Below are 230686 nucleotides of genomic sequence, written 5' to 3' on the forward strand. Positions count from 1 at the left end.
CTAAATCTCCCATGCCGGATTTTGAATTATGATAGCAGCAATCAGAATGTGACGGTGTATCATGTAGATGAGAAGAAAGTCTACTTGTTCAATTTGAACGAAATTGACGATTACGTTGCTTTCTAATAAATAAGAGGTTGTCCCTGCATTAGGGGACAACCTCTTATTTTTATTTGATAGACACAGCAGTTGGGACGCCCGTACTGAGCATACTTTCTAGGTCATTCGCACATACAGGAGGACTAAACCAATAGCCCTGCACCTCATTGCAGCGGTTCTGATGCAAGAAATTCAATTGCTCTTCGGTTTCTACGCCTTCAGCAATGACTTTCAAGTTCAGATGATGGGTCATTGCTATAATCGTGGCAACGATAGCCGCGTCATTCGGATCCACCATAATATCTCGGACAAAGGAACGGTCAATCTTTAGCTTATCAATCGGGAATTTCTTCAAATAGTATAAGGAGCTGTAGCCTGTCCCAAAATCATCAATGCTTACATGCACACCTAATTCTTTAAGCTCCAGTAATGACTGAATCGCGTGATCAACATCCATCGTCATGCTTTCAGTGATTTCCAGTTCTAAATATTGCGGATCAAGTCCTGTTTGCTCTAGCACGTGACTGATCTTGCCCTTGAGATTATGCTGGAAAAACTGCCGCATCGACAGGTTCACAGAAATCGGCATTTTCGGGTACCCTTGATTTTGCCATGCTTTATTTTGCTTGCATGCAGCTCGCAGCACCCATTCCCCAATCGGTACGATCAATCCCGATTCCTCTGCAAAAGGAATGAAATGGTTTGGCGAAATGATACCCTTCTCCGGATGATCCCACCGAATTAAGGCCTCTACTCCGACAATGCGGCCCGTTTCAATATCTACTTGAGGTTGGTAGTACAAGATGAACTCATCCCCTACAATAGCCCTACGAAGTTCATTCTCCAGCTTGAGTCGATTTATTGAAACGGATTTCATATCTGTATTGAAGATTTGAAAGTCGTTTCGTCCTTTTTCTTTGGCTCTGGCTAATGCAATATCCGCATATTTCATCAGCATATCCGCATCTTCTATATCATCCGAGGATATCGCAATGCCGATACTTGCTGTGATATGCAGTTCATATTGCTCCAGAAGAAACGGCTTTTCGAGGACACGATTAATCTCTGCAATAACGGCAATTGCGTCATTAGAATCAGCAACATTCGTATAGAAAAAGGCAAATTCATCGCCTTCTGTACGAGCCAGATAATCATTGACCGTCACGCACCTTGTGAATCGTTCTGCTAGTTGCAGGAGCAGCATGTTTCCGTAGTCATGGCCGAAACTATCGTTGACGAGCTTGAAGCGATCGATATCCAAATAAAAGACCGCTACCCTTTGTCCTATCGATCTCGAAAGACTTAATCGTTCATTCAAATTATCTCTAAACATGCGCCTGTTCGGCAGACCCGTCATATCATCGTAATAAGCCATATACCTTACTTGCTCATCACCGCGCTTACGCTCTGTTATGTCCTGGCAAATGAGGATATGGCCTTTGGAATTAGGCTGTAAGTCAACAGGAACAGCAGTTACGTGCAAATCTACTCGGTAGCCGCTTTTATGTAGTACAGCGGTTTCAAAGGTAATAGGTGTCCCGCCCTTCACTTGTTCAAGCTGACTTCTCGTCGACTCAAACTGCTCTTGTGTAACAAAGCCGATAAATGGTTGACTGAGCAGTTCCGAACTCGAGTACCCGAGAATCGTTTCCCCAGCTAAGTTAATCCGGATAAATTTCCCATTTTTATCAAAAATCCCAATAGCATTCGGATTGTGCTCGAATAAGGAATCAAGCACATTTAGATAAGCATGATCCTGCGAAATATCTTTTATGGATGTTTGCGTACTTCCACTCTTTCTAAGCAGCAAAATAAGCAGCATTAGTGAGGCAAGTAAACAAATCCACGCAGCATACGGCTTTACGTAAAGGCTTACGAATATGGCGATTAACATATATCCGCCAATATATAGCCGGTTTTTCACAAATAAGCCTCCTCTTACTGCTCTATCTAGGTAATAGGAAGCGTCACACTGACAACCGTTCCTTCTCCCACTTTTCTCTCAACCACTAGGCACCGCTTATTCTTCAGCCAAAAACAGATGAATTCAATCTGTCTGCCATCTGGCATCGCTTCATTGCATCTTTGATCAAAAGACAGATTTTAAGGAAGAATGATCGAATCTGTCGTTGACTACTTTCTACATGAGACGTGCTATTTCCTGCTAATAAGGCGCAAAATAAAGAAAAAAGAGTCGGATTCCCCCGACTCTTCCAGTAAACTTATTTTAAAGCGGCAATGGCCAGAAGTATCCATCCAATCAAAAAGCTCAATCCGCCCAGCGGTGTTATCGGTCCAAAAACTTTGAGTCCTGTCAAGCTCAGGGCATATAAACTACCCGAGAACAGGATAATACCGATGAAAATGGCCCATCCAGAAGCGTTCACCATAGAGCTATTCGCCAGCTTTTCCGACAAAAGAGCAATAAGGATGAGTGCAATCGCATGAATCATGTGATAGTGTACGCCCGTTTGAAACACATCCAGTTTGTCAGGAGTCAGCTTTTGTTTCAAGTAATGCGCCCCAAATGCGCCTAAAGCAACAGAAAGAAACGCATTCACGCTGCCGAGCAGCAAGAAAAGTTTGATCATTTTTGTCTTCTTTCCCTTCCGTTATGGTTTCGATTTATTCCACTTCGCCAATATCATGCTGTCCGACGATTAATCGAACGGGTTCCATAAAGACGCGAGTAATTGTTGGCTGCTTGATAAGATCAATCTCAATATCTACAACCTTATTGCGAACGGTTTTGCCTTCTCTTTTGTCGTAAACAACCTCGAATTGTTTAAGACCAAGCTGATAAATCACAACAGATGAACCAATTGATAACGAATTTGATTCGAATTCTCCATGCTCAAATAATACCTCTGACAATATCTCTTCATTCATGTCGACAATCGTAACGTATTGACAAAATTGGTAGCGCATCAAAAAATGCCCCTTTCATTAAGTAAAGTATCGTTACCAATTCGCTGAAAAATGTCGAAATTCCTGCTAATTTCATGATTCCCCTCAAAGTTCACATAAATCCCAAAAAATAAATGACAACAGGGATTGTAAACATGCTAAATAACGTGGAGGTAAAGACAGTCTGAGATGAAAACTCCGGCTCATTCTCATACTCGATGGCAAGAAGCACGCTGCTAAGGGATGTGGGCACAGCACACGAGAGAATCAACGCCTTGGCTGTCAGTCCTTCAATCCCAAGAAGCCAGACAACGAAAAATCCGAGAAGTGGTCCTGCAGCCAATCTTAAAATATTCGATACAAGCACATTGGAAAAGTGAAACTCCCACTTCATACTGCCTAGCTGTACACCTAGCGTCAGCAATGCTGTCGCCATAAAGGCATTTGAGATATACTGAAGCGGCAAATGAATCGATTGGGGAACTGGCAGATGGAAATAACGCAGCACCAATGCAACTGGAATGGCGTAAATGACCGGCAAGGATAGGATCGTTTTCATCGTTGCTTTCCAGGTTGATTTATGCGAATTTAACGTGTAAATACCGTATGTGTTGGGTAACAGCGTCTGCATAATCATGATCACGATTTGGATCGATAAGGTGTAAGCATTCCCACCAAATACGGTCTGATTAAGCGGCAATGCGTAATTAGCACTATTGTAGAAAATAACACTGTTGCGCATCGCGATACGCACACCACGCTGCATTTTTTTCACCCGAATAATAGCTTCAATAATGGCAAAGAGAAGACTAAAGAAAAGAACAAAAAATAAGAGAACCTGTAACAAAATATGCAAGTTCATTTCGGATTCATAAAGCTTTACAAAAACAAGAGCAGGTGAAAACACATAGAAATTGAGTTTCGATAAAGTCTTAATATCAAGGTGAAAAGCACGATACATGACCACGCCGATTGCAATCATAATACTAATAGGTACAATATTATTCACTAGAATATATACGAAATAGCTCATTTCTGATCCTCGCTTAAATGAATTTCCAATACCTCAAAAGAGGGGTACGCTTGTACCCCTTAATTGAATTTATTTACGCTGCTTATTATTTGTTTCAGCTGTTCATTGAAATTGTAAATTTCTTCAAGAGATAATCCGCTTGATTCAAGCAGCGACTGTGGAATGCATAACGCTTTCTCGTAAAGTGCAAGGCCAGCTTCAGTAATTTGAATGTTAACGACACGCTCGTCTTCTACAGACCGTTTCCTTTGAACCAAATTCTGACCTTCCATCCGTTTAAGCATGGGTGTCAAAGTACCCGAATCCAGGTCGAGCTTCTCGCTAAGTTCTTTCACTGTACTTTCCTTTTGATCCCAGAGAACCAACAACACCAAATATTGTGGATAAGTAATCCCTAAATCTTCAAGAAACGGGCGGTACATCCGTGTAATGGCTCTCGAACTAGCATATAAACTAAAGCATAGCTGATTTTCAAGTTTTAAAAATTCACTGCTGCTCATAGGGCTGTCTTCCTTTCCGTTCAGTCATATTGTGAACAATCGATTTGCTTCAAATGTATATAAAAATATCCCCTCTGTCAATGTAATTAGTTTGATCCCGAACGAATCGTAAGATGAGCGGCGCTTTCTAGGAAGATAGAGTGAGCGTCATCCATTTCATCACAAAAAATATGAACGAAACAGCCATACTTTTCGGCTAGGCTGAAGCAAATGTCGAGCGAGGTCAAACCTTCCTCACGCGTAGGCTCGAGATGCGGAATTGCGTTGCGGTGTCATAACAACGACACTTGTGGATAAAAAAACTGCGCGAGCATTTGTGCTCACGCAGTTCTTGTTATTTTGATACCGTTATAAGTTCAATCGATACATGGCCTTATTCTCTAGTCCGCGAATCATCGGCGTCCATGGTTCTGTCTCCGGTGTTGTCAGCAAGGTATCCTCAACCATCTGCAGCTTCGCATCCATCGAATCAATATAATGTAAAGCAACAGCTTCAGGGATTTGAGGCAGTACCGGACTTCCCCATTCGGGCAAGTTGTGATGGGACAGCACAATATGCTGTAGACCAATCACAACATCCGATTGGAGATCAATTCCATGATGCAAAGCCGCTTCCGTAATCCAATTCGACGCCATCGAGATGTGTCCGAGCAGTTTCCCCTGTACACTGTAATCAGAAACGATACCTAGCTGCGCAATCATCTCTTCGGGTTTAGCGATGTCATGCAATATGATACCCGCTTTAATTAAATCATGGTTGAGAAATGGGCGCTGTTTACAAATAAATTCACCTATCTCGAGCATCCGCACAATGTGATACGCAAGGCCAGCGAAATAGGCGTGATGATGGGTTTTGGCAGCAGGATAATGGTTAAGTTTATCCGCCACTTTTGTTACACAGAACGAAACGAGCGATTTAATCGTCGGATTCGTAATACTTTCCATAACGTGATTTATCGTATGTATAAGATCGATTGGACTAATGGGTGCTGAACGGATGAAATCTGTCATTTCTATGCCATCCTCTGGCAGCGCCTTGCGTAATCTGCCGATTTTCACCTGCAGTTTATCGCGATAGGTTTGGACCAGGCCTTGAACCTTCACCAGTGTCATGGGGAAAAAGGTTTCCTTATCCGTTGCGCTGACATCCCACATTTTGGCGGAAATTTGCCCGCTGGCATCGCAAAGAACGATGTCCATGAAATCTTTGGCAGGTGTCGTATTCGTTTGTTTGACTTCCAATTCTTTGATAAGGTAAAAGCCAACAAACTCGTCTGGTGCTTGTAATTGCTTGATTAACGTCATTTTAGTTCCTCCACATGTCATTAGTAACATTATACTATGAAAATGATAAAATGGATTCATAGAAGATTATAGAAATTCGAGGAGACGAAAATGCAGGCAAAAACAATCTTTGGTTGTGATTTTAGCGGGGCCATCAACCCTTCCGAGAAAATCTTTATTGCGCGTGGTGAGCTTGTGGAAGGAAATCCTTTGCTTATCCAGCGTTAGTTTATCAGTACGTGGAGGAATTGGAGAATTGGTCATCTCGCGCCAAAAGCCCCCTGACATATATTGATTCGCTCAAACCACGTATGCAAATGGACGCGAATGATGCTGTGGTTGCTTGTATCACGATGGCTTATGCCATGGAAAAGAATCGTTTGTATTGTTCATGGAGAGCGAAGCCCGCTTTTGCTTCCGATGTGGAGTGGCGGGCTTCGGGACTTGAAGGTTTAATTGTGCGGTTGAGTTGAACATAACTATATCCCTCTCTATGAGCCCCAAACCTCCCTTAGTGCCTCACGGAATAAGGCATCTAAAGCTGCTTCTTGCTTTTCTTCAGAGTCAGCGATATGTTTGGCGATTTCTTCGAAATAAGCAATTTGTCGATCTAAGAAATCGTTAATCACCGTGATTTTCGGCTCTAAGTCGAATTCGATACCAGCCTTCTTCCGCGTTAACAACGTATACACTGCTTGTTTTAAGTTCGATTCTGGCAGCATTTTCTCCACCAGAACTTCAAAATCCATCGGCGGCATGCTGTCTCGCTCTTCAATCCATTGACAAGCCAGCACCGGGCATAACACATAAAAATACTTCTTGATTTTCACATACTCGCCTTGCAAATATTCCCGAAAGTTCCTTTTGGCCATATGCAAATAATGATACATACTGGACCGCGGTGAGAAGGTTAACGGCGAAAGTTTGCGAATTTGCTCCGTTACGCTATATTGCTCCAAATACTGAATCGGCGACTGCAGCCATTCGAGCAAAGGCGGGTTCGATTTGCGAAACAAGTTCAGCGCCTTTTTCAAATCCCAACCGTTGATGTCCAGTTGATCGCTGATTGGACGCTCAATGACATCTCTTTTCTCAAATATGGATAAGTACCAATCCACTGGTCTTACATAGATAAACCTCACATCATAATCACTGTCCTTCGATGGAAATCCCCACGCTCTACTACCCGATTCGCAGGCATATAGGATCTGCACACCTTCCTCTTGCTCAATTCTTTTTAGCTCACTAGCTATTTTTCTCGTATCAAATGTCATGGGACTCACCCTTTCTTCGTATATTGAGTATGCAAAAAAGCCATAGACCGACATCGTCTACGGCTTTTACATGTCAAATTTCAATACTCAAAGAGCACCTACGTATTCGTCATAAGTCCGTTGGAGACCGATGGTATGATGTGCTTTCAATTGTCAGGTTATTCATAGAAATTTGAATACGAATCATATCGTCGGCCTCCTTTCCAATCATTTACAAACATCATACGGTTCAAACCCAGGAACTGTCAATCCTACTGAGAAGGAAATATAAATTATAGTTTATACGCCAATCGAAAGTCGGGGTTACCGAACGGATCGGTTTGGCCGCCACAGTTTCAACTACCTATCATGAGCCGTACAATTTAGCACGCGAATTCTCTTGCTTGGATCATTTGAGCGGAGGACGCGCAGCATAGAATGTTGTGACTTCTGGCAGAGATGAAGAGGCACACAATTTTAGTAAAGATAAACATCCTGTTCATGATAAACGTTATGAAAGAGCCCGCGAATTCGTTGATATCGCTACTTCCCTCTGGGATAGTTGGGAAGATGACGCTATAGTAGCTGACAAAAAAAGTGGCATTTTCGCAGATCCCAGGAAGGTACATGAATTGGATCACCGTGGTGACTCTTTCGCTGTTCGCGGTCCCTTAAACCTGCCACGTTCACCGCAAGGAAGACCTGTTATTATTCCCGAGAACTTAGGCTTGAAGAGACCGCAAAGCCGCTTTCAAACAGCTGCATCTGCCATCAAATAATGGAGATTGGGGGAATCAAACATGGGAAAAGACAATAAACAGAGGCAACTTCATTTAGGCGCATTTATATTTGGCGTTGGCCATCACGTAGCTACATGGCGCTATCCGGAAACAAAAACGAGCGGACTTTTAAAGCTTAATTTCTACCGTCAATTCGCTGTAGGAGCAATTAACAAAAAGCTGGATACATCACAAGTGCTTGAAAGTAAATTTGTTGATCAGGCGCTCAAAAAATAAACTAAAAGTCTGCCTAATCTCCAATGTAGCTGCGGGAGGTTGGGCAGACTTTTTACGCACCTGCGGGCTTTTTAAGTTGAAATTATCATGTCCGTGCGTACTACAAGATCCGCTTACCGAGCAAAGAAGCAATTAATCCCACAGCAAGCCTCGCCGTTCTTCGATCGACATCCAACAATGCATTGATTTCCACAACGTCCATGGATGTAATGCGCCCGGACTCTGCTAACAACTCTAAAGCAAAATGTGCCTCACGGTACGACAAACCACCAAGAACCGGGGATCCTACGCCGGGCGCTTCCAGTGGATCGAGACAATCGGCATCAAAGCTAAGATGAATCCCGTCCGTCCCGTTTCCAGCAATTTGAAGCGCTTTTTCTATCACATTTTGAATGCCCATCCGGTCAATATCATGCATAGAATAACAGGTGATTCCTTTGGATCGAATCAACTCTCTTTCACAAGAGTCCAACTCACGCGTTCCGATGATGACGAGATGCTCCTTCTTTATAGGAGCGTCTATGCCGGACATATCCGCCAGTTGAGACCCGCCTTCCCCAAGAATTGCAGCAAGAGACATCTCATTCATTTTCCCGGTTGAAGTCGTTTCTTCCGTATGAAGACCGCCGTGGGCGTCAAACCAAATCAACCCGAGATTCGAAAAATGAGACGTTAAGCCAGCCACAACACCTACAGAAACACTATGATCACCGCCTAAAACCAGCGGAAACGTTTGCCCGGCAGCAGCCTGCGAAACCTGTTCTGCCACAAGTCCGCTCATCTCTTTCACTTCAGAGATGTACTTTACTTTAGCCTTTCCGCTAGACGGCACCTTATGATCCGGACAATCTACCTGGTGGTCTGCGGCCAGCTCCAAACCAAGGTTTCTGATTTGTCGAATGAGACCTGACTGCAGCATACTTTCCGGACCTAATTCCGAACCTGGGCGTCCGGCGCCTAACCCAAACGGGACTTGAATGAGACTTAGTTTTTTAGGCTTGTCTGTAAATGGGGTTAACTGATTATATCCGGTCATTGTCATTCTCCTCCTATCATAGATTCATTCAAAACAAGCTTGATTCTTTCCAATGCCCAGTCTATCTGTTCCAAAGTTATCGTTAAAGGAGGAGCAAATCGGATGGTCGTATCGTGTGTTTCTTTACATAACAGTCCAAGCTCTTTGAGTTGCTCACAATAAGGGCGTGCGGGTTCCGTTAACTCTAAGCCAATAAATAGTCCGCGTCCGCGAATGTCCTTAATCTTCGGATTGATTAGCTCCCGAAGCTTCTGAGTAAAATAAGCGCCTAACTCAGCCGAGCGGTCCACCAGCTTCTCGCTTTCCAACACCTCTAATGCAGCTATGGCAACAGCGCAGCCGAGCGGATTCCCCCCAAAGGTGGAGCCGTGAGAGCCCGGATCCAACACGCTCAAGATAGAATCATCCGCTGCGACAGCTGAGATCGGGAACACTCCGCCCCCAAGCGCTTTGCCCATTATGTAAATGTCCGGTTGAACCCCTTCCCAATCGCAAGCAAACAGCTTCCCCGTTCTTCCAAACCCGGTTTGAATTTCATCTGCAGCAAAGAGCACATTGCTCTTCTTACAAAGCTGATAAGCCGCTTGCAAAAAACCGTTTTGCGGAATGAGAATTCCTGCTTCCCCTTGTATCGGTTCAACCAAAAATGCCGCTGTATGAGGGGTAATTGCATCCCGCAATGCATCCAGATCCCCGTAAGGAATGATCTTAAACCCAGGGGTAAACGGCCCGAAACCCCTTTTGTATTCATCCGAGGAAGATAACGAGGTCACTGTAACGGTTCTCCCATGGAAATTTCCATCGCATACAATAATTTCGGCTTGATTGGCGGGTACCTTTTTCACCTGATAAGCCCAGCGCCTTGCGACCTTCAATGCGGTCTCAACGGCCTCAGCACCCGTGTTCATCGGTAAAATCATTGATTTTCCTGTAACTGCGGACAGCTTCTCGTAAAAGAGACCTAATTGATCGTTATGAAATGCGCGGGAGGTCAGCGTCACTTTATCCGCTTGGTCCTTCAGCGCCTTAATAATCCGTGGGTGTCTATGTCCATGATTTAGAGCAGAATAGGCGCTAAGCATATCCATATATCTGTTGCCTTCCGGGTCCTCCACCCAAACGCCTTCCGCTTGAGAAATAACGATCGGCAGCGGATGATAGTTATGGGCACCGTATGTTTCCGTTTGTTTGATGATGGTTTGAGTTTTATTCATGTTCTGGGTCCCCCTCCTACAAAATACGTTCTCCAAATACGGACCCGGCAAGGGCTACAGCTGTTTCTGCGGTTTTATTATTCAAATCCAGCATCGGATTAACTTCAACGAATTCAGCAGAGACCAGTGTATGACTTTCATACAGCATCTCCATGGCAAAGTGGCTTTCCCTATAAGAGAGACCTCCAAAAACAGGAGTTCCTACGCCTGGCGCTTCATGTGGATCCATTCCATCCAAATCTAAGCTGAGGTGAACACCGTCTGTACCATTTGTTACTGTTTTTAACGCTTCCTCCATCACGACCTTCATGCCGTAATAGTCAATATCATGCATGGTGAACACCCGGATGCCTTTTTCCTTCAGAAAGATCCTTTCACCAGGGTCGATAGAACGCGCTCCTATTATCACAACGTTCTCAGGGTTAACTTTGGAATGTACGCCACCGATAGATAGCAAATCCGGATGCCCATATCCCAGAGATACCGCTAAGGACATGCCATGAATATTCCCTGAGAACGTTGTTTCCTCCGTATTTACATCGCTGTGTGCATCAAACCATATGACACCCAGACGGTTTACCTTCTGCAGGACACCTTTAATGGTACCGATCGCTATACTGTGGTCACCGCCGATTACCAATGGGAAGTGGCCTTTATCCATTTCTCTTGCTACCGTGCAGCAAAGTTCCGCGTTCACCCGGGTAATTTCATCTAAATACTTCAATTTTTCACCGGCTTTGCAGGATTCCATCGGACGATTCACATTCAAATCGCCTAAATCTTGAACCCGGTATCCAAGTGATTCCAATCTAGGTTGAATATTGGAGCCTCTTATTGCGTTTGGCCCCATCTCGACCCCTCTTCTATCTGCACCGTGATGCAGCGGAACGCCAATTAGCGAAATGTTGTTTGTTTTCATGTCGTTCAGCCTCCACTTCCTTGCTTCTTCGTCATTTTATCACAGCTGTTTCAAGTGAAAAAATTGAATTATCTAATCGTAACAATTAAAAAAGGCTATACATTCAATAACGACAAATCCCCCTCTGGAAAGGCGGTACCTTCCAAAGGGGGATCTGACACACAGCAGATAGGGTTAGTGCTATATGCAAGTTTTCCAAATGCCCTTGACATTATCGGCAAACGATTTTATGTTCTTCTCATCCATTCGCTGCTTTAATACAACCATAGACGTTTCGATTTTCCCTGGAAATCTGTGCAGCTCTACTAGAACGCCTTTTTTCAAATCATTTTCTATTAAAGCCGAACCGAGCAGAGCCGTACCCGTATGATATAACACGGTGCGCTTAATCGTCTCATCACTTACACATTCTATGTAATTCGTTGGACTGATGCCATACTCATCCAAACATTCATTGACCAACTTCTGCAGATTGGATCCTGATTTGTACGTTATAAACGGATGCTTCTCCAGTAAATCGCGCGTCTTATGTGCCTCGTACATTTCTTTTGTTGTAACTAGAATTAAATCTTCTTTTCCAAGCAATAAAGACTCCATCGTGGGAGAATGACACGGTCCCGCAATAATGGCCAAATCCGCTTCGCTCGAGGCGACTTTCTTCATGGCCTCATTGCTATCACAGGAAAATAACTGCAGCTTAACTTGCGGATTTTGAGAAATATAAGAGTGAATGATCATAGATAAATAATGCGTACAGTAAAATTCGGGAGCCGCAATGGTTAACAGTCCGTGCGGGTTTTCCATTTTTCTCAGTTCCCGCTCCATTTGGTCGAGCACATCGAAGGCTTGGTCAATATATTGTTTGACCACCTTACCGGAGGGCGTCAAGAAGTTCTTATTCCCTATACGATTGAATAAGGTCACACCTAATTCGCTTTCTAGAGATTGCAATTGAACCGTAATGGTCGGCTGTGTATAACCTAGTTGATCGGCAGCTTTGGTTAAATTCAAACAATCTGCGACAGCCTGGAATGTTTTAAGTTTTCTGAAATCCATCATTTTCCACGCCTCTCGTCCTTCATGTGGTTACTAAAGACGCTCGCTACATCGACGATGTTAATCAAGCAAACGAATAGCCTGCTTGAATGCAAAAAGAATTTCATTGCATTTACGCCGGAGCGACATATGAATAAAACGGTATTGATCGCTTTCAGGGTCAGTTGCAACCAATTGGTCAATCTCAGCCAACTTCGGAATGCCCGGTAAATCGATTGCGGGGTCATGATCAAATCGGCTTCCCCTCACATAGTTGATGGGAACCAATATTCTGGAAATATCCATTATCGTTCGATTGATCTGGCTGATCCGTAGGGGGTCTTGGACATTGTGCTGATCAATGAGATTCTGGAATCTTTGCAGCTTCTCTTTTAACTCCCTTATCCGTAGGATAACCGGTGAAAGATCAAAATGATCGCCCGCTTTTTGCTGCCAATCAAACAAAGCTTGCTCAATATCATCCGCTGCCTTGTACTGGTTAATCGGAACAATGTCAGAGGTCAGTAAGCGGTTCATTAATAACACATAGACCTTGGCATCGCGCACTAAACATTCCGGGTCGATTTTATCCATCGTATCTTCCGTCGTATGCCACCACCAGCATAAGCCCGTCGCGTTTTCCCCGCCCAACATCTCAAAATAAGCTTTCACCGTTAGATCATCCGTATGCGATTGAATGGAAATCGAATAAAGGGCTGATGGCGTCCCCGTTCCCCAGAACGATTGATCCGCACATTTAAACATCCGCCGCCGCTTCAACCGCTCTCCTGTAACGGCCTCAATCGCATCCAAACCCAAGTCTTCGGTTTCAGCCATACAGTTTGCCTTTTGAATAATCGACCCTTTACCGCCCGAGGAATCGATGTTGATATGGACAATACATTTCTCTTCAAGCTCCTCCCAGTGAGTATCGCAATACCAGGTTGATCCTGCATACCTGCCGTGCGAGTGTCCTGACCAGAAAGCAAGCCGCAAGCCTCGCTTGAGCTCGTTCTTCTTTCCGGAAAAAAGCCGTGCAACCTCCATCATAATCGAATTCGCACTTCCATTATCCATTGCACCATAATGCCACGAATCAATATGTCCGCTAAATAATGCGAAAGGCCCTGAAACGTCATCCGGTTGAATTTCCGCTGTAAGTGCAGGAATCGACACAAATTTGGTATCTACAACCGTGGAGAGGACACAGCAGTTCTCCTCTTTCATAACTACCGCTTTGATACGTTCACCATCATCCTTGGTCACCGAAACTGCCGGAATTTTAGGCAGCAGATGCGCGGTTTCAGGTACCGGATGCCCCCAAACAAAGGACACAGCCATTTCATGTGTGTATTCCCCGTTAATAAAAATGATACCCACGGCTCCATGATCCTCGGCGTTTTTGACCACATCCGCTTCAGCGAGCCCATCTACCAGCAATACCTTTCCTTCAACTTCCCCTTTTCGCAAGGAACCCTGATGCCCTCGTCCCACATATACAATCTCCGTTTCCAGTCCTTGGACGGACGTCAACATCGAATGCGTGATGCAGTTGTAACTTGTCCCGCTTACTGTAAGCCTTGCTTCCCCAGGTAAGCTGATATAGGCGTCATAGAACAGAAGTTCCGTCTGAAAGCCCATTTTGTCCAATTCATTTTGAACATATTTAAACGCTCGCAACTCTTCCTCCGAACCTGACAAACGGACCTCTTTAGCAATATTTGTATTAAATTCAAGCAGATGTTGTTTAGAAACCAAGCCAAGCATCTCCTGATCGCCGGCGGTTAAAGTTCTGACAGTAGACATGTATTGTTCCTCCTAAAAAAGGTATTCCAGGGTATGCCGTTAGCCAGCAAGCCGCCAATAGCATCCCTGAAATACCTTATCTTTGTTATTCCCAGCAAAATTATTTTTTCGTTATCCCTCTTAGGTTCAGCGTATTATTAAATTTCCCATAAACGCCTTCCACCTTGCTTTGATTAGCGGACACCGTATCCATTTGTACAAGAAAAATCCAAGGAGCTTGATCCTTTAGGACCTCCTGCAGTTTTTTGTAATAGGCTTTCCGCTCATCTTCTTTGATGGATTTCATTCCTTTTTCGATTAAATCATCGACTTCGGCATTTGAAAATTCACCGTTGTTATCTTTGCTCATTCCTGATTTAAAGATCGGTCTTACCGCCCAATCCGCATCGTTGGTGTTTGTGATCCATCCGATGAGGAATAAATCGAAATCTTTCTTCTTGCTTGGATCCGACAGAGCAGAAAGATAGGAGGCCCACTCCCATTTTTGGAAAGTAACATTGAAGCCTACGGCCGCCAAATTGGCCTGAATAAACTCGGCAATTTGCTTATCTTTAAAATAACGTCCATCCGGTGTCCATATTCGAATAGTCGATCCTTCTTTTACCCCTGCCTCAGCCAGTAGCTGCTTTGCTTTTGCAGGATCAAACGGATATTGCCCAACTTTGGAATGTCCCCAAACGGTATCGGCGATCGCACTTTCCACAGGTCTGGAGGCGCCGGACGTCACTTTTTTCGCAATAGTTTCTTTATCCACAGCATAGTTCAGAGCTTGGCGAACCTTTGGATTGTTAAAGGGCGCATTGGTCGTGTTGATCCCCATATACAAAATGAGATTGCTTGGACTCACATTGAGTTTAATCTTGTCGCTTGTTTTCAGACGTTCGATATCAGCCACAGGTACTGGTGTGATGATATCCGCTTCCCCATTTTCAAGCTTAATGGATCGCGCCGAATCCTCCGGCACGTTGATAAAAGTGAAAGATTTTGTTTTTTGTTTATCCCCCCAATAGTTTGGGTTCTGTTCCAATACGACTTTATCTCCCGGTGTCCAGCTTACAAATTTATAAGGACCCGTACCGATCGGGTTTTTACCCAGACCTTTGCTGTCTTCTTGAATGGCCTTCGGGCTAATAATGTAGGCGGCCTGATGGGCGAAGCTTGCAAGGGCGGCTCCGAACGGAAATTTAAAGTGGAAAGTCAACTGATTCGCACTGTCCGCAGTAACGTGATCGATAAACTCTCCAAAAGTGCTGTAATTGCTCAATTTATTATCTTTGTTAAGCACCCGTTCAAAACTCATTTTTACCGCTTCCGCATTAAATGGAGATCCATCCTGGAACACAACTCCTTCTTTTAATGTAAAAGTCAGCTTCATGCCATCGTCAGAAGTCTTCCACTCTTTGGCTAATTGAGGGACAATCTTCATGTCTTTATCAAAGTTAACCAACTTGTCATAAATTAAATCTAAAATGTTGAGGGCGTTGGAATCGGCACCATTTTGTGGATCGAGAGTTCTAGGCTCGTTATTTAACGCAACGATCAAATCTTTTGGGACCTCCATCCCTCCCTGTGCCTTCGTATCCGGCTTGCTGCATGCGGTAATGACTAATAATAAAGACAATAAAATGAGAACTAATGCTCTCTTCATATGCTTTCCTCCTCGAGTGTAATCAATTATATAAATGGCATGCAACAAACTGCCCGTTAACTTCCTTCAATTCAGGCTTTTCCGTTCGGCAAATCGCCATACACTCGCCGCATCGCGGATGGAATGTGCAGCCTGAAGGCGGATTGGCTGGACTTGGTACATCTCCCTGTAATACAATCCGTTCCTTCTTGACTAAAGGATTCGGTATGGGTACAGCAGATAATAAAGCTTTCGTATATGGATGCTTCGGTGAATGAAACAATTCGTTCTTATCCGCAAGCTCCACAATTCTCCCCAAATACATCACGCCGATACGGTCGCTGATATGCCTTACAACGCTTAAATCATGTGCAATGAACAAATACGTCAACTGAAATTGCTCCTGCAATTCCTGAAGCAAATTGATCACTTGCGACTGGATCGACACATCCAAAGCGGATACCGGCTCATCGGCTACAATCAACTTAGGGTTTAATGCTAACGCACGAGCAATCCCGATCCGCTGGCGCTGTCCACCGCTGAATTCGTGCGCGTACCGTTTGGCATGGTAGCTGCTCAATCCAACGACATTCAGAAGTTCCTCAACGCGTCGATCTCTTTCTTTTCCGTGGGCAACACCATGGATTGTTAACGGTTCTGCAATAATTTCACCTACGGTCATGCGCGGATCTAGGGAGGTATAAGGGTCCTGGAACACCATTTGCATATCTCTGCGGATCTTCCTTAATTCCCCCGGATTCATGCTGACGAGATTTCTCCCCTCGTACAACACCTCTCCTTCCGTAGGTTGAAGCAGTTGCAGAATCGTCCTTCCTGTCGTCGACTTCCCACATCCGCTTTCGCCTACCAACCCAAGCGTTTCCCCTTTATAAATTGTGAAATCCAGTCCGTCAACAGCCTTCACATGGTTCACGGTGCGACTGAAGATCCCTTTTTTGATCGGAAAATATTTTTTTAAATTTTTAACCTCAATAAGTGGCTGCTTCATTTTGAGTCTCCCCTATCGATGAATGGAGCCAGCATCGGCTGAAGTGACCGGATTCAACCTCTTCCAGCTGCGGCGCTTTTTTCCGGCATACATCCATAGCGAACTCGCAGCGCGGGGCAAAGGTACACCCTTCGCGCAAGCTTCCTGGAATCGGCACGTTACCTTGAATGGAATACAATCTCTTTTCATCCGAGTCCAATTTAGGGATCGATTTCATCAAACCTTGCGTATACGGATGCTTCGGGTTTGTGAACAGCGTTACGACATCGGTTTCCTCTACGACTTTTCCGCTGTACATGACAATGACGCGATCACACATTTCGGCCACTACACCCAGATCATGGGTAATCATCATGATGGCCGTATTATTCTTCGCCTTAAGTTCCCTCATCAGGTCCAGAATCTGCGCCTGTATCGTTACATCGAGCGCCGTAGTTGGTTCGTCGGCAATCAATAGCTTCGGATTGCAGCTCATCGCCATAGCGATCATCACCCGCTGCCTCATTCCTCCCGACAGTTGGTGAGGGTATTCATCAACAATTTGCTCCGGTCTAGGGATGCCTACGAGCTTCAGCATCTTGATTGCATGTTCCTTAGCCTTTTTCTTGCTATGCCTCATATGGATTTCGACCGCTTCACCGATTTGCTGGCCGATAGTAAATACGGGGTTCAGCGACGTCATTGGTTCCTGGAAAATCATCGCCATTTCATTTCCGCGAATGGCTCTGATTTCGTTGTCTGAAAGCGACAATAGATCTTTCCCATTAAACGTGATTGAACCATCCACCACTTTCCCAGGGGTCAGTCTCATCGTTGTTAAAGAAGTCACGCTTTTGCCGCAGCCAGACTCCCCCACGATGCCGACTGTCTCCCCCTCATGAACCGTGATGTCGACACCGTCTACGGCCGGCACTACACCATCATCGGAATAAAAATAGGTCTTGAGGCCTTTGATTTCGAGTAGTTTGTTTTTCAATGTAGGACCTCCTGTTACAGCTTCATCTTCGGATCAAGGGCGTCGCGCAAGCCGTCACCCAACATATTGAAAGCAAGTACCATAAACATAATGGCAAGTCCCGGTATGGTACTGACGTGAGGGGCCGTTCTCAAATATTCCCTTCCCGTGCTAAGCATAGCCCCCCATTCCGGTGTAGGCGGCTGAGCGCCCATGCCCAGAAAGCTGAGTCCAGAGGCGGTCAAAATGGCAGTCGCGATACGCAAGGATGATAACACAATAATTGGTGCAATACTGTTCGGAATCACATGCTTAAAGATGATGAACGTATGAGTGCCTCCCATTGCTTTGGCTGCCTCGATAAATTCTTTGTTCTTTACAGAAATGACGGCGCTGCGGGAAATACGCGAAAACGTCGGAACCGAGAAAATGCCGATCGCAATCATAACGTTGCTCATACCAGGACCCAGAACGCTTACGATAGCCAAAGCCAATAGGAAGCTCGGGAATGCCATGAAAATATCCATGATTCGCATGATTAACATATCGGCCTTCCCGCCAAAATAACCGGAGACCGTTCCTAAAGCGACGCCGAAAATTACGGAAATCAACACCCCAACGATGCCGATCATCAAAGAAATTTGAGCACCGTAAATAATTCTTGAAAAAATATCCCGCCCGAATTCATCTGTACCGAACAGATGACTCCAACTAGGCGATTCAAGCATCACTTGCATGTTTTGCACAGTAGGATTATAGGGAGCAATCCAGCGTGCTAAGATCGCGACGATGATAAAGATCACTGATATCCACAATCCAACCATAGCCCGTCTATTTTTTTTGAATCGTCTCACCATCATGTTCCACGGCGTAGGGGGTGCGTAAGCCTGTTGGTCCAGATGGTTTTGCACTGTTTGTTGCTCTGCTGCTTCTAGCTGACTCATGAATGTGCTCCTTCCTTAGTCGTATCTCACCCGAGGGTCTACTAAACTGTAACAAAGGTCGACGACCAAGTTCACCACGACAAAGATCGTGGCAATAAACAGAACAGTACCCTGAATCGCCGGATAGTCCCTAAACTGAATGGATTGAATCACATAGCGTCCTAGCCCGTTCATAGAAAATACAGTCTCTGCAAGCACCGCTCCCCCCAATAAATGACCGAATTCCAAGCCGATGATTGTAATAATCGGGATTAACGCATTCTTCAAGGTATGCTTATAAATCACTATTTTTTCTTTAGCACCTTTCGCGCGTGCCGTACGAACAAAATCTTGGTGAATCACTTCCAGTATGCTTGAACGTGTCAGACGGGCCAGTATAGCAGAAGAGGAAAGTCCTATAGCTAGCGCGGGAAGAATAAAATATTTGAACCCGTCATTCCCCCCGGATGGAAGTATTCGCAGGTAATATGAAAAAATAAGGATCAACATGAGTCCCAACCAGAAGATAGGCATGGATATTCCGAACAAGGAAAACATCATCGTAGCGTTATCCCTGATACTGTTTGGCTTCGTGGCGGAAAAGATACCGGCAAAAAGCCCGATCACTACCATAATGATAATGGCCATGACGGTAAGTGTGATTGTGGTCGGAAGGCGCGTGAGGATCTCTTGTAGAACAGGCCTATCGGAGCGTAGTGAGGTTCCGAGGTCACCACTCAACAAATGAAACACATAACTTCCATATTGCACATACAAAGGTTTATTTAATCCCAACCGCTCCCGAACGAGCTCCACATCTTGGTTACTGGCTTCATTTCCGGCTATCAACCGGGCCGGATCACCTGGAACCGCATGAATCAGGATAAAAACAATAATGGATACACCTATCAAAGTCGGGATCATCTGCAGCATACGCTTTATGATATAGCTAAACAACCTGGTGCCTCCTTGTAAAAAAATTGGGGATGTAAACACATCCCCCGAATGACCATGTTTATTTTTTCAAAGCATCGCGTAAAATAAGTCTTTCATTCGTCCAAGTATAAACGCCTTCTACATTTTTGCGAACCCCAGTAATCTGTTTATTATCCAACACAAAAATCCAAGGGGCTTGTTCCTTTATGATTTTTAATGCATCGTTGTACGTTTTCTTCCGTTCATCCGGATTTGCCGTTTTCATACCTTTGTCAAGCAGCGCATCCAAGTCGGCGTTCGTGATTCCGGAGAGGTTGCTGCTTCCGGTTGTAGCAAAATTCGGACGCGCGGCCCAATCAGCATCTCCAGTAGAAGCGCCCCAGCTATCCAAAATGATATCGTAGCCGTCTTTTTTCGGATTGGTCGTTATTCCTTTATACGTTCCCCACTCGAATTTCTTGAACTCCACGTTTAATCCGACTGCCTGCAAATTACCTTGAACGAATTCAGCGATTTGACGATCCATCAAATAACGGCCTTCCGGCGTCCACAGCATAATTTTTGTTCCCGGAGCCACGCCTGCTTCGGCAAGCAGTTTCTTTGCTTTTTCCGGATCATATGGGTAAGCGCCAACGGAGGAGTAACCCCAGACCGGCTCCGCAAAAGCCGCCTCTGCTACCTTACCATAACCATTTAAAATTTTTTTCACAATTGTTTCTTTATCGACTGCATAGTTTAAGGCTTGACGGACTCTTACGTCATTGAATGGAGCCTTCGTCATATTCATAGGGAATTCAAGGCTTCTGGAGCTTGGAGATACAAGTACATTCACTTTGTCGTTCCCTTTAAGCCGCTCAACATCGGTCGGAACTACAGGAGAAATGACATCAGCTTCACCGGTTTCCAACATGATAGCACGCGCCGAATTTTCGGGTACCGGTTTAAATGTAATCGTCTTCACCTTCGGCTTGCCGCCCCAATAATTAGGATTGGCCTCGAACACAATTTTTGTACCCGGAACCCACTCTTTCAGTTTAAAAGGTCCGGCGCCAACTGGCGCTTTACCAAGGTTTTTCCCCTGTTCCTTTACATTTTTCGGGCTATGAATAGCGCCTGCCGCTTGAGCAAAATAAGTTAAAGCAGGACCGAATGGAAACTTGAGATCGAAGCTGATTTGATACTCACTGTCCACGTTCACTTTATCGATAAACTCGGAATAAAACGAATAGCGATTCAGCTTATTGTCTTTATTCAGAACCCGGTCAAAGGTGAATTTAACAGCTTCCGCATTCAATGGCGTATCGTCTTGGAATTTGACCCCTTCGCGAAGCTTGAATGTTATTTTTTTTCCGTCCGCAGATGTGCTCCACTCTTTTGCCAACTGAGCTACGATTTTACCGTCTTTATCCAAGGTGACCAGTTTGTCAAAGAGAAGTTCGGTCGCATTATTAGATAACGAGTCATTACTATCCTGCGGGTCTAGAATAGTAGGCTCCGCTCCCAATGCGACAACAAGGTCCTTCGGTTCTACTATACCTTGATTGTCTGCTCCTGAAGAAGATTTTGACGAACTGCTGCATGCGGAAAGAACTAACATCGTGCATAAAAACACAATAGATAAAATCTTCTTCAAAATAACTTCCCCCTAAAATTGAGTTACTGCTTCAATAGCTTCATGACTGGACTTCCATTTCTCAAACTCATCGCGAACTTGGCGAAGCGAGTCCGGATCATAACATAAATCATAAGCGGTCATAGCCAATGCTTTAGCAGCCTGGTTCAAACCCGTCATGCCTCCTTCGGACCCTGCCGCATCCCGAAACTCAGGAGTATGCGGTGTTACGTCTCCAATCCTTATGTACGGATGTATGGTGGCAGTGACTTGTCCTACATTGCCTATATCTGAAGAGCCAATTCCTCCCCTTTCTGGAGGGTTGGTTACCTCAAGCCCCATTAACGTTAAATTGTCTTTAAATAAACCAGATAAATATTTATTATTATTTCTTTCCGCATAGATTAAACCTTCGCTCATCTCGAATCTCGCTCCAACAGCTTCTGTACAATGACGAGCTGCCGCATATACTTTCTCTCTGACTACATGCAATTCTTTTACCGTAGGAGCTCTAAACATAAATTTCGCTTCGCAATAATCGGGTACAACATTGGCAGCATCTCCTCCTCTCGATATAATGCCGTGAATTCTTACATCTTGTTTAAAAAACTGACGCAATGAATTAATGGCTACATAAGAGTTAATTAATGCCTCTAATGCGCTGATCCCTTTTTCAGGCTCCGATGATGCATGAGCTTGCTTTCCATAAAACTTTAAAGTTGTATCCACACAAGCCAAGCCTCCGCGCATCACCATGTTACTCTGACGCGGATGACAAAGCATAGCCGCATCCACATGATCAAATACGCCTTTTTCACACATAATGATTTTGCCGCCGCCATCTTCCTCGGCTGGTGTTCCAAAAACTTCAATGGTTCCCGGGAAATCCGGAAAAGCATCCTTAAGCGCTAGAGCGGCACCCACGGCCGCTGTACCTATAAGGTTATGACCGCATGCATGCCCGATTTCTGGCAAAGCATCGTACTCGGCAAGAAAAGCTATAATAGGTCCTCCTGCGCCACCCGACCAGGAAGCTCGGAAAGCAGTCTCCAAGCCCGCTATCCCCATTTCCACCTGAAAATCTGCTTTCTTTAGGGGCTCTGTTAACCAATGTACGGCTTTATACTCATTAAAAGCTAATTCCGGATTGGCATGGATCTTTAAGGCAATTTCGCGCATTTCAGTGTCCCTGGCGTCAACAGCTTGCTGAATTAGTTTTTTAGCTTGTAATAACTCTTCAATCATCTTTTCAGCGCCTTTCGAATTCTGACTTTAACTTCCGTGTTAGTTTAATTGACATATTATGTATTAAAATTGCAAAAAAACAGAGTATAGGATCATAAACGACCTCGAATGTAAATAAAAGCGGATACAAAACACACTATTATTAAGTTAATTTTAAATCACCAGTGTCACATAAGTAAAATTAATATTTTCTTTGAATATACCAAAAAAAAATTTATAACGCGTTAAATACCATGTTAAATAAATTTACATGAAACATAAAGAGGAACCCATGTTACCGGTTCCCAGTCATTTTTATGATAAATTTTTGATATAAGAGACAAAGCGATTAACCATTGTATATTGCAATGATGTCTCTCGATACAACATCCATGTGTTTCTTTTAATTGACTCGCCGTTGTTCCTCACCAGATTTATTACATGCAATCCATCATCCGGTCTAACGAAAATACTAGGAATAATAGCGTACCCCAATCCGTTCTTCACCATTTCTTTACAGGTCTCATAGGTATCCACTTGCATGGTTATAATAGGCGGCTCCTTGAATCTCTCATACCACCAATCTTCAATAGTTCGGCTCAAAGATGAGTGTGATTGTACATAACTACCCGATGATTTACCGATCTGCTTAGGAACTTTGTAATTAATCCTAGATAATGAAGGCAAACTGTCTATTGCTATTTCTTCTTGAGATATAATGCAAATGTTTCCTTCATTAATCAGATATTTCTCGTCAAACCACTGGAACTCCCCCCTGACAATCGCCACGTGGATATCTTCAAGGACCAATAATTCAAATATTTCGTCACTCCACCCCGTGTTGACATTGATTTGCACATTAGGGTACGTATTAATAAAATTCCTTAATAATGGAGGAAGGTTGTGAAGGCCAAAATAGCTGAAAACGCCTATTCTAAGATTCCCTTTTACTTCACCTCGCATGTTTACGAGATAGTCCTTCGTGTTTCTCAAATCAATCAGATTTTTTTTGGCATAAGCAACTAAATATTCACCTTCAGGAGTAAGCTTTACTCCTTTTGAGCTTTTGGTAAAGATGGGGACGCCAAATTCTTTTTCAATTTGTTGGAGTCGATATGTTAACGCAGGTTGTGTAATGTATAGACGTTCCGCTGCTTTAGTCAGGTTTTGCTCCTCAGAAATATACTGAAGCATCAAACAATCCTTCTCGTTCACGGACTCCCCCCTCATCGCTTAAGATCTTTATATTGAGTTCCTGAATCCGAGCTAATTTCATTATAGACGATTGCTTTAAATCAAACCATCATCTCAAAATTCCCCCATACCCCATTCACATATCCCACACTCACTTGAATATATTTAGTAACAAGCCCTTTTTTTAGCCATGTCCACTCAGCGTTAAGCTTGCCATATCATTAAAAAACAATTATGCACCAGTTTTCTACGAAAACTCTAAGGAGGTGTCCGCATGACAGAACCCCGATTTATCGTTTCCCGTGAGGATTGGTCACTGCACCGTAAAGGATACCAAGATCAGACTAGGCACCAAGAGAAAGTGAAAGAAGCCATTAAACAGAACCTTCCTGATCTGGTCACCGACGAGAGTATTGTCATGTCCAATGGGAAGCAGGTCGTGAAGGTACCTATTAAGAGTCTGGACGAATACCGATTCCGTTATAACTTTAGTAAAGGAAAGCATGTCGGTCAGGGAGACGGCGACTCTCAGGTTGGCGATGTGTTGGGAACAGATCCACAGCCTGCTCAAGGCCCAGGAAAAGGCGAGGGTGCGGGCGATCAGGCCGGCGAGGATTATTATGAGGCGGAAGTGAGCATGGAGGAGCTGCAAGCCATGTTGTTTTCAGAGCTTGAGCTGCCTAATTTGAAGCAAAAAGAGAAACGCAATATGACGACGACGGAAATCATTTTCAACGATATCCGCAAAAAAGGTATCATGTCTAATATCGATAAGAAACGGACAATCATGGAAAATATGCGCCGCAATTCACGAACGAGCTCCCCTGGGATCCATCATATCAGTCCCGATGACCTTCGTTTCAAAACGTGGGATGATATTGAGAAGCCTCACTCCAATGCGCTTATCATTGCGATGATGGATACCTCCGGCTCCATGGGTTCCTTTGAGAAATATATTGCCCGCAGCTTCTTCTTCTGGATGACGCGTTTCCTGCGTACGAAGTATGAGAATGTGGAAATTGTATTCATTGCTCACCATACGGAAGCCAAAGAGGTCACGGAGGAAGAATTTTTCACTAAAGGTGAAAGCGGCGGGACGATATGCTCCTCTGCCTACCAAACAGCGCTTGATATTATCGACAAACGATATCCACCTTCGCAATTTAATATTTATCCGTTTCATTTCTCAGATGGAGATAATTTGACGTCTGATAACGAACGCTGTGTAAAGCTCATTACCCAACTAATGGAGCGCTCTAACATGTTCGGGTACGGAGAGGTTAATCAGTACAATCGCAGCAGCACATTGATGTCCGCTTTTCGCCATATCCATGACCCCAAATTTCTACATTACGTCATCCGTGAGAAAGGCGAAGTATACAAAGCGTTGAAAACCTTTTTTACCAAGCAGGAAGGAGTGGCTGTTCAGTGAGTAATAAATCGGAAATCCAGCAGCTTGAATACGCCATTGATGAAATTACGGAGATTGCTAAGGGCTTTGGACTGGACTATTTTCCTATGAGGTATGAAATTTGTCCCGCAGAAATTATTTACACATTCGGGGCTTATGGGATGCCAACCCGCTATAGCCATTGGAGCTTTGGTAAAAATTTCCATCGCATGAAGACACAATACGACCTAGGTTTGAGCAAAATTTATGAGCTCGTCATTAACTCGGACCCCTGCTATGCCTTCTTATTAGATGGTAATTCGCTCATTCAAAATAAGCTCATTGTCGCTCACGTTTTAGCTCACTGTGATTTCTTCAAAAACAACGTCCGCTTCTCAAAGACGAATCGGAATATGGTTGAAAGCATGTCAGCCACAGCGGAAAGAATTCGTCAGTATGAAATCGAGTATGGTATTGACGAAGTGGAACAATTCATTGACGCTGTTCTCGCTATTCAAGAACATATTGATCCTGTACTCACGCTGTCGTATCGACAGTCGCGGAAGCGTCAGGAAACACATAAAGGCTCCGCACCCGCTGCGCGTTCTGAAGCGACTTATGGTTATGAAGATTTATGGGATCTTGATACGAAAAGTAAACCAGTCACTCCACAGGACAAAGAAGAAAGCAGACGCTTTCCGCCCCAACCGGAGAAAGATATTTTGCTCTTCATCGAAGAGAACGCTCCTTATATGGAGGATTGGCAGCGGGATATTCTTACGATGCTGCGCGATGAAATGCTTTATTTCTGGCCACAGCTAGAAACGAAAATCATGAACGAAGGCTGGGCTTCGTACTGGCATCAACGCATACTGCGCGAACTGGATTTGACAGAGGAAGAAACCATTGAGTACTCCAAGCTCAACTCTTCCGTCGTCGTTCCCTCCCGCCATTCCTTGAATCCTTATTATCTGGGACTCAAGATTTACGAAGATATCGAGAAGCATTGGGACAATCCAACAGAAGAGGAAATAAGGACACTAGGACGGAAACCCGGTGAAGGCCGGAGTAAAATATTCGAGGTTCGCGAATACGAATCGGATACCTCTTTTATCCGGAATTATTTGAATAAACCACTTGTGGAAGAACTCGATTTATATGTGTTTGAGAAGAAGGGTCCTGAGTGGAAGATTACGGACAAAACGTGGGAAAATACCAGGGATCAGCTTATCTACTCGCGTGTTAATGGCGGCTTCCCCTACATCGTAGTGGAAGATGGCGACTACCAGCGCAGCGGTGAATTGTATCTGAAGCACGCTTTCGAAGGTGTTGAACTGGATCTCAAATACGTTGAGAGAACGCTCCCCTACATTTACAAGCTCTGGGGTAAATCCATTCATATGCACACTGTAGTCGAAGATAAGCCTGTATTATTCACCTTTGACGGTAAGAAGCATCATCGCCGTTTTCTCTAATATAAGAAAAGACTGCTTGAATGTAAAGGTTTGAGCGGTCTATTTACACCTGCCTATATATCCGACAGAAATAGCGCTGTTTCGACAACGTTAATCGACGGACTTATTGAAAAAGAGATGATACTCTTAATACTTAGTTAATCTTATTTAATTTTCCAGATAGGAGATGAATTGAAGTGAAAATGAATATTTTATTTAACAAGAGGCCTATTTCTGTAAATTTTGTTGGAACGGACCATAAATTAATTCCCTCTCTGATCAATGCTCTACGTTATAACAAATTTACAACGATGAACCTTGTTAATTCCTTGGATCATGTTGATTTGTTTAGTTCTGAAGCAATTTTATATGCCAAGGATGGGAATAAGGCTAGAATTCCTATTTTTTAATCGCAATTCTTACATAAATATAGAGCCCATTCGCCTGAGTGATTCGATCACTTACCGGATGGGCTTTTTTTTCGTGGAACAGGCATATTTTGAATTTATTTTCATAGATTTATAGAAATGAGCCGATTTAAGAGAATAGGAGTTGCCCCCATGTACATGTACCGCCTTGTAAAATTAAAAGCAGCCTACCTACTTATCTATATCCTTATTATGATAACTAGTTTTATATGGACCATCATCTTGGGAACCCATGGAAAGGTAAGAGCACCTAACCTGCCTATTTCTGAATATAGCATTAGCCAAGCAAGTAATGGCGTCACGATCCATACCATTCGGACTCCGCCTCAAAACATTGGGCTTAAGGCCATTACATCTAATGTGACGGATATGAAGGAAAATGGGATTAATGGCGGTTTTTTTTGGCAGAGTTATCTACTTAGCATCGCTGTCATTAATGACCATCCCGTCAAAGGGCAGCCAGGCGATTATGGCTCCGGCTGGTTTAATATTGACCGCAAACGGGGAACGCTTGTCTGGGATGAGAAGGCTCGAACCTTCACCATTCAAGTCGTTGAAAATGCGAATGAGTTGAAGGTAATGGATCGCGCTCATTATTGGGCGCAGGGAGGTGTGAGCATGGGACTGGCGAATCCAGACGGATGGGCCGCGCAAGCGATATCGGAAGAGATGCCGGTCATTGACGAGAAGCGAATGCGCTCAGGTATCGTCTACGATAGAAATAACAATGTTTATCTAGTCGTTGCTCCGACGCCTTGCACGGGTGATCAATTTCGCACCGCCGTTCAGGAGCAGGTTGGAGACGGACAGCTCGTGGACGGGCTGTTCCTAGACGGCGATGGTTCCTCCCAGCTCAAAGTCGCGGATTACTTGCTCCCCGGCGATCATCGCGAAGTGTATCAGATGATTACATTGTTGAACTGAGGTAGATAGAAAAAAATAATCCCGTGGCTAAAGAATACATTAGATCACATTGTTGTGTGTTGATGAATCAAATCCATCTTCAGGTTCCAAAGGGCCATGCTTAAATTCACACGATAACTTTCCGGATTGAGCTTACGGAGATACTGAGGCCAGAGGGATTGCATCTGTTCCGCGTGATAAGCTTGAATCCTGCCCAACGTCGGCAGTTCATAGACAAGCTCACCTGCGACGAATATGCTCTGGAGCAGCGGAATGGCTTCGTAATCATCAATAAATTTGTATATGTAAGGGTGGATGGGGTCGAACAGCTTGATCCGCTCACCATTCTTAATATCTACTTCATGCTGAAGCGCCAAATAATCCGCTTCCGCTTTACCTGTTTTCTTGCTCATGATGCGGTAGAGTTCCTTAAAGCCGGGATTCGTTACCTTTTCGGGATTGCCCGAAAGCTTAATAACCGGCATGAATTCACCGTTTTTCTCCCGCGCAACGAGCTTGTAAACCCCGCCCAGCGCAGGCTGATCGGCAGCGGTAATGAGCTGGGTGCCAACACCCCAGACGTCGATCTTGGCACCTTGGGCTTTCAGCCCCTCGATGATGTTCTCATCCAGATCATTCGATGCGACGATCTTCACCTCGGGAAAGCCCGCTTCATCCAGCATCCGTCTAGCTTGCTGGGATAAATACGCTAAATCGCCGCTATCCAAGCGAATGGCGTTCATGCTCTTGCCCTGGCTCTGCATCATACGCGCCGTCTTAATCGCGTTCGGTACACCGCTGCGCAGCGTATCGTATGTATCGACGAGCAGCGTCACTTGCTCTGGCAGCGCCTCTGCATAAGCACGGAAGGCTTCTTCTTCCGTATCGTGCGCCTGCACCCATGCATGGGCGTGCGTACCTTTGGTCGGGATGCCGAACAGCATCCCGGCTCTGAGGTTGGATGTCGCATGGAACCCTGCGATATAGGCAGCTCTTGCGCCCCAGATGGCGGCGTCAGCCTCTTGGGCGCGCCTTGTGCCGAACTCGAGCAGCACATCATGGGATACAACCTGTTTGATCCGAGAAGCTTTCGTCGCAATAAGCGTCTGGTAGTTCACGAAGTTGAGAATCGCGGTCTCAACCAGCTGCGCCTCGAATATGCTAGCCACAACACGCACGAGCGGCTCATTCGGGAAAACTAATGTTCCTTCCGGTACAGCTTGCAGGTCTCCACGAAACTTAAACTCGCGCAGCGCCACCAGAAATTCTTCCCGATAATTCTCTTCCTGTGTCCGCAAGTAGGCGATCTCCTGATCGCCAAAATGCAGATTCTGAATGTAATGGATTACCCGCTCTAAACCAGCGAAAACGGCATACCCGCTCCCAAATGGCAGTTTACGGAAGTATACCTCGAAAACAGCTTTCTCCTTATAAGTACCTTGCAGCCAATGCGCGTACATCATATTGATCTGGTATTTATCCGTATGCAGCGTCAAGTTGTCATAGTTCAAACGAGTCACCCTTTCCACCAAATATCAAAGTAGGTCGCTGGACCTCTTATTGCCTGTCCAAAATCTTCAAAGAGTGCTCAACATGATCAAGCACAGGGTTCGCCTGTGCCAGCTCCTGAAATCTCTATATTCAGTATAAACCAACCTCTTGCCAATCACACATTTCCAAATACAATATCATTGCTGATCGGCATACAGATTGGCGTAATTAACCAGTATTGTCATCAAGCCAAGTACAACAAAAGAAAAAAACGCCATCAAATCCAGGTGGTACACATTGGGAACGACGATAAAGATAGCCCCTATGATAAAACAAAGCCAATTTTGCCAAACCTTCTTACCTGTTTTCCCTAGGGCTAGCATAGAACCTACGAATTGCAAGCTTCCCAATAGTGCGCAGGCGAAAAGTGCATTCGTTTGAGCTTCAAAGCCGAAAATCCAGGGGCTTACCAGAAACCAAAGACCCATGCAAGCAGACAATAAATTTTTCATATACATGGACATCTTCCACCTCCTATTTACGAGATGTAATAGTATACGCAACCGCTTTCAATAATGTGTAATGGAAAAGCCTCTAGTTCACCTAAATAAATAGGGAACTAGAGGCTTAGCAGTTCTACTTCTTATTCTTTTTGTTCAATTTGGATTGCACCTGCATCGCCAGTTTTCACATCTGCATGCAAGATGTCCGTCACGAATTTCAAAGGTACATACAGCGTATCGTTCTGAATGACGGGAGCTGCCCCAAGCGTGACCGGGGCCATTTTCGCAAAGAAATAGTGATCATTACCCACAGTAACGCTCGTCCATTGCGCCCCCTTCTTCACTTCAGCAGAGTATGTCTCTTGATTCCATTTCACTTCATAGCCAAGTCCTTCTGCTACTTTGCGGAAAGGCACCAGATTTACGCCCTGTGTATTCGTTACGCTATCGCTCGATATTAAATCCAACTTCATATTTTTTAACGGAGTTGATACTAATGGTTTTGCTGCAATCGTCAAATTCTCAGGCAAGCTAAAACGGAACTCCGGAGTGCCTGTAGATCCTGGCGCGATGGCATATTTCGGGAAGAGTACGACTGCTTCGCCATTTTCCACATAGAAACCTTGCTCTTCACTGATGCCTTTAAATTCATCCTTGAAATAGTTCTCAGGTTTTTCATTGATTTTGGCCTGAATCCCGGCGTTTACGGTTTCCTTGAATTTATTACCGAGCAGATCCTGCAGGGTAACACGCTGTCCTTCAACGCGATTTAACACATTGTAAGTATCTACGCGCGGCATACCTGTTCCGCCTGTAGCTGCATACGTCGTGATTTGAAGAGATACAACACCTGCTGGATTACTCGTACCGTCCGATTTCAAGACATAATTAATCGTCAGGTCGTAAGGGCGGTACGTGAAACCATTCGCTTTCGCATCAGCAGCGGCATCAGCAGCCTCTTTCTCCCAATTCGCCAAATCTTTATTCGCATGGGATAAAATGATGTCATTCATTTGCGCCTGATATATCGGATCCAGCATACCCGAAAGCTGAGGCACTTTAATATTGGTTTTTAAATACGTCGTTTGGGATGTGAGAACCTCATCTTTGATTTGAACGGAAGCACTAATTGGAACAGCTGTAACTTGTCCAGATGTCTCCGCTGATGCTATCCCTGTCAAAGGTAAAACAGCACCACTCACACCTACCAGCAATGCACATCCGACTACGCCAAGCTTCAACATGTTAAAAGGATTTTTTCTCATTTCATATTCACTCCTCATTGGTTATCGTGAGTAATCTTTGGTTGGTTACCCTTTACGATAACTAGACGCGCCAACATTCCAAAAAGACTGAATACATGCAACTGTAAATCGCACAAGTGAATGCCAATCGTGTATTCGCCGCGGCAACAGCTCTTGAAGATATGTTAAAACAGACTCCGCAGCCAAATGAAACGATTACAACCATGATCCAGAATCAACTTCAATCCGTTTCAGTTACTTTGGAGGAGGTTTTCCATAGCATCCAAAAAATGCTGCTTGATTGAAAATTGTGCTGATTTATGTCACTATATGCTTATGCTCATCTCTGTTAGGGGCATGTAATTTTATACGTATAGGTGGTTAATCATGACAGTAGAAGGCGCTCCATATCGCATTTTGTTGTATTATAAATTCGTTTCCGTTATAGATCACGAAGCTTTAGCCCGCGAACATTTGGCTTATTGCAAAAAGCTTGGCATCAAAGGACGTATCCTTATCGCTCCTGAAGGCATTAACGGAACCCTTTCAGGAACGGTTGAGCAAACCGAAGCTTACATGGCTATGATGCGTCAAATCCCTCTATTCCGAGATATGATTTACAAGATAGATGAAAGCGAAGGTCATGCCTTCAAAAAGTTATTTGTCCGTCCTAAAAAGGAGCTCGTCACCTTCCGACTCGAAGAAGATGTGAATCCGAACGAATTAACCGGTACACATCTGAAGCCAAAGGAGTTTTACGAGAAGCTTCAACAGGAAGATGTCATTGTCCTTGATGGCCGCAACCATTATGAGTTCGATATCGGACATTTCCGCGGTGCTATTCGGCCAGAGGTGGAAACAACGAAGGAATTCCCGGAATGGATTCGCAACAATCTCCAAGAATTTAAGGACAAGCCTATTCTCACCTATTGTACTGGAGGTATCCGCTGCGAGAAGCTGTCCGGTTTCCTTTTACAGGAAGGCTTCAAGGAGGTATATCAGCTTGATGGCGGTATTGTGAGTTACGGGAAAGACGAAGATGTTCAAGGTCGCCTATTCGATGGCAAATGCTACGTCTTCGACGAGCGGATCTCGGTACCGATCAACCGCACAGAAGAAGATATCGTCGTTGGGAAATGCTACCACTGCGGAACGGCAGAAGATCGCTATATCAACTGTGCGAACGATGACTGCCACTTGAAGCATATTTGCTGCGAAGCTTGTGAAGAGAAGCATAATAGCTTCTGCTCCAAGGAATGCGAAGAGAAAACACTAAGCCGTCTTGAGGCTTAATGTCAGCAAGCCGCGCTGACCAACAAAAAGAGGGTCCTCTCAAGTCAAAAGACTTTAGAGAACCCTCTTTTTATGTAATAAAGACTTAGGATAACTGTTCCACGATGCGATCGGTGAGCGGGTATACTAGCTCCTCCTCCAATGTGAAGTGTTTGAGCAGTAGTAAGCATGCCGTCATTAATTCCGAAGCCATCAAATGTAAAAACTCCATATCTATTGGTACTTTCATCGCATTCACACCATCTACGTAAGCCTGCACAACTCTTTTGGCCAAGTCATGATCCTGCTCAAGAACAGTCATGGAACGTGAAACAGAGAGGGCCGTTGTAGGATGTAAATAAGATTGCAGTTGAGGAAACAATTCTTTTTCTTCCCATTCCGAATGCTGTTCCAGCTCTTCAACAAGGGAAAGAATAAGATCCTGGAGTTCAATCAGCTTACACATTCCTATTGAGCAATCCTCAAGGGAGTACAAGGAAGCAGCCATCGTTCGGATCTCAGAAAGCTGCTCGCGCATCTGCAAATGCTCCTCCTTCAAACGCTGGGCGAGCATTGGAAAATAGCTGGGATTCAATGCGTACTCCCTATTCGTTCGAATGCTCAAACGGTCATTCATTAGACATCCTCCTTCGAGTTTTCGTTAGAAACTTACTTTATTGCTTAAGTCAGCTGGCCCGTTCCGCATTATCATTGTATGCAGGATGGGTTAGTCAACATGCGAAGGAATTGTCTAAGAAATGGACGTTAACGAATCCGGCTTTCTGTTAAATGAGCTGATTCACGACGAGCTGTAGCAATGATTGCGCAATCGCCCCAACATACATCCGCCCCGCTTCAAACTCTCCTCTTTTTTTCCTCGGTCAACGCCCAACATTGGGGCATCGCTGTGATGGTTTCACCTGTTTGAATGGCCTTCTCGATCATCATCCCAAGATACTGGTCCTGCGATGCTTCTTCAAGACTATAAAAGCTAGGTCCGCCAAACGTGTAGTCAGCCATTTTCTGCAGGCAGCTGGCAATGGCAATTTCATCATCGTACAATCTAGCCGGAGCAAACGGATTCTCATAGACCCAACGTTCTCCGCAAATAATCCCCTTCAGAAAATACCCTTCCGCATTCTCCAATTCTCCTTTATTCATTCGCTTGAGCTCCAATTGAAGCTCAGCACACGAATCTTGTTGAATAAGGACTCGATTATCGAAGATCTCCCCGCGCTCTCCTCTAACGGATAAGTGATTCGAGCGAACCCATGAACGATGCTGGTCCTTTGTAAAATCGTAAATACCTAGACGATCACCGAAATCTAACCATGCCAAATCTCTTTGTAAAGGTATCCTTTTATCTGCCGTTGGCGGACCGCTTCGTGTAGGACCTTGAACCCAATAAGACTCGAAGCGCATCGCCCTTATTTTGACTTCTTCAAAGGTGACCCCAAGCATTTTCCGAATTAAGCTTACACCGTGGTATAAATGAGAGATAGAAACGGTCGTTTCCGTAATTTTCCCTAATTGTCCTGATTGAATAAGTGCCAGACGCGCTTCTTGAGCAGGATGAAAGTGATATTGCTCGGCAACCTGAACACGTGCGCCGTTAAGGGTTAATTGATCATGAAGAAGCTCAAGTCCACGCAGGTCGGGTGCAGGTGGTGTTTCCAACAATGCGGGGATTCCTAGTTCGTTTAACTTTAACAAATAGTCTAGGCTTTCTGATGCGCTGACAGAGACTACGATAAAGTCAGGATTTTCGATTGCCAGAAGCTGTTCGAGCGTGCGGTAGGTAGCTGTGCCCCACTTAGCTTCCATGTCTCTGCCTTTGGACTCGTTCCTTACAACCATACCGCTAATTTGAAAACGCTCAGGTAATGCCTGAGCGATTCGCAGATAATATTGTGCCCGAAAACCGGCCCCGCCGATTAAGCTGAATTTCACTGGCTTCAACGTAAATTCCTCCCCGTTTTCCTCATTTACATGACGCACGAATTTTCATATGCTGCAGGAAAGCACTTAACTACTGGTGGCGTCGCCAGGAACTGAACATCCGCGCTAAATTGTATCTACCTTCCTAACAGGCCTGACAGTGACCTCAAGTGACACCCGGTTCGATAGCGACTCGGTCCTGAGCGAACTTTTGTCAGAGAATTCCCCACAGATCCATTTATACGGTATCTCTCTCTATTCTATCATTTAATTAGTTCTGCCGGATTCATGCCAGTAATTTTTTTGAATAGAGTGCTGAAATAAGGTGCATTTAAATTTGCCCGAAAATGATTCTCACGAATATGTAAGTGACATCATATATGGTTTTCTCAAAAACAATGAAGTAAATAAAAGGAATTCTAGTGTAAATGTGGAATAGAAGTATTTACCATACTTGATCGAATGACCCATATTACTGAGGAGGCTGTAAGAATGAAATCGACGGGGATAGTAAGAAAAGTAGACGAGCTAGGCCGGATTGTTTTGCCAATTGAGCTGCGACGAACACTTCATATCGATATTGGTGACGCGATTGAGGTTTATGTTGATCCGGAGCGCATTACACTCAAGAAGTATATGCCCGCCTGTGTGTTTTGCGGTAATTTCGAGAACATGACCTATTTCAAAGGGAAGATGGTCTGCAGCTCTTGCGTAGATGAAATTGTTTAAATCAAACCAAAAAGCCTTTGCACCGCGAAGCTGAATGTTGGCAGCTGCGGCGGTACAGAGGCTTTTTATATTTCACTTCACTTCTTATAACCAAGAAAGTCCAATGGATACGAGAATGCCTGCCACTGCTATCCAAAATAAGTAAGAGCGCAGCACACGTCCCAAGCTCTTATCCTGCCGTTCGATGACGGCTTTCTTTCTGGAGCTGCTCTCATTCGTTTTCTCTTCTAACTCATCTGTTACTTGTGAGCGCCAATTTACGAATTGAAATCCAATTCCGCTAACAACAACGGAAACCATAAGTAAAATCAAAGAACCCATAAATATTTTGTCCGATAAAGACTGCATCATGTATCTAACCCCTCTGTCTACACCAGTACTAGTTCTTCTATTATACTTCAAAACAGGCTTGGAATACATACAAAAGCCCCAATCGAAGATGAGCTTCGATTGGCACTTTCTTACATAGGCTTATAGGGTTTTATCGCCTGGCTTCCAATTCGCTGGACAAAGTCCGCCTGCCTGAAGCGCTTGAAGTACACGCAGCGTCTCGTCTACGGAGAGTCCCACATTCATGTCCGTGATCACTTGGTAACGCAATATGCCTTCTGGATCAATGATGAACAATCCACGGTGGGCGGCGAACCGAATAACGCCTGGCTTGCCGTGGTTGAACTGCCATCCCAGTTGGTGGCAATACGCCGTATTATGTTCTGTTTCAGCCATCGAGTTACCTTATTAGGTGAGGTTGAATAAGTAAAATCACTTAAGCTGTGACTGTGTGCAATACGAATAGCATTGCCTAGAAACCTGGCTGTTAACAAGGTCAAGCCACTAGCATCGTATGAATGGCTATGTAAGGCTTGAACGCTTTTCCAAGGTATCAATGAGTGTAATGAGTTCGAAATGCAGAAGGCTAGTGATTAATATCCATTTTTGGAATATAAATAGCAAAATACCGAAAAACTTTCTGGCCAAGAAAGTTTCCCGGTTGTTTAATCATATAGAGCCGCGACTATGTCGTGTATATCCCAGGATAATCAGGAGGATATGGTGGATAGTAAGGGCTTGGTGGATATGGATAAGTCTGATAAGGAGGATATGGAGGATATGGTGGATATGGTGGATATGGAGGGTATGGGTAAGGGTATGGATATGGATACGGATAGTAGGGCTGAGCCGCACTCCATAAATAAGGGGCTACAAGCCAAGGCAGCAGATTGACTTCACCATTTCCAAAGTGCGGAAACCCACCATGGCCGTGGCCGCCATGACCACCAAACCCGTGTCCACCGTGACCGTGACCGGAACCTCCGCCATGTAACCCACCTACAGGTGGACGAACTTCTTGCTCTTCTGGTTTCGTCATTTTCCGGAATCACTCACATTCTTGTATAGTTTATTTGCCTAATACACTGTATGTGTGCGATTGCCTATTTGGTGAATGACTCGCCAGAAATTGGGCTTATACACCTTTGTTCTTTTTAATCTTCTTATTTGTTCCGACCTTTCATAACATCGCAAAGACCGACAAAAAAAACGACAATCGTCGTGATGACAATAAACCGAAGATCCCAGGCATTCGGGAAATCGTTCATTTGAGTACCCGAGGCACGGAGAACAAGAACAAATATAAGCAGCAATAAATCAAAAAACATACAATAGGCCATGCGAGCTGAAAGCTTATAAAGGGGGAGCTTGTCTATCATTTTGCCGAATCCTAGGACGTCTGACCATCTTCCGGATTCATTGGATTTTTTCTGGGGGGAATTGTCCTCTTTCGGATCATTGATCAGCTTTTGCTCGTCCTTCATCTCTCTTTCCTAATCCTTGCATTGACTCGTGGACATCCAACCACATCAGAACGGCTCCGCCGAAGCTAATTCCCGCTACGAATATCCCCCCAAAAGTTGATAATAGCTTCACCTCCCAACTCAAAATTAGAGCCAGAAAACTCACCAAAAATAATAGAAGTGCGCCTGTTTTTTTCATTGAGTTCCCTAACATTATCTTTTACACCTCCTTTATACGAAGATCATATAGTATATGAGAGATTAATAGATTCGGTGTTAGACGAACGGAGGGATGCCTACCCAATAAGAAAAAGGACCTGAGGGATCAACACCGCCTCAAGTCCTATTCATTTACATGACTATTCAGTTTACCTATTCAGTAAGCTCCCCACATAACGCAGCAATTCATTCGCGCAAACCGGGCAATACCCGTGTTCATCAATCAACTGCTTCGTTACATCATTAATTTTCTTCAGCTGTTTCTCATCCGGCGTTTTCGATGAAGTAGTAATCTTTACAATATCTTTCAAATCAGCAAAGAGCTTCTTCTCAATCGCTTCACGCAGCCGCTCGTGACTGCTGTAATCAAATTTTCGACCCTTGCGGGAATAGGACGAAATGCGGATAAGTATTTCTTCACGGAATGCTTTTTTCGCATTTTCAGAAATACCGATTTGTTCTTCAATTGAACGCATCAGGCGCTCATCTGGATCCATCTCCTCACCGGTTAACGGATCCTTAATTTTCCCCCAATTACAGTAAGCCTCAATATTATCGAGATAGTTATCGAAAATGGTTTTGGCTGACTCTTCGAAGGAATAAACGAACGCTTTCTGCACTTCTTTCTTAGCAATATCATCGTATTCTTTACGCGCTACGGAGATGAAATTAAGGAACCGTTCACGCTCATCTTTCGTAATCGACGGATGCTGATCCAAGCCATCTTTCAAGGCACGCAGGACATCTAGTGCATTAATGCACTGAAGATCTTGGCGAATTAATGCACTCGAAATTCGGTTAATGACATAACGCGGATCGATGCCGCTCATACCTTCCTCTTGGAATTCATTTTGCATTTCCTTGAGATCTGCCTCTTTATAACCTTCTACTACCTCACCATCGTACATACGCATTTTTTTGACCAAATCCATCCCTTGCTTCTTCGTTTCCTTCAAGCGGGTAAGGATGGAGAAAATCGCAGCAACCCGTAGCGAGTGCGGAGCCGTGTGGATGTGCGACATATCGCTCTGTCCGATAAGTTTGTAATAAATTTTTTCTTCGTCCGACACCCGAAGGTTATACGGAATTGGCATAACAATCATCCGAGATTGCAAAGCCTCATTTTTCTTATTCGAAATAAAGGACTTATACTCTGTTTCGTTCGTATGGGCAATGATCAGTTCATCGGCGCTGATGAGAGCAAAACGGCCTGCCTTAAAGTTCCCCTCCTGAGTAAGAGAAAGTAAGTTCCAGAGGAACTTCTCATCGCATTTCAGCATTTCCTGGAACTCCATGATCCCCCTATTTGCCTTATTCAGCTCCCCGTCGAACCGATAAGCACGCGGATCGGATTCTGATCCAAACTCGGTGATGGTCGAAAAATCTATACTTCCCGTCAAATCGGCAATATCCTGTGATTTCGGATCTGACGGACTGAAAGTACCGATACCCACACGCGACTCTTCCGAAATAAACACACGCTCCACTAATACATCCTCAATACAGCCGTTGTACTCCGTTTTCAGTCGCATTTGGCAGGATGGACATAAGCTTCCTTCAATTTTGACGCCAAGCTCTCGCTCGATCTCGGGACGAAGCTCCATCGGAATAAGATGAAGCGGTTCCTCGTGCATCGGGCACCCTTTAACCGCGTAGACAGCCCCTAATTCTGTTTTCGAAAATTGCTCCAGCCCACGTTTAAGCATAGTCACAATTGTGGATTTACCACCGCTTACAGGACCCATCAGCAGCAAAATCCGCTTACGAACATCCAATCGACGGGCAGCGGAATGGAAATATTCTTCCACTAGCTTCTCAATGGCTCGATCCAGGCCAAAAATTTCTTGGTTGAAAAATTTGTAGGACTTGTGCCCGACTTGGTCATTAATTCCTTGCGAAGCAATCATATCATAGACTCTTGAATGCGCTGTTCTCGCGAGCCCAGGATTTTTGCGAAGCAATTCTATGTACTCCGCGAACGTACCGGTCCAGCTTAATGACTCCTTCTCCGTACGATGCTCCGAAATTCTTTTGAATATGTCCATGGGTACCTCCTTTCACTGCTGCCTTTCAAAGATAGGTCAGCTCGTGATGGTGAATTGTGTACTACAATCCTATGCACCCATGCAACATAACTTGCCCGAAATTTTAAAGAGAATTGGATTCGTTGCTTTCCTGACTAAGCCTTTATTTAGATAATGGAAGGAATCTTACCGTACGGCGGGGAGGACCTGCTGTAGGTCACTTGAAGAAGAACATCATGTATTTTTCCAAGAGAATTCCTTCATAGATACTTGGCAAAAAACAGGCTTTCTTCGGTCTGATTTACTTAATCCACTTTTGGTTTAGCGGTTTTTCTCAGACGGCTCAGAGCAATTATTGTTCAATTCTTGTCTTAAAAGGAACACAGGTGCTTTATTTGCTCCATTTGATGGGTTACGCCTCTGGTTTGAGTCAATTAAACAAAAGGTAAGGTTCAATTTATATAGATCAACAACAGAATCAGTACTCTGTCAAGAAAAATTTATAAAGTAAATTCTCATCGTTTTCTAATAAAATCGATTTTCCCCTTACCAGCTAATGATCTCCCCATCCTATAGCAAATAATAGGAGACTCGCCCTCTGTTATACTAGGGTCAGTTAAGAAAAAGCCGTACAACTACAAGGAGGGCAACTATGAAATTACATCATGTATGGGGCAAGCGTTTGGCAATCATGGCTATTGGAGCAACCATCGCCATCTCAGGAGGAGTAATCAGTAATCCTCAACCTACACAAGCCGCTACGGTGTCCGCATCGACGAAAGCAGATCACATTATCTCTTTAGGTAAAAAATATATGGGAACACCTTATAAATTCGGTTCTAAGGTAGGACAGACTCGAACATTCGACTGCTCGACATTAACTAAATATATTTACGGTAAGTACGGTATTAACCTGCCGCGGACAGCTGCTCAGCAATCCAAGGTCGGCAGCCATGTGTCGAAGAACAATTGGAAGAAAGGCGATCTCCTGTTCTTCTCCGTTCCCGGCAGACCGGGAGTTGGACACGTTGGTGTCTACCTCGGAAACAACAAAATGCTGAACACTTACGGTGCAGGCGGTGTGAAAATTACAACGATCAACTCGTATTGGAATTCTCATTACATCACAGCGCGTCGCGTGATTAAATAAGCCGTTGCTATTTTAAAGAACTATTGGTCTCTTAATGATCAATAGTTCTTTTTTTTATTTCCTAGATACGGGCGGAGGATTCAACTAATGATGAAAGATGTGCTTGCACATAGGATTGTCCTGGAGGTTCCCTTTTATACAGATGAATGGGTGACCACACTGAAAAACGGGAAATTGACAAGTTACGACCTTGCCATGATAGAAGTGCAAAAATAAAACCGATCATAATCTGACGGTTTTTTGAAACAACTATCTCGATTGAGCTTGCAGCTTGGCTAGGCGCCCAAAAAAGAAAAAGCCGGCAGGAGAATGAACCTCCTGCCGCCTTAGAGTGGGAAGCTTACAGCAGACGCAGTAAGCGCAAAATCGTGAATCGGTTGCGCACGAACAGCGCATCCTGCAGTGACGCCTCCACGAGCTCAGGCTCCACGCCGAGCTGCTCGGGCGTCACAGGTCCCTGCACAGCCTCGAGCCACGCCATGAGCTGCTCGGGTGCAGGGACTGCACGGGCGATGTCTTGCACATCGCCCCACTTCTCGATGATGCGCGCCTTCAGCGCTTGCGCATCAACGGCAGTGCTATTCGCCGGGTAATTCTCGGCGATGACCTGTTCGGCCAGGTCCCCATAAGCTTGCCGGATGCGCTCCGCATCCGTAAGCTCGCTGGGGGCCTGGCTTTGCGCTAGGCGCGCAGCGGCCTCGCCGGCCGTGAGGCCCTGCAGCGCTTCATAGCGCTGGGCCATGAGCACGGCCGCGACGCCAACCTTCGCGCCGTGCAGCAGCGCCCGGCGGCGCTGCTGCAGAAGCACCATCTCCCAATAGTGGGAGAGATGGTGCTCAGCCCCGGAGGCCGGCCGGGAGTGGCCGACCAAGAGCATGGAAAGGCCGGAAAGGATCAGGCCTTCCATGAGCTTGCGCAAACCGAGATCGGTGCGCTGCGCGATCTCGTCTAAGTTGGCCGTGCATAGCTCCACGGCCTCCAGCGTTAAGCGAGCGCTCAGCTCACAGTAGTGCTCAGCAAGAAGCAAACGGCCGAGCGACCAGTCGGCCAGCGACGTGTACTTGCCGAGCATATCGCCGAAGCCGGCCGCGATCATCGCCTGCGGCGCCTTAGCCAACACCGCGAGGTCGGCGAAGATAGCCTCCGGCGCGCAGGCGGGGATCGTCTGCTTGAAGGAGCGAACGATCAGTGGCGCGCCCACAGATGCGAAGCCGTCAACGGACGGCGCCGTCGGTACAGAAAGAAACGTTCGCTTCGTGCGATGGCTGGCGAAGCGGACGATGTCGTGGACGGTACCCGCTCCCACGGCCACTAGAACTTCCGATGAAAGCGGAGTATCGAGCAGTACCTGCACGATCGCCTCTTCATCGGCAGCAACTTCCCCCAGCGCGTTCTCACGAAGCACACTGATGCTCACCTTCACTTGCGCGGCTTCCAGCAGCTCGCGCAGCTTCTCCCCAGCTGCTTGATACGTCCTCACATCTGCGATCAGCGTCACTTCTCCAAAGCCGGCTTCTTTCACATAGCCGGCCACCTGCTTCATCGCATCCCGTTCAATAATAATGCGCCGAATCGGCAATTCGTGCCGCTGTCCGCACGCACAATCAATACTTCGTCTCAACCAGGCTTCCAAAATTTCGCTCATTCCACTCATCCTCTCCTCTACGGCCAAGTGGCTACTTTCACTTATTCCGTTTTTCAGCTTTTACACCTGTTTACACCTGCTCCTCTTTCTCCGCTTCTTCCGATTTTTATCTTCTCTTCCGCTCCCTCATCTTTTTTCATTTTTTCCCCTTTAACATTCCAAGATGTACGTACAACTGATTCTTCCCCTATTCTAGCAAACCCTATGCTATAATGATATACATTCTGACTGCCGCAATAGCCAGTGAGAGGAGAAAAACGACCACATGCCTATTCAAACAGAAACGGAGCTTTACGCTCCGATTAAACAATATTTCGAGCAGCGCGGCTATACCGTTCGTGGTGAGGTTAAGCATTGCGACTTGGTCGCTATTCGCGGTGATGAACCGCCCATCGTCGTAGAATTAAAAAAAAGCTTCAACATCCCGCTCCTTGTGCAAGGCATCGAACGTCTGCGTCTGACCCAAAAGGTTTATGTCGCTTTCGAGCTTCCTAATAAGGGCCGAGCCCCTCATCGCTTACAATGGGAGGATATACGACGTCTCTGCCGTATGCTTGGTTTGGGCGTCCTAACCGTTCAATTTTACAAACGCAAACAGCCCGCAGTTGATCTCATCTGCGAGCCTATTCCCTATACAATACGCCCGAACAAGCGGGCTGCTTTACAGGTCGTAAATGAATTTCATGAGCGCAGCGGCGACTATAATGTTGGAGGCAGCTCCAAACAGAAGCTCATGACAGCCTACCGTGAGAAATCGCTTCACTGCGCCTACTTACTGCGTGAGCATGGACCTCTAAGTCCTCGGCAACTGCGCGACTACACTAGCAATAAAGCTGTCAGCTCGCTGCTACAAAAAAACTATTACCGCTGGTTCGTACGTCAAAGCCGCGGCATCTATCATATCTCTACACTTGGCGAACAGGCCTTAAGCGAATATGCACACGTTGTAACTTCTTTCCCAACATCTGAGGCATCCGATTTGACCATTGTCGTTCATACTTCAAGCTCTTTTATGAGCGAATGACAACCCTATGAATTTTCGTTTCTTCCTTCAACATCAACAGCACTTTGTTTATCCAAATTGCGGCTTGTGCTCCTTCACCCATTGCTATCGTCACTTGCTCGGCATGAACACCGACATCTCCGGCTGCCCAGACGAATGGCACACTCGTCATTTTACTGCGGGGATCCGTGAGGATGTGGCGATTCTCCATTCGCTCCGCACCTAGCTGACGTGCCAAATCTGACTTCACTTCATTACCTCCGAATGCTATAAATCCACGCTCCGCATCGATACGTTTCCCATTTGCCAAAACAACCCCGCGAAAAAGACCGTTCGCTTCCGCAATCACCTCTTGAATATCTTCCGCAATATAGGTGATTCCTTTTCCCTTCAATTCCGATAGCAGCTCGCTTTTCACTGCTCGCTGCTGATGATTCACATAGGTCAGCTTGTCCGTTCGCATCCTGAGCGTCAACGCCATTCCCGCTCCGACATCACCGGAACCCATCACAATCGTCTGCTTATCTCTAATTTCATAGCCATCACAATCTGGACATACATATACCGTCAGGCCTAGACAGTCTTTCAGCTTTGGCAAATCGGGAATACGGTCCAGCAAACCTGTCGCAAGAAGAAGAGTTCGTGCTTCATATCCTTTACCCGACTTCCCCCACATTTCAAATCCATCCCCTGGCTTACCTTTATTTACGGCCTGTACGACTTCATCTTTGACAAAAATAACGCCAACCCCCTCAGCTTGAAGCCTCCCTAATCTGCGAAGCTCCTCGCCTGAAACACCATCCGGCCATCCCAATAGGTTATGATAACTTTTGCACAGCGTAGAGCGACCATAGCCGGCGTCAATGACCAGAACGCGATGCTCATATCTCCCTAGCTGAATAGCCGCTTGAAGTCCAGCAATACCTCCGCCAACAATCATAGTGTCGTACTTTTCCATAACCGAACGTCCCTCTTCTCCTATCATCTACTTCCTAGGATATCCCGGTCATGGCGCTTTCATGCTTTTCTTAATGATTCTTAATCGACCAAACTAAGGCTATTTGTGTCATTGAAGCTATCATCAGAATCCAAGGAATCAACCCGCCATCCAGGTTGCTGCCGAATGAAATTAAACAAATAATAGAAATAACACGGCCGACATTCAAGAAAAATTCCCGAACGACAACACTTTCGACCTTCAATTCCCCTCTAAGCGGCAGCTTTGCAATAAGACCATAGTAATAGCCGGTCATTGTATTCCCTTGCAGCGGAGAGAAAATCGAGTATAAAATCATGAATCCTACGACCGACCATACACTAATACTTCCTAATAAAAAGGACACCCCAATTAGATATCCTAGAGTAGACAGTAACAAATAGAGACGAGATTTGCCTGCTTCGGCGTATTTGGATATAAAAATGCCCGTTACAATGCTTAGACTTGAATATAATACCCCCAGGTAACCCACAATATCTTCCCGAGGCATCACCTTGAACAGGAGAATATTGGGTAAAAAGAGCATCGTGCCCTGGAGCAAACCCATTCCAAAGAATCCAAGCAGTGCCTTCAGCCAGTCACGTTCTTTCTTCAAAATAAGACCGGTCAGCTTCAAGTAATAGACTCTATGATGCCCACTTGAAGCTTTTATTTTCAAAGAAATCAGCGCCGCTAGTAAGAACATACAAAACGCAATGGAAAAGACAATGGTGTACCCGCTAAGCCCTTCCTTTAAACGGATGATGAACCCGGCAAGCGCTGGTCCTGCTAAGGTAGCTGCTGTGAAGAAAATCATATTAAATGCGAGATATCGAATCCGATTCTCCTCGTTTGATACATCATACATCAGAGTTAAATAGCCGACCCAATAAAAAGCAGCGGCAAGTCCATTAAATATTGCAAACAAGACATAATATTCAACAAGTCTCTCTTGAGCAATAATGACACTTAAATAGAAGAGACCAATGAGCATAATACCTAGACGGTAGGATACCATTCGGTCTTTCTTTTTGATCATCCAACCTCCTAGCGCAAAGCCAATCGGTGTTAGAATGAAAACGATCATGCTGTATATACCATTTACTACCACACTGTGCGTCAAACGCCATAAGTATAAGTTTAAAAATACACCCGACATGGAAGCGCCGAATTGAAAAGTAGAATGAATAATGAGCGAAATTACAGCCTCACGAGACAATTGCTTCTCATGCGGAAGTGAATTTCCTCTGCTCTGCAGCCAAGACCTGATTCTTAAATTCATTGTAGACCCCCAGTCCCTTTTATTGTAACAGTCTATTCCCCTTCTGTTAATTAGCAAAAAGCCTCAGCATTGGCGCTGAGGCTTTATTACCGTTGATTTTAGTGTTACTTCTTAAGGCTATCCCATGTTTTCTGGAATTCCTCAAGCATTTGATCCTTCGTATACTTCTTCGCGACATAACCTTGCATAATATCGCCGAATTTTTTACTGGATGCTTCACCGCCCGGGAATTTAAACCAGTTCCAGCTAAGTGTTTTACCAGCTTTGCTGTAAGCAATAATGTCAGCTGCTAAAGGTCCAAGAACTTTTTCGTCAGCAGGAATCGTTTTAAATGCAGGGATGAACTTGAACTCTTCCGTGATGTATTTCTTACCGATATCGGAGCTAACCATCCAGTTCAGGAATTTCTTAGCTTCGTCTTTCACAGCGGAGTTTTTGTTGATAACCCAGTTGTTTGGAACACCAACGAACAATTTATCGTTCGCTGCAGCGTCATCGTTGATCGGCATTGGCAAGAAGCCAATTTTGATATTCGGGTTTGTTTTTGTGATTTGGACTTGTGTCCAGTTACCTTGTTGTGTCATTGCTGCTTTACCTGTTGCGAAATCCGTTACTTGCGTATTGTAATCTGTTTGAAGCGGATTTTTGTTACCATATTTCAATTGTAGATCAAATAGTTTTACCCATTGGTTAAATACTTCGTTACCCGGAATTTTTGCTGTACCTTTATTCAAACCGTCAATGAAAGCATTTGGATCCTTCTGGTAAGCAAACGGAAGGTTTACAAAGTGGTTCCCCAATACCCACCATTCGCCATAGCCGGTTTCAAAAGGTGTAATTCCTTTTGCTTGAAGCTTATTAGCAGCATCTTCGAGCTGTGTGAGTGTTTTTGGCAATTCTGTAATGCCAGCTTGTGCGAACAGGTCTTTATTATATTGGAAACCATAACCTTCGAGGTTAAGCGGTTGTCCATAAAGTTTACCGTTTTTCGTCATTGGCTCTTTCGCCACATCTACAAGATCCTTAACCCATGGTTGATCCGAAAGATCTTCCAGGTTTTCGATCCATTTGTCGAGATCTGAGAAACCACCGTTGTTGAAAATATCTGGTTTATCGCCGGAGTTAAACTTGGCAAGTAATGCAGCACCGTAGTCAGCACCACCGCCAACTGTGTCCACTTGAATTTTAACGTTAGGATTTAACTTTTGGTATTCTTGAATCATTTTCCCTAATTGATCAGCAATTTCTACCTTGAATTGGAACATTTTAATTGTAACTGGTTTACCGCCTGCAGCTGGTGTAGCTGTTGCTGCTGCCCCTGGTGATGCGGATGGCGCTGGCGTTGTATCTTTCTTCGCGCAGCCAGCTGCAACCATAGATAGGGTTAGTACAGCTGCCATACTGATCATCGTGAATTTTTTCATTAAGGTAAAGCCTCCCTTTTTTTGTTTACTCAGTTTTCTCTGATAACAAACGATTTGTTAGCTCATCATCAGCCTTACTTGGTTTATTGTAAACACTTTCTTAGACCCTTAACACAGAGAATATTGAACATAAAGGTGGAAGATTTTGAACATATTTGCAAAATTGTTACCCTTTTACCGAACCCGCCGTAATGCCTTCAACAATATGTTTCTGCATCGCAAGGAAGAAAATAACGATTGGCAAGACGCCAAGTGTTAGACCAGCAAGGGCCAAATCCCATTGCTTCGTATATTGACCAAAGAAAGAGAAGGTTGCTAAAGGTATTGTTCTCAGACCTGGACTATTTAACACGAGTGAAGGAAGCAAATAATCATTCCATATCCATAAACTGTTTAAGATAATGACTGTCGTTGACATCGGCTTTAATAGCGGGAAAACAATTCGCCAAAACACCCCATACGGCGAGCAACCATCAACAGTAGCTGACTCTTCAATTTCAAGCGGAATGGATTTAATAAAACCGTGAAACAAGAATACGTTCAGTGAAACACCGAATCCAAAATAACAAATAATCAATCCTAGCTTGCTGTCCATTAGTCCAACTTGACTCGCTACACGCACAAGCGGAATCATGATGGATTGAAATGGAATAACCATTGCAGCAACGAAAGCTAGAAATACAAGGTTGTTGAATTTACTTGCTTTGCGAACCATACGATAAGCCGCCATGGAACTAATTAACACAAGCCCCACATTACTGAGCACTGTAATAATTAAAGAGTTCAGAAATGCACTCGGGAACTTCATAATTGTCCATACCTTCGTATAGTTGTCTAGATATAAGCTTTGCGGAAGCTTCGCTGTACTAGCGGCTAGTTCCGGAAAAGTCTTGAGTGAGTTGACAATAACGAAGTAGAAAGGAACTAAAAATAAGAGTCCAATCAAGATGCCCAGCACCTCGAGTGTAAATAGTCGTCCTGAGTATTTTTTGACCGATTCCATTAAACTTCAACCTCCTTGCGTTTCGTATACATGACTTGGATGGTCGAAATAATAGCCACAACAACGAAGAATACTAACGCTTTCGCAGTTCCTAAACCATAGTTGTTATTCCGGAACGCTTCTTGATAAATATTGATGGAAACGGATTCCGTTGAGTTGAACGGTCCACCTTTAGTCAAAGCAAAGTTCAAGTCAAACATCTTGAAGTTCCATGAAATGGTCAGGAACAAACATACGGTAACTGCCGGCATAATAAGTGGAATGATAATGTTCTTTAGCACTTGTAAACGCGTAGCACCGTCGATATAAGCCGCTTCAACCATATCTTTGGGCACATTCGAAAGCGCCGCAATATAAATGATCATTAAGTAGCCGGAGCCTTGCCATATACTAACGATGGCGATTGCCCAGAAGGCTGTTGGTGCATCACCCAACCACGGCAGTTGGAAAAAACTAAGATTCGTCAATTGGCCTAACGTACCGAACCCTTTGACGAAAATAAACTGCCAAATGAACCCGAGCAAAAGTCCGCCAATTACGTTCGGCATGAAAAAAATAGTACGCAGTACATTCCTGGTTTTCAGAGCCTGTGTGAGCAAGAGAGCCAGAAGAAATCCGACAAGATTCGTGAGAATCACATCTGTCACGGTTATTCTTGTTGTAAACCAGAATGCATTGCGATAGTCCGTGTCATGAAAAAGAAGGTGTTTGAAATTGTCCAAGCCGTTAAACTTGACGGTTGTTGTCACACCATTCCACTCCGTAAATGAATAATAAATGCTCATGAGAAATGGAGTAACAACAATAAGCGCGAAAAAGATCAACGCTGGTCCGATAAACACCCATTGTTGTATTAGTCCTGCTAACCCTTTATTAGTTTTCATGGGAATTTCCCCCTTACGATAATATAACTATACGCTATAGTATAAATCCCTTTTTCTTCGTGATACACAGATGATAGTGATGCATTAGGTGGAATTTGTTGACCTCTACTGCTACAATATAGGGTGAAAAGTCCAAAAAGAAACTGAGTTGATGCACCTTGTTCCGCCACAGTATGCGCAATAAATTAATCCTTTTTCTACTCATTGCGACCTTAGTTCCGTTCATTACATCGATCGTAGTTTCTTATATATTCACCAAGGAAAAAGTCACGGAAGACACAATTACGAATAATTCGGCCCTTATATCTCAAGCAAAAATGAATTTATTGAACTATTTAAATGGTGTTGTCCAAGCCTCAACTACGATTTATACAGGGCAGCATTTATCTGAGCTTGGTCAACTTTACGATATACTGCAAACTGAGCGAGAAATCGACTACATGAGTGATAAGGTTATCAAAAGCGGGCTGCAGGTCATGTCTCATTCGGTTAAAGAGATCAAACAAATTTATCTTTACGCCTCCGTTAGCGACCGTTCTTATCTAGCGAGCAACGACTTTCAAGGAAGCACGATCGGTAAATATGAATCTCTTCAGCAGTTCCCCGAGAACAAAACCGTTTATTTTGAAACGACCCATGAAAGCCATAATTACAATATTGCCCTTAATGTGTATTCTGCTCCAACCCCTGTTCTATCTATGCATCGTAAAATTATATACTCGCCGAGTAACATCTCGATTGGCGAGCTGGTTATTGATCTTCAACTAAATCTTGTCTCTGAAATATCCCAAAGCTTATTCACCCATGACCAAGAAGAACTATATATCCTGGATGATAAGGGGTTCATCGTGTTCGGTCCCGATGTTTCTAAATGGGGACAACCTCTGGAAGAAAGCTGGGGGAATGAGGCGATCTATAGCGATCTCCAAAAAGGTTCCTATGAATGGAACAGCGGCGCTTATGCGGGGATAAATATTTATGAAAAAATGAAAACTGATGATGTCAGTTGGACGATCGTCAAACGACTTCCCTATGAACAATTAACTAAAAATGCCAGACAGTTAACTTTAATTAACTCCCTAGTACTTACTCTTTTTATGTTAATTGTGATAATAGGCACTGTTTATATCAGCATTCGCTTCACAGCGCCCATTAAACAATTGATTCGTTACATCACGCGCATTCAGGCTGGACAAGTTCATATTGGCCAAATGGATACTGATATTGAACTGACCCGAACCGATGAAATGGGGATTCTTGCAAACCGATTCCATGGCCTTATGCAGGATTTGAATCAAATGGTGATGCGCGAATATCGATTAGAGCTTGCGAACAAATCCAATCAGCTTATGGCGTTACAAGCTCAGATCAATCCGCATTTTCTGAATAACTCGCTTCAATCCATCGGTACGCTAGCTTTGCAGCATGATGCACCGAAGGTCTATGCCTTGATTTCTTCCCTTGCCAAAATGATGCACTACAGCATGAATACAAACGAATCCGTCGTTCCTTTACGTAAAGAACTCGATCATATTAAAGCCTATCTTGAGCTGCAAAAACAGCGCTTCGAGCACCAATTCGAAATCATCTACGACATCGAAGAAAGCACGAAAGCTATCTTTGTTCCCAAGATGATCCTGCAGCCGCTAGTCGAAAATTATTTCAAGCACGGTTTTAAACCAAGTACAGCAGCTACGGGCTTATTACGTATCGAAGCAATGAAGCAGGTAGATGGTGATTATGAATTCTTGAAGCTCACTGTCGAGGATAACGGAATTGGTATTACAGAGGAACGGCTGCGCGAAGTAAGAAGTAGGCTAAATGCCCCTTCGATTACTGATGAGGCTTACATTGGGCTTAGTAATGTGCTAACCAGAGTGCAGTTATATTTCACCGATGATGCTGCTCTTAACATTGAACATGCAAAGCCCCAAGGTCTAAGGATCGTGATCCATATACCTATGAAAAAGGGAGCTATAGAATGAAAGTATTACTTGTCGATGACGAGAAACATGTGCGCGATGCCATCCGTCTGCTTGTCAACTGGAAGCAGCACGGAATTGATACAATTTTAGAAGCGCAAGATGGCGAATCTGCTTCTCAGATGATCAATCAACATCATCCAGAGATTATCATGACGGATATGATGATGCCGATCATGAATGGCGTTAAACTGCTTGAATGGCTTCATATACATGCCCCTGACTCGAAAACGATTGTCATAAGTGGCCATGACGATTTCTCTCTGCTGCGCCATACCCTAAAGTATGGGGGTACGGATTATATTTTGAAGCCCGTTGATCCGGAACAATTAAATGATGCGTTAGATAAAGCGATTCTGACTTGGAATAAGGACGAAGAACTTCGTCAAACCAATCGTGAACTGAACATCGAAATGAATCAAATTAAGCCTATGTATTGGGATAAGCTGCTTTCCAACTTAATTGCTGAACCTTCCTCTTATGATCAGGCTGCTGAGCAGCTCGAGAAAGAGCTTCATTTATCCCGGAGTGTGAGCGATTGCCGTGTCGCTATATTATCCTTAGATACCATGGAACGAAGTGTGAAGAACAAGTTCAGCGATAATATGGATCTACTGCTGTTCTCGCTGATTAACATTTGTAATGAATTTCTCGTAAACGATGGGCGTGGTTATGCATTTCGCCATTGGAACAGCGATAACGAGATTGTCTTGCTATTATGGAAGGATCAACCTGGCGCTGAAGCATTTCTGACAAAAATTAATGAAGGTATGCGTACCGCGCTTCACACCCGCGTGGACTTCGGTATTGGGAGCTCTCACACCTTTCCTACCGATTTAGCCTTGTCCTATCAGGAAGCCAGTAATGCTTTGAGACAGCGTAATCTGAAAACTAAGGATACATGGATTCATAGTACTTTGAAACCTTCCAAGACACCACAGCCTACACTTACTTTTAGTCATTATGAGGAACGAATTCAGCTGGCCATTCGCAGCGGGAGTATCGACCAAATTCAAGAATCCGTTCAACAATGGATGGATACGGTCAAGCAAAGTGAAGTCATTACACTTGAGCAGCTCGACCATTGGTGGCGGGAGTACAGTGTGATGAAGCGTCGTTGGGTGCAGCAATTCTTCTCAGGCATCAGTGAAGATAAGGTTAAGCAAATGCTCTTAGATGAACCTTCGAGTTTAATCATTCCACTGGATGAGTATGGGATATTGTCCCTCTCTTTGTGGCAGCAGGAGCTCACTCGGAGTATTGCTCACTTATCTAAGCTGCTTCTTGAAAGTCAGCAAAAAGACAAAAGTGTTATTTTTGAAATCGCTGAATTCCTTGAAAAGCACTATCACCAAGATGTTACGCTGCAGGAAATAGCTAGTCGGTTTTATCTAAGCCGTGAGTACATCTCACGAAAATTCAAGCAAGAATTCGAGGTTAACCTTTCAGATTATTTAGGCCAGATCCGTATGAGCAAAGCGAAGGTCTTGCTTCGCAATCCATATCTTCGTATTTCACAAGTAGCTGAGATGGTCGGTTATCAGGATGAGAAATATTTCAGCAAAGTTTTCAAAAAACTGGAGGGAATTACCCCCAATGAGTATCGAAAAACGGCGAATTCTATCTAAAATTCTGTAAAAAATATGGAATATGCTATACTAATAAACAGAGGTGATTTTCATGAACATGCCCATCGAGACTACGACCGCAAATTCTTTCCCTCGCGCTTCGAAGGCAGCCAAGGTAGGGAAGAAAACGTACGTATACTTGTTTGTGGGTTGGGTCATGCTGGTCGCAATCGGAGTGGCAGCAGCTATGTTGTACACAGAGCATTTGAGACAAAAAATAGCAACCGATATCGCACAGCAAACCCAGCAACAACTGCAAGTGGTTCAACAAGATTATCAGAAGCAGGTTAACCAATTGAAAGATAGTGTTACTACCGACATGAAAGCTTTGCAGACAAAGGTAGACTCACTCAATGAACTACTCGCTTTCACGAAGGACAGCGCGAACAGCAAAACAGATAACAGTAACCAACTCTACACGCAGCTTGCCGACGTGAAGAAGAAGCTGGATGAACTGCAAAAAAATCTGGATGTGTTAAAGTAATGATAGCTATTCAACAAATCAATCGCTTCTTTCTACTTGCTTGCGCCCCGTTCGTGGGGATGCTCATTTGGCTGCTTTTCGTTACTACGAATGTCCCTATCAACCCTTGGGTACCTAATGCGTCTACACCAATCTCGTTTCACCAAGAAGCGCTTACGTTGAATAACATGCTGACTAAAGCTAATATTGACGCTGTGCAGACCAAAACAATCATTCAGCAATATTTCCAATTGTATGAGAAAAGTACCGCGGAAGTAACATCACTGCTTCAGAATGCAGCAGCACAAGCTGCAAAACCCGGCATCATCTATGATGCACGTATTACAGCCAAGCTCGGAAGCCCTATGAAACAAGCTTCTTCCGGGAATATCGACTTAAAGCTATTCACTTTGAATGAAAGCAACTATAAAGGTTATGCTCTTAAAGTAAATCTCAAAAGTGATAAGGCCATTAAACTTGTTCTAGGCAAGGACAAAATTGGCTCCAGTGAAACGACCTTAGAAGCCGCGGCGCGCTATGGTGCCATCGCTGGTGTGAATGCAGGTGGCTTCGCCGATGATAACAAAGGCAAACGCTATCCGCTAGATACAACTATGATGAATGGGAAGTATGTAAATGGCTTCTTTCCTACCAACAACGATACGACCTTTATCGGATTGAACAAAGACCGCAAGCTCATTGGCGGTAAGTTCAGTTCTCAGTCGGAGCTGGATAAGCTCAACCCGTTGATGGGATCTACCTTCGTTCCTGTTCTCCTGAAGAATGGAAACAAAATGCCTATTCCCTATCAGTGGCAAAGCTCGCCGGCAAGGGCGGCTCGGACCGTCATGGCCAACTACAAAAATGACCAATTATTGTTTATTGTGACCGACGGCTATGACGAGAGTGGTAACTCGGGGGCTACACTTGCTGAGCTGCAGGACAAAATGCAACAACTAGGCATCGTAGACGCCTATAACTTGGATGGAGGAGGCTCTACCACCTTAGTCATGGGAGGCAGTGTCATTAATCGTCCGTCTGATGGTAAGCTTAGACCGCTAGCCACTAACTTTCTATTTTTCAAGTGACCCAAATTATTCACACTTTATTCGTTTCTTTTTTTTAGATGGTTGGGTATAATAAGCCTAACTATATGCATTTACGGTTTCTAACCCAAAATGGAGCAACTTTGAGCAAACTCAAAGATCCCTATATTAGGAGGTGCAGCAATGTTTGGTTTATCAACAACATTTTGGCTCGTTATCACTGTTTTTGTATTATTTCTCGTCGCTATGATGACGGCTTCCTATAACGAGGACAAAACAAAAGGTCTATAAGGCAAAAGAAAAAGCATCTGCTTCTCCCTAGGAGTAGCGATGCTTTTTCTTTTGCTTCTTTTAGGCTCTAACTTTCAACAAGTTCATTTCCGTTACACAAACTCCGCAAATATAACGTTCTTTGAATTCACTGACACTTTCCATGCTTCCACAGAACACACATTTCGGACGGTATCTCTCCAGAATGATATGGTCACCCTGCACTAAAATTTCCACGGGATCTCCTTCATTCATTTGATAACGTTTACGTAACGATTTAGGCAGTACAATACGTCCCAATTGATCGACTTTACGAACCACTCCCGCTGGCTTCATCATAGGACTTCACCTCTCTTCCGCTCACGTTTTCCATGCTTTTGAACTTTCCTAGCATATCTATACGGACTGATACCGATTACTATTCGCCGTTATTCAAGAAACTCCTTCTAATAACAGACTGAAACTTTCTTTTTCCTGTCAAATATGTAGACCAAAGCCCTCAATTGAATGACCTGAACTCTAGTCAAGACCCACGAAACCCGTCTGCCGTAAGCCCTCATACAGCATAATAGCGGCAGAGTTGGATAAATTGAGCGATCTGACCGCATCTGACATCGGTAATCGGAGCAGCTTCTCGGGATGCTGACGTAAGAGCTCTTCGGGGAGACCTTTCGTCTCTTTGCCGAATACAAAGAAATCACCATCTTGAAATGTAAAATCAGTGTAACGCTTCTTCGCTTTCGTTGATGCGAAGAAAAAGCGGTGACCTTTATATGCCTCTAGCACCTCATCAAACGAGTCGTGATACTCGAGCTTAACCGAGTGCCAATAATCCAATCCCGCACGTTTCAGTGTCTTGTCATCTGTCTGAAAGCCAAGTGGTCTCACCAAGTGAAGATACGTACCTGTCGCTGCGCAAGTTCGTGAAATATTACCTGTGTTGGCAGGAATTTCGGGTTCTACTAATACAATATGAAAAGCCATCTCTGTCAAATTCACCTCATTCTCTATCCTATTATAAGCGAATACGGATTGCAATTTTACACAGGGTTAACTTTATCTTAATATCTCGATGATAGAGCACTGTCATAATAGAGATATCCTTCGAAAAAGGAGTCAACCCATCGATGAAAATGAAAATCTTAGTTGTTGATGACGAACCCTCCATCTCCATGCTTATAGAATTTAATCTGAAGCTCGTAGGCTTCGAAGTCCATTGCGTATTTGATGGAGAAGCTGTATTCGATGCCATCCAGACGTTTCGCCCTGATCTCATCGTTCTCGATTTAATGCTGCCGAAGATGGACGGCTTTCAAGTATGTCGCAAGCTTAGAAATCAGAATAACCTCGTACCGATTATCATGCTGACAGCAATGCAGGATCTCACGGATAAAATTGCCGGACTGGATAACGGTGCCGACGATTACATGACCAAGCCGTTCTCACCGCAAGAGCTTATTTCTCGTATACATGCCATTCATCGTCGGATTCAAACTTTACCTTCCTTGACGGAAAACGCGCCGATCACCATTGGCCAAATTGCTATTAAAGCCGATCAACGCGAGGTAACAGTGAAAGGCTCCCCTATTGAGCTAACACCTAAGGAGTTCGAGCTTCTGCTCTTCCTTTGTAAGCACCGCGGCAAAGTATTAAGCAGACAGCAATTGCTTCATGGTGTGTGGGACTATCATTTCCTCGGCGACACCCGAATTGTCGATGTGCATATTTCACACCTGCGGGATAAAATCGAGCATAATGCCCGCAATCCCGAGTATATCATGACCATCCGAAATGTCGGTTACAAACTGACAGAGCCTGTAGTTAAGGAATCGCTGGCTTAATAAAAAGAGACTAAGCAGATGATTTTCCGCTTAGTCTCTTTTTAAATTGACAATAGATAAATCATTATCCTCAATATAAACATCGAGTATTAGAAAATGAAGTCATCATCCGTCAGCGCCTCAACGTGAATCGTACGTACATAACCGTTGCCCTTTTTCGAGAAAAAGTCATGCTGTTTCGTCTTCGTGCTTAGACCGTTAAGAACAATCGGATTAATATCCTCTTCTTCGAAAATCGGCTCTACACCAAGGTTCATGAACGCTTTATTCGCATTATAGCGCAAGAAAGCTTTCACTTCTTCAGCCAAGCCCAAAGTCCAGTAGAGACTTTCAGTATAGCTTTCCTCATTGGCGTGAAGCTCCTTTAGTAGAGCACACAATGTCTCATACGCCTCATCCTGCTCATCAGGTCTTAACTCCGCATAAACCTCTTGTGCCAATACACCAATATATAAACCATGAATACTCTCATCACGCAAAATCAAATCGATGATTTCCCCACTGCTCGTCATTTTACCCTGTCCGGCCAAATAAAGCGGATAATAGAAGCCGCTATAGAACAAGTAGCTTTCCAGCAAAACAGAAGCAGCCATTGCTAGATATAGCTCTTTCGTCGTATTAATATTCTCATAGTAGTGGGAAATCTTCGCCGCTTTAAACTGCAGAAAAGGATTGCGCTCCACCCAGAGGAAAAGCTCATTAATCTCTTCCGTCGTAGACAACGTTGTGAAAATACTGCTGTATGACTTCGCATGAATTTGCTCCATCATTCCCATGAAGCTGAGCACAGCTTTGCGCTGTAGCCCGTCGACATGCTCAAGAATCTTAGGCATACCAACGCCGCCTTGCATCGTATCTAGCAGGGTAAGGCCACCGAGAACCTTCATGTAGAGCTCGCGCTCAGCACCACTGAGTGTGATCCAAGACATTTTATCGTCAGACAACGGGATTTCCTCATCGGTCCAGAACTGCATGATATTTTGATTCCAGAAAGTAATCGTGAAATCATCATCAGGCCGATTCCAATTCACGGCTTTTTTGACGATCGCATGATTAGCGGTAGTCGCAGTAGTCATTAATGTCCAATCCCCTTCCAAATTACACCGAGCAGCTTACACATTCTTCAACGGATAGCTGGTTTGTTCGCGTGTAGTAGAGCGATTTAAGTCCTTTGTGTGCCGCATAAAGGTATAATTTAGCAAGTTGTCTCGTAGAAACATCACTATTTACATGTAAAATGGTTGAAATCCCTTGATCCACATGCGCTTGGATTTCAGCAATAAGATCGAGAATCTTGAATTGGTCCATTTGATAAGCCGATTTATAGTAGAAGAAATTATCACGTGCCATGAAAGGCATCGGATAGTAGGTCGTTGAGTTTGCATAGGTCCGAGTCTCGATAGGCTCGACAATAGGCATAACACTGGAAGTCGCATTTTGAATATAAGAAATACTTTGTGTCGGAGCAACCGCCAATCGGTAAGCATGATAAAGACCATGGGTTTTTACATCTTCTTTTAACTTGCTCCAATCGTTTGGCGATGGGATCGGCATTCCCTCAAACAAAGCCTTCACCTTATCCTTAACCGGACGATAATCCGTCTCTATGTAGCGGTTGAAATAGGCGCCATTCGCATACTCGGATCGTTCAAACCCTTCAAAGGCTTGCCCTTTCGATTTGGCAATTTCCATACTTTGCTCAATCGAATAGTAGTTCATCGCCATGAAGAAGGTGCGGACGAAATCTTTCGCTTCATCACTCTCATAGCTAATTTTATTCTTAGATAAGTAGCCGTGAAGATTCATAACACCCAGACCAACGGAATGCAGCTCTCGGTTCGCTTTGGCAACACCAGGCGCATTGCTGATCGTTGTCATATCACTAACGGCTGTCAACGCAATCATGCCCTCATGAACCGTTTCGCGCAGCTTCTTGCGTTCCATGACGTTAGCAATGTTCATGGAAGCTAGATTACAACTGATATCTCTAAGAATCAGATCGTCTTGACCATAATCGTTAATTTCCGAAGTTTCTTGCAGTTGGAAAATCTCTGTGCAGAGATTAGACATTTTAATCGTTCCAATACCTTTCAGGGCATGATCCCTGTTCGCATTCGAACGATTCATCATATATGGATAACCGGATTCCAGCTGGGTAGTTGCAATTTTAACTAACATGTCACGTGCGCTCATAACAACCTTTTTCTTTACCTTCGGATTAGCTAGGAGCTCATCATACATCTCATCGAGATCAAGATCGTCCAAATGCTTACCATATGCCTGGAGAACCGTGTAAGGAGCAAATACATGCAGTGGCTTATTCTCTTCCGCCAGCTTGTAGAACTTGTTCGGTACAATCAGGCCGATGGAAAGTGTCTTCAGACGGGATTTCTCATCCGCGTTAATTTTCTTACTATCCAGGAACTCCAGAACGTCCCAGCCGAAAATGTTGTAGTAGGCAGCTCCTGAGCCCTTGCGCTGACCCATTTGATCTGCGTAGGAAAAAGCATCCTCCATGAGCTTAAGTACAGGCATAATTCCTTTTGCGGCACGTTCCACACCTTTAATGGTTTCTCCACGTCCACGAAGCTTGGACAAGTTAACAGCTACGCCACCGCCAATTTTCGAAAGCTGCATGCAGGTAGCAAGTACGTAATTGATGGAGTTAAGCGAGTCGTCCATTTCCAGAAGGAAACAGGATACCATCTCGCCTCGGCGGCTTTTACCTGCGTTAAGGAACGTAGGTGTCGCCGGTTGCAAACGTTGTTCCATCATCGATACTGCAAGAACACGCGCCGTTTCTACATTTCCACGTCCCAAGTATAAAGCTACAATCGCAACGCGATCAGGGAAATGTTCCAGGTACAAAGATTTGTCGTCACTGCGTAAGGCGTAATCCGTATAAAATTTCGAAGCTGCCATGTAGGAGGCGAACTCGAATTGATTATCGTGGGCAACTTGATAAACATTGTCAACTTCATCTGACGTGTAGTGTGCATAAACATTCTCGTAATAATTCTGATCGATCATATAACGAACTTTAGAAGCGGTATCGGGGAATTTGAGGCTTTTGCTGTGGACTTCCTGCATAAAAACTTCAACGGCTTCTTGATCCTTTTCTAATTGAAAAAAACCATCCGCCCCGCGTTGCATCAATAAATTATTAAGCTCAATGTGCCGCAATTGCATGTACCCCCTGAACAAATCGTTCTACATCATTTTTGGTTCCGGACAACTCAAACTTAGTTAACACAGGCACATCATACAGCTGTGAGATGGTATCAGCACTTTTGGCAAAGCCGTCTCCCCAGTTGCGGTTACCGCTTGCTGCGACTCCAATAAGCCGAGAGTAATTACTTTCCAAGAAGGTAGCTACCTTCGCAGGAATTTGCCCAAAACCGGTTGTATACGTAACGAGCACGAAAGGCTCGTCCATTTTCATCGCTTCCTCGATCTGAATCGCAGGCATTTTGAGCTTAGCAATAAATCGGCGAACATTTCCCGTCTTCGAATCATAGGCAATCAGCATGGGTTCCGTCTCCTAAACATTCTCTATCTGGTGGCTCTTATGTAGATAACCCTATATGTAGTAAGTAATATGAATCTTACCATCAAGCTATGTCTAGTAAACTCACCGTCTCTTCGACAAAATAAGCGAATTTTCGATCGTGGGAAAAAGGCTGAAAATAATCGATACATCGGCAATTTACCCCGTATTTGGCGGTATTATTACTATGAATCTAACACTTGTTCAATTCGCTTTTTCACACGATATCTAGTTGATAGATTCAAATTTATATCAATATATTGTGTTTGTCAACGTGAAAAAACACACATTTCCATCACCAAAATTCCAAATCCCAGACAGGGCGTGGCTCGGGAGGATTTGAAAAAATTTTTTCGATTTAGTCTTGAATTTTTCACATTTGTCGAAAGGAACATTCCCAATAATCCCCATCTTGGTCCTACAAGATATAGATCCGCGCCCCCCTCAAAAAAAGCCCGCCAAACCGTCTCAGAGGCCGTCTAAGGACACTGCAAACGTAGTAGCGACCCTTATATCCTAAAACAAAAAAAAGCTATTCATGTGCACACGAGGGTGCCATGAATAGCTTTCAATCCATTCTTAACTGTTACGTTTTTGGAAATCAATCATGAAATCAGCTAGTGCTTTACAGGAAGCATAAGGAACCGCATTATACGTAGATGCTCTCAAGCCGCCTACACTGCGATGACCTTTTAGCCCAACAAATCCGTTTTGCTCGGTTTCCTTGATGAATTTCTTCTCCAGCTCTTCATCCTGCAAGCGGAACGTGATGTTCATCGCAGAACGACTACCAGGGTCAACAGGTCCACGGTAAAAACCACCGCTTTGGTCGATTGCGTTATAAATGAGGCCTGATTTCTCAAGATTTTTTTTCTCAATGACAGCTAGTCCACCTTGCTCCACAATCCATTTCAACACAAGGTTCATCATGTAGATCGAATACACTGGCGGTGTATTGTACAGGGAATTGTTTTTGCTATGAATTTCGTAGCGAAGCATGGTTGGAATCGTTTTAGGCAGATCTTGCAACAAATCTTCTTTGATAATCACCACAGTTACACCAGAAGGACCTAGATTCTTTTGTGCACCTGCATAGATCATGCTGAATTTCGAAACATCAACAGGACGGCTCAAAATATCGCTTGACATGTCACCAATTAACGGAACATTCCCAGTATCCGGAAACCTCTGAAACTGAGCGCCTTCTATCGTTTCGTTCGAAGTCAGATGCAGATAAGCGGAATCCGGATGAATGTTGATTTCATTTAAGTCCGGAATTTTCATGAATTTCTGTTCTTTCGAGCTTGCTGCGATGGCAACTTCTCCGAACAAGCCTGCTTCCTGAACAGCTTTCTCCGCCCATGCACCTGTAAGCACATAACTGCCTACTTTACCTGGCTTCAAAAAATTAAGAGGAATCATCGCGAATTGCGTACTCGCACCACCTTGCAGGAACTGTACTTGGTACCCATCAGGGATGCTAAAAATTTGTTTTAGTAATTGCTGCGTTTCATTATGTACTTGCTCGTATTCAGCGCTGCGGTGAGAAATCTCCATGATGGACATGCCGATGCCTTTAAATTCGACAAGCTCTTCTTGTGCTTTCTGCAGTACTTCGAGCGGTAATGCCGCTGGCCCTGCGTTAAAGTTATAGGCCCTATTTCCCATGAATGACCACACCTTTGCTTTTGTATTATGGCTATGATAGCAATATTCTCCTCATGCATCAAGTAAAACCTTAGTTGGCAATGCTAGGAGAAGAACAATTGAGGTAATAGGAAACAGATTATCAAAGGAGCCAGATTCCACCATGATTTCACCTGAAAAAGCGACAGAAACGCCATCAAATGCACAAACTTCCTCCGAAATGTATCGGCTGTTTGTCGGCATTCAGCTCCCGCCAGATATCCAGCGGGAGCTCGAAAAATGGAAAGGCAGCCTCCAAAAGGTGCTGCCCTTCCAAAAGTGGACGCATCCGCAGGACGTCCACGTCACGTTAAGCTTCCTCGGAGACGCGTCCGCCGAGACCGCCAATGCCCTGGCGATTGAACTCCGCCAGCTCGCAGCTGCGACGCTGCCGCTGACCCTGCACGCCGAAGGGCTCGGCGTGTTCGGTCCTCCGGCGGCGCCGTCGATCTTGTGGGCGGGCGTCGCCGGCGACCTCGATGCGCTGGCTGCGCTGCAGCGCGAAGTCGCGGGTGCCTGCGCCCGCCATGGCTTCCCGGCCGAGGCTCGCGCCTATCGGCCGCATCTCACGCTAGCCCGCCGCTATCGCACAGCGGCGGGCCCGTTTAGTCGTGCCGCCCTAGCGGTTGGCGCGCCTTCTGGCGGCTGGCCCGTGTGGCGGGTAGAGGACATCGTCCTCTACCGAAGCCACTTGGGCCGGCAGCCGGCATACGAACCGCTAGGTGTGTTCCCTTTCCGGGAAAAGTAATTAACGATCTTGCACATCTTTTCCTTCCTTGGAATGGATGCCTTGTTTTTGTATAACTTTCATGAGTTTTACAAACAATTTAATACGATTGAAATGACTTTTGATAAAAGAGGAGGATCCGTTGTGCCCGAATGGATTGAAATTTTTTTACGCACATTATTGGCAGTTGTCGTGCTTTTCTTTATGACAAAGTTGTTGGGTAAAAGACAAGTTTCTCAACTTTCCTTGTTCGAATACATAACAGGTATTACAATTGGTAATCTCGCGGCCTACATCTCATTGGAGGCGGATTGGTATTTAGGTTTGGTATCCTTAGCCGCTTGGGTTGCGTGCTCTTTAGGAATTGAATTTTTGCAGCTAAAAAGCAAAAAAATGCGAGATTTTATTGATGGTAAAGGAACCGTGCTCATTAGAGACGGAAAAGTTTTGGAAGATAATTTAAAGAAAGAACGACTCACCACCGATGAACTTATGGAGCAATTAAGAAAGAGATCCGTATTTAAAGTGGCTGATGTTGAATTTGCGATCATGGAACCAGATGGGGATGTTAATGTCCTATTAGCTCGAAAAAACCAACCGTTGACTGCAAAACATTTGGGCATCAAAGTTGCACCTGAAGAGGAGCCCCAAGTGGTTATCATGGACGGTGAAATTATGGACGAAGCATTGACCACCAGAGGTTTTAGTCGGGAATGGCTGAAAACCGAGTTAGATAAATTGGGTGTGACGATTGAAAATGTATTTCTAGGTCAAGTCGATTCGTACGGCCAACTGTATGTGGATTTGTTTGACGACAAAATCATGGTACCTGTGCCACAGGAAAAGGCAGCTCTATTTGCAACATTAAAAAAGTGCGAAGGCGATCTGATGTTGTATGGACTGACAACGAATAACAAAAAGGCAAAAGAGATGTACGAGCAGTGCTCAAAGCAAATGGAGGAAATCATAGCGCAATTGAAACCTGTACTAAAGCGGTAGTTGCTTTTGAGTAACGCGTTAGCGTACTCCCCTTTCACTTCGGGGGAGCACGCGCATGGTTAATCCAGCAGTACCTGCGAGGCAGGACCACGGACGAGTTCGAACATCCGCTGCAGCTGCTCAGCGGTGTTCCGCTCAACCGAGAGCTGCGGCAGCTCGTTTTCACCGAAGAAACGTACGCCGGTTGTTTCCAAGCCGGCTTCAAGCGCTTCCCCGCCCACCAGCTCGCACAAGATGAACATCTTGTACACGTGGTTGGCCGAGGGTGGGTGAGCGTGGCGCTTCTTATCGAAGACCGCCAGCAATCGCACCGGCTTGACGTCATAGCCAGCCTCTTCGCGGGTCTCCTTGACGGCGACCTCTGTAGGTGTGAGGCCGATATCCGCCCAGCCCCCTGGCAGAGCCCAAGCACCGTCAGCTCTTTCCTTCACAAGCAGCAGCTTGTTCTCCTGCAGGACGACGGCGCGAATATCCACTTTTGGCGTCTGGTATCCCGTGTCGCTGGCAAATAAAGCAGTCACCTTATCAACCGGTGTCTCCGTGAAATAACTCATCATCTCCACACTGATCTTTCGCAGTGCCTCATATCGCTCCAAGTCATAACCATTCTCTCCATAGGTAAGCCCCGCTTGGCTTATAGCTTGAATCTCTTTGGCCCAATCCAACCATGGAATATTCATCAGTTCCCCATCTCCGCTTCGCTAAATGCTTTTATTCCACTATAAATAGCTACCATTTCCTCAAGCTTCATCCGGACAAGTCCGCTAGAAGACGGGCATACATATTCGACCACACCTTCAACTACCGGATCTGGCTGACTCCCCCAATGCATCCCCCTTCGGCCGCTATACTGTTCATAGACCCCTTTACCTACAAAACAGACAACACCAGGCCAATAGGTCTGGATCTTTTGTCTCAAAATAAGGCGACCCTCCCGGTATTCCTCAGGGGTAATTTCAGCAGCTGTCAAAGAAGGTCTTGCCACGATATTCGTAAATCCATAACCAAGCTGAAGCAGATCTCTATCTTCTTGAGGCTTATAAAGCCGAGGTGTTAACCCCGCTTGGAAAAGAATTCGATAAAAGCGGTTGCTTGGACTCGCATAATGATGACCGGTTTCTCCGGATCGAATGCTTGGGTTGTACCCCACGAAAAGTATCCTTAAATGTTCCTGCAGATGATCCGAGATTGCCTCAATGCCCAACGTTTAACACCTCCTCCGGTTTTACGAAATCTTCGCCTTTTTCAATAGATTACCATTAACTTTTAAATACGGAAAGCCGAGGCACAAGGCCCCGGCTCTGGTCTAAATAAACTTCAAATATTCATAGGACTTACTAAGTACAGCGGCAGCATCGCCTTTTAACCATTTATCAATAAGAGTGCTGTAAACCGAGCGGAAGTCAACCTCATACTTCAGGTCCCCGTTGTCTAAATTACTGAGGCTTGGGTACGACCCATAGAGACCGCCGTTCACCTTCCCCCCAATCACAAACATTGGAGCTGCCGTGCCATGGTCTGTTCCGCCACTTCCGTTCTCCTTCACCCTGCGCCCAAACTCCGAAAACATCATCACCACAACACGGTCCTGCAGCCCTTGCGCCTCTAAGTCTTTATAGAACGCTGTCAGACCCTCATCAACCTGAGTCAGCACCCGTGCATGCTGTGCCTTCTCATCGGCATGGTCATCGAATCCGCCAATCTGAACATTAAATACTCTTGTGCCCGATTTGCCCGCCAACAGCTTGGATACTAATTGGAGATCCCTAGCAAAATTTGTTTTCGGGTACTCCACTTTATTGGCATAAGTTGCCGCTAAGGCTTGAATCGCTTCCACACTTTTGTATGCCTCATAACCACGCCCCGAAACGACGCGCAGCTGTTCCAACTGATTCTGTGCGCCGTACATCTCTAGAAATGCTTTGGTTATCCGATTTTTGTCCATCATCGCTGTCTTCGGATCAATTAAATGATACGCCTCCAGGGATTGGATGACAGGAAAGCTCAATTTCTCTGAAGCAAAAGCCTTGCTTCCCGATCCTCCAATCTGAACAGCTCTGAGCGGATTGCTGCTATCACGCAAAGATGACTCTGCATAGCGTGCAAGCCAACCGCTCCGGCTTAGCTTCGCAGGCTCGGCAGTCTGCCAAATTTCCATTGAGCGGAAATGGGAGTGATCGGGGCCTGGATACCCAACCCCTTGTACCACAGCCATTTTCCCAAGCTTATAAAGAGCAGCGAGACCAGCGAGACTAGGGTGCAATCCAACCTGATTATCTAAGGCCAGCACATCCTTTTGTTGAAAGCTAAGTGTCGGCCGCGAATCATAATATACCCCTTGCCCGTAAGGAATGAGTGTATTGATGCCATCATTTCCACCGCTTAACTGAACAACGACAAGCACAGGCTCATCAACGTCAACAGCAAAACCGCCTGCCAAGATCGATTTGCCCGTTTCCGTGAATAAAAATCCACCTAGTCCTAAAGTCGCAAACATGGCTGTACCTTTAAGCAGAAAATCCCTTCTCGTTAATTTCACTTCTTCACCTCCTGCTATTTCATTTGAGCTTCTGGGCTAATCAGGACTAATTGAAATAAGCCTCTTAAACCCGCACTTTTTTGTTTCGTATGTACTATGGTATCTTCGACGTAGGCGCTTAAACCCTGCAAGGTTTTATCTGACAGATCAGAGATCCCTAGCCGCTGACTCCACAGCTTTACCCATTCTTCTGATCGGTCAGTTTGTTCAGGCGTATAATCCGGCGATGTAAACAACTTGCCGTTAATTTGCTTGGCAATAGTCTCTGCGAACTGGTACCTCGATAATAAGGAGTTCGTATTCAGCCATGAAGCGCCTCCTCTCCAACCTGCAACGTCTGGCGGGGAATATAGCTCCTGTCCCATCCTCCTCATCGCTTGTGCATGCCCTTTTGAAACGGTTAGCTTACTGGATTTAAGAATTCCCGCTACATATTCTGCTGGTGATTTGATTAAAGACAACCGCAATTTCTCATCGTAAAAATCGTCCGAAAGGAACAGCTCTTGAAGCACTTCTCCGATCGTTGCCTTCTCTACAATATGTTCAGCCACTTTTTGAATCCAGCTTTCGGCGGGAGTGTCCGTCGCAAAATATTTGAGAAGCTTCGTGGCTAGAAAGGTCGACAGCGACTTTTGGTGAAAAATAATATCAACCGCGTCGTCAGAATCCAAGTTTCCTTTTTCACCAAGCAGTATTTTACTGTCATTGTCGTGTTGTTTGGAATTATAGCCTACTTTATTTTCCTTCTTATCATAGGTCCAGCCCGTGAAAGCCCGCGCCGCTTCCTTCACGTCCGTTTCTGTATACTGACCGATACCGAGCGTGAATAGTTCCATAACCTCACGGGCATAATTCTCATTCGGTTTACTTTTTTTATTCCGATTCACATCCAACCAAATCATCATGGCAGGATCCTTACCAATGGCGAGCACGAGTTCTTTGAAATTTCCTAATGCATAGTTGCGAAGCAGTGTATTTTGCTGAACCATTAACGTTACATCGTTAACCTTGTAATTCGCCGTTGCAAAATGTCCGTGCCAAAACAACGTCATTTTTTCAATAAGCGGTGCATCGGAATAAACCATCCGGTATAACCAATACATTTGCTGATCGGCTAATTGTAAAGGATCTAATGATTTCTTACCGTCAGCCGTCATTTGATCAAATGGGTTTAGTGCTGAAATATTATGTATGAGACCTTCACCGGTAATAAGACGTCGCACAGTCTCTTCACGACCAAGTGAAACACAAGCAGAAACTTCTTCTTCTGTAGAACCAAATCCGGCACGTTGCAATAAATGAATGGCTTCCTTGTTAGTCCATGGCGCTCCCATGATCTCCCCCCTCGCCCTAATTCCCAAACTCTACCACATAAATGTGTCAAAAGTGTGTAGAAATAAAAAAACAAACCAGAAGTTCTGGTTTGTTTTAAATGCCATATGCTTACGAATCTAGAGCAGTCGCCTAATCTTTCAGCGCTAATCGTTCAGCTAATTCGAGGAATGAACCCACTACACGACGAACACGTTTATTGACGTCAGGATGAATTTCACTATGTGCTACACCAATCTGGAAGCTCTTCCGCTGGTCGCCTCCTATGGAGAGCCATTCTGGGCAGTTTATGCCGTGGAGATTGCGTACAATAGTTTGCAATTGCGTTAAGGAGCTTACGGCAACTGCCCCCCCTGCTGAGCTGACGGATAAGACGGCTTTGTTATTAAAATGTTCTTGTGCAAGATGATCAAGCGCATTTTTCAAAACCCCGGAGATTCCACTATGATATTCCGGTGTTGTAAGCACGATCCCCTCTGCCTCATTCATCGCTCGTTTAAATCTCTCCAGGTCTTCATGACCACCATGAGCATCATCAGGGGAATAGAAGGGGATTGGCGATTGGTAAAGATCAATGAGTGTGGCCTGTTGGCCATCCAACTCCATCAGATGCTGGATATATTCAGCAAGTCTTGTGCTCGTGGCAGCTTTGTGATTACTTCCTGCAATAATGGTAATTTTCATACGAATCTTCCTTCCATGTCTTTAAATGAATGATGCTCTCATTATACCTTGCTTCCAATTGTGATAACAACATTAATTAGAACAATTATTAAAATGGTTTCAATATCAATATAAAAAGCTGCTTTCTCCATAGATGACTATGGGAGAAGCAGCTTTGAAAGTTATTGATGTATAAGTGCTAAAGAATTAGCAATCAAAGTAAAGGTTATACTCGTGTGGGTGAATACGGATTGCAACAGCTTTCGCTTCGCCACGTTTCATATCGATGTAGTTATCGATGAAATCTTGTGTGAATACGCCGCCTTCGAGCAAGAAGTCGGAATCAGCTGCAAGAGCATCTAAAGCTTCATCTAATGTACCAGGAACGCTGCGGATTTCAGCTTTCTCTGCATCGGACATTTCATAGATGTTAGTATCAAAAGGACCGTATCCAAGCGCACGCGGATCGATTTTCTTTTTGATACCGTCGAGACCTGCCATCAGCATTGCTGCGAAAGCAAGGTATGGGTTAGCTGTACTATCCGGTGTACGGAACTCAATACGACAACCTTTTGGTGTCACAGCTGCAATTGGAATACGAACTGCTGCAGAACGGTTACCTTTGGAGAATACAAGGTTAACCGGTGCTTCGTATCCAGGAACCAGACGTTTGAAGGAGTTTGTACTTGGGTTCGTGATTGCAATCAACGCAGGAGCGTGATACAGGATACCACCGATATAGTTGATAGCTAATTCACTCAGGTTTGCATAAGCACCTTTTTCATAGAACAAAGGCTCGCCCTCGTTGAAAATGGACATGTGCACGTGCATACCGCTACCATTGTCACCAAACAGTGGTTTTGGCATAAATGTTGCTACTTTACCATATTCTCTAGCCGTGTTAGCAACGATGTACTTGTATTTGAGCAGGTTATCTGCTGTTTTAGTCAATGTGTCAAAACGGAAGTTGATTTCAGCTTGACCAGCTGTAGCCACTTCGTGATGGTGACGTTCGATACGAAGACCTGCATCAGCAAGCTTGTTACACATTTCGGAACGAATGTCTTGTTGGGAATCCATTGGAGCTACTGGAACGTATCCGCCTTTAACTGGAACTTTATAACCAAGGTTTCCGCCTTCTTCTTTGCGGCCTGTGTTCCAGCCTGCTTCTTCGGAGTCAACTTCGAAATAAGATTTGTTCATTCCGTTTTCGAAACGAACATCATCAAAGATGAAGAATTCGGATTCAGGAGCGAAGAATGCTTTTGTGCCAACGCCTGTCGTTTGCAAATATTCTTCTGCTTTTTGAGCAATGCTGCGCGGATCGCGATCATAACGCTCGCCTTCAGGTGTATGGATGTTACTCATAATGACCAATGTTGGGTGAGCTGTGAAAGGATCAACATAAGCAGTCTCTGTATCTGGCACCATGACCATGTCAGATTGTTCAATACCACGGAATCCTGGGATGGATGAACCGTCAAAAGCTACTCCGTTTACGAATGTTTCTTCATCTACTTCAGTAGCAGGCAAAGAAATATGCTGTGCTTTACCGGACAGACCTACGAATCGAAAATCTACCCACTCAATGTTTTTTTCCTTGATAAGGTTCAACACGTTTTGAACTGACATTTAAAAACCCTCCCATTTCCGTACATTCAACGTACTTTACATGATTATTGTTCATCTTTTTTGTTGTTATCTTGCACATATTATATAGCTTTTGATCTAACACAGTCAATACTTATGTCAGGTATTTTTTATTAATGTGTAAGCTATGCTCACACTAATTCGCACATATTCCTTATATCCAAAAATAGGAAACTGGCTTCTTCATGTGAAGAAAACCAGTTTCCTTAGAACACGAGCAGTTACGCCAAAATTACTTCTTTCTGTGTATCGAACTTTTTACCAAGCAGCGGTGCCAGCTTTTCCAGATCAACAAGCAAGTTAGCAAATTGGTCAGGGAACAGGGACTGAACGCCGTCGCCAGTCATTGAGTTGTCCGGATCTGTATGCATCTCGATGATCAAACCGTCTGCCCCTGCGGCAACAGATGCCTTTGTCATGGGAACAACGAGCTCTCTGCGGCCAGTACCGTGACTTGGATCTGATATCACCGGAAGATGGCTCAACTGTTTAAGAACCGGAATGGCCGATAAATCCAGCGTGTTCCGTGTGTACGTTTCGAATGTTCGGATCCCGCGTTCACAAAGCATAACATTCGGGTTACCGCCAGCAAGAATATATTCAGCGGCATTCAAGAATTCATCGTAGGTGGAGCTGAATCCACGTTTGAGCAGTACCGGCGTTTGAATCGTCCCCAACTTGCGAAGCAAGTCAAAGTTTTGCATATTGCGTGTACCAACTTGCAGAATATCCGCGTATTGTGCACAGACATCCACATACTCAGGAGTCATGACTTCTGTAATGGTAAGAAGTCCATGCTTCTTACCCGCTTCTGCCATCATGATCAAGCCTTCAACGCCGACGCCTTGGAAGCTATAAGGACCCGTTCTTGGTTTGAATGCGCCACCGCGCAGAACTTGACCTCCCGCGGCTTTAACTAACCGTGCGATTTCATCAATTTGTTCCGGTGTTTCCACGGCACAAGGGCCGCCCATCACGACAAGCTGCTCGCCACCAATTTCAACACCCTTAATCTTGATAACCGTGTCTGCCGGATGAAAGTCACGACTTGCTAATTTGTAGGATTTCGAAATTTTTACGACTTGCTCAACGCCGGACATTTGACGCAGCTGCTCAGCTAATTTAGGATCAGCCTTACCGATTATTCCGATTACGGTGCGATCTTCACCTTTGGAGACGTGAGCTTGAACACCATGCTTTTCTATTACTTGTACAATTTCCTGAATACGCTCATCAGACGTTCTGTTGGATGTAATGGCGATCATGTTATCCACGCTCCTTATTATATGGGTTGTTTCACTTGTATACTTCAACGCTTGTTCGCTTCTACGCTTTTAACTGCTAAAGTAAATATACAACGCTTGACGAAGATTCGTCAAGCGTTAATTTATTTACCTATTCATTTGTATTTGAAGGGGCGAGTTGATCTTTACGGATTCTGCGCTTTTCTTTGCGACGATTCGTATGGTATTTAAGTAAGAGCATGACCGGGAAATAAGCTATGATCCCGAGTATCGTTCCAACCACCATACCGCCCACAATCAAATCCAGACCGCCTCTAATAATATTAGAAAGCATGTGAGGTAAATGATGGATCAGGTAAATCTTGAAGTGCTTCGGTACCAACCAATCTCCCACTTGCTTATTGAGTATCGAGAACGGGATATAAATCACTTTCCCAAATACAAAACCAATTAATGCTCCAGGTAAATTAGCTCTTAATAAATAAACCAACGGAAAAATAAGAACGAATGCAAAACCGGCTGTAGGTAAAGTAAACATCTCTACAAACAATCCAATTGAAAAACCGCGTGCAACCTTGGAAGGACCGCCTTTGGCACGTAAGAGAAGTAAATATTTATATCTAAACCAGCGTTTACTGCTTTTCCAATCGTAGCGATTCTTCATTATTTTCACCTTCTGAGTGCTTTGCATGCTGGTCTCAATCCCGCCCTAGTTGAATAATTAGAATCACTCACTACTAGCCGCTTTCGATTTGACAGCAGGAATGAGCTTCTTCATATTAATAGTACGCGTAATTTCCCAGCTGGTTTCATCTTTTGTATCGTAGCCTTCCAAATAGGTAATAACTTCTTTGGTTATAGGCGTCGGCGTTGAAGCCCCTGATGTAACACCAACCTTGCGCACATTGGTTAACCAGTGGCGGTTCAACTCAGTAATATCAGATATTCTATACGCTCGTACACCTGCAATTTCCTCTGAAACTTGCGCTAAGCGATTCGAATTATTACTTTTCGGATCACCGACTACGATAACCAGATCGACTTCCTTCGCTTGTTCGGCTACCGCTTCTTGTCGAACTTGCGTGGCTAGACAGATTTCATTGTGAATCTCAGCCTTCGGGAAAAGCTCCAGTAAACGATTCATAATATGCCTAATGTCCCATTGACTCATTGTTGTTTGATTCGTAATAATAATCCGCCCAGCTTTTATGTTCAGCTGATCGGCCTCTTCGAGCCTTTCAATGAGGTGCACATGTTCAGGAGCTACACCTACTGCGCCTTCCGGCTCCGGATGACCTTTCTTTCCGATATAGATCACTTCATAGCCGTCGGTTACTTTTTCACGAATTAAATCGTGCGTCTTTGTCACATCTGGGCAGGTTGCGTCGACGACAGTCAAGCCTTTGTCTCTTGCTCGGCGCCTTACCTCCGGTGATACCCCATGTGCGGTGAAAATGACCGTTCCTTTCTCGATTTGCTCTAGAATGTCAAGGCGGTTTTCACCATCGAGTGTGATGACACCTTCTTCTTTGAAAAAGTCCGTGACGTGCGCATTGTGAACAATCATGCCTAATATATAAATAGGTCTAGGAAGATTTAAGTTTTTAGCAGTTTGCATAGCAAGTGCCATGGCATCTACAACACCATAACAATAGCCTCTTGGTGATATTCGGACTACTTCCATTTCTTCCACCTTCCTACGTAATCAAATTTACTTTCATTATAGCTGATTACACAGGGAGAGGAAAGTTGGCAGGCAGCCAAATCATAAAGGTGCTGCCCTCATCCTTGCGAGTTGTCACTTCCACTGACCCATCATGTTCATCAATAATCCATTTAGCGATGGATAAACCAAGTCCAGTACCGGACGTTAAACCTCTGGATAAATCCGCGCGATAGAATCTGTCGAAAATACGAGGAATATCGTCTTTATCGATCCCCATTCCCGTATCAGCAATTTGAATTCCGATAAAACCGTTCGTTCGCGACACCTCGAACGATACAGTTCCCTCTGGTGTATACTTGAACGCATTCTCGATGAAAATAAACAACAATTGCTGCAAGTAATCCCGATTACCTTGCACAATGGCATGTTCTAAAGCATCTAAATCGCCAACTTGCCAGTTAGCAGTATGCTCGAGCAATTGAGCCCGCCTCACTACTTCTTGAACGAGCGGCAGCATCTCAATCGGCTTCTTCTCCATTTCCACGCCAGCATCCGCTCTGGCCAGCGCAAGAAGATCATTGACCAGCCTACTCATCCGCTGTGCTTCTCCTGCAATATCATGCATAGCTTCCAGGGATATCTGCAGCTGATCAGATGTAGCAAGTTCCATACTTCCTGAAGTCTGCTTCCACATCTTCTCTAGCAAGTCGACATTTCCACGAATGGTTGTAAGCGGTGTTCTTAGCTCGTGTGAAGCGTCCGATACGAACCTCCGCTGTGCGCGGTAGGCTTCATCTAGTTCCAAATAGGTAATTTGGATACGAGATAGCATGCCATTAATCGTTTGGGTTAAACGTCCAATTTCATCCAGCGGCCCATCATAGACGATTCGCTTCTCAAGATCATCTCCGCTGCCAATCTGGTCAGCGGCATCAATGACGCGCTCGATTGGCTTGAGCGCTTTGCGTGCCAAGAACCAACCAAGTGAAGCTGCGACGATAATTGTCAGTAATGCCCAAACCATCAGTGTATACCGAAGGGTAACAGATGTTTTCTCATAACTGCCAATCGGTACAGCGGCTTGAAGAACCCCGATGAGTTGGTTTTGGCCTTCAGACTGGCCGTAGATTCCTTGATGATAAATGAGGAAATCTTGCCCAAGCACCTTCGTCTTTTCAAAAAAACCATCCTGTACCGCCAATTTATCAATCGCGGTCTTTGTTAGAGGTAAGGTAACATCATAGTATTGTAAGTTTGCCGAGCGACTAAAGCTTTTGAGTGTCACATTATATAATTGCAGAAACGTATTCGTGGAGTAGAAATCTCTGCTTTCTAGTTCCAAATCAACGACGAGCCCCTTCTGCGAAAGGGCAAAGCTCTTCTGAATACGCAAGGAGGTATTGCCTGCCTCCCTCTTCACATCTTGACGGATTTGATCATATAGGAAGTAATTTAAGAAAAAATAAAGAACAACCCCAAACAGCAGCATGGTTAGTGCCAGTATGCCTGAATACCAAAGCGTTAGTCGCAAGCGAAGAGACATACTAATTTTCCCCTCTCAATACGTAACCTGCTCCCCGGACAGTTTGAATCAATCTTTTATGGCCGAATTCTTCGGTTTTTTGGCGCAGCAGAGCAATATAAACCTCAAGTACATTGGATTCACCGCTGTAATCGTAACCCCATATTTTTTCCATGATAATATCACGAGAGAGCACACGCTTCGGATTCTGCATGAACAAGTGCAGCAAATCAAACTCTTTCGTTGTCAATTCAATCAGTTTCTCGCCACGGAAAACCTCGCGTGTATCTAGATCCAAGATCGTATCCTCATAACTCAACCGGTTCGTCTGCTGCTCAGGACGCTCCGTTCTCCGTCGCAGAAGAACACGCACCCTAGCAAGCAGCTCTTCAAGAGCAAAGGGCTTGACCAAATAATCGTCAGCACCGAGATCCAAGCCTTTGACTCGGTCGCTGATTTCATCTTTTGCTGTAAGCATAAGGATGGGTACCTCGCTGCCGCTTTCACGGATACGGCGTACAACCTCCCAACCATCAATATGCGGCATCATGACGTCCAAGATAAGCAGATGAGGTTCCGTCCTCAGCATTTGCTTGAGTCCATCCGCACCATCACTTGCGGTGACAACCGAATACCCTTCAAAAGCCAAGCCTCTCCTTAGCATAGACGTAATTTTCTCATCATCATCGATAACCATAATGTTTTCTCTCATCGGAGGACCACCCTTCTTTCCTACCATTGTAACAAAATCAACAGCAAGCAAAAAGAAGCAGAGCCTGCAAGCTTGTGGCCGCGGGTCTCCACTTCCTTTTTTCCGTACTAACCTTTGTTTCTCTCTCCATATTGCTTCTATCTATTATTGAGCAGGAGTCTCAGCTAGCTTGTTTTTGTCCCCAACTGTAATTGGCACTTCCATGCGCTTGCCGTCTCGAACAAGACCCAAGGTTACTTTGTCGCCAACTTTCATTGCTTGAACTTTCGTAATTAACTCCTGGGAGTTTTTCACTTTAGCACCGTTCATATCTACAATCACATCGTATTGACGCAGACCCGCCTGGAAAGCAGGGCTTTTACGTTGAACGCTGCCAACTAAGGCCCCATCTGTGTTCGAAAGCTTTAATTCACTTACCCAGTCTTTCCCAATATCTTGCAAACCAACACCTAAGTAAGGAACCGGTTCTTTTGGAATTTGAACATTATTTTTAAGATTTTCAAGAACGGAAGAGATCGTGCTTGTAGGAATGGCGAAACCAATACCTTGTGCTTGAGAGCTTACGGCGGTATTAATACCAATCACTTCACCATTCAAGTTGAGTAAAGGTCCACCGGAATTACCAGGGTTAATAGATGCGTCAGTTTGCAGCAAATGTTTGTATTCACGTGTACCTTTCGCATCTGGAATGCTAATCGGACGTTCCTTTGCACTGAGCACACCCACAGTAACTGTGTGGTCAAAGCCGTATGGATTACCGATAGCAACGACCCAGTCTCCAACATTCACATCTTCAGCTTTACCAAGTGGAAGGATTGGAAATTCTTTGTTGCCCTCGATTTTGAGCACGGCCAAATCTAAATCGTAGCTGTTACCCAGCAATTTAGCTTTGAATGGCTTGTCATAGCCTTCTACTGTAATTTGAATTTCATCAGCGCCATCCACAACATGTTCATTAGTTAAAATATAACCGGTTTTTTCGAAAATAAACCCAGTTCCCATACCACCAGGCTGCAGTTCGCCGCTGCCGGAGTCTTGCTGGCCACTCTTAGGTGTTGTATTCCCGCCACCGTTATCTCCAAAGAATTGACGGAAGAACGGATCATCAAAGAGGGAGTTACCGCCATTGCCGCGGCTTGATTGCTTTGGTTTCATCAAAGATTCGACCTTAACGATTGCTGGCCCTGCGTTCTGAGCAATGGCCGAAATGTTTCCTGGGCGAACAACATCGAGCCCAACGTTTTTCACTTCGCTTCCGTTACCATTTGAGCTCTTCGTTGTGGTAGCCGTGGAGCTACCCGAAGCGAGTGGCTGATTGCCTGTAAACAGGTTCAATTTATCAGCGCTGAACATGAGTGCACTTACAACCAAGGCTCCTGCCATGAAAGCAGCGAATATGCTTTTTACAGATGAACGTTTTCTTGCGTTCGAATCCCAAGGTCCAGGACCTTGCGGACCGCCCGCTTCCGGCCCAAAACTAAATGGACGCAAGTTCTTAGGGGGAGTAACTTCAACACTTGAAGTTCCTTCAGATCCAGAGGCAGACGTTGTAAGAGACTCTTGTTCGCCATTCTCGTTAAAAGCTGATTTGTAAGGACCATAAGAATAATAGTAAGAGGGTCTTTCTTTGTTAGGCTCTCGCGGCTCTTGATGATTGGATTCCTTCCGGTTAAGACTGTCGTTGTTAGCGCTATTGTTGTTCTGCGGCTTAAAGAAGTCGCTATAGTCTTTTTTGTTGTCTTCCATGGTTTTACCTCCATTTGTTTAATAAAGTTATAAAGTGCATGTATCTAAAAGGATGATCTCTTGCTTTCTATAGTTCTATCATGCACCCACAACCTTAAACGAATATTAAAAAACAATAAAATGGAGGTAAAAAAAGGGGGGTATTATTGAATCCAAGCTTGCTCGACTTTTTTGAGCAGTCCCGCTGCTTCTTTCACCCACTTGTCTTCGATTTCAGCATCAGAATCAATCGGAGTTTGAAATTGATCAATCAACGCACCGTAGGTTTCAGCTTCCGCCCCCTGGTCAAGCCCTTCATTATATACATGCTTCAGTACAAAAGGAGTTCCAACCTTTACAATCGCATCGGTTGATTCCGAGTCACCCTCAATTCTTCCTGTCACCACTTGAAAAGGAATCCGCAGCCACACTTTATGTGCTTCATCTAAGTAGTGATCGAAATAGCCATGATCGTAATCCCAGTTACCACCCAGAGCAAACTCAAATTCATGCAGGTGGTCACGTACACTGTCGAAAGATTCTTGGACCTGCTCCAAAGATGACGATAAAGTTTTCATTCAGACACTCCTTAAGCGCTCATATTATTTTCCTTACGCATAGAATGTGCCAAGATGTAGTTTTTATGTGCGATACATTCCTTATTATCAGACCCAGCCTTTACGATGAGCGAAGATAGCAAGCTGTGTACGATCTTCTAACTCACACTTCATCAGGAGATTACTGACGTGTGTCTTAACGGTTTTAATACTAATAAAAAGCTCCTCCGAAATATCTTTATTACTTTTCCCCTCTGCAATCAAAAGCAGCACTTCTCTCTCACGCGAAGTTAAGCCTTCTTCCTCCGGCAGGCTACTACGCTGCCTAATTCCTCGTGTAAGCGCTAGAGACACTTCTGAATTCATAACGGGCATGCCGCGGTAAGCGCTCTGAATGGCATGTATCAGTTGGTCGGATGAGACCGTCTTCAGCATATAGCTGATTGCTCCTGATTCCACAGCCTCGAGCACCTTTGTTTCCTCTAGAAAACTGGTCAGCATAATGATCTTGACCAGCGGAAATTTGCTGCAAATCAACTTAGTAGCACCTATACCATCCAGAACCGGCATCGTGAGATCCATTAAAATAACATCTGGAAAATGATGAAAGAGTTCTTTGTTTAACTTGTCGAATGCCTCCTGGCCGTTGCAGGCTTCCCCCACAACTTCCAACCCGGGTTCCAATGAAATGTAGGTTCGCAGCCCTACCCGAACCATATCGTGATCGTCTACAATCATCACTTTAATGTTACTGCTCATTCGCTTCTCCCTCTCTTTCCTTCAATAGAGGACCCGACTGTCCTGCAAAACGCGGAATGCGCACGCGGACTCGTGTTCCTGAACCCAACTTGCTATCTATCTCCACTTCGCCTCCGAGCTTTTGCGCTCGTTCCCTCATTGTTGATAAACCATGAGAGGCCGATGGGATGTCTCTTCGTTCAAAACCTTGCCCGTCATCCTGAAGCTGAAGCACATATTGGTGCTCTCTTTCATATATAGCTAGGCGAACTTGTTTGGCAGAAGCGTGTTTGACCACATTCGCAAGACCTTCTTGTATAATGAGAAAAAACTGATGTTCAATCGCTTCGGATATTGTTTCATGAAGAGAAACATCAAGCTGGCCCTGCAGCTCATGGTTCCGGCAATATTCCGGAAACCACTTCTCCAGGGCTTCTTGTAAGCTCATATCGTTTAATTCAATCGGTCTTAATTGTGAAATCAGTCCACGCATCTGTTTCTGTGCATGGTGAGACATCTGAATTAGCTGATTCATAACAGCCGGAGCAGCATCCGGATTCCTCTCAAGAATTTTAGGCAAAGAGGAAGCTGACATATGAATGGCGAACAGCTCTTGACTTACGGTATCGTGCAAATCCCGTGCCAGTCGGCGTCTTTCCTCCATCACTGCATTCTCTGTGAGCTCTTGGTCACGGATAGCTTCGGCTTCGCCCAACTTTTGCAGCAGTTGAACCCGCTCTTCAACAGAAGAGGCCATTTTATTAAAAGCATCATACAAATATAAGAATGGTTCTACTGGCTCCATCTCAATGCGACTTGAGAAATTCCCTTTGGACAACTCGAGCATGGCTACATGCAGCTCGTCTACTTTGCGCTGCCATCTTCTGGTCGCTATATAACCAACCATTAGGCAGACAACGAGAATAGCAATGACGAACCACAACCGGAACTCCCATGAAACAAGCTCCTCCTTAAAATATTCAAGTACGATATAGATACTTGATACCGTAAGTAAACTCGAAATAAGAAAGTAATTCAGCAGCTGCCATTTCATATTGAACATTCGCAATTTGTACATGCTCCATCCTTAACCGATCTTTTTGATTGTAATGTCACCAATAAACATGCTCGTCGTTACAATTAACTTCCGGTCTGCCTCTTCATAGTGTGAGGTCTGTGTTCGCACGCTGCGCAGGAATCCACTTTCGCGGCGATCAAGCACCTTCATATCTCCAATAAACGAACTCGCCATAACGCGAACTTCAACATCAATATCGTTCGGAATGAATATTTTTACATCACCTATAAATGCGGTAACATGAATCGTCGTCTCCCCCAAAGGAATGGCTGCACGTGTAAGATCAATGATGGAATCTCCAATGAAGTGTGAGATTTGAATCGGCTTTAGCTCCCAAGCTTCTTGGCCAAGGTGTACATCTCCGATAAATCCATGCCGATGGAGAACATCTCCAGAGTCGAAGTTACGCACGAAATCATCGTATTTGTGCCCGTGTTGATTGAAAGCATGTGTCTGCGGCTGGCGTGGTGGCTGTGGTTGTGCAAGTGGTTCCGCTGTTCCAGATCCGTCAAGACCATTCCAATCCTCCAAATGCTTGTCATGAAACTCACCATGGATATCCTTCAGTACGGCTTTCTCTTCTTCACTTAACTCATGCTTTGCTTCTTTAGTAATGGATTTACTTTCATGTTCCTTAACAGTTGAAGCCTTAGTCGGAGAATGACTCCATGTAGATTGATCCCATGGATTCCTGTATTTCTCATGCTGTAACCTTTTTGCCTCACGTCTTTCCCGTCTAACTTGTTCTTTGGCTTCTCTAATAGAAGGCCATTCCGGAGACTCTTTCTTACTCGGTTTAAAGATGACATTCAGTCCAAATAAGATTAAAGCAACTGGTCCCAGAATTTTAAACATTTCCCCGAGGGATCGATCGGTTAAATTCAAATTCTTTAGGAGAAAGATCGTTCCAACACCGCAAACCAGCAAGCTCCAAATCGAGCCTCCCCAATGATACTTGCGCTGCCATACAAAACCAACGAGTCCGTAAAAAATAAGAATGACAGGCCAATAGGTGGAAAACATATACGCAAGATCAATTTCAATTAACCCTATTTGATTTAGTAAAAAAAGGATACCTGCCGCAACGAGGACAAGCCCCCAAATCATTCTTTGAAACATATGCGGATTCATACTTTCTTCCTCCATTTGTGTGCATCGTCGTTAAGCTACTTCTAGTCTATAAGATACAAGCAAGAATGAAAAGAGACGAGGGATTGAAGGCTGCCTCGGTCTAGAGACTGAGTTTTTATAGAAAGCATTGAATAACTGACATCATATATATTTTAAAAGCGAACAATAAGCATTGCATGTTATGTATTCTTACGTATTTCGTTGACATGCTTATCATCAGAACCGTATAATTGTTGCAAAAGAGCCCTCTAATATAAGGAGAGATCAACATATGGATGCAATCCAACAGCTTTCTAGCGGCCTAGATACCATATGGGTGGTTTTGACTGCTGCCATGATTTTATTGATGGAAGGCGGCTTCGCCCTACTGGAAGCAGGCTTCGTCAGACAAAAAAATGCGGTAAGTATCATTATGAAAGTGTTTGTTGACATTGCTTTCGGAGCACTTATTTTTTATTTTTTCGGCTTTGCCCTTATGTATGGTAAAGATGCAGCTGGATTAATTGGAACCACTGGCTTTTTCATGGGAGGAGATTTGACACATATCGTTCTAAACATTTCACATGAAACCTATTGGCTATTTCAGTGTGCTTTCGTTATCGCTGTTATCTCGATAGTTTCCGGAGCCGTTGCGGAACGCATCAATTTCCGCGCTTACATCTTGTATACAATTGCAATGACAGGTTTAATTTATCCGATCGCTGGCCACTGGGTATGGGCCGTCAATGGTTGGCTCGGTAAATTAGGCATGGTGGACTTCGCAGGTTCGGCTGTTATTCACGCACTCGGAGGTTTCTCCGCACTTGCCGCAGCGTTGATTATTGGTCCACGGATTGGCAAATTCTCTGCGAACGGCACGGCTAACATTGTCCCTCCATCCAATTTGCCACTTGCCTCGGTAGGCGCATTTATCCTTTGGTTCGGTTGGTTTGGTTTTAACTCTGGCAGCACACTGAGTGCCACCAATACGTCAATCGGCCACATTGCCGTAACCACTATGCTAGCAGCGGCGGCAGGCAGTGCAGCCTGTATCTTGTTCACCATGATGCGTTACCGCAAAGCCGATCCACCCATGGTTATCAACGGCGCTCTAGCAGGGCTGGTAGGTATTACTGCTGGCTGCGCTTTCGTTAGTGATGCTGCAGCCATATTCATTGGAGCTATATGCGGGATCGCCATGGTTTACGCGACAGAGATGCTAGAAGCTAGACAAATTGATGATCCAGTCGGCGCATTCCCGGTTCATGGAATTAGCGGCAGTATCGGAACGTTGGCCGTAGGGTTATTCGCACAGCCGGACTCCATTCGAGAAGGAACCGCCGGTTTATTTTATGGAGGCGGCTTCGGTCTTCTAGGTGTTCAGGCGTTAGGACTCGTAACAATTTGTATTTGGGGTTTCGTCATCACCTGGGGCTGCATGAAGCTAATTAATCTCATTGTCCCACTAAGAGTCAGCAGAGACGAAGAGCTAGTCGGATTAGACGTTGGTATCCATGGTGTTCCGGCTTACAGCCAAGAAGACGGGTTTCTGGACTTACAACAATTGAAAAAGGGTCAATAGACAGCGAAAAACCCTTCCAATTTGGAAGGGTTTATTGTTTGTTTTAAGAAAGCAGTTCTTCAATCTCAGCAGGGATGGAGACCACATCACCTGGTTTGGATTCATTCATAATTTGTCTCGCGTGGGCAATTTCGTCACGCAGTTTCTTAACTTGCTCCATCGGTTTCTTCACGTAATGGATATACTCGACAGCAAGATGATGGTCAGGTTTCTTACCAGTGAACATGCGACGAAGCGATGACATCGTCTGATAAGCGCGCTCTTCTTTCAATCTTTTGATTTCGTAGCGCTCCACTACCTGTTCAATCTCTAAGACCTGCTGCTCCTTGCGGGCAATGTAAGCTTCCAAGAAAGGAAATACCTCTGCGGCTTTCCTTGGTGTTCTTAGAGGATTTCCGTCCATTCGCAAAGTACTCAGCATGATCACTCACCTATCTTCCCATGTCAAGATTCATTACAGTAATCTTATTTTACACTAAAATAAACGTTTTGAGAACCATTATTTCAATATTAAATCGATTCCTACAACACCAATAGGAGCCCCCGTGTCATCTTTTATCGCTTTTGACAACGTAATACATGGTTTTTTCGTAATAGCTGACACGTATTCCTGCGAAACGAAGAGTTCTCCCCCCATTGCACGCTTCCACCATTCTCTTCCCTTTCCGTTGACCAAACCTGCCTCAGGCAAAGAGAAGATGAAGGTGCCGTCTGCACGGTTAGACCAGATCGCTTCAATTCCCGCCGTTTCCTTTAAAACGTTACTTAAATGGGTGGCATGTCTGTCATCCAGCATTGAAGTGATGTCAGGTTTTAACACAAGAGAGCTAAGCAAATGCATGATCTCTTGAATATTGACGTTAATTGTACTGTGATTATTTTGCAAACCTACCGCTTGTATCGCTTGTATTAGTTCCGTAGAGGAACGATCTAGATTTTGGTTGATATGCTGCAGCATAGATACTTCTTGGCGCTGCTTATTCATTTGATCCAAGGTATGCTCCACACTAGTCATGGTCTCATTCATCAAATCAACAACCTGGCCAAGTGAAGTTCTTGTACCTGTAACTAGAGAAGACTGATGCTTGGTAGAGCTTGCTGTACTCGCAACGAGATTATTAACATGAAGTATTAATGAGAAGATCGTATCGATCTTGTCTTTCATTATTTTCATCTCAGAGATCCCATGAGCGACAGATGCCTTCTCTTCAGCAACCGCTGTCACAACTTGTGACACGCCGCTCTCAATAGAGGCCAGTATTTCCGAAGATTTCGTAACCGCTTCATGACTTTGAGTGGCCAGCTTCTTGATTTCCTGTGCTACTACCGAAAAGCCCCGGCCGTGCTCACCTGCTCTTGCTGCTTCAATAGATGCATTAAGGGCCAGCAGCGAGGTTTGAGCCACCACTTCTGCAATAAATGTATTAATTTCTTCAATCTTTGAGGTATGTCCGGTCAAATCCTGAATCTTTTTCTGCATGGTATCATTATTGATATGTAAATCATTCATAACTTCATCTGTGGCATTGAGTGAACGGCAGACATCAACAACCGTATCTTTGGTTTGCTCACTCTCTTGATGCATATGTAAGGATGAATCTAAAATCTCGTCTGCCGCTGCCGCTACTTGCTGAATCGCCGCGAAAGCTTCCTGCAGTTGTCCAACCGCTTGATGACTGCGAATCTTCAAATCCTCTTCCCCTTGGATCGAAGCATCGGCTATTTGAAGAAGATGTCCAATTGACCGATTGACTTCCTCCACAGCAGCTGCCAATCGATCCGCTACAACCTGGGATTCCTGTATAAACGTTCGGAATTGCTCCTGTTGATCCTTATGATCATGGCAATTAGAGGCTTTTGAAGCTTTAGCACTAAGCAAAGCCAAAATACCTAAAAACAAAAAAATAGCCAAGCTTGCAACCGTAAACCATCGAGATAAAGAAAATAAAGAGAATACACCTACCGTAATACCAATGAGAATAAGAACATAAAACCAAACTTTCTGTTTCGTCTCTGCCTGCATAAGCAATTGGCACTCCTCCCAAAAGGAACTTAAATGTTAGTTTTTGTTACATTATATCGAAATTAGGAGATGTTGAACAGAAATAAAAAAACAGAGATCTATTTCAGATCTCTGTTCTGCCTGCAACTTTATGATTGTTTGTTATTTATTTTGGTTTTGTGTATTAGTTGTTTGCTGTTTGTTAGGTACCGTTGTTTCAGAAGCAAATTCTACGTCTTGAGCCGATTTCTTGTTGTTCTTGTTCTTGGTCATGTTCAATCACCTCCTGTAAGTATATAATTTCCCAAACAGGATATTTTATGATGGAAATGTTTAGCCAAATCGAAAGCTATAGCGCTTTGGTAGGTGCAATAATCTCATCCTTCAGTTGATTCCAAATGAGTTCTGTCACTTTGCCTTTCCCCTCTTTTACGATGAATACTTTAACTGTTTTCTTACCCCATTCTTTGTACACCTGATCCTTCGTATCGAAATACAAATCAATCTTCTTGCCTTTAATCGCACTGCCTGTATCTGCAACAACACCATAACCATACCCAGGAATGAACAAGACGGTTCCAAGCGGAAAAACGTTCGTGTCTGCTGCGATCGTTGATAAGGATTTATCATCCCGCTTTACTTTAATGCCTGAATATGTAATTCCATACTCAGGATGATCCGGATTCTTTCCTGTTGATTCCTTGCCTGCGAAATAACCGGTGGCTATCACTTCTACAGCCTTGAGCTTGGACAAATCCGAGTCTATTTTCGGAACGTAGCGATAATTGATTTGTTGTTGCTGTTCTTGAGCAGCCGGCAGCGAAACAGGCTCCGTTTTTCCCGGTTTATCCATTTGTTGCGGTGCCTGTATATGGGCGACGGTGTCTGCCGTTTTGTAGCTAACTTGGTTTCTTGTCTCTTGTCCGAAAAGCGCGATCAGAACATTTACGATCATCCATCCACTAAGCCATTTTGACTGAGTAATAAAATCAGTAAACATCATTTTGATACCTCCCCTACTATTGCAGGTTGTCCAGTTCTAAACACCTTTAAACCCCTGGATGCAGACTCACTGTTTAAAGTGTCCTAATTTAGCTGTCTTATTCATACCCAAATGACTAAATTTGAAAACAAAAAAGCAGAGAAGTGTTTCTTCTCTGCTTAATCTTTTTGGCTTATTAAATTATAGTTTTTTGTTGATTTCCTCGTTAATCATGCCAATAACTTGTTCAATCGGGTATGTTCCTAGATCCCCTTGACCACGTTTACGTATGGACAAACTTTCGCTTTTCACTTCGTTTTCTCCGACGACTAGCATATAAGGAATTTTCTCCAGCTGTGCTTCTCTAATCTTATAGCCTAGCTTCTCATTACGGTTATCAGATTCTACACGAATACCAGCAGCCATCAAACGCTCAGTCACCTGATTCGAGAACTCCTCGAATGCGGGAGATACTGGAATGACCTTGGCTTGAATCGGCATTAACCAAGTTGGCAAAGCGCCTGCGAAGTTCTCAAGCAAGAAGGCAGTCATACGCTCCATAGTACTGATAATTCCTCTGTGAATAACAACCGGACGATGCTTCTGGCCATCTTCCCCTGTGTATTCAAGCTGGAAGCGCTCAGGGAGCAAGAAATCAATTTGCGCTGTTGAAAGTGTTTCTTCTTTCTTGAGCGCTGTTTTGATTTGAACGTCAAGTTTAGGACCGTAGAAGGCAGCTTCACCTTCAGCCTCGTAGAAAGGAAGTCCTAACTCTTCAACAACCTCACGCAGCATGCGTTGGGAAGTTTCCCACATTTGATCATCTTGGAAATACTTTTCTGTATCCTTAGGATCCCGATAGGAAAGACGGAAACGGTAGTCTGTAATTCCAAAATCCGCATAAACCTGACGAATCAAGTTCACAACACGGGAGAACTCTTCTTTGATCTGATCCAAACGACAGAAAATATGGGCGTCATTCAGCGTCATGGCACGAACGCGGTGTAGACCAGTTAGTGCTCCTGACATCTCATAACGGTGCATAGTACCAAGTTCAGCAATCCGGATTGGTAAATCGCGGTAGCTGCGCATATCGCTCTTATATACCATCATGTGATGTGGACAGTTCATTGGACGCAGTACAAGTTCCTCATTGTCCATCACCATTTTTGGGAACATATCCTCGCTATAATGATCCCAGTGACCGGATGTTTTGTACAATTCAACATTAGCGAGAACTGGCGTGTAAACGTGTTGGTAACCCAAACGCTCCTCCAGGTCGACAATATAACGTTCCATTGTACGTCTTAATTTAGCTCCATTTGGCAACCAAAGTGGCAAACCTTGCCCAACCTCGCGTGAGAAAGCGAACATTTTAAGCTCTCTGCCCAGCTTACGGTGATCACGTTTCTTCGCTTCCTCCAAAAGATGCAAATGCTCATCCAATTGCGCTTTCTTAGGGAAAGCTGTTCCGTAAATCCGCTGCAGCATTTTGTTCTTCGCATCTCCGCGCCAGTAAGCACCAGCTACGCTTAATAATTTGAAAGCTTTAATTCGCCCAGTTGATGGTAGATGCGGTCCACGGCATAAATCAAAGAATTCACCTTGATCATAGATTGTCAGAACCGAGTCTTCCGGCAGATCACGAATCAATTCCAGCTTAAATGGATCTTCCATTTCAGTGAAAATACGAATCGCTTCCTCACGGGAAACAACGCGGCGAGTGATCGCCAGGTTCTCTCCGGAAATACGTTCCATTTCCTTCTCGATTTTCACCAAATCTTCCGGATTAAGCGGTGTCTCCAAATCGATATCATAGTAGAATCCATCTTCAATGACAGGTCCGATCCCTAATTTAACGGCTTTTTCGCCATAAATTCGTTTAATGGCTTGAGCCATTAAATGCGCAGTGCTGTGACGATACATCTCTAACCCTGCTTCACTATCGAGCGTCAGAATTTCAACGTCTGCATCATTTTCCAAAGAGTACGACAGATCAACCGATTTCCCGTTTACTTTGCCGCCAATCGCATTTTTCTTCAATCCGGATGAAATGGATTCCGCCACTTGTTCAATGGTCGTTCCAACCGCGTACTCTCTAACCGCGCCATCTGGTAATTTCACTTGTACAACCATTTTCGTTCCTCCTGTATGTTTTTTTTGAACGCAAAAAAGCACACTGCATCCCATAAGGGACGAGTGCGCTCAGCTCGTGGTTCCACCCTAGTTCGATTCGCTACATGCCCGCATGGGTAAGGCGAATCCTCATCAGCATTCGGTAACGGGAATGATTCCGGTCTTGTATACTATCAAACCTGCAAGTCAGGTTGAATTCCACAACACGGCTACAAAGGGGTAAACCATCTGATTCGCTGAAGGAGATTGCAGCCTAGTCTCCTCTCTCTGAGCAGTTCTTACAGAAAGTTCTTGTCTTTGATTTTAACGCCTTCGATATTATTATAATTGGCTCTTTACTCAAGGTCAAGGGGATAGTTGATCCTGTTTCTTGGCTTCACCCAAATAGATATCACATGTCCGACAATAGGAGCATACCGTTGTTCGATCCTCAAAGATTTGTCTAATCGTCTTGATGATCGTCATCTCGGGATCTCGTGTGTGAATATATATGTTAGCTGGAGAGACCGTAATCAGTGTGCTAACGATCATATCCTCGAAATTAATGTCTTTCTCAAGTACTTCTAGCTTAAATGTAGCATCAAATTCATTCGCGTCTATGAGCTCTAGCCGATCATTCAAAATAACAAATTCGTGCCCACCCTTATGTATAAGATGAACACCAGGGATTTTGGCTTCCTGAATATAGACAAAGTACTGCAAAAGTGAAATAAATTCCTGATATTGGCGATCCATCATAAATTCATCAATTGCATACTCCGCAATCTCTCGAAGCTCATCTGTGTATTCCTGCAAGCGAAATTTAAGAAAACCATCCAAGCTAAGACGAGAAGTTTCCTCCAATGAAAGCACAAGCTGCTCAGATAACACTTGTTTGCGGCGCAGCCTTCCAGAGCAGCCGCTCAAAATAGGCGAATCCTCAATCCCATTCTCATTGTACAAAGATTGCTTGCAGTACCCTTCAATCGCATCCAAATCATCTTTGGCTTCATATTTAAACTCTTTTATAATCAGATTTCGTAAAATAATCGACTCTTTATTCGCTATGATGTGGTCAGCCAAAACATTAGCAAGACTTTGCACCACATTCTTGCGGATTGCAGGAACTTCCTTTTCATTGATTGCCGTTTCAACACGAATAAAAGCATGTGTTTCATGCAAATCATATTGCGTAGTCAATCTACTTTCAACGATATGTAAAAGCCGCAGCTCACGTTCTACTTGAGCGCTTAGCGAACGTACATATGGTTCATCGACCTTCATCACCACAATTGCAAACAGTTCCATTGGCTCACTCCTTTCCATCGATACGTCCTCCTCTTAAGAGTATATGGTCGATAGGAATCAGATATACAACGAACAATTTGCCATTTCCTTTCAGTTTTCTTTATCAAATCTTTAAGGAAACTTATTCCAATCCCGCAGATATTCATGTTATTATACTTATAATAGTGCTTAAGTAGCATATTCGGAGTGGGTATCTATGCAAATTGACGCATACAATCAGCACAAAATGGACTGGAACCGGAAGTTACTTAATGCCTACTGGTTACTTGTTCTGATTCAACTGCCTTTTGAGTTTCTCTATTCCTTCTCAACAACGCAGGATTATTCATACATTGTCGACCGTCTTCTTATTCCTCTACTCATCATGATCCTCATCATGTTCTCACTCGAAATTACCAACAAACACTACAAGAAACTACTGGATTATCAAATCATTAGCGGCGGCGCCGTTTTATCGTTTACCATTATCTACTTCAATTATGATGTTAACATGGTTCCACTTTATATTTTTCTCCCTATTTTCGTATCGATCTTTTACTTTCAACGTTCCAAAATTATTTACTCTGTCGCCTTATCCCTTTTATCCATCTCGATTCTTTATGCTGTAAGGCTAAGTGTATTATCGGATTATACTCTGAGTGATCTTCTTACAATCGTACCGGTACTGGGTATTGTCTCCATCATAGCGTCAGGGATTAGGAAGCGCGGCGTAGAGATTTTGAACAATTTGAAAGCAACCACTGAACTTAAACAAGAATTGATGATCAAAAATATTATTATGGACAAGCTTTCCAAAACGGATGCTCTCACTGATCTGTACAATCATATCACCTTCCATGAGTACTTGGACGAACTCATCCAGCAAAATAAGTCAGGTCACTTCTGCATCCATGTCGCAGTACTCGACATCGACAATTTCAAAAAAGTGAATGATACCTACGGTCATAGAGCCGGTGACGCCGTCTTAAAGAATGTGAGCAGCACATTGAAAAACCTCGTAGGATTAAACGATTTTGTCGCTAGATATGGCGGAGAAGAATTCGCCATCATCTTCACAGAGAAGAGTACGGAAGAAGTATTCGATCTATTGGAACGTATTCGCTGGCAAATTTCCCAATCAAAATATGAGGAATTGAGTGGACATTCGGTGACCATTTCGATCGGGCTCTGCGAGTACCTCCCGGGCAATAGCAAAGAGTCCCTTTTCTCGGGCGCTGATCAATCGTTGTATACAGCTAAAATGACAGGTAAAAACAAGACGGTCATTCACACCGCCCCTCTTAAAGAAGCTAAATGAAGCGACTAGTCCTCAAACTTTTATAACAAAAAGCCTCTAAATCCACGAAAAAGTGGAATAGAGGCTTCTTATTATGGTATGGAAGCTATTTAGTTTTGCATCACGAAATCTTTATCGATTTTGATAGACTCGTCGTCAAACACACGCAAAGTCTGATACTTCGTATTCCGCTGCGCAGGAATTTTGCCTGCCTCACGGATAATTTGAAGCGTTGAGGTAACGTTGACTTTATGTGTAGTTCCCGCCGCGGAGACCACGTTCTCCTCGATCATGGTACTGCCAAAATCGTTACAACCGTAGCTCAAGGTTAGCTTACCTATCTCAGGTCCCATTGTTACCCAGGACGATTGAAAGTTAGGAACGTTATCTAGCATGATCCGGCTAATCGCCAGTGTCTTCAAATACTCCTCAGGTGTTACTTTATCTGCCTTCATGTTCGTGTTATCCGGTTGGAACGTCCACGGAATGAAAGCTAAGAAACCAGGGGTATTCAGTTTCTGCAGATGTACATCATCCTGCGCATCACGGATACGCAGCATGTGAAGCGCACGCTCTTCCATGGATTCACCAAATCCAATTACCATGGTACCTGTTGTGTGCATACCAATTTTGTGAGCGGTTTGCATGACGTCCATCCAATCGCGCCAAGAACCTTTAAGCTTACTAATTTTACGTCTAGTACGGTCATCTAGAATTTCTGCACCTCCACCAGGCAAAGAATCGAGTCCTGCTTCATGCAATTGACGGATTACTTCTTCTAATGATAAGCCATCTGAAACATCTTTCATTTTCATAATTTCAGCCGGTGAGAAGGAATGCATCGTAATGTCAAAACGTTTCTTAATCTCTCGAAGAATATTCGTGTAATAGCTGAATGGAAGATTCGGATTCGTTCCACCCTGCATGAGAATTTCGGTTCCATCAACATCCAGTGTCTCTTGAATCTTCTGGAAAATGGTTTCATCAGGCAATACATAACCTTCTGATGAACCCGGGGGACGATAAAACGCACAAAATCTGCAATAGACATCACAGATATTCGTATAGTTAATATTCCGCCCAATGACGAATGTGGTTATTGGATCGGGATGCCATTTCTTCATAATCTGGTTGGCGGTGTCGCCAATTTTCTCTATTTGATCGGATTCGAACAGCGTGATGCATTCCTCTACATCAATTCGTCCGCCTGATTGTGCTTTATATAAAATGCGATCGATCGGTTTCACAGCAACTCACTCCTTTAATTTCTGAAGGCTTGTATCCACTCATCGTAACATATTCACGCCAAAAAAGCAGCAAAATGCTGCTTTTCTAAAGGTGTATATCTTCTCAAATATGAATAATTTCCGATTACAAAGGTTCTAACCTTGAAGCGCTTGTTCTAAATCTTCAATAATATCTTCAATATCCTCAAGACCTACCGAATATCGTACAAGCCCGTCGGTAATGCCGCGCAATAAGCGAACTTCTTTTGGCATTGAAGCATGTGACATCATCGCCGGATAAGATAGGATGCTTTCAACTGCTCCCAAACTCACCGCTACGAGTGGAATGCGTACTTTGCTCAACAGTTTTTTCGCTTTCTCGCCTGAGCCTACATCGAACGAAACAACCGCTCCGTAACCTAAGGATTGCTTCTCATGAACGTATCTGCGAGGATGGTTCGGAAGTCCTGGATAGTATACAAATTCGATATCAGGTTGCTCGGATAGCCACTGTGCAAGTCTGCGAGCTCCTTTTTCGGACATCTCCATACGGGCTTTCAGGGTTTTCATACCACGGATCAACAGCCAAGAATCTTGAATTCCTAATACGTTCCCCATGCCATTCTGTATTTGTTTCATTCTGCGGCCTAGATTCTCGTTAGCAACTACTGCTAATCCAGCGAGAACGTCACTGTGTCCGCCAAGGAATTTCGTTGCACTATGCAGCACAATATCAATACCCAGCTCAATTGGGCGCTGATGGTACGGTGTCATAAATGTATTATCTAGCATCGTAAGCAAATCGTGCTCTTTGGCAAAAGCAGCTACTTCGCCAATATCCGTAATTCTGAGAGTTGGATTCGAGGGTGTCTCCATGAATACTGCTCTTGTGTTGGAACGCAGTGCCGCACGTACTTGGGCCATATCGGTCATATCAACGAACGTAGACTCAATGCCCATACGATTCATAATCGTTGTGAGCAAGCGGTAAGTGCCACCATACACATCTTCGGTACAAATGACATGATCTCCTTGTGACAAAAGCATCAAGGCCGATGAAATTGCAGCCATTCCTGAGGCGAACGCGAAGCCGCGCGTACCGCCCTCTAGTAAAGCTATGTAGTCTTCCAAAGCTTGGCGGGTTGGATTACCGGAACGCGTATAATCGTACTCCGGCGAAACTTCTAAGTCCGCTTGATGAAAGGTTGATGCTTGATACAAGGGCACGCTGGATGCCCCAGTGGCTTCATCGATCTCGCTGCCAAAATGAATGAGCTTCGTAGCGAATTTGCCATGCGGCTTGCGTTTGTCATTATGTGATTTGCTCATTACAGGGAATCTCCTTCTAATTCGGCTTGTGCCTTGCTAAGAGCGCTTGATAGATCAGCAATAAGGTCATCAATATGCTCGATGCCAACAGAGAAACGCAGAAGACGGTCATCCACACCGATTTGTTGACGAATTTCAAGCGGAATATCCGCATGGGTTTGCACAGCCGGATAGGTCATGAGTGATTCAACACCGCCTAAGCTTTCTGCAAAAGCAATGAGCTGGATGTGACGCAGTATCGGCTCAATCAGTCTGGCATCTTTCACCTTAAAGGAGAATATGCCCGTGTTCCCAGTCGACTGTTTGTTCTGAATCGCATAACCAGGGTGTGTTGAAAGCGACGGGTAAAAAACTTCATCAATTAACGGGTGTTCGAGCAAGAAGTTCGCAATCGCTGTTGCATTCTGCTCATGACGCTCCATGCGAAGCGCGAGCGTTTTCATTCCTCTCATAAGGAGCCAACTGTCTTGGGGCCCAAGCACCGCTCCTATGGAGTTGTGAAGGAAAGCCATCTGCTCCGAGAGCTCTTTGCCCTTGGTCACAATAAGACCAGCAAGCACGTCATTATGTCCGCCAAGGTACTTCGTGGCGCTATGGACGACAATATCGGCTCCGAGTTCAATAGGGCGTTGAAGATATGGCGTTAATAAGGTGTTATCGACAATTGACACGATACCCTTCTTACGGGCCCATGTACACACTAGCTCGATGTCTGTAATCATCATCAGCGGATTCGTCGGCGTCTCAATGACGAGTCCTTTCGTATTCGGCTGGTAAGCAGCTTCCAACCCGACTAAATCATTCGTATCTACATAAGTAGCAGTTACACCGAAACGCGACATAATTTTCTCGAGCAGACGGTACGTACCGCCATATAGATCTAAGGAAACAATTAGATGATCACCTTGGCTAAAGTAGGCAAAAATGGTTTGCAGCGCAGCCATCCCAGAGGAACAAGCAAAGCCCGCATCTCCCGATTCCAGTTGAGCAATGGCATCTTCAAGCACCTTACGTGTCGGACTTTTGGTACGTGCATAGTCAAATCCTGTGCTTTGTCCAAGCTTCGGATGACGGAAAGCAGTAGCTTGGTAGACCGGGAAGCTTACAGCTCCTGTAACAGGTTCTTGAATAGAGCCAATTTGGGCAAGACGACTTTCGATTTTCAACAAAGGGAGTTCCTCCTCATGGGTATGGTTTCGAATTACAATTGCGAACTTGCCATACTTTCGTTAATGTTAGCATTCAGTTCAAATGGCGTTTCTTGATACACATAGTAATTCAACCAATTGGAGAACAGCAGATTCGCATGAGCTCTCCAAGTATTATAAGGCTGTCTACTCGGATCATTATTTGGATAATAATTTTTGGGGATATCGATGGAAAGCCCTTTACCCACATCACGATCGTACTCCCATTTTAATGAACAAGCATCATACTCCGAATGTCCTGTTACGAAAATATGCTTCCCATCTCGTGTAGCGGCGATGTAGACACCGGAATCTTCGGATTCCGATAAGATCTCCAAGTCCGGACATTGTTCAATGTCTTCTCGTCTAACGTCGGTATGACGTGATTGTGGAACATTGAATACTTCATCAAAGCCGCGCAGCAGCTTCGTATTCGGCACCTCGACGGTGTGAGGAAATACACCAAAAATCTTATTATCCAGCGCAAATTTTCGCACACCGAAATGATGATACAAACCTGCTTGCGCTGCCCAGCAAATATGCAAGGTAGAAGTAACGTTTTGCTTGCTCCAGTTCAGGATTTGCGTCAATTCCTCCCAGTAAGTCACATCTTCAAATTCCATCTGTTCAACAGGAGCTCCCGTGATAATCATGCCGTCCAGCTTTTCATCTTTAATATCTTCAAACGTTTTATAGAACATTTCCAAATGCTCGACGGACGTATTCTTAGAAGTGTGGGTTTTCGGATGCAGAAGCACGAATTCCACCTGCAATGGCGTATTCCCGATTAAGCGCAGCAGCTGCGTCTCCGTCGTTTCTTTCGTTGGCATCAAATTCAGTAAAGCAATTCGAAGTGGACGTATATCCTGGTGATACGCGACGGACTCATCCATGGTGAAGATGTTCTCTTGGTTTAAAATTTCTTTGGCTGGCAGGTTGTCAGGAATCTTGATCGGCATCCTGTTCACTCCTTCTCTACAAGTTTTATTTGGGTAATAAATGCAAAAATGACCTTCTCTGGAATCAGAGAAAGGCCATGAAAAATCAAAGTCAATGTCCTTCTCTTATCTCCCAGATTCGCTATGATAAGCGTTTCCGCAAGAATTAGCACCGTGCATCCCTTTGACTTGCAAAGGTTTGTCGGTTGCCGGGTGTCATAGGGCTAGTCCCTCCACCTACTCTTGATAAGAAAATGAAACGTATGCGATTAAAATCATCATACTATAAATTCCACTAAAGTCAAGACGTTTACGGTTTGATAAAAGACCTCGAAACAAAGAAATTGCAATGGTTTGTCTCCTTATGATAAAATTGATACGAAATGTATCTAGTACGAACCACAAATTGAATAAACGGAAAAGAGGTCAATTATGTCACCCCAAACGTCGGATAGCTTCTCCGCTTTTGCTTCATTAAACCGCTACTTCGCCCTGATTGAAACCTCAAAACCAACAAAGCAACAAGCCGAGGATGCTGCCGCTCTTTTATGCCGAATCTATGGTGCAAAAAGTGAAGAAGAACTGCTGCAGCGCGGTGATCCTGAATTAATTGACATTTACAAAGAAATTAAAAGTAAGATCTTAAATGCCGCCATGTAATTTCATGGCGGTTATTTTTTTTACACCGACCAAGCCTTTTCCCCATATTGTATCTAAACAGCGATTACCCGTGTTTCGTCAAACTTTTTGGCTTGAAACAGGGTATATGAAGGGTTATACTAGACAAGTATAATTTGACACGGACGAAAAAGGGGGGCATACGTTTGGACGGAGAACCGAGGAGTAGCACCTGCAAAAATAGCAAACAATTTCATAGTGTAGGAATGCAGTCGGTTATTCCTTCATCCGGAGCCTCGCTCAATCGATGAACGTAACCGACTGATTCCATTCAAAGGGGTGGATCAGATGAAAACACGGTTGGTTCAGAATGGCATATTTACGGTTGTTGATGACGTGTCCGTCGCACTTACACCTCCAGAAAAAGGCTTTTATTGGATTGATGCAGGGATAGAGGATTTAGAACTTCTTCAGCCTTTGTTCCATCTCCATGATTTGGCCGTGGAGGATTGTTTAAGTGAAGAAGAACAGCGTCCTAAGATTGAAATCTACGATTCACATTATTTCATCGTTATTAATAGTATTCGATTCGACGATGAAGAGATTTTTCTTCGTGCACTAAATTTATTTCTTAGCAAACATGTCATTATTACGGTTACTAAGCAAAAAATTAATGAGCTTCGGGCTCTCAAACCATTTCTTTGGGAAGAGGAAGTTAACAGCGCCGATCGCTTTCTTTACCATCTAGTCGATCTTGTCGTCGATAATTATGTAGCGGTCGGTGACCGTATCGAGGCCAAGATTGAAAAGTTGGAAGAAGACATTCTGATGGCGACCAAGAAATCGCATTTGAATGAGATCATCGGGCTTCGTTCAGAGATTCTTTGGCTTAAAAAAGTACTTGTTCCTCAACGTGATGTGATTGGTACTCTTGGTAAAAAGGAACTGAGACTAATTGACCATCAACTGCAAAAATATTTTGGTGACATTTATGAGAATGCCGTAAAAATTGTGGATACGTTCGATACGCTGCGAGATCTCATGGGCAACTTACGAGAAGCCTATCAGTCTAGCCTAGCAAACCGAGCCAATGATATTATGCGCGTTTTTACCGCATTAACAACCATATTCATGCCTTTAACGTTCATTACCGGTGTGTTCGGGATGAATTTCGATAATATCCTCGGGCTTCGCGTGCCTCATGGGGATGAAATTGTATTGGCGTTCATGGGTGCTTTAGGCATCGCGATGTACGTGTTATTTCGTAAGAAAGAGTGGCTATAGGTCTCCAATTCATCATTTGAAAAGGGTGGGGGCTTTTTGAAGCAGTGAGCTGCTTTCAAGGAGCCCTTTTTCCTTTTCCCACATTTAGCTCAGTTTGATTTTAACGAATTTCCGTTTTCCCACCTGAATGATATCACCATCCTGCAGGGCAATCTGTTCACGGATATCCGTAATCTTCTTCTCATTAATTTTCACTGCACCTTGTTCCACACTTCGTCTTGCTTCACCATTGGAAACTTGCAGCTCTAGAGAAACAAGCAGCTTAATGATGGAGATGCATCCTTCTTCCAACCGGCCGATGCTGAGGTGAGTTTCTTCGATGTCATCCGGCAGAGCCCTCTTCTGAAACACGGCAGTGAAATGCTGCTCAGCCTCATTGGCCGCATGCACCCCGTGATACATTCGCACATATTCCTTAGCCAGTTTCATCTTCGCATCCCTTGGATGCACCGTGCCAGCTTCTAGCCCTTGTTTAAGCTTATGAAGTGATTCATTTGAAATGGTTGTTGTTAACTCGTAGTATTTGGACATGAGCGAATCCGAAATCGACATCGTTTTACCGAAAATATCATTCGGATGCTCATCGATACCGATGTAATTCCGTAAGCTTTTACTCATTTTCTGAACGCCATCCAGCCCTTCGAGCAGCGGCATGAGAATGGCCACTTGTCCCTCTTTCATCTCATAAGCTCCTTGGAGCGTTCGTCCCATCAAAATGTTGAAGGTCTGATCGGTTCCACCTAGCTCGATGTCAGTTTCGAGAGATACTGAATCGTAGCCTTGCATCAAAGGGTAGAAAAATTCATGAACATGAATGGGTAGATTCGCTGCGTATCTTTTAGCAAAATCGTCCCGTTCCAGCATGCGCGCAACCGTTACTTTACCTGCTAGCTTCAGAACATCATCGAATTTCAATGCGCCAAGCCATGTTGAATTGTAGTAAAAGGTGGTCTTGGTGAGATCTAATATTTTGGACAATTGCGTCTTATACGTTTGCGCATTATGCTGAACCTCCTCTTCTGACAGCTGCTTACGTGTTTCCTTCTTTCCGGTTGGATCACCGATACGCCCAGTGAAATCTCCAATAATGAGCTGAACCTCATGTCCCAAATCCTGAAATTGACGCAGCTTTTGCAAAACAACGGTGTGACCAATGTGAATATCTGGCGCGGATGGATCTAAGCCTAGCTTCACTTTTAGCGGATTTCCTGTGGCAACAGCCTGGATAATTTTCTGCTTGAGTGCTTCCTCAGGCACGATTTCGGCAGCACCACGCCTTATGATATGCAGTTGGCGTTCCACTTCTTGCCGCTGACCGTCAGTTAACTGATTCAACGTCATCATACAATCCCTCCTCATCGTGATAAAAACAAAAAAGACAACCTCATCGTCCACAAAGGGACGAGAAGATTGTCTCGCGGTACCACCCTAATTAAAGAGAAGGGTTCGCGGGTTCATTCGCAAAATTCTCTTTCACTTAGATATTTAACGACAATTGAATGCCGGGTTTAAGCTACTGATGCTCTAATGAACATGTTCCCTTAACCAACTCAGAACTGTAATTCGGAGCCATGCTTGCTTCGGTTTGCACCCCACACCGACTCTCTGCAGCAGCGGCATTTCTCCTACTTCGGGCATTGCCCATGTTCGTCATCGCTTTGATTGATATTTAGATTATTGATCATTTAATCACATAATCCTAATCCCTGTCAACACTAGCTTGCTGCTCGAGAAGCTAGACTCTCCTTCTCTCTGCGGAAACGCAAACGGAGCAAGCGCAGCCATTCATAGGCGCGGTCAAGCTCTTTGCCTTTGAGCTCCTCCGTGCCGATAATGCGCTGCAGCACCGGCTTCAGGTAGCGGTCGCCTTCGGATTCGAAGGCGTTCCACGCTTTAATTTGTTCTTCCTCCGTGACTGACGTAAGCTCCGCTTCCACGATCGGATCCATATCGTATCCATCTCTATCCAAATCTTCCACCCACAGCAGCAGTTCCCTGCGCGGCATCGTTAGAACAGCCTGAAGGTCCGCCAAGCTGCCTCCGCCTGCAACAATCTCAAGAAGCTTTCGCTTGCTGACCTCACGGTCAAGCTCCATGCGCAGCTTCTGTTCCTTCTGGGCAAGGAGCCATGCCTCAAACTTGGCGGTGTCGACACTTTTTGCGACCCAATCTAACGGAAAGCTGTTCGTCCGTGTACACTCAGCGGTGAGACCCAGCACATCAGCCGCGTACATCGTCGTCTTCTGCTCGCCAAAGCCAGGAATTTGCTGCAGTTCTTCCTTACTCCGGGGCAGAAACACAGAGATCATCCGCAGTACACGGTTCGTCGCGAGAATATATGGCGCTTTCCCTTCACGGGCAGCTTGTTCACGCCTCCAAGCACGGAGCGTTTCAAACACTTCCTCACTTGGGTTTTCTTCGCAGTAGTAAGTAAGCATCTGTGTCATTCTTGCTTTGCCTGATAATCCTTGCGCTGATTCCAAATCCGTACTAACTAACGGACGGAAACCAGAGCGAACCTTGTCCCGCAGCCCCTGACGGAACGCACTCAACATCTCGTCCCAGCTCAGGCCTTGGTACCATTGAATCTGCTGTAGTTTGCCAACACTATCCGGCTCACTCCAAAAGACGTTCCAGATGCCTTGTTCTTCACCAATCGACACTTGAGCCGATGTAACGCGATGATCCCCCGCTTCTTTCTCCAATGTGTTTAGAAATACAATGTTCATGCCATCTCCTCCAGACGGTAACCGAAAATAGTTTCAGAAAAACGAAAAAGCACCCATTCAGCTTGTTAGCCGAAAAGGTGCTTCCTTTTTCTAATATCCAAATCATACCATGTTTGTCAGATAGACGCAAGATATTTTGTTGACGAGCCTATTTCGGTTATAATGAACTACATACTAGAAAGAGAATGGAGGGCCCTCATGTCTGATTATGATTTTTTATACGACCATCAGGAAGAAACAACAACGCGTTTCGTTTGTTTCGTAGGCCATGCACTGCACCGCTTTGACCTGGCCATTATGACAACTACCCGTTATTTCGGTAAAAAGCTTGTTATTGATTTGCAATCAGGACGCAGCGCTGTTATCGGTCCAGATGATCTGGCAGAAGAAGGATATCTGGAATATGTTTTTAAAATAAATGAGGAACAAGCACAAGAACTTAATGATTTCTTGTCTCAAATCATCGGTTCCATTCATTTTACGGATATTTAATCAAGTCGCAGGGGACACTGGAAAAAGCATTAACAACCAGATGAGGAGGCTCTTTCCATGAGTAGTGAATCCCCGAATAACGAGAATATACACAAAAAAGGCTTTATTCCTGAAGACCGAGACGCGTACACCGATTTGGAGACGGTCGAGTCCCAGCGCAATGACTTAATTCCGGAGGAATTTCCAGAGGGTCCTTATGGCACAAGCCTAAATACAGAATCATTAGGAAAGAGTTCACCATGGCGGGAGGATCAGCGCCCGCCTAATCCATTCTCTTACGAGAATCGGGAGCTGCATGAAGGTATTAAGCGAGACTATCCGGGTGAAGACGATTATCAGAACGAACCTACGAATGAAGAAAACGCGTCTAAATGAAAACCATGGATACATCTCTTATTAGCTGCCTAACAAAAAGCCGACCTCCTTAATCTGGAGGTCGGCTCTATTATTTATTTACCAAGCAATTCTAAATGTCTGCCAATATGATAGCGGAGACCTTCTGCGAAGGTGTCTTCTTGTTCTTCCAGCGTTTGGAAAAATTCGTCCGCGAATTGTTTACTGCCATCGGCATTCTTCGCTTGTAGGAGCAAACCATACGTGATGTGCAGCAGCTGGCGGGCATTATTTTCGTCCATATAATCCGGCAACCCAGCATCCGTCGATTCTGCAAGGGGAACGATGGCCCCAATGTCTGTCGTAACATGATAGTAAGCGGTTGCTTCGGCAAAATGCTCAAGCGCATATTGATGCATGCGACGGTACAGAGAAGGATTAACCTTCGCTACGACACGTACTGCTTCGAGCCAGTTCGTACCAGCCGTTTTGATATGGAAAAGGCCGTTCGTATATTGCCCAATGAGCGGGAATACGCTGAATTTGTCACTGCCGGAATGAATGCTCAGCTTGTATTCAAAATGAACAGCAATCGCCGCATGGCTGGCTAATTCAAGTTCAAATTGAGTGATATCGCCGATATAGTCAATTCCCTTCTGGAATTCCCCGCAGAAACGCGGCGCCATACTGAAGATCGAAACCCCACGGTCGTGAAGCTCGTTAGCCACCAAGTAGTGCGCTTCAGGTGAAGTTGGCGTAGCCGTTTCATCTATGGAGATTTCAAAATCGACAGCACGATCTAACGTCGCGATATACTTACGGAAAATAGCTTCCATGAAATTAATTGCTGCGTCGTAGATTAGGACATCTTTCTGTAGAGCTTGACGTGTATAGTATAGCGTTGCTCCAGGAACATTAGCTGCTGTCTCTAGGTAACGATTTTCATAATGATTCCGTAAACGAGCTGGCAGCTGTTCATATTGGGCAGCGATTTCTGCTTCGGACAACGATTCGATCGTATTGTTGATATTCTCTGAGCAATCGAGTGTCAACATCGTAAAACCAAGACGCAGCGCGTACTTGATGTCTTCTTCTTTCTTCAAATGGTCGCCGTCTGCGCCATATCCATCTTTATAGCCTTCTTGGAAGACTGCATAAGCAGCAGCATCCAACACGTCCTCATAAGTACGGCCTGTAAGCGCGAGCTCACGAATGCTCTGCTGTGCTAATACAGGACGGATGTCTTTGCCGCGAATTGTTTGAATATGTCCAGGGCCTGCAATCCCAAGTCGATCACCAAGACCCATTGTAGCTACTTGCGTACCGAATGCCTGCGGTGCCGTATAAGGAAGAAATTGGTTAAGTGTCAGACGATTTTCGTGTGATAGAGGAGCCACTTTGCCACCGTCAACGACTTCCCCATTTAATTGGTTGTAAAGATCGCCTTCACCTACAGCGATTAGCTTCTTCCCTGCTTCCGTTCGAACCAAAAGAAGGGATATGCTTCCTACTTGTGTGAAAGATGACGCATACACTTTAACAGCAGGTGAAGAGAACGTAGATAAATTTCCTGATTTGATGGCTTCGATAAGCTGTTTCATTGTGTGAATCCTCCCTTATTTGCAAGCGTTTACTGATATCATATAGATGTATCATATCGCAAGTAAGGAGAGTTTTCTCTTCATCTATTCCTATTTTCAGTTAAAACTATTCATATTTTTTACTGAAATCATGCTATACTTCATTTACATTATTTAGAACAAAAGGAGTCCTAACTATGCCGCTTTCTGTCACCTTCGGCAATGAAGATGAAGGCCCTTTCTATATTCAACATATTCATCGTTCCGGCCCATTCGAGAGGACTCAGCACATGCATGACATGTATGAGCTCTATTATTTGTACGAAGGTGAACGCATGTATTTCATTCGTGATCGCTCGTATCTCATTCTTCCAGGAGATTTGGTACTCATTAATCGACGTGATCTTCATGCCACTTCCGATTCAGACAAATTAGGGCATGCTCAGATCGTCATTAACTTCAGCGACAGCTTCTTGGAGAGCATGAAAGAGGATGCGCCCTTCCTTCTCGATGCCTTCACTCATGCTACACCCGTTCTACGGCTGGATCTGCCTACTCGGCGATTGGTGGAGGACATTCTTGGCAAGTTGATGCATGAGGCGAAGGAACCCCTGCTTGGTCAATTCTTCGCCCTACGGCAATATTTGATCGAGCTGCTGCTATTCACTGCACGCTACGTCCGAATGCATCCCGTCACATCTCCCGAACACGTCTCTCCTCTCCATCGGAAAATATCCATTATCGTGCGATTTATCAATACCCATTTTGCTGAGCCCTTGCGTTTAGAAGAGTTAGCAGAGAAATTCGAAATTAGTCCGGCTTATCTAAGCCGAATGTTCAAAGAAATCACCGGATTTTCACTCGTTGAATATGTGAATCTCGTTCGTGTTCAAGAAGCACAAAGTCTGCTGACCCATTCCAGATTGAAAGTTATTTTGATCGCTGAACAGGTAGGCTTCGGCTCGTTGGTACAGTTCGGGCGTGTCTTTCGTCAAATTACCAAAACGACGCCTCTTCGCTATCGACAGTCTGCGGCGGCAAAATTTACGCCTCCACGAGAAAATGAAAAGGGACAGGGCTCATAAATTCGCGCCCTGTCCCTTTCCTATTTGTTTAACCAATTAATCTCATCAAACCTTTGAATTCCAATTCCTCGAACTTGCTGATGACCTTCTCACGCTCCATCGACCATCCGCATTCCTCAAGCGCACAAGCGACAGGTGCATCCAAACGAATCGTAGCCAAATCACGGGATAAATGCAGCATATCGATCTCAGCTTCAATTTTAGCGCGAACCCCTTTCGGCAGTGCCGCTAAATTTTCCAAAATCCCGGCGATGTCCTGGTATTCAATTAGCAATTTGGTCGCAGTTTTCTCGCCAATTCCTTTTACGCCTGGGTAATTATCCGCTGTATCTCCTGTTAATCCCTTCAGATCGATAATCTGTGCAGGCGTCAGACTTTTCTCTTCCATCAAAGTGTCCAGCGTATAGACCATATAGTTGGATTGACCTTTTTTCATAATAATAACTTCTGTATTCTCACCCACTAGCTGAAGCATATCATGATCACCTGTGAGAATCTGGACCTTAGTAGATGGACTATATGTACGCGCAAGTGTACCGATGCAATCATCCGCTTCGTAACCGATGACACCCACATTAGGAATGTTGAAGCTAGCCGTCACTTCTTTCACTAAGTCAAACTGAGGAATCAACTCTTCTGGAGCAGGCCCCCGATTCGCTTTGTAGGCATCAAATTTCTCCGTACGAAATGTTTTACTTCCCATATCCCAGCAGCATATTACATGCGTAGGCTTAAAAGTTCCAATTGCATCGAGCAGATATTTGAGAAAGCCATAAACCCCATTCACCGGCATGCCGGTACTTGTTCTCATAATGTAACCGCCAGAAGAGGTGGCATAGTAACCACGAAATAATAAAGCCATGCCATCGACAATCAGCACAGATTCAGAAGTTGTTTCGGACAAAATAATCGCTCCCATTCTATGTATCATAACGTATAAGTTCTATGAGTAGTATAGCATGGGAGCGGCTGGTCAGCACACAAAAAACCGCCACTAGTAAAAGGTACCAGCAGCGGTTCTCCATCTTCTATTCCTATTTAGCGGCTCGTATGCCACTTAATTTCTTGAATAAATTCCGTTATAGATTCTTGCAGACGCGTTGAAATCTCTTCATCCAGGATCGCTTGTCCTTGGTCTCCCCACGTCACTTGCTTATCAAGCACGTAGACCCCTTGCAAAATGTTTTGCGCACCTAATGCAGATAACACAGGCTTGAGCGCGTAATCAATAGCGAGTAAGTGCGAAATCGTACCTCCTACGGCAAGTGGAAGCACAATTTTGCGCTCGAGTCCTTTTTGCGGGAGCAGGTCGAGGAATGCTTTCAACACTCCTGTATAAGAGGCTTTATACACCGGAGTTGCCACGAATACCGCATCAGCCCCAGCAACATGCGCGTTCGCTTTCACAATGGCTTCGCTGTCAAACTTGGCATATAACAAGTCCTCTGCCGGAATATCGCGAACCTTAATCCACTCTACCTCCAAGCCCGCTTGCAATAGTGCACTCTTAGCTACTTCGATAACGCCATGTAATCGTGATGTGGGTGTTGGACTTCCTGAGATAATAACAACTTTAGCCATGTGGTTCACTCTCCATTTGGGTTAGGATGAAAAAAAGACTCCGCTTCCTTTGTTCTATACATTGCGGGAGTCTCCTGCTGTTCGGTCGACTTCTTTTAATTCATAGTAATTAAAAGAAATTCCAACCCGGCAGCCACCGTAGGAAGAAGGAATATCGAGATGGAATGATCATCCCTGAAAGAATCGGATAGAAAATGGCAAAGAGAGCAAAGACGGCGAATAAATATCCGTAAACCCATCTTTTCTTATGAAGCGGACCCTCTTCCAAATACTCTTTGATGTAATAAGTTAAGATCAGTACGAGGAATGGCACCATCGCAAAATAGTGATAAATAAAGGTGAGCCTTGGCACTAAGATCCACGGTAAATACTGAGAGCAATAAGCGATCAGCAGCATCCGCAGCTTCTTATCCTTACGTTTAAATACCAAATAGAACGAGAATAGGACTGCGATGAACCCCGGCCACCAAACAAGCGGATTGCCGAAAGAGATGATGCTCGAAAGCGTACCTTGCGGCATAAGCTTAGCTTGATAGTACCATATCGGACGGAGCATCATCGGCCACTCCCACCATGGGGATGAGAAGGGATGCGTGGCTACTAGATCTTTGTGATATTTGTACATATGAACCTGATAGGTGACAACATCTTTCAGACTGTGTCCCGGTCCGGGAACCATCATGAATGGGATATAGGATAACATATAGACGCCTAAGGGTACGATTACAAACATGAGTACGCACCACAGTAAAGTGAGCAAAGTATTTCTTACGAATAGCTTTTGCACAAGCTGTAGCCTGGTTCTCTCCGTTTCTGTCAGTGAAAGCTGAACAGCTTCAGCTTCTGCCGGAGTAGCAGAGAGCTGTTTAGACACAGGCTCATCGATATATATATGATTAGTTCCTTCAAAGATCTGGACTGATGAGCTTTCCTGACTATCCGCCTCGCGCAGCACATGGCGTGCGAATCTATATTCGCTGAATCGCTCCAAGAGAGATAAAAGCAGCAGTACCGCAAGTCCAGCACCCCCATAGATAACGATCCACTTGGAAGCAGCTCCAATCCCGAAGAAAAGACCTGACAGTCCTAAAGGGATCAATGTGGCCCAAAGCTTTTCCCTGTAAAAACTAAGCGTTGTGTAACGATATATGAAATAGAACATAAGCATAATAAAAAATACACCGTAGACATCTATTGTCGCTATTCGCGTCTGCGCAAAGTGCATGAAATCAAAGGTAAGCAGAAAAGCAGCAATAAAAGCATACTCCGAACGGCCAAACATTCGCTTTGCGAACACATACATGATTGGAATCATGCCGACACCGAACAGTGTTCCGATAATTCTCCAGCCAAAAGGATTTAATCCAAACACATAAATGCCGATGGCCATTAGTATTTTACCAAGAGGCGGATGCGTGCTTTCATAGGGCTCTATTTGGTGAATATGCTCATAGGCGGTTCTTGCATGGTAGATCTCATCAAAGTAAGACCCGTTCATAAACGTAGGCGTGTACGGTACTACGCTGGATTCATCGAATAAATTAGCTGTTTTACCTTCATCAGCAGGGTTTACATTTTGCTCTGTGACCCCCGTAATCGGCAAGATAGCTGTGCTGCCATCCCCGAAAATGCCAATTTCATGAAGATGAAGCGCCGCTCCTTCCTGCGCATCAATGACTATTTTAACGTAACGCGCGTCTTTCATAGGTTCTACCGTGTTCCATGTGAACACCTTGGTGTGGTCGGATTTCACAGCTATTTGATCCTGCCACTGCTTGCCGTCGAGTGAAAACCAGAAGGAATAAGACCCTTCACCCACACCTGCAAAGCTGTTAATTCTCGTAATGTTATGCGGACCGCCTAGGTCGGCAATGACCGTTTCTCCTGCGTTTGTTGGCTTCCAGAACGTAGTAGGAGCCTTATGGCCACCTAGATGAAATAAAGCAATTATGGTGTAGATCACCACCAAAACACCGAGATAAAGCACATCCTTTTTCGAGAAAAAACGACCCCTCGCGCTTCTTTCTATCATGTCCTCGCTCGGTTTAAAAATCGCATTCCATCGTTCGGATGCTTTGTGATTTTTTTGCTTTGCTCTATGTGGAACTGGATTCTCCACTTTCTTTTCTTGTTGTGATTCCACGAAAAGCCTCCATCCCAATATACATGCATAGGCAAACATTATAACATTGATGGCCGAAACAACTAGCATCAAAGGATCGTATCGCGGAATATGATAGTCCTGATGAAAACTGCGCATGAGCACATCGGCAATATTGATAAAATGAGTCAAGCTAAAACCAAAAAAGAGGCCAAGAATGCGGCGATCCTTTATATAAATGAAACTAGTAAGAACCAGTAATAATCCATAATGCAAATAGCGCTCATGCATTTTGGTCATACACATAAAAACAGCCGTTATAAATAAGAATGCTACATATAGTAAGGCGCCACGCTGACCTCTGCTGCGAATATATAAATAGCATACATAAACGATGGTTAGGGGCAAAAGCACCCATCCCATCCATTGGTAAGAGATGTGCAGAACACTACTTTTCATATCGATAAAATTGCCGCCCAAAAGTGCCATCAGATTGAACGCGTTCAGCGAGGCATAGGGGTAAGAGGCTAAAGTTCCCGAGTATAGCACTATCAACCAACCATATCCTCTGCCAACGGCAAAAGGCAGCGAAACCACCGCGATCGTAGCGACTCCGCTTAGAACACTTAGTAACCAAACCATCATGTTGCGCTTTCTTATAACATCAATGAGCAGAAAAATGCCGAAAAGAAGAGCCTGTGGTTTAAGAAGAAGGGCTAGCGCTATAAAAACCGAGGCCTGAGGTAGCTTCCCCCGCTGTTGTAGTAACAAAGTTGCAAGAATAAACAACATAAAAAACGAATCAATCTGTCCCCATATAGCAGAGTTCGACCAGATCGCAGGATTAAATGCAAACAGTGCAGCAATCGCAACCGCTTGCATCCATGTACTTGCTCCGCCTCTCGCACTAACCGCTAGACGATACAAAAGGTAAACCGTTATGATGTCGGCCAAAATGGCAGGAAGCTTAAGAAGTAAAAGTGACTCCGCACTTTCCCAAGGAATCGAAAGCTTGTGATGCAGCAAACCAATGAGATACAGGACATACATATACCCGGGCGGATAGTCGAGAAAGTATTCTTTGGCGTTCGTATACATACCGGTTAAGCCTACCGAATATGCGCGGTCTGCCCAGGCGAGGAACGTTCGTACGTCGATATCATAGCCAACCCAAATGGGCGCTAGATACAGTCTTAATAATAGCGCTGTCAATAGCAGTAGACCCACAAGAAAGAATTTATGGGGTGCGCCCCCCAGTTGCTTGAACCAGCTTACCATGTGACATCTCCTTAGAGTTAAACTATTACTATTATACTCGTCCACTCCCTTGCAGAAAAGGAAAAAAGCACTGACCGATAGGTCAGTGCTTGGGTTCAAGCTTTTCGATGCGCTCGCATATTTCATGCAACCAATCATAGTCCCCTGTTAACGATGCGCAAAGCGATAAATTTTCCAACTTTAATCGATTCCATACATATGTCGCGTTAGCTTCCATACACAGCATTAACTCATCCTGCTCTGCTCGTGTCAACTCTCGCGCTCTGCGTAATGTCCATAACTCCGCCATACGTTGATGAACGGCCAACATGGTTCAAATGCCCTCCTGCTAGTTAAGTGGCTAACATTATGCAGTATAGTCAAAGATGGGGTCAGATAGTCAGCAGTTCTAGATGTGGCTTGAACAATTTATATGAAGAAATTGTTTACTAACTGGGTATGTTTTCTTATAATGAAGGTAAATTAAAGGCAATGCCTGACAGGTACAACCTCGGAATCGCATTTACGACCGAAGGCATGTACCTGTTTTTTGTGTTCGCTATTGAACGACAGAGAGGGGACTGGAAGCATGTCCATGGTTATCGAGGCAGTCTATCACCGCCCGAAAATGAATTGGGCCTATGCCTACGATGGCAAAACGGTTCATTTAAGAATACGTACGAAACGAGGGGATGTAAAAAAGGTTTTCGCTTATGCGGGAGACAAATATGCCTGGGAACGCACCTCCGAATATGTAAAAATGACCATTTTAACCCGTGATGCGTTATTTGATTATTGGGAAGTAGCGATACAGCCGCCATTCCGCCGTTTGCGCTATGGCTTTAAGCTGCAATCCGGCAAGGAGCAGCTTTGGCTCACCGAGCAAGGTTTTCACAAAAAGGAGCCTAGCGATTCTGCCGGGATGTTTGAGTATCCATTTTTGAACCCAGCCGATATTCTCACGCCTCCGGCTTGGGTGAAGGATGCTGTTTTCTATCAAATTTTTCCTGAACGATTTGCAAATGGCGATCCTTCTATCGATCCTGCGAATGTGGAACCATGGGGTGGAAAACCCACGACAACCAATTTTTTTGGCGGAGATTTACTGGGTGTGATTCAGCATCTCGATCATCTCACTCAGCTTGGGATTACTGCGATTTATTTCACACCGCTTTTTGAAGCGACAACGAATCATAAATATGACACTCGGGATTATCTAAAGGTTGATTCCCAGTTCGGAACGAATGAAATATTAAAGCAGTTAGTGGATGAATGCCACAAACGGGGAATCCGCGTCCTGCTTGATGCCGTGTTCAATCATTGCGGGGAAACATTTCCTCCATTCGTCGATGTCATGGAAAAGGGGGCCGCTTCTCCCTACTCGGATTGGTTCCATGTGAAAGATTGGACACTCCGTACACAGGATGGCATTCCGACTTATGAAACGTTCGCATTTGAACCAATCATGCCAAAGCTGAACACAGAGAATGCCGAGGTCAAGGCCTACTTGCTGGAGGTCGCAGAATTCTGGATTAAAGATATCGGAATTGACGGCTGGCGTCTGGATGTTGCCAACGAGGTTGATCACCGCTTCTGGCGCTTGTTCCACGATAAGGTGAAGTGCATAAACCCCGAGGCTTATATTCTCGGTGAAATCTGGCATGATTCGATGATGTGGCTGCAAGGCGATCAATTCGACGCGGTTATGAACTACCCGTTCACGAACGCGGTGCTCGACTTCGTGACTACGGGCAAACTCGACGGTGCCGGCTTCGCGCATGCCGTGGGATCGCTGCTGGCAAGCTATCCGCAGCAAGCGAACGAGTCTGCGTTTAATTTGCTCGACAGCCACGATACTCCTCGCCTGCTGAATCAGTGTGGCGAGGACAAACGCCGCATGAAGCTGGCTGCGCTGCTTCAGTTCACTTTCCCCGGGACGCCGTGTATTTATTACGGCGATGAGGTGGGCATGAGCGGCGGCGTGGATCCCGATTGCCGCCTCTGTATGGAGTGGGACGCGTCCTTGCAGGACCGCGACCTGTTCGAATTCTACCGCGGGCTCATCACCCTGCGGAAAAGATATGAAGCGCTGCGCACTGGCGCCTTGCGCTTCCTGTATGCCAAGCCGGGCGATGCGCGGCTTGTGCTAGAGCGCGTTAACGAGAATGAGCATCTGCTCATTTTCGTTAACGCAAGCCGACGCTCGGCGCAGCTGAGCGTCAAGCTGCACAGCGAGCGCAGCTGGCGCGATGCGCTCGGCGGCGAAGCCACGGCGTCGCCGGTCGGCGGGAAGCTTCAGGTGAAGCTTCCGCCGTACGGCTTCGCCGTGCTGCGCGCGGAGTAGGCACGGCTGGCATATCCAATTCCCTGGATATGCGGCGGTTTCTTAGCCCTCCGATTCTAGCTTCGCCGACCATATGAATCGCCTAATCTTTTGTCATTGATAGACATGGAACCAAATGTTTGATGTCACCACCTTAACTGCCGCCACACAGAAAAACATGCAAAAAGGGCAGCAAATTGGCACCGTGAGGACCCTTTTTGGAGCAAATCATGTAAAAAGTGCAGGTAATCAAGCCGCTTTCTCGCCATTTCCTCTTCATTGGCTTATTTGCCTGCAATAAATGCAGCAAAAGCCTCAAAATCAACGAATATCGATAAAATAGATGTACTATCTGCAGTTGCTCAGCTCTTGTAAACTTTTGCTGGCTCTCGATCGAGGTAGCTGTTCCTTACCTAAAACCCCCTTCCGTCTCACTCTGGACAGAGTTTGACGAAAGGGGGTTTTCACATACATATGTTCATCGTACACTAGTTTAAAATCACTGTCGCTGTTTTCTTTATTTTCCTCTAGATCAATCGTCTGTTCTTTCCAGCGCGGCAATGCTATATTTACTTTTACTATTGAAATGACTAACATAGAAAAGAGTGCTTCTAAATCAGTGTGCTCAATCGTTTGCACTGGAGGTTCCGACAATGTCCGTTACGATTATCGACGTAGCCAAAAAAGCAGGAGTTTCACCGTCCACTGTATCCCGCGTTATATCTGGACATCCGCGTATAAGTTCAGCGACCATTCGTAAGGTGAAGGACATTATGTTAGAAATGGGCTATCATCCTAATGTGATGGCTAAAAGCCTTGTGTCCAAAACAACACAAACGATAGGGATTCTCCTGCCTCGATCCGCGGAAGAACTCTTCTTGAATCTATTTTTCTCGGAAATCATTCGCGGCGTCGTTACACAATCCACTCGCAGCGGATATGATCTGATGATGACCACAGGCACATCGGAGAGCGAAGAAGTTGAAGCCGTGACTAGACTTGTCAAAGGACGCAGAGTTGACGGCGTTATTTTGTTATATTCCCGTAAATCAGATCCTGTTATCTCGTTCTTACAGGAAATGAAATTTCCGTTCGTCCTTGTTGGACGAAGCGAAGACTTTCCAGATGTGCTTTCTGTCGATAATAATAACGTCCTGGCTGCCTATGATGCGACACGGCATCTGATTGCCCAAGGTCATAAACGCGTGGGTTTCGTAAGCGGACCTCCGAACCTTATTGTTTCAAAGGATCGGATGGAAGGATATGTACAAGCTATGCGAGAAGCAGGGCTGGAAATACAATCCGAATGGATTGTCGAAGGCGAGTTTCTTCAAGAGAGCGGATATCGAGCGATGTCGTTTTTTATGAATCTGCCGGAACGTCCAACTGCTCTTGTCGTCATCGACGATATCGTTGCTTTCGGTGTTCTTCGCGGGTTAACCGAACTTGGTTATAAAGTGCCAAACGATCTCAGCTTGGTTGGTTTCAACAATATTTCCATGTCAGAGCTCTCTTCTCCACCGATCAGCTCCATCGATATCGGTATCTATCAACTCGGATATACAGCCTCGCAAACATTAATTAAAGCTGTTAAAGGAGAAACGATTCACCATAATCACATTATCATTCCACATCGATTAATGGCCCGGGAATCCTCTCTTCTTTCCATACTCAATTAATGAGTTGTTCGACATGCTACAAGAAAAAAAGCCTTATTTAATCGACGCCATCGCTGGAAACTCTCTGCTTTTTGTTAGTATGGATGAACATCTTTACAAAAGAAAAAAACCTTCTACCACACAATCGTAGATTGAGGGAGAAAGGTTTTGTTTTGCTAACCCGTATTTATGCTGTTGATACTTCTTCTGAAGTACTGTCCGAATCTGTGCCTTCCAAGAAAAATTGCACAAGCTTCACATGTTTTTTCAGCGATTTTTCATGAATTAGATTGATCTTGCCGTTATCCAATGATCCAAATACATAGATCAATTCCTCATTGTCATGCGACCAATCAAAGCCGTCGAGAATTTGCAGGGAATCCGTCCATTCTTCGTTATATTGCCCATTCGGGAATAAGAAACGGTTTGCATATAGTGCAATGCTTTCTTGGATAACACGATTCGCCGACGTATATTGCGCCAGACCCGGCTGTTCCGGCATCATAGGCAATATGGTGTTAAAGAATTGGTGCAAAATTTCAACGTATGTCGATGGATCGTGGCGAATTTTACGCTGAAGCTCATAGGATGGCTGCATTCTGCCTGAAAAAAGCATCGTTGCTGTCGCATACAGCCAACTGAAACACGTAAAATTTCGGTTAAAGGACGTCAAATTACTGCGACGCTCAACACCAACTGCTTTGAGATACACATTGTGATCGACAACTTGTTGGATGACTAAATTAAGCGGGTCAATAGAGTCGAAGGAATGGCCAAGCTCTTTGCTCACCAGCTGGACTTTCGAGTTAATATCGCCAAACAACTGCTGTTCTTCTTCCTCTGTTAAGCCAATATAGATTTGCACAGCAAGCTGTGTTTCCATCAAATCTAGTCGTCTTCCCTCGAGTTGATTAATCGTACCTTCTGTTTCATCTACCTCTTGCTTAATTTCATCATCTTGCGGAAATTTCCGCTGCTTAATTTTAAGCAGCACTAACTTTTTCTCGAAGCGTCTTACTTCCTTTTGCATCTGCTCATTTACATAGCCTAGCGCTAGGATGCGATGCTGTCCGTCCAAAATAGACAGCTTAGAGCCATGCTTCAAAAGGAATTCCTTCTCGCCCTTAGACAGTTGATTCACTTCACGCAGTGACAGCGTAACAGGTCCGAAGAAGACATGATCGAGCTCACGTTCTTGCAGATAGGTAGAAATTTTACGTCTTTGCATGTTGCTCAGCTTACGCTGAACCATAGGGTCAATCATTGTATAATTCAGCAGATCTTGAACGCGTAAGGCGACGGTTGAAAGTCCGAACTTATCGCAAAAAGGATGAATGGTCATCTTAAGGCGTAATCCTTCCATTAGCTCACGTCCTCCTTATCGCTGATCAGAAATGCATTTTGATCTTGATAAAAGTTTTTGATATGATTGTATGCTTTCATAATGCGAGTCCGTCTAGGCAAACGATCCTTTTCGTCCCCGGCATAGATGCCATTCCAGTTCACATGAGGAAGAATTTTCAAAGCGTGTTCAAGCGCATAGCGATTGAATTTACCTGGTTTTGTAGCTTCTTCGTGAATAAACAAAGCTAACGCAATTTGGATATTTTCAGACCAAACGGCTTCACCTTTGGCTGGTTCAGGCAAGTAATTCAACAAACCATTAAAGTAGGTACCGGCCAACGCTACAAGATCTTGCAGCTCTTTATCCTCATATTGATAACCATTGTTACGTGCTGCTGATTTCATTCTGCCTTCAAACAAAGCAATTAAAATTTCAATCAGCAAGTGGTAGGAGAACAAATACTCCGGTGACTTACCGCGTTCAGAGAACATATCGACGGTCAGCTTTTGCATCGCAGGTGCTTTGGAAGCAAGCTCCGTCGCAGCAACGTGATAAAATCTCCGCTGGTCACGAAGTACAGCTAGGTTGCCGCCAAGCTTACGCGGAAGCTTATTAATGTCTGAGAAAAGCTGGCGCTCTTGACGGGCATTAATATCCAAGTAGGTCATGGTTGAAATAGGGAATGCGTACAATCGACGCAGTTTTTCCGTGATCTCTTCCATTTTGTCGTATTCACGGCGATCTTTTGCACGAGCCATCTGACTTTGTAGAGTTTCCATAATGCGTTGGAAAGCGGCCAAACGATGCTGACCATCCACAACGTACAATTTCTCAATAGGCTGCAGACGAAGCGCTTGTTGATCATGGTCATAATGGCCTGCGCCTCTTGCCGAGAAAATGATTCCCGGGAAATAGATAGGTTGGCGATCCTCTAAATACAAATTTACATAATCGATTAGCTTAGAGAGATTACGCGGAATAATCGCACGTTGTACTTCTAAATCAACTTCATAGATAGAAAATAGTTTGCTCATTGGCAGCGTAGCTGCAATTGTCGCTTGACCAAACGTCTGCCCCAAAATTCCTGGAATTTCTACGAACGATGAAGGCTTCTGTTCAGCTAAAAGCTCAGATAATGAGGAAATGACATCCATATGCTTACCCCTTTCAAATAATAAGGTTTAAATTTTACGCAATTCAATATGTCTCTCATTCTCCTATTTTTACCAAAAACTCGAACTTTCATTCTATGGTTCGAAGCCAATCTCTTATTCGCCCTGCCGCTTCAATTAATCTGGCCTCATCCTGCACCAAAGCAATGCGTACAAAGCCTTCTCCCTCAGCCCCGAAAGCGTCTCCAGGAATGACGACAACACCTGCACGATAAAGCATTTCCCGGGAAATTTGTCGAGATGTCCACCCTTTTGGAATGGGAGCCCAGATGAACATGGTTGCTTTGGGTGGCGGAATGATCCACCCCGCATCCTGTAATGCCGAAATAAACACATTACGTCTTTTTTCATAAACGCCGGCAACAGAATGCTTGTGTTCCATATCTTCCTCTAATGCTGCAATCCCAGCGGCCTGAATGGCTCCGAATACACCGTAATCGATATTAGATTTGAGCGTCTTAAGAGCTTTCACCGCATCTGCATTTCCGGTTAGGAAAGCAATTCGACACCCTGCCATATTAAAGCTTTTGGACAGTGAATGGAACTCGACTGCAACCTCCTTAGCGCCTTCTATCTCCAAAATGCTCATAGGCTGATAACCGTCAAAAGCCATTTCAGAGTAGGCAAGATCGTGTATGACAAGCAAGTCTTGCTTCTTGGCATAGGCAATCAAATGCTCAAAGAAAGCACGATCTGCAACAGCAGACAGCGGATTGCTCGGATAGTTAAGCAGGATGAATTTCGCCTTAGCCGCAACATCTACTGGAATGTCCTCTAGTTGGGGTAAATAATTGTGTTCTGAACGCAGCGGGAGCAAGTAGGGCTCCACTCCTGCCAGCACGAGACTTGCCGAATATATGGGGTAGCCTGGATCTGGAACAATGGCTAGATCCCCAGGGTCGCAGAGTGAAAGCGCAAAGTGAGCAAGACCATCTTGCGATCCCATTAGAGTTAAAATTTCATTTTCCGGATTGAGATCCACACCGAATCGATAACGGTACCATCTGGCAACCGTTTCTCGAAAGGCTAAGCTTCCTTCAGAGGTTGGATAACCGTAATGTGCGGGGTTACGAACAGCCTTGGTAATAGCTTCAATAATTCGATTAGACGGAGGTAGATCAGGACTTCCTATACCTAAATCTATGACGTCTACCCCTTGGTTCATAACCTCTCTCTTCCAATCCGCTACTTCCGAAAAAATTGCCGATCCTAGCTGACTAAGCCGCTTCGATCCTGTAAATGTCATAGTTCATATCCTCATTAGGTTGATTTCATTAATGTCATTAAATGATAGACCCAGAACCGTTAATCCATGATTCCCACTTGATGAACTAGCCTTATCATATAAAGCAAAAACAACACGAGCGCAAGATAAGCTGCTCCGAATTTCCAACGTGTTTTCACAGGAACATCGTAATAACGTTCCTGTATCCCAAGAGGTGAAAATTCCACTTGTACTTGCAGCCCTAGGTAAAATCCATTCTCTTTCTGCATACGTTCCACTTTGACTAACTGGACTCTTTTAACGACAGATTGTCCCGGCAGATAAGCGTGACCCTCGAATCCAATCCCTTGCCAGTAAATCACAATGGTTTGTCTGCCCTCCCCAGAACCCTGTAAATCCGAATAAGTCGTATATTCCAGCTCTCGTGTGTGATTTTCCCCCGGAATGATATATCCTTGCTGGAGTAGATGTTCCGCAGCAAATTCAAATCGTGTAGAAACCGAAACTAGCTCCTCTCGATTTCTGTATTTAACGTATTTCTTGTACAAATCCCAGGCAAACATGGCCCATATCACAAAGAAAATAAATTGATTTACATAGTGATTTAAATAAAAAATAAAGACCAAACCGCCAATTAATCCTAGTATCCATAACCAACGCGTTACTGCAGTAGAAATTCGCCCGCCATCTAACGGATGAATAGGCAATAAATTAATTAAATTTAGATAGAACGCAGCATAAGCGACTGAAACAATAACAGGGGAACCAGTGTATACACCAAGAGCGAAAGCGGCAACTCCACCAACTGTCCCTAAAATAGGTCCTCCTATACCAATAAAAGCTTCTGTTGCTGCATCGGTAGGATTCTTTTTCATCGTAATCAGTGCGCCAAGGAATGGGATAAAAACAGGTGCCGACACCGGAAACCCCTTCAACTTGGCTGCGAAAACATGACCAAGTTCATGTATGAGGATCATCAAAACAATCCCAATGGCAAAAGGCAATGGAGCGAGATAGGCGTATGCCCAAATCGTAATGAACATCGAGATGATGGCTCCGCCAACCTTACCAAACTTTAATGCCGCCAAAAGCAGCTTTCCTTGTGATAAAAGGACAGCTACGAAACCTCCTATGGCTAGTGGCGACTTTTTACCTGCTGGTTTCTGCTTCTTATCCAACCTATCATCACCCCTTTGCCCATACGGCCTCATACTCATCTTCTTTGAAGCCAACCGTTACTTTACGGCCATCGGTTACGATAGGCCGTTTAATCAATCTGCCGTTTGAGGCTAACAAATCAAGCATTTGCTCTTGCGACATGCTTTGAAGCTTGTCTTTCAAATTCATCTCTTTGTATACTTCACCGGACGTGTTGAAAAATTTTTTGATTTCCAGACCGCTATCACTAAGCAGCTTAGACAATTCTTTTGCTGAAGGCGGCGTCTCAAATAAAGGGACATTTTCTGTGATATCTACATGATGCGCTTTCAACCACTTCACTGCATTACGGCATGTCCCGCATTTATCGTAACAAAATACTTTTACTCCCATGATGTTAAAGCTCCTTTATGAATTGAAATAAATCAGAACTACTTAAAATTCTGAGGGAATTGATAAGGAAAGTCAAGTTATAGCAAAGAAAAACCATCCTAAAAAGGGATGGTTTTATCGTTCTAGTTGCTTTCTTGCAGCCAGGTTTGCAAAGCAGATAAATCCGCAGGCAGCGGAGCATTGTACTCCGTCCACTCCCTTGTTCCTGGATGAACAAAGCCCAGTTTAAAAGCGTGCAATGCCTGACGGTCGAGCCGTTCACTAGCCTCCGCTGCAGCTAAACTCTGCTCATATTCAGGAAGTGTGTACATCTTATCTCCAAGCAGCGGATGACCCAAATGCCGCATATGTACACGTATTTGGTGTGTTCTACCGGTTTCGAGCCATATTCGAACTAAAGCAGCATGCGCGAATTGTTCAACGACCTCGTAATGGGTTACGGCGAAATATCCGTCAGGGGTAACGATACGAACATGCGGCTGTTCAGGGTCGCGGTCAATGGGTTCATTGATCGTACCGTTTTTTGCAGTGACGATCCCCCAGACAAAGGCCAAGTACTCTTTTTTCACCTGATGCTGAATCATCTGTTCCGATATTTGCTGGTGAACGTAGGGAGTTTTTGCGATAGCAAGTACACCTGATGTTTCTTGGTCAAGCCTATGAACTGGCCGGAAACGGCACGAAATACCCGCTTGCTGCCAGTGATATACGACGCCGTTGGCGATTGTGTTGACGTAGTGCCCATGTGTTGGATGCACAATGATACCGGCATCTTTGGCAAGAATAAGCAGATGCTCATCTTCATGAATGATATGGAGAGGGAGATCCTGAGGTAAGATATCCTCGGACTCTTCTTCCTCCATACGAATCTCCACACGATCCCCAGCTTTGACCTTGATGCTAATGTATTGTCTGATCCCATTCACCGTTATCCCCTGCTCGGTCAATTTAATTCGGGATAGCAGTTTGCGTGAGACCATTAATCTTTTTTGCAGAATCGTTTTGAGAATAAAGCCCTCTTCCTCTGGCGGTACGATGTATACTAATGGTTCATAATAACTCATGGTTTACGTCTAAACACCTCAGCACTTCGCACATACTCCACATCAGCAATACCTTCGCGATGGTTCGCTGTACGGGCAATGGTAAAGAAAAGGTCGGAAAGTCGATTCAAGTATCTGCGTACTTCCGGATTAATTTCCTGCGTTCGAGCCAACGTGACTACCCGGCGTTCTGCTCGGCGGCATACGGTACGGCATACATGAAGTGTAGAAGAAACGGTACCGCCACCTGGCAAAATGAATCGTGTAATATCCGGTGTTTCCGCATCATATTTATCAATCCAAGCCTCAAGCGCATCAACCATTTCCGCTGTTACTTTATAAGGACGCAGGTCTTGCTTCAAGAGAGCAAGGTCCGAACCGCAATCAAATAGCTCATGCTGCACCTGCAGCAAATCCGGAAGTAAATCCGGGAATTTCTCCGGATCCATAAAGCTCATCGCCTGACCCACGTAACAATTCAGTTCATCCGTAGTTCCGTACGCTTCAACGCGATCATCATCTTTATCTACGCGACCTCCGATTACGCCTGTTTGCCCAGCATCTCCGGTTCGAGTATAAATTTTCATTGTTCAACATCCTTCCTTTTCCAAGGCTTTGATACATCCATCATCTCATAAACACGTTGCATATCCAAGTGACTTCTAACATGGTCAGCCAGCCTATCGAAGGCTGCTTCTCTGCGTTCTTTAAAACGTAGGCCACCTACGATTGGCGGTAATCCTTTATGCTTCCGAATGCGATTTAACCATGCTCTGCGGAAGTTATCATTATGCAAAATCCCGTGTAAATACGTCCCCCACACACGCCCTTGATCCGCAGCGGCCCCGTCTCCGTGCAGAACATTGTCAGAGCCGCTAGCTTCTCCGTTGGTTTGAGCCTTTATCTGGAAAGGCGCTGCTGCTTCCTGCAAATAACGTGTCCGCCCCATGTGGATTTCATAACCATCAATGACAATCACGGAGCTATTTTCAGCAAAAAGTGTGCTGCTTCCCTGAACCTGAACCGTGCGTTTTTCCGAAGTAAACACTGTCTCCGTTGGTAGAAGCCCCAATCCCTCTAGCTCAGGATGATCCGATTCGTAGCCATGTGGATCAAGCAGCTTGACACCTAACATCTGATATCCTGCACATATACCGGCGACCCATCCATTTTCGGTTTGCGCGAACGCCTTAAGACGCTCTGCCAGACCAGATTCGTTCAAATACCGCAAATCGTCCATTGTATTCTTACTGCCTGGGAGCAAAACGACATCTGGTTCCCCCCACTCGGCGAGGTGCGTAATATATCGGAAATGGACATCTTTTTCTTCCTGAAGCGGATCGAAATCCGTAAAGTTAGAAAGACGAGGCAAGCGAATCACAGCGATATCCAGTTGATCAGCCAATTTTACTTGCGAGCTCTCATTCCGCTTGCTTTGCATGCGTTTAGAATCAAGAGAAGCGGAGTCTTCGTCCTCAATACCTAGCTGCGGTAAATAAGGAACTACACCTAGTACAGGCTTCCCTGTCCTCTCCTCAAGCCAATCCAAACCCGGTTTTAGCAGAGAAACATCTCCGCGAAACTTATTTATTATGAAGCCTTTAACCCGGTCTCTTTCCTCCGGCGTCAAAATCTCTAGTGTCCCAACGATCGAAGCAAAAACACCCCCACGATCAATGTCAGCGACGAGAAGCACAGGGGCGTCAGCCCAACCTGCCAGGCGCATATTTACAATATCGCGATCCTTTAAATTAACTTCAGCCGGGCTCCCCGCCCCCTCCAGTACCACAATGTCATATTCGCTGCGCAGCCGCTTCAAAGCGTCCTTTACAATCATCTCAGCCTGTGGTAAATATGATTCTCGATACGTCCTTGCATCTAGATCGGAGTAGGGCTTACCGTGAACGACAACCTGTGCAACCATGTCTTGCTTTGGCTTAAGCAGGATCGGATTCATATCCGTTGTCGCTAAAATACGGCAAGCATCGGCTTGGACGCCTTGGGCCCGACCAATTTCCTTGCCATCAAAGGTAACGTAGGAATTTAAGGACATATTTTGCGACTTAAATGGCGCCGTTTGCCAGCCATCTTGTACAAGAATGCGGCACAAAGCGGCCGTTAGAATGCTTTTGCCCACATCCGAAGCTGTGCCCTGAACCATCAGTGTTGCCGCTTTCACAGTTCCTTTAGTCATGGCCTTGCCCTCGATTCTGCGTTAAATCTGCCAGCATGTTATGTAACCCCGCGATTAACCGCTCATTGTCTTCGCGAAGACGAATCGCAACACGGCAGTAACGTTCGTTAAGCCCTTCAAACAAAGAAGCGTCTCTAATCAAAATACCTTGATACCCCATATGCTTTTGGGCCCGCTTCACATGGATGCCCATGTGCTCAGGGAACGAAAAAAGTAAAAAGTTCACATCACTAGGCACAACCTCAAGGCCTAATTGTCGGAGCTGCTCAGAGAGCCAAGGTTTCTCTTCCTTTAGCCATTGCCGGCTGGCGCGCTCAAAATCCTCATCCTCAAGCACGGCTGTTCCGATGCGCTGAGCCAAATAATTGACACTCCATTGAACTTGTTGATGTTTGATTTGCTGGATCGCATCCGGATGAGCCACCATAAAGCCTAAACGTAAACCAGGTATGGAATAAAATTTCGTCATCGAACGGATGACAAAGAACTGGCGACTTGTCGAAGCGAGTTTGAGTAAAGAGTGATCCTGCTCATTCGGTACAAAATCCATGAATGCCTCATCAAGCACCAATCTTCGATCACTCTGCATAAGCATATCTATGACTGAGCGAGGAATCAGCTTCCCTGTTGGATTATTCGGATGACCTAAAAAGAACAAATCCACAGCTGAATAAGCAGCTTCTATCTCTTGCTGCTGCAGTTCATATTGGTTCGAATGGGTTAGAGGGATGTTATAGATTCCGCCACCTGATTTGTGGATGGCTTCCTCATATTCGCTAAAAGATGGCCTCGTTAATCCAGTAACAGCAGGCTTCAACACTCTCGCTGTCAAATCGATCAGTTCCGCTGCCCCATTACCAACTAGAATGCTTTCCATCGGAATATCATATTTCTGCGAAAGCTTGCTTCGCAGCTCACGAACAGCAGGGTCGGGATATTTGACGATGTCGCGCCATTGCTCCTTCAGAATATGACTAACAGCGGAAGGAGGACCTAATGGATTCATATTCGAACTGAAATCCAGAAATTGCTCCATGGACCTGCCGAAAGTCTCCTCTGCCGTCAAGAGATCGCCTCCATGCCCATAGCGTTCTAGCATGATTTCCTCTCCTTTCTTTTTGGATATTGCTGAATTGTTCTATCCGTAATAAGTAACGAAAACGACGACGCCCAGCAGCAGGATAGTTTCAAGAAGCTCATTCAAAGCGCCGTATGTATCTCCCGTTAAACCGCCTAATTTGCGGCTCATATACGCAGCCAATATCCAACCAGCTAAAGCTGTTCCTAAAGCAAAGCTAAGAACAACAGCCCAAATGGATGGATGACTTAAAGCGGAAGCTGCTATGCCAAGATCTTCCATCTCCGAAAAAAGCGTAGTAGTCAAGAGAGCTACTAGTGCAGATGAAAAAACATGCCATTTGTTAACTCCGCGAAATAAGCTGCCTAATCCAGCGTCTCTCCGAGCATAGGGCCAACCATAAATAGAAGCTACCATAAACCAACGGCTCCAGATAGGTACGATGGCAAGCAGGAAGCATACTCCCTCTGAACCACCGATCTGCCTAATATCAAGCAGCGTATAAAGAAGTGAAAATTTGAGGAGCAGTTGCAAGACACATACGATTACGCCCATTGCGCCTACTCGGCTATCTTTCATGATTTCTAACATTTGCTCGCGAGGTCTGTGACTTAGAATACCGTCTGAAGTATCCATAAGTCCGTCTAGATGCAGGCCGCCTGTTAAAACGACCCAGAACCCCAGAAGCAGAACGGCTGCCGGCAGCGCAGGAAGAATAAGGGTTAGCCCTTCGCCTGCTAGCAGTAAAAGAAGACCGATGATGCAACCAGCTAGCGGATAGAATATGACGCTTCGGCTAAATACGCGATCTGTATAGTCAATTTGAACGGGAATCGGCAAACGGGTTAGAAACTGAAAGGCTGCTATGCAAGCACGCAGCCAGTCTAGTAAAACAGTACGAGTAATATGCACAGCAATCCTCCCATCACTACAAAGCTGACGCCGTAGAGCATTCTGACGGCGTAGACGATATCCTGCTGCGTCCGCGGACGCAGTGGCCAGCCTAGACGGGCGCGCTCACTCGCAGCCCCGCCATAGACGTTCAGCCCGCCCAGCTCAATTCCGAGTGCCCCGGCTACCGCCGACTCTGGAATTCCGCTGTTCGGGCTGGGGTGCAAATGCGCGAAGCGGCGAATAGCAGCCGCCGAGCGCTTCGCCGAGAGGCCCGGCTGCAGCAGGGCAACGAGGACCAGCAGGAGGCCGGTCAGCCGGGCCGGGATCCAGTTCATCGCGTCGTCCCAGCGGGCCGACGCCCAGCCGAAATGACGGTAACGGTCATTTCGGTAGCCGACCATCGAATCCAGTGTATTCGATGCCCGGTACAGCATCGCTAGCGGTGCTCCGCCAAGCAGCGCATAGAACAAGGGCGAAATGACCGCGTCGACAATGTTCTCCGCCACGGTTTCCACGACCGCGCGTGTTAATTCTTCCTCACAAAGCTCATCCGTATCTCGGCCTACGATGTATCCCGTGTACTTGCGAGCATCTGCAAGTTCGCCTTTGCGCAGCGGATTGTAAACAAGATACGCCGCATCCTTTAACCCTTTGATGGCTATCGTCGTCGAGATAAACCACGTACAAACAAAGTATCCTAACCACTCATGAATCCAGCGGGCTGTAAGAATAAGCACCAGCACACTGCTGAAGCTTAGCACCACGGTAGAAACAGTAAGAAGCACGCCCTTAGCTCGCAGCCATCCTGGCTGATTGCCTTCGTTCCTTTCTTTACGCAACTTGCCTTCCATCATGCGAATCCAGCGGCCAATGAAAATAACCGGATGTGTCGGCCATCTCGGATCGCCTAGAATCCAGTCTAATACAATGGCAGCTGCCGTCATACTGACAATCTCCTGCCAGGTGTATATCCACATATTAATCACCGTTCCATGCTTATAGACTACTTGTTTTCATCCAGTCGATAAGCTTTGCTTTTTAACTCTATGGGTATTCCTGCCGTAACAAGGAATACCTGCTCACATACCTGAGCTAACCGCTGGTTCATTCGTCCTGCCAAGTCTCGAAAGCTGCGGCCAAGTGGATATTCCGGTACAATGCCGTCCCCGACTTCGTTCGTAACCAATATAAGATGTCCACAGTAGGAGGACACAGTTTCCATAAGCTCATCTACACGCTTCATAACCAGCGCAGAAGCATCTGCTTCTCCCTCATACTGTAGCAGCCAGTTGGTCAGCCAAAGCGTCAAACAATCGACCAAGACGACAGCCTCCTCGCCGATCGCCTGAACCTGAAGCAAAAGCTCCCGCAGCTGGAACGGCTCCTCCCGGGTATCCCAAGGATACCCCGAGCTAAGCCTCTGCTGCTGATGAAGCTGGACCCGCTCCCTCATTTCCTCATCGTAGATGTGGGAGGTCGCGATATAAATCCCCCGCACGCAACTATGTATCGCGAGCTTCTCCGCGAAAGAGCTCTTGCCGCTTCGCGCGCCGCCCGTAACCAAAACCGCCATGGCGCCTTCGCCTCCTTCTTTCGCTTCCTGTGTAAGCTTACACCGTATCGTCTGCCGCCAAGCGACTACCCTCGCGACACGCCTGCGCTTTCGAATGTCGCCATTTCCTTCATGATCTTACCTGCGGCATCGATCAAGTTGAAGACGAGCACTGCGCCTGTTCCTTCGCCCAGACGCATATCCATTTGCAGCATTGCTGCGAGGCCTACCGCTTCAAGCATCTTCGTATGCCCCTGCTCCTGCGACAAGTGCGAGGCGAGCATGTAAGACGCGCTTAGCGGTGCTAATCGGCTCGCCACGAGCGCTGCTGCTGACGAGATGAAGCCGTCGACAACGACCGGACAGCGATTCTTCGCTGCGCCAAGAATCACCCCAACAAGTCCGGCGATCTCCAATCCGCCAACCTTCATCAACACATCAAGCGCATAATCAGAGCTTGATCTATTCACTTCAGTTTCCGAACCCATACGAAGCCCATTTACGTTCAATGCTTTATTCACGATCAATTGTTTATGCAACCATTTCGCATCATCAATGCCCGTTCCACGGCCAACAGCAATTCCGGCATCCAAGCCCGTCAATGCGCACAGAATAGCTGCGCTTGCCGTTGAATTGCCTATCCCCATCTCTCCGGTAGCAAAGAGGCGATAGCCCTTTTCCACCAATTCATCCACGATCTCAACACCAGTCTGTATCGCCTGTACGGTCTCATCTAGCGTCAGAGCCGCTTCACGCGCCATGTTGCGCGTCCCTTTTCTTACTTTACGAGAAATGAGACTAGGGTGCTCCAGATCAGCATTAACCCCCATATCTACACAGACGACTTCTGCTCCGGCATGCCTGGCCAGAACGTTGACAGCAGCACCGCCATAAAGGAAGTTAAGCACCATTTGAGGCGTAACTTCTGCTGGGAATGCACTAACGCCTTCTTCACAAACACCATGATCCCCGGCCATTACGATCACTGCTTTTTTATCAAAAACAGGCATCACCTCGCCCGTAATTCCAGCAACTTGTCGCGCGATATCTTCCAATTTCCCCAAGCTTCCTTGCGGTTTAGTCAATTGATTCAAGTGATCATTCGCTTGACCCACAACATCTTGATGAATGGGCATAATACGACCAATAATAGATTCTAGTTTACTCACAAGTTCATCCCCTGTTATTTCAATTATTTTCCTGGCTGTAATAAAATTTGCGGTGCACAGTTAACAGGATGCTTAAGAACAATCGGTTCAGTTCCATACACCTCGGTTATTAACCCGCTAGTAATGATTTCATCCGGTGTTCCTATCGCTGCAAGCTGGCCATTTTGAACAACCATCAAGCGTGTACAGTACTGCGCGGCCAAATTCAAGTCATGCAGGACAGCGACAACCGTTAACTCTGATTCGCTCTGCCATTCCTTGATATAGTCCATCATTTGAACTTGATATCCGATATCCAAGAAGGTTGTCGGTTCATCCAGCATAAGCAGTCGTGGCTGCTGCGCCATTACTTTAGCTAGAGCCACACGCTGGCGTTCGCCGCCGCTTAGCCGCTCGATCGTGCGATCAATGAGCGGTTCCAAGTGCAGCTTCCTTACAATACCCTCAATTAAACCTTCCGCATCAGCCGAATCCTCGCCAAGCCAATTCTGAAAGGGATAGCGCCCCATTTCCACAACTTCACGAACCGTAAAGCCTACCGGAGGCAGCGCGTCCTGCTGTAGGACAGCAAGCCATCTAGCCAGCTCTTTCCGTGAATAGGAGGTCGCGAACCGACCATCCAGCCTGACCTCTCCCATTTTAACCGGATCAATCCCCGATAATAGACGGAGTAACGTCGACTTCCCGCTGCCATTAGGACCAATAATCCCAAAAAATTCACCCTGCATGACCTCGAAGCTGATATTTTCTATTACTTGTTGTTCTTTGAAGCTTTGGGAAAGGTGCTCCACTTTAATCATCTTGATCAACCTCTTAACGTTTTCTTATCCTTATGTAGCAAATAAGCAAAAAATGGCGCGCCCAAAAAAGCAGTAATAACACCAAGTGGGATTTCTGTTGGACTCAGTAAGGTGCGAGCAAGTGTATCCGCCCATAATACATAAATCCCCCCGCCAATCGCCGATAACGGAATAATTAAGCGATAATCGGGACCCACTAGCAAACGAACTAAGTGCGGTATGATGAGGCCGACGAAACCGATTACCCCAGCAACGGATACAGCGGCAGCCGTGATGAACGTAGCCACGATAAGTACAATCAGCTTCGTCCGCTCCACATTCACACCGAGATGCGAGGCTTGCCGCTCACCTAAAGCCAGCAAATTCAACGACCTTGCATAGCTAAGCAGTATCACAAAGCCGATGATTAAGTAGGGTGAAATGATATAAGCATACGACCAGCCCCGCATCGCCAAACTGCCCATTAACCAGAAAATAATTTCATTAATAACCTGCTTGGAAATGGACACCATGAACGATACGATTGCCCCTAGAAATGCTTGCATGACTACACCTGATAAAATGAGCGTCTCCATCTTCAGCTTCCCTTCGATCTGGGCAAGCCTCAGAACCAATAATAAAGAAATAAGCCCCGTGATGAAGGCAACAATTGGAATGGACCATTGTCCAAACCATGCTGCTTGCAGACCAAAATAGATTAAGAATGCAGCTCCTACAGAAGCTCCCGATGATACACCGAGTGCATAAGGATCCGCAAGCGGATTGCGCAGTACGCCTTGATAGGCTGCCCCCGCGATCGAGAGTGACGCCCCTACGAGAATTCCCAGCAATACGCGGGGAAATCGAACTTTATTGATGATCTGTTCCGAAGATTGCGGCCAGCTAGTAACGATATGATCACTGAGCCAAGGGATATGCTTGCCAAGTATTCTCGCGATTTGGAGGATCGGGAGATTGGCCGTACCCAGTGTTAAACTCACTAGAATAGAAAGAAGAAGGAGTATAACTCCTACTCCTCCCCATAGCATAAGTTTTCTTTTCATTTATTTCACCAGCTCGGGATAAATACCTTTCGCCATTTCAAGCAATCCATCGGTCAGTCTTGGACCTGGGCGGCTCAGCATATTCTGGTCGAGGCCAATCACATGCTTATTTTTCACGGCATCAATGGCATCCCAACCGCTTCGCGTACGAATAATTTCGTCCAGTGATTTCTTGCTCTTGCTATCGACGACCCCATTCGCAAACAGAATCACGCTCGGGTTTTGCCCAATGATTTTCTCTTCGCTGATTTCATACCAGCCTTTATTGTCTCCGGCAACATTAATACCGCCAGAAAGCTGGATCAACTCGTCCATGAATTCACCGCTGCCCACTGTCCATCCTGGGGCAAATTCAATGTAAACCTTTTTCTTATTCTCTTGTTTTACATCTTTTACAGCATTAACTACCTTCTGGCGATCCGCTTTCATCTTAGCGACTACTTTTTCCGCTTGGTCTTGATGATCTGTAATTATACCGTAGGTTTGAATGTTAGCTATGGTATCATCCAATGTTTTCGGTTCCACTTTAAACACGTTAATGTTCAAAGCACGCAGCTTTTCTACGGTATCCACATTCATCGAAACCCCAGTAAACACAACATTTGCGTTAGCTGCGATCAGCGCTTCTTGGTTAGGCTTCGTAATGCTGCCTAATTTCGGCTTTGACTTCACTGCTTCTGGATAATCATCAAAGTCCGATACACCAACGACATTGGCCTCTAATCCGAGTGCAAATAGAGCTTCCGTTTCTGCCGGCGATACAGACGCAATGCGCTCTGGCGCTTTCTCAAATGTAAACTCTTTGCCCGTAGCATCCTTAATTTTCAGTGGATAACTCGTTTTTTTGACTGCCGCAGGCAGCGTTGTTACCACAGGAGCTTTCGTTGATTCTCCCCCTAGCTTAGATGGACTGGAAATCTCCATATCCTTTTTGCCGCAAGCTGCAAGACTGACTGCTGTCGTTAACGCTACTGTAAGGATAAGTGCTTTTTTCACAGAATTCTTTTTCATTTGGCAAACCCTCTCTCTGAACGATTTGTTTCGATTGACCCTAACAAAAAAGCCCCTCTGTTCCTAAGGAACAAAGGGGACGATAAATCGCGGCGCTCAGCAACTGGAGGTTGCTTCCTGATTTAACGCGATCCTTTTCCTCGAAGGATGTCGTAAACGGCACCATGGGCAGGTATCCTGACTTTCCCGGCATACGATGCCTGGATTACAGTGGCGGGACCGCGCCGGACTTTAACCGGCTTCCCTTTTAAGTGGCAAGCTCCTAGAAATGAGCTTACCAGCACCTATGGCTGCATATTTTACTATCAATCTAATTGTCGATTATAGACTTCTTATTACTTTTGTGCAATCACTTTGAGCACTTGCTTTGATTCATTAATCTTCGGAGCATTTTGAGGGATGAAAGCTACCAACCCTTTTCCTTCAATCCCTTGCTCTTTCATCCACTTGTTCCCTGCAAGAGGAATACCGTAGAGGTGCTTTTCAGAAGGCTTGCCATCTTCTGCTATCTCGATGACCCCATCCGGATAATCCTCAGGTTTAATCGTATCATCCAAAGAAACGAAACCTGCTTGTTTAGTCAAAGATTTAAATTGATCATCTGCAAGAATGAAGATGCCATTGCCGCCTGCCGCCAGCTCTACAATCATTTTTTCCATTGAGAACATAGGCGAACTAACAAGTTTGACGGTAGGGACCTCACCAACCTTGGATTTCAGAGAACCTTCCAACTTGTCTCCTGCTTCACTTGGAAAACCACTCGAGCCCATGATAAAAATAGATACATCCGGCTTCGGCCCGCCGCAACCCGCGAGCATAACCATAAGCCCGATCATCATAACCAACAGCCATTTCACTTTCATGTTGTGAGCGTACCTCCGTTTGTTGTCTGGATTCTTCGATAGTCGCGAGAAAAGCCGGCTTTCACCGACTTTTCTTTCCATTATTCATATATTCATTTATTTTACGATCTAAGATTGTGCTCAATTCAACGACGTCATCCGATGTCATTTCTTTCCCGTCAAGAACCATTTGTTCGAGCTTACGTCGCAACGAATGAATCTCTTCTTCTAGTAAATTGAGGGAGTTATGCTTCTTCGCATGCTTGGTCAACCAACGTTTTCCGAAATCCTGCTCGCGAATTTGACTATGTTTTCGATAGGTTAATAGTTGATATTCCAAAAAAGCCATGCTTATCCCTCCTTACTACAAGAATACCAGTTTTAGTCCATAATGAACACATTTATTTACTGCAAACCTTCCAATTTTCTCAGGAACTTTCCTATTCTCTCTAGGGCTTCATTCAGTTGAGAAACACTATAGGCATAAGAACAACGTAAGAAGCCTTCTCCGCCTAAACCAAACACATCTCCCGGTACAGCAGCGACCTTTGACTCAAATAATAGCCGCTGCGCAAATTCTTCTGATGTTAATCCCGTTGCTACAATACTCGGAAATGCATAGAACGCGCCTTGCGGTTCATGACACTCGAGTCCAATATCTCGGAACCCTTTTACGATCAGACGCCTGCGTTGGTTGTAGGACTCTATCATTCGATCTTTCTCTTCTAGGCCATTCGTCAACGCCTCATGAGCAGCAACCTGCCCCATGACCGGTGCGCACATGACTGTATATTGATGAATTTTGGTCATCGCTGAAATCAGTTCCGGGTGACCGCAAGCATAGCCCATCCGCCAGCCCGTCATGGCAAAAGCTTTGGAGAAACCGCTGACCAAGATTGTCCGGTCTTGCATGCCAGGAATCGCTGCGAAGCTCACGTGCTTCTGGCCATAGGTCAACTCCGCATATATTTCATCTGAAATGACAATGAGATCGTTCTCTTCAACGACTTTGGCAATCGGCAGCCAATCCTCATAGGTCATAATACCGCCTGTTGGATTACTAGGATAGCAGAGAATTAATATTTTGGAGCGTGGCGTAATCGCATCGCGAAGTGCTTTCTCCGTCAGCTTGAACTGATCCCTCGCGAATGTCTCGATTCCAACAGGAACGCCGCCGCTAATACTCGTAATTGGCGAATATGAAATATAACAAGGTTCAGGTATAAGTATCTCATCGCCCGGCGTCACCAAGGCACGCAGAGCCAAGTCAATTGCTTCACTGCCCCCAACAGTAACTAGGACTTCGTTAGATGGCTCATATTTCACTTTAAATGACGTGTACAGGTAATCAGCAATGGCTTCACGAAGCTCTGGAATTCCTGAGTTTGGCGTGTATTTCGTTCTGCCGCGTTCCAAAGAGTACACTGCTGCTTCACGGACATGCCAAGGAGTTGAGAAATCCGGTTCTCCTACACCCAGGGAGATAATATCTTCCTTGCTGTTGCTCACCAAGTCAAAAAACTTCCGAATACCTGAAGGCTTTATTTCGCGTACGGCAGGAGCGAGGTAGTCCTGCATCGATTTTACTTTGCTCGGCTGGATCGTTGTCTCATCTTTGATCATGGCGTTCCCTCTTCTTTACGGCGAAACAAGCATCCGGTGATCATCTGCCTGATCCTCGAATATAATGCCGTCTTGTTTGTATTTTTTTAATATAAAATTCGTTTTTGTAGATAGCACGCGATCAATCGGCGATAGCTTGTTGGACACAAAGGAAGCGACTTGTTTAAGGGAGCTGCCTTCGATTTCTACAAGTAAATCATATGCGCCAGACATCAGATAAACCGATTTTACTTCTGGATATAAATAGATCCGTTCCGCGATGGCATCGAACCCGCGTCCGCGTTCCGGCGTAATTTGCACTTCAATTAGGGCGGTAACCTTTTCGTCATCCACTTTGCTCCAGTTTACTACTGTCGCGTATTTGACGATGACCTTATCCGCTTCCATCTCGCTTATCGCTCGCGCCACCTCGTCCTCCGCCGTTCCTAGCATTGTGGCGATGAGGTCCGCACTCCGGCGGGCGTCTTCCTTCAGTAGTTCGAGAATTTTAAGCTTCAAAGCATCCATGGTTAAACCTACCTTTCTGAAATTGGTTTCGTTCATCCTTTAATCTTACAATGAATTACTATCCTAATTCAATTACTGAGCCTATCTAAAAGCCAGATTATTTTTATATAACAATAAATTTCCATCCCATAAACTACGAATAAAGCCACCTGTATTCCAGGCGGCCTCTGCTCTAAGCATTATTTAGGATTGTCCGTGAACCAAACCAAACTTCGATTCGGCTTGCAGCAATTTATTAACCATGGTTTTAATTTCACGATGCTCATATGTGGGACGCACATGAATACTCTGTTCTTCTGCGATACAACCAATGCCAACAAGCGTATTCTCATCATAAACCGAGATCACATAGTTGGAATTGAGATTATTCCAATTCACAAGTGCTAACGATCCTGAAGTTATGCATTCTTCTGTATATATCTGTATAAATTCATGGAGTTGATCTTCCTCAGGAAGCGCATTAATATAGGCTAATTTCACAGCAAATCCACCTTTCAATAAGGACCTTCTCATACTTATAATTATACTAAGTAACGCATTTTTATTCAACATTCTTTTTTTATTTGAAATAAAAAATACGACCCCTCCGAATATCTAGATCCGAGTGGCCGCGTTCTATTGGCTGGGCTATTCAAAAATGTCCATACTTAAATATCTTTCGCCCGTATCCGGTGCGATACAGAGCACCCTTTTACCTGTACCTAGCTTACGAGCAACCTGCAATCCAGTCCAAACCGAGGCTCCTGTCGATGGTCCAACGAGTATGCCTTCCTTGCTGGCTAAATCTCTCATGGTTCGGATCGCATCCTCGTCAGACACCTGCACGATCTCATCGTAGATGCTCGTATTCAAAATAGCAGGGATGAAGCCCGGACTCGTGCCGACGAGTTTATGCGGACCGGGGCTTCCTCCGGACAAAACGGGTGAACCCTTCGGCTCCACCACATAAATCTGGATGTCCGGCAGCCTCTCTCGGAGCACCTCGCCAGTGCCGGTGATCGTTCCTCCCGTACCTGAGGTAGCAACGAAGGCATCCAGTCGCCCTTCCATTTGCTCCAGAATCTCTGGAGCTGTGGTCGTCCGGTGAATACTCGGATTCGCCGGATTCTCGAACTGCTGTGGGATATAGCTGTCAGGTATCTGATCCCGCAGCTCTATCGCTTTGGCAATTGCTCCCGGCATCCGCAGTGCGGCGGGAGTCAGTACCACCTCTGCGCCATAGGCCTTGAGCAGAGTAATGCGTTCTTTGGTCATGTTATCCGGCATGATCAGAATGGCTTTATAGCCTTTGGCTGCGGCATTCATCGCAAGTCCGATGCCTGTATTGCCGCTCGTTGGCTCGATAATCGTAGCGCCAGGACGGAGCAGCCCATCTTTCTCTGCCAGCTCGATTAAATTAAAAGCAGCGCGGTCTTTCACACTGCCGCTTGGATTGAAATATTCAAGCTTCACGTAAAGCTCGGCATCACCAGGCTCTACCAATCGGTTAATCCGAACAGCGGGTGTGTCACCGATTAGCTCAGTGATGCTGTTGACCATTTTTTTATGTGTCAAGGGTTACCCCCTCCTATTCCCAATACCAACTATACCCACATTTTTATCGGGAATCGCTATAGATGTCAAGGTTTAATTACAGATAGCTGGTTTTTCATAAAGTACCAACTGACCAGCGGGGAGCTCCCAATGATCAACAGCAGCACGTTAATCACTAGCGGTTCCTTACTCCACGAAATAACGCTAATGAATAGGAGCACACCGCATACACGTCCCACATTCAGTGAAAGCTCACGGAGCACGACATATTCCTCCCTTTGCTTAGCGCTGGCCTCATTGGAACCAATTAGATCGAATACGGCTGACACCATAGGCACCGAATACATTGGGAAAAAGAGCGCAGCTCCTAAGCCGAAAATAAGTAAAGTGCTATATCCCATTTTCCAGAAAAAAGGAATAATTACCGCAACGACCATGACAGAGCCAATCAGCATGCTTATTTTACGAAAATGCGGTTTAATAAATCGGCCTGCTGCCCAGAAGCTGACTAATGATACCGCCGAAGTAATCAATACAAATTTCCCTAAGCTCGCTTCACTTGATGTGGATATGTAGACGAGAAGTGCAATCATGAAACCAAAGACTCCCTCCCGGACACCTTGAAATACCAAGGCTAAGCTTACGCGCTTCCAAGGTGTTTCCGCTTGCCGAAGACATCGAAAGGGAAACAACCATTCATAGGCACCTTGTACTTTCCGTTTTTTCAAAAAGAAACTGATAATCACACCTAGCAAAAAGATGCCTAAGGATATGGAAAAGATCAACCGGTACCCAGCGCCATCTCCAAGACTCACAATAAGCAAGCCCGATATCCATGGTGCGACTATGCCTGCTCCAGAGCCTAACAGCCCTACCCAGCCATTGAACCGATCTCGATTATCAGGGTCCGTCACTTCGAAATAAACGACATTAAACGCAATCCAGAACAACCCTGCTGAAATTCCCTGCACCATTCCCAACCATACAAAATAGTGAAAGCTGCTTGTTCCAAGCAACAATACCAGCATATAAAAGCATGCTGAAACCGCTACGCCGAGCCGTAAGCAGTTCATTTTGTTATGCTCCTTCACCCATTTTCCTGCTAACCAGAAGGTGATCGCCATCGTCAAATGTGTTACTAATGTAAACCAACCAATTAAAGCTAAGTCATTTTTAGCCTTCCACAAATACACGCCTACAAAGGTTCCCGACAAGGCATTTGCACTGCCAAATAACGTATGAACAATGAGTAATAGGATAGCTTGAGCATCTAACCGGCTTTTCTTCTGTAAACCCTTGCCATCGCTTGATCTATTTCCTCGGTCTTCAAAATAATTGCTTTTAGATCGCCCCACTGCCTTACCTGGCTGAATTCGCTTCCTACTCAGATCTTTTTGCATACTCCTCCTCACCTTTCCCCACGGTTAGAAATTGCTTTAGTTAAGCTTCCCCAATCGAGTGAAAATATGAGGTACTGCATAATAAAAAACCGAATCCTTAAAGGACTCGGTTCTTTCCGCTACTCCGATTTAATACGTTCAACCATGAGTAATCGATCTGTATCAGATAAGATTTTCTCCACCTTGAAGCAAGACGGGCATACATAAACATCCATAGTGAAGGGGCCTGTAAGGAAAGCATTTCCTAACGTTTTAGGAATAACAGGCGTGAAGGAGGTCCCGCTTATGACCTCGCTCCCTGCAAGCAGAAGCAATTCGTGGCAGTTCGAGCACTCGGGTGCTTCTTCTTGTTCGTCTGTAATATGCTGAACTTTCTCTCCGAATTTATCTAGAGGTTCATCGGAGTCATCCCAAGCCAATGACAAATCTTCATCGGAGTCAGGATATTCTTGTTCTTCAAAGCGGAGTGGTTGACCTGTTTGCTTCACCTTTAAATCAATACTCCGGTAATCGCTTAACTCATTAAAACAGTGTGGACATTCATCCTCTGGTCCAATCTCTGGATCCCAAACAATCTCGGTTTGACACCAGGGACAAACCATTTCTTCGTTGGCACTCATTACGTAATCCTCCACCTAATGCATTCATGCTTATCTCAATAAATAATAAACCCCTGCAGCCATAAATACAAACGCTATGGCAAACAAAGTGCCCCACAGGTATTTCATTGTTCAAGCCTCCAAGATTATGTATGATCCTAAGTTACACAAGCTCCAACCACATAGGAAAGGGAGACAGATATCGTCAACGATAAGAAGCCTACAGCGCGATTATCTTTTTTGATTTCTTCATCAATTTTAAAATAAGGCGTCAAGAATTCAAAAATGAAGTAAGCTGCTAGCAGCAGTAAGAAGCCATACCCTGCCCAGATGAGAGAATGAATCATCGTATCATTGTTGAGAATCGCAAATCGGAACAAATTACAAATCCCAAAAATTTTCCCGCCTGTTGCCATCGCCACAGATAAGTTCCCTTTTTTAATTTCAGCCCAGTCATCATATTTGGTGACCATTTCGAAAATCGTTAGAAATACCACAAGCGCGATGACAGCAACTGCAAAAAATGCAAGCGTCGATAAATACGGGTTACTAAGCAACACATCCACCTCTTCGTTCATATCGTCTCCTGCCTTCCTTTTTCACAAGTAGAGAGACTATAAACTTCGTTTAAAGATCCCTATATATGGTAGAAGAGACTGAGTTTAGCTCAGTCCCTCGCAGGTATCACTACTATAACATTAGGATTGTTTTTTTTCAGCAAGCTTTGCTTTCATAGCTGCCAATTCGTCGTCAATTCCGCCGCTGCTTGCGCCAAGTCCATCCAGCTCATCGTCTAAGCTGCGGTTTTTAGCGCGGATTTCACCGCTCGCTTGTGCTTCGGCTTCCATTTGAAGTACTTTCTCGCTCATACGGTCAAATCCTTTAGCTGCGTTGTCCGTACCGAATCCGGACATCGCTTGATTGATTTGTTTTTGAGCTTTTGCTGTTTCAGCACGAGCAATCAACAAATCTTTCTTGTTCTTCATTTTGTTAAACTCATCTTTCATTTCCGTTAATTGGCTGCGAAGTTGATCAGCATTTGTTTTTGCAAGATCATACTGGCGTTTCAATTCATCAAATCTTACTTGATGTTCTTTTTTGTCTTCCAACGCGCGGCGAGCCAAGTCTTCGTTACCTGATTCCAGAGCTTTCATAGCCTGCTCTGTACGTTTCGTTACCATCTCTTCGGATTCTTCGAATTGAAGCTTGAATTTCTTCTCGATCGCGATTTGTTTAGCTACTGCTGCCTCCGCTTCCATGATGTCTTCTTCCATGTCACGCAGAAACTGATTTAACATCTTAATTGGATCTTCTGCTTTGTCCAGCAAATCATTAACCGAAGCCATTGTCATATCACGAAGTCTTTTAAAAATTCCCATTTTGAATTCCTCCTAAGGTTTATAAACATAAATTTTATAATTGGGTGTTGCGTATTCTTCATTTAATCACCGGTGCTTACACACATTACATACGCAGTCCCAAAGAATGAGTTTCAAAAAGATGAAAATATTTTTAAAAGTTATTTCAACTCGACAACGGTAACCCCAGCTCCGCCTTCATTGTAGTTCCCCATACGGTAGCTTTTTACATGCTTATGACGGCGCAAGTATTCTTGCATTCCTGTACGCAGCACACCCGTTCCTTTGCCATGAATTAAATAGACTTGCCCCAGATTGCTCAAGAAGGATTCATCCAGGAATCGATCAGCCTCAATCAAGGCTTCCTCCATGTTGAGGCCACGCATATCCAGTTCCATTCTAACGTTATCATCCCGTGTTCGTTTGACAGTCGTAGCCGAATGATAGGCTGGCTTTTTCTGAGCAGGACTGCCCGTCTTCTCGAGATTCGACAACTCGACCTTCATTTTCATGATCCCCAGCTGCACAGTCGCTTCTGTCGCGCTAACAATCTCTACCACGTGACCCTTTTGACCTAGGGTCACGACACGCACTTCATCTCCGGCCTCGATTTGCTCAGGCCGTTTTTTCGCCGCGCGCACCTGCTTATCGCGCAGTTCTGGCGCCGCCTGCTCGAGGCGGCGTTTCGCTTCTACCAGCCGGTGGTCCTTGACCCCGCCGGCTTCCTCCTGCGCCATGCGCCGCAGATCGGCGATGACTTCGTCCGCCTCTCGGCGCGCCTTGGCGACAGCCTCGCGCGCGTCGCGCTCGGCCTTCTCGAGCAATTTATCTCGCTGCTCGTCGAACTTGGCCTGCTGCGCCTCTAACGTTTGGCGCATCTCTTCTGCCTCCCGCCGCAGCTGCTCAGCGCTAAGGCGTTCCGCTTCCGCAATCAGGCGGTTCTCCTCGAGCGAAGCGATCATAGATTCGACGCGTTTATCCTCTTCGCCCACCTGTGTGCGCGCATGCTCAATAATACGGCGTGACAAGCCTAGCCGCTCTGCGATAGCAAACGCATTGCTTCGTCCTGGAACACCTACTAGTAAACGGTATGTCGGACTTAGTGTTTGTATATCGAATTCCATACTCGCATTAATGGTTCCTTGCTTCTGATACGCATATGCTTTTAACTCCGAATAATGCGTTGTAGCAATGATTCGACAACCTATTTGATGAATATAATCTAAAATGGAGATCGCTAAAGCCGATCCTTCTGCAGGATCCGTACCTGCTCCAAGTTCATCAAGCAAAACCAAGCTCTTAGGTGTCATATCTCTCAAAATACTTATGATATTCGTCATATGACTCGAAAAAGTACTTAAATTTTGCTCAATGCTCTGTTCATCACCAATATCCGCGAAAATCGCGTCAAATACACATAATTGACTGCCTTCCTCGGCAGGGACAAACAATCCTGACATCGCCATCAAACTCAGAAGACCCACAGTTTTAAGAGAAACCGTTTTCCCTCCTGTATTCGGTCCGGTCACAATGATTTGCGAGAAATCATTACCCAACTCCAAATCAAGTGGCACAACCGAATCTGCTGCTATGAGCGGATGCCGGCCTCGCTTGATTTTGATAAAGCCTCGATCATTTAATCTAGGCATAGTTCCCTTCAATTCCCTAGCCAAACCCGCTTTTGCAAAAGTAAAATCAAGCTCTGCCAATTGATCAACATCGAACACAAGCAAATCAATTTGTTCAGCAACAAGCTCCGTAAGCGCGCGCAAAATCTTCTCAATCTCAACTTCTTCTTTAAACTTAAGTTCACGTATTTTGTTATTTAATTGAACAATGGCATCTGGTTCAATATATAACGTCGCCCCCGAAGCCGATTGATCATGAATCATCCCTCCAAAGCTTGAACGATACTCCGATTTAACAGGAATTACAAAACGGTCATTACGAATTGTAATCAGTACATCCTGCAGCATTTTTTGAACGGATGAATTGCGAAGCATTTGCTCTAACCGCTCACGTACCCTTCCTTCACCTGTACGAAGTTCACTTCGCACACGTCCCAATTCAGGACTAGCACCGTCAACAACGACGGCGTTCTCATCAATACAGCTATTAATTTTATCTTCCAACTGCTTATTCTCGCTGAGTAACTCAACCTGTTCCTTCAGCATGGGTATTGCGTATTCTTCGTGAACAGCAAGAACAAAGCGTTTTAACCTACGAGTTCCAAACATGGTTGTCGAAATATCAAGCAGCTCTGTTGGGTTTAACATCCCCCCAATTCTTGCTCGATGCAAAGCGGGTCTGATATCCCGTATGCCGCCAAAAGGAGCGTTACCCTTTAAGCGCTCGACATTAACGGCTTCATCCGTTGCTTGCAGCCGAAGTTTGACAAGTTCAAAATCACCCTTAGGTTCAAGCTTTTCCGCGGCATCCTTACCAAGTGAAGTAGATGCATGATGAGCTAGTTTATGTAAAATCTTCTTATAATCTAATGTTTTAATAATTTTTTTATTCAACTGTCCCAACCTCATTTCTACCCTATATTATAAACCAAATCGAGGCTGATTAGCTACGGAGACAATCATTATATGGAAGATGCTACCTAATATAATCTTCTTTGCATTTGGACACAATAACCTATGCACCTATTCCTTCTGCCAAAGGAATTGCAAATTTTCAAAAACACCAAGCAAAGTTCAACAAAAATCACTTCTAGTTATGAGAGCTTATTCTCATTACAGAAAGAAGGAGGTTCACGAATGCATCTTCTTGGACATCTGGTAAGGTTTATTGTATCTGCTTTGGTATTACTGTTTGTCAGCTGGTTAGTGCCTGGATTTCGGATCGGAGGATTCTGGAGCGCATTTTTTCTAGCAATAGTCATTGCTGTAGCCGCTTGGATCATCGAAGGTATCTTCGGCAAAAAAATTACTCCATTTGGCAGAGGAATCGTAGGCTTTCTGGTGAGTGCTATTGTCATCTGGGCCGCTCAGTTTGTCGTGAGTAATGTGTCCACGAGTATGATAGGTGCGATTTTAGCCGCATTAGTCATCGGAATCATCGACTTGTTCATTCCTGTGAAAACACCCTTTGAACAAGGGATCTCAGGAAGAGAAAAAGGTCGATAAAACCTATCAGTTTCGATAACTGATATCCATGCTAAAGCAAAAAAAAGATCGGTCTGCAGCGTATCCACTCGCCGGGCCGATCTTTTCTATGAGCAAACTCTCATTCACGAGTTCGTCACTGTTTTTTTGGCAGAGGTCATGTACAATGATGAGGAATGCAAATACGATTTCGGAGGGTATACATGAAAAAATTACTCGTTCTTTTGATGGGAATAGCCTTAGTCATTGCAATAACCGCATGTGGAAACAAAGATACTAAAAAAGCAGAAAATACGACAAACCCAGCCCCTGCTACACAAGCGGCAGGTCAAAATGTAGTCTTGAAAACCACTAACTTCAAATTTGATCAAGCCGAATACCGTGTCAAAAAAGGACAACCCGTTACAATTACACTAGAAAATGTTGAAGGCATGCACGGTGCTTCCATCAAGGATTTCAAAATTAACCTCGACAACAGCAACAAAACAGTTACCTTCACACCAGATAAAGCGGGTTCATTCCCAATTAACTGTTCCATCATGTGCGGAAGCGGCCACGCTAATATGAAAACAACATTGATCGTTGAATAATGTAATTTTCTGCTTCATAAGCCTTATCGCTGCAACTACGCGGTAAGGTTTTTTACTACGGTTTTCAGATCATAGAGTCAACAATAAAAGCTGCCTCTTTCTAAGTTTTTAGAAAATGGGCAGCTTTTAAATAGGGATTGCTTGCTTCCACAGTTCTTGAAGTTTTCCTGCTATGTTGGGTAATTCGTTAATTAGGTATGGCGCTATTGTTGAGCTTGAAAGCAGCTTTTGGAGCCCATCCGAGGGTATAATGGCGATTACGTTAACGGCTATTATGATGATTAAAAGCGCTTCTGCTAGGCCGAGAAATGCGCCGCTCCAGCGGTTAATGAAGTTCAGGCCTGGGGTTTTTGCTAGAACATTTAGCGCTCTGCCTACGATCACTAGTGCAAATTTTACGCCAAAAAACAATATGGCAAAGGCTATGGCATTCAGGATATAGGTATCCAAATTGAGACCTTTTACAATAAATTCGTATTTTTGATAATTTTGATAAGACGGCAGTGAGACTGCGTTTCGAAGCATAGGGGCAAAGTCTCTGTAAAAATAAAAAGCAACTAGGTAGGCTAGGACAAAACCAGAGAGTGAAACAATTTGGGCAATAAATCCTCTAAAGTAACCTAGCAGCAGACCCAAAGCTACTATCGCCAACATGACATAGTCTAATGTATTCATTGTCACTGAGATTACCTTCCAGGGCTGTCTGTTTCTACAAGCTCGATCCATTCGTTGTATTCATTCTGCAGTTTGGCATATTCCTCACGCAGTTCTCTATACTCTTCTTTGATATGTTGAAGTTCTTTTTGCTGAGCTTCGTCACTCAGGCTCTGGTGCATTAATTCTTCTTTTTCTCTACGGGCTTGCGCTAGAATTTGTTTTTTTTCTTCTTCGAAATGTTGAGAAAGCGCACTTCGTTCTAATTGCCGTTGCTCGAGTAAGGTATCAATTTGAGCTTGATATTGCTGAATAATGGCCGATTTTTGGTCTTCAAGCTGTTGAATGATGCTCGCTAGTTGTTCTTGGTACTGTCCAACAAGGCTGCCTTTTTCTTGCTCGAAACGTTGAATTTTCCCCTCAATCTCATCTTGGTACAGGATGGTGATTTGTTCGATTTCCTCTTGATGTTTCATGTTATTCGTTTCTTTGTCCTGCAAATGAAGTTGAATAAGTGCTTCTTTTTCTTGTTGGTGCATCTCCAAAAGGGACAATTTTTCAGACTGGTGTTGTTCGTTCAACGTTTGAAGCTGATGTGCCTTTTGTTGTTTCTCTTGTTCGAGTTGCTGTCTAATCTGCTCGTGCTGTTGTTTTTCTTGGTCTAGTAGTTGTCGCACTTGAATGAGTTGCCGTTTTTCTTGCTCTAGTTGTTGTTTGATTTGCTCTTGCAGCTGCTTGGCTTGCTCTTGTTCTTGTTTCCCTTTATGTACCTCCAGTTTCATTTGCTCTTGCTGTTGGTTAACTAGCTCTAGCTTGGCTTTTTGCTCGCCAACAAAGGTCATCTGAATTTCGTATTCTTGTTTCAATTCGTTATAAGTAACGAATAACTTTTCATACGCCGCTTTGGTTGCTTCTTGATCTTTTTGGGCTTTGCTCAGTTCTTCCATGACTTCATTCATACGAAAGCACTCGTCTGCCATGTTTACCGCAGCAAGAACGGCGATTCTTTGCGAATCAAGGCGTGGATAACCTTTAGCAATACGAAACATTTGGTCGTTTACGTATTCAGCAACACGCTTCATGTAGTTGGTGCTGGTGCTTGCTTTTAGTTTGTATTGGTTTCCATATATATCAACGGTAATCCTCGTTTTATCTTCAGCGTTCACTTTTTATATCCTCCCTTAGATGAAAGGCTGGCCCTATCGAGTGTAATTTCGATAAGACCAGCCTGTTTTCCTGCAACTTAAATGAAAGTTACACTATTTTCTTAGCTCTGCCTCATATTGTTGTTCAAGGGTTTGAACAACTTTGGCATGGAGTTCTGTTACTTCCTCATCCAATAGAGTTCTTTCTGTATGACGGTACACCAGGGCAATGGCTACGCTTTTGCGATTTGCACCTAGACGCTCTCCTGTATAGATGTCGAATACTTGAATGGATTCTAACAAATCTCCGGCTACTTCGGTGATGGATTGCTCCATGAGGCCTACTGGTACACTTGCCTTCACGACTACAGCGAGATCACGTCCAATGGATGGATAACGCGGCAGCAATTTATATATAATTGCATCACTCGCAGCATCCAAGATTGGGGAAAGCTCAACTTCAAGTACGTAAGTGTCATCAAGATCACGCTGCTGTTGGACTGTAGGATGCAGTTGGCCAATTCGACCTATTACCTGCTGGCCTTCTGCCGTGTTTAGCAAGAGTTCCGCTGTACGTCCCGGATGGAAGCCATCTGGCGACGCAGATTGATAGGTGAGTCCTTTAACGCCTAGGTAGCTTACAAGTCGGTCAAAAATGCCTTTGATGTCATAGAAGTCGACAGCTTCGGACTTCTGAGCCCAGTGCGCTTGGCGGCGGTTGCCTGTCATTACGATGGACATGAGAAGCTTCTCTTGCGGCAAAGTTGTGAGTGTAGACTCGTCTGTAACGAATGCTTTTCCGATTTCAAAAATGGCCACATCATCCATTGTGCGATTGCGGTTATAACTAACAACGTCAAGCAGATGCGGCAGCAAGCTAGTACGCAGTTGGCTGCGATCCTCGCTCATTGGCATGGCCAGCGAGATTGGTTTCGCCGCTGGGTATAGACCCGGCAGCGAGGCAGTTTGATCCGGGTGCATAAAGGTATAGGTGATGACTTCATGCAGCCCGCTTTGGGTCAGTAGATTCCGTGCAATACGACGGATCGACTGTTCTTTGGACAAGGAGCCTGGAGTCGTCACACCGCTCATCAAGGTCGTTGGGATGTTGTCGTAGCCAAAGAGGCGTGCTACTTCTTCGATCAAATCGACATCCCGTGTGATGTCTCCGCGGCGGCTCGGCACGTGTACGAGCAGCTTGCCTTCGCCCGCCTGCTCGAATGTGAAGTGCAGGCGCTCAAGGATTTGACCCATCTCGGTCAATGAAAGTTCAGTGCCGAGATAATTGTTCACACGATCAGCAGCAAGCTCGATGTTAACAGGCTTGTGAGAGCCTGCGACAGCTTCTACGATGCCGTCTGCGACTTGACCTGCTGCATACTGAGCGATTAACGCAGCAGCACGGTTCAATGCCGGAAGCACCGCTTCCGGGTTCACTTCTTTCTCGAAGCGAAGACTCGCTTCAGAGCGTAGCCCTAGCTGGCGCGATGTTCGGCGCACAGAGCTGCCTGAGAACTTAGCGGATTCAAGGAGAATCCGCGTCGTGCCCTCTGTCACTTCGGAGTTAGCGCCGCCCATAACTCCGGCAATCGCTACCGGCTTCGTGCCGTCCGTGACGAGCAGCATGTGCGGCTCTAACGTGCGTTCCACATCGTCAAGCGTGACGAGCTTCTCGCCCGCTTGCGCTAGGCGTACGTCGATGTGTCCGTTATTTAGCTGCTCGGCATCGAAAGCGTGGAGTGGCTGACCGTATTCAAGCATCACGAAATTCGTGATGTCAACGATGTTATTGATGGGGCGGATACCAGCCGCCATCAAGCGGTTCTGGATCCACAGCGGAGAAGTGCCTACACGCACGCCTTCGATTAGGCGTGCCGCATAGTGCGCGCACTGCTCTGTCGCTGTGATCTTCACACTGATGCGGTCCGAAGCTTTCACTGAAGCTGTTCCAGCCGCTTCAAGCGCCGCTTCCGCATTAGGCAGTTTGACGCTGCGGCCAAGAATCGCCGCGATTTCATAAGCCGCTCCGAGCATACTCAAGCAATCGGAGCGGTTTGGTGTCAGGTCAAGCTCCAGAACTTTGTCATTGATGGCCAGAACATCTAGGACAGAGCTGCCGATTTCCGTCTCTTCAGGCAGCACCAAAATGCCTTCCTGAATTTCTTTTGGCAGCAGCTTATCATTCAGACCAAGCTCTTTGGCTGAACAAATCATGCCTTGCGACTCAACGCCGCGCAGCTTAGCGCGTTTAATTTGCAGTCCCCCAGGCAGAACAGCTCCGATCATAGCGACAGGTACCTTTTGCCCCGCATCGATATTTTTAGCTCCACAAACGATTTGCAAGTCTTCGCCTTGTCCGGCATCGATGAGACAAACGCTTAATTTATCAGCGTCTGGATGTTTTTCGCGAGACTTTACAAATCCTACGACTACGTTCGTAACACCTTTATTCCGATCTTCAACAATATCCACTTCGATACCGCTTCGGGTCAGTTTTTCTGCTAATTCCTCGGCTGTGAAGCCTGATACATCTACATATTCCGATAACCATTGGTAAGAAACCTTCATGCTTAACTCCTCCTTTTCCTGATGCTTACAAGTGTAAGAATTGCTTTAAGAACCGCAAATCATTTGTATAGAAATGGCGTATATCTTCAATCCCGTATTTCAGCATTGCTATGCGCTCAACGCCCATTCCAAAAGCAAAGCCCGTGTATTCCTTCGGATCATATCCACCCATCTCAAGAACGCGCGGATGCACCATGCCCGCTCCGAGGATTTCTAACCAGCCCGTTTGTTTGCAAGTACGGCAACCAACACCGCCACACATGGCACAGCTAACATCTACCTCAACGCTCGGCTCTGTGAATGGGAAGAAGCTTGGACGCAAGCGAATTCTCGTCTCTTTGCCGTACATCTCCTGAACGAATTGAAGCAAAGTTCCTTTTAAATCACTCATCCGTACGTTACGGTCGATGACCAAGCCCTCGATTTGCGTAAACATATGGGAATGTGTCGCATCATCGTCATCGCGGCGGTATACTTTGCCCGGACAAATGATTTTGATGGGAACTTCCCCTTTTCGTTTCTCCATCGTTCTAACTTGAACCGGGGAGGTTTGTGTACGCATCAGTATCTCTTCTGTGATATAAAACGAATCCTGCATGTCGCGAGCTGGGTGATCCTTCGGCAGATTTAGCGCCTCAAAGTTGTAGTAGTCTTGCTCGACCTCCGGACCTTCAGCGACGGTATAGCCCATACCTATGAAAATGTCTTCAATTTCTTGAATGACTTTGCTTAAAGGATGCACAGCACCTTGCTGCGACGGGCGGCCTGGCAATGTAACGTCTATCATTTCCGCACGAAGTCTGTTCTCTGTTTCTTGCTGTTGGTACGCTGCTTGCTTCTCTTCAATAACGGCTTCTATTGCTGCACGAACGTCGTTCGCCACTTGACCGATAACAGGTCTTTCTTCCGCACTCAAACCACCCATCCCGCGCAGAACCTCGGTTAATGGCCCTTTTTTGCCCAAATACTTAATTCGTAGATCGTTTAGCTCCTGCTGACTTTGTACGCCGCTTAGCTCTTGCAGCGCTTCTAGCTTTAAAGCTTCCAACCGCTCTTTCATCGAAATCCCTCCTGAATTAGGCCCCTAAATCACCCGAAATGAAAACACAAAAAAGACTTTCCGCTCCCTCACAAGGGACGAAAAGCCGTGGTACCACCCTAATTAGATTCGCTCACTGGCAAATAATCCAAATAAACGATTCTCACTTCATTCCAGATAACGGACGATGTGTCCGGTTCCTTCTAATGAGAAGCTATTGATTAAGCTCCGGTTCAAAGGACTGCTCGGGAGCGAACTTCAGCAGCCTGATTCTCGGGGCCAGCTCTCAATCGTCGGCTTTCCCTCCCTGTCAAGAAGCACTGCGTACTCTTCTCCGTCAAAGCATTTTCACATATATGTACCAGTTATTATATGCAAGATATGACTGTTATGCAAGTACACCAGTCTCAAGTCCTGAATTTTCCTATTGACTTCGAGTCTTAATCGGCATATATTTTACTTAATCAGTTTAAACATTAATTTGTATAAATATTTTATTGTTTAATCATTCGATAATTTAATTACTCGCAAGGAGGATTTGGTTATGGAAGATGAATTGCTTACTCTTACCAATCGCTTCCGCACAACATTTGAAACGGCGCATCGGAAAATTAGTCACACTGTACTTTCACAATTGAATTCAGAGTTAACGGGTCCTCAATTATTTATGATATTCATCATATCAAAAGAAGGAACTCTGAAACAAACCCATCTCGCGGATAAATTGGGCGTTAAACCAAGTGCGATAACCGTTATGATCGATCGACTTGTCCAAAGTGGTCATGTTGTACGTAAACATCACGAGACCGACCGGCGCATTGTATTGGTGGAAGTTACTGAAGCCGGGAAAGAGGTACTTAAGAAAGCGGAAGACGTACAGAAGCAAGTGATTGCACGCGGACTGTCACAGCTTCCACCGGAAGAAATGCGCATTCTTGTGAGTGCCTTTGAAAAACTGACTTCCTATTACTAATTTCATCATATTCAAGGAGTGGTATACGTGGAAAACATACAAAAAACAGCTTCAGAGAAATCTATAGAAGCAGCGCCGGAGCTGAAAAATCGAGGCCTCCTGCTTACTGGGCTTATTATTGCCATGCTGTTCGGGGCTTTGGACGGTACAATTGTGGGAACAGCTATGCCGCGTATCGTTGGTGAATTCGGCGGTCTCGGTCTTATGGCCTGGTTAACTACGGCCTACATGCTGACATCAACGGTTATCGTACCTATTGCTGGTAAACTTGCCGATTTGATTGGCCGCCGCGTCATCTACGTTACGGGCCTAGTCATCTTTATCGGTGCTTCTGCTCTATGTGGCATTTCCCAAAACATGACGGAACTCATCCTGTTCCGCGGCTTGCAAGGTCTGGGCGGCGGTATTATGATGCCGATGGCCATGATTATTATCGGGGACTTATTTACAGGTAAACAACGTGCCAAGTGGCAGGGCGTATTCGGTGCGATTTTCGGTTTATCTTCGGTGGTCGGCCCCCAAGTCGGTGGTTGGATCGTTGACGCATTGAACTGGCGTTGGGTATTCTATATCAACCTTCCAGTCGGTATCCTTGCTGTTATCTTAATATCAATTGCTTTACCTAAGCATAAAGCGACCGGTAATGTGAAGTTCGATATTCCAGGTATTGTAACGATGGTTGTCGGGGTCGTCAGCTTATTGCTTGCATTGACATTTGGCGGTAAAGATTATGCTTGGTTGTCATTGCAAATTATTAGTCTTTTCGCGCTAGCTATCGTATCTTTGGTTTCCTTCGTTATTATTGAAAGCAAAGCTCAAGAGCCGATTCTTCCCGTTCGTTTGTTCAAAAACAGAACTTTCACAACAATTAACGGTGTAGGATTCCTTATGGCGGTTGGGATGTTCGGAGCCATTATGTTCGTTCCTCTATTCATGCAAGGTATTGTCGGTATCAGCGCTTCGGCATCCGGTACGGTGATGACACCTCTCATGATAACGATGATTGCGGCCAGCGTTGTTTCCGGTCAATTCATTCATAAAATTGGTGTTCGTAAGCAAATGCTTCTGGGTATGATTATTATGGCTGTAGGCTTCTATTTCCTCAGCACGATGGGCATTCATACAACGAAGTTAATCGCTTCTAGTTACATGCTGATTCTCGGTTTAGGAATGGGTCTAGTCATGCCAATTCTTACTCTTGCTTTGCAAGAAAGCTTCCCGAAATCGGAACTCGGTGTCGTTACGTCTTCCAGTCAATTTTTCCGCCAAATTGGCGGTACATTTGGAATGACGATTCTCGGTGCTATTATGAACCATAAATCAAGTGTGCTGCTGGAGCAAGACTTATTACCTGTCGTGAAGCAGCTTCCCACGGAAGCAAGCGGAATGGCTGCTCAAATGACGGATATGATTCATAAGAATCCGCAAGCCCTATACTCCTCTCTTCTTAGCCCAGAGGCCTTGGCCAAAATGCCAAAAGAATTCGTGCAACACATGCTTCCTATTTTAAAAAATGCCCTTGTTTCTTCGCTACACCTAGTGTTTATTGTAGGCTTAGTGTTCGTCTTGCTCGGAGCTATTCTTACACTCTTTATCGGTAACATTAAAGTATCTGACCGTAAATCTAAGAAATCCAATGAGGAGAGTGAAAATGAACTTTCACCCGGTCTCGCATAACTCATAAAAGAAGCTCCCTCCTTCTCAATAAGGATGGGAGCTTCTTTTATATAACTTTAGCTTCATTTCTTTTGACATCAATCATACAATAGCGTTTAATGATGTTGGATACTATAAAAGGAGAGTGCTCGCCATGAAATATCGCAGACTTGGGAAAACAGACTTAAAAGTTTCCATCGTTGGTATTGGGACTTGGCAATTCGGTGGAGAATGGGGACTTACCTACACGCAAGCTGAAGCTGATGCTATTCTGGATCAAGCAGCTGAACTTGGCATTAACTTGATCGATACAGCAGAATGCTATGGTGACCATCTATCGGAATCTTTTATCGGAAATTACTTATCGCGGCGCAATCGTGAGAATTGGGTCGTGGCTACGAAATTCGGCCACCATTTCCACGATCTATTCACCAGAACAGATGATTTCAGCTCTGAAGGTGTCATCAAACAATTGGACGATTCTCTAAAAGCTTTGCAAACAGACTATATTGACTTATACCAATTCCATTCTGGACCTGATGATTTATTCGATAATGATGTACTTTGGACGACGTTAGACAAGCAGGTTCAAGCCGGTAAGATTCGCCATCTGGGAACTTCCATCGGCAGTAATGCCAATATTCATCAAACAGAAGCCTCTAGTAAGGTAAATTCCAAAGCCATTCAAGTCGTTTACAATCGCTTGGATAGAGCACCAGAAGAGCTTGTTTTTCCTTCCTGTGTGAATCAAGATCTTGGCGTTCTGGCACGCGTCCCTTTGGCTAGTGGCTATCTGAGCGGTAAATATAAGCCTGGTGCGGTGTTCAGCAATACAGATGTTCGTCATCGTCATGATGCTGACAATGTAAAGCAGAAGCTTGAGGAAGTGCAGCGCATTCAAAAAGAAGAAGTTCCTGAGGGGATGGACATGGCCAAGTGGGCATTGGCTTGGTGTTTGAAGCATGATGCTGTAACAACAGTTATTCCCGGCTGCAAAAACCCCGAACAAGTTATCGCAAACGCAAGCGCAACCGATCTAATTAGCGATAACCACCCACAAGCGTGGAAAGCCTAAGCGAACTAGGAAGGAATGACTTCTAGATGAGTCACCAGAATCATGAACAGACTTGGAAGCTTTTGAATGCACACCTGAATGAATGGGTTAAAGAAAGCAAAGTGCATACATCAGACGGCCAAGTTGCTTCCTATATTCCTGAACTAGCGAACGCTCCTGCGGATGTGATAGGTATCTGTATCATGGATGCAGGAGGAAACACCGTCGTTGCCGGCGATTCTGACTTCCGTTTTACTTTACAAAGTATTTCGAAAGTATTCACGCTGATTTTGGCTTTGATGGATAATGGCGAAGAGGTTGTATTCTCGAAGGTGGGAATGGAGCCTACTGGCGATGATTTCAACTCCATGCTGAAGCTTGAGCTCGTCGAGCCCGGCATCCCTTTTAATCCACTTATTAACGCTGGCGCTATTGCGATATCCTCCTTGATTGCAGGTAGTCATCCTGCCGAACAGATTGAACGAATTCTTCAATTTTTTCGTAAGATCGCTCATAATCCTTCATTGGAGATCAATCAAAATGTGTTCAAATCCGAATCTGATACCGCACACCGAAATCGTTCTTTAGCCTATTTTCTTAAAGACAACGGCGTACTGGATAGCGAGGTTGACGACGTTCTCCAAGTCTATTTCAGCCATTGTTCCGTCGAAGTGAATTGTACGGACTTGGCTCGAATGGCCCTGGTTCTAGCACACAATGGCGTAGATCCGATTCGGAATCTACGCCTTATCCCGCGCCGCTTCGTACAAATCGCCAAAACGTTCATGTTTACCTGCGGTATGTACAATGCCTCCGGTGAATTCGCTATGAACGTAGGACTGCCTGCCAAAAGCGGTGTGTCCGGCAGTATTTTGACAATGGTACCCGGACAATATGGCATAGGCTTGGTCAGCCCTGCCTTGAACCGCAAAGGCAACAGCACCGCAGGCGTTCACCTTCTGGGCAAGCTGTCGCAGGAATTTGATTGGAGCTTATTTTAGCATCGATAAAGGAGCTGCCATTTCGTTGTCACCATATTTTCACTGATTATGAGATGAAGCGACTGAAAGCCTTCTTTATTGAATTCCCTTAAATAGCTTTATTGAAGATGCTTCAAGCTTCAATAGCAATAAAGAAACCCTCAGCATCAAGCTGAGGGTACGTTTAATATTTAATGGTAGTCCAATTTTATCTATTATAGGCTTGATTCACTATGCCTTTAATAAACGATGAATGCTTTTTGGTAGACCGTTTCATTATCATCAGCATCCATGACACGCATCTCTAGTTCCCAATTCCCGCGGAATGGAAGGTAGGCTCCCTCTGCTTTGTAGCTGAATTTCGCAAAGCCATAAGACTCTTCTTTTTCCTTATCCTCGTACACCGTTAGTGGCACAGAAATAGGAGCGATTTCTTTATCATCCAAATAACGAAGAATCATGAGTACTTGTTTCGGTTTCCCTGCTTTTTCTGGAAGAAATACTTTCGCTACGAAGGTATTAGTGCCCTGTATTTTAGGCGTAATATCGGCAGATACATGGACTTTTTCCCCCATCTGGTGCCACTGCAGCGGCTCGTTGACTGGGATTGGCGCCATATAAGTGATGAGTCCTACCAGCAGCACAATTACGACCATAAGGGTTAGATCAAGCTTAACCCACAGGAGTGATTGATTAACCATCCCTTTGCGCATAAAGAGCCGAATGACAAGACCAATAAGCATAACAAGGACGACTGCACCTATTTTCACTAGCAGCAGTATCCCCCATGCGGAGTAAAGCAAATAATGTAGATTGGGTAGGAATAACAAGACGGATAAGGATCCGGATAGGGTTAGTACAAGGATAGAGATCAGGGCCATATTCGAAAACTTTTGCATATAGGAACTGACATCATAGTCCTTCTGACGCCACTTCACATATAGCAGTACCAAACCTCCAACCCAGCATGCTGCGCCTACAAGGTGAATAAAATCAAGCCCTATCGTCGCCCATAAGGGAGAAAAGGAAGCTGCGTGACCGCTAAAGCTTTTCACCGCAAGCAAACACAACGGCCATAACAGATCTAGCCACATTACCCTGCCAACAAGTACAAATCCAAGGAAGGACAGTACTAACAGGAGTGCCCAGGAAATGCCAATAGTGGTTGCGCTAAAAAGTTTCCAAATCTCTTCAGCGCCGCCGCCGCCAAGCAAGTCTTCGATGTGTGTAAAAATAAGCAGTAAAAACGCAACCAACTGTGCTCGCTGGAGATTGAGAGTCCAAGATGCCAACGATTTTCGGGCTTCTGCTCCGCCTGCTCCAGGCAACCTTAACCAGATAACCCATCCAGTCATCGCCAATATCATCAAATACCACAGTCCGCGAGATGCATATTGAAGTAAAACTTTCGTAGTCAAAGGACCAGCTCCGTGCTCGTGACCCGCATGGGCTGAAGGCAGATCCAGCACATCTTCTTGAGGCGGATTGCCAATGGTAATCGGATAACTCCCACCAACGGGGTGTCCGTCAGCCGAAATGACATGATAACTAATCAAATAAACGCCTTCAGGCAGCTTCGGCAAATTAAGCTCCAGACCTGTCTGATCTTTGTTCATATGCGCTTTATTGCTAGTAACATCGTCACCGTTATGATTAAATACTTTTATATAAAAAAGTCCTGCATCTAACTGTTCATTGAATGTCACCGTTACTTGAGGCGGTGAGCTTTCAAGTTTAGTTCCCGCCTCCGGAATCGCTTGTACTAATGACGCATGGGCAGAAGCTGTCTGCGGAACGACTACTGCGCCTAAGAGAATGAATGCAATCATACACATAAGCAATGCGGGCATAAACAAGAAGCGTCGGGGAGCACGATGAATAGGTTTTTGCATTTGCATCATAAGTTTCCTCTAATCCGAAATCGGTTTACGACCAGCAAACCCATCATCTTTGCCGTGGTAGTAACGAATTCTATCCTCTCCTTGTTTCCAACAAAGCAATACTTCTTGGCCTTCTATCAACGCGGGAAAATCAACAAGACCCGTTTCTATATCCTTGAGCTCTACACCAGTAAGCTGAAAATTTTGAATAAGCCCGCGTGCTTCGATTTGGATGAATTCCAGCTCTGCTTCCATGACAAAAAAAGGATCCTTTTCAGCGCCGGGTTTCTCGGCAAGCTCGTTTTTCTGTTTGCGAAGCTCTGTATATTTTTCCTCAAAATTACGCTTCAATCCTTGCATCTTCTTCAATTCCTGATCGACAAATGGAAGCATTTCATTCGCTTCTTCTAAACTAAACCATTTTTTAACAGACATATGGCACCTCCATGCCTAATTTTAACAAAAAAATAGGACGACTACGAATATTACGCATGCGAATGAGGATGCTCACGGGAGTCTCCATGCTCGTCCACATGAGTAACAGATAGCTCTGCATAACCTACACCCTTAAGAACTTGAATCCGCTGCTGAAGCTCTCTCAGCTTCTGAACCTTTCCGCGAACAACTATTATTTCTAAGCATTGCTGATGGTTTAAATGGATATGCATCGTTGAAATAATCGCATGATGGTAATCATGTTGAAGCTCCATCAAGGTTATGGGCAAATCGTTAAAATGATGGTCATATACCATCACAATCGTCCCGGCTACGGTTTCATCGGGCTGCATGCTGCTAGAGGTTAACAGCGCTTTGCGTGTGAGATCCCGGATCGCCTCGGAGCGATTATCATAGCCCTGTAAGGCAATAAGCCTGTCATATTGCTCTATGAGAGATTGCGGCATGGAAATACCGAAACGTACAAGAACTTCTTTATCTGACATCCGCAGGGCTCCTTTCCGCCTAACGATTTCCTATACCCTTACTCTAGCAGAAAGTCGCTCTGCAGCAAACCTTAGACATTGTAATCTACTTTTAAAATCTATACAGCAGAAGGGGAGTGGGCATACGCCCAGCTCCCCTTCTTTTAAACAAAGTTCATTAACTGTTTCACGCGAACTTCCAGCTCGACCAACGAGAATGGCTTCGTCATATAGTCGTCGGCCCCCATTTGAAAGCCTCTAGCCACATCTTCTTCCTTTTTCTTACCTGAAAGCATAAGCACCTTCATGTCTCTATGGGATAAACGAGTATCCTTCTTTATCTGCTCCAACAACGTGAATCCATCGAGTTTCGGCATCATCCCGTCGAGAATACAAGCATCAAAGCTCCTGCCGAGTAACAAGCCCAATGCCTCTTCGCCATTGGTAGCAAGTGTGATCGTAATCGGTAAATGTTCTAAATGAGAGGTAAGAATTGCTCGTAAAATCGGATCATTCTCAACAATGAGCAGATTTTTCTTTGGAAGTTGTGGAGTGGCCGCCGACTTACGAGGCATTGTCCCTCCATCATCCTCTTCCGAGGCACCCACAATCCGATTCCTGCCCTGCTGTTTAGCTTGATACATGGCATCATCAGCCTTAGAAACCCACTCTGCTACAGTCATCCCTTCTTGCCACTCTGCAACACCTGCAGAGAAGGTGATAGAGAAGGTTTGACCCTCATACTGCGCAACCGCCTTTGTGCGTACTTTATCCAAGATGTCCTGCATCGTTGTAATCGCCTGTTCCACAGCCGTATTTGGAAGGGCAATTACGAACTCTTCACCGCCAAATCGTGCTAGTAAATCTGTCGATCGCAAGTTGACCTGCAGTAAATGAGCCAAGCCCTGGAGCACCAAGTCTCCCACATGATGGCCATAGGTATCATTGATCTTTTTAAAGCAATCAATATCAATAAAAACCAGAGATATCGGTGCCGGATAAAGCTCGATACGCTGCAGCTCCATACGAATCTGCTGATCGAAATAACGACGATTGAATACGCCGGTGAGCGGATCACGGAAGGCGAGTTGCTCGAAATTTTTAGTCCTTTTGAGCAGCCCATAGATCCTTGCGGCCAATTCCTCGTACTGAAACGGTTTCGTAACATAATCGTCGGCTCCCAGATGGAAACAACGGACCTTATCATTCAAATCATTACGTCCTGACAATACGATAAGGGGTAAGCATTTTAAAGTCGGGTCATCTTTGAGAAATTCAAAAAGCTCGTACCCTGATTGAGGGTGCATCATGAGATCCAGCGTCACCAGATCATAAGTATGTAGACGCAGTAACTTTTTGGCAGACTCTACATCTGCCGCTTCATCAACGATACAATCATCAAGTTGAAGACGACGGGTCAAATAAGATCGCAGCACCTCGTCATCATCCACAAGCAGCAGTCGGCTCTTCATGGATCCAAGCATCGAGACTCCGGCAGGATCCTGCTGCTCATCTATCTGGATTTCTGTCACGCCGATATCACATTCCATGTTCATATCGCGAAGTACATGTAGACTGTGTTCTGCGCTCTCATGGATTGGGTTTAATTGCAAAAGAACCGCTTCACTGTCTATGTCCAAGGATTGCGTCCATTCCCAGGCTCGAACCAAATCGTCAGCCAGCTTCCCGATCCTGACATAACCAAAAATAGGCGCGCTGCCCTTTAGGGTATGAATGATACGATAAAACTGGTTTAAATCATGAACTACAGGCGCAGACCGGATCTTATCAAGCAGTGAGTTAAGCTGCTTAAGCTGCTTTTCAAATTCACGAATGAACAGTTTTCTTCCTTGTTTAAGTATTCTAGCATCTCTATCAGATTCTGACGTGGAGTCCTGCAACTGCTCTAGATTCGTATTACTCATGACAAACAATCACCCTTTTTGAAAAATAAATGAACCGTTTCTCCCTCAATCTAATAAATTACCTTAATTATAGCATCATGCACTTAGACCGGATAGAAATTCTGTCGAAAAAAATCGAAAAAAATCACTTATTTTTTTGGGCTAAATATACTTTCCATGAGGAGCCGTTAATTTCTTTGAGCCCGTTAATGTTTGACCAAATATAAACCCAACCTTCTCGCAAGCCACTCACATCACTAACCCATACTCTGTCATACTCATTCGAAGCGCCGGGGCCATGATAGCCTTCCAAGACATCCATGGCTTGCAGTCCTTCTTCCGTGACCTCCAACCATTCCCCAACAACTTGATGATCCCCATCCGTTAAAGCAAGTGCAGGGTAGGGGCCCACATCAAACAAACGTCCAACGATCCTGCCAGGTTGCACCGATCGTAAAAAAGGGGCAGCAACCGAATGGTTACACTCTCCAACAAGTAACGTACCATAGACAAATACAAATATCAAAGGAACGCCTCCCTGTCGAATATTGTTAATTTCTATTCAATTAATTCGCTGAGGAAAGCGATTATCCCTTTTGCTTTCGTTCAACATTTTACAAATTATACAAGAAAAAGCAGCACCTCTAAGGATGCTGCTTCTACGCTTGATTTGCAGTTAATTCGCGTGTTTTCACGATTATTTTGCGGATGCTGTCTTCCGATAAATGAAAGACTTTAATCAGTTCCATCACTGTGGAGCCTGTTTGATACAGCCGAAATATTTCTCGATTTCTACGCTCAATGATGATGCGTGTTCCGTTATTTTCTCCCCAACCAGCACGTTTCTGCTCTTTCTTAGGGATGTATACAATTTCACCTTGGATATATTCTTGTAATTGTTTTAATAGGTTCGGGGGAAGAACGTCCTTCCCGTTCTTGTAACTCATGGATGAAAACCTCCTCAAATTGTAGATCAAAGTTGAACTTTGTCTGATTTGCAGAGAGTATCTTCATCGCCCCTAAACCTCCTACCATTCTCAAAAAATGGAATAAAAAAAACACGATCATAATCGTGCCTGTCGGTTGTATGCAATTATACAATTCAGGTGAACGGTTATTCCACGAATGATATTCAGTTAGGAGACGAGTACCTCTGCGGCGGCCGCAACATTCATCGCTACTGTCATTGTCATTGTGTACATTAAAAAGCACTCCTTTCACCTAATATAGGGATCTTTGGTCGGAGAGCAAAGTCTCTCCTTTTTAGGGATCTTTGGTCGGAGAGCAAAGTCTCTCCTTTATTATTTGTGTTCACTACGTGTTCACATTCTCATTATATGTAAAAAACTTCTTGCTGTCTACTCGTTAAGTAAAGATTATGCGGGGGCCTAGCGGCCCCCGGTTGGAACGACGATCTCTGCTTACGCAGAGACCACCTCTGTTTTTGTTGTAATCACCTTGATCACTCCTTTCCTAAGGAATTAGCCGGCCGGCTACCTCTATATTTACTCATATTCCCAGCTTGTTCTCAAGTGAAAGAATCGTTATATTGATTCTTTCCTAGGGGGTAGAGAATGGGAAGGGGAAAGGCCTTAATATGGAGCAATACCTGCATTAAGTACATCAAATTAGGTTAAACAGTGTGTTTAGGAGCCGATTGGAACAAATTTGCTATAGGCAATGCAAGTTAATCGACGAAGCAGGCCGTTAGTGGCGGAGCGCCACGCCACGTGATTAATTCCCGATCGCGATGACCGCGATGCCGCTGCTGTTTAGCAACGCTCGGATATCGCGCGCAAACTCCACGGCGTGCGTTCCGTCGCCGTGGAGGCAGATCGTGTCCGCGCGCATGCTCAGGTCCTCTCCCTCCTGGGAGAGAACCTTCCCCTCGCGGACGAGCCTTACGACCTGCGCCGCAGCGTCGGCGGCGCTGAGCAGCAGCGCCCCCGGCTGATCGCGGGGCGTCAGGGTGCCGTCCCGCCGGTAGCTGCGGTCCGCGAATGCTTCGCTCGCGGTCCGCAGCCCCGCGGCGGCACCCGCCCGCAGCAGCTCGCTGCCGGGCGGGCCAAACAGCGTCAGCTCCGTGCTGACGCTGACGGTCGCAGCCGCAATGGCCGCGGCGAGATCATGGCGCTTCGCAGCCATGTGATAGAGCGCGCCATGCGGCTTGACGTGCTGCAGGCGTCCGCCTTCGGCGTGGACGAAAGCCTGCAGCGCCCCGAGCTGATACAACGTCAGCTCGTAAGCCTCAGCCGGCGTGATCGCGATCTCGCGCCGGCCAAAGCCCTGTAGATCGGGGAGGCCCGGATGGGCCCCGATCGCAACGCCCTTGCGCAAGCACAGTTGCACGGTGCTGCGCATGGTTGCAGGATCGCCTGCGTGGAATCCGCAGGCGATGTTGGCAGAGCTGACGAAGTCCAGCAGCTCCGCGTCGCGGCCAAGGCGATAGGCGCCGAAGCCCTCGCCCATATCACAATTCAAATCAATACGCACAATTTCCACACCCATTCCTTCAGTTCCTCAACCATCAGCCTTTTGCACTTAGCTTGTCTCGCCTTCAACTCATTTCCGTACACAATCGCCCAATGATCTTTCGGCTTTATCTATTCCATTTACCTTCACTCTTCAGCTCTTAATCTGATCAACTTTTCTAGTACTCAGTCAACCATGATCCCTTACCCAAGCCCGCACACCAGCTTCTAACAGTCGCAAATCCATCGCTTGCAGCAAAAGCTGCTCCTGCGCTTCCCGATGGCTGACTTCACGGAAACGAAGTGTACCGCCTGGTTTCACTTGAGCTACCAACGGTAGATCGGCGGTGATGATGTGCGCGATACGTGGGTAGCCTCCCGTCGTTTGGCAGTCCGCCATTAGAAGGATGGGCTGTCCGCTTGGGGGCACTTGAATCGTCCCTTGGACAACGGCTTCTGAGATTATCTCATGGGGTATGCCTTTAGAAAGCTCTAACTTCTTCCCTTGCAAGCGATACCCCATACGATCTGATTGTGGAGTAACTAGAAAATATTGAGCAAAAAAGCTTCTTCTGCTAGCTTCCGTAAAAAGTGAGACTTCTTTTCCTCGCACAACCCTTACTACTGGATTGTCTTTATAGCCCGGTCTAATAAAGGCACTCACAGACCCTGAATGAGGAATACTGCCTTTGACCCTTGTATCCATACCGGTTTGACTAACTGCTACATGATCCCCCGCTTGAAGTGCTCTACCTTCATGACCACCTATACCCGCTCGCAAATAGGTGCTTTTGCTGCCCATAACAGATTTTACTTCGAAGCCTCCACAGACGGCTAAATAGGCTCTGCAACCCTTAATCGCATAGTGGACACTAAGCTTTTCTCCCTTACGGATCAGGAACGGACGCCACAGCGGCACACGAATGCCATCTACATCTGCTTCCATCTCGGCTCCGCATAGAGCTAAAAGCATATCCTCGTGTGCAACTAAGATCGGTCCAAGCAGCGTCATCTCCAATACAGCAGTATTGGCCGTATTACCTACGAGCACATTTGCAGCTCGATGTGCAAAAAAGTCCATGGGGCCTGATGTAATGACACCATATTTTCGATAACCATATCGTCCCTCATCCTGCAAGGTTGATAATAATCCCGGCTTAATGACTTCAAAGCCCATTCCCCATGTTCCTCTCACTTACATAATCAAACTGCTCTTGCGTAATTGGGACAAATCTCACTTGATCTCCTACCTTCAGCAAAGATGGAGGATCGGATTCCGGAAGAAATAAAGCTAGCGGTGTGCGGCCAATCAAGTTCCAACCACCAGGCGTTTCAAAGGGGTAGATACCTGTTTGAGCACCGCCAATACCTACTGAACCTGCAGGTATCCTCATCCTGGGCACTGATTTCCTTGGCGTTACAAGCCGGTCATCCAATCCGCCCAAATACGGAAACCCAGGTGCAAAGCCAATCATATATACCGGATAAACCTGTGAGGAGTGCAAGTGAACAATTTCTTCCGTGCTGACACGATGATATGCTGCGACATCCTTCAGATCAGGTCCATACCCCTCACCGTAACAAACAGGGATTTCAATGATGCCTGCAGGCTCGCTGCCATGATTCTCATTTTCAAGTTCAAAGTTATCCAAGCAATGCTGTATATGTAGGAAGACAATGTCATAGGGCAGCAACGTATTCGTTCCGGTACGCCCGGATTTTTTAATGGCCTCCACTTTTAAATAATGGTTGTAAACCTCATTGCTATCATAATAAATCGTTATCGATGTATAAGCCGTTACCATTTCTATGAAGCCTACGAAACGATTTTTCTCTAGGTAATCTGTTAGCTGTCGCACCCGATTCAGAATGGGCAAATCGATATCTGCGCCAAGCCCAATCACGATCGCCGAGTCTCCAAGGATATGGCATTCGTAAGAGAGCTTTTTCATGCAAAATGCTGCTTTTTTAGCCATTTGGCGCAAAGTTCAGGCCAGATATAAGCTTCGGCATGATCACTTGCGATTCCAATACCATGGCGACCACTCTCAAACACGTGCAGATCAAAAGGTACTTTATGGCGGCTAAGCGCCCCTGCAAACAGCAAACTGTTCTCGACTGGAACGGCCGCATCATCGGCTGTATGCCAGAGGAAGGTCGGTGGCGTATCTGATGTTACTTGTTTGTCATTGGATAGCAATGATACCAGCTTCACATCCGGTGTCTCGCCTAGCAAATTATGCTTTGAGCCTACGTGTCCATACTCTCCGAATGTAATAACCGGGTAACAAAGCACCATGACGTCCGGACGACTGCTTTGTCTTTCGATCGGATCTACGGACTCTTGATCCCCAGCATCGTAATGTGTACCGGCTGTAGAAGCTAGATGTCCTCCTGCTGAGAAACCGAGAATACCAATGCGGTTCGGATCTATGTGCCATTCTTCGGCATTTTGCCTTACTGTCCTAATCGCCCTTTGGGTATCTTGGAGTGGAACCGGGTATTCATAAGGCGCTACTCGGTAGTTCAAAACAAACGCTGAAATACCCAGTCCATTTAACCATTTCGCTATGGGCTCCCCCTCATGAGCCGCACGCCTACTGTAGCCGCCTCCGGGACATACTATGACTGCAGAGCTCAGGCCTTCCCTTGTCACAGGATACAGTGTCAAACTCGGACATCCTTGGTTATCCTCACCGATGCTATCCTTGGATGCTCCGAGCCATAATTCGATGGTGTTTATGCGGCTCAATGTGAAACCCCCTCTTCTCATTTTCGTACTAAGTTAATAATATCGAATCCTATTCAAGTAGCAAAGAGCCTATTTAACAAAAAAAAGGAGCTGATCTTCGTGATTGTAGCTACAACAGAAAACATTGCGGGTTATGAAGTAACGGAAGTGCTGGGCAGTACATTCGGGGTCGTTGTGCGTGCCAGAGGCATTGGCGGCGATATTCTCGCCTCTTTAAAGGGACTTGTCGGCGGGGAAGTCACACAGTATACCCAGATGGTGGAAGACGGACGCAAGCAAGCCTTAGATCGATTAGTCAAAAATGCAGCAGCTATGGGCGCCGATGCCATCGTTATGATGCGTTTCGATAGCGGTGATATCGGTCAGAATATGAGTGAAATCGTTGCTTATGGCACCGCCGTCCGGACACGAAGGCTATGAGTGAGTTCATTCCGCTTTTTCTCATTTATGGAGCATGGTTATTGGGTTTTATAATTCTCCTTCTACTCGGCTATCTCATTTATGACAAGCGGTATAAAAACAACGGTTCCCAGACGCCTGGCAGGCCTTCGAATGGCTTCGTCTCGACGTCAGAAGTGTACATTGATCCAAAGGATGGGTTTACCTATCGGGTGTATTATAATCCTAGGACAGGGGATAGGGAGTACATTCGTGAAAAATAAGCCATCCATGCCAAAAAGCCGCACAAAGAAAGAGCTTATGCGCTCTCCTTGTACGGCTTTTTTCATTTCTGCGACCTAGTCCCAGATGACTTCCCAATTCTCGTTCACGCTAGCTTCAATCGTGCCGCGCTCCATAATGTACCCTGCTAACAGTTCTGCTACATCCGTAGGGATATCTTTGATAACCGGTTTGTCTTGGAACATAGCATAATTGCCACCACCGGCGGCTCGGTAATTATTCATAACAACGTCGTAAGAGGCCTCGAGATTCAGTGGCTTCCCTTCATGCTCAAGCTGAACGACACGCATGCCAATCGGGCGGGATATGTTCAATTTATAGGTAATCCCTTCCCACATATCATAGTTATAATGCTGCGGCTTTGGCTCTCTAAACTTGCTGCTTACCTGAACGTCACCAGTAGGTGTGAGTTCAAAATATTCCGCAGACTGCTCCAACGCATCCTTGATGTCTTGTCCGGAAATACGAATCACTCTCAGTGTATTCGGGTAAATATAGTTGGAGACGATGTCTCTCATTGTAATGTCAGATGGAAACCCTGGCGATACGTTATCGAACAACGCTGTATTCGAAATAGAGGCTCCCGACAGTTCCATCTGAACCCGGTTGATGAACTCGATCAGTGCATTGTCTTTCAAACGAATTTGCATGGGATCTTTAACTAGCATATCCCCTGTCAGTATACCGATAGGTTGGTCGAGCCATTCTTGTGTCTTCGCTTCATACGTACTTACAAACTCTATAAGCTTCTTGTCCGGCTCGACATTGACAACCGAGAGCAGCTCCGATTTCTTGGAATCAATTCGCCATTTGCCATCGACATTTGACAGCTCCAACTGGACTTTACCAAGGGTTACTCCAGCAGTTCCAGGTTGAACTATGGCAACACCATTGATTTCTACTCCCGCGATGCTTCGGTGCTGATGACCCGTAAGCAGAACATCCATACCTTCGACTTCCATACAAAGTTGATACCCTTGATTTTCACCTGTTAGAGGCTCAGTAGGCTCACCTGTCGTTAGATGTCTTTCAAAACCGCCATGATAAGAAACGACAACAACATCCACTTGTTCTTGCTCTTTAAGCAACTTCACCCATTTCTTAGCTGTTTCTACAGCATCTACAAATCGCAAACCTTCAATATGAATAGAATTTTCCCAATTTGGGATATAAGGTGTCGTCAATCCTAGAATACCTATGCGAATTCCCTCTGGTAATTGTTTAATTAAGTATGGTTTCCCTAAGAACGGTTCTCCGTTCTCAGCATCCACAATGCTCGCACACAACCATGGAAACTGGGATTCCTTGACCGCTTTTCGCAGGACATCAAGTCCATAGTTAAATTCATGATTGCCAAGAACAGCCGCATCATACCCCAAATAGTTCAGACCACTCACCATAGGATCCATAGGCTCGTTATCCAATCTCGCATGATGATAAGCAAGAGGTGTCCCTTGGATTAAATCACCGTTATCAATGACGATAACATTGGCTTCTCTCCTTCGTTCTTCTGCAATAAGCGCAGCCACTTTGGATAAACCCACATCGTTTGGTTGATTATTCGCATAGTGAATAGGCAGCATATTTCCATGCAGATCGCTCGTTTCCAGAATGATTACCCTACTTTTCTGCAGCTTACTAGTTTGAGTCAAATTCCCCACTCCAAAAATGTATTTTGTAATGCTCTACATATCGATTGTCAGTTTCACAAATACTTCATACTATCTTCCATATATTTTATGATAATGTTATAGTACTTCATATGTAAAAGTAAATATTAAACGGAGGTCAAAAAAAAAGATGATGAAAAAATTTACTGTTATTAGCTTGTCCATGATCGTTGCTGCAGGTGTACTTGCAGGCTGCGCAAAGAAAGCAGAGCCGGCTCCGGCTGCCTCAGCATCCGCTAAAGCTTCTGCTGCTCCGGCTGCTGCAGGATTTATTCCTAAAGAGCTTAAAGTTCAATTCGTTCCTTCCCAAAATGCAGAAACACTTGAAGCAAAAGCAAAACCTCTTGAAAAACTGCTAGGAGACAAACTTGGTATCCCAGTTAAGGTTTCCGTTTCAACGGATTATAACGTGGTTATCGAGGCTATGGCTTCCAAACAAGTTGATGTTGGCTTCTTGCCACCGAGCAACTATGTTGTTGCACATGACAATCGTAAAGCTGCTGACTTGCTTGTTCAAGCAACACGTTTTGGTGTTGACGATGCAACAGGCCAACCAACGAAAGATCTTGTTGATTTCTACAAATCAGAGATTCTTGTTAAAGCAGATTCCCCAATTAAAACAGTAGCTGATCTTAAAGGCAAGAAAATGGGCTGGCAAGGAGTTACTTCCGCAGCAGGTTACGTATACCCAGGATTCGTCCTGAAAAAAGCTGGCGTAGATCCGGTTAAAGACGTAACTGGCGTTCAATTCCAAGGTCATGATAAAGCGGTTATCGCTCTTCTTAACGGTCAAGTAGATGCTGTAGGCGTATTCCAAGACATCCGTACTAACATGTTGAAAGATTACCCAGATGTATTCAAACAAACACGCGTTCTTAGCTTCTCTGATAAAATTCCTAATGATACAATTGCTGTTCGTTCCGATATGGATGCAGCATGGAAAAAGAAAATCACGGACGCATTCATCGCAATTGGCAACGACCCTGAAGGTCAAAAAGTCATTTTCGATGTTTACTCCCACAAAGGTTATGTAGCTTCTGATGATGCCAAATTCGACATCGTTCGTAGTGTTAACAAAGAAATGGGCTTGAAATAAGCTTTAGCTCCCCTTTCAAATAAAATACCTCTCCATGAATTCTTCGGAATCATGTAGAGGTATTTTTTTTAACTTCTACTCCGATCTACCCTCGCATACTATGAATGTGGCAAGTCCGTGCACATATTTTTAACTTTTGCATGACAAACGTTTACCTGGACCTGTCATATATCATAGAGAGGTGAAATTGAATGTTCGAAATGCTTATTAGCAGCAAAAAAGAGGTCTCTATCCGGTGCGGTAAAGATGAGATCAAAGGAATTATTGCGAATTACTATCATTCTTTTCAACTTTTGAAAATGAATAACATATTAATTCCTATAGAGCTGATCGAACAAATCGAGGTATTGGAACCGGAAAGTACCTCAGCTTTGTCACACATCCATCATGAAAATAAAGGACTGCGTTTAGTATCTCATAGAAGACATTCAAACTAAGTTTGAACGAAAGTCCTATCAATTAAAAAAAAGACGCCGCAATGCGGCGTCTTTTTCCTTATACAATGCGTTTACGGAGGGCCCCTGAAATGTAGTCAATGACAGAAACGGTGATAATAATACCGATAAGGATGATACCAACTCGCGGCCACTGCCTTGCATTGAGTGCAAAGATAAGAGGCGTACCGATCCCCCCTGCACCAATAACACCTAGCAATGTGGCTGAACGAACGTTAATCTCAAAGCGGTATAAAGTATATGAAATAAAATCAGGAATAACCTGCGGCACCACAGCAAACGCCATGCGCTGCCAAATGTTCGCACCGACTGCTGTCATGGCTTCTGTAGGCCCCATGTCCATATTTTCAATGGCTTCTGCATAAAGCTTGCCGAGCATCCCTACGGAGTGTAGTCCTAATGCCATAACCCCAGCATATGCATTAGGGCCTACCGCTTTAATAAAGATCAAAGCCATAATAATTTCCGGAATCGTTCGAACAACACTTAAGAAGAATTTTCCTGTGCCTGAAACTGCACGGAAACGACTCATATTGGCTGCTGCCCAGAAAGCAAATGGCAGGCAAACGAAAGCTGAGACGAAGTTGCCTAAGTAGGAAATGGATAACGTTTCTAGCAGAGATCGAAGTAAGTCTTCTCCATCTGGGATATAAACATAAGCCCAGTCAGGATGCATTAAACCAGACAACATTGACTTCGTCAATATCCAAGTCGTTGGTTGAAAGCCCGTCAGCTCCAGACCGGTTAAAGCCCATATAAACAAGGCAATAATGGCAAATGAGCCAAGTATCTTATATGTGCGTGCGCGAGACTCTGACATCGGTTTCGCGCTCCCTTTTAACAAATAGGAACGGAATCGTGTGCTGACCATATCGATGATAACAACAACTAATAACGTGTAAATAACAATTGCACAGGATTGATCGTAACGGAACAAATCCAACGTGTTTTTGAGCAGCAAGCCTATACCACCCGCTCCAACCAAACCAAGAATGGCTGAGGCACGAATACTAACTTCGAACGTGTACAAAAAATGAGCCAAGTACGTAGGCGCAACTTGAGGAATAACACCGAAACGAATCAGTTTGAGCTTGTTAGCACCTACAGCCGTCATGGCTTCAAGCGGTCCTGGGTCAATCGCTTCCGTTGATTCATAGGAAAGCTTGGACAAAATACCAAAGGTGAAGAATATAAGCGCAAGTGTACCAGCTGTTGGGCCAAAGCCTACTAACACCGCAAACAATGCAGCATAGAGCAGATCAGGAATTGTACGGATTAGATTCATGATGAGTCTGGCAGGATAGAACAACCATGGCGCCGTAGTCACGTTACGGGCTGCAAGTAGTGCCATAGGGTAAGCAAACAGTGCTCCAATCGTTGTCCCAATAATGGACATTTGAAGTGTTTGCGCCATAGGCTTCCAAATATCTGCGAAAAATAGCCAATCCGGCGGGAACATTTCGGCTATGAATTTAAGAATCTCCGGTGTACCCGAAACGAGCTTGGTCAGCGTCGCATCGGTCTGATAAATACTCCCGATCAGGAAAAGCACCATGATCAGGGTTATGAGATAAAACTTCGTACGAGGAGGCTTCTTGACGGTGGTTACACTCATCCCTCCTGCCCTCCTAGAAGCTCATCTTTCTTAATAGCACGGCCATAAATCTCGGAGAATACATCATCCGTCGCTTCCGCAACAGGTCCGTCGTATACGACTTTACCAGCGCGAAGTCCGATAATCCGAGTCGCATATTCACGTGCAAGGTCGATAAAGTGAAGGTTAACGACTGTCGTTATACCTAGCTCCGTGTTAATACGCTTCAAGTCATCCATAACTTGTCTCGTTGTTAATGGATCAAGGGAGGCTACCGGTTCATCCGCCAAAATGATTTTGGCTTCTTGTGCCAATGCTCTCGCAATGGAAACACGTTGTTGCTGACCACCGGACAATTCATCGGCGCGTGAATAAGCTTTTTCCCGAATATTCACTCTCTCCAGTGCTTTTAAGGAAAGCTCGATATCTGCTTTGGGGAACAATCCGAGAACTGTACGTAAAGTAGAATGATAACCTACACGACCGGATAACACATTACGAAGTACAGTGGAACGCTTGACCAAATTAAAGGTTTGGAAGATCATCCCGATATCTCTGCGCATGCGGCGCAATTCGGCACCGTTCGCCATTGTTATCGATTTGCCATTAATCAATATTTGTCCATCAGTTGTCTCATGTAAACGATTAATAGAGCGCAGTAAAGTCGATTTACCTGCTCCTGATAGGCCAACAATAACAACGAATTCTCCAGGTTGAATGGTCAGGTTAATGTCACTCAAACCAACAGTTCCGTTAGGATATACTTTGGAAATATGTTTAAACTCAATCATACAAGTCCTACTTTCTCAAAATAGAATCAAAATATTAGACAGACTACTTTCAACGTATTTCGGCAAAATCCTTTTTTCTATCATGACCTTTAGAAAAATTTCATATTCCATTGTTCACCATAACAAAAAGGCAGCCTCTCGAGCTTCCGAGGCCACCATCATGGGTCACACTTTTGCACTCCACCGTTCTTCGATCTTCATCCCTTTCCATATGGCAATAGATACAATCCAGGCCACTACGAACAGAGCGACTAAGATATAGCCTAATGTCCCGAAATCAATTTCCTGCAGCCACGTCCAGAAAGCTCCTTCCATGCCAAATTCCTCCGATAGAACTTGCCCTAACTCGATAACCCCAATGATTAGAGCGGCAATGACAGCCAAAGCGGTCACTGTCAAATTATAGTACAGCTTACGTACAGGTGTATGGAATGCCCATTTGTAGGCCTTGGTCATAAACATGCCGTCAGCTGTATCGAAAAGGCTCATCCCTGCGGCGAAGAGCAGCGGAAGCGATATGACGCCAATGAAAGGGATGGCTTCCTTCGCTGCATGGGCTGAAATAGCCAGAAGCGCAATTTCGCTCGCTGTATCAAAGCCTAAACCAAAGAGGAAACCTAACGGATATACATGCCAGCTTTTGCCTATAAAAGAAAGAAGCGGTTTGATCATACGAGCAATGAATCCACGGGACTCCAGCAGCTCTTCAAACTCTTTCTCACCTTGTGCGCTGCCGCGAAATTTCAGGAACAATTTATACAAATTGATAAGGATGAGTAAGTTTAAAATACCGATAAGAACGAGAAACAGACCTGAAACCGAAGCGCCAATAACGCTTCCGAAACGCTGCAGCCAAGGAAGCTCACGCTCTGCCCATTGAACAGAGAACGCAGTCACAATGGTCATAATGAACACAACGGAGGAGTGTCCAAGTGAGAAGTAGAAACCAACGCCTAATGGATTCTTCTTCTGTTGAACGAGCTTGCGTACGGTGTTGTCGATAGCTGCAATATGGTCAACATCGAAAGCATGCCGCATACCTAATGTGTACGCAAGCAGTCCAATTCCCCAGAAGGCAGGCGACGTCTTGGCTACACTATATAATCCAAAAAGCCCTAGTATATGTAAGAGTGCAATAACACCAACGTATCCACTCCAGCTTCTTCGCTGCTGCAGTAATGATTTCCACATGGGTTTGACACCATTCCTTTCTTATCCGTGACACGATTTATTAATAATGTAGCACACGTGTGCATGACTTGAGAAGTCCATTCATCATTTTTGTGAAGAAATCTAACATTTATTTGATATAATAGAATCCGTTCCAGACATTGAATGCTGATAAAGGAGTTAATAAGCCCTATGTCTCTTCGTCTTTTCAAGATATTTACGATTTTTGTACCGGTTATCATCATCGGTGGTTTTGAATATATACGACATGAATTTCTTCTTAATTATTTAACGATGGAAGCTGGTAATTTCTCCATTACGATCATTACCTTATTGCTCTCCTATCTGTTTGCTTCGTGGATGTTTCAAAGTATTGAGCGCAGCAATGAGAAAGTGACAATCGGTGAAGCCCGTCGAGCGGTCTATGAAGAGCGTGAGCGTCTGGCTAGAGAACTGCATGACGATTTGGCTCAAACCCTCTTTTTTCTTAATGTAAAATTGAAGCAAGGTGATTTAGAGGAAGCCAAAGCGGCTGTTTCGGAAATCGACAACTCGCTTCGGCAGGCCATTTTTAATCTTAGAACACCTTTGGAAGAAGGAACTAGCTTGGAGCAGCGAATCCACAAATTCCTGAAAGACTGGCATTTAGTGACGGGGATTGAGCTTCAGGAGAAGCTGATTATTGAAGAGCGCAGCTTTTCATCCGGTGAGGAAGTTCAGCTTTTCAGCATCATACAAGAAGCGTTTACCAACATACGCAAGCATTCCAAGGCAACCGAAGCTGCAATTCTTCTGGAAGCTCACCCAAAGGCATGGCAACTGCATATTACCGATAACGGATGTGGATTGCATAACCTTCAAGGAAAAGGCAAAAAGTACGGCATTGAATTGATGCAGAAACGAGCGGCCGAGCTAGGTGCAACTTTTGAGTTTAAGATGAGGGAAGTTGGCGAGTTTGGATCAGGAACTTCGCTTCTCGTACAAGCAGATAGGAGGAGTTTATAATGCCGATCAATCAACCATTCCGCGTTCTCATCGTAGACGATCATCCGCTTGCAAGGAAAGCTATTCGCAGCATGCTGGAGCCTGTATCCGACTTCTATATTGTGGGAGAAGCCACTAGCGGTGAAGAAGCTATTCTATTATGCGGTGAAGTCATGCCTGATGTGGTATTGATGGATATCCATATGTCTCCTATGGATGGACTAGAAGCTACTCGGCGCATTAAGCAAGTATATGGGGCTATACGCATCGTCATGCTTACAGTGTCCGACGATGTAGCTGATCTCTTTACAGCGTTACAATTCGGAGCTCAAGGCTATTTACTAAAAAACATGGACCCCGACGAATGGCTCACCTACCTGCGCGCGCTCCTCGACGATAATTCAGAGGTGGCCAGGGGAATGGCAGACAAGCTGTTTCAACGATTCCGCGCGCCTATTAGTATGCAAACGGAAGGCCCAACCCCGAGCATGCTGACCTCACGTGAACAGGAAATTACAGCTTACGTAGCCCAAGGGGATAACAATAGGCAGATCGCGGAAAAGCTGCTGATTTCGGAGCATACCGTTAAGAATCACATGAAAAATATATTAGTAAAGCTTGGCCTCGAGAATCGAGTCCAGCTCACCGGATTCGCCATAAAGCACGGGCTGACACGAAAAGGACAACACTAGTCGAAAAAATAGCCCAGTCGAGTCATACTCATATGCTTGTCTATCAGGTAATATGGACAACATATAAGAGTTGATTTGAAAGGGGAACACCCAATTATGTTTAAAAAGTTCATATTAAATGCAGGTATAATGCTGATCGGCTCTATGCTTCTAGCGGGAATCGCCAGCGCCCATGTTGTTGTATATCCGAAAGAAGCTACCCAAGGTGGCTATGAGAAATTTACGGTGCGTGTACCTACCGAGAAAGACATTCCTACGGTGCAGGTAGAAGTCAAATTCCCATTGGATTCCGTAGCCATCTCACGCTTCGAACCCAAAGCTGGGTGGACATACGAACTTGCCAAAGATCCTGCTGGTAAAATAACAGGGGTTACTTGGAAAGCAACCGGAGACGGCTTATCCAGTACGGAATTCGGCGATTTCAGTATGCAAGGCAAGGTGGCTGATACAGCTACCCAGATCGTATGGAAGGCTTACCAGACCTACAAAGATGGCAGCGTTGTCGAATGGGTCGGTGCCGATGGATCGGACAAACCGGCTTCCGTAACGACAGTCAAAGCCAAAGCAGCAGCGGGTGCTACGACAGACAGTCACGGTCAAGTAAAGGCTGGCAGTGCTGCCAGTGGCAATTCATCGTCCAATACCTCTTTCTACCTCTCCATTGCTGCAGTGGTGCTGGGTGCATTATCCTTGATCGTCTCACTTACAAGAAAGCGTAGATAAAAAAATGGCCTTGAGTACTGTTATTAACAGCGCTCAAGGCCTTTGCTATGCCTGTCTTCTTTGATAAATTCGGAAGTAGTACTCGTAAGGATTTTTCTCGTTGCGTTCTCCTTGTTCACTGGATACCAATGTCCATTCGGACATATCGAATTCGGAGATGTACGTATCTGCTTGAAACTCATGCTCAATGTACGTAATGTACATGCGGTCCACAACAGAAGTAAACAACCGGAAGATTTCCGCCCCGCCAATAACGAACAGCTCCTGATCTCGGAAGGCCTCAACCGCTTCATGTACAGAGTGAATGACTTCACAGCCCTCTGCTTGAAAATCGGAATTCTGTGTAAGAATGACGTTGCGTCTGCCCGGTAACGGTTTTCCAATGGAATCGTACGTTTTACGTCCCATGAGAATCGGGTGTCCCATCGTAACGGATTTGAAAAACTTCAGGTCCCCGGGTAAATGCCAAGGCAATTTATTATTCAGCCCGATGGCTCGATTGCGATCCATTGCAAAAATAAATGAGATACTCATGTTTGAGCTTCTCCTTTCGTCCACATGATTATACCGCTACAGGCGCTTTAATGGTTGGATGCGGATTGTAACCGATCATCTCAATATCGCTCACGTCGAAATCAAAGACAGAAGCGACTTCCTCATTCAGTTTAAGCGTAGGCAATTCCCTTGACTCACGGCTGAGCAGAAGATGAATTTGGTCCATATGGTTCGTGTAAATATGCGCATCACCGATCGTATGTACGAACTCTCCGACGCCCAGTCCGCATTCCTGTGCAATAAGGTGCGTCAGCAGCGCATAACCGGCAATGTTGAAAGGGACGCCGAGAAACGTATCAGCACTTCGTTGATATAGCTGACAGGATAGCTTGCCCTCCGCCACATAAAACTGAAACATCGTATGACAAGGCGGAAGCGCCATACTCGGTATATCCTTAGGGTTCCAGGCCGATACGATAAGACGGCGAGAATCCGGGTTCATTTTGATCATATGAATAACTTCTTTGAGTTGATCAATCGTGCCTCCCTGCGTCGTCGTCCAATCCCTCCATTGTTTACCATAAACATCTCCAAGCTCACCGTATTGCTTGGCAAACTCATCATCCTCCAGCACTTTTTTCACGAAAGCATCCATTTGCTCATCGTATTGAAGTTTGAATGTTTCGTCCTGCTGTGAACGCAATCCGAAATTGCTCATATCCGGTCCCGTATAATCGGCGCTCTCTACCCACTTCTTAAAAGCCCATTCATTCCATATATGGTTGTTATGTTGTAATAAATAACGAATATTCGTATCTCCCTTAATAAACCAAAGCATTTCACTAGCAATTAAGCGAAAAGGCACTCTTTTCGTTGTCAGCAAAGGAAATCCTTTCGAGAGATCGAAGCGCATTTGTCTGCCAAATACCGAAATTGTCCCCGTACCCGTTCGATCTTCCTTTTTCGTCCCATTGGCAAGTATATCTTGTAATAGCTCCTTATAGGCTTTCAAGCTTACAAACCTCCATCTCTTTTATGACACAAGTATGTATCTATTTTACCCGTATCTAACCGGTTTGGCTACACGTACACAAGCACTTGAACATTTGAGAATTTGGCGTAAAAAAGCAGACTCTCCACGAAATTCCAACGGCTATGAGGATGCATTTTCCCTTCATATATGGTACATTTCTTATGAAAATAGAAGAGGTTCGCAAACTCCCTCTATAAAAAACTATGAAATGAGGATCCACCTATGTCATCTGGTAGAAGTAATGAAGACTTGAAAGAGATTACCTTATTAGGCAATCAAGGAACCAAGTATGTGTTCAATTATGATCCAACTTTATTAGAAGCATTTGATAACAAGCACCAGAACAGGGATTACTTTGTTAAATTTAATTTCCCTGAATTCACCAGTCTGTGCCCCGTAACTGGACAGCCAGATTTTGCTACACTTTATATCTCCTATATTCCGAATATTAAAATGGTTGAGAGCAAATCCCTTAAGCTGTACCTGTTCAGCTTCCGGAATCACGGTGATTTCCACGAAGACTGTGTCAATATTATTATGAATGATTTGATCGAACTGATGGAGCCTCGTTACATTGAAGTTTGGGGTAAATTCACCCCTCGCGGCGGTATTTCCATCGATCCCTATTGTAACTGGGGTCAACCCGGTACGAAGTTCGAAGCGATGGCTGAGCATCGATTGATGAACCATGATCTTTATCCAGAAAAAATCGATAATCGGTAATTTGTAAATATCTATCAAAAAAAGCTTAGTCAGTCCCTTGAAGTAAGAGGGAACTTGACTAGGCTTTTTTGACTAAGCTAGGCGCAAAATGAGTTTGATGCCCTATGGTTGTCCCAGGTTGTCACAGATAGAATGGGAAATACAGCAGGTTAAGGACAATACATACTGAACTACACGAGGAGTTGAACACGATGGGAAAATGGAAGGCAGGAGCAATCGGTTTCGTTTGTGGAGCCGTGTTTTTCTCGGGCCTCACCTACGCGGCGACCGGTGCTGTTGGCATTGACGTTTATTTCCGCGATATTCGCTACTATTTTGACGGGATGAACAAGCAGCCCGCATCCGATTTACAAGGATTCATTTATAAAAACACGACCTATGTTCCGTTGCGCTTTATGTCTGAAGCATTGGGTAAACCGGTAGATTGGGAGGATGCGACTAGCTCCATCTATGTTGGGAAAAAGCCTATTCCGAAACCTTTGCCTGAACAACCTAGTACCGGGTCCAGTTCTGCGGCTTTGCAAGTGTTCCCCAAGGATAACCCTTGGAATACGGACATATCCAACTACCCGGTTCACTCAAACTCTGCTGGATTCATTGCTTCTATCGGCGTGAATACAAAGATGCATGCGGATTTTGGTACCGTATGGGAGGGAGCTCCCATTGGAATTCCGTACACGATCGTTAACGGCGATCAACCGAAAGTAAATGTGACTTTTACGGATTACGCGGACGAGAGCGATCCGGGACCTTACCCTATTCCGACAAATGCGCCAATCGAAGGAGGCTCTGCCAGTGACGGCGATCGTCATGTCATCGTGGTCGATAAAAGCAATCATTTGCTATACGAGCTGTACAACGCGCATCCCGCAGGTGATGGATGGACAGCTTCGAACGGTGCCAAATGGGATCTTACCTCCAATACGTTAAGGACAAAGTATTGGACATCTGCAGACGCTGCTGGCTTGCCTATCTTCCCCGGACTCGTCCGTTATGAGGAAGCGGCCGCGGGAGAAATCAATCACGCCTTGCGTTTCACTGTGCAAAAGACGCAGCGCGGATTCGTCGCTCCTGCCACTCACTACGCCTCTACTAGTACGGATCCCAACCGTCCTCCGATGGGACTGCGGCTCCGGCTTCGAAGCGATTTTGATGTGTCTGGGTTCACGAAAACGAATCAGGCCATCCTTCGTGCGCTGCAGAAATATGGCATGATTGTGGCCGATAACGGAAGTGATCTATATCTCAGCGGTGCGCCAAATCTGCTTTGGGACGACGAAGATTTGCACAACCTTGGTAAGCTTAAGGGCAGCGACTTCGAGGTCGTTGATACCGGTAAAATAGAGAAATAGAACTATTTTAGCTGATAGTTAATCACACCTGCTATAGGTCCCATGTAAATGGTCGAGATCACAAGTGGAACATAACGTAGATCCCAAAATAATTGGAGTTCAAAATAGGAAAATAATAAACACAGGGAGGAGGCTGTGCCATAAAGCAGGCCCATCATTATGGGCGAATGAGCATAGCGCCAGCGCTCTCCAAAAACGCTTTGCAATAAGACAGGAGCAAGAACGATAAGGATGTTCAAAAATAATTTTTCTAATAAAATCATTTTAACAAATACATGTCTTCTTCTTTGTTCCTACACGCCCCATCGATTCCACTTTATGGATATATTCGCTGGCGAGCGGTACTTTGCATGCGGTTTGACCGACATCCACTTGAACCTTGCCGATCTCACTGGCTACTTCTATCGCAACCTCAAATAACGGTTGATAAAACGTTCCCACAGCAATAACGAAGGTGTTCATTGTGTACCTAACGCGATTTCTTTCAGCATGAATCGTTGTTCTCACCTGCTCCAGCAGCTGAGCAATTTCAATGAGATCGAGCTTCTCATCTGGCGTAATGCTAATGTAGTTCGTATACGTACTCCATCCGCATGTGGCTAGCAATTCATCGGGTGATTGCAGCCATTCCCTTGCGAGTTCAAGCGCGCTGCTGCTTTCTGCGGCCACTCCAGCAACCGTATATTCGGTAAGCATGTACCAATAAGCATGCTTCGCCCACTTCTGAAGCTCTTCCTTTGTCATTGTTTTGGGATCAATCGAGAGTCCAGCCAAATACATCGCATCCGTGTTTCCTGAGTCGTAGAGAGCGAGTGCCAGCTCACGATCTTTTTTAACATATTTGACTAACTTCTTCAGATCACCTACTTTTACGCCGAAAACAGGTTCCCGCGCTCCGTGTCGAAGAAATGTTTTCTTCGTTTGCTCGCTTCCAAGCTCCTCTAAATTTTCCATTACCTCTTCAAATGTCATAGGTTCACCATTTACCTTAAGTTTTCCGTATTGTACCATGAATGCTCCTCCTGATGCTAAGCGGCTGAGTCGCAAGATACGTACAACAAAAGAGCCGGGAGGGAGATCCCAGCCGACTCTGTTGGTGTTGATAGTCTTTTATTCCTTATCTTCTTTGTCTTTATCTTCATTGTCTTTATCTTTTAGCTGCGCTTTTTACATCAATTGCATGCCGGATTTCCCAAAACAAAAGCACCGATCTATTAGGATCGGTGTTAAGACTAATATAAAGGTTTCGTTTGGTACAACAGCTGCGGTTGCGGGCATTGCGGGAACGGGAGAATGTCTCGTATTTGATTGAATGCATAATGCTTGGTAGCGAATTGGGTGTGATATAAGTATTCGATCATATAAATAGACCCATTTTGAATACTGCACAAAATACCAGAAACACCGGTGCCGTCCATTAGGGATACACCTACTGGACTTCCGATCCAGGCATACGCTTTTTGCTGTAATGACATAGGTCATCACCTCCTGAATTACATTATGCGGCTAACCGCCCAACGGTTCAGTTGGCCTTGCGCTTCTCTACCCGTACGCGGCCTGAGAAAAACGTTGCTCCTCCGCCCATATCGGCTACACGGTCCGGCGTAAGCGCGTTAACCAACGCTTTATTCCCCGGTAAATCCGCCCACAGTCCTTGACTCACAACCACGCCTGGCAGTACATCCGAGCCCGCCGCTACGACTAATTCGCACTCCCCGCGGTCATTCCATATGCGGGCAACATCGCCACTGACCAAGCCTAATGCGGATGCATCCGCTTCATTCATATGAAGCTTCGGTCTTTTCTCCATACGAATATGCTTCTCATTATGCGCAAATGTCGAATTCAGGAAGTTATGATTCGGCGCCGGAACGAACAAGAATGGCAAGTCACCTTCGTAGGCGAGTGGCGTATATGTCGGAAGGGGTGGGAAGCCTTTACTCTCCATCTCATGTGAATACAGCTCGATCTTCCCGCTCGGTGTCTTTAATTCCGCTGAAAGCAAGGGCTTTACATCCGCCTTCATAAACTGTTTTTCCAGCAATTGTTCATACGATATGTTGTTCAGAGCAGGATTTCCAGGATGATCCAATGCTTGTCGCACCAAAGCTTCATCGCTATCCCGCAAGGCTTCATCCTCGTATCCCATCCCTACCGCCAATAAACGAAACACATCTACATTGGCTTTACTTTCCTCATATGGTGCTATGACTGGAAGCTGAAGATGCACATATTGATGCCAATAGGAACGGTAGAAGTCCGTATTTTCAAAGGATGACGTCGCTGGAAGCACGATATCCGCGTACTTCGCTGTTTCTGTCAGAAACAGGTCATGAACTACAGTGAAGAGATCCTCTCTCTGGAGTCCCTCCCTCACCTTATTCGCATGGGGAGCAACTAACGCTGGGTTGGAATTGTACACATAGAGCGAATGAATAGGCGGGTCAAGCTCCTGCAAGGCACTCCCGAGTAAATTCATATTAATTTGACGAGCTTCCTTCTCCCGCAAATCAGGTCGCTGTAAGGCGGGAATATTGTGCTCCAAATAACCGCCATTTCCTTTAATCGCGCCGCCGCCTTTATGCAGCCACTGTCCCGTTAACGCTGGTAAACAAGATATAGTTCGCACACACATGCCGCCGTTATCATGGTGCTGAATACCGTTTCCGATTCGAATAAAAGAAGGTGAGGTCTGTCCGTATAAGCGAGCAAGCCGGTAGATGTCTTCGACAGGAACACCTGTTATTGTAGATACCACGGAAGGTTTATATTGCCGCACATGCTCCCTTAGCTCCTCATGCCCAACGGTATACTGCTGCATAAACGCTTCATCTACCCTATTTTCTGCGAACAAAATATGCATAATGCCGAGAGCAAGGGCGGCGTCCGTGCCAGGTAAAATCAGAATAAACCAGTCCGCCCAGCGGCCTGTTTGGTTTTTGTGAGCGTCAATCACGATGATTTGCGCACCATTTTTACGCGCCTTCTCAGCCAGCATCACCTGATGCATATTCGTGCTGACCGCATTGATCCCCCACATGATGATCAGCTTGGCATGAACCGTTTCTTCTGGATCCGTCCCATAGCTGCCACCCATTGTATACTTGTAGCCTTCTGTGCCCGCTGATTCACAAATTGAATAAAGCAGTCGGCTCGCTCCCATCCGATTAAAAAAGCGACGATCCATACCTTCGGTTCCGATCCGTCCCATGTTGCCATAGAAGCTGTATGGCAGGATAGACTCTGCCCCTTCTTCAGCGATCAGCTTTTTCCAGCGGCTCGTGATAGTTTCGATCGCTTCATTCCAGGTAATTCTTTCAAACTGGCTGCCCTCCCCTTTCGGACCAACGCGCTTCATGGGAAACTGCAGCCTTTTTTCGTCATACATTCTTGCCGTCATGTTACGAACTTTATTGCAAATGGCCCCTTGTGTAACTGGGTGATCGGGGTCTCCCTCTATTTTAACGATCCTTCCTGCTTCCTTATGAAGCAGCAAACCGCATTGATCTGGACAATCCAGTGAGCATACGGCAGGAAAAATGCCATTTTGTTCATCACTCATCGTTGTTTGCATCTGGTCAGATAACTCCTTTCAAACACTTCAATTCTTTTACTATATACCGAAATGAACAGGAGGGAAATATCTGGACGTTAGTAAAACTGTTCCACTGCCCAATCCCCTTCTAACGGAGCACGGCTCAGATGAGGCAACCTTAACGCTTTAATAGCTTGTTGTAAATATTCACATGGGAGCATCCGCTACTTATCGTGAGCGTGCAGATTAAAATAATCTAAACACGATTTTTCGCATCATATAATTCCTTGTAGTGTGATGCCTAGATAATGCCGATTTTCGGTAAAAAAAATAAAAAAAGCCTGTAGGTGATTCCCCACAGACTTAACAATTATCGCTTCTTACCCAGATTGAGCTCTTTCATAATTTGGCGACCTGTCGGTGTCTGGGCCAAGCCCCCCTTGGCTGTCTCCCGGTGTTTCTCAGGCATAGCCGTACCCACCTCATACATCACTTGGACGACTTCATCCGAAGGGATGACAGATCGAACACCAGCCAAAGCCATATCGGCTGCCGCCATCGCATTAACCGCCCCAAATCCGTTGCGAACGATACAAGGAATTTCAACCAAACCGCCAACAGGGTCGCAAATAAGTCCCAGTGTGTTCTTAAGCGCAAGCCCCACGGCATGCATCGCCTGTTCCGGTGTGCCGCCCCGAAGTTCCACAAGAGCGCCCGCTGCCATACCTATGGCAGACCCGACTTCAGCCTGGCATCCGCCTTCCGCACCCGAGACGAAGGAATTGTTGGCAATGACATAACCGATGGCACCGGCGCTTAATAAGCCTCTCACCATATGATCGTCATCCCATCCAAACCGCTGCTGACTGCTAATGAAAACACCTGGAATAATCCCACAAGAGCCAGCCGTCGGTGTGGCAATGATTCGGCCCATGGATGCGTTAACTTCCGATACGGCAAGGGCATACGCCATCGCTTTGCAAGCTTCTTCACCTAAGGATGCTTCCGAAGTTGTTAAATAAGTGGCGACACGCTGAGCGTCTTTCCCCGTCAACCCACTGCGGGATGTTGTATCCTCGGTCAATCCTTTGGCAACTGCCTCTTTCATAATTTGATAATACGCCTGCATCTTTTCGAATACATATTCAGGTGTTTTGCCTGATTCTTGGCTTTGATCCGCAAGCATGACTTCTGCAATGGTTAATCCCTCAGAAGCACATACCTCCGCTAGTTGTTTCAATGTCTGGAATCTCATTTATTCGCCTCTTTCCGCGAGATCCACTCTTCTTATATCGTAAATCATACTTAAGCTCTTAAGCTCTTGAATAAGAGAATCTGGAATAGATACATCTGTTTCAATTACTGTCATCGCTTCCCGATCTCGGCCTTTCCGATCCAAATCCATGAACCCGATATTAATTTGGCTTCGCCCCAATAAGGTGGTAATATCCGCTATCATACCTGGACGATCATGGTGGGAAATAACTAACGTAGGGTATACCGCGGTAAATTTCACGTCGAAATGATTCACTTTGACAATTTCCACGTTACCACCTCCGATGGATGCTCCAGTCATACTCACTTCCCGTGTACTTGATGAAATAATGAATCCGACGGTGTTGGGATGATCTGCTTTATCTTTACTTGTACGGAAAGCAATCTCTACACCGAGCGCTTCAGCTTCTTCGGCAGCAAAAGGAATACGTGGATCATCGGTTTCAAAATCCAGTAAACCGCCAATTAGTGCCAAATCGGTGCCATGCCCTCGATAAGTATCCGCGAAAGAACCGTACAGCGTGATTTCAGCTTTTGTTGGCAGTTCACCTAGCAGCTGTCTGACAACACGACCTAACCGAACCGCTCCTGCGGTATGAGAGCTTGATGGACCGATCATAGAAGGTCCGATGATCGAAAATACATCTTTAAAACGCATCTTGCAGCTCTCCAATCTAATGTGTTGATGCTATACTCCTATTGTATGAAGCGCTTACCATAATGACAAGTCTTTTACGTGTCCTTATTTTCCCATGCTCGTTCCAGTCTCATTCGGCACATGGGATGTTTGGAGCAAATTTAATAAAGCGATTGGTTCAATGACCAGAAAAAGCGATCTACCCTCACACTGGTAATGAGGATATGGATCGCTGTATACCGCCATGCTGTGCACTTTTGGAGATCATTTTTTCGGCTTTTTCGTTCTCTCATCCAAAGCATTCAGTTGATCAACATGATAATGCATATCCTGCATGATTTCATTGACTTCATTGTTTATGGTCGTTTCAACTTCTTGAATTTTACTTAAATCATTTTGTGCATGATGTTGGCTGTCCTTGATATGACTTAATTCGTTACCTAGTTGGAGCGTACCGTCAGCCATGAGCTTAACCCCATCGGATATGGAAAGAATATGAGAGGAATTTACCGAAATTCGCTCTCTAACCGTATTCATCGTTTGTTCAAAAGTAGAAAAAGACGAAAAACTTTCATTGATTTTCTCATCAATGGCTTGAAGCTGTGACGTGATATTACCTGCGGACTCCTCCGTTCCATGAGCCAATTTGCTCACTTCCTGAGCGACAACGGCGAAGCCCTTGCCATGCTCGCCAGCACGTGCGGCTTCAATAGATGCGTTTAAGGCTAAAATTTTCGTTTGTCTGGAAATTTGGGAGATGACGTCACTCATTTCATTGACCACATTCGTCATGCTAATCAATTCATCCATTAATCCGCGCGTCGTTTGAATGTTATGACTCAATTGTTCATTCAATTGCTGAATTTCCATGAATTCATGGGATGTTGTGTTCAGCTGATGACTAAATTGGTTTAATTCCTCATACTTCCTCTGATAATCACTAACGAATTCCTCTAATTGCTCAAAATTACTTAGAGATGCTTTCTTTAATCCTTCAATATTATGTAAATTGCTCTCTATACTCTTCGTCACATAGGCTGCAGAAGTATTCACATGCTCAAGCGTGGATTTCATGTTAGCTAAGAAAACAGGAAGCTCGTCTTGAAGTGAGTTTGCATCATCAGAGACAATAGAAAGTGAGTCTATGACCTCTAAGATTTCTTTCGCAGATGGCCGGTCACCTTGATTCTCACCAATATAGGAATATCGAATGGTTTGGTTTTCATCAATCATATAAGTGCTTGGAATTGCAATTCGGAATGAGTCCCATTTAATTGGCGTGAAAACCTCATAAGCTTTGATCACTTGTCTGGTTTCATCCGAAAGAATCGGAAATTTAATGCCGTTGGCATTCACATAATCTTGAATGTTGGCCAGCTTTTGACCTGCAATGGCAATGAGATTGATGCCCTTTTCCAAAAAACGTTCATAATACTCATTAAGCTCCGGCATCTGTTTCTGGCAGTTATGACACCATGTCCCACGCAAAAAAATAATAACTAATGGCTTGCCCTTAAACTCTTCCAGTCCTCTGATTCCCTGCGTAGAATCTAATCGAAATGGCGCTGCTTTTTTTCCTATAGATAAACCTTTCTTAGCCATGCTGCCACCTCAGTTTTGCATATTATTCGTATATCGCTGTTTTCAGTTTAGCTGAAAACCAAGGGGATTGCTACCATATTTCGGATAAAAATATTAAAAATCCGACAAAAAATGACCCATTTCTAGTCCAACAGCCTAGCGGGTCATTTCATCCTTAGGAAGACAATCTTTGACAGGAGGAAAAATCAAGGATAAGGATAACCATCGGAACGCAAACATATGTTCTTTATTTTTTTATCTATTTGTGATAATAATAAGAGGTAAGCCTAAAAGCAATGATAAAAATAATTAGAACCCAAGGAGCTGATTTATCATGACAGTACGATTAACCCCTTATCTAGTGATGGACGGAAATGCGAAGGAAGCAATTCAATTTTATGTAAAAGCATTGGATGCCAAAGTTCTCTTTACCCAAACTTTCGGTGAGATGCCGGAAAACCCGGATTTTCCTCTACCGTCAGACGCAAAGGACAGATTAGGACACGCCATGTTACAAGTTGGTGAAACGCACTTGATGTTCTCCGATACGTTCCCAGGTCAGCCCCTTCAAAAGGGAGATAACGTTACCATCTGTATAACAACGAAAGACAAGGAAAAATCAAATCAATTTTATGAAGCCTTGAAGCAAGGCGGTTCAGTAGGGATGCCGCTCCAAGAGACTCATTTTAGCCCGGCTTATGCACTGGTAACCGACAAGTTTGGTGTAACCTTCCACATTTTCACTGAGGGGACATCCATGAATTAAAGTTATTTGCTAAAAACGGCTCTGTTCGCTGCTTTTGCGACAAGGGCCGTTTTTCGTTCATGAATACCAAAAAAGAGTCTACTCTGTCATCACAGATGCGGCCTGAAGCACCATTTCAGCTAAGCTAGTATTCTTCACCCCAGCGTAAGGATTATCAAGCATAATCCGCAAAATTAGCGTATCAAAATAAAAAAACGTATAGGAGATCAATGACTTGCATCAATTGTTTAAAGAGATCAGCAATAAACACGAGGTAACTGTTTATGATACTTTCGAGTTATATGGCGAGAAAGGAAAATTTCGAGTCATGCAATTTTCTAATGAGGCCATACAAGGTGCAATGGATTTGAATAATCCGGACCGCATTTTGTTTGAATACCCGAGGGCAATTATCCACTTAATGTTGTTTAACAACCCTGCTTTCGATGACGTATTTGTTATCGGACATGGGATTGGGACAATTGCCGGTCATTTTTCGGAGAAGCGATTTAAAGTAGCCGAGCTCGACGACAAAGTAGTGGAGTTAAGTAAGCGTTTCTTCGGGTACAGCAAGGATAATGTGGTCATTGGTGATGGTCGTCAAATTCTCAGCAGTGAAGAACCACACACTTATGACTATATTGTTTTGGATGCCTTCACGGATAAGGGAACCCCGCAGCATTTTACATCTATAGAATTTTTCAGGTTAACCAGAGAAAAACTCGATGCCCAGGGAGCAATCATTATGAATCTGTTTGGCAAAGGTGAAAATGACAAGCTAACTAACGCCATTCATTCGACTCTTAGCGAAGAATACGCCTTTACCAAAGCGTTTTCACTACCGTCAGAGGGCGCCAGGGACATACAAAATATGATTATTATCGGCAGAAATAAGCCAATCGGGTTTCAAGCACGTCAAATGGCAGGCTTCACTGAAATTAAGCTTGGACAAGGACATATCATTATGGATAGTGATCCACACAAGAATATGCTATAAATCCATTAATTGATTCAAGCTTTGACCATAATTCTATTTTATTTTTGCGAGCTTCGAAAAAATACGATTTAAGCTGGATTTTATGAATATTACTCTCTTTCAATTTTACTATAATTCGGAAAACAAAGATCTGATAATTCAAGTTTCCATACCCCTTTTATTATACAAGCTGCCCATAAATAAAAAGTTAAGTGATATAAAAAGAAAAAAGGCATGTTGCATTAGCAACATGCCTTTAACCATTTAGATTTTAATCAAAATCGTAGCGTTGCTCTTTGAAGGGATCTCCATACATATGGTACCCATTCCGCTCCCAGAAGCCCGGCTTATCCTTCGGCATAAACTCAATGCCGCGCAGCCACTTCGCGCTTTTCCAGAAATATAGATGCGGGACAACCATACGGACCGGAGCCCCGTGGTCAGGGGTCAACAACTCACCATTGTGCCTAATACCGAGAAAAGAAGTCTCACGTAGGAAGTCTTCCAGCGGAAGATTCGTCGTCCAGCCATGCTCCGCATGCAGCATCACATGAGTGGCTTCCGGCTTCAGCTTCACTTTGCTCATAAGCTCCGCTACAGCAATGCCTTCCCACACATTGTCCAGCTTGGACCATGTGGTCACGCAGTGAATGTCGTTTGCGAACTCTTTACGCGGAAGCGCCATGAAGTCTTTATAGGAGATCTTGAATTCTTCCTCGACCAGGCCAAAGACACGCAAATCCCATTTGCTCATATCATTATAAAAAGGCACGGATCCATAATGTAGCACCGGCCAGCCTTGCGTTAGCGTTTGCCCAGGGGGAACACGATCATTCGGTTCCTGCGGCTTTTGCCCAAAAAACATGGAAAACCTCCATTCCTAGAACCATATATAGGGATCTTTGGTTGGAGACCAAAGTCTCTCCTTTTTAAGGGATCTTTGGTTGGAGACCAAAGTCTCTCCTTTTTAAGGGATCTTTGGTTGGAGACCAAAGTCTCTCCTTATTGGTCGTTTCCGATATAAGAAGCATATTCAGCTGGGGTAAGCAAGCCTTCCAATGCATCAGCACCAGAAACTTCAACCTCGACCATCCAGCCCTCACCGAAAGGCGCACTATTCACCAGCTCAGGTGAACTTTCCAACGTACTATTTACAGCAGTCACTTTACCCGAGATTGGGGAGAAAATATCTGAAACCGTTTTAACCGATTCCACACTCCCAATGCTTTCATTCGCTGTAACGGATGATCCGGTTTTGGGAAGCTCCACAAACACAATATCACCCAATTGATCTTGGGCAAAATCAGTAATACCTACGCGAACAATTGTATCCGACAGCTTCTCTACCCACTCATGCTCTTTGGTGTATAACAAATTGGCTTGTACTTCACTCATCGTTTTTACGCCTCGCTTACCAGCAAATTTTGCTTTTAGCTTAATCTAAGGGGAACATCAAAGTCAAGGCTCACACAGTAAATTTTACCCAACGAAGCCAGACTCGATTCTCCACCTCTCTTTTTAGAAAAATTGCAGTTGACAATCAACACCATCTGGGCAAATATTAATATCATAAAATAAATTGAATATTGGCGAATGATGGTATAGGGAGAGACCGCAGTTAAGCTCGCGGCGCCGAAGGAGTAAGCCCAGCAGTGGTGAATCTCTCAGGCAAAAGGACCTGTATCGGACGCAACTCTGGAGAGCTTCGATTTGCCGCAATGGCGGAAAATCGGACACCCAAGGGGAAACTTGACGGACCTCGAAGTCCGAAGAGGTAACTCTCAGGTAAAAAGGACAGGGCAAAAGGTATGTTTGTGTTGCATACGTTTTGCTCTTTTTTTGCATTTTTTGGGCAAAATACCTGTAGTACAAAATGTGGATCGAAGGTGAGGATACGAGCATGTTAAAACGAACACCGCTCTTCCCGATTTATGCGGAGCATGGAGCGCGAGTCATTGATTTTGGAGGCTGGGAGCTGCCCGTGCAGTTCGCTGGTATTCAAAAAGAGCACGACGCCGTCAGGCAGCAGGCCGGACTATTTGACGTGTCCCATATGGGCGAAGTCAGGGTAAGCGGAGATGACGCCCTCTCTTTTTTACAAAAAATAACGACGAACGATGTGTCCAAGCTGGAAGCAGGTCAATGCCAATATAGCCTCATGTGCTATCCGAATGGGGGCGTTGTGGACGATCTGCTCGTTTACAAGTTGGGCGACAACGACTACATGCTGGTTATCAATGCTTCCAATATCGATAAAGATGTGAATTGGATGCTGCAAAACCTCACAGGCCGTGTGGAACTCACAAACATTTCTGAGGAAACAGCGATGCTTGCTTTGCAGGGACCACATGCGGAACAGATTTTGGCTAAAGTAACAGACGCACCAATCCAGTCCTTGAAAACGTTTCGATTCCTATCCGAGGCGAATGTTGCAGGTATTAACGCACTCTTATCGCGCACAGGCTACACAGGGGAAGACGGCTTCGAGCTCTATATCGATCAAAAGGATGCTGTGAAGCTGTGGAAACTGCTTCTGGAGGCAGGCCAAGAACATGGTCTTATACCAGCCGGCTTAGGCGCTCGCGATACGCTGCGTTTTGAAGCTCGTCTCCCCCTGTACGGGCAAGAGCTCTCCAAAGATATTACGCCGCTAGAGGCTGGACTTTCCTTTTTTGTGAAGCTGGATAAAGGAGATTTCATAGGTCGTGACGTGATCGCTGGGCAAAAGGCAAATGGTACGCCTCGCAAGCTCGTCGGCATCGAAATGCTTGAACGCGGTATCCCGCGTCCGCATTATGCTGTCTTCACTACTGACGGTAAACAGATCGGTGAAGTCACAACAGGGACGCAATCTCCTACTTTCAAAACGAACGTTGGCTTGGCTTTAATCGATTCAGCTTACAGTGCGCTGGGTACGGAAGTGAATGTGGAAATTAGAGGGGCACAAGTAAGAGCTAAAGTCGTTGCCACCCCTTTTTATAAAAGAAAACCGTAAATTCATACATCTCAAGAGAGGAGCAAACCGACGTTATGAAGCACCGCTATTTACCAATTACAGAGCAGGATCAGAAAGAAATGCTGGAGACAATAGGCATCTCATCCATGGAGGAGATGTTTCAAGATATACCGCAAAAGGTTCGCTTTCAAGGCGAATTGAACGTATCGAAGGCGCTGGATGAGCAAGGACTGCTGCGTTATATGCGCGGTTTGGCGGGTCGCAATGCCGACTTTGACCGGTATGCCAGCTTCCTAGGCGCTGGCATCTACGATCATCACCTTCCGGTGGTGATCAATCATGTCATTTCACGGTCAGAGTTCTACACCGCGTATACGCCCTATCAACCGGAAATCAGCCAAGGTGAGCTGCAGGCGATATTCGAATTTCAGTCGTACATCTGTGAGCTCACCGGCATGGCCGTTGCGAACGCCTCGATGTACGATGGCGCAACGGCGCTGGCCGAAGCCGGCGCCCTAGCCAGCGGCGCGACGAAACGCAGCCGTCTGCTTGTGTCACGCGCGGTGCACCCGGAGGCGCGCGCCATCCTTCGCACGACCGCCCGCGGGCTGAACTTGGAAGTGGTCGAGATCGGACTCACGCCTGAGGGCGTGACCGACTTCGAGGACCTTACTTCCAAGCTCAGCGACGACGCAGCCGCTGTCATCCTCCAATCGCCGAATTTCTTCGGCTGCTTGGAGGATTTAGCGGCAGCGGAGCCCCTCGCGCACGGCGCGGGCGCACTGCTCGTCGTGAGCGCGAATCCGCTCACGCTCGGTCTGCTAGAAGCGCCGGGCAAGCTCGGCGCTGACATTGTCGTTGGCGACTGCCAGCCGCTCGGCATCCCTGCTGCGCTGGGCGGGCCGACGTGCGGCTACTTCGCCGTCGCCGAAAGCTGGATGCGCCGCATGCCGGGACGCATCGTCGGACAAACCGTCGACCGCGCCGGCAAGCGCGGCTTCGTCCTTACGCTACAAGCGCGGGAGCAGCACATCCGACGTGAGAAAGCCACGTCGAACATCTGCTCCAACCAAGCGCTTCTCGCGCTCTGCGCATCCGTGTACTTGTCCACGATGGGCAAGCAAGGCATTCAAGACGTTGGCAAGCTTAACGTCCAGAAAGCCCACTACGCGGCGAAACGTCTCACCGCTTCGGGCAAGCTCACGCTTCCGCTCACAGGCAGCTACTTCAATGAATTCGCCGTCAAGCTGCCGAACGGCACGAATATACAGGAGCTGAATAGTAAGCTCCTGCAGCATAACATCATCGGCGGCTACGATCTCGGCCGCGACTACCCCGAACTCGCCGGCCATATGCTAATTGCCGTCACTGAGCAAAGAACGCGCGAAGATATCGATGCCTTCGCAGATGCACTGGAGGAACTCGTATGAGCGAAAACAACATGAACGTGAAATCAGACGGCAAAGCGCTCATTTTCGAAATGAGCCACCCTGGTCGTGTCGCCTATGCTTTACCTGAATCAGATGTACCTGAGATTAGCTTAAACGATGCTCTACCTGCTAAGTTTGGGCGCAAAAATGCACCCGAACTGCCCGAAGTGTATGAAGTTGACGTCATCCGTCACTATACAGCCCTTTCCCGCCGCAACTTCGGTATCGACAACGGCTTCTATCCGCTTGGCTCGTGTACGATGAAATACAACCCAAAAATTAACGAAGATGTGGCCCGGTTCCCAGGCTTCGCCAAAATACATCCGTACCAACCGGAAGAATCACTGCAAGGCGCATTGGAGCTGCTCTATAACCTCCAAAATGACCTTGAAGCGATTACCGGCATGGATCGCGTAACCCTGCAGCCTGCAGCTGGGGCGCATGGTGAATGGACCGGACTCATGATGATCCGCTCCTATCACGAGAGCCGCGGCGAGAAACGGACCAAGGTCATCTGTCCCGACTCCGCACACGGCACCAATCCTGCCAGCGCGACCGTGGCCGGTTTCGAAACCATTACGATCAAGTCTAACGAACGCGGTCTCGTGAATCTGGATGAGCTTCGCAAGGCAGTCGGCCCAGATACCGCTGCACTGATGCTCACGAATCCGAACACACTCGGCTTGTTCGAAGAACAAATCGTCGAAATCGCCGAGATTGTGCATGCTGCCGGCGGACTGCTCTACTACGATGGCGCTAACGCTAACGCCATTATGGGCATCACGCGTCCTGGAGACATGGGCTTCGACGTCGTGCATCTCAACCTGCACAAAACAATGAGCACTCCGCATGGAGGCGGCGGACCCGGAGCTGGCCCAGTCGGCGTCAAAGAAAAGCTAATCCCGTTCTTGCCTACGCCGCTCGTGGCTAAGCGCGAAGATGGCAGCTTTTATTTTGACTACAACTATCCGCAAACGATCGGCCGCGTCAAAGGCTACTACGGCAACTTCGGCATCCTCGTCCGCGCATACACCTACATCCGGACACTCGGTCCTGAAGGCTTGAGGAAAGTATCCGAGTACGCCGTTCTAAACGCTAACTATATGCTTGCCAGACTGACGCCTTACTTCGATGTGCCGCATCCCCGCTTCTGTAAGCACGAATTCGTGCTGTCTGGCAACCGTCAGAAGAAGCTTGGTGTGCGTACCCTCGATATCGCCAAAAGATTGCTCGATTTCGGCTATCATCCGCCGACGATCTACTTCCCGCTCAACGTTGAAGAATGCATCATGATCGAGCCGACCGAGACGGAAAGTAAACAAACCTTGGACGAATTCATCGATACCATGATCGCCATCTCCAAAGAAGTCGAAGAAAACCCGGATCTTGTCAAAAACGCTCCTTACACCACCGTCGTCAGCCGCATGGACGAAGCCCTTGCTGCTCGCAAGCCTGTCTTGAATTGCTCCTGCGGGTAAACAATCAAACACAAAATAAACCCGCCACTTCAGCTGTTTCAGCTGGAATGGCGGGTTTTGCTGTTTATGAGATAGGAATAAGTTAGGTGGAATGAATTCTGTTGCATCATGTACAATGGAATCTCCTAAAGTAGCTGCCTAAAAGAGCTGCATTGCATTCTGTACAATGAATTTAACGTGTAATACCTTTGTAGTTGGGTTTAGAGACATTCTATTGTAGAAAATGCAATAGAATGCTTTATATTCGCCTAACGAGTTTAATTCTAATGTACAAAATGCAATGGAGCGATTAGAAAGGTAGAGGGGATCGTCGGTTATGCATTTTTTGTTCAGGGATTATGCGCCTTGCTCGTTTTACACCGATAATCGTTCCACTAACTGATGAGACTCTAGAACAAGGTCTCCACGGATGCTGCATGCATTCGGATTGTCCAAGCTATTCAGAAAATGCTGAACAACGCCAGCGAAGCCCCTTCTTTCAAGCACGGTGTCCCAGCTTCCGAAGGAACGTATGCGCGGTGCGGCACCTTTTTCATAAAAGACTGCGGAATCTAGATTCGTTACTTCTACCGATCGGCCGCTGCCGTGCAGCTCCACTTTTTCCAAATCAACACCTGCTAGTCTAACCATACTATATGTACCTAGCGAAGATCCGAATGCTAACGTCCCTGACGCGTGGAGCAGTTTGCCTGCTTCATCGACTTGTTGGCTAGATGTACTCACTTCATACGGGCTTTCTCCGATCCATAACAAAAGGTCCAGCATGTGGATCAGGTCATCATAAAGCGTCTCTTTGGCGCTATGACCTTGCTGCTTGATGCGATGCTTGACCGCTGAACACCAATCGAAGCCGCCAGCTTCCTGCAGCCATTGCTTAGCTTCGATATATAGGGGAGCAAATCTGCGATTAAACCCGGCTGCCAGCAGAACGCCTTTTCGCTCTGCATAAGAAGCCATCTGGGCGGATTGTGTCCAATCGTAAGATAACGGCTTATCTACATAGACAGCTATACCATGCTCTATGCTTTTCATAGCAATATCGTAATGGCTAGGTGTCGGACTATGTACGAAAACAGCATCCAATTCCTGTGCCAGAAGCTCATTCAAATTCGTTGTCCCGAACGGGATGCGATACTTTTCTTTTATCTTTTCAACCGTTGCCGGTGTGGAACTCATGATTCCTACGACTTCCACTTGTTCGTTTACTGACAAAAGAGGCAAATAAACCTTTTGCGCAATATCACCTAAACCGATGATTCCAATTCTTTTTCTGGTCAATTATACTTCACTCCTTATTTCTTTTCCCAACACTAAACGTCCAACCAACAACCCAAGTACAAGTAAAACAACGCCTACCAGCGTAGAGATACCATATATTTGTACCCACATCGGGGCATCCGTAAGTAAGGCATATACTTTTCCGCCAAAAATCGGCCCCAAGAAAGCGGCAAAGCCGGTGATCGCTGAATAAGTCGCGATATACATGGGACGTTCACTTTTCGGTGTGTCGCCAATGGTAAATGTAAATACCATCTGGTTAAACCCGCCCAGCCCAACTCCGAGAACGATATGTACGGCATACAGAACTACAATCGCAGGAATAACAGCAATCGCTCCCCATAATAAACAAGCTAGTGCAATAATCGGTAAGGACCATAACAGCAAGGTCTGGGCACTATGACGCGTATTCAAATTACCCCATACATAGTAGCTGCCCATCATGACAAGAGTATGAACGACAGTAATTAAGGAGACCGTTTCATAATTAATTTTCATCAGCTTAAGCATAACATAAGAGAAAAGCGGCACTGTCACCCCTTGAACGAATAAAAACACGGCTAAAAAGAGAATCGCTTTAAGAAAAGCGCGATCTTTCAAAGGCTTCCCAATCATCCCTACCGGATTTGATGCCGTGGATGGCTCGAAGGGGGGATTCGGATATAAAAAGAAAGCAAGAATATTTAAGACCACACAAACACTGCATATGATAAATAAATAGTTAAAGCCTTGCCCACCAGGATAACGGTCCAAAATTTGTCCGCCAATAAAGAGAGCAAGTGAACTTACCCCGCCCAATATCGTATTTCGCAGCCCGAAATATCGCCCTCGAACCGGACCCGGCACGGCATCACTTATGAGAGAAGTCCACACGATTCCACCCGCGGCATTTCCTAGATGGGCAACCGTATACAGCACGATATACATGACAACCCACAGATCTTTGGGAAAAAGAAAAGGAATTAGCCCTACAGAAGTCCATAACAAGCGGTGAGCAGAAGCGAAAATAAGCAGCATCCGTTTACGGTTCCTGAATTTTTGCATCACAACAGCCATACCAATTTGAATGATATTGACGACGGTTGTAACCGCCAAAACGAATCCAATCTCAGTTGAAGTCGCGCCCAAATACAGCAAATAACCAGTTAGGAAAGGACCGCCTAGCAGCTGAAAAATAATAACAGCCGGAAAACCCTCCAGCGTTGCTACGAGCAGACTTTTTCGGTAAAAGGACATTCTTTTCCTGGGTTTCCGCAAATTGTCCAGAAATTTCATAAGTTTACTCGCCTCCATTTGTAATTCTAATGTTGAGTGAATGTTCTAATAGTTTACAAGGTATAGGGCACTTATGGTAAAATAGGACTGACTACCTAATCTATCATGTCAGGCGGGATCATCGAATTACTATGAAACCTAACCATTTTGGTCTTATCACAAGCTCATTACTCTTTTTGACCTTTATTGTACTCTCTCTTGTGTTTCAGTCAACAACTTATTTGTATATTGCCAGTGTATGTCCGCTTCTCATTGTTCCTTTTCTTCCCGATATTCGGTCTAATCAGTTTATTAAGCCGAATCAGTCCAAAGGTGCTGTCCGACTAATTACAATGGAGAACAAGGAGAAGGCCGATTCCGATTTTCTTGTTATCTTGTTTGAACCAGGTTATATAAAGTGGAAACGTGGGAATCTCTTTTTCAATCTGGATGATATCATGAAAGATGTTTATATCAAACCAGATCCATTCGCAGCCACAATGACGGTGCTAAAATACGATCTATTCCCACATCGAAGCAAAAAAAATTGGGTCGGCATTTCCTTAGCTCAACTTGAGCAGCGCACCGAGCAGCTCTCTTATACAACCAATGAAATCAACCGTCTGGTCATTCAGATGTCCGACGTGAAAGAGTTGCTCCAAAGACCGATTGCACAACCGTCTTCAAACAGACAAAGTGTCGGCGCCTAAGAAGAAAAAGTCTACTAAGTATAAATCTTTAACAAATAAAAATCACCCAGCCTTGAGTTAAAGGCCTGCCATGAATAGGCAGGCCGACGATAACTCGAAGACGGGTGATTTTTTGTGTAAACCTATTTCAGTTCTTCGCCACACAAGTAAGCGGCAAGTGTACGGACCATGACTCCTGTTGCACCTTTGGGCTCAATGCCCTTCGCTGACCATAACCAAGCGGTGCCGCCCGTATCAAGATGGATCCACGGCGTTTCTTCGGCGAAGTAGCCGATGAACAGACCTGCTGTAATAGCGCCTGCCCAGCGATCCGATGAAGTCGAATTCTTGATATCGGCAACATCACTCTTCAGCATAGCGCGATACTCTGGATAGTTTGGCAGCTGCCAGACTTTTTCTCCAGCCGCCGAAGCTGCTTGGAGCAGCGGTTTTAAAAACTCATCATCGTTCGTAACAGCGCCAGTCGCCACATCGGCGAAGGAGATTAAAATAGCCCCTGTTAATGTGGCTACATCAATCAGGCGATTCGCTCCCAGCTGCTTTGCGTAGGTTATCCCCTCCGCCAATATAATACGGCCTTCCGCGTCTGTATTCAGCACTTCCACGGAATGTCCGCTTAGCATCGTCACGATATCGCCGGGACGATAGGCAGAACCAGACGTCATGTTCTCCGCCGCCGGAATGACCACGACCAGGTTCACTTTCGGCTTCAGTTGACCGACGACATGCAGGGCTCCAAGCAGTGTTGCGGCTCCGCCCATATCACTGATCATCTCTTCCATGCCATCGGGTCTTTTCATCGAGATACCGCCGGTATCGAAGGTCACGCCCTTGCCGACAAGGCCCAACACGTCGGCGGAGTCTGGATCACCCTTATACTGCAGGGTGATCATGCGCGCTGGGTTGACGCTGCCCGCGCCAACCGCGGTAAGTCCGCCCATCCCGCGGGCGGCAATCTCGTGCTCATCCAGCACTTCGCAGGCGAAGCCATAGTGCTGGGCGAGCCGAACGGCTTCCGCTGCGAGGGTAGCCGGGACGAGCTTATTGCCCGGGAGGTTCGTGAGATCCCGGGCATAGTTCGTGCCCTCCGCAACCGCCTCAGCGGCTGCGATCACCCCCTCCAGAAGCGCTGCATCCGCAGCCGCTTCTGTAAGCAACACCGCCTGGCGCAGCTCCGCGCGCGCTGGCTCGTTCTTGCGGTACGCCGCGATGCGGTATGTACCGAGGAGCAGCCCTTCGGTCAGCGCCGAGGCGGCTGACCGGCTGTCGAACCCGCTTGGCAGCTTCAGCGCCAAGCTTTCGAGCTGCAGCGCGAGGGACTCGCGCGCTGCAAATACTGCGGCTGCGCGCAGCGTATCGCGTGACGCTGCGGGGCCGAGCCCCGCAATCAGCACGTACGCGTACGGCAGCAGCCCGTGGGTTGGCAGCGCCTCGAGTTCGCCTGAGGCGCCAGTGAATAGGCCCTTTGCGCACATGCGCTGAAGGGCCTGATCTAGCTGCGGCACTCCGAGGAGAGCGTCCTGACGCAGCTCAGCTTCACTTAGGCAGACGAGGATTGCGTCTGCCCCCGTTTCATTATTCATCAATGACGTAAATAGACCTGTTGTTACACTCGTTACCTTAACAAACATAGATAATTTCTCCCTGCTCTTCAAGTTAGTTTCTTCAAATTAATAATAAGATGCGGCCTTCTGAACAACCGACTGCATAGGCAGCTGATAAGGACACTTATCTTCGCAAAGCGGTTTCACTTTGCAGGGGTCATGGTCTGCACAGCCTACTATTCTATCCTTTTGTCTTTGGAAAAATCCATCACCTTTGGGCAGCAAACCGAATTTTTCTCTAAATCTACTCGCAATCATGACATCCGGAATGGAAATTTCAAGCGGGCAAGAACAATAGTTGCAGCGTCTGCAATTATGCTGACCGAGTTGGATAGCCAATTGCTCTAGCTCCTGACGCTCCTCGGTCCCTACTTCTAGCTCCTGTGCAGCCAAGTTTTCTTGCACTTCCTTGATACTGACCATTCCCGAAATCGTCACATGCACATCTTGACTGTAAGGATAGCGGATCGCCCGATCAACCGGTTGAATGAACCCTCCGGACAAAGGCTTCATCGCCACTTTCATCAAATCCATCTCTGTTGCTTTGGGGATAAGCTCATCGAGCGCAAACGGCTGCGCCAAATTCAAATGAAACAAAATTTGTGAGAATTGCCCTGTAGCAATCCATTTTGCAAGCAGATCGGGACGGTGTCCGGAAATACCAATGAATCGTACTTTCCCTTCCCGCTGAGCTTCAAGGGCAGCTTCATACGCTCCGCCAATATCCATCGCCTTCTTAAACTCACTCACATAGTTCACATAGTGAATTTGCAATAAATCGACATGGTCCGTTTTCATCCGTACCAAACTTCGCTCAATCTCCGCTTTCGCCGTAGCATAATCGCGCGCGCCTGTCTTCGTCGCTAAGAAATACTCCTGCCTGCGATGCGAAATGCATTCGCCAATAATCTCCTCGCTGTTCCGATATGCCGCTGCAGTGTCAATATAATTAATGCCGTGGTCCAAGGCATAGTTCAACGCTTCTCTTGCCTGCTCTAGTGGTACACCTGGCAGATTCATAGCACCAAATCCAAGTGACGATACGTTGAAGCCAGATTTACCGAACTTCGAATATCTCAAAGCAATATCTCCCTTCCAATTAAGCGAGCGAGTTAATAAATAATTGCACTTGCAACTATTGTATTACAACTCAGTCCTACTTTCCATAAAACAGTTGATTGTATTGTAATCGTCACCATTTTATTCATTGACTCTAACGTAACCTGATTATTAACAAATGTATTGACAGTGAAAGTGATTATTAAAATCATTCTAATCGTGTTCATGATTTTGATAATCATTCTCAATGTATGCAAGAGGAACTAATGTGCGTAAATCATTATTAAAAATTCATCTATGGGTAAGTTTACTGCTAGGCTTATTCATTGTCGTCATCTGTACGACAGGCAGCCTGCTTGTCATTGAAAATGAGGTAGAGAAATGGATTCACCCCCAGCTTTATCAGGCTATATGTTTATGTTGATCCGGGTACCGCCCATGTACTTGGGCCTGTAGGACCCGAGCGAGACAATGCCCCAATGGCATTCTATAGCCCCTGGAAAAAAGGCCTGCACTCTGCGACTTGGGGGGGAACCGATAAAAATCGCGAGCTTCATCATAGGCATGATGCCCTTATTCCTAATGATTACGGGCTTGGTCATCTGGCAGTTCAAGGCTAAGTCGCGCCGAAAAAGTAAAAGCTCTTCCCGCACCTACCAATTCCCCCTACCAACACAAGCTCCTTCAATGAGTTCTACCGAATAAATAAAAAACAAGCACCCCAGAGGCAACTTCATGTAGAAGTGTAGCCGGGGTGCTCGTTTTATCTTCGTTTTTAAGACTCTTCATTCTTCAATCGTCATTATTATTGTTCTTTGAATCTGTATTCCGAACACCCCAATTCCAACGAGAGTCGGAGCTTTTATCATTCTCCGACTTTGGTGTTGGCCTTATGAATGGTCTAACAGTCGGCATGCCGGAAATTACCGGCTTGGGCGTTCCTCTTGGCTTTGTCGATGACTTTGAATCATTCTCATTTTTGTCGTCCCGATGGTCAGGCCTGGGCGTTGATTTATTGTCATCATTATTATTATTATTATCGTTCTTGCCATTTTTGTCGTTCTTGTTGTCGTTCTTGTCATTCTTTGAAGGCGTTGCCGTTGTTGGCTTCACATTAGTCTTGCCACTGTTATCATTCTTACCGTTCTTATTATTGTTGTTATTTTTATCGTTCTTGCCATTATTATCGTTGTTCTTTTCTTTGGTCAGTTTTTCGTTTTGAATTTGCTGAATTTTTTCGCTGAGTTTACCGGATTTTTCATCTGCGATAAGTCTTTGCAGAGACGACTTATCAATCGGCTTATCCGGTTTTACCAGCTTATCAATTCCGCCGTTATCCTTGGCTAACTGATGAATCGATACGCTTTTAATATCATCTAAGGATACTTTCGCACCATTGTCTACCGCATTGAGATAAATTGCATATTTCCCGGCAGATACACCGCTAGCTAACGCCTCTTGTCTCACTTCTTGCGGTGCAGCGAACGCAGTCACCTCATAATTTTTCACTTGATCCGGATGGGTTTGCACAATATGCTTGCTGACCTGCTCTTTCAGCTTGGCAGCAATCGCCTCATCGTTCACAACCGTCTGTTGTCCCACGACTGTAGAGCTGATTATGATATCCCCTTCACCCTTAGCAAGTGCTCCCTGCTCGGCTTTATCAAGAATTTCGGATGTGATCGCTTCTAACGACTTCCCCTTGAAGACTAACGTTCGAATTAAGTCCTCACCATCTTGATTTAGCCCTTTTAAATCCAGAACAACTTCATCGTTATCAATACCAATCTCTACACTAGGATTGATATCTATAGTTACGTAGGCAACCACTTGGCTACCTGGAATGGTTCCTGTCAGCGTTGATACTAAGACAAAGCATAATACGATTGCGGCCGCCAATCCTGATAAAATAGCCATTTGCGGTATTCGCAAACGCCGCTTCACAGGTGCAAACAGTATCTCTTCACCAACTTCACAATTCCGTGTTCCCCTTGGAAGCTTCTCGAACCGACCCTCTGGATTCATGACAATAATGGAACTCTCGCTTAATTCCATGACGATCCCCTTGTTCATACGCTGTTCGTCCTTTCTTTATGCTTTCCTCATTCTCGAATATGTAAATAATCCCGCAAGTAAGGATATGGACCGTTAAAGATGAGAGCAATCGCTATCAAATATTTACGGTTTCGCTCCAATGTTTTTCTGGAAACCTGTACCTGCTCCAGCAGCTCTTTAATGGGCAGCTGCCGTTTCGTCAGAAGAGTACGCATAAGTTCTGCATCCTGTGCTAGCGTGCGACCGATACCAAACAGCATCTGTCGGGAATCGTCGTGTTTAGGGGATGCTTCTGTCAATTCAGAGAAATCGATATCAAAATCACTTAAGCATCGGCTAAAATCAGTAATTTCACTTCGCCGTTCTTCAAGTCCCTTTTGCTTTTCATAAGCTTCGATAGCTTGATGAACTTCAATCGGATTGAGTAGGTTATCTTCATCATCTTCCTGATCGAATGAACTATAAGGAATCTGTCCTTTGAAACGCTGTTCTTTGCGCAAGAAATCAATTAATCTCCTCCGCATGACTGTTTCTGCAAAGCCAAGGAAGGACCTTCCCATGACGGCAGAATATTGATTAATAGCTTCATTAAAGGCCCCTAAAGCAATACTGAATTCATCATCTCGCGCCGGATCGATATATCGTTTACAAAACCTACTTGTAACTTTAGCCACATAGGGCTGGTAGTCGGCAATAAATTGATTCCTAAGTCGTAGGTCTCCTGCTTGAATTTGATGTATGGTTACCTCAAGGGAAGAGGCATGGGGTTCACTTTGTCCCTGGGATTCCTTCTTCCCAAGAAACCGTTTGAATAGTACCAGTAGCACCTTTCCACCTCACAGTATAGTAGTTTCGTCCCTATGTATAACAATTCGGGGGGTACGATTTAAGGAAAACACAAATAAAAAGTAAAGTTATTATACCATACATGTTCAAATCTGCACCTAATGGCAAATAAAACCTTTGGTCGTGATTTCATTTTAACCCTAAATCCTTTACAATTAAGGGTATGGAGGTGTTTCATTTGGAACAAGGCAATCACTTTGGCAAGTTTCTCGAGACGCTGCGAGGTAAAATGTCCTTACGTAAAGTTGCAAGTAAATGCGGCTTATCTCATGCCTACATTAGGGACTTAGAGCTCGGACGTAATCGTACCACGAATGATGTTATCAAGCCATCCCCTGACACCTTGAGAAAGCTATCACAAGCGTATCAGTATCCTTATACGGATTTACTTATGAAGGCAGGATATCTTGAAGAAGCCTCAACTTGGCAGACTCCCCTTCAAATCCGTTTAGATAACGTCTGGTATGTTGAGTTCGGCATTAAATCTATCCAATATGTTTCGCCAGAAGGAATCATAGAGGAAAACGTAGAATCTCTTGTAGCCTTCACTAGCTTCATAGAAACATTAATTGACCACCATTTTGTGAAATTGGACATGCACCTATTCGTTAATCTGAACAAAATAAAAAAGTATGCCCCCTCAGAAGGCAAACTTTATTTTGATACTTATGATGAAGGTCCTTGTGTCACCATCGCCGCTATATCACAGAAGAAATATCACCAGACGCTTCTTGAATATGAGGCTCGTAATACAGGTCTTGTTGTGGAAACCGATTCCTGCGTTCGCCACTCATCTTTGAAAGCCAAGTTCCTTACCTAGCATGACATAGATGAAGAGCACAATTGCTATGCTTAGCATTTGGATCGGCATCAGTGCGCTGAGTACGCTATATGGATACGAATGACGGTATGCGATGCCGAGAATAACGACGACAATGAAGAGATAGAATCCTACATTTTCTTGCGTCAGCGGTATTCTCGTGTAATTCGATAGAAAAGTAAATCCGAGTCTAAGCTTTATAATGGCAAGAAGAACACTGCATTTCGCCATAACGGTTAAAAGTAGAATGATAACTGTTGTTAACGGGTCATCTTTCATGTTTGCATAGTCAGTGAACTGGGTCAATTCACAACCAATAAGGACACCTGTAGCCACAATGACGGACAGGATATATCCTGATAATGCTATGATTAATGCAGGCACTAGATTAAATTTCCAAACAGCCATAAGTAACAAACAAATGATACTTACGTATAATAATGGCCAATTATCAAAATAAGCGACCATCGTTCCTGCTAGTGCAGCGAACGATATTTGTATCCAATGTGGTTTAAGTCTTTGTCTGAATAATACCAATGAGAATAAAATCATAGGGACAAAATCAATACAGGTTAGGATAAACTTCACCCATGTAAACAAATACGAATCCCTCATTCCTAAGCTTGCTCTTAGATAACTTACTACTTAAAGCCACACCTAGAACTATACAGGATAACTGTTCTTTTGCCTTCAAAGTGGAATAAGTTGGCTGTTTCTGAGCATAAGTTGACAAAGGATGCATGGGGACAATGGGTGAAAGGATTGGAGTGCGATGAACGTATGGGGCACCGTTTCACTGTTGCCATCGTGGAAGATAATTATTGGGCCGGCAAATTACTTGAAAGCTACAGCCAGCAATGCGGATTAAACGTCATCTCAATCGTTTCTGATGGCGAACAATTTATTCGATTATATGACCAGCTGCTGCCCGACATATTGCTCGTAGATATTGGATTGGAAGGGAATTTAGACGGCATCACCATGGTTCAGTCCTTAAGAAGGGCCGGTTATCAGCAGAAGGTCATTATGGTTAGCGGAACGACGAATATTGATCATATATTGACGTGTTTTCATGACCTGGGATCCCTCTACTTTCTATCCAAACCTGTGATGTTGCCTAAGTTTCAAGCGGCTATTCGGAAGGCCATTGCGGAGGTGCAATTGGAGCGAAGTCAGCTTATACAAGCACCAAAACCTACCAGTGCAAGGTGGATTACTGTCAAAAATCAAAAATCACAGCTGCCCATCTCGGAGGACTCCATCCTCTTCGTAGAAAAAGAAGACAAGCGTTTGACAAGGATCCATCTTGTGAATGGAGCTCACATGGAATCCAGCACAAATTTATCGGATATACTGGCTCAGAGCTCCCCTCATTTGTTCAGCCCATTCAAAGGATTCCTAGTCAATATGCGACATGTGGTTTCCTATGTGAAAGAAAGCGGATTTCCTACTTCGCGAAGATTTCTTATTCATTTGAACCATACTCCCGTGAAAATTCCTTTAAGCAGAAACCTGCAAAAGGAGTTTGCGCGATTACTGCAGGAAATTCATACCAAGGTCTAACAACAAATAGCCACTCCCTCTTCCGTTAGGAAAAGAGAGTGGCCTTTATCATGCAAACCTCTACATATGCTTTGAGGCTTTTTTGTTTTTCAGCTTATCTCGTCTTACACTCAGCATCTTCAAACGTTTCATAAGCTGATCTTCCCATTCGGCATCGCTAATGGACTTAGCGACTCCCAGCAGGTCAAGCGCCATGTCGATTTGACTGCGCACAATATCCATAGGCTCTTCGCCCTCATGGTTGACACAATTGTCATGCAGCAGATGATCCTTGCCATCTACGTATTCCACAAAATCAACCTCAGGAGCCCCGTCCCCGTGGGCGTATTCCGCAAGTATCTCGTATTCGTTCTCCACCAGATAGTGAACCTCAATGCGGTGACATACCGGGCAGAAGAGAATGGGCACATTGTGAATTTGTGTGCGAATATGCTTTAATGTTCCTTTCGTTCCAATCATACTGGCACCACAACAAAAACTCATGGATATCCCTCCCTTAGCGCTTTCCGTGAGGAAAGCTTGCATCGTAAGCATAAACTTTGTTTACCCGGATTAATCCAATATATTCGCCGGAAAAGTATGAAATTCCTTTTTTACATGGACAGCTAGATTTTAGCAATCCACGCATATTTTTCTGGGTAAAGGCGAATGCTTTTACAGTCAAAAGGTATAAAAAAGCGTTAACCAGAAAAGAGGAATCACCTTGAAGGCTTTACCTATCGCAGGGTTCGAGGTTCCCGATCGATATCATAAGGACTTACTCCATCTTATGGTCGTGGGTGCACATTCGCTCTATGTCTATTGGGAAATAAGTGACAGACGGAGGTGGCTTGTTGCTCAGCATTTTGAATGCGACTATGGGGCGATGCCCAAAGTAATACGCTTGTACGACGTGACCAATATGTACTTCAATGGCAGTAACGCACATGCTTACTGGGACGTAACGACGCTACCTGAAGCTAATAATTGGTACCTTCACTATCTAGGTGCTAACCGTACCTACATCGCGGATATCGGCACTTACACTTGGGAACACGAGTTCATTCCTCTACTTCGTTCCAATTGCGTTGCAACTCCTAAGGATACAGAAGCGATATGGGGAGAACCGATTCAAGCGGTTGTACCGGAAGCACAATCTGATCGTGTCTATAATCGAATCATGCCATATTTTTTCGAAAATATACAAGTCTATTCTCCCTATGTGAGGTGACAATATCCCTTGATCAATCGAATCAAATCGAAGCCCGAGCTCAAGGGATATTTCGCCCTCGTGCTGCATGCTCACCTTCCCTACATCCGTCACCAGGATCAGGACGATGTTATGGAAGAGCGGTGGTTTTACGAAGCCATGACGGAAACGTATTTACCTTTATTGGAAGTTATGAATCATCTATCTCGTGATCAGATTGATTTCCGCATGACCTTTTCCATGACCCCGACTCTGCTTTCTCTGTTCAGTGATCCGCTCATGCAAGAAAGGTACCGCGCTTACCTGAGCAAGCTAATCGGACTGGCAGATGCCGAACAAATTCGTTTGCAGAAGAACCCTTCTCTCCTTCCTCTGGCCATCCGGTATTCGGAACGTTTCCGTGAGCTTCAGAATCTGTACAATAGCTGTAAAGGAAATGTCATTAAGTCATTCAAACACTATCAAGACTTAGGTCTTATTGAAATTGTTACATCCGCAGCAACGCATGGATTTCTTCCTCTCATGAAAACAGAAGAGGCGATAAAAGCGCAGATTATGACCGCTGTGCGTGATTATGAGCGTCATTTCGGCCAAAAGCCGCGCGGCATTTGGTTACCCGAATGCGGCTACACGCCTGGTATTGACCGCATCTTGAAGCAGGCCGGCATCCATTATTTCTTCACGGATTCCACAGCCGTTGCTTTCGCTTCACCACAGCCAAATCGAGAATTAGTTGCCCCGCTCATGACACCTTACGGCGTAACGGCATTTCCTCGTGATCCGGAATCCGCAAGTCAAGTATGGAGTGACGATAACGGATATCCAGGAGATTTTAACTACCGCGAGTATTATCGCGACATCGGCTGGGATCTCGGCTGGAATGATCTCGAGGAATGGGCATATATAAAGCCTCATGTGCTGCCTACGAATGAACGGGTGAACACAGGGATTAAATACTATCGCATCACTGGAAATGGCAACCACAGAGAGCCTTATCATCCAGAGTTGGCCTTGAAAAAAGCTGCTGAACATGCTGATGATTTCTTGACGAATCGCCAAAAACAGGCCCAGCATTGGCACCGCTGGCTGGATCGTAAACCCATCATCGTAGCGCCCTATGATGCAGAGTTGTTTGGCCATTGGTGGTACGAAGGCCCGAGCTTCCTTGAACAGCTCTGTCGTAAAATGTTTCTCGATCAGCACATAGTTAAGATGATTACACCTAGTGAATATCTGAATGAATATCCCATAGCCGATGTCGGCAAATTGAACGAATCCAGTTGGGGGCGCAACCACTCAGCCGAAGTATGGCTGCAAGGGCATAATGACTGGATTTATCGTCATCTTCATCAAGCCGAAGAGCGTATGATTCTGCTTGCAACAAAACATGAGCATCTGGGACGCCATAGTATGTTGAGCGCGGGAGTGCTCAAACGGGCTTTGAATCAAGCCGCAAGAGAGCTCATGCTGGCTCAAAGCAGCGATTGGGCGTTCATAATGGACTCACAGACCGTTGTCGATTATGCCATTCGCCGAACGAAGAGTCATCTTGGCTGCTTCCACCATCTCTGTGATCAGGTGGATCGGGAGCTTGTAGACGAGATACTCTTAGCTGTTATAGAAGAGAAAGACAACTGCTTCCCTGCTATCGATTATCAAGATTACATCAGCATACAGCGGCTTTCCCCAATTCCTATTATTCCAAGTTTAATGGACTGGGAAACATTACTGGAGGAAACGAAACACCGTCCGAACGTGTTCATGCTTGCTTGGGAATACCCGCCCAAACATGTCGGCGGCTTATCAACAGCCGTCCATGAGTTATCTGAAGCTCTTGCCGCTCGCGGGGAAAATGTGCACGTCATCACAACTTCAGCCGAGGGTGCGCCTTCTTTTGAAAGGATGAATGGTGTTTATGTACATAGGCTCCCAGTTGATCATTCCGGTGATACTCACTTTTACCACTGGACATTCGAAATGAATCTCGCGATGATCGATCATCTTGTCAAATGGAATGAAAACGGAGGCCGAATCGACCTTTTGCATGCGCATGATTGGATGGTCTTCCATACCGCAAGAGAAATAAAAGCCAGCTACGGCATCCCTTTAATAGCCACAATACATGCAACCGAATGGGGAAGGAATCAAGGAAATCTATACTCCGACTTGCAGAAGAAGATTCATCACTTAGAGTGGAAACTGACTTATGAGGCTAACCGTGTTTTTGTATGCAGCTTGTATATGAAAGAGGAAGTAGGACGTATATTCAACCTTCCTTCCGATAAGGTCAGTGTGCATCCGAACGGTATTCAGATTCTAAGTCCAAGTAAGGAGAAGATGAACCGACCTGATGTCGTTGCGAATCAAGACAAAGTCATATTTTACATTGGAAGGCTTGTTTATGAAAAAGGTATTCAAATTTTACTTGCTGCCATGCCCAAAATCCTTTCACAAGTCCCGCGGGCTAAGCTCATTATTGCCGGATCAGGGCCGATGGAAGGCGAACTTCGCTCCCAAGCTGCTCATCTAGGAGATCGCGCCTTGTTTACCGGATTCGTTCATGATACCTATCGTACACAGCTTTATCAATCTGCGGATGTTTGTGTTATTCCTAGTTTGTACGAACCTTTCGGTATCGTTGCCTTGGAAGCCATGGCCAACCGCAAACCACTCGTGCTCTCCGATACAGGCGGTTTAGCTGAAATCATTAGACATGGTGTTGACGGCTATAAGGCTCTCCCAGGGCATGTGGATTCGTTAGCTTGGCATATTACTGAAATGCTGCTGCAGCCGCAACAGGCCGCCAAGATGGCCGATAACGCCTACCAATTGCTTCAACAGCATTACCAATGGAGCCATATCGCTCAAAATATCCAGGATGAGTACCGAAAGCTGACCTACTACCAACCTGTCATTCAAGTCGAAGCAAGACTCTAAACTTACGCTTACGATGCTAGTTTTGTAAAAGCAAAACTCTAAGGCTCATGCTTACGAAGCAAGTTTTCTTACGAAAACTCTAAGGCTCATGCTTACGAAGCAAGTTTTCTTACGAAAACTCTAAGGAGGACCCCAAATGAAGGCTGTTATTATGGCCGGAGGTAAAGGAACGCGACTTCGTCCCCTTACTTGTCATCTCCCCAAGCCCATGGTGCCTCTCCTTGGAAGGCCCTGCATGGCATATATCATTGAACTGCTTCAAAGAAACGGCATTCATGATATTGCCGTCACGATGCAGTATAAACCTGAAGTGATACGCGACTATTTTGGCAGCGGACAAGCTTTTAACGTTAATCTCCATTATTTCGAAGAAACAAGCCCTCTAGGTACAGCTGGAAGCGTCAAACAGGCACACAAATTTCTAGACGATACCTTTCTTGTCATTAGCGGGGATGCGCTAACCGATTTCGATTTGAAGCAAGCATTGGCTTTTCATAAAGAAAAACAAGCAAAAGCTACTCTAGTACTGACTCGTGTCAGTCACCCTCTGGAATATGGCGTTGTCATGACCAATGAGGATGGCCTTATTACTCGTTTTCTGGAGAAACCAAGCTGGGGGGAAGTGTTTAGCGACACGGTAAATACCGGAATTTATATCTTAGAGCCAGAGATGCTGGAACGTGTACCGCTGGGGCAAGAATTTGATTTCAGTCAGCAGCTTTTCCCTGCTTTGCTCGAAGAAAAAAATGGTCTCTATGGGTATATCAGCTCTGGTTATTGGATGGATATTGGCAACCTGCAGCAATATCGTCAAACCCAGTTTGATATGCTCGATGGGAAAGTTCAGCTAGACATACACGGCACACAAATCAGCCCCCGCGTTTACATAGCAGATGATGTAGAGACAAGTGCTACCGCACATATAGTCGGACCTGCTTTCATTGGGAAAGGGAGCAGGTTGGAAGATGAGGTAGAGATTGGTGAATACTGCATCATCGGGCAAAATAATCGGCTTTCCAAAGGAAGCAAGCTGACGCGAAGTGTGTTATGGGATCATAATCACATTGCACAGTACAACGAATTGGCCGGTTCCACATTGACCAGTCGCATTGTTTGCAAAGAGGCCTCCTATTTGGGGGAAGGCTCTGTAGTCGGCAATCATGTGGTCATCGGCGCGAAGTGCCGTATTGAGCCCAATGTGAAAATATGGCCCCATAAACAAATTCGTGAGAAGACTCGTCTTCATACTTCTTATATTTGGGGTGATCACGCTGTCAAAACATTATATAAGACACGCGGGGTAAGCGGCATTCCTAATCTGGATTTAACACCGGAAATGGTCGCTAAATTCGCCACAGCCTACGGAGCAACCTTAGCCTATGGTAAAACGCTCACAGTTAGCTGTGCTCCTCATACGTTCACTCGTTTATTAAAGCGAACACTGACGGCAAGCCTACAATCTGTCGGTACGCACGTCATTGATTTAGGGGATTGTTTGGCTCCTGCGGCTTGCTTTGCTATTCGACATTTAGGTGCCTCAGGAGGAATTCATCTCGATTGGTCCGGCAATGAGAACGAGGAATGCAGTCTATCCTGTATGGACGCTGAGGGACTACCCATTGCGAAATCAACAGAGCGTAAAGTGGAAAATAGCTTTTGGCAGGAAGACTATGGGCGGGCTTCTATGAAGCAGATTGGCAGCTACAAGGATGAAACTCATTGGTTCCAAACGTATATAAACGCACTAGCCCAAGAAATCGCAATCGAACGAGAAAACTTGCCTACGACATCATTGCGGATTGTCATTGAAGCAAGTTCCTGGCTGCAGCCTTTTATCGTTCCATTTTTCGAAAAATTGGGGATTGAAGCTATCCATGTTACATCTACAAGTACGCAAGAGCCGCTTCTACCTATTATCCCGTTAGCTGGTGCGAGTCTTGGATTACGCATCCACGATGATGGCCGCACCCTGCAGCTAGTGACAGAGAAAGGCGAAATCGTAGATAACGATTTGCAAACCGTTTTTCTCTATCTGTGTTATCTGCACAGCCGCCCAGGAGCAACCATTGGTGCTCCCGTAAGCGCCCCCGAACTCCTTGAAAGCATGGCTGAGGGGCTAGGTGCGAAGATTGTTCGTACGAAGGAGTGGTCTCGTGCCATCCTCGAAGCTACGCTAGAAGCGAGGATGCATCCGCTGTTCGATTCTCTTTTCGCCATTGGGTTAGTCATTCTTCATCTGGACAGAACAGGCATTCCACTCTCGGAGCTGCTCTCCTTGTTTCCGAGCTTTTATCTCCATCGTGAACGAATCGATTGCCCTTGGGATTCCAAAGGAGAAGTGATGCGGAGCATGATGGAAAGGACGAAGGATACACCTGTCGAGCTGGTCGACGGTATTAAATTTTATCATGAGAATAGTTGGATCCTGCTGCTTCCGGATGCTGATGATCCTGTTTTTCAACTCGTTGCGCAATCGACAGTTCCTGAGTTTGCCGAGCGGCTTGTCCATTCCTATCGGGACCATATTCTAAATGTGCTTCAATAAGCATAAATATAGTACAGATATATCCAATTCGGGTTTTCCGAAGTCTTAAGATGAAGGGGAGAGCGGCGTGAATATGATTCCAAGCATTTCTAGACAGATCGATTTTGTGCAGTATGACGATCAATCTTCCAGCATGACAGTTCAGTATCATACCGGTTTCAAAGCATCTTATACCAATGTAAAACAGGATGAATATCTATTGGTTTTCACATCCGTGAATCGGTATGATTCCTTAATGAGACTTACGGAAACCCGGTACATGGAAGGCCAAAATCCAACCAAGTAGAGGATATACATGAGATCTCCCCCTTTTTTATAAGGTGGAGATTTTTCGTTTGTAGGTGCATATGCTACAATATTGTTCAAAGGTCCATGCGGCTTATCCCATTACTACCCTGAAAAAAGGTGAGTCTGATTCCTACCCAAGCTCTCTCTGTTGATCGAACTGATAGGGATACCCTCCACTTGCTCGTACAGTCCCCGACTGTCCTGTTTGCCTATTGGCAGCTCTCTGCCAGAAAAGGCAGAATGGTGCATGAACATTTCGATGCAGACTGGCAGACGCTTCAGCCGACATTGCGCTTTTATGATGTAGCCGATCAAGGGGTCGACAGCCATAGAGCCGACAGGGTCTCAGAGCTTCCGCTTCCTCAAGGTGCATCCTGCTTTCTAGGCGGCTTTGACCCAGGCCAACGTTACTTCGCGGATCTCGGTATTGTGAATGATCAGGGACAGTTTCTCCCGCTTTTGCGTTCCAATACGATTCTGACTCCTCATATAAATACGAGTCATGAACTTCCTTCTCACCAAATAACGAATGAACAACAAGTTATATATCGGCCTGCTGCCGTTCCCTTTCAGCTAAAGACGCCTGAAGCTTATGAGCATTTCTCTGCCTATTCGGTGTATTCGCCGAAGACAGCATACTCTGCAGATACGGAATCCGGAGGCGATACAGATTGAGCACAAACGTAAACGGTTATGTCGCTTTGCTTTTGCATGCCCATATCCCCTACGTTCGTCATGAGGAGTCCAACATCACCTTAGAAGAACGCTGGTTTTTCGAAGCGGTTGTGGACAGCTATCTTCCTCTGATTGAAATGATGGAGCGTCTGCTCGAAGAGGATGTGCCCTTTCACCTCACATTATCCTTATCCCCGCCGCTGCTTGCCATGCTGGAGGATTCAGGCCTCCAAAAGAGGCTTCGAAAGCATCTAGCCTCACTGTGTGAACTAGCTCAGCGAGAAGTCTTCCGCCTATGGGGTCATGCCGACTTCGGCCCCACAGCGAGGCTCTATGCCGATCAATATCATCGGCTGCTTGCTTTGTACGATCGCCTTCGTGGCGATCTGATCGGTAAGTTCCGCAGCCTAAGAAACTCAGGCTGCTTAGAATTAATTACGTGCGCCGCAACGCATGCGTTCTTGCCGCTGGTCAAGAACGACCCCGCGCTGCGCGCGCAGCTTGAAGCCGCCGTACAGGAATTCCGGCGGCATTTTGGGTCTGCTCCGGCAGGCATCTGGCTGCCGGAATGCGGGTATACGCCTGCGGTGGAGCCCCACCTGCAGGCGATGGGCCTACGCTACTTCGTCGTCGACGCCCATGCTCACGCACAGGCGGTGACGGCGAATCAAGCACAGGGCAGGGCAAATGCAAAGAGCACGGCTGGAGCCCCGCTCCGCACGCAGAGCGGGGCCTGCGCCTTTGCTCGGGACCTCGAAGCCGGCGCTCAAGTATGGAGCGCAGAAGTCGGGTACCCGAGCGACGCCGACTATCGCGAATATTATCGCGATATCGGCTACGACCTCGGCCGCAGTGGCGGTGCCGAGTGGGAGTACTTGAAGCCCTATGTGCTGCCGGACGGTAAACGCATCCATACGGGCTTCAAGTACTATCGCGTCACCGGCGCAGCCGCTGGTGACGCCAAAGCGCCCTACCACCCGGCAAGGGCCGCTCAGAAAGCTCAGCAGCATGCTGAGCATTTCGTCGCTAGCCGGGTGGCGCAGCTTCGCCGCCTCGCTGAGGAGCGCGAGGCGCAGGCTTTAGCCGTTGGCTGCAGCGCAGCGCGGCCTGCGGCACCGCCGGTCATCGTATGTCCATACGATGCCGAGCTGTTCGGGCACTGGTGGTACGAAGGCCACCAGTGGCTTGAGGCAGTGCTGCGCGGGTTCGCTGCCGCGCGCAGCCATGATGACGTAGTCGCAGATACGACTACGTTAGGCGGTTACGCCGCCGCCCATGCACCGACCACGGAAGCGAAGCTTCCCGTGTCGAGCTGGGGCCGGGGCGGCTATGCCGAGGTCTGGCTGCAGCCGCGCAGCCAGTGGGTTCATCCGCTGCTGCACGCGGCGGAGGATCGTCTGGTACTTGCTGCGCAAAAGCACCCCAACCCGCAGCTGCTCACTGGGATGCAGCAGCGTGCGCTTAACCAAGCCGCGCGAGAGCTGATGCTCGCGCAGAGCAGCGACTGGACGTTCATCCTAGATGCAGAGACGGTAACCGACTATGCGGTGAACCGTATTGAAACGCATTTATCCCATTTCCATAAATTGCTTAACGCGCTAGAAACTGCATGCTCAGACAAAGAGCTTTCTGAACTCGTGATTTCCTTAGAACGGAGATCCCCTTTTTTACCAGAGCTTCACTACCTTCTTTTCCAACCTAGCTCTTTTAGCAGTTCTTTCAGTGGCACAGCCACTAGCTCTTCCATAAGCACAACAGCAGGCCCTGCTTCATCGTCTCCATTCGAAGTACCATCGATTTCTATAACGTGCATTCCCTTTTCCAACACACACTCAACCTTGCGCATTCTCATGCTCGCATGGGAATATCCGCCACGTGTGATTGGCGGTCTCGCCCGAGCCGTTTGCGACCTATCTAGGCAGCTTGCTGCATCCGGCCATGAGGTTCATGTCATAACATGCCTTACTCCCGATTGTCTTCCTTATGAGCTATCCGATGGGGTGCATATTCATCGCGTAGAGGTTCTTCAATCAACCGGAACTACTCACTTCCTTGATTGGGTATTTCAAATGAATTTGGCTTTCACCGATTCGGTCCTTCGCTTATCTGAGCAAGGCATGCTGTTCGATATCATTCATGCCCACGATTGGCTTGTCTTTTACGCAGCCAAAGAATGTAAAAGTGCGCTTCATCTCCCGCTTCTTGCAACGATCCATGCCACCGAGTATGGTCGAAATCAAGGGAAGCTGGATACCCCGGTGCAAAAACGGATACATGCGTTAGAAAATAAGTTAGCCGACGAAGCCGATCAGCTCGTTGTATGCAGTCTTTATATGCAGCAAGAAGTGATGCGTCTCTTTCAAGTACCTATGCATAAAATAACTCATATACCTAATGGTGTTGTTCCTTTTCGCGCACCTGCAGCTTCCCTTCAGATTGTTAACCCGCTTCTCTCTAATGCTCTTTCTAGAGATTCACAAAATCGAATTCTTGCTTTCCTCGGAAGGCTTGTATATGAAAAAGGCGTGCACATCCTCATATCCGCCATGCGGCTCGTGCTCAAACGTTACCCCGAAGCTAAGCTGGTTATCGCTGGCTCCGGACCTGAGCTTGAAGCGCTCCAACAACTAGCCGCTCCACTGGGTGACCGGGTTAGCTTCACTGGTTTCCTAGATGAAACAGACAAAAATCTGCTTTTGCACACCGCAGAGCTCTGTGTATTCCCAAGTCTCTATGAACCATTTGGTCTTGTAGCTTTGGAAGCAATGGCAAGTGGTACGCCGCTCATCGTTTCTGATACTGGTGGTCTTGCTGAGATTGTGGACCATGGTATTAACGGCTGCAAAGTGCCGCCAGGGGATGCGAACGCACTAGCTTGGCAAATCACCCAGCTTTTGCAAAACCCCAATATCACAACTCAACTCACTGGAGCCGCTTCGACTAAAGTCAGCGACACCTTTAGTTGGGAACAAATCCGTACACGAACTACAGAAACTTACAAAAAATTGATTCTCCTTCACTCCCAAAAATCGGGTATATTCCTGCATCAGAAGGAAATAATAAAATAATATGGGTAACTATGTCAGTTTGTAAGCGTGACCAGTCTAAATTTTCAGCATTATTTCAAAGAATGATTGATTCCTTGGTAATAATTAGGTAACCTATTGGCAGGCCCTGTGCTAGCAATGTCCTGCAATTGCATTGCAAGAGACGCGATATCCAAAGGCGGATACCTCAAGGACGGTTCATAAATCGCGATCATACAAACGAGTGGGGAAGTGATTTTTAATGCCTAGACACCTGGTCATCGGAAACGGAAAATTTCTTATTAACCTAGATCAGCATTCCTACATGCGTGATCTCTATTATCCTTTCGTAGGCCAGCTTAATCATATTGGCGGGTATCAATGCCGTGTAGGTATATGGGTAGATGGCGACTTCGCTTGGTTGAATGCCCCCGAGTGGCAATTCAAACTTGGTTACGTGGAGGATTCGCTCGTCACCGAAGTGACTGCTGCGCATCCCGGTCTTGGCATCACCCTGCTCATGAATGACGGGGTTCATCAACGCGAGGATATTTACCTTAAACGGATCCAAATTACGAATCACACTGGTACCGTTCGTGAAGTACGGATGTTCTTCAATCAAGACCTACTCATTAATGAGACCGAAGTTGGGGATACAGCCGCCTACTATCCTTTGACCGATACGGTATTCCATTATAAAAAAGACAGATATTTTATGTTTAACGGCAGTACAGGAACGGAAGGCATTTATCAATATTCTACAGGTGTCAAAAGATTTTTTAACGCCGAGGGAACATGGCGCGATGCGGAAGACGGCCATCTCATGGGAAATGCCATCGCACAAGGTTCAGTAGATAGTACGATTTCATTTAGACTTTTCGTTCCGCCTAACGCCAACCAAACACTTTACTATTGGATGGGTGCAGGCAAAACACTGGAGGAAGTCAAGAAGCTCGACGCCTATGTGAAAGACAGCCATCCTGGCAAACTTCTTGACCGTGTGACGGTTTACTGGCAAAGATGGGCAAATAAAATTGATCGTGATTACGGTGATTTGAATATTGATGTTCAACGACTTTTCAAACAAAGTCTGCTGCTTGTCAGGACTCAAACAGACGTGAACGGTGCTATCATCGCCGCGAACGATTCCGATATTATGCAGAGCAACCGCGATCATTACAGCTATATGTGGCCCCGAGACGGCGCTTTAATTGCTTATTCCATGTCGATGGCTGGCTACCAAGGTATGATTATTCCTTTCTTTAACTTCTGTGCGAACGTGCTGTCACCCGAAGGTTACTTGCATCATAAATACAATCCGGACGGCACGGTAGGCTCCAGTTGGCATCCATACATTCATTCCGGACGTGTACAGCTTCCTATTCAAGAAGATGAAACAGCCCTAGTCTTATTTGCACTTTGGCAGGATTTTCAGAAAAATGGAAGCCTCGAGTTTGCCCAATCCCTTTATCGCAACCTCATTCGCAGAGCAGCCAGATTCATGTCCACATATATTGATCAGGAATTGAATTTGCCGAAGCCCAGCTACGATCTTTGGGAGGAGCGTTACGGGATTTATACGTTTACAGCTTCAGCCGTGTATGGCGGACTTATTGCTGCTTCCAACTTTAGCAACCTGTTTGGTGACGAAGAGCGAAGCAACCGCTACAAACATACAGCTGAGAAAATTAAATCCGGTATCCTCAAGCATCTGTGGGACGAGAAAGAAGGTCGATTCGTTCGCGGCTTGTACATGGAGGATGGCGAATGGGTTAAGGATATGACGCTCGAAAGCTCCGTTTACGGCATCTTTGAATTCGGCGTTCTGCCTGCAGACGATGAGCGTGTTGTGGGCACAATGAAAGCCAATAAAGCTGGTCTCATGATCAAAACCGAAGTTGGCGGCTTCGCCCGCTATCATCATGATTATTATTTCCAACGCTCCACAGATATTGAAAATGTGCCAGGTAACCCTTGGATTATTTGTACGTTGTGGATAGCCGAGTGGGAAATCGAATACGCCAAAACACTGGCTGATCTCGCGGCCCCGCGCCAAACGCTCGAATGGGTCGTCAAACACGCGATGGAAAGCGGCGTTCTATCTGAACAATTAGATCCTTTCACAGGTGAGCCGGTATCTGTTGCTCCACTCACTTGGTCACATGCAACTTATGTGCTTACCGTTGTAAAATATCTCAATAAATACAAACAGCTGACGAAATAATCAAACAAGAAAAGCCGTTCCCCATGGAACGGCTTTTCTGTTGACTACCTACTCCATTAGATTATTCTGCCCATACGTCTGCGCATCCCAGAGCTGCTCCAGCTCCGACGGTTCACTACATGCCACTCTAAATAACCACCCTTTATCATATGGAGATTCATGCAGCATCAGCGTAGCCTTTTCCAGCAGCATATTAACGGCTGTCACTTTACCGGATAAAGGTGAGAGCAGATCGTGTTCACTTTCGGCGGTCTCCACCGCGCCTATATAATAACCTTGCCCCAACACCGCACCCTGCTCCGGGAGTTCAATGAACAGAATCATGCCCAATTTCTCCAGGCCTCTTTCGGTTAGGCCAATAACAGCCTGATCCGCTTCTTGGCGTATCCAGTAATGATCTCTCGTATATTTCAAATTCGTAGGTACTGACATAGACGCACTCCTTCATGAAGAAAAAGCTCCCCTGCCCGCATTCGCATGCCAACAAGAGGAGCTTCTCTATGTATTAAAGCTTTATTTTGCAACCAGATTTTTGTCGCCTGGTTTCCAATTCATTGGGCACAATCCGCCGGATTGAAGCGCTTGAAGAACACGAAGTGTTTCTTCAACACTGCGGCCTACGTCGTTGTGGTTAACAACTTCGTATTTCATTTCGCCTTCTGGATCGATGATGAAAAGACCGCGAAGCGCGATACCTTCTTCATCAATCAGAACGCCGTAGTCACGTGCTACGGATTTCGTAATATCAGCAGCAAGAGGGAATTCCAATTTGCCAAGACCATTGTCATTGACTGGTGTATTGATCCAAGCTTTATGCGAGTGGATACTGTCGATGGAAACACCAAGAATCTCCGTGTTCAATTCTTTGAATTGAGCAGCAGCATAACTAAGTGCTGTGATTTCTGTCGGACATACGAAAGTGAAGTCCAATGGATAGAAGAACAATACTAACCATTTTCCTTTGTAATCTGACAAAGAAACTTTACCAAATTCTTTACCATCACCAGTAGCTGTCTCCATTGTAAAATCCGGAGCTTGTTTACCTACTAAACGCTCTGCCATGTGTATAATTCCTCCTCAAATCTATCTTATTCGTATAAAATGGTACCATCCGCCTACTTGAAAGTCAATAATTAGATTAGATACTATATAATAATTATTATTAAATATGAAGGCTTGATGAACAATAAAAAAGCCGCCCTCCGAAGCAACTTACTGCCTCGTCAGACAAGCTTTTTTTCTTATTTACGCATAGCGTCTACGATCAGTTGGCCCATAGCTATTGTTCCAATCGCTTTGCTCTTATCAACAGCAATGTCGCCTGTACGGTGACCCGCATCCAACACTTCTTTCACCGCGCGCTCGATGGAATCCGCTGCTTCGTGATAGCCGAAAGTCAAACGGAACATCAAAGCAACAGATAGAATTGTTGCGATCGGATTGGAGATGCCTTGACCTGCGATATCAGGCGCTGAGCCGTGTACGGGTTCGTACAAGCCAAAGCTGCCTTCACCAAGAGAAGCAGATGCCAGCATACCGATGGATCCTGTCAGCATCGCTGCTTCATCACTCAAGATGTCACCGAACATATTTTCAGTCACAATCACGTCGAAGCTGGATGGACGACGCAGCAATTGCATTGCACAGTTGTCCACGAGCACGTGCTCGAGCTCAACATCCGGATAATCAACAGCAATACGATTCACAGTTTCGCGCCATAGACGGGAAGTTTCCAGAACGTTCGCTTTATCAACGGAAGCCAGCTTCTTACGACGCGTTTGGGCAATTTCAAACGCTTGACGAGCAATACGCTCGATTTCCGTTACATTATAGGCACAAGTATCTACAGCTTCTTGACCGTTCGCTGTTTCACGACGGAATTTCTCACCGAAATAGATCCCGCCTGTCAATTCACGAACAACGATCAAATCTGTGCCTTCCAGAACTTCAGGCTTGAGCGTGGAAGCTTCTTTCAAGCAGTCAAAAATGAAAGCTGGACGAATGTTCGAGAACAATCCAAGCGCTTTACGAATACCGAGAAGACCTGTTTCAGGACGAAGCTCTTTGGAGTTGTTGTCCCATTTGGGTCCGCCAACAGCCCCGAGAAGCACTGCGTCTGCGGATTGGCACACCTTCAGCGTTTCTTCCGGAAGCGGCGTACCTTTCTCATCAATTGCTATACCGCCGAACAAGGCATGCTCTGTTTCAAATTGATAACCGAATAATTCTTCGGTACGTTTCAATACTTTTTCCGCTTCTGCAACGACTTCTGGACCAATGCCGTCTCCAGCGATTACAGCAATTTTTTTTACATCTGCCATGACTGCCATTCACTCCTTAGATTAGTAAAACTGCTATGTAAGCATTTACTATCGCTATATGATGCTACCATTGTAACATAAGATAACCCTCTCCATTAGATATAAAAGCTATTGCTTTAATAGGTATAACCTATAATAGCTGAATCCAAAAAAGCCCTCTCTTGCAATAATACAAGAGAGGGCATCTGTTAATTCGGCTTAACAATCATGAAGATGAACAAAATAAGACCAATCGCCGATGCTCCGTAAAAGTAGTTGCGAGCCTTTATCCACTGAATAAGCTGTTCTGCAGGAAGGCTTGTCGCCGTTTGATTAACAGGATCAAGCACCCAACTTTCCAGCTTTTTTTGATTTGGAGTCGCGAAGCCAATGGCAATAATTTGAATCAGAATGTATGCAACGAGCGAACCAAACAACCAAGTTTGCATGAAGGTGCCATAATCACCTAACCAGATCAGAAGCAAACCTGTAAGTACGGCTAGTGTTCCTCCGATCTTGGGAAACACCTCAAGCCGACCTCCTACACGCAGAGAGGAGCGCAGCTCATCCAACGTTTGATTTTTTCTCAGAAGCACATGTGCGAAGTACGTGGGGCCAACCCCGATAATGGCTGAAAGCACGTGAATCAAAATGAGAAACTTCATACGAAACACACCCTTCCGTTGTAATATATAAACAACAATTTGTTTAATCATACAATCGAAAGAGCTGAATCATCCATGTTTTATTTACTACAAATGGTAACGCTATCCAGATAATTGATTAAGTTTTCATCAATTCTTTTCAGAAGATCAGCCTTTCTCCAACAAAGGCTCATACATCATAACTGCATGATTCTCCGTTATCCATTCATCACGGACCATCTCCTGCTCCTGATTGAACACCTTGCGATAAATTTTATTGTGCCGCACGTAACCCCCCCAATACTCTCGAGTGATCCAGTGCTTCTTCTCGTAAATCTCATACGTATGTATCCGTGGCAGCCCTGCTCTCCACTCTCCAAACAGATGGGTATCCGTCATACGAATCACAAGTTGAACATTTTGCTCGGTATCGTTGCGAATTTGCAAGTCCAAATAATTGTAAAAGCAAGTAGCTCCTGTGCCAAAAGGCTGACTCCTACCCGCATCCGGAAATACGTCATAGCTGTGCCGGTATTTATCATAATTTGAAATATATTCCATGTCAATTTACAAAAACAGCACCTTTAGCCTGTTTAGGCTTTAGGTGCTGTTCATTATTAGGCATTTTGCAGATAAGATTCCATGGCCATCGTTAACTTCCGCATACCGAGAATCGTGTTCGCACGATCTGTATGCGTGTAGTTCAGACGCATCGTGTTGTATTGTGGATTTTCAGCAAAGAATGTGGATCCCGGAACAAAGGCTACGCCTTCTTTTACCGCGATTTTCAGCAGATCTTCTGCACGGATATGTGTCGGCAGCTCAACCCAGATGAACATGCCACCTTTCGGTTCCTCCCACTTCAGCCCAGGCCAGTTTAACTCTTTCAACAGACCTGACATGAATTTCATCCGATCGTAATAGTGTTCACGAATTAATGAAATATGTTCGTCCAGATCGAAGTTTTCAAGCAGATGATACAGTGTTTGCTGATCAATGGTACTAGAGTGCAGGTCCGCCGATTGCTTAAAACGGGCAATTTGGCGAATAACAGTCTCGTCACCCATCACCCATCCTGTCCGGAAGGCAGGCGCGACAGTTTTGGAAAAGGTGCTGGTGTAAACAACATTCCCGCCCTCAGCCTTACCGCCCAAAGAAAAAATGGATGGGTACGTTTCGCTTTCGTTAAACTGGATTTCCCCATAGGGATCATCTTCCAGAATAAGCACATCCGCGGCGCGGCAAATATCAAGTAAGCCTTGACGGCGTTCCAAGCTCCATGCACGACCGGCCGGATTCGAGAAAGTAGGAATGACGTAAACCATCTTTGGATTATGCTCCGCGATTTTGGCTGATAAATCCTCGAGAATCATTCCGTCATTATCACTATTCACCGAATGAATCTTCGCGCCTTTGGCTTGAAACACTTGAATCGCTGCCAGATAAGTCGGTCTCTCAACAAGAATGACATCACCTTCATCAATATATACACGCGTTAGAAGATCGATTGCTTGCTGAGAACCCGTCGTCAGCAGCATCTCGTCGGGTGTTACGTGCATATTCTTAGCAGCCATCCGTTTGCATAAGGTTTCGCGCAGCGGCCTGTAGCCCTCAGTTAAGCCATACTGCAGCGCTGACTTCCCGCCGCCAATCACTCTTTGAAACGCATCACTCACTGCGTCCAATGGGAAAAACTCTTCAGCAGGCAATCCGCCAGCAAAAGAAATAATCGAGCTGCCTTGTGTCAGCTTGAGAATTTCTCTGACCGCCGAGGATGAGAAACCTTCTAGCGATTTAGAAAATCGATACTTCATAAATGGACGCATCCTTTCGCATTTGTAGAAAGCACCCCTCCTCTATGCTTGGAGGTGAGGTGCTTATCTTGGGTGGTGCCGTGGACCCATGGAGGTTAAATCAACGTGACGTTGCTTCTGTTGCTTGTTGGGGTTTTGCGTTTATCAATGAGCCTGTTCACAGCGTCTAAATACGCTTTGGCGCTTGCTTCCAGAATATCCGTTGATATACCGCGTCCTTGAACGGACACGTCGTTCTGCTTCAGTACTACGTGTACTTCGCCGAGCGCATCTTTCCCGTGGGAGACGGATTTGATGGAGTAGTCAGCAAGTTCGACGTCTTCCTTCGTTGCTTTATCAATCGCATTATAAATCGCATCAACCGAGCCGTTACCGACCGCGCTTTCTGCCACTTCACTGCCATCTTGGAAACGAACATGCACCGTTGCGGTAGGCGTCATCCGGTTACCATAAGCAACCTGAAGCGTCCCAAGCGCGAAAATTTCCGGCGTCTCGATCAACTTCTCTTCGATCAACGCGCGAATATCTTCATCTTCGACCTGCTTCTTGCGATCTGCCAAATCTTTGAACTTGGCGAAAGCAACGTTCACTTGCTCGTCTCCGAGATCGTAGCCTAGATCGATTAGCTTCTCACGGAACGCATGGCGTCCGGAGTGTTTACCCATCACGAGCTTACTTTCCTTGACCCCGATGGTCTCAGGGGAAATAATCTCGTAAGTCGTTTTCTCTTTGAGCATCCCATCCTGATGGATGCCGGACTCATGGGCGAACGCGTTAGCGCCGACGATCGCTTTATTGCCCGGCACCACCATGCCGGTCAGCTTGCTGACCAAACGGCTGGTGCGGTAGATCTCGTTCAGAACAAGCGATGTTTTCGCTTGATAGAAGTCCTGACGCGTCTCTAGCGCCAGTACAACTTCCTCGATCGAGGTGTTGCCCGCCCGCTCGCCGATCCCATTGATGGTGCCTTCGATTTGATCGGCACCATTCAACACTGCTGCTAGCGCGTTAGCCGTAGCCATTCCGAGGTCGTCATGGCAGTGCGCGCTCAGCTGAATCTTCTCAATGCCCGGCACCGTGTCCTTGAGCATTTTAAAAATATTACCATAGTCGTACGGTGTCATATAACCGACGGTATCCGGAATATTCACGACGGAAGCGCCAGCACGAATTGCCATTGCTGTTACTTCTGCGATGAAATCCAGCTCAGTGCGGCCTGCATCCTCGAGTGAAAACTCGATTTTGCTGAAATACTTCTTCGCATATTTAATCGCAGCCTCGGCTGACTCCAACACTTGGTGCTTCTCCATCCGCAGTTTATGCTGCCGATGAATCGGGGAAGTCGCTAGGAATAGATGAATACAAGGGTCTTGGGCACCCTGCAGCGCTTCACGGACGGCCTCGATGTCATTCTCCCTCGAACGGGACAAACCGATAACAGAGGCATTTTTGACAGCTCTCGCTACGGCATTAACGGCTGCCAAGTCACCTGGTGATGCAGCTGGGAAACCAGCTTCCATACGATCGACACCAAGTTTCTCAAGCTGAAGTGCGATCTCGACCTTCTCCTGCGTGTTCAGGTTTACACCCGGCGATTGCTCTCCGTCTCTGAGCGTTGTATCAAAGATGTAGATTTTGCGCACCATGTCACCTCCTAAAAGATCTCGATTGTTCTATTAACCATCGAAGCCGAATAGCCCGACCGTTCCGTTCTTCAGCATTTGTCTCCGATCGTTTCTTGAAAACGTGTCCCCTCATCTTAATAAACAAAAGGTAGGGACACGTTTTCAAATACGATCGCTACGCTTCTCCGACAAACACTGAGCCCTACACTTGGCATTTCGAAGAAGGTTTTAAAGATTTACAGATAAATTTTTACTCGTCTTTATAGTATTTACAGGGAGTGATTGGGAAATTCTCCTCAATCACTCCCTGTGGAATGGATAAGTATATGATTGGATGAGTGCTTAAATTACTTTTTGATCCAGTGCATCATTTCGCGTAGTTGGGAACCGACTACTTCGATTGGGTGCTGTGCTTCATTGCGGCGAGTTGCGTTCATGAACGCGTTGTTGGATTGGTTCTCCAAGATGAAGTCGCGAGCGAATTTACCTTGTTGGATATCGGAAAGTACTTCTTTCATTGCTTTCTTTGTTTCATCAGTGATGATGCGAGGTCCAGTTACATAGTCACCGTATTCAGCTGTGTTGGAGATGGAGCTGCGCATGGAAGCCATGCCGCCTTCGTACATCATGTCAACGATCAGCTTCAGCTCATGTAAGCACTCGAAGTATGCCATTTCAGGCGCATAGCCTGCTTCAACCAACGTTTCGAATCCTGCTTTAACGAGTGCAGTTGCACCACCACAAAGGACAGCTTGCTCACCGAACAAATCTGTTTCTGTTTCTTCACGGAAGGAAGTTTCGATAACGCCTGCACGTGTACAGCCGATACCTTTTGCATAAGCAAGACCGATTGCTTTTGCGTTGCCTGTAGCGTCTTTCTCGATTGCGATCAAGCCAGGAACGCCAAAGCCTTCAACATAAGTACGACGTACCATGTGACCTGGGGATTTAGGAGCTACTAAGAATACATCTGTACCTTCAGGAGCTACGATTTGTCCGAAATGGATGTTGAATCCGTGGGAGAACATGATCGCTGCGCCTTTTTTCATGTTCGGCTGAATGGACTCACGGTATACGCGAGCTTGTGTTTCATCCGGCATCAAGATTTGGATAACGTCAGCGCGTCTTGCCGCTTCTTCAACGGATACAACTTCGAAACCATCATTTTTAGCTGCATTCCAAGAACGACCTTCACGAAGTCCGATGATAACGTTCAATCCGCTGTCACGCAAGTTTTGTGCTTGTGCGTGACCTTGGGAACCATAACCAACAACTGCGATCGTTTTACCTTTAAGTACCGCTAAATCTGCATCTTTTTCATAGTAAGTAGTAACTGCCATTCGAATAAATCCTCCTTTGATATGATGAATCCGTATTGTCTACCCCTTGAGTGGGTGTTTCAACGGTTTACCCTTTTTAAGCACTAAAGAGTATACCGCTGAAAGCCCCACTCAAGGAGGCTTAACCTACTTTTCAACATTGCTATATTTCTTATCTAACGGAGCCCCGAATCATGGCTGTAGCTCCCGTACGGGAAAGCTCACGGATGCCGTAAGGACGAAGCAATTCCACCATAGCATCTATTTTATCTGAATCTCCCACAACTTGCACGATAATTGAGTTTGGCCCAATATCCACAACTGCGGCACGGAATGTCTCAACAATGCCAAGGATCTCCGGACGCATAATAGGTTCTGCATTTACTTTAATGAGTGCGAGTTCTCTGGCTACCATCGGGTTCGAGCTCAGATCGATGACTTTAATAACGTCAATCAACTTGTACAACTGCTTGGAAATTTGCTCAAGCGTGTTGTCATCCCCCGTGGTAACAATAACCATCCGGGAAAGTCCGAGTTCTTCGGACTCTCCTACGGTGATGCTTTCAATATTGAAGCCTCTGCGTCCGAACAATCCGGATACACGCTGCAGAACACCAGGCTGATTGTTTACGAGTACGGAAACTGTATGTTTAGTTGTCATCATTCCGAATCCCCCATTAACATGTCACTAATTGTATCGCCCGCTTTAACCATTGGGAAAACATTCTCTCCTCTTGGTACGACGAAATCAATAACGACAGGACCCGGAGTATCGAGTGCTTCCTGCCATGCTTTTCTAGCTTCTTCCTTCGTCGTGGCACGTAATCCCTTCACGCCGTAAGCTTCTGCTAATTTCACGAAATCTGGGCTGCCAGCCAAATCAATATGGCTATAGCGGTTTTCGTAAATGATCTCTTGCCATTGGCGAACCATGCCCAGCACTTGATTGTTAATAATAACAACCTTCACCGGAATGTTGTTAATCGCACAGATCGCAAGCTCTTGCGCACACATTTGAACGCCGCCATCCCCATTAATGGATACAACGAGTTTATCCGGGTTACCCATTTGTGCACCGATCGCTGATGGGAATCCGAAGCCCATCGTACCCAGACCACCTGAAGTAACCAAGGAACGCGGGTTTTTGAAACGGTAGTATTGAGCAGCCCACATCTGATGCTGTCCAACGTCTGTCGTTACGATCGCTTCACCTTTTGTTGTCTCGCTAATCATTTCGATAACGAATTGCGGCTTCAGTTCCGTCTCGGAATCGTTGTATTTCAGCGGGAACTTTTCTATGCTTTCCTGAAGCTCAGCAATCCACGCTTCACTCTTCGCAGGCTTCGCTTTGGTATTTGCATATTCCAGAACAGCTTTCACGTCGCCTACACATGGGATGTCGGTTTTCACGTTCTTGCCGATTTCAGCCGGATCAACGTCGATGTGAGCGATTTTCTTCACTTTAGGAGCAAAACCGTTCAAATTCATTGTTACACGGTCATCGAATCGGGAACCAATGGAAATCAAGAGATCCGCATTCTGAATGGCTGTGTTAGCCGTAAATGTTCCGTGCATTCCCGGCATACCGAGCCAGAGCTCATGCGCGCTTGGGAAGCCGCTTAACCCGAGCAAGGTTGTTGTTACTGGAATCCGTGTTTTATTTACAAACTCGATCAATTCTTTGGATGCATTTGCGTATACAACCCCGCCACCCGCAATGATAACTGGACGTTCAGCCTCTTCGATCGCCTTAATCAGCTTATCTACTTGCAGTTTGTTTGGCTGCACCGTTGGATTATAACCGCGGATGCTTAAATCCGAAACGGGTTTAAATATCGTTTTATGAGCGGAGACATCCTTTGGTATGTCAATGAGAACCGGACCTTTACGACCTGAGTTTGCGATATGGAACGCTTCATGAATGATGCGCGGTAGATCGTTTACGTCTCTAACTAAGTAGCTGTGTTTCGTAATAGGCATCGTAATACCTGTAATGTCAGCCTCTTGGAAAGCATCCGTACCAATGAAATTTGTTGCTACGTTCCCTGTAATGACGACCAACGGAACAGAGTCCATATAGGCTGTTGCTATTCCCGTGACGAGGTTCGTTGCCCCCGGCCCGGATGTAGCGATACATACGCCAACTTTGCCTGTTGAACGTGCATATCCATCAGCTGCGTGAATAGCTCCTTGCTCATGTCTTGTCAATAGGTGGTTAAAATCCGAAAAGCCATGCAGCGCATCGTAGATGTACAAAACAGCTCCGCCTGGATATCCAAAGACGCAGTCCACACCCTCCAGCAATAAGCTTCTTAGCAGAATTTCGGAGCCTGTAATCAGGTCAGGCTTCATAACCTTGTCAATCAATTCTTCTTTTAACCTCTTTGGTTCAGTTTGAACATTCATTGTGATCCTCCTCTCAAAAAGTAAGTTCCTGTGATGCGTCGAGCTTTCTAAGACAATTAGAAAAACCCCTATTCATCCCGTACACGCACGTAACGTGTTAAACGGGACGAAAGGGGTTCAAGCTTCCGTGGTACCACCCAAATTTGCTACGCGCCTCACAGCACACAGCCTTAGCAGGTATGCCCCATAGGAACAATACCCTCAGCACGGTAACGTGTGCTATTCCGATTTCCCCTATTGCCTACGGCCGTGCCGTAAGTTTCAGGAAAACAGCTCCGAGGTGACTTCGTACGTAAGGGATTAAGGCGATGGTTTCAGCAAGCCCAACGCTCTCTGCGCATAAGTGCCCTTATTACTTCTTCCTCTTCATAGCCGATTCGATAGTGTAAATCACCATATAGAATATGATTTGTAGATAATTATATGCATCCCCAGTGTAATAGTCAATAGGAGATCGAATAAAACAAAGGCAAGTGAGGGAAGATAATCCCAATCTTACGGAAAGCTCTCAGGAGGCCTATGATGAAATCGTCTCTGCAAGTCCCTTTCCCACTTTCAACGAGCCTGCAAGAAAATATTGATTGGCTTCAGAATAGGCTTGGATCAAGCTCGGATGTGATAGTTCGCCATTTAGAAATTGGCATCTACCCCGAAACGAATGCCATAGCTCTGCTCTACATCGAGGGTCTAGTAAATTCAGCAACCGTGAATGAGCACATTATTAAACCGCTTCTCACAACGCAAGATACCGAATTTTATTGGCAGCAAGACATTTGCTTTCATGATTTGCTTGGCCAAGCATTAACGGTCAGTGAGTTAAACTTCACTACCGATGGTATAGATCTCTTAACAGCTTTACTCAATGGTAATACAGTTATTATCGCGGACGGCTACGACGAAATATGGATCGCAGGTACGACTGGGTGGGAAAAGCGAGCCATTGAAGAACCTCAAACGCAAACTGTTGTCCGCGGCCCGAAGGAAAGCTTTACTGAGGATATGCGAACGAACACCTCCTTGCTGCGGAGAAAAATCAAATCACCTGATCTTCGTTTTATTACCCTGCGATTGGGACGCTATACACAAACAGAGGTTGCCATCACTTATTTGCAAGGGATTGCTGACGATATGGTCGTTCAAGAAGCCAAGCTGCGTTTGGAGCGAATCGACACCGACAGCATTCTGGAAAGCGGATATATCGAGGAATTTATGGAGGATGTGACGTACACCCCTTTTCCTACGATCATGAATTCAGAAAGACCCGATGCCGTAGCTGCCGGCATTCTGGAAGGACAAATTGCTATTTTGGTCGATGGGACCCCCTTTGTCCTGCTGGCCCCCGTAACGTTTTTTAAATTTCTGCAATCCAGCGAAGATTACTATCAGCGATTTGATATCGCTACGTTTATACGAGTTATTCGCTATATGTCTTTTTTCGTTTCCATGCTCCTTCCTTCTCTCTATATTGCGGTCACAACCTTTCATCAAGAGATGCTGCCGACAACGTTCCTTATCAGTTTAGCGGCTCAGCGCGAAGGAGTTCCTTTTCCAGCAATTGTAGAAGCCTTCATGATGGAAATCACGTTCGAGGTCCTAAGGGAAGCCGGAGTCCGAATGCCTCGTGTTATCGGGCCGGCAATTTCAATCGTCGGTGCCCTCGTGTTGGGACAAGCTGCTGTCCAAGCAGGACTTGTTTCGGCGGCCATGGTCATTATCGTTTCCTTCACAGCCATCTCTAATTTCGCAACTCCGGCGCTTAATATGGCCGTAGCAGCTCGATTAATCCGATTTGCCCTTATGCTGCTTGCCGGAACCTTCGGCTTGTTCGGCATATTAACCGGATGTATGGCTATTCTGATTCACTTGGCATCCATCCGTTCCTTTGGCGTCCCGTACCTGAGTCCTCTCGCACCTCTGGTCGGGTCCAAATTTAAAGATATTTTCGTACGATCACCCTGGTGGAAAATGGATCTCCGTCCCTTAAGTAAAACGAACAAAACAAGACAATCCCCTTCTAACAAACCTTCTCCACCTAAGAAAGATAGTCCCTAAGATGTTATCTAGGAGGTTCTGTGTGTATGGGAAAAAAAAGCTTCACGCGCGCCCGGCTCTGCCCGATAACCATTTTCTGTGCATGTTTACTTCTAACTGGCTGTTGGGATCGAAAAGAATTAAATCAGATCGCTATTAACGCAGCAACGGCCCTTGATTGGAATGGGAAAGAATGGGTCGTATCTTTTCAAGTCATTATTCCTCAGTCGATTTCCTCTCAAGGTACGAGCGGAAGTTTGGGGCAGCAAGCCCCTGTTATGGTCTTCTCAACAAGCGGCGGGTCCATGCGAGGGGCAGTCCAAAAATCAAGCATCGAAATGCCGCGTTCTCTTTTTTTTGCCCACAACCGGATTCTTGTCATTGGAGAAAAGGCCGCTAGTCATGGCATCTCACAACTGATGGATGTCTACTTGCGAAATGCAGATGCCCGCGAAACCGTCAGTCTGTTGGTAGCAGGCGGGGAGGGAAGGAAGATTCTGGAGCAAGTTATACCCCTAGAGAAGCTGCCCGGTGCTGCGATACAAAATATGATTCAGAATGAGGATCAAAACAGCTCTAATTTCAATCAAGTGATGATGTACAAAATGATGAACGGCATGACAAGCGATTCATCCTACACGTTAGTTCCTGAAGTGATCATCTCGGGCAACGGCGTAAACAATTCAATTGCTACTTTAAAAAACACATCGTTCAAAAACAAGCTCAGGCTCGGCAGACTTGGCATATTCAAGCAAGATAAGCTCGTTGGTTGGTTTACTTCCGAAGAAGGATATGGCATTAATTGGATTCGGAATACGGTGAATAGTACGGTTTTATACTTTGGATGCTCCAAAGGAAGCAAAAATTATAAATCGGCTGTTCGCATATATCGAACTAAGAGTAAATTAAAGCCGATTTTTAAGAGCGACGGACAATGGATCATGCGAGTCGAGGCGACGGCTAATGCCGACCTTCTAGAAAATGGCTGCCAGCAGGATGTATCGAAACCGGAAGGTCTAAAAATTATGGAAGAGTATGCAAAAGCCGAAGTGGTCGACTTAATGAATCTGGCTTTCCATTCGGCCGTTGAGAAAAAGGCAGATGTATTTGGTTTTGCAGATATGCTCCATAAACACTATCCCAAGGTTTGGAAAATGGTTAAAAACGACTGGGAACAAAAATTTCCCACAATACAATTAGAGCCTAATGTGCAACTAAGGATTGTGCGTATTGGCATGAGCAACAAACCATTTAATGAACTACTGGAAAAAAGCGACAAGTAAGAGGGTGGAGAGAGGTGAGGTGCGTCTTGGAACGTATCGGCAATTATCAACTTGCGGTCATGATCATCCTATTCCAAATTGGAAGCACACCACTTTTTGCTTTAGGGAGCAGTGCGAAACAAGATGCTTGGCTTGCTATGCTGGGGGCTGCAGCAGCCGGATTACTTTTATTACTAATGTTTATCTACATTCAAAGCAAATTTCCTGATCAGTGTCTGATCGGTCTGTTGCAATACTGTTTTGGGAAGAGGATCGGAATAGTTGTCAGCGTGAGTTTTGCGATTTATTTTGCCTATGAATCCATGAGAAATGTCCGGGATTTTGGTGAAATAACGAATTTAACTTTGCTTAACTCGACACCCAAGTTTGTGACCATGCTTATTACCGTCTTGCTTGCCGCTTATGCCATTGCCATGGGTATTGAGGTGTTTTGCCGAGTCACCGAAGCGCTATTGCCGCTCGTTGCCTTAAGTTATGGCATCTTAATACTGCTCATCTTTATTTCCGGTCTCGTCAAAACAGACAACATCTTGCCGATTCTGGACAATGGAATTGCACCGGTCTTGAGAGCAGCATTTCCCGACATCTTATCGTTCCCTTTCGGACAAATGGTGCTTTTCTTTATGATATGGCATCTCCTGCCTAATCAAAAAAACATGAAGAAAATCAGCATAATCGCCTATCTGATGGTGGCCTTGTTTTTAATTACAATGAACATATTGAACATTATGGTACTTGGGGACACGCTCGCCGCTAATAGCACACTGCCCTTCTTGCAAACCGTTCAACTCATACAGGTCGGTGACGTTCTAGAACGTCTCGACGTGCTCGTTACCTTGCTGCTTTTTCTCGGATTATTCGTGAAAATGACCGCTTTTTTCTGGGGGGCTGTTTATGCTTGTACACGAATCTTCCCTTCTACAAGTAAGAACCTTTGGATTTTCTATGTTGGCTTTCTGATCTTTGTTACATCGTTCCTCGAACCGAGCTATACGATCCACACGTGGCTCGGCTTGAATGTTAGCTTGAAGCTCTATCCGCTATTCCAAGTGATTATTCCTGGCTTCATGTTCTTCGTACTGCTTGTTCGAAAGCGATCCTCTCCTAAAGCATCTACTAACGTTTGACACTTTACTTGCTGAAAATAAAAAAGCTTGCCCCCTCGCGGGGACAAGCTCTTGGTCGCGAAGCGAAGCTTACGCGTTTACTTTTGCTTTTGCAGCTGTTGCCAAATCGTTGAACGCTTTGGAATCATTCACAGCTAGGTCAGCCAAGATTTTGCGGTTGATGTCGATACCAGCCAATTTCAGGCCGTGCATCAATTTGCTGTAGCTCAAGCCGTTTTGACGAGCGCCTGCATTGATACGTGTAATCCACAGTCTGCGGAAGTTACGTTTCGTTTGACGACGGTCACGGTAAGCATATACCAAAGACTTCATTACTTGTTCTTTAGCTGTTTTAAATAAGCGATGCTTGGAACCGAAATAACCTTTTGCTAGTTTCAAAATTTTCTTACGACGGTGAGCGCGAATAAATCCGCCCTTGACTCTTGCCATTGTTAACTACCTCCTGGGATGTATAAATAATGTTCGAATTTTAACCTTTGATGTTAGAAAGTTGTTGTTTCAGACGACGTACATCGCCTGGAGCCATAACTGGGTTTGTTCCAAGAACACGTTTTTGACGTGATGATTTACCAGAAAGCAAGTGGTTTTTACCTTGTTTGTATCTCATCACTTTGCCTGTGCCAGTAATTTTGAAACGGCCTTTCAAGCTGCTGTGTGTTTTCATTTTCGGCATGGTGTTGTTCCTCCTAATTTAGTATAGCCGCGCCTAGGTAGTAGCCTTCGGCGTTAAGATCATGATCATGCTTCTTCCCTCAAGCTTAGGAGCGCGCTCCTGCGAGGAAATATCTGCTGTTTCAGTAGCTAGACGTTCAAGCACTCTGCGACCAATCTCCGAGTGCGCTATTTCGCGACCACGGAATCGAACGCTGGCTTTCACTTTATCGCCTTCGCCGAGAAACTTAACGGCATTGCGAAGCTTCGTTTGGAAGTCGTGCTCATCGATTGTCGCGCTTAAGCGAATTTCTTTGATATCCACGATCTTCTGGTTCTTACGAGCTTCTTTTTCTTTCTTCTGTGTTTCATAACGGAATTTACCGTAATCCATAATGCGGCATACAGGCGGTTTCGCCGTCGGTGCCACGTTTACCAAATCCAGGTTCGCGTCAAGTGCGATTTGAAGAGCTTCGCGAATCGGCGTGATGCCGAGTTGTTCTCCGTCCGCCCCAATCAGGCGTACTTCCTTCACACGAATCTCGTCATTAATCATATGGTCTTTGCTAATAGTGTTCCACCTCCAAAAAGTATGTAAATCGTAATTCTCTATCCAATATAAAAAAGATGCAGGCGCAGTGGCCCACATCTTCATCAATAACAGGTTCATAACCTATTGAGCATTCATGATGATTCATTCAAACCAGCCAACTGAGTCGGTCAGGTGAGAAGCGGGCGCTTCTGCTTTTACTTGAATTATAATATCATCTCATTTGAGGAAAGTCAACTCACTTGTTTACTTTTCATTTCATCCAAACGAATGACACGTGTATGCTCGGTATGGCTCCATTGTTTGTTATTTTGCGTGAAGAACGCATAGAACGTAATTGGCCACCAAGAAAGCATAAACACTGGATAAAGAATTAAATATTTATATACTTTGGCAGGAGCCTTCTCTACGAGCATGGAGATAGGCAGCAGCACATAAATCGCTAAGCTTACTGTGTTAAAGAATATGGGGTTAATATCGGCAAGCATGGGTGTGTCCGACCAACCCGGAGTAACTGATTTAATCCAAAGCAGTACGGAGATAATCGCACCGAAAAAGAAGTTATACACGTTAGCGGAGTAGATAGCCGCATCGATCTTCGTCCAGCTGCCCTCTTTGATTCCTTGCCACAGCAGGGGGAAGAAATAACGCTTAGCCACATCAAAGTGTCCTTGCATCCAGCGTAGACGTTGTTTGGCAGATACTTTAAACGTTAGTGGCTTCTCATCGTAAACAATCGCCTCGTAGTTGTACGTCGGTCTAATACCGAGCTTAATGCAACGCATCGAGAACTCTAGATCCTCAACAAGGCTAGTTGCTCCCCATCCGATCTGTTTAAGCAGCTTGGACTCAAAGCACATTCCCGTGCCGCCCAAGTAGTTAGCAAGCCCTAAGTTCGTACGGGGCATTTGCCAGAAACGGTTTGCAAAGTAGTACGAAATTGCATAGGAACCAGTGACCCATGAATCGTTCGGGTTCTTGCTGTCTAGGTAAGCCTGAATAACTCTGGAACCGGAGCAAAGATCATTGTTCATGTGCATCAAGTAATCGGGGCTGGAGAGATTGTCGGCATCAAACATAACAACGGCGTCGTACTGACGCTCCCGCTTCCAAAGCTCCTTAAGCATCCATTCGATCGCGTAACCTTTCCCTCTCAGGTTCGGGTTGTGGCGTTCCATCGCATAAACACCGTGACTCCGTGCGATATCGGCCGTATTGTCGGTACAGTTATCACAAATCACGAAGATGTCATATAGCTCTTTGGGGTAATCCAAAGCCTTAAGATTCTCGATCAATGCGCCAACGACCTGCTCTTCATTATGAGCCGCGACTAATACAGCAAACGATTTCTGGGGAGCAAATTTCTGTTTGTTCTTAGGACGGTACCATCCGAAAAAAGTTAAAAACAACTGATACGCACCGACAATGGCTAATCCAATCTGAAAGGTAATCATAATATTGTCAAGCATGAAGCAAAGTCCCCCTTTTTGTTTATGCACACAAGCTATCTTTTTATACGCGTAGTGCGCAATTTATGTACAGGTGAATTAACCGTTCTTGATTTTCCTCTCTTTCCCCTCATTTGTCAAAGTCTACAAAGAACGAAAATAAGCCTGTTCTCTGAAAATTAAGGGGAACGTGCACAAACTTAGCAGCATGTGCTTAAAATCAGATCGTTAAAGTCCTGTTTTCATCGTTTTTCATTTTATTGTGTACAAAAAGTTCACCGTTTAGACGAACTAAAAGCCCATATGGGTGATACCGGGTTTATTATAATTCACCTGAGCTCTTCCTGACAACTTTTGCTCATCTTTCCTCTTAACGAATACCGCGAGTGAATGGATGTGGCAATTCATGAAGCCCCCTCATAGCATTCGCGCAGTTTTCCAGCAGACGGTCCGTCATTAGCAATAGGTCCTACATTGAGGGGGTTACACATTGGGATAGCTGCTCGACATTAAGGGTACAATAAAAAGGAAATACTGTAACCTTCTGTCACCTTCCCTTCCCCTTTTTTCACATCATGCTAGCACAGGATTGTTAACGGTAGATCAGAAGAACGTTAAATCGTATTTCCAAAAAAATTATTACTGCGTTAATCTTCCTTTAATAATCGTTCTCTATAATGTACATAAGCAGGTATCTCAAGCTACGAAGGAGGCTACTACTCATGAGCAGAGTCGTGAACTGGCTTCAGCATCATGAAACACGCATGTTCCACTTTGTGAATCAACGTATCCAGCACTTCTTCCTTGATCATTTCTTTTCTAAAATCACACATTTAGGCGGAGCAACGGCTACGATAGTTATCTCCTTATGCTGTGCCTTATTCGGGCGGGACTTGGTGCAAACAGCAGGCATTCAAGCACTCATCGCTTTAACGATCAGTCATATCCCGGTTGCCATTATTAAAAAGAAATACCCGCGTCTCCGACCGTATTTGGTACATCCCCAAACGATTATTGGCAAAAACCCGCTGACGGATCATTCCTTTCCATCCGGGCATACAACCGCCATCTTCTCTATCATCTTTCCTTTTGTGACAGCCATACCTGCACTTGGACTTATACTCATACCGCTCGCATTAATCGTTGGTCTATCACGTATCTACTTAGGGCTGCATTATCCTTCTGATTGTATCGTTGGCTGTTTAATTGGAGCGACAGCTTCTCTAGTAACTGTAGCTTTATGGGGGTAAATGGAATGGATGTTCTACATGGTAAAAAACGGGTTCTCATTCTTTCTGAAGGCTTCGGAGCTGGTCATACGCAAGCGGCTTATGCACTTGCCGTCAGCTTAGAGCAGCATTGTTCGACAATTGAGACACGTGTATTGGAATTAGGTTCCTTCCTGCACCCGACATTGGCACCTTGGATCTTCCATGCCTACAAAAAGACGCTAATCTCTACACCTAAACTCTATGGGCGATTGTACCGCTCTCAATATAAGAAATCTCTGAACCGCTTGACTCAATTAGCACTACATCGCATTTTCTATGCGCAAACGGCCGCGATTATTCAGAATTGGTCTCCGCAAGCTATCGTCTGCACGCATCCTTTCCCCAGCGTTGTCGTTTCTAGATTAAAAAGAGCTGGTCTAACCATCCCGCTATGCACTGTCATTACGGATTACGATGTACATGGGACTTGGGTTAGTAACGAAGTCAACAAATACATGGTCTCGACAGAAGACGTCAAAAATAAACTGCTCGGCCGCGGCATCTCTGCCACTCAAGTCGAAATCACGGGAATTCCCGTTCATCCGAGCTTCCGGGAAGCCCACGATAAAGCAATGATTCGACAACAATTCCAGTTGGCATCTATGCCAACCGTACTCGTCATGGGCGGCGGCTGGGGATTAATCGGTGGCGATTCTTTGAGTGAGCATCTAATGAAATGGCGAGATCGGATCCAGTTCATATTTTGCTTAGGTAACAATGAGAAAGCATTAGCTAAGCTTGCGATGGACGCTCGTTATCAGCATCCTAATATTCATTTACTCGGGTTCACACAAGAAATTGGCAAGCTGATGGAAGTTTCGGATTTACTCGTTACGAAGCCTGGAGGGATGACCTGCTCGGAAGGGCTCGCCAAATCAATCCCCATGCTGTTCTATGATCCGATCCCGGGTCAGGAGGAAGAGAATGTCCACTATTTTACCCAGCATGGCTTCGGTGAACCAATCCGCTCTGCCGATACGATTGCGAGCTGGTTAACCATGCTGGCAATACGATATACGGATGTGGAGGCCAAACGCGCTTCGAACTACCATCGAAAGATGAATCTGCCTTCCGCAGATTGTTCTGAGGTCATTATGCAATTGCTCGGATAAGATTCGTGCTTATACGTAAAAAGAGGACATCCTCCTGCTGCATTTTTGCAGCGGAATGGATGTCCTTTTCGGTTATCATCTTATTCTGATTTTACTTTGTGCAATTGTTCAAGATGTGCCGCAAGCACATTTTTGCCAATAACCACTTCGCAGCGATGAATGTTCATACCTTTTCCGGCGAACTTGGTTTCGTATTCGGTCATGATATGGTCGGGATGAATCCCATCCACATGAAGATTTAAGGAAATATTGCGCATTCTCAGCCCCATATCGGCAAAAGAATTCAGCGAAAATTCAAATAACGATTGCGAATCGGTTTTCAAATGAATCTCACCATTCGCATTTAGAATTTGCTGATATTTCTCAACAAAGCCCGGATGCGTCAAACGTCTGCGCGCGTGCTTTTTCTTCGGCCATGGATCACTGAAATTCAAATAAACCCGCTCTAATTCTCCCTCAGCAAAAGCTTCCTCAATGTGTTCGATATTGAAAAGCATCAGCTTTAAATTCGGAATGTTTGGTGCAGATTCTTCCTCTTCATTCGAAGTGATTTCATGAGCAATCTTCGCCTTTTCGCTTGCTTTGCGAATTAACTCATCATACATATCGACTCCAATGAAATTGATATGAGGATATTTCTTACTCATTTCACTGATGAAGCGCCCTTTACCCATCCCAAGCTCTGCATGAATCGGGTTATTGTTACCGAATAACTCGGCCCATTTGCCTTTATGGTCTTTGGCATTTAAAACAACGAGTTCCTTCTGACGTTCTATATCTTCTCGAATTCCTTTTCTTCCCCGTAAACGCATCTACTATTTGCCTCCTACACGTACAAACTATCGAATACAAATCATAGACGATTCTAAGGAAAAAATCAAAGGGAATTAAACATCAAGTGTGTGATAATCAATGGTATTCGATGTTGCCGGGAACAGCTTTTGCTCCAAAGAACGCAGTACTTTTCGTCTTGCTTCCTTCGATATTTTGGGATCTGCAGCATATTTCACACCGCTGCCCAAAACGAATGCTTCCTTAATCGTCAGCTCAATTGACAACGTATCCGTAGATAAGGAGGGAATCATCAGTACCATATTCACCTGCTTTCCTTTTCATCTTTAATGATAGCTTTGGTAAAGAAGAAGAGCTTTATGACTGGCAAATAGTTCAAGTCAAAAGAAAAACGCCCTCCAAGTGGAAGGCGCAGACATCATATTGGTTACTTATAGCTTTCGTCTCTTTGTTTGTTATTTCCCCTTAGGCCTGCCAAGCCC

Annotated in this window: 218 protein-coding genes, 4 pseudogenes, 4 riboswitches and 2 other annotated features (2 of these 228 running past the window's edge); of the genes and pseudogenes, 66 read left to right on the forward strand and 156 right to left on the reverse strand. The window is 45.3% G+C overall.

Translation table 11 applies throughout. From position 1 onward, the window contains the following. Nucleotides 1-126, forward strand: the 3' portion of a protein-coding gene (locus tag BLT91_RS05715; RefSeq protein WP_090817932.1) for a hypothetical protein. It extends 375 nt beyond the left edge of the window; the window shows 126 of its 501 coding nt (coding positions 376-501); its start codon lies beyond the left edge, outside the window; its stop codon occupies nucleotides 124-126. Between the two features lie 43 nt (nucleotides 127-169). On the opposite strand, the gene BLT91_RS05720 is transcribed toward BLT91_RS05715, so the two are convergent. The 6 genes from BLT91_RS05720 to BLT91_RS05745 form a co-directional block, all read right to left on the reverse strand. Continuing rightward, nucleotides 170-2023 carry a putative bifunctional diguanylate cyclase/phosphodiesterase gene (locus BLT91_RS05720; RefSeq protein WP_254776803.1) on the reverse strand — a complete coding sequence of 618 codons (1854 nt, stop codon included), beginning with the start codon at nucleotides 2021-2023 and terminating at the stop codon, nucleotides 170-172. Between the two features lie 298 nt (nucleotides 2024-2321). After that, nucleotides 2322-2690, reverse strand: coding sequence for a DUF423 domain-containing protein (locus tag BLT91_RS05725; RefSeq protein ID WP_090817935.1), 369 nt, complete (start codon nucleotides 2688-2690; stop codon nucleotides 2322-2324). A 34-nt stretch (nucleotides 2691-2724) separates the two neighbouring features. Continuing rightward, nucleotides 2725-3027, reverse strand: a complete 303-nt coding sequence (locus BLT91_RS05730; protein WP_090817940.1) for a hypothetical protein — start codon at nucleotides 3025-3027, stop codon at nucleotides 2725-2727. A 91-nt stretch (nucleotides 3028-3118) separates the two neighbouring features. After that, nucleotides 3119-4039 carry an AEC family transporter gene (locus tag BLT91_RS05735; protein ID WP_090817943.1) on the reverse strand — a complete coding sequence of 307 codons (921 nt, stop codon included), beginning with the start codon at nucleotides 4037-4039 and terminating at the stop codon, nucleotides 3119-3121. A 59-nt stretch (nucleotides 4040-4098) separates the two neighbouring features. Then, the gene (locus tag BLT91_RS05740) at nucleotides 4099-4539 is read right to left on the reverse strand and encodes a MarR family winged helix-turn-helix transcriptional regulator (protein WP_090817946.1); all 441 of its coding nucleotides are present in this window, start codon (nucleotides 4537-4539) and stop codon (nucleotides 4099-4101) included. Nucleotides 4540-4887: 348 nt separating this feature from the next. Continuing rightward, nucleotides 4888-5844 (reverse strand): 3'-5' exoribonuclease YhaM family protein, encoded by a 957-nt coding sequence (locus BLT91_RS05745; RefSeq protein ID WP_090817948.1) that lies wholly within the window; start codon nucleotides 5842-5844, stop codon nucleotides 4888-4890. A 218-nt stretch (nucleotides 5845-6062) separates the two neighbouring features. On the opposite strand from BLT91_RS05745, the gene BLT91_RS05750 reads away from it, so the two are divergent. Further along, complete coding sequence (locus tag BLT91_RS05750; RefSeq protein WP_217635182.1) at nucleotides 6063-6296, forward strand: hypothetical protein; 234 nt, start codon at nucleotides 6063-6065, stop codon at nucleotides 6294-6296. A gap of 18 nt (nucleotides 6297-6314) precedes the next feature. Here the strand turns inward: BLT91_RS05750 and BLT91_RS05755 are convergent, their stop codons facing one another. After that, a complete protein-coding gene (locus BLT91_RS05755; RefSeq protein ID WP_090817954.1) occupies nucleotides 6315-7097 on the reverse strand; it encodes a nucleotidyltransferase domain-containing protein in 783 nt (260 codons plus the stop codon). A gap of 302 nt (nucleotides 7098-7399) precedes the next feature. Here BLT91_RS05755 and BLT91_RS05760 point away from each other — a divergent pair. After that, nucleotides 7400-7789 (forward strand): annotated as a pseudogene (locus BLT91_RS05760) (LLM class flavin-dependent oxidoreductase); the annotation flags it as partial. Between the two features lie 87 nt (nucleotides 7790-7876). Beyond that, on the forward strand, nucleotides 7877-8092 hold the full coding sequence (locus tag BLT91_RS05765; RefSeq protein ID WP_090817957.1) for a hypothetical protein: 216 nt from the start codon (nucleotides 7877-7879) through the stop codon (nucleotides 8090-8092). Nucleotides 8093-8192: 100 nt separating this feature from the next. On the opposite strand, the gene rocF (BLT91_RS05770) is transcribed toward BLT91_RS05765, so the two are convergent. From rocF (BLT91_RS05770) to BLT91_RS05830, 13 genes are all read right to left on the reverse strand, one after another. Then, a complete protein-coding gene (gene rocF, locus BLT91_RS05770) occupies nucleotides 8193-9128 on the reverse strand; it encodes an arginase (RefSeq protein WP_090817960.1) in 936 nt (311 codons plus the stop codon). A 2-nt stretch (nucleotides 9129-9130) separates the two neighbouring features. Further along, on the reverse strand, nucleotides 9131-10342 hold the full coding sequence (locus tag BLT91_RS05775) for an ornithine--oxo-acid transaminase (protein ID WP_090817963.1): 1212 nt from the start codon (nucleotides 10340-10342) through the stop codon (nucleotides 9131-9133). 16 nt (nucleotides 10343-10358) lie between these two features. Further along, nucleotides 10359-11261, reverse strand: coding sequence for an arginase (gene rocF / locus BLT91_RS05780; protein ID WP_090817966.1), 903 nt, complete (start codon nucleotides 11259-11261; stop codon nucleotides 10359-10361). Nucleotides 11262-11441: 180 nt separating this feature from the next. Further along, entirely contained in the window at nucleotides 11442-12320 is an 879-nt protein-coding gene (locus tag BLT91_RS05785) for a LysR family transcriptional regulator (protein ID WP_254776804.1), read from the reverse strand. Between the two features lie 57 nt (nucleotides 12321-12377). Next, nucleotides 12378-14102, reverse strand: a complete 1725-nt coding sequence (locus BLT91_RS05790; RefSeq protein WP_090817970.1) for a M28 family peptidase — start codon at nucleotides 14100-14102, stop codon at nucleotides 12378-12380. A 100-nt stretch (nucleotides 14103-14202) separates the two neighbouring features. Then, nucleotides 14203-15750, reverse strand: coding sequence for a glutathione ABC transporter substrate-binding protein (locus tag BLT91_RS05795; protein WP_090817973.1), 1548 nt, complete (start codon nucleotides 15748-15750; stop codon nucleotides 14203-14205). 22 nt (nucleotides 15751-15772) lie between these two features. Next, nucleotides 15773-16738 carry an ABC transporter ATP-binding protein gene (locus BLT91_RS05800; RefSeq protein WP_090817976.1) on the reverse strand — a complete coding sequence of 322 codons (966 nt, stop codon included), beginning with the start codon at nucleotides 16736-16738 and terminating at the stop codon, nucleotides 15773-15775. After that, nucleotides 16719-17714 carry an ABC transporter ATP-binding protein gene (locus tag BLT91_RS05805; RefSeq protein ID WP_090817979.1) on the reverse strand — a complete coding sequence of 332 codons (996 nt, stop codon included), beginning with the start codon at nucleotides 17712-17714 and terminating at the stop codon, nucleotides 16719-16721. Before BLT91_RS05805 ends, BLT91_RS05800 begins: the two co-directional genes overlap by 20 nt. Nucleotides 17715-17728: 14 nt before the next feature. Continuing rightward, nucleotides 17729-18637, reverse strand: coding sequence for a nickel transporter permease (gene nikC, locus BLT91_RS05810; protein ID WP_254776805.1), 909 nt, complete (start codon nucleotides 18635-18637; stop codon nucleotides 17729-17731). Between the two features lie 15 nt (nucleotides 18638-18652). Then, nucleotides 18653-19573 carry a nickel ABC transporter permease gene (gene nikB, locus BLT91_RS05815; RefSeq protein ID WP_090817982.1) on the reverse strand — a complete coding sequence of 307 codons (921 nt, stop codon included), beginning with the start codon at nucleotides 19571-19573 and terminating at the stop codon, nucleotides 18653-18655. A gap of 58 nt (nucleotides 19574-19631) precedes the next feature. Next, nucleotides 19632-21185, reverse strand: a complete 1554-nt coding sequence (locus BLT91_RS05820) for a glutathione ABC transporter substrate-binding protein (RefSeq protein ID WP_090817985.1) — start codon at nucleotides 21183-21185, stop codon at nucleotides 19632-19634. Nucleotides 21186-21197: 12 nt separating this feature from the next. Next, nucleotides 21198-22409 carry a M20 family metallopeptidase gene (locus BLT91_RS05825; protein WP_090817988.1) on the reverse strand — a complete coding sequence of 404 codons (1212 nt, stop codon included), beginning with the start codon at nucleotides 22407-22409 and terminating at the stop codon, nucleotides 21198-21200. Nucleotides 22410-22703: 294 nt separating this feature from the next. Beyond that, nucleotides 22704-23603, reverse strand: coding sequence for a LysR family transcriptional regulator (locus tag BLT91_RS05830; RefSeq protein WP_090817990.1), 900 nt, complete (start codon nucleotides 23601-23603; stop codon nucleotides 22704-22706). A 253-nt stretch (nucleotides 23604-23856) separates the two neighbouring features. Between BLT91_RS05830 and yhbH the strand changes: the two genes are divergently transcribed. The 3 genes from yhbH to BLT91_RS05850 all read left to right on the forward strand — a co-directional run bounded on the left by yhbH (nucleotide 23857) and on the right by BLT91_RS05850 (nucleotide 27778). Then, nucleotides 23857-25014, forward strand: a complete 1158-nt coding sequence (yhbH, locus tag BLT91_RS05835) for a sporulation protein YhbH (protein ID WP_090817993.1) — start codon at nucleotides 23857-23859, stop codon at nucleotides 25012-25014. Continuing rightward, the gene (locus tag BLT91_RS05840; protein WP_090817996.1) at nucleotides 25011-26447 is read left to right on the forward strand and encodes a SpoVR family protein; all 1437 of its coding nucleotides are present in this window, start codon (nucleotides 25011-25013) and stop codon (nucleotides 26445-26447) included. The genes yhbH and BLT91_RS05840 overlap by 4 nt, the downstream gene beginning before the upstream one ends. A gap of 539 nt (nucleotides 26448-26986) precedes the next feature. Further along, nucleotides 26987-27778, forward strand: a complete 792-nt coding sequence (locus BLT91_RS05850; protein ID WP_254776806.1) for a hypothetical protein — start codon at nucleotides 26987-26989, stop codon at nucleotides 27776-27778. Nucleotides 27779-27822: 44 nt separating this feature from the next. On the opposite strand, the gene BLT91_RS05855 is transcribed toward BLT91_RS05850, so the two are convergent. The 3 genes from BLT91_RS05855 to BLT91_RS05865 all read right to left on the reverse strand — a co-directional run bounded on the left by BLT91_RS05855 (nucleotide 27823) and on the right by BLT91_RS05865 (nucleotide 31016). After that, nucleotides 27823-29268, reverse strand: a complete 1446-nt coding sequence (locus BLT91_RS05855; protein WP_090819747.1) for a nicotinate phosphoribosyltransferase — start codon at nucleotides 29266-29268, stop codon at nucleotides 27823-27825. A gap of 177 nt (nucleotides 29269-29445) precedes the next feature. Beyond that, the gene (locus BLT91_RS05860; RefSeq protein WP_090818004.1) at nucleotides 29446-29772 is read right to left on the reverse strand and encodes an SPW repeat domain-containing protein; all 327 of its coding nucleotides are present in this window, start codon (nucleotides 29770-29772) and stop codon (nucleotides 29446-29448) included. A gap of 119 nt (nucleotides 29773-29891) precedes the next feature. After that, complete coding sequence (locus BLT91_RS05865) at nucleotides 29892-31016, reverse strand: stalk domain-containing protein (RefSeq protein WP_175532109.1); 1125 nt, start codon at nucleotides 31014-31016, stop codon at nucleotides 29892-29894. A gap of 116 nt (nucleotides 31017-31132) precedes the next feature. Here BLT91_RS05865 and BLT91_RS31315 point away from each other — a divergent pair, with 116 nt between their 5' ends. Then, nucleotides 31133-31300 carry a hypothetical protein gene (locus BLT91_RS31315; RefSeq protein ID WP_175532110.1) on the forward strand — a complete coding sequence of 56 codons (168 nt, stop codon included), beginning with the start codon at nucleotides 31133-31135 and terminating at the stop codon, nucleotides 31298-31300. An 82-nt stretch (nucleotides 31301-31382) separates the two neighbouring features. Beyond that, nucleotides 31383-32288: an oxygen-dependent tRNA uridine(34) hydroxylase TrhO gene (locus BLT91_RS05870; RefSeq protein WP_090818010.1), complete on the forward strand. Its 906-nt coding sequence runs from the start codon at nucleotides 31383-31385 to the stop codon at nucleotides 32286-32288. Between the two features lie 85 nt (nucleotides 32289-32373). Here BLT91_RS05870 and BLT91_RS05875 read toward each other — a convergent pair whose 3' ends face one another. Then, nucleotides 32374-32904: a hemerythrin domain-containing protein gene (locus BLT91_RS05875; protein ID WP_090818013.1), complete on the reverse strand. Its 531-nt coding sequence runs from the start codon at nucleotides 32902-32904 to the stop codon at nucleotides 32374-32376. Between the two features lie 218 nt (nucleotides 32905-33122). Further along, nucleotides 33123-34226, reverse strand: a complete 1104-nt coding sequence (locus BLT91_RS05880) for a Gfo/Idh/MocA family protein (RefSeq protein ID WP_090818016.1) — start codon at nucleotides 34224-34226, stop codon at nucleotides 33123-33125. Nucleotides 34227-34697: 471 nt separating this feature from the next. Here BLT91_RS05880 and BLT91_RS05885 point away from each other — a divergent pair, with 471 nt between their 5' ends. Continuing rightward, on the forward strand, nucleotides 34698-34934 hold the full coding sequence (locus tag BLT91_RS05885) for an AbrB/MazE/SpoVT family DNA-binding domain-containing protein (RefSeq protein ID WP_090818020.1): 237 nt from the start codon (nucleotides 34698-34700) through the stop codon (nucleotides 34932-34934). An 84-nt stretch (nucleotides 34935-35018) separates the two neighbouring features. Here BLT91_RS05885 and BLT91_RS05890 read toward each other — a convergent pair whose 3' ends face one another. Beyond that, nucleotides 35019-35285, reverse strand: coding sequence for a hypothetical protein (locus tag BLT91_RS05890; protein WP_090818022.1), 267 nt, complete (start codon nucleotides 35283-35285; stop codon nucleotides 35019-35021). Between the two features lie 120 nt (nucleotides 35286-35405). Then, a pseudogene (locus tag BLT91_RS05895) lies at nucleotides 35406-35576 on the reverse strand (peroxiredoxin); the annotation flags it as partial. A gap of 401 nt (nucleotides 35577-35977) precedes the next feature. On the opposite strand from BLT91_RS05895, the pseudogene BLT91_RS33455 reads away from it, so the two are divergent. Then, nucleotides 35978-36076: pseudogene (locus BLT91_RS33455) on the forward strand (spore coat protein); the annotation flags it as partial. Between the two features lie 351 nt (nucleotides 36077-36427). On the opposite strand, the gene BLT91_RS05905 reads toward BLT91_RS33455, so the two are convergent. The 3 genes from BLT91_RS05905 to BLT91_RS05915 all read right to left on the reverse strand — a co-directional run bounded on the left by BLT91_RS05905 (nucleotide 36428) and on the right by BLT91_RS05915 (nucleotide 38991). Next, nucleotides 36428-36748 (reverse strand): hypothetical protein, encoded by a 321-nt coding sequence (locus BLT91_RS05905; RefSeq protein ID WP_090818028.1) that lies wholly within the window; start codon nucleotides 36746-36748, stop codon nucleotides 36428-36430. Next, a complete protein-coding gene (locus tag BLT91_RS05910; RefSeq protein ID WP_090818032.1) occupies nucleotides 36720-36941 on the reverse strand; it encodes a hypothetical protein in 222 nt (73 codons plus the stop codon). Before BLT91_RS05910 ends, BLT91_RS05905 begins: the two co-directional genes overlap by 29 nt. 154 nt (nucleotides 36942-37095) lie before the next feature. Then, nucleotides 37096-38991: a PrkA family serine protein kinase gene (locus BLT91_RS05915; protein ID WP_090818035.1), complete on the reverse strand. Its 1896-nt coding sequence runs from the start codon at nucleotides 38989-38991 to the stop codon at nucleotides 37096-37098. Nucleotides 38992-39622: 631 nt separating this feature from the next. On the opposite strand from BLT91_RS05915, the gene BLT91_RS05920 reads away from it, so the two are divergent. Together BLT91_RS05920 and BLT91_RS33460 are read left to right on the forward strand one after the other, a co-directional pair. Continuing rightward, nucleotides 39623-40120 carry a C40 family peptidase gene (locus tag BLT91_RS05920; protein WP_090818038.1) on the forward strand — a complete coding sequence of 166 codons (498 nt, stop codon included), beginning with the start codon at nucleotides 39623-39625 and terminating at the stop codon, nucleotides 40118-40120. Between the two features lie 87 nt (nucleotides 40121-40207). Continuing rightward, nucleotides 40208-40336: a hypothetical protein gene (locus BLT91_RS33460; RefSeq protein ID WP_302847460.1), complete on the forward strand. Its 129-nt coding sequence runs from the start codon at nucleotides 40208-40210 to the stop codon at nucleotides 40334-40336. Nucleotides 40337-40460: 124 nt separating this feature from the next. On the opposite strand, the gene BLT91_RS05925 is transcribed toward BLT91_RS33460, so the two are convergent. Then, a complete protein-coding gene (locus tag BLT91_RS05925) occupies nucleotides 40461-41765 on the reverse strand; it encodes a sn-glycerol-1-phosphate dehydrogenase (RefSeq protein ID WP_254776807.1) in 1305 nt (434 codons plus the stop codon). A 265-nt stretch (nucleotides 41766-42030) separates the two neighbouring features. On the opposite strand from BLT91_RS05925, the gene BLT91_RS05930 reads away from it, so the two are divergent. Continuing rightward, on the forward strand, nucleotides 42031-42789 hold the full coding sequence (locus tag BLT91_RS05930) for a DUF2161 domain-containing phosphodiesterase (protein ID WP_090818044.1): 759 nt from the start codon (nucleotides 42031-42033) through the stop codon (nucleotides 42787-42789). Here the strand turns inward: BLT91_RS05930 and BLT91_RS05935 are convergent. From BLT91_RS05935 to BLT91_RS05955, 5 genes are all read right to left on the reverse strand, one after another. Further along, nucleotides 42776-43753: an NAD(P)/FAD-dependent oxidoreductase gene (locus BLT91_RS05935; RefSeq protein WP_254776808.1), complete on the reverse strand. Its 978-nt coding sequence runs from the start codon at nucleotides 43751-43753 to the stop codon at nucleotides 42776-42778. The two genes, BLT91_RS05930 and BLT91_RS05935, sit on opposite strands and share 14 nt — an antisense overlap. Before the next feature lie 43 nt (nucleotides 43754-43796). Then, nucleotides 43797-45026: an MFS transporter gene (locus BLT91_RS05940; protein ID WP_090818051.1), complete on the reverse strand. Its 1230-nt coding sequence runs from the start codon at nucleotides 45024-45026 to the stop codon at nucleotides 43797-43799. A gap of 104 nt (nucleotides 45027-45130) precedes the next feature. Continuing rightward, nucleotides 45131-46450 carry an ABC transporter substrate-binding protein gene (locus BLT91_RS05945; RefSeq protein WP_090818054.1) on the reverse strand — a complete coding sequence of 440 codons (1320 nt, stop codon included), beginning with the start codon at nucleotides 46448-46450 and terminating at the stop codon, nucleotides 45131-45133. 166 nt (nucleotides 46451-46616) lie between these two features. Beyond that, nucleotides 46617-47453, reverse strand: a complete 837-nt coding sequence (locus BLT91_RS05950) for a carbohydrate ABC transporter permease (RefSeq protein ID WP_090818057.1) — start codon at nucleotides 47451-47453, stop codon at nucleotides 46617-46619. After that, a complete protein-coding gene (locus BLT91_RS05955) occupies nucleotides 47453-48337 on the reverse strand; it encodes a carbohydrate ABC transporter permease (protein WP_090818060.1) in 885 nt (294 codons plus the stop codon). The genes BLT91_RS05950 and BLT91_RS05955 overlap by 1 nt, the downstream gene beginning before the upstream one ends. A gap of 173 nt (nucleotides 48338-48510) precedes the next feature. Here BLT91_RS05955 and BLT91_RS05960 point away from each other — a divergent pair, with 173 nt between their 5' ends. Genes BLT91_RS05960 through BLT91_RS05975 form a run of 4 tightly spaced genes read left to right on the forward strand, consistent with a single transcriptional unit; the run spans nucleotide 48511 to nucleotide 53498 of the window. Next, a complete protein-coding gene (locus tag BLT91_RS05960) occupies nucleotides 48511-50322 on the forward strand; it encodes a cache domain-containing sensor histidine kinase (RefSeq protein WP_090818063.1) in 1812 nt (603 codons plus the stop codon). Continuing rightward, on the forward strand, nucleotides 50319-51947 hold the full coding sequence (locus BLT91_RS05965; protein ID WP_090818066.1) for a response regulator: 1629 nt from the start codon (nucleotides 50319-50321) through the stop codon (nucleotides 51945-51947). Before BLT91_RS05960 ends, BLT91_RS05965 begins: the two co-directional genes overlap by 4 nt. Nucleotides 51948-51999: 52 nt before the next feature. After that, nucleotides 52000-52431: a hypothetical protein gene (locus BLT91_RS05970; RefSeq protein WP_090818069.1), complete on the forward strand. Its 432-nt coding sequence runs from the start codon at nucleotides 52000-52002 to the stop codon at nucleotides 52429-52431. Beyond that, a complete protein-coding gene (locus tag BLT91_RS05975) occupies nucleotides 52431-53498 on the forward strand; it encodes a phosphodiester glycosidase family protein (RefSeq protein ID WP_090818072.1) in 1068 nt (355 codons plus the stop codon). Before BLT91_RS05970 ends, BLT91_RS05975 begins: the two co-directional genes overlap by 1 nt. 309 nt (nucleotides 53499-53807) lie before the next feature. On the opposite strand, the gene BLT91_RS05980 is transcribed toward BLT91_RS05975, so the two are convergent. After that, on the reverse strand, nucleotides 53808-54062 hold the full coding sequence (locus BLT91_RS05980; protein WP_047677456.1) for an AbrB/MazE/SpoVT family DNA-binding domain-containing protein: 255 nt from the start codon (nucleotides 54060-54062) through the stop codon (nucleotides 53808-53810). Between the two features lie 183 nt (nucleotides 54063-54245). Further along, nucleotides 54246-54710: a tRNA (uridine(34)/cytosine(34)/5-carboxymethylaminomethyluridine(34)-2'-O)-methyltransferase TrmL gene (trmL, locus tag BLT91_RS05985; RefSeq protein WP_090818077.1), complete on the reverse strand. Its 465-nt coding sequence runs from the start codon at nucleotides 54708-54710 to the stop codon at nucleotides 54246-54248. A gap of 143 nt (nucleotides 54711-54853) precedes the next feature. Here trmL and BLT91_RS05990 point away from each other — a divergent pair, with 143 nt between their 5' ends. Beyond that, nucleotides 54854-55567, forward strand: coding sequence for a response regulator transcription factor (locus BLT91_RS05990; RefSeq protein WP_090818079.1), 714 nt, complete (start codon nucleotides 54854-54856; stop codon nucleotides 55565-55567). Nucleotides 55568-55656: 89 nt separating this feature from the next. On the opposite strand, the gene nrdF is transcribed toward BLT91_RS05990, so the two are convergent. From nrdF to serC, 4 genes are all read right to left on the reverse strand, one after another. Beyond that, the gene (gene nrdF / locus BLT91_RS05995) at nucleotides 55657-56643 is read right to left on the reverse strand and encodes a class 1b ribonucleoside-diphosphate reductase subunit beta (protein ID WP_090818082.1); all 987 of its coding nucleotides are present in this window, start codon (nucleotides 56641-56643) and stop codon (nucleotides 55657-55659) included. Nucleotides 56644-56665: 22 nt separating this feature from the next. Continuing rightward, nucleotides 56666-58750, reverse strand: coding sequence for a class 1b ribonucleoside-diphosphate reductase subunit alpha (gene nrdE, locus BLT91_RS06000; protein WP_090818085.1), 2085 nt, complete (start codon nucleotides 58748-58750; stop codon nucleotides 56666-56668). Further along, nucleotides 58737-59096: a class Ib ribonucleoside-diphosphate reductase assembly flavoprotein NrdI gene (gene nrdI / locus BLT91_RS06005; RefSeq protein ID WP_090818088.1), complete on the reverse strand. Its 360-nt coding sequence runs from the start codon at nucleotides 59094-59096 to the stop codon at nucleotides 58737-58739. Before nrdI ends, nrdE begins: the two co-directional genes overlap by 14 nt. 597 nt (nucleotides 59097-59693) lie before the next feature. After that, nucleotides 59694-60782: a 3-phosphoserine/phosphohydroxythreonine transaminase gene (serC, locus tag BLT91_RS06010; protein WP_090818091.1), complete on the reverse strand. Its 1089-nt coding sequence runs from the start codon at nucleotides 60780-60782 to the stop codon at nucleotides 59694-59696. 142 nt (nucleotides 60783-60924) lie between these two features. On the opposite strand from serC, the gene thpR reads away from it, so the two are divergent. Both thpR and BLT91_RS06020 read left to right on the forward strand, forming a co-directional pair. After that, nucleotides 60925-61548 (forward strand): RNA 2',3'-cyclic phosphodiesterase, encoded by a 624-nt coding sequence (gene thpR, locus BLT91_RS06015; RefSeq protein ID WP_090818094.1) that lies wholly within the window; start codon nucleotides 60925-60927, stop codon nucleotides 61546-61548. 123 nt (nucleotides 61549-61671) lie between these two features. Beyond that, entirely contained in the window at nucleotides 61672-62526 is an 855-nt protein-coding gene (locus tag BLT91_RS06020; protein WP_090819750.1) for a DUF421 domain-containing protein, read from the forward strand. Nucleotides 62527-62585: 59 nt separating this feature from the next. Here the strand turns inward: BLT91_RS06020 and BLT91_RS06025 are convergent, their stop codons facing one another. From BLT91_RS06025 to liaF, 16 genes are all read right to left on the reverse strand, one after another. Further along, nucleotides 62586-63206, reverse strand: coding sequence for an NUDIX hydrolase (locus BLT91_RS06025; protein WP_090818097.1), 621 nt, complete (start codon nucleotides 63204-63206; stop codon nucleotides 62586-62588). Further along, on the reverse strand, nucleotides 63206-63724 hold the full coding sequence (locus tag BLT91_RS06030) for a mismatch-specific DNA-glycosylase (RefSeq protein ID WP_090819753.1): 519 nt from the start codon (nucleotides 63722-63724) through the stop codon (nucleotides 63206-63208). The genes BLT91_RS06025 and BLT91_RS06030 overlap by 1 nt, the downstream gene beginning before the upstream one ends. A 108-nt stretch (nucleotides 63725-63832) precedes the next feature. Continuing rightward, nucleotides 63833-65065 (reverse strand): DUF1501 domain-containing protein, encoded by a 1233-nt coding sequence (locus BLT91_RS06035; RefSeq protein WP_090818100.1) that lies wholly within the window; start codon nucleotides 65063-65065, stop codon nucleotides 63833-63835. Nucleotides 65066-65079: 14 nt separating this feature from the next. Continuing rightward, nucleotides 65080-66399 (reverse strand): DUF1800 domain-containing protein, encoded by a 1320-nt coding sequence (locus BLT91_RS06040; RefSeq protein WP_090818103.1) that lies wholly within the window; start codon nucleotides 66397-66399, stop codon nucleotides 65080-65082. 130 nt (nucleotides 66400-66529) lie between these two features. Then, a complete protein-coding gene (locus BLT91_RS06045) occupies nucleotides 66530-67081 on the reverse strand; it encodes an NADPH-dependent FMN reductase (protein ID WP_090818106.1) in 552 nt (183 codons plus the stop codon). 186 nt (nucleotides 67082-67267) lie between these two features. Then, entirely contained in the window at nucleotides 67268-68692 is a 1425-nt protein-coding gene (gene glnA / locus BLT91_RS06050; RefSeq protein ID WP_090818109.1) for a type I glutamate--ammonia ligase, read from the reverse strand. 239 nt (nucleotides 68693-68931) lie between these two features. Continuing rightward, a complete protein-coding gene (gene aroF, locus BLT91_RS06055) occupies nucleotides 68932-69975 on the reverse strand; it encodes a 3-deoxy-7-phosphoheptulonate synthase (protein ID WP_090818112.1) in 1044 nt (347 codons plus the stop codon). A 130-nt stretch (nucleotides 69976-70105) separates the two neighbouring features. Further along, on the reverse strand, nucleotides 70106-70618 hold the full coding sequence (locus BLT91_RS06060) for a DUF2062 domain-containing protein (protein ID WP_254776809.1): 513 nt from the start codon (nucleotides 70616-70618) through the stop codon (nucleotides 70106-70108). Between the two features lie 63 nt (nucleotides 70619-70681). Next, nucleotides 70682-71638 carry a 4-hydroxy-3-methylbut-2-enyl diphosphate reductase gene (locus BLT91_RS06065; RefSeq protein WP_090818118.1) on the reverse strand — a complete coding sequence of 319 codons (957 nt, stop codon included), beginning with the start codon at nucleotides 71636-71638 and terminating at the stop codon, nucleotides 70682-70684. 46 nt (nucleotides 71639-71684) lie between these two features. Further along, entirely contained in the window at nucleotides 71685-73163 is a 1479-nt protein-coding gene (locus BLT91_RS06070) for a sensor histidine kinase (RefSeq protein WP_090818121.1), read from the reverse strand. A gap of 1 nt (nucleotide 73164) precedes the next feature. Next, nucleotides 73165-73854 (reverse strand): response regulator transcription factor, encoded by a 690-nt coding sequence (locus tag BLT91_RS06075; protein ID WP_090818124.1) that lies wholly within the window; start codon nucleotides 73852-73854, stop codon nucleotides 73165-73167. Between the two features lie 144 nt (nucleotides 73855-73998). Beyond that, nucleotides 73999-75600: a S1C family serine protease gene (locus tag BLT91_RS06080; protein WP_090818127.1), complete on the reverse strand. Its 1602-nt coding sequence runs from the start codon at nucleotides 75598-75600 to the stop codon at nucleotides 73999-74001. 143 nt (nucleotides 75601-75743) lie between these two features. Then, on the reverse strand, nucleotides 75744-76157 hold the full coding sequence (locus BLT91_RS06085) for a YugN family protein (RefSeq protein ID WP_090818130.1): 414 nt from the start codon (nucleotides 76155-76157) through the stop codon (nucleotides 75744-75746). 87 nt (nucleotides 76158-76244) lie between these two features. Continuing rightward, a complete protein-coding gene (locus tag BLT91_RS06090) occupies nucleotides 76245-76895 on the reverse strand; it encodes a response regulator transcription factor (RefSeq protein ID WP_090818133.1) in 651 nt (216 codons plus the stop codon). Beyond that, nucleotides 76885-77952, reverse strand: a complete 1068-nt coding sequence (locus tag BLT91_RS06095; protein ID WP_090818135.1) for a HAMP domain-containing sensor histidine kinase — start codon at nucleotides 77950-77952, stop codon at nucleotides 76885-76887. Before BLT91_RS06095 ends, BLT91_RS06090 begins: the two co-directional genes overlap by 11 nt. A gap of 9 nt (nucleotides 77953-77961) precedes the next feature. Continuing rightward, nucleotides 77962-79083 (reverse strand): cell wall-active antibiotics response protein LiaF, encoded by a 1122-nt coding sequence (liaF, locus tag BLT91_RS06100; RefSeq protein WP_175532112.1) that lies wholly within the window; start codon nucleotides 79081-79083, stop codon nucleotides 77962-77964. 271 nt (nucleotides 79084-79354) lie between these two features. On the opposite strand from liaF, the gene BLT91_RS06105 reads away from it, so the two are divergent. Next, nucleotides 79355-80644 carry an ammonium transporter gene (locus BLT91_RS06105; RefSeq protein WP_090818141.1) on the forward strand — a complete coding sequence of 430 codons (1290 nt, stop codon included), beginning with the start codon at nucleotides 79355-79357 and terminating at the stop codon, nucleotides 80642-80644. Nucleotides 80645-80687: 43 nt separating this feature from the next. Here BLT91_RS06105 and BLT91_RS06110 read toward each other — a convergent pair whose 3' ends face one another. The 5 genes from BLT91_RS06110 to BLT91_RS06130 form a co-directional block, all read right to left on the reverse strand. After that, complete coding sequence (locus tag BLT91_RS06110; protein WP_175532113.1) at nucleotides 80688-81065, reverse strand: hypothetical protein; 378 nt, start codon at nucleotides 81063-81065, stop codon at nucleotides 80688-80690. Nucleotides 81066-81143: 78 nt separating this feature from the next. Continuing rightward, complete coding sequence (locus BLT91_RS06115) at nucleotides 81144-82667, reverse strand: methyl-accepting chemotaxis protein (RefSeq protein ID WP_175532114.1); 1524 nt, start codon at nucleotides 82665-82667, stop codon at nucleotides 81144-81146. A 328-nt stretch (nucleotides 82668-82995) separates the two neighbouring features. Beyond that, nucleotides 82996-83649: a 3D domain-containing protein gene (locus BLT91_RS33465; protein ID WP_302847461.1), complete on the reverse strand. Its 654-nt coding sequence runs from the start codon at nucleotides 83647-83649 to the stop codon at nucleotides 82996-82998. Between the two features lie 180 nt (nucleotides 83650-83829). Further along, nucleotides 83830-85764, reverse strand: a complete 1935-nt coding sequence (gene thrS, locus BLT91_RS06125; protein ID WP_090818148.1) for a threonine--tRNA ligase — start codon at nucleotides 85762-85764, stop codon at nucleotides 83830-83832. Between the two features lie 345 nt (nucleotides 85765-86109). Further along, nucleotides 86110-87069 (reverse strand): putative sporulation protein YtxC, encoded by a 960-nt coding sequence (locus BLT91_RS06130; protein WP_090818151.1) that lies wholly within the window; start codon nucleotides 87067-87069, stop codon nucleotides 86110-86112. A gap of 178 nt (nucleotides 87070-87247) precedes the next feature. On the opposite strand from BLT91_RS06130, the gene BLT91_RS06135 reads away from it, so the two are divergent. After that, on the forward strand, nucleotides 87248-88348 hold the full coding sequence (locus BLT91_RS06135; protein ID WP_090818155.1) for a GGDEF domain-containing protein: 1101 nt from the start codon (nucleotides 87248-87250) through the stop codon (nucleotides 88346-88348). Nucleotides 88349-88437: 89 nt separating this feature from the next. Here the strand turns inward: BLT91_RS06135 and mqnC are convergent, their stop codons facing one another. The 4 genes from mqnC to metA form a co-directional block, all read right to left on the reverse strand. Next, nucleotides 88438-89574, reverse strand: a complete 1137-nt coding sequence (gene mqnC, locus BLT91_RS06140) for a cyclic dehypoxanthinyl futalosine synthase (RefSeq protein WP_090818158.1) — start codon at nucleotides 89572-89574, stop codon at nucleotides 88438-88440. 135 nt (nucleotides 89575-89709) lie between these two features. Beyond that, nucleotides 89710-90882 carry a trans-sulfuration enzyme family protein gene (locus tag BLT91_RS06145; protein ID WP_090818161.1) on the reverse strand — a complete coding sequence of 391 codons (1173 nt, stop codon included), beginning with the start codon at nucleotides 90880-90882 and terminating at the stop codon, nucleotides 89710-89712. Next, nucleotides 90882-92048 (reverse strand): aminotransferase class I/II-fold pyridoxal phosphate-dependent enzyme, encoded by a 1167-nt coding sequence (locus tag BLT91_RS06150; protein ID WP_090819762.1) that lies wholly within the window; start codon nucleotides 92046-92048, stop codon nucleotides 90882-90884. The genes BLT91_RS06145 and BLT91_RS06150 overlap by 1 nt, the downstream gene beginning before the upstream one ends. A 35-nt stretch (nucleotides 92049-92083) precedes the next feature. Next, nucleotides 92084-93028, reverse strand: coding sequence for a homoserine O-acetyltransferase MetA (metA, locus tag BLT91_RS06155; protein WP_090818164.1), 945 nt, complete (start codon nucleotides 93026-93028; stop codon nucleotides 92084-92086). A gap of 102 nt (nucleotides 93029-93130) precedes the next feature. Continuing rightward, nucleotides 93131-93260: riboswitch (SAM riboswitch) on the reverse strand. Nucleotides 93261-93439: 179 nt separating this feature from the next. Here metA and BLT91_RS06160 point away from each other — a divergent pair. Beyond that, the gene (locus tag BLT91_RS06160; protein WP_090818168.1) at nucleotides 93440-93667 is read left to right on the forward strand and encodes a hypothetical protein; all 228 of its coding nucleotides are present in this window, start codon (nucleotides 93440-93442) and stop codon (nucleotides 93665-93667) included. Nucleotides 93668-93973: 306 nt separating this feature from the next. Continuing rightward, on the forward strand, nucleotides 93974-94909 hold the full coding sequence (gene corA / locus BLT91_RS06165) for a magnesium/cobalt transporter CorA (protein WP_090818171.1): 936 nt from the start codon (nucleotides 93974-93976) through the stop codon (nucleotides 94907-94909). An 84-nt stretch (nucleotides 94910-94993) separates the two neighbouring features. Here corA and tyrS read toward each other — a convergent pair whose 3' ends face one another. Then, nucleotides 94994-96250 (reverse strand): tyrosine--tRNA ligase, encoded by a 1257-nt coding sequence (tyrS, locus tag BLT91_RS06170; protein WP_090819765.1) that lies wholly within the window; start codon nucleotides 96248-96250, stop codon nucleotides 94994-94996. A gap of 53 nt (nucleotides 96251-96303) precedes the next feature. After that, nucleotides 96304-96560, reverse strand: a binding site (T-box leader). Between the two features lie 64 nt (nucleotides 96561-96624). Beyond that, nucleotides 96625-97638, reverse strand: coding sequence for an HRDC domain-containing protein (locus tag BLT91_RS06175; protein ID WP_090818174.1), 1014 nt, complete (start codon nucleotides 97636-97638; stop codon nucleotides 96625-96627). A gap of 198 nt (nucleotides 97639-97836) precedes the next feature. Between BLT91_RS06175 and BLT91_RS06180 the strand changes: the two genes are divergently transcribed. Both BLT91_RS06180 and BLT91_RS06185 read left to right on the forward strand, forming a co-directional pair. Continuing rightward, nucleotides 97837-98130 (forward strand): DUF3055 domain-containing protein, encoded by a 294-nt coding sequence (locus BLT91_RS06180; protein WP_090818177.1) that lies wholly within the window; start codon nucleotides 97837-97839, stop codon nucleotides 98128-98130. Nucleotides 98131-98187: 57 nt separating this feature from the next. Next, nucleotides 98188-98505 carry a hypothetical protein gene (locus BLT91_RS06185; RefSeq protein ID WP_175532116.1) on the forward strand — a complete coding sequence of 106 codons (318 nt, stop codon included), beginning with the start codon at nucleotides 98188-98190 and terminating at the stop codon, nucleotides 98503-98505. Between the two features lie 74 nt (nucleotides 98506-98579). On the opposite strand, the gene BLT91_RS06190 is transcribed toward BLT91_RS06185, so the two are convergent. Then, nucleotides 98580-100064, reverse strand: a complete 1485-nt coding sequence (locus tag BLT91_RS06190; RefSeq protein WP_090818180.1) for a tagaturonate epimerase family protein — start codon at nucleotides 100062-100064, stop codon at nucleotides 98580-98582. A 176-nt stretch (nucleotides 100065-100240) separates the two neighbouring features. Here BLT91_RS06190 and BLT91_RS06195 point away from each other — a divergent pair, with 176 nt between their 5' ends. Next, nucleotides 100241-101128 carry an AraC family transcriptional regulator gene (locus BLT91_RS06195; protein WP_090818183.1) on the forward strand — a complete coding sequence of 296 codons (888 nt, stop codon included), beginning with the start codon at nucleotides 100241-100243 and terminating at the stop codon, nucleotides 101126-101128. Between the two features lie 28 nt (nucleotides 101129-101156). Here the strand turns inward: BLT91_RS06195 and BLT91_RS06200 are convergent, their stop codons facing one another. The 4 genes from BLT91_RS06200 to BLT91_RS06215 form a co-directional block, all read right to left on the reverse strand. Beyond that, on the reverse strand, nucleotides 101157-102047 hold the full coding sequence (locus BLT91_RS06200; protein WP_090818186.1) for a 5'-3' exonuclease: 891 nt from the start codon (nucleotides 102045-102047) through the stop codon (nucleotides 101157-101159). Nucleotides 102048-102166: 119 nt separating this feature from the next. Then, the gene (gene ssuE, locus BLT91_RS06205; protein WP_090818189.1) at nucleotides 102167-102709 is read right to left on the reverse strand and encodes an NADPH-dependent FMN reductase; all 543 of its coding nucleotides are present in this window, start codon (nucleotides 102707-102709) and stop codon (nucleotides 102167-102169) included. Between the two features lie 109 nt (nucleotides 102710-102818). Beyond that, entirely contained in the window at nucleotides 102819-106088 is a 3270-nt protein-coding gene (locus BLT91_RS06210) for a glycosyltransferase family 39 protein (RefSeq protein WP_175532117.1), read from the reverse strand. An 82-nt stretch (nucleotides 106089-106170) separates the two neighbouring features. After that, nucleotides 106171-106398: a DUF7667 family protein gene (locus tag BLT91_RS06215; RefSeq protein ID WP_090818195.1), complete on the reverse strand. Its 228-nt coding sequence runs from the start codon at nucleotides 106396-106398 to the stop codon at nucleotides 106171-106173. A 264-nt stretch (nucleotides 106399-106662) separates the two neighbouring features. Here BLT91_RS06215 and BLT91_RS06220 point away from each other — a divergent pair, with 264 nt between their 5' ends. Next, nucleotides 106663-108411, forward strand: a complete 1749-nt coding sequence (locus BLT91_RS06220) for an alpha-glycosidase (RefSeq protein ID WP_090819771.1) — start codon at nucleotides 106663-106665, stop codon at nucleotides 108409-108411. Nucleotides 108412-108738: 327 nt separating this feature from the next. Here the strand turns inward: BLT91_RS06220 and BLT91_RS32270 are convergent, their stop codons facing one another. Continuing rightward, nucleotides 108739-109029, reverse strand: a complete 291-nt coding sequence (locus BLT91_RS32270) for a hypothetical protein (protein ID WP_217635183.1) — start codon at nucleotides 109027-109029, stop codon at nucleotides 108739-108741. 14 nt (nucleotides 109030-109043) lie between these two features. Here BLT91_RS32270 and BLT91_RS06230 point away from each other — a divergent pair, with 14 nt between their 5' ends. Then, nucleotides 109044-110069, forward strand: a complete 1026-nt coding sequence (locus tag BLT91_RS06230) for a LacI family DNA-binding transcriptional regulator (protein ID WP_090818201.1) — start codon at nucleotides 109044-109046, stop codon at nucleotides 110067-110069. A gap of 166 nt (nucleotides 110070-110235) precedes the next feature. Here the strand turns inward: BLT91_RS06230 and BLT91_RS06235 are convergent, their stop codons facing one another. The 27 genes from BLT91_RS06235 to BLT91_RS06365 all read right to left on the reverse strand — a co-directional run bounded on the left by BLT91_RS06235 (nucleotide 110236) and on the right by BLT91_RS06365 (nucleotide 136509). Beyond that, nucleotides 110236-111411 carry a DNA sulfur modification protein DndB gene (locus BLT91_RS06235; RefSeq protein ID WP_090818205.1) on the reverse strand — a complete coding sequence of 392 codons (1176 nt, stop codon included), beginning with the start codon at nucleotides 111409-111411 and terminating at the stop codon, nucleotides 110236-110238. Continuing rightward, nucleotides 111411-112547, reverse strand: a complete 1137-nt coding sequence (locus BLT91_RS06240; protein WP_090818208.1) for a DNA sulfur modification protein DndB — start codon at nucleotides 112545-112547, stop codon at nucleotides 111411-111413. Before BLT91_RS06240 ends, BLT91_RS06235 begins: the two co-directional genes overlap by 1 nt. Nucleotides 112548-112635: 88 nt before the next feature. Then, nucleotides 112636-113811: an aminotransferase class I/II-fold pyridoxal phosphate-dependent enzyme gene (locus tag BLT91_RS06245; protein ID WP_090818211.1), complete on the reverse strand. Its 1176-nt coding sequence runs from the start codon at nucleotides 113809-113811 to the stop codon at nucleotides 112636-112638. Nucleotides 113812-113870: 59 nt separating this feature from the next. Further along, nucleotides 113871-114968 carry a site-2 protease family protein gene (locus tag BLT91_RS06250; RefSeq protein ID WP_090818214.1) on the reverse strand — a complete coding sequence of 366 codons (1098 nt, stop codon included), beginning with the start codon at nucleotides 114966-114968 and terminating at the stop codon, nucleotides 113871-113873. A gap of 7 nt (nucleotides 114969-114975) precedes the next feature. Continuing rightward, complete coding sequence (locus BLT91_RS06255) at nucleotides 114976-115344, reverse strand: arsenate reductase family protein (RefSeq protein ID WP_090818217.1); 369 nt, start codon at nucleotides 115342-115344, stop codon at nucleotides 114976-114978. Between the two features lie 119 nt (nucleotides 115345-115463). Beyond that, nucleotides 115464-116405, reverse strand: a complete 942-nt coding sequence (locus BLT91_RS06260; RefSeq protein ID WP_090818220.1) for an RluA family pseudouridine synthase — start codon at nucleotides 116403-116405, stop codon at nucleotides 115464-115466. Further along, the gene (locus BLT91_RS06265; protein ID WP_090818223.1) at nucleotides 116402-116971 is read right to left on the reverse strand and encodes a cob(I)yrinic acid a,c-diamide adenosyltransferase; all 570 of its coding nucleotides are present in this window, start codon (nucleotides 116969-116971) and stop codon (nucleotides 116402-116404) included. Before BLT91_RS06265 ends, BLT91_RS06260 begins: the two co-directional genes overlap by 4 nt. After that, nucleotides 116968-118578: a cobyric acid synthase gene (locus BLT91_RS06270; RefSeq protein ID WP_090818225.1), complete on the reverse strand. Its 1611-nt coding sequence runs from the start codon at nucleotides 118576-118578 to the stop codon at nucleotides 116968-116970. The genes BLT91_RS06265 and BLT91_RS06270 overlap by 4 nt, the downstream gene beginning before the upstream one ends. Further along, nucleotides 118571-119677 (reverse strand): threonine-phosphate decarboxylase CobD, encoded by a 1107-nt coding sequence (gene cobD / locus BLT91_RS06275; RefSeq protein ID WP_090818230.1) that lies wholly within the window; start codon nucleotides 119675-119677, stop codon nucleotides 118571-118573. The genes BLT91_RS06270 and cobD overlap by 8 nt, the downstream gene beginning before the upstream one ends. Nucleotides 119678-119716: 39 nt before the next feature. Further along, nucleotides 119717-120568: an adenosylcobinamide-GDP ribazoletransferase gene (gene cobS / locus BLT91_RS06280; protein ID WP_090818233.1), complete on the reverse strand. Its 852-nt coding sequence runs from the start codon at nucleotides 120566-120568 to the stop codon at nucleotides 119717-119719. Next, the gene (gene cbiB / locus BLT91_RS06285; protein ID WP_090818237.1) at nucleotides 120541-121527 is read right to left on the reverse strand and encodes an adenosylcobinamide-phosphate synthase CbiB; all 987 of its coding nucleotides are present in this window, start codon (nucleotides 121525-121527) and stop codon (nucleotides 120541-120543) included. The genes cobS and cbiB overlap by 28 nt, the downstream gene beginning before the upstream one ends. Nucleotides 121528-121553: 26 nt before the next feature. After that, the gene (cobU, locus tag BLT91_RS06290) at nucleotides 121554-122123 is read right to left on the reverse strand and encodes a bifunctional adenosylcobinamide kinase/adenosylcobinamide-phosphate guanylyltransferase (protein WP_090818240.1); all 570 of its coding nucleotides are present in this window, start codon (nucleotides 122121-122123) and stop codon (nucleotides 121554-121556) included. Nucleotides 122124-122188: 65 nt separating this feature from the next. Then, the gene (cobT, locus tag BLT91_RS06295) at nucleotides 122189-123271 is read right to left on the reverse strand and encodes a nicotinate-nucleotide--dimethylbenzimidazole phosphoribosyltransferase (protein ID WP_090818243.1); all 1083 of its coding nucleotides are present in this window, start codon (nucleotides 123269-123271) and stop codon (nucleotides 122189-122191) included. A 23-nt stretch (nucleotides 123272-123294) separates the two neighbouring features. After that, nucleotides 123295-124071 carry an ABC transporter ATP-binding protein gene (locus BLT91_RS06300; protein WP_175532119.1) on the reverse strand — a complete coding sequence of 259 codons (777 nt, stop codon included), beginning with the start codon at nucleotides 124069-124071 and terminating at the stop codon, nucleotides 123295-123297. 5 nt (nucleotides 124072-124076) lie between these two features. After that, a complete protein-coding gene (locus tag BLT91_RS06305) occupies nucleotides 124077-125114 on the reverse strand; it encodes a FecCD family ABC transporter permease (protein WP_090818250.1) in 1038 nt (345 codons plus the stop codon). Beyond that, nucleotides 125115-126125 carry an ABC transporter substrate-binding protein gene (locus BLT91_RS06310; RefSeq protein WP_090818252.1) on the reverse strand — a complete coding sequence of 337 codons (1011 nt, stop codon included), beginning with the start codon at nucleotides 126123-126125 and terminating at the stop codon, nucleotides 125115-125117. 149 nt (nucleotides 126126-126274) lie between these two features. Next, a riboswitch (cobalamin riboswitch) is annotated at nucleotides 126275-126428 on the reverse strand. A gap of 32 nt (nucleotides 126429-126460) precedes the next feature. Further along, a complete protein-coding gene (locus BLT91_RS06315) occupies nucleotides 126461-126988 on the reverse strand; it encodes a hypothetical protein (RefSeq protein WP_090818256.1) in 528 nt (175 codons plus the stop codon). 61 nt (nucleotides 126989-127049) lie between these two features. Then, nucleotides 127050-127316: an aspartyl-phosphate phosphatase Spo0E family protein gene (locus BLT91_RS06320; protein ID WP_090818259.1), complete on the reverse strand. Its 267-nt coding sequence runs from the start codon at nucleotides 127314-127316 to the stop codon at nucleotides 127050-127052. 56 nt (nucleotides 127317-127372) lie between these two features. Then, nucleotides 127373-128590, reverse strand: coding sequence for an aminotransferase class I/II-fold pyridoxal phosphate-dependent enzyme (locus BLT91_RS06325; RefSeq protein ID WP_090818262.1), 1218 nt, complete (start codon nucleotides 128588-128590; stop codon nucleotides 127373-127375). A gap of 15 nt (nucleotides 128591-128605) precedes the next feature. Continuing rightward, on the reverse strand, nucleotides 128606-129097 hold the full coding sequence (locus BLT91_RS06330; protein WP_090818264.1) for an Lrp/AsnC family transcriptional regulator: 492 nt from the start codon (nucleotides 129095-129097) through the stop codon (nucleotides 128606-128608). A gap of 183 nt (nucleotides 129098-129280) precedes the next feature. Further along, nucleotides 129281-129577, reverse strand: a complete 297-nt coding sequence (locus BLT91_RS06335) for a hypothetical protein (RefSeq protein ID WP_141224936.1) — start codon at nucleotides 129575-129577, stop codon at nucleotides 129281-129283. Nucleotides 129578-129724: 147 nt separating this feature from the next. Further along, entirely contained in the window at nucleotides 129725-130636 is a 912-nt protein-coding gene (gene cysK / locus BLT91_RS06340; protein WP_090819774.1) for a cysteine synthase A, read from the reverse strand. Between the two features lie 80 nt (nucleotides 130637-130716). Continuing rightward, on the reverse strand, nucleotides 130717-132030 hold the full coding sequence (locus tag BLT91_RS06345) for an MFS transporter (RefSeq protein WP_090818270.1): 1314 nt from the start codon (nucleotides 132028-132030) through the stop codon (nucleotides 130717-130719). 119 nt (nucleotides 132031-132149) lie between these two features. Continuing rightward, nucleotides 132150-132650, reverse strand: a complete 501-nt coding sequence (locus BLT91_RS06350) for a hypothetical protein (RefSeq protein WP_090818273.1) — start codon at nucleotides 132648-132650, stop codon at nucleotides 132150-132152. Between the two features lie 137 nt (nucleotides 132651-132787). Continuing rightward, the gene (locus BLT91_RS06355) at nucleotides 132788-133207 is read right to left on the reverse strand and encodes a DUF350 domain-containing protein (RefSeq protein ID WP_090818276.1); all 420 of its coding nucleotides are present in this window, start codon (nucleotides 133205-133207) and stop codon (nucleotides 132788-132790) included. A 120-nt stretch (nucleotides 133208-133327) separates the two neighbouring features. Next, nucleotides 133328-134008, reverse strand: coding sequence for a PspA/IM30 family protein (locus BLT91_RS06360; protein ID WP_090818279.1), 681 nt, complete (start codon nucleotides 134006-134008; stop codon nucleotides 133328-133330). A gap of 140 nt (nucleotides 134009-134148) precedes the next feature. Further along, the gene (locus tag BLT91_RS06365; RefSeq protein ID WP_254776810.1) at nucleotides 134149-136509 is read right to left on the reverse strand and encodes an endonuclease MutS2; all 2361 of its coding nucleotides are present in this window, start codon (nucleotides 136507-136509) and stop codon (nucleotides 134149-134151) included. Nucleotides 136510-136752: 243 nt separating this feature from the next. On the opposite strand from BLT91_RS06365, the gene BLT91_RS06370 reads away from it, so the two are divergent. Further along, on the forward strand, nucleotides 136753-137121 hold the full coding sequence (locus tag BLT91_RS06370) for a phage holin family protein (protein WP_090818285.1): 369 nt from the start codon (nucleotides 136753-136755) through the stop codon (nucleotides 137119-137121). Nucleotides 137122-137303: 182 nt separating this feature from the next. Then, on the forward strand, nucleotides 137304-137690 hold the full coding sequence (locus tag BLT91_RS06375) for a cupredoxin domain-containing protein (RefSeq protein WP_090818288.1): 387 nt from the start codon (nucleotides 137304-137306) through the stop codon (nucleotides 137688-137690). A gap of 126 nt (nucleotides 137691-137816) precedes the next feature. Here the strand turns inward: BLT91_RS06375 and BLT91_RS06380 are convergent, their stop codons facing one another. The 4 genes from BLT91_RS06380 to pheS all read right to left on the reverse strand — a co-directional run bounded on the left by BLT91_RS06380 (nucleotide 137817) and on the right by pheS (nucleotide 143117). Then, the gene (locus BLT91_RS06380) at nucleotides 137817-138365 is read right to left on the reverse strand and encodes a CvpA family protein (protein WP_090819777.1); all 549 of its coding nucleotides are present in this window, start codon (nucleotides 138363-138365) and stop codon (nucleotides 137817-137819) included. An 11-nt stretch (nucleotides 138366-138376) separates the two neighbouring features. Further along, nucleotides 138377-139510, reverse strand: a complete 1134-nt coding sequence (zapA, locus tag BLT91_RS06385) for a cell division protein ZapA (protein ID WP_090818291.1) — start codon at nucleotides 139508-139510, stop codon at nucleotides 138377-138379. A 93-nt stretch (nucleotides 139511-139603) separates the two neighbouring features. Continuing rightward, nucleotides 139604-142057 carry a phenylalanine--tRNA ligase subunit beta gene (pheT, locus tag BLT91_RS06390; RefSeq protein WP_090818294.1) on the reverse strand — a complete coding sequence of 818 codons (2454 nt, stop codon included), beginning with the start codon at nucleotides 142055-142057 and terminating at the stop codon, nucleotides 139604-139606. 25 nt (nucleotides 142058-142082) lie between these two features. Beyond that, nucleotides 142083-143117, reverse strand: a complete 1035-nt coding sequence (gene pheS, locus BLT91_RS06395) for a phenylalanine--tRNA ligase subunit alpha (RefSeq protein WP_090818297.1) — start codon at nucleotides 143115-143117, stop codon at nucleotides 142083-142085. A gap of 523 nt (nucleotides 143118-143640) precedes the next feature. Between pheS and BLT91_RS06400 the strand changes: the two genes are divergently transcribed. The 4 genes from BLT91_RS06400 (at nucleotide 143641) to glsA (ending at nucleotide 147780) form a co-directional block, all read left to right on the forward strand. Further along, complete coding sequence (locus BLT91_RS06400) at nucleotides 143641-144069, forward strand: MarR family winged helix-turn-helix transcriptional regulator (protein ID WP_090818299.1); 429 nt, start codon at nucleotides 143641-143643, stop codon at nucleotides 144067-144069. Nucleotides 144070-144150: 81 nt separating this feature from the next. Next, nucleotides 144151-145746 carry an MDR family MFS transporter gene (locus tag BLT91_RS06405; protein WP_302847478.1) on the forward strand — a complete coding sequence of 532 codons (1596 nt, stop codon included), beginning with the start codon at nucleotides 144151-144153 and terminating at the stop codon, nucleotides 145744-145746. A gap of 133 nt (nucleotides 145747-145879) precedes the next feature. Then, on the forward strand, nucleotides 145880-146800 hold the full coding sequence (locus BLT91_RS06410) for an aldo/keto reductase (RefSeq protein WP_090818302.1): 921 nt from the start codon (nucleotides 145880-145882) through the stop codon (nucleotides 146798-146800). A 26-nt stretch (nucleotides 146801-146826) separates the two neighbouring features. Beyond that, nucleotides 146827-147780, forward strand: coding sequence for a glutaminase A (glsA, locus tag BLT91_RS06415; protein WP_090818305.1), 954 nt, complete (start codon nucleotides 146827-146829; stop codon nucleotides 147778-147780). A 218-nt stretch (nucleotides 147781-147998) separates the two neighbouring features. Here the strand turns inward: glsA and BLT91_RS06420 are convergent, their stop codons facing one another. The 10 genes from BLT91_RS06420 to BLT91_RS06465 form a co-directional block, all read right to left on the reverse strand. Beyond that, complete coding sequence (locus BLT91_RS06420) at nucleotides 147999-149660, reverse strand: copper resistance CopC/CopD family protein (RefSeq protein ID WP_090818307.1); 1662 nt, start codon at nucleotides 149658-149660, stop codon at nucleotides 147999-148001. Between the two features lie 9 nt (nucleotides 149661-149669). Then, nucleotides 149670-150074, reverse strand: a complete 405-nt coding sequence (locus BLT91_RS06425) for a DUF2203 domain-containing protein (protein WP_090818310.1) — start codon at nucleotides 150072-150074, stop codon at nucleotides 149670-149672. A gap of 50 nt (nucleotides 150075-150124) precedes the next feature. Further along, nucleotides 150125-150580: a nickel-responsive transcriptional regulator NikR gene (nikR, locus tag BLT91_RS06430; protein ID WP_175532120.1), complete on the reverse strand. Its 456-nt coding sequence runs from the start codon at nucleotides 150578-150580 to the stop codon at nucleotides 150125-150127. A 143-nt stretch (nucleotides 150581-150723) separates the two neighbouring features. Continuing rightward, nucleotides 150724-152484 (reverse strand): diguanylate cyclase, encoded by a 1761-nt coding sequence (locus BLT91_RS06435; RefSeq protein ID WP_090818317.1) that lies wholly within the window; start codon nucleotides 152482-152484, stop codon nucleotides 150724-150726. Between the two features lie 124 nt (nucleotides 152485-152608). Beyond that, nucleotides 152609-152989, reverse strand: coding sequence for a gamma-glutamylcyclotransferase family protein (locus tag BLT91_RS06440; protein WP_090818320.1), 381 nt, complete (start codon nucleotides 152987-152989; stop codon nucleotides 152609-152611). Between the two features lie 133 nt (nucleotides 152990-153122). Then, a complete protein-coding gene (locus BLT91_RS06445) occupies nucleotides 153123-153410 on the reverse strand; it encodes a CD3324 family protein (protein ID WP_029194044.1) in 288 nt (95 codons plus the stop codon). Nucleotides 153411-154197: 787 nt separating this feature from the next. Then, entirely contained in the window at nucleotides 154198-154959 is a 762-nt protein-coding gene (locus BLT91_RS06450; RefSeq protein WP_090819783.1) for a LamB/YcsF family protein, read from the reverse strand. 165 nt (nucleotides 154960-155124) lie between these two features. After that, nucleotides 155125-156129, reverse strand: coding sequence for a 5-oxoprolinase subunit C family protein (locus tag BLT91_RS06455; RefSeq protein WP_254776811.1), 1005 nt, complete (start codon nucleotides 156127-156129; stop codon nucleotides 155125-155127). Next, nucleotides 156101-156886, reverse strand: coding sequence for a 5-oxoprolinase subunit PxpB (pxpB, locus tag BLT91_RS06460; RefSeq protein WP_090818325.1), 786 nt, complete (start codon nucleotides 156884-156886; stop codon nucleotides 156101-156103). Before pxpB ends, BLT91_RS06455 begins: the two co-directional genes overlap by 29 nt. Beyond that, the gene (locus tag BLT91_RS06465; RefSeq protein WP_254776844.1) at nucleotides 156883-157605 is read right to left on the reverse strand and encodes an alpha/beta hydrolase; all 723 of its coding nucleotides are present in this window, start codon (nucleotides 157603-157605) and stop codon (nucleotides 156883-156885) included. Before BLT91_RS06465 ends, pxpB begins: the two co-directional genes overlap by 4 nt. A gap of 180 nt (nucleotides 157606-157785) precedes the next feature. On the opposite strand from BLT91_RS06465, the gene BLT91_RS06470 reads away from it, so the two are divergent. Continuing rightward, nucleotides 157786-158106, forward strand: coding sequence for a YbjQ family protein (locus BLT91_RS06470; RefSeq protein WP_090818331.1), 321 nt, complete (start codon nucleotides 157786-157788; stop codon nucleotides 158104-158106). Beyond that, nucleotides 158103-158348 carry an HD family phosphohydrolase gene (locus tag BLT91_RS06475; RefSeq protein WP_175532121.1) on the forward strand — a complete coding sequence of 82 codons (246 nt, stop codon included), beginning with the start codon at nucleotides 158103-158105 and terminating at the stop codon, nucleotides 158346-158348. The genes BLT91_RS06470 and BLT91_RS06475 overlap by 4 nt, the downstream gene beginning before the upstream one ends. A gap of 75 nt (nucleotides 158349-158423) precedes the next feature. Here BLT91_RS06475 and BLT91_RS06480 read toward each other — a convergent pair whose 3' ends face one another. After that, the gene (locus tag BLT91_RS06480) at nucleotides 158424-160019 is read right to left on the reverse strand and encodes a bifunctional metallophosphatase/5'-nucleotidase (protein WP_302847462.1); all 1596 of its coding nucleotides are present in this window, start codon (nucleotides 160017-160019) and stop codon (nucleotides 158424-158426) included. A gap of 148 nt (nucleotides 160020-160167) precedes the next feature. On the opposite strand from BLT91_RS06480, the gene BLT91_RS06485 reads away from it, so the two are divergent. Then, nucleotides 160168-161133, forward strand: a complete 966-nt coding sequence (locus BLT91_RS06485) for a phosphate/phosphite/phosphonate ABC transporter substrate-binding protein (protein WP_090818334.1) — start codon at nucleotides 160168-160170, stop codon at nucleotides 161131-161133. Nucleotides 161134-161324: 191 nt separating this feature from the next. Beyond that, a complete protein-coding gene (locus BLT91_RS06490) occupies nucleotides 161325-161570 on the forward strand; it encodes a hypothetical protein (RefSeq protein WP_090818336.1) in 246 nt (81 codons plus the stop codon). Between the two features lie 58 nt (nucleotides 161571-161628). On the opposite strand, the gene phnE is transcribed toward BLT91_RS06490, so the two are convergent. The 3 genes from phnE to BLT91_RS06505 form a co-directional block, all read right to left on the reverse strand. After that, on the reverse strand, nucleotides 161629-163203 hold the full coding sequence (gene phnE / locus BLT91_RS33470) for a phosphonate ABC transporter, permease protein PhnE (protein ID WP_090818339.1): 1575 nt from the start codon (nucleotides 163201-163203) through the stop codon (nucleotides 161629-161631). After that, entirely contained in the window at nucleotides 163200-163973 is a 774-nt protein-coding gene (gene phnC / locus BLT91_RS06500) for a phosphonate ABC transporter ATP-binding protein (RefSeq protein WP_090818341.1), read from the reverse strand. The genes phnE and phnC overlap by 4 nt, the downstream gene beginning before the upstream one ends. 165 nt (nucleotides 163974-164138) lie before the next feature. Further along, nucleotides 164139-165164: a HoxN/HupN/NixA family nickel/cobalt transporter gene (locus BLT91_RS06505; protein WP_090818343.1), complete on the reverse strand. Its 1026-nt coding sequence runs from the start codon at nucleotides 165162-165164 to the stop codon at nucleotides 164139-164141. Nucleotides 165165-165335: 171 nt separating this feature from the next. Here BLT91_RS06505 and BLT91_RS06510 point away from each other — a divergent pair, with 171 nt between their 5' ends. From BLT91_RS06510 to BLT91_RS06520, 3 genes are all read left to right on the forward strand, one after another. Then, entirely contained in the window at nucleotides 165336-166148 is an 813-nt protein-coding gene (locus BLT91_RS06510; RefSeq protein WP_090818346.1) for a sensor histidine kinase, read from the forward strand. After that, the gene (locus BLT91_RS06515) at nucleotides 166148-166819 is read left to right on the forward strand and encodes a response regulator (RefSeq protein WP_090818350.1); all 672 of its coding nucleotides are present in this window, start codon (nucleotides 166148-166150) and stop codon (nucleotides 166817-166819) included. The genes BLT91_RS06510 and BLT91_RS06515 overlap by 1 nt, the downstream gene beginning before the upstream one ends. A 96-nt stretch (nucleotides 166820-166915) precedes the next feature. Then, nucleotides 166916-167542 (forward strand): YcnI family copper-binding membrane protein, encoded by a 627-nt coding sequence (locus BLT91_RS06520; protein WP_090818353.1) that lies wholly within the window; start codon nucleotides 166916-166918, stop codon nucleotides 167540-167542. A gap of 45 nt (nucleotides 167543-167587) precedes the next feature. Here BLT91_RS06520 and BLT91_RS06525 read toward each other — a convergent pair whose 3' ends face one another. Both BLT91_RS06525 and BLT91_RS06530 read right to left on the reverse strand, forming a co-directional pair. Continuing rightward, nucleotides 167588-168076 (reverse strand): dihydrofolate reductase, encoded by a 489-nt coding sequence (locus BLT91_RS06525; RefSeq protein ID WP_090818356.1) that lies wholly within the window; start codon nucleotides 168074-168076, stop codon nucleotides 167588-167590. A 28-nt stretch (nucleotides 168077-168104) separates the two neighbouring features. Continuing rightward, a complete protein-coding gene (locus BLT91_RS06530) occupies nucleotides 168105-169049 on the reverse strand; it encodes a thymidylate synthase (protein WP_090818358.1) in 945 nt (314 codons plus the stop codon). A gap of 188 nt (nucleotides 169050-169237) precedes the next feature. Next, nucleotides 169238-169281, forward strand: a riboswitch (PreQ1 riboswitch). An 11-nt stretch (nucleotides 169282-169292) separates the two neighbouring features. On the opposite strand from BLT91_RS06530, the gene queF reads away from it, so the two are divergent. Continuing rightward, nucleotides 169293-169793 carry a preQ(1) synthase gene (queF, locus tag BLT91_RS06535; RefSeq protein WP_090818361.1) on the forward strand — a complete coding sequence of 167 codons (501 nt, stop codon included), beginning with the start codon at nucleotides 169293-169295 and terminating at the stop codon, nucleotides 169791-169793. A 191-nt stretch (nucleotides 169794-169984) separates the two neighbouring features. Beyond that, nucleotides 169985-171145, forward strand: a complete 1161-nt coding sequence (locus BLT91_RS06540; RefSeq protein ID WP_090818364.1) for a stalk domain-containing protein — start codon at nucleotides 169985-169987, stop codon at nucleotides 171143-171145. A 2-nt stretch (nucleotides 171146-171147) separates the two neighbouring features. On the opposite strand, the gene BLT91_RS31340 is transcribed toward BLT91_RS06540, so the two are convergent. The 7 genes from BLT91_RS31340 to BLT91_RS06575 all read right to left on the reverse strand — a co-directional run bounded on the left by BLT91_RS31340 (nucleotide 171148) and on the right by BLT91_RS06575 (nucleotide 178194). Continuing rightward, nucleotides 171148-171408, reverse strand: coding sequence for a hypothetical protein (locus BLT91_RS31340; RefSeq protein WP_090818367.1), 261 nt, complete (start codon nucleotides 171406-171408; stop codon nucleotides 171148-171150). Nucleotide 171409: 1 nt separating this feature from the next. Continuing rightward, nucleotides 171410-172117 carry a DNA alkylation repair protein gene (locus BLT91_RS06550; protein WP_090819793.1) on the reverse strand — a complete coding sequence of 236 codons (708 nt, stop codon included), beginning with the start codon at nucleotides 172115-172117 and terminating at the stop codon, nucleotides 171410-171412. Nucleotides 172118-172377: 260 nt separating this feature from the next. Next, the gene (locus BLT91_RS06555; RefSeq protein ID WP_090818370.1) at nucleotides 172378-172620 is read right to left on the reverse strand and encodes a hypothetical protein; all 243 of its coding nucleotides are present in this window, start codon (nucleotides 172618-172620) and stop codon (nucleotides 172378-172380) included. 47 nt (nucleotides 172621-172667) lie between these two features. Beyond that, nucleotides 172668-174719, reverse strand: coding sequence for a molybdopterin oxidoreductase family protein (locus tag BLT91_RS06560; RefSeq protein WP_254776812.1), 2052 nt, complete (start codon nucleotides 174717-174719; stop codon nucleotides 172668-172670). Nucleotides 174720-175050: 331 nt separating this feature from the next. After that, nucleotides 175051-175935: an L-serine ammonia-lyase, iron-sulfur-dependent, subunit alpha gene (sdaAA, locus tag BLT91_RS06565; protein ID WP_090818373.1), complete on the reverse strand. Its 885-nt coding sequence runs from the start codon at nucleotides 175933-175935 to the stop codon at nucleotides 175051-175053. Beyond that, complete coding sequence (sdaAB, locus tag BLT91_RS06570) at nucleotides 175936-176613, reverse strand: L-serine ammonia-lyase, iron-sulfur-dependent subunit beta (RefSeq protein WP_090818375.1); 678 nt, start codon at nucleotides 176611-176613, stop codon at nucleotides 175936-175938. It lies immediately after the preceding gene. A 243-nt stretch (nucleotides 176614-176856) separates the two neighbouring features. Continuing rightward, the gene (locus BLT91_RS06575; RefSeq protein WP_141224937.1) at nucleotides 176857-178194 is read right to left on the reverse strand and encodes a redoxin domain-containing protein; all 1338 of its coding nucleotides are present in this window, start codon (nucleotides 178192-178194) and stop codon (nucleotides 176857-176859) included. 313 nt (nucleotides 178195-178507) lie between these two features. On the opposite strand from BLT91_RS06575, the gene BLT91_RS06580 reads away from it, so the two are divergent. Both BLT91_RS06580 and BLT91_RS06585 read left to right on the forward strand, forming a co-directional pair. Further along, complete coding sequence (locus tag BLT91_RS06580; protein WP_090818378.1) at nucleotides 178508-178939, forward strand: VOC family protein; 432 nt, start codon at nucleotides 178508-178510, stop codon at nucleotides 178937-178939. Between the two features lie 214 nt (nucleotides 178940-179153). Next, complete coding sequence (locus BLT91_RS06585; RefSeq protein ID WP_090818382.1) at nucleotides 179154-179915, forward strand: spermidine synthase; 762 nt, start codon at nucleotides 179154-179156, stop codon at nucleotides 179913-179915. Nucleotides 179916-180165: 250 nt separating this feature from the next. Here the strand turns inward: BLT91_RS06585 and BLT91_RS06590 are convergent, their stop codons facing one another. Together BLT91_RS06590 and gcvH are read right to left on the reverse strand one after the other, a co-directional pair. Then, nucleotides 180166-180759: a sulfite oxidase-like oxidoreductase gene (locus tag BLT91_RS06590; RefSeq protein ID WP_090818385.1), complete on the reverse strand. Its 594-nt coding sequence runs from the start codon at nucleotides 180757-180759 to the stop codon at nucleotides 180166-180168. Between the two features lie 137 nt (nucleotides 180760-180896). Further along, complete coding sequence (gene gcvH, locus BLT91_RS06595) at nucleotides 180897-181289, reverse strand: glycine cleavage system protein GcvH (RefSeq protein ID WP_090818389.1); 393 nt, start codon at nucleotides 181287-181289, stop codon at nucleotides 180897-180899. Between the two features lie 198 nt (nucleotides 181290-181487). After that, nucleotides 181488-181584, forward strand: a riboswitch (glycine riboswitch). Between the two features lie 210 nt (nucleotides 181585-181794). Between gcvH and gcvT the strand changes: the two genes are divergently transcribed. Genes gcvT through gcvPB form a run of 3 tightly spaced genes read left to right on the forward strand, consistent with a single transcriptional unit; the run spans nucleotide 181795 to nucleotide 185758 of the window. After that, nucleotides 181795-182889: a glycine cleavage system aminomethyltransferase GcvT gene (gene gcvT, locus BLT91_RS06600; protein ID WP_090818391.1), complete on the forward strand. Its 1095-nt coding sequence runs from the start codon at nucleotides 181795-181797 to the stop codon at nucleotides 182887-182889. 35 nt (nucleotides 182890-182924) lie between these two features. Next, nucleotides 182925-184280 (forward strand): aminomethyl-transferring glycine dehydrogenase subunit GcvPA, encoded by a 1356-nt coding sequence (gcvPA, locus tag BLT91_RS06605; RefSeq protein ID WP_090818394.1) that lies wholly within the window; start codon nucleotides 182925-182927, stop codon nucleotides 184278-184280. Beyond that, entirely contained in the window at nucleotides 184277-185758 is a 1482-nt protein-coding gene (gcvPB, locus tag BLT91_RS06610) for an aminomethyl-transferring glycine dehydrogenase subunit GcvPB (protein ID WP_302847463.1), read from the forward strand. Before gcvPA ends, gcvPB begins: the two co-directional genes overlap by 4 nt. Before the next feature lie 354 nt (nucleotides 185759-186112). Here the strand turns inward: gcvPB and BLT91_RS06615 are convergent, their stop codons facing one another. After that, complete coding sequence (locus tag BLT91_RS06615) at nucleotides 186113-187036, reverse strand: Gfo/Idh/MocA family protein (protein ID WP_090818397.1); 924 nt, start codon at nucleotides 187034-187036, stop codon at nucleotides 186113-186115. Beyond that, entirely contained in the window at nucleotides 187037-188311 is a 1275-nt protein-coding gene (locus BLT91_RS06620) for an MFS transporter (RefSeq protein ID WP_254776813.1), read from the reverse strand. It lies immediately after the preceding gene. A 131-nt stretch (nucleotides 188312-188442) separates the two neighbouring features. Between BLT91_RS06620 and BLT91_RS06625 the strand changes: the two genes are divergently transcribed. Continuing rightward, a complete protein-coding gene (locus BLT91_RS06625) occupies nucleotides 188443-189000 on the forward strand; it encodes a hypothetical protein (RefSeq protein WP_090818404.1) in 558 nt (185 codons plus the stop codon). A gap of 122 nt (nucleotides 189001-189122) precedes the next feature. On the opposite strand, the gene BLT91_RS06630 is transcribed toward BLT91_RS06625, so the two are convergent. After that, nucleotides 189123-190631: a leucyl aminopeptidase gene (locus BLT91_RS06630; RefSeq protein ID WP_090818407.1), complete on the reverse strand. Its 1509-nt coding sequence runs from the start codon at nucleotides 190629-190631 to the stop codon at nucleotides 189123-189125. 39 nt (nucleotides 190632-190670) lie between these two features. Then, a complete protein-coding gene (locus BLT91_RS06635; RefSeq protein ID WP_090818409.1) occupies nucleotides 190671-191684 on the reverse strand; it encodes an aldo/keto reductase in 1014 nt (337 codons plus the stop codon). 247 nt (nucleotides 191685-191931) lie between these two features. On the opposite strand from BLT91_RS06635, the gene BLT91_RS06640 reads away from it, so the two are divergent. Then, complete coding sequence (locus BLT91_RS06640) at nucleotides 191932-192087, forward strand: PepSY domain-containing protein (protein ID WP_175532122.1); 156 nt, start codon at nucleotides 191932-191934, stop codon at nucleotides 192085-192087. Between the two features lie 368 nt (nucleotides 192088-192455). Here the strand turns inward: BLT91_RS06640 and BLT91_RS06650 are convergent, their stop codons facing one another. Beyond that, on the reverse strand, nucleotides 192456-193736 hold the full coding sequence (locus BLT91_RS06650; RefSeq protein ID WP_090818418.1) for an anti-sigma factor domain-containing protein: 1281 nt from the start codon (nucleotides 193734-193736) through the stop codon (nucleotides 192456-192458). A gap of 29 nt (nucleotides 193737-193765) precedes the next feature. Then, nucleotides 193766-194545 (reverse strand): RNA polymerase sigma factor SigI, encoded by a 780-nt coding sequence (gene sigI / locus BLT91_RS06655; RefSeq protein ID WP_090818422.1) that lies wholly within the window; start codon nucleotides 194543-194545, stop codon nucleotides 193766-193768. 197 nt (nucleotides 194546-194742) lie between these two features. Here sigI and BLT91_RS06660 point away from each other — a divergent pair, with 197 nt between their 5' ends. Then, nucleotides 194743-195384 (forward strand): helix-turn-helix domain-containing protein, encoded by a 642-nt coding sequence (locus BLT91_RS06660; protein ID WP_175532123.1) that lies wholly within the window; start codon nucleotides 194743-194745, stop codon nucleotides 195382-195384. Here BLT91_RS06660 and BLT91_RS06665 read toward each other — a convergent pair. After that, nucleotides 195355-195999, reverse strand: a complete 645-nt coding sequence (locus tag BLT91_RS06665; protein ID WP_141224938.1) for a hypothetical protein — start codon at nucleotides 195997-195999, stop codon at nucleotides 195355-195357. The two genes, BLT91_RS06660 and BLT91_RS06665, sit on opposite strands and share 30 nt — an antisense overlap. A gap of 69 nt (nucleotides 196000-196068) precedes the next feature. On the opposite strand from BLT91_RS06665, the gene BLT91_RS06670 reads away from it, so the two are divergent. Next, nucleotides 196069-196947, forward strand: coding sequence for a LytR/AlgR family response regulator transcription factor (locus BLT91_RS06670; RefSeq protein ID WP_141224939.1), 879 nt, complete (start codon nucleotides 196069-196071; stop codon nucleotides 196945-196947). Between the two features lie 60 nt (nucleotides 196948-197007). Here BLT91_RS06670 and BLT91_RS06675 read toward each other — a convergent pair whose 3' ends face one another. Then, nucleotides 197008-197430 carry a hypothetical protein gene (locus BLT91_RS06675; protein WP_090818434.1) on the reverse strand — a complete coding sequence of 141 codons (423 nt, stop codon included), beginning with the start codon at nucleotides 197428-197430 and terminating at the stop codon, nucleotides 197008-197010. A 220-nt stretch (nucleotides 197431-197650) separates the two neighbouring features. Here BLT91_RS06675 and BLT91_RS06680 point away from each other — a divergent pair, with 220 nt between their 5' ends. The 7 genes from BLT91_RS06680 to BLT91_RS06710 all read left to right on the forward strand — a co-directional run bounded on the left by BLT91_RS06680 (nucleotide 197651) and on the right by BLT91_RS06710 (nucleotide 209831). Continuing rightward, on the forward strand, nucleotides 197651-198157 hold the full coding sequence (locus BLT91_RS06680) for a DUF4912 domain-containing protein (RefSeq protein ID WP_090818437.1): 507 nt from the start codon (nucleotides 197651-197653) through the stop codon (nucleotides 198155-198157). 9 nt (nucleotides 198158-198166) lie between these two features. After that, nucleotides 198167-201073: a 1,4-alpha-glucan branching protein domain-containing protein gene (locus BLT91_RS06685; RefSeq protein ID WP_090818440.1), complete on the forward strand. Its 2907-nt coding sequence runs from the start codon at nucleotides 198167-198169 to the stop codon at nucleotides 201071-201073. A gap of 136 nt (nucleotides 201074-201209) precedes the next feature. After that, the gene (locus BLT91_RS06690) at nucleotides 201210-203618 is read left to right on the forward strand and encodes a sugar phosphate nucleotidyltransferase (RefSeq protein WP_090818441.1); all 2409 of its coding nucleotides are present in this window, start codon (nucleotides 201210-201212) and stop codon (nucleotides 203616-203618) included. A gap of 67 nt (nucleotides 203619-203685) precedes the next feature. Next, nucleotides 203686-203904 carry a hypothetical protein gene (locus BLT91_RS06695; RefSeq protein ID WP_141224940.1) on the forward strand — a complete coding sequence of 73 codons (219 nt, stop codon included), beginning with the start codon at nucleotides 203686-203688 and terminating at the stop codon, nucleotides 203902-203904. Nucleotides 203905-204023: 119 nt separating this feature from the next. Next, entirely contained in the window at nucleotides 204024-204581 is a 558-nt protein-coding gene (locus BLT91_RS06700) for a DUF4912 domain-containing protein (protein WP_090818447.1), read from the forward strand. Beyond that, nucleotides 204578-207649: a 1,4-alpha-glucan branching protein domain-containing protein gene (locus BLT91_RS06705; RefSeq protein WP_090818450.1), complete on the forward strand. Its 3072-nt coding sequence runs from the start codon at nucleotides 204578-204580 to the stop codon at nucleotides 207647-207649. Before BLT91_RS06700 ends, BLT91_RS06705 begins: the two co-directional genes overlap by 4 nt. 220 nt (nucleotides 207650-207869) lie before the next feature. After that, nucleotides 207870-209831: a glycoside hydrolase family 15 protein gene (locus BLT91_RS06710; protein ID WP_090818453.1), complete on the forward strand. Its 1962-nt coding sequence runs from the start codon at nucleotides 207870-207872 to the stop codon at nucleotides 209829-209831. Nucleotides 209832-209879: 48 nt separating this feature from the next. Here BLT91_RS06710 and BLT91_RS06715 read toward each other — a convergent pair whose 3' ends face one another. The 10 genes and pseudogenes from BLT91_RS06715 to ilvB form a co-directional block, all read right to left on the reverse strand. After that, complete coding sequence (locus BLT91_RS06715; RefSeq protein WP_090818457.1) at nucleotides 209880-210263, reverse strand: glycine cleavage system protein H; 384 nt, start codon at nucleotides 210261-210263, stop codon at nucleotides 209880-209882. Nucleotides 210264-210344: 81 nt separating this feature from the next. Further along, on the reverse strand, nucleotides 210345-210893 hold the full coding sequence (locus tag BLT91_RS06720) for a peroxiredoxin (protein WP_090818460.1): 549 nt from the start codon (nucleotides 210891-210893) through the stop codon (nucleotides 210345-210347). A gap of 179 nt (nucleotides 210894-211072) precedes the next feature. After that, complete coding sequence (leuB, locus tag BLT91_RS06725; protein ID WP_090818463.1) at nucleotides 211073-212152, reverse strand: 3-isopropylmalate dehydrogenase; 1080 nt, start codon at nucleotides 212150-212152, stop codon at nucleotides 211073-211075. A gap of 188 nt (nucleotides 212153-212340) precedes the next feature. Beyond that, nucleotides 212341-212796, reverse strand: a complete 456-nt coding sequence (locus BLT91_RS06730) for a DUF2269 family protein (protein WP_090818465.1) — start codon at nucleotides 212794-212796, stop codon at nucleotides 212341-212343. Between the two features lie 147 nt (nucleotides 212797-212943). Continuing rightward, nucleotides 212944-213327: pseudogene (locus tag BLT91_RS06735) on the reverse strand (VanW family protein); the annotation flags it as partial. A gap of 65 nt (nucleotides 213328-213392) precedes the next feature. Continuing rightward, nucleotides 213393-214589: an aminotransferase-like domain-containing protein gene (locus BLT91_RS06740; protein ID WP_090819804.1), complete on the reverse strand. Its 1197-nt coding sequence runs from the start codon at nucleotides 214587-214589 to the stop codon at nucleotides 213393-213395. 95 nt (nucleotides 214590-214684) lie between these two features. Then, nucleotides 214685-216232: a 2-isopropylmalate synthase gene (locus BLT91_RS06745; RefSeq protein ID WP_090819807.1), complete on the reverse strand. Its 1548-nt coding sequence runs from the start codon at nucleotides 216230-216232 to the stop codon at nucleotides 214685-214687. Nucleotides 216233-216561: 329 nt separating this feature from the next. Next, nucleotides 216562-217554, reverse strand: coding sequence for a ketol-acid reductoisomerase (gene ilvC / locus BLT91_RS06750; RefSeq protein WP_090818472.1), 993 nt, complete (start codon nucleotides 217552-217554; stop codon nucleotides 216562-216564). Nucleotides 217555-217705: 151 nt separating this feature from the next. Continuing rightward, nucleotides 217706-218194: an acetolactate synthase small subunit gene (ilvN, locus tag BLT91_RS06755; RefSeq protein ID WP_090819810.1), complete on the reverse strand. Its 489-nt coding sequence runs from the start codon at nucleotides 218192-218194 to the stop codon at nucleotides 217706-217708. After that, the gene (ilvB, locus tag BLT91_RS06760) at nucleotides 218194-219939 is read right to left on the reverse strand and encodes a biosynthetic-type acetolactate synthase large subunit (protein WP_090818475.1); all 1746 of its coding nucleotides are present in this window, start codon (nucleotides 219937-219939) and stop codon (nucleotides 218194-218196) included. The genes ilvN and ilvB overlap by 1 nt, the downstream gene beginning before the upstream one ends. Before the next feature lie 519 nt (nucleotides 219940-220458). Between ilvB and BLT91_RS06765 the strand changes: the two genes are divergently transcribed. From BLT91_RS06765 to BLT91_RS06775, 3 genes are read left to right on the forward strand one after another with little or no spacing between them, the layout of a single operon-like run. Further along, nucleotides 220459-221991 (forward strand): spore germination protein, encoded by a 1533-nt coding sequence (locus BLT91_RS06765; RefSeq protein WP_090818478.1) that lies wholly within the window; start codon nucleotides 220459-220461, stop codon nucleotides 221989-221991. Between the two features lie 26 nt (nucleotides 221992-222017). After that, a complete protein-coding gene (locus BLT91_RS06770; RefSeq protein WP_090818481.1) occupies nucleotides 222018-223253 on the forward strand; it encodes a Ger(x)C family spore germination protein in 1236 nt (411 codons plus the stop codon). A gap of 26 nt (nucleotides 223254-223279) precedes the next feature. Further along, entirely contained in the window at nucleotides 223280-224380 is a 1101-nt protein-coding gene (locus tag BLT91_RS06775; RefSeq protein ID WP_090818484.1) for a GerAB/ArcD/ProY family transporter, read from the forward strand. Nucleotides 224381-224449: 69 nt separating this feature from the next. Here BLT91_RS06775 and rplT read toward each other — a convergent pair whose 3' ends face one another. The 4 genes from rplT to BLT91_RS06795 form a co-directional block, all read right to left on the reverse strand. Continuing rightward, nucleotides 224450-224809 (reverse strand): 50S ribosomal protein L20, encoded by a 360-nt coding sequence (gene rplT / locus BLT91_RS06780; protein ID WP_029199204.1) that lies wholly within the window; start codon nucleotides 224807-224809, stop codon nucleotides 224450-224452. Nucleotides 224810-224849: 40 nt separating this feature from the next. Then, nucleotides 224850-225053, reverse strand: a complete 204-nt coding sequence (gene rpmI / locus BLT91_RS06785) for a 50S ribosomal protein L35 (protein WP_090818486.1) — start codon at nucleotides 225051-225053, stop codon at nucleotides 224850-224852. Nucleotides 225054-225086: 33 nt separating this feature from the next. Next, complete coding sequence (gene infC / locus BLT91_RS06790) at nucleotides 225087-225587, reverse strand: translation initiation factor IF-3 (RefSeq protein ID WP_141224956.1); 501 nt, start codon at nucleotides 225585-225587, stop codon at nucleotides 225087-225089. Between the two features lie 59 nt (nucleotides 225588-225646). After that, nucleotides 225647-225784 (reverse strand) — a sequence feature (ribosomal protein L20 leader region). Nucleotides 225785-225814: 30 nt separating this feature from the next. Beyond that, nucleotides 225815-227050, reverse strand: a complete 1236-nt coding sequence (locus tag BLT91_RS06795) for a glycosyltransferase family 2 protein (protein ID WP_090818489.1) — start codon at nucleotides 227048-227050, stop codon at nucleotides 225815-225817. A gap of 701 nt (nucleotides 227051-227751) precedes the next feature. On the opposite strand from BLT91_RS06795, the gene BLT91_RS06800 reads away from it, so the two are divergent. Both BLT91_RS06800 and BLT91_RS06805 read left to right on the forward strand, forming a co-directional pair. Continuing rightward, complete coding sequence (locus BLT91_RS06800) at nucleotides 227752-228279, forward strand: phosphatase PAP2 family protein (protein WP_090818492.1); 528 nt, start codon at nucleotides 227752-227754, stop codon at nucleotides 228277-228279. A 5-nt stretch (nucleotides 228280-228284) separates the two neighbouring features. Then, nucleotides 228285-229412 (forward strand): MGDG synthase family glycosyltransferase, encoded by a 1128-nt coding sequence (locus tag BLT91_RS06805; RefSeq protein WP_090818495.1) that lies wholly within the window; start codon nucleotides 228285-228287, stop codon nucleotides 229410-229412. An 80-nt stretch (nucleotides 229413-229492) separates the two neighbouring features. On the opposite strand, the gene trmB is transcribed toward BLT91_RS06805, so the two are convergent. The 3 genes from trmB to BLT91_RS06820 form a co-directional block, all read right to left on the reverse strand. Further along, the gene (trmB, locus tag BLT91_RS06810) at nucleotides 229493-230224 is read right to left on the reverse strand and encodes a tRNA (guanosine(46)-N7)-methyltransferase TrmB (protein ID WP_090818499.1); all 732 of its coding nucleotides are present in this window, start codon (nucleotides 230222-230224) and stop codon (nucleotides 229493-229495) included. A gap of 75 nt (nucleotides 230225-230299) precedes the next feature. Next, nucleotides 230300-230512, reverse strand: coding sequence for a hypothetical protein (locus BLT91_RS06815; protein WP_141224941.1), 213 nt, complete (start codon nucleotides 230510-230512; stop codon nucleotides 230300-230302). Nucleotides 230513-230631: 119 nt separating this feature from the next. Then, nucleotides 230632-230686: the 3' portion of a WGxxGxxG-CTERM domain-containing protein gene (locus BLT91_RS06820; RefSeq protein WP_090818505.1), read on the reverse strand. Its footprint extends 452 nt past the window's final position; only the last 55 of its 507 coding nucleotides appear in the window; its start codon lies off the right edge, out of view; it ends in the stop codon at nucleotides 230632-230634.

This window comes from Paenibacillus sp. yr247 (genome assembly GCF_900103825.1).
Taxonomy (GTDB): domain Bacteria; phylum Bacillota; class Bacilli; order Paenibacillales; family NBRC-103111; genus Paenibacillus_E.

Excerpts from the sequence above, each read along its gene's own strand:
- BLT91_RS05725 (WP_090817935.1), bottom strand. The coding sequence starts at position 2,690 with ATGATCAAACTTTTCTTGCTGCTCGGCAGCGTGAATGCGTTTCTTTCT.
- BLT91_RS05730 (WP_090817940.1), bottom strand. The coding sequence starts at position 3,027 with ATGCGCTACCAATTTTGTCAATACGTTACGATTGTCGACATGAATGAA.
- BLT91_RS05735 (WP_090817943.1), bottom strand. The coding sequence starts at position 4,039 with ATGAGCTATTTCGTATATATTCTAGTGAATAATATTGTACCTATTAGT.
- BLT91_RS05740 (WP_090817946.1), bottom strand. The coding sequence starts at position 4,539 with ATGAGCAGCAGTGAATTTTTAAAACTTGAAAATCAGCTATGCTTTAGT.
- BLT91_RS05745 (WP_090817948.1), bottom strand. The coding sequence starts at position 5,844 with ATGACGTTAATCAAGCAATTACAAGCACCAGACGAGTTTGTTGGCTTT.
- BLT91_RS05755 (WP_090817954.1), bottom strand. The coding sequence starts at position 7,097 with ATGACATTTGATACGAGAAAAATAGCTAGTGAGCTAAAAAGAATTGAG.
- BLT91_RS05765 (WP_090817957.1), top strand. The coding sequence starts at position 7,877 with ATGGGAAAAGACAATAAACAGAGGCAACTTCATTTAGGCGCATTTATA.
- rocF (WP_090817960.1), bottom strand. The coding sequence starts at position 9,128 with ATGACCGGATATAATCAGTTAACCCCATTTACAGACAAGCCTAAAAAA.
- BLT91_RS05775 (WP_090817963.1), bottom strand. The coding sequence starts at position 10,342 with ATGAATAAAACTCAAACCATCATCAAACAAACGGAAACATACGGTGCC.
- rocF (WP_090817966.1), bottom strand. The coding sequence starts at position 11,261 with ATGAAAACAAACAACATTTCGCTAATTGGCGTTCCGCTGCATCACGGT.
- BLT91_RS05785 (WP_254776804.1), bottom strand. The coding sequence starts at position 12,320 with ATGATGGATTTCAGAAAACTTAAAACATTCCAGGCTGTCGCAGATTGT.
- BLT91_RS05790 (WP_090817970.1), bottom strand. The coding sequence starts at position 14,102 with ATGTCTACTGTCAGAACTTTAACCGCCGGCGATCAGGAGATGCTTGGC.
- BLT91_RS05795 (WP_090817973.1), bottom strand. The coding sequence starts at position 15,750 with ATGAAGAGAGCATTAGTTCTCATTTTATTGTCTTTATTATTAGTCATT.
- BLT91_RS05800 (WP_090817976.1), bottom strand. The coding sequence starts at position 16,738 with ATGAAGCAGCCACTTATTGAGGTTAAAAATTTAAAAAAATATTTTCCG.
- nikC (WP_254776805.1), bottom strand. The coding sequence starts at position 18,637 with ATGAGTCAGCTAGAAGCAGCAGAGCAACAAACAGTGCAAAACCATCTG.
- BLT91_RS05825 (WP_090817988.1), bottom strand. The coding sequence starts at position 22,409 with ATGATTGAAGAGTTATTACAAGCTAAAAAACTAATTCAGCAAGCTGTT.
- yhbH (WP_090817993.1), top strand. The coding sequence starts at position 23,857 with ATGACAGAACCCCGATTTATCGTTTCCCGTGAGGATTGGTCACTGCAC.
- BLT91_RS05850 (WP_254776806.1), top strand. The coding sequence starts at position 26,987 with ATGTACATGTACCGCCTTGTAAAATTAAAAGCAGCCTACCTACTTATC.
- BLT91_RS05860 (WP_090818004.1), bottom strand. The coding sequence starts at position 29,772 with ATGTCCATGTATATGAAAAATTTATTGTCTGCTTGCATGGGTCTTTGG.
- BLT91_RS05865 (WP_175532109.1), bottom strand. The coding sequence starts at position 31,016 with ATGAGAAAAAATCCTTTTAACATGTTGAAGCTTGGCGTAGTCGGATGT.
- BLT91_RS05870 (WP_090818010.1), top strand. The coding sequence starts at position 31,383 with ATGACAGTAGAAGGCGCTCCATATCGCATTTTGTTGTATTATAAATTC.
- BLT91_RS05875 (WP_090818013.1), bottom strand. The coding sequence starts at position 32,904 with ATGAATGACCGTTTGAGCATTCGAACGAATAGGGAGTACGCATTGAAT.
- BLT91_RS05885 (WP_090818020.1), top strand. The coding sequence starts at position 34,698 with ATGAAATCGACGGGGATAGTAAGAAAAGTAGACGAGCTAGGCCGGATT.
- BLT91_RS05890 (WP_090818022.1), bottom strand. The coding sequence starts at position 35,285 with ATGATGCAGTCTTTATCGGACAAAATATTTATGGGTTCTTTGATTTTA.
- BLT91_RS05905 (WP_090818028.1), bottom strand. The coding sequence starts at position 36,748 with ATGAAGGACGAGCAAAAGCTGATCAATGATCCGAAAGAGGACAATTCC.
- BLT91_RS05910 (WP_090818032.1), bottom strand. The coding sequence starts at position 36,941 with ATGTTAGGGAACTCAATGAAAAAAACAGGCGCACTTCTATTATTTTTG.
- BLT91_RS05915 (WP_090818035.1), bottom strand. The coding sequence starts at position 38,991 with ATGGACATATTCAAAAGAATTTCGGAGCATCGTACGGAGAAGGAGTCA.
- BLT91_RS05920 (WP_090818038.1), top strand. The coding sequence starts at position 39,623 with ATGAAATTACATCATGTATGGGGCAAGCGTTTGGCAATCATGGCTATT.
- BLT91_RS33460 (WP_302847460.1), top strand. The coding sequence starts at position 40,208 with ATGATGAAAGATGTGCTTGCACATAGGATTGTCCTGGAGGTTCCCTTT.
- BLT91_RS05925 (WP_254776807.1), bottom strand. The coding sequence starts at position 41,765 with ATGAGCGAAATTTTGGAAGCCTGGTTGAGACGAAGTATTGATTGTGCG.
- BLT91_RS05930 (WP_090818044.1), top strand. The coding sequence starts at position 42,031 with ATGCCTATTCAAACAGAAACGGAGCTTTACGCTCCGATTAAACAATAT.
- BLT91_RS05935 (WP_254776808.1), bottom strand. The coding sequence starts at position 43,753 with ATGATAGGAGAAGAGGGACGTTCGGTTATGGAAAAGTACGACACTATG.
- BLT91_RS05940 (WP_090818051.1), bottom strand. The coding sequence starts at position 45,026 with ATGAATTTAAGAATCAGGTCTTGGCTGCAGAGCAGAGGAAATTCACTT.
- BLT91_RS05945 (WP_090818054.1), bottom strand. The coding sequence starts at position 46,450 with ATGAAAAAATTCACGATGATCAGTATGGCAGCTGTACTAACCCTATCT.
- BLT91_RS05950 (WP_090818057.1), bottom strand. The coding sequence starts at position 47,453 with ATGGAATCGGTCAAAAAATACTCAGGACGACTATTTACACTCGAGGTG.
- BLT91_RS05955 (WP_090818060.1), bottom strand. The coding sequence starts at position 48,337 with ATGAAAACTAATAAAGGGTTAGCAGGACTAATACAACAATGGGTGTTT.
- BLT91_RS05960 (WP_090818063.1), top strand. The coding sequence starts at position 48,511 with ATGCGCAATAAATTAATCCTTTTTCTACTCATTGCGACCTTAGTTCCG.
- BLT91_RS05965 (WP_090818066.1), top strand. The coding sequence starts at position 50,319 with ATGAAAGTATTACTTGTCGATGACGAGAAACATGTGCGCGATGCCATC.
- BLT91_RS05970 (WP_090818069.1), top strand. The coding sequence starts at position 52,000 with ATGAACATGCCCATCGAGACTACGACCGCAAATTCTTTCCCTCGCGCT.
- BLT91_RS05975 (WP_090818072.1), top strand. The coding sequence starts at position 52,431 with ATGATAGCTATTCAACAAATCAATCGCTTCTTTCTACTTGCTTGCGCC.
- BLT91_RS05980 (WP_047677456.1), bottom strand. The coding sequence starts at position 54,062 with ATGAAGCCAGCGGGAGTGGTTCGTAAAGTCGATCAATTGGGACGTATT.
- trmL (WP_090818077.1), bottom strand. The coding sequence starts at position 54,710 with ATGGCTTTTCATATTGTATTAGTAGAACCCGAAATTCCTGCCAACACA.
- BLT91_RS05990 (WP_090818079.1), top strand. The coding sequence starts at position 54,854 with ATGAAAATGAAAATCTTAGTTGTTGATGACGAACCCTCCATCTCCATG.
- nrdF (WP_090818082.1), bottom strand. The coding sequence starts at position 56,643 with ATGACTACTGCGACTACCGCTAATCATGCGATCGTCAAAAAAGCCGTG.
- nrdI (WP_090818088.1), bottom strand. The coding sequence starts at position 59,096 with ATGCTGATTGCCTATGATTCGAAGACGGGAAATGTTCGCCGATTTATT.
- serC (WP_090818091.1), bottom strand. The coding sequence starts at position 60,782 with ATGGGAAATAGGGCCTATAACTTTAACGCAGGGCCAGCGGCATTACCG.
- thpR (WP_090818094.1), top strand. The coding sequence starts at position 60,925 with ATGATTTCACCTGAAAAAGCGACAGAAACGCCATCAAATGCACAAACT.
- BLT91_RS06025 (WP_090818097.1), bottom strand. The coding sequence starts at position 63,206 with ATGAATATTCCATGGTTGGATTGGGCCAAAGAGATTCAAGCTATAAGC.
- BLT91_RS06040 (WP_090818103.1), bottom strand. The coding sequence starts at position 66,399 with ATGGGAGCGCCATGGACTAACAAGGAAGCCATTCATTTATTGCAACGT.
- BLT91_RS06045 (WP_090818106.1), bottom strand. The coding sequence starts at position 67,081 with ATGAAAATTACCATTATTGCAGGAAGTAATCACAAAGCTGCCACGAGC.
- glnA (WP_090818109.1), bottom strand. The coding sequence starts at position 68,692 with ATGTCAGTTCAAAACGTGTTGAACCTTATCAAGGAAAAAAACATTGAG.
- aroF (WP_090818112.1), bottom strand. The coding sequence starts at position 69,975 with ATGATCGCCATTACATCCAACAGAACGTCTGATGAGCGTATTCAGGAA.
- BLT91_RS06060 (WP_254776809.1), bottom strand. The coding sequence starts at position 70,618 with ATGAAGAATCGCTACGATTGGAAAAGCAGTAAACGCTGGTTTAGATAT.
- BLT91_RS06065 (WP_090818118.1), bottom strand. The coding sequence starts at position 71,638 with ATGGAAGTAGTCCGAATATCACCAAGAGGCTATTGTTATGGTGTTGTA.
- BLT91_RS06070 (WP_090818121.1), bottom strand. The coding sequence starts at position 73,163 with ATGTCTCTTCGCTTGCGACTAACGCTTTGGTATTCAGGCATACTGGCA.
- BLT91_RS06075 (WP_090818124.1), bottom strand. The coding sequence starts at position 73,854 with ATGAGAGAAAACATTATGGTTATCGATGATGATGAGAAAATTACGTCT.
- BLT91_RS06080 (WP_090818127.1), bottom strand. The coding sequence starts at position 75,600 with ATGGAAGACAACAAAAAAGACTATAGCGACTTCTTTAAGCCGCAGAAC.
- BLT91_RS06085 (WP_090818130.1), bottom strand. The coding sequence starts at position 76,157 with ATGAAAACTTTATCGTCATCTTTGGAGCAGGTCCAAGAATCTTTCGAC.
- BLT91_RS06090 (WP_090818133.1), bottom strand. The coding sequence starts at position 76,895 with ATGAGCAGTAACATTAAAGTGATGATTGTAGACGATCACGATATGGTT.
- BLT91_RS06095 (WP_090818135.1), bottom strand. The coding sequence starts at position 77,952 with ATGTACAAATTGCGAATGTTCAATATGAAATGGCAGCTGCTGAATTAC.
- liaF (WP_175532112.1), bottom strand. The coding sequence starts at position 79,083 with ATGAATCCGCATATGTTTCAAAGAATGATTTGGGGGCTTGTCCTCGTT.
- BLT91_RS06105 (WP_090818141.1), top strand. The coding sequence starts at position 79,355 with ATGGATGCAATCCAACAGCTTTCTAGCGGCCTAGATACCATATGGGTG.
- BLT91_RS06110 (WP_175532113.1), bottom strand. The coding sequence starts at position 81,065 with ATGCTGAGTACTTTGCGAATGGACGGAAATCCTCTAAGAACACCAAGG.
- BLT91_RS06115 (WP_175532114.1), bottom strand. The coding sequence starts at position 82,667 with ATGCAGGCAGAGACGAAACAGAAAGTTTGGTTTTATGTTCTTATTCTC.
- BLT91_RS33465 (WP_302847461.1), bottom strand. The coding sequence starts at position 83,649 with ATGATGTTTACTGATTTTATTACTCAGTCAAAATGGCTTAGTGGATGG.
- thrS (WP_090818148.1), bottom strand. The coding sequence starts at position 85,764 with ATGGTTGTACAAGTGAAATTACCAGATGGCGCGGTTAGAGAGTACGCG.
- BLT91_RS06130 (WP_090818151.1), bottom strand. The coding sequence starts at position 87,069 with ATGGAAAGGAGTGAGCCAATGGAACTGTTTGCAATTGTGGTGATGAAG.
- BLT91_RS06135 (WP_090818155.1), top strand. The coding sequence starts at position 87,248 with ATGCAAATTGACGCATACAATCAGCACAAAATGGACTGGAACCGGAAG.
- BLT91_RS06145 (WP_090818161.1), bottom strand. The coding sequence starts at position 90,882 with ATGAGCAAATCACATAATGACAAACGCAAGCCGCATGGCAAATTCGCT.
- metA (WP_090818164.1), bottom strand. The coding sequence starts at position 93,028 with ATGCCGATCAAGATTCCTGACAACCTGCCAGCCAAAGAAATTTTAAAC.
- BLT91_RS06160 (WP_090818168.1), top strand. The coding sequence starts at position 93,440 with ATGTCACCCCAAACGTCGGATAGCTTCTCCGCTTTTGCTTCATTAAAC.
- corA (WP_090818171.1), top strand. The coding sequence starts at position 93,974 with ATGAAAACACGGTTGGTTCAGAATGGCATATTTACGGTTGTTGATGAC.
- tyrS (WP_090819765.1), bottom strand. The coding sequence starts at position 96,250 with ATGACGTTGAATCAGTTAACTGACGGTCAGCGGCAAGAAGTGGAACGC.
- BLT91_RS06175 (WP_090818174.1), bottom strand. The coding sequence starts at position 97,638 with ATGAACATTGTATTTCTAAACACATTGGAGAAAGAAGCGGGGGATCAT.
- BLT91_RS06180 (WP_090818177.1), top strand. The coding sequence starts at position 97,837 with ATGTCTGATTATGATTTTTTATACGACCATCAGGAAGAAACAACAACG.
- BLT91_RS06185 (WP_175532116.1), top strand. The coding sequence starts at position 98,188 with ATGAGTAGTGAATCCCCGAATAACGAGAATATACACAAAAAAGGCTTT.
- BLT91_RS06190 (WP_090818180.1), bottom strand. The coding sequence starts at position 100,064 with ATGAAACAGCTTATCGAAGCCATCAAATCAGGAAATTTATCTACGTTC.
- BLT91_RS06195 (WP_090818183.1), top strand. The coding sequence starts at position 100,241 with ATGCCGCTTTCTGTCACCTTCGGCAATGAAGATGAAGGCCCTTTCTAT.
- BLT91_RS06200 (WP_090818186.1), bottom strand. The coding sequence starts at position 102,047 with ATGGGAGCGATTATTTTGTCCGAAACAACTTCTGAATCTGTGCTGATT.
- ssuE (WP_090818189.1), bottom strand. The coding sequence starts at position 102,709 with ATGGCTAAAGTTGTTATTATCTCAGGAAGTCCAACACCCACATCACGA.
- BLT91_RS06210 (WP_175532117.1), bottom strand. The coding sequence starts at position 106,088 with ATGGTAAGCTGGTTCAAGCAACTGGGGGGCGCACCCCATAAATTCTTT.
- BLT91_RS06215 (WP_090818195.1), bottom strand. The coding sequence starts at position 106,398 with ATGTTGGCCGTTCATCAACGTATGGCGGAGTTATGGACATTACGCAGA.
- BLT91_RS06220 (WP_090819771.1), top strand. The coding sequence starts at position 106,663 with ATGGTTATCGAGGCAGTCTATCACCGCCCGAAAATGAATTGGGCCTAT.
- BLT91_RS06230 (WP_090818201.1), top strand. The coding sequence starts at position 109,044 with ATGTCCGTTACGATTATCGACGTAGCCAAAAAAGCAGGAGTTTCACCG.
- BLT91_RS06235 (WP_090818205.1), bottom strand. The coding sequence starts at position 111,411 with ATGGAAGGATTACGCCTTAAGATGACCATTCATCCTTTTTGCGATAAG.
- BLT91_RS06240 (WP_090818208.1), bottom strand. The coding sequence starts at position 112,547 with ATGGATGTCATTTCCTCATTATCTGAGCTTTTAGCTGAACAGAAGCCT.
- BLT91_RS06245 (WP_090818211.1), bottom strand. The coding sequence starts at position 113,811 with ATGACATTTACAGGATCGAAGCGGCTTAGTCAGCTAGGATCGGCAATT.
- BLT91_RS06260 (WP_090818220.1), bottom strand. The coding sequence starts at position 116,405 with ATGAGTTATTATGAACCATTAGTATACATCGTACCGCCAGAGGAAGAG.
- BLT91_RS06265 (WP_090818223.1), bottom strand. The coding sequence starts at position 116,971 with ATGAAAATTTATACTCGAACCGGAGATGCTGGGCAAACAGGCGTAATC.
- BLT91_RS06270 (WP_090818225.1), bottom strand. The coding sequence starts at position 118,578 with ATGACTAAAGGAACTGTGAAAGCGGCAACACTGATGGTTCAGGGCACA.
- cobD (WP_090818230.1), bottom strand. The coding sequence starts at position 119,677 with ATGCTAGAACGCTATGGGCATGGAGGCGATCTCTTGACGGCAGAGGAG.
- cbiB (WP_090818237.1), bottom strand. The coding sequence starts at position 121,527 with ATGTGGATATACACCTGGCAGGAGATTGTCAGTATGACGGCAGCTGCC.
- cobU (WP_090818240.1), bottom strand. The coding sequence starts at position 122,123 with ATGGCGGTTTTGGTTACGGGCGGCGCGCGAAGCGGCAAGAGCTCTTTC.
- BLT91_RS06300 (WP_175532119.1), bottom strand. The coding sequence starts at position 124,071 with ATGATTAAAGTGGAGCACCTTTCCCAAAGCTTCAAAGAACAACAAGTA.
- BLT91_RS06305 (WP_090818250.1), bottom strand. The coding sequence starts at position 125,114 with ATGAAAAGAAAACTTATGCTATGGGGAGGAGTAGGAGTTATACTCCTT.
- BLT91_RS06310 (WP_090818252.1), bottom strand. The coding sequence starts at position 126,125 with ATGAAAAAGAATTCTGTGAAAAAAGCACTTATCCTTACAGTAGCGTTA.
- BLT91_RS06315 (WP_090818256.1), bottom strand. The coding sequence starts at position 126,988 with ATGAAAGTGAAATGGCTGTTGGTTATGATGATCGGGCTTATGGTTATG.
- BLT91_RS06320 (WP_090818259.1), bottom strand. The coding sequence starts at position 127,316 with ATGGCTTTTTTGGAATATCAACTATTAACCTATCGAAAACATAGTCAA.
- BLT91_RS06325 (WP_090818262.1), bottom strand. The coding sequence starts at position 128,590 with ATGATCAAAGATGAGACAACGATCCAGCCGAGCAAAGTAAAATCGATG.
- BLT91_RS06330 (WP_090818264.1), bottom strand. The coding sequence starts at position 129,097 with ATGGATGCTTTGAAGCTTAAAATTCTCGAACTACTGAAGGAAGACGCC.
- cysK (WP_090819774.1), bottom strand. The coding sequence starts at position 130,636 with ATGGTCAACAGCATCACTGAGCTAATCGGTGACACACCCGCTGTTCGG.
- BLT91_RS06345 (WP_090818270.1), bottom strand. The coding sequence starts at position 132,030 with ATGCAAAAAGATCTGAGTAGGAAGCGAATTCAGCCAGGTAAGGCAGTG.
- BLT91_RS06350 (WP_090818273.1), bottom strand. The coding sequence starts at position 132,650 with ATGAGTGCCAACGAAGAAATGGTTTGTCCCTGGTGTCAAACCGAGATT.
- BLT91_RS06355 (WP_090818276.1), bottom strand. The coding sequence starts at position 133,207 with ATGAACGAAGAGGTGGATGTGTTGCTTAGTAACCCGTATTTATCGACG.
- BLT91_RS06360 (WP_090818279.1), bottom strand. The coding sequence starts at position 134,008 with ATGGGAATTTTTAAAAGACTTCGTGATATGACAATGGCTTCGGTTAAT.
- BLT91_RS06370 (WP_090818285.1), top strand. The coding sequence starts at position 136,753 with ATGCATCTTCTTGGACATCTGGTAAGGTTTATTGTATCTGCTTTGGTA.
- BLT91_RS06375 (WP_090818288.1), top strand. The coding sequence starts at position 137,304 with ATGAAAAAATTACTCGTTCTTTTGATGGGAATAGCCTTAGTCATTGCA.
- BLT91_RS06380 (WP_090819777.1), bottom strand. The coding sequence starts at position 138,365 with ATGAATACATTAGACTATGTCATGTTGGCGATAGTAGCTTTGGGTCTG.
- pheT (WP_090818294.1), bottom strand. The coding sequence starts at position 142,057 with ATGAAGGTTTCTTACCAATGGTTATCGGAATATGTAGATGTATCAGGC.
- pheS (WP_090818297.1), bottom strand. The coding sequence starts at position 143,117 with ATGAAAGAGCGGTTGGAAGCTTTAAAGCTAGAAGCGCTGCAAGAGCTA.
- BLT91_RS06400 (WP_090818299.1), top strand. The coding sequence starts at position 143,641 with ATGGAAGATGAATTGCTTACTCTTACCAATCGCTTCCGCACAACATTT.
- BLT91_RS06410 (WP_090818302.1), top strand. The coding sequence starts at position 145,880 with ATGAAATATCGCAGACTTGGGAAAACAGACTTAAAAGTTTCCATCGTT.
- glsA (WP_090818305.1), top strand. The coding sequence starts at position 146,827 with ATGAGTCACCAGAATCATGAACAGACTTGGAAGCTTTTGAATGCACAC.
- BLT91_RS06420 (WP_090818307.1), bottom strand. The coding sequence starts at position 149,660 with ATGATGCAAATGCAAAAACCTATTCATCGTGCTCCCCGACGCTTCTTG.
- BLT91_RS06425 (WP_090818310.1), bottom strand. The coding sequence starts at position 150,074 with ATGTCTGTTAAAAAATGGTTTAGTTTAGAAGAAGCGAATGAAATGCTT.
- nikR (WP_175532120.1), bottom strand. The coding sequence starts at position 150,580 with ATGTCAGATAAAGAAGTTCTTGTACGTTTCGGTATTTCCATGCCGCAA.
- BLT91_RS06435 (WP_090818317.1), bottom strand. The coding sequence starts at position 152,484 with ATGAGTAATACGAATCTAGAGCAGTTGCAGGACTCCACGTCAGAATCT.
- BLT91_RS06445 (WP_029194044.1), bottom strand. The coding sequence starts at position 153,410 with ATGAGTTACAAGAACGGGAAGGACGTTCTTCCCCCGAACCTATTAAAA.
- pxpB (WP_090818325.1), bottom strand. The coding sequence starts at position 156,886 with ATGAAAAAGCTCTCTTACGAATGCCATATCCTTGGAGACTCGGCGATC.
- BLT91_RS06475 (WP_175532121.1), top strand. The coding sequence starts at position 158,103 with ATGAGTGAGTTCATTCCGCTTTTTCTCATTTATGGAGCATGGTTATTG.
- BLT91_RS06485 (WP_090818334.1), top strand. The coding sequence starts at position 160,168 with ATGATGAAAAAATTTACTGTTATTAGCTTGTCCATGATCGTTGCTGCA.
- BLT91_RS06490 (WP_090818336.1), top strand. The coding sequence starts at position 161,325 with ATGTTCGAAATGCTTATTAGCAGCAAAAAAGAGGTCTCTATCCGGTGC.
- phnE (WP_090818339.1), bottom strand. The coding sequence starts at position 163,203 with ATGAGTGTAACCACCGTCAAGAAGCCTCCTCGTACGAAGTTTTATCTC.
- phnC (WP_090818341.1), bottom strand. The coding sequence starts at position 163,973 with ATGATTGAGTTTAAACATATTTCCAAAGTATATCCTAACGGAACTGTT.
- BLT91_RS06505 (WP_090818343.1), bottom strand. The coding sequence starts at position 165,164 with ATGTGGAAATCATTACTGCAGCAGCGAAGAAGCTGGAGTGGATACGTT.
- BLT91_RS06510 (WP_090818346.1), top strand. The coding sequence starts at position 165,336 with ATGTCTCTTCGTCTTTTCAAGATATTTACGATTTTTGTACCGGTTATC.
- BLT91_RS06515 (WP_090818350.1), top strand. The coding sequence starts at position 166,148 with ATGCCGATCAATCAACCATTCCGCGTTCTCATCGTAGACGATCATCCG.
- BLT91_RS06520 (WP_090818353.1), top strand. The coding sequence starts at position 166,916 with ATGTTTAAAAAGTTCATATTAAATGCAGGTATAATGCTGATCGGCTCT.
- BLT91_RS06525 (WP_090818356.1), bottom strand. The coding sequence starts at position 168,076 with ATGAGTATCTCATTTATTTTTGCAATGGATCGCAATCGAGCCATCGGG.
- queF (WP_090818361.1), top strand. The coding sequence starts at position 169,293 with ATGTCATCTGGTAGAAGTAATGAAGACTTGAAAGAGATTACCTTATTA.
- BLT91_RS06540 (WP_090818364.1), top strand. The coding sequence starts at position 169,985 with ATGGGAAAATGGAAGGCAGGAGCAATCGGTTTCGTTTGTGGAGCCGTG.
- BLT91_RS31340 (WP_090818367.1), bottom strand. The coding sequence starts at position 171,408 with ATGATTTTATTAGAAAAATTATTTTTGAACATCCTTATCGTTCTTGCT.
- BLT91_RS06550 (WP_090819793.1), bottom strand. The coding sequence starts at position 172,117 with ATGACATTTGAAGAGGTAATGGAAAATTTAGAGGAGCTTGGAAGCGAG.
- BLT91_RS06555 (WP_090818370.1), bottom strand. The coding sequence starts at position 172,620 with ATGTCATTACAGCAAAAAGCGTATGCCTGGATCGGAAGTCCAGTAGGT.
- BLT91_RS06560 (WP_254776812.1), bottom strand. The coding sequence starts at position 174,719 with ATGCAAACAACGATGAGTGATGAACAAAATGGCATTTTTCCTGCCGTA.
- sdaAA (WP_090818373.1), bottom strand. The coding sequence starts at position 175,935 with ATGAGATTCCAGACATTGAAACAACTAGCGGAGGTATGTGCTTCTGAG.
- sdaAB (WP_090818375.1), bottom strand. The coding sequence starts at position 176,613 with ATGCGTTTTAAAGATGTATTTTCGATCATCGGACCTTCTATGATCGGT.
- BLT91_RS06575 (WP_141224937.1), bottom strand. The coding sequence starts at position 178,194 with ATGGCTAAGAAAGGTTTATCTATAGGAAAAAAAGCAGCGCCATTTCGA.
- BLT91_RS06580 (WP_090818378.1), top strand. The coding sequence starts at position 178,508 with ATGACAGTACGATTAACCCCTTATCTAGTGATGGACGGAAATGCGAAG.
- BLT91_RS06590 (WP_090818385.1), bottom strand. The coding sequence starts at position 180,759 with ATGTTTTTTGGGCAAAAGCCGCAGGAACCGAATGATCGTGTTCCCCCT.
- gcvH (WP_090818389.1), bottom strand. The coding sequence starts at position 181,289 with ATGAGTGAAGTACAAGCCAATTTGTTATACACCAAAGAGCATGAGTGG.
- gcvT (WP_090818391.1), top strand. The coding sequence starts at position 181,795 with ATGTTAAAACGAACACCGCTCTTCCCGATTTATGCGGAGCATGGAGCG.
- gcvPA (WP_090818394.1), top strand. The coding sequence starts at position 182,925 with ATGAAGCACCGCTATTTACCAATTACAGAGCAGGATCAGAAAGAAATG.
- gcvPB (WP_302847463.1), top strand. The coding sequence starts at position 184,277 with ATGAGCGAAAACAACATGAACGTGAAATCAGACGGCAAAGCGCTCATT.
- BLT91_RS06620 (WP_254776813.1), bottom strand. The coding sequence starts at position 188,311 with ATGAAATTTCTGGACAATTTGCGGAAACCCAGGAAAAGAATGTCCTTT.
- BLT91_RS06625 (WP_090818404.1), top strand. The coding sequence starts at position 188,443 with ATGAAACCTAACCATTTTGGTCTTATCACAAGCTCATTACTCTTTTTG.
- BLT91_RS06630 (WP_090818407.1), bottom strand. The coding sequence starts at position 190,631 with ATGTTTGTTAAGGTAACGAGTGTAACAACAGGTCTATTTACGTCATTG.
- BLT91_RS06650 (WP_090818418.1), bottom strand. The coding sequence starts at position 193,736 with ATGAACAAGGGGATCGTCATGGAATTAAGCGAGAGTTCCATTATTGTC.
- BLT91_RS06665 (WP_141224938.1), bottom strand. The coding sequence starts at position 195,999 with ATGAGGGATTCGTATTTGTTTACATGGGTGAAGTTTATCCTAACCTGT.
- BLT91_RS06675 (WP_090818434.1), bottom strand. The coding sequence starts at position 197,430 with ATGAGTTTTTGTTGTGGTGCCAGTATGATTGGAACGAAAGGAACATTA.
- BLT91_RS06690 (WP_090818441.1), top strand. The coding sequence starts at position 201,210 with ATGAAGGCTGTTATTATGGCCGGAGGTAAAGGAACGCGACTTCGTCCC.
- BLT91_RS06710 (WP_090818453.1), top strand. The coding sequence starts at position 207,870 with ATGCCTAGACACCTGGTCATCGGAAACGGAAAATTTCTTATTAACCTA.
- BLT91_RS06715 (WP_090818457.1), bottom strand. The coding sequence starts at position 210,263 with ATGTCAGTACCTACGAATTTGAAATATACGAGAGATCATTACTGGATA.
- BLT91_RS06720 (WP_090818460.1), bottom strand. The coding sequence starts at position 210,893 with ATGGCAGAGCGTTTAGTAGGTAAACAAGCTCCGGATTTTACAATGGAG.
- leuB (WP_090818463.1), bottom strand. The coding sequence starts at position 212,152 with ATGGCAGATGTAAAAAAAATTGCTGTAATCGCTGGAGACGGCATTGGT.
- BLT91_RS06730 (WP_090818465.1), bottom strand. The coding sequence starts at position 212,796 with ATGAAGTTTCTCATTTTGATTCACGTGCTTTCAGCCATTATCGGGGTT.
- BLT91_RS06740 (WP_090819804.1), bottom strand. The coding sequence starts at position 214,589 with ATGAAGTATCGATTTTCTAAATCGCTAGAAGGTTTCTCATCCTCGGCG.
- ilvC (WP_090818472.1), bottom strand. The coding sequence starts at position 217,554 with ATGGCAGTTACTACTTACTATGAAAAAGATGCAGATTTAGCGGTACTT.
- ilvN (WP_090819810.1), bottom strand. The coding sequence starts at position 218,194 with ATGACAACTAAACATACAGTTTCCGTACTCGTAAACAATCAGCCTGGT.
- ilvB (WP_090818475.1), bottom strand. The coding sequence starts at position 219,939 with ATGAATGTTCAAACTGAACCAAAGAGGTTAAAAGAAGAATTGATTGAC.
- BLT91_RS06765 (WP_090818478.1), top strand. The coding sequence starts at position 220,459 with ATGATGAAATCGTCTCTGCAAGTCCCTTTCCCACTTTCAACGAGCCTG.
- BLT91_RS06770 (WP_090818481.1), top strand. The coding sequence starts at position 222,018 with ATGGGAAAAAAAAGCTTCACGCGCGCCCGGCTCTGCCCGATAACCATT.
- rplT (WP_029199204.1), bottom strand. The coding sequence starts at position 224,809 with ATGGCAAGAGTCAAGGGCGGATTTATTCGCGCTCACCGTCGTAAGAAA.
- rpmI (WP_090818486.1), bottom strand. The coding sequence starts at position 225,053 with ATGCCGAAAATGAAAACACACAGCAGCTTGAAAGGCCGTTTCAAAATT.
- infC (WP_141224956.1), bottom strand. The coding sequence starts at position 225,587 with ATGATTAATGACGAGATTCGTGTGAAGGAAGTACGCCTGATTGGGGCG.
- BLT91_RS06795 (WP_090818489.1), bottom strand. The coding sequence starts at position 227,050 with ATGCTTGACAATATTATGATTACCTTTCAGATTGGATTAGCCATTGTC.
- BLT91_RS06800 (WP_090818492.1), top strand. The coding sequence starts at position 227,752 with ATGAGCAGAGTCGTGAACTGGCTTCAGCATCATGAAACACGCATGTTC.
- BLT91_RS06805 (WP_090818495.1), top strand. The coding sequence starts at position 228,285 with ATGGATGTTCTACATGGTAAAAAACGGGTTCTCATTCTTTCTGAAGGC.
- trmB (WP_090818499.1), bottom strand. The coding sequence starts at position 230,224 with ATGCGTTTACGGGGAAGAAAAGGAATTCGAGAAGATATAGAACGTCAG.